This is a genomic window from Paraburkholderia sp. MM5384-R2 (genome assembly GCF_014201025.1).
GTDB classification, from domain to species: domain Bacteria; phylum Pseudomonadota; class Gammaproteobacteria; order Burkholderiales; family Burkholderiaceae; genus Paraburkholderia; species Paraburkholderia tuberum.
On the sequence record NZ_JACHDI010000007.1, the window covers coordinates 115,344 to 301,681 of the forward strand.

Annotated in this window: 160 protein-coding genes and 14 pseudogenes (1 of these 174 only partly in view); 123 read left to right on the forward strand and 51 right to left on the reverse strand. The window is 59.7% G+C overall.

Translation table 11 applies throughout. The features are described from left to right. From HDG37_RS14170 to HDG37_RS14185, 4 genes are all read right to left on the reverse strand, one after another. Positions 1-922, reverse strand: the 5' portion of a protein-coding gene (locus tag HDG37_RS14170) for a 3-carboxyethylcatechol 2,3-dioxygenase (protein ID WP_184048398.1). The gene continues 59 nt to the left of window position 1, outside the view; 922 of the gene's 981 nt are visible here — the first part of the coding sequence; the start codon lies at positions 920-922; the stop codon falls past the left edge of the window. 23 nt (positions 923-945) lie between these two features. Next, on the reverse strand, positions 946-1,392 hold the full coding sequence (locus tag HDG37_RS14175; protein WP_184048401.1) for a nuclear transport factor 2 family protein: 447 nt from the start codon (positions 1,390-1,392) through the stop codon (positions 946-948). An 81-nt stretch (positions 1,393-1,473) separates the two neighbouring features. Next, positions 1,474-2,412, reverse strand: coding sequence for an alpha/beta hydrolase (locus tag HDG37_RS14180; RefSeq protein ID WP_184048404.1), 939 nt, complete (start codon positions 2,410-2,412; stop codon positions 1,474-1,476). Between the two features lie 54 nt (positions 2,413-2,466). Next, the gene (locus HDG37_RS14185; protein ID WP_184048407.1) at positions 2,467-3,525 is read right to left on the reverse strand and encodes an aromatic ring-hydroxylating dioxygenase subunit alpha; all 1,059 of its coding nucleotides are present in this window, start codon (positions 3,523-3,525) and stop codon (positions 2,467-2,469) included. Between the two features lie 494 nt (positions 3,526-4,019). Here HDG37_RS14185 and HDG37_RS14190 point away from each other — a divergent pair, with 494 nt between their 5' ends. The 6 genes and pseudogenes from HDG37_RS14190 to HDG37_RS14215 form a co-directional block, all read left to right on the forward strand. Then, entirely contained in the window at positions 4,020-6,803 is a 2,784-nt protein-coding gene (locus HDG37_RS14190) for a LuxR C-terminal-related transcriptional regulator (RefSeq protein ID WP_184048409.1), read from the forward strand. Between the two features lie 440 nt (positions 6,804-7,243). Further along, positions 7,244-7,993 (forward strand): annotated as a pseudogene (locus HDG37_RS14195) (integrase); the annotation flags it as partial. An 808-nt stretch (positions 7,994-8,801) separates the two neighbouring features. Further along, positions 8,802-10,304 (forward strand): IS21 family transposase, encoded by a 1,503-nt coding sequence (gene istA / locus HDG37_RS14200; RefSeq protein WP_184048411.1) that lies wholly within the window; start codon positions 8,802-8,804, stop codon positions 10,302-10,304. Beyond that, positions 10,291-11,058, forward strand: coding sequence for an IS21-like element helper ATPase IstB (gene istB / locus HDG37_RS14205; RefSeq protein WP_184048413.1), 768 nt, complete (start codon positions 10,291-10,293; stop codon positions 11,056-11,058). Before istA ends, istB begins: the two co-directional genes overlap by 14 nt. Next, positions 11,055-11,273: a hypothetical protein gene (locus HDG37_RS14210; RefSeq protein ID WP_184048415.1), complete on the forward strand. Its 219-nt coding sequence runs from the start codon at positions 11,055-11,057 to the stop codon at positions 11,271-11,273. The genes istB and HDG37_RS14210 overlap by 4 nt, the downstream gene beginning before the upstream one ends. A gap of 103 nt (positions 11,274-11,376) precedes the next feature. Continuing rightward, positions 11,377-11,805: pseudogene (locus HDG37_RS14215) on the forward strand (tyrosine-type recombinase/integrase); the annotation flags it as partial. Between the two features lie 323 nt (positions 11,806-12,128). On the opposite strand, the gene HDG37_RS14220 reads toward HDG37_RS14215, so the two are convergent. Genes HDG37_RS14220 through HDG37_RS14235 form a run of 4 tightly spaced genes read right to left on the reverse strand, consistent with a single transcriptional unit; the run spans position 12,129 to position 17,356 of the window. Continuing rightward, positions 12,129-13,739 carry a hypothetical protein gene (locus tag HDG37_RS14220; RefSeq protein ID WP_184048417.1) on the reverse strand — a complete coding sequence of 537 codons (1,611 nt, stop codon included), beginning with the start codon at positions 13,737-13,739 and terminating at the stop codon, positions 12,129-12,131. After that, positions 13,736-14,728: an ATP-binding protein gene (locus tag HDG37_RS14225; protein WP_184048419.1), complete on the reverse strand. Its 993-nt coding sequence runs from the start codon at positions 14,726-14,728 to the stop codon at positions 13,736-13,738. Before HDG37_RS14225 ends, HDG37_RS14220 begins: the two co-directional genes overlap by 4 nt. Positions 14,729-14,732: 4 nt before the next feature. Further along, a complete protein-coding gene (locus HDG37_RS14230; RefSeq protein WP_184048422.1) occupies positions 14,733-16,718 on the reverse strand; it encodes a hypothetical protein in 1,986 nt (661 codons plus the stop codon). Next, the gene (locus HDG37_RS14235) at positions 16,715-17,356 is read right to left on the reverse strand and encodes a hypothetical protein (protein ID WP_184048425.1); all 642 of its coding nucleotides are present in this window, start codon (positions 17,354-17,356) and stop codon (positions 16,715-16,717) included. Before HDG37_RS14235 ends, HDG37_RS14230 begins: the two co-directional genes overlap by 4 nt. Positions 17,357-18,314: 958 nt before the next feature. Here HDG37_RS14235 and HDG37_RS14240 point away from each other — a divergent pair. Then, complete coding sequence (locus tag HDG37_RS14240; RefSeq protein ID WP_184048428.1) at positions 18,315-19,535, forward strand: tyrosine-type recombinase/integrase; 1,221 nt, start codon at positions 18,315-18,317, stop codon at positions 19,533-19,535. 153 nt (positions 19,536-19,688) lie between these two features. On the opposite strand, the gene HDG37_RS14245 is transcribed toward HDG37_RS14240, so the two are convergent. The 3 genes from HDG37_RS14245 to HDG37_RS14255 form a co-directional block, all read right to left on the reverse strand. Beyond that, positions 19,689-20,897: a hypothetical protein gene (locus tag HDG37_RS14245; RefSeq protein WP_184048431.1), complete on the reverse strand. Its 1,209-nt coding sequence runs from the start codon at positions 20,895-20,897 to the stop codon at positions 19,689-19,691. Positions 20,898-21,180: 283 nt separating this feature from the next. After that, a complete protein-coding gene (locus tag HDG37_RS14250) occupies positions 21,181-22,215 on the reverse strand; it encodes a ParB/RepB/Spo0J family partition protein (protein ID WP_184048433.1) in 1,035 nt (344 codons plus the stop codon). Continuing rightward, positions 22,212-23,489, reverse strand: a complete 1,278-nt coding sequence (locus tag HDG37_RS14255; RefSeq protein ID WP_184048438.1) for a ParA family protein — start codon at positions 23,487-23,489, stop codon at positions 22,212-22,214. The genes HDG37_RS14250 and HDG37_RS14255 overlap by 4 nt, the downstream gene beginning before the upstream one ends. Before the next feature lie 1,457 nt (positions 23,490-24,946). On the opposite strand from HDG37_RS14255, the gene HDG37_RS14260 reads away from it, so the two are divergent. The 4 genes from HDG37_RS14260 to HDG37_RS14275 all read left to right on the forward strand — a co-directional run bounded on the left by HDG37_RS14260 (position 24,947) and on the right by HDG37_RS14275 (position 28,116). Beyond that, positions 24,947-25,225 carry a type II toxin-antitoxin system ParD family antitoxin gene (locus tag HDG37_RS14260; RefSeq protein ID WP_132384320.1) on the forward strand — a complete coding sequence of 93 codons (279 nt, stop codon included), beginning with the start codon at positions 24,947-24,949 and terminating at the stop codon, positions 25,223-25,225. Next, positions 25,225-25,542: a type II toxin-antitoxin system RelE/ParE family toxin gene (locus tag HDG37_RS14265; RefSeq protein ID WP_184048441.1), complete on the forward strand. Its 318-nt coding sequence runs from the start codon at positions 25,225-25,227 to the stop codon at positions 25,540-25,542. The genes HDG37_RS14260 and HDG37_RS14265 overlap by 1 nt, the downstream gene beginning before the upstream one ends. Before the next feature lie 238 nt (positions 25,543-25,780). After that, a complete protein-coding gene (gene mnmH, locus HDG37_RS14270; RefSeq protein ID WP_184048445.1) occupies positions 25,781-26,809 on the forward strand; it encodes a tRNA 2-selenouridine(34) synthase MnmH in 1,029 nt (342 codons plus the stop codon). A 257-nt stretch (positions 26,810-27,066) separates the two neighbouring features. Further along, entirely contained in the window at positions 27,067-28,116 is a 1,050-nt protein-coding gene (locus tag HDG37_RS14275) for a hypothetical protein (protein ID WP_184048448.1), read from the forward strand. 59 nt (positions 28,117-28,175) lie between these two features. Here the strand turns inward: HDG37_RS14275 and HDG37_RS14280 are convergent, their stop codons facing one another. Further along, positions 28,176-28,445: a hypothetical protein gene (locus tag HDG37_RS14280; RefSeq protein WP_184048451.1), complete on the reverse strand. Its 270-nt coding sequence runs from the start codon at positions 28,443-28,445 to the stop codon at positions 28,176-28,178. Here HDG37_RS14280 and HDG37_RS14285 point away from each other — a divergent pair. Genes HDG37_RS14285 through HDG37_RS14295 form a run of 3 tightly spaced genes read left to right on the forward strand, consistent with a single transcriptional unit; the run spans position 28,444 to position 30,399 of the window. Beyond that, positions 28,444-28,707, forward strand: coding sequence for a hypothetical protein (locus HDG37_RS14285; protein ID WP_184048453.1), 264 nt, complete (start codon positions 28,444-28,446; stop codon positions 28,705-28,707). The genes HDG37_RS14280 and HDG37_RS14285 overlap by 2 nt on opposite strands. A 14-nt stretch (positions 28,708-28,721) precedes the next feature. Beyond that, positions 28,722-29,441, forward strand: coding sequence for an autoinducer binding domain-containing protein (locus tag HDG37_RS14290; RefSeq protein WP_184048455.1), 720 nt, complete (start codon positions 28,722-28,724; stop codon positions 29,439-29,441). Beyond that, on the forward strand, positions 29,419-30,399 hold the full coding sequence (locus HDG37_RS14295) for a fatty acid desaturase (RefSeq protein WP_184048458.1): 981 nt from the start codon (positions 29,419-29,421) through the stop codon (positions 30,397-30,399). The genes HDG37_RS14290 and HDG37_RS14295 overlap by 23 nt, the downstream gene beginning before the upstream one ends. Before the next feature lie 71 nt (positions 30,400-30,470). Here the strand turns inward: HDG37_RS14295 and HDG37_RS14300 are convergent, their stop codons facing one another. Then, complete coding sequence (locus HDG37_RS14300; RefSeq protein WP_132384326.1) at positions 30,471-30,758, reverse strand: Arc family DNA-binding protein; 288 nt, start codon at positions 30,756-30,758, stop codon at positions 30,471-30,473. A gap of 433 nt (positions 30,759-31,191) precedes the next feature. Here HDG37_RS14300 and HDG37_RS14305 point away from each other — a divergent pair, with 433 nt between their 5' ends. The 11 genes from HDG37_RS14305 to HDG37_RS14355 all read left to right on the forward strand — a co-directional run bounded on the left by HDG37_RS14305 (position 31,192) and on the right by HDG37_RS14355 (position 40,264). Further along, on the forward strand, positions 31,192-31,575 hold the full coding sequence (locus HDG37_RS14305) for a mating pair formation protein (RefSeq protein WP_184048461.1): 384 nt from the start codon (positions 31,192-31,194) through the stop codon (positions 31,573-31,575). Positions 31,576-31,584: 9 nt separating this feature from the next. Next, on the forward strand, positions 31,585-31,869 hold the full coding sequence (locus tag HDG37_RS14310; protein WP_091810183.1) for a VirB3 family type IV secretion system protein: 285 nt from the start codon (positions 31,585-31,587) through the stop codon (positions 31,867-31,869). After that, on the forward strand, positions 31,856-34,375 hold the full coding sequence (locus tag HDG37_RS14315) for an AAA family ATPase (protein WP_184048464.1): 2,520 nt from the start codon (positions 31,856-31,858) through the stop codon (positions 34,373-34,375). The genes HDG37_RS14310 and HDG37_RS14315 overlap by 14 nt, the downstream gene beginning before the upstream one ends. A 257-nt stretch (positions 34,376-34,632) precedes the next feature. Continuing rightward, entirely contained in the window at positions 34,633-34,869 is a 237-nt protein-coding gene (locus HDG37_RS14320) for a DUF3717 domain-containing protein (RefSeq protein ID WP_184048466.1), read from the forward strand. After that, entirely contained in the window at positions 34,866-35,516 is a 651-nt protein-coding gene (locus tag HDG37_RS14325; protein ID WP_184048469.1) for a type IV secretion system protein, read from the forward strand. The genes HDG37_RS14320 and HDG37_RS14325 overlap by 4 nt, the downstream gene beginning before the upstream one ends. A gap of 189 nt (positions 35,517-35,705) precedes the next feature. Beyond that, complete coding sequence (locus HDG37_RS14330; protein WP_184048472.1) at positions 35,706-36,014, forward strand: hypothetical protein; 309 nt, start codon at positions 35,706-35,708, stop codon at positions 36,012-36,014. A 1-nt stretch (position 36,015) separates the two neighbouring features. Further along, a complete protein-coding gene (locus HDG37_RS14335) occupies positions 36,016-37,107 on the forward strand; it encodes a type IV secretion system protein (protein WP_184048475.1) in 1,092 nt (363 codons plus the stop codon). Positions 37,108-37,112: 5 nt separating this feature from the next. Further along, positions 37,113-37,808, forward strand: coding sequence for a type IV secretion system protein (locus tag HDG37_RS14340; RefSeq protein WP_260334856.1), 696 nt, complete (start codon positions 37,113-37,115; stop codon positions 37,806-37,808). A 1-nt stretch (position 37,809) separates the two neighbouring features. Then, the gene (locus HDG37_RS14345; protein ID WP_184048480.1) at positions 37,810-38,220 is read left to right on the forward strand and encodes a TrbG/VirB9 family P-type conjugative transfer protein; all 411 of its coding nucleotides are present in this window, start codon (positions 37,810-37,812) and stop codon (positions 38,218-38,220) included. Between the two features lie 17 nt (positions 38,221-38,237). Next, positions 38,238-39,014, forward strand: coding sequence for a TrbG/VirB9 family P-type conjugative transfer protein (locus HDG37_RS14350; RefSeq protein ID WP_184048482.1), 777 nt, complete (start codon positions 38,238-38,240; stop codon positions 39,012-39,014). Beyond that, complete coding sequence (locus tag HDG37_RS14355; protein WP_184048485.1) at positions 39,011-40,264, forward strand: TrbI/VirB10 family protein; 1,254 nt, start codon at positions 39,011-39,013, stop codon at positions 40,262-40,264. Before HDG37_RS14350 ends, HDG37_RS14355 begins: the two co-directional genes overlap by 4 nt. On the opposite strand, the gene HDG37_RS14360 is transcribed toward HDG37_RS14355, so the two are convergent. Further along, complete coding sequence (locus tag HDG37_RS14360) at positions 40,234-40,605, reverse strand: hypothetical protein (protein WP_184048845.1); 372 nt, start codon at positions 40,603-40,605, stop codon at positions 40,234-40,236. The two genes, HDG37_RS14355 and HDG37_RS14360, sit on opposite strands and share 31 nt — an antisense overlap. Here HDG37_RS14360 and virB11 point away from each other — a divergent pair. The 21 genes and pseudogenes from virB11 (at position 40,520) to HDG37_RS14465 (ending at position 64,668) form a co-directional block, all read left to right on the forward strand. Next, the gene (gene virB11 / locus HDG37_RS14365; RefSeq protein ID WP_184048487.1) at positions 40,520-41,530 is read left to right on the forward strand and encodes a P-type DNA transfer ATPase VirB11; all 1,011 of its coding nucleotides are present in this window, start codon (positions 40,520-40,522) and stop codon (positions 41,528-41,530) included. The genes HDG37_RS14360 and virB11 overlap by 86 nt on opposite strands. Beyond that, positions 41,517-42,323 carry a lytic transglycosylase domain-containing protein gene (locus HDG37_RS14370; RefSeq protein WP_184048490.1) on the forward strand — a complete coding sequence of 269 codons (807 nt, stop codon included), beginning with the start codon at positions 41,517-41,519 and terminating at the stop codon, positions 42,321-42,323. The genes virB11 and HDG37_RS14370 overlap by 14 nt, the downstream gene beginning before the upstream one ends. Continuing rightward, complete coding sequence (locus HDG37_RS14375; RefSeq protein WP_184048493.1) at positions 42,313-42,636, forward strand: hypothetical protein; 324 nt, start codon at positions 42,313-42,315, stop codon at positions 42,634-42,636. The genes HDG37_RS14370 and HDG37_RS14375 overlap by 11 nt, the downstream gene beginning before the upstream one ends. A 14-nt stretch (positions 42,637-42,650) precedes the next feature. Further along, positions 42,651-43,313 (forward strand): hypothetical protein, encoded by a 663-nt coding sequence (locus HDG37_RS14380; protein WP_184048496.1) that lies wholly within the window; start codon positions 42,651-42,653, stop codon positions 43,311-43,313. Between the two features lie 222 nt (positions 43,314-43,535). Continuing rightward, positions 43,536-44,144, forward strand: coding sequence for a phospholipase D family protein (locus HDG37_RS14385; RefSeq protein ID WP_184048498.1), 609 nt, complete (start codon positions 43,536-43,538; stop codon positions 44,142-44,144). An 11-nt stretch (positions 44,145-44,155) separates the two neighbouring features. After that, positions 44,156-45,634 carry a hypothetical protein gene (locus tag HDG37_RS14390; protein ID WP_184048500.1) on the forward strand — a complete coding sequence of 493 codons (1,479 nt, stop codon included), beginning with the start codon at positions 44,156-44,158 and terminating at the stop codon, positions 45,632-45,634. A 3-nt stretch (positions 45,635-45,637) separates the two neighbouring features. Further along, positions 45,638-47,308, forward strand: a complete 1,671-nt coding sequence (locus HDG37_RS14395; RefSeq protein ID WP_184048502.1) for a type IV secretion system DNA-binding domain-containing protein — start codon at positions 45,638-45,640, stop codon at positions 47,306-47,308. Between the two features lie 22 nt (positions 47,309-47,330). Then, entirely contained in the window at positions 47,331-48,623 is a 1,293-nt protein-coding gene (locus tag HDG37_RS14400) for a DUF1173 domain-containing protein (protein ID WP_184048504.1), read from the forward strand. 482 nt (positions 48,624-49,105) lie between these two features. Then, the gene (locus HDG37_RS14405) at positions 49,106-49,819 is read left to right on the forward strand and encodes a hypothetical protein (protein WP_184048506.1); all 714 of its coding nucleotides are present in this window, start codon (positions 49,106-49,108) and stop codon (positions 49,817-49,819) included. 1,677 nt (positions 49,820-51,496) lie between these two features. Beyond that, entirely contained in the window at positions 51,497-51,775 is a 279-nt protein-coding gene (locus HDG37_RS14410) for an HU family DNA-binding protein (protein ID WP_184048507.1), read from the forward strand. Between the two features lie 50 nt (positions 51,776-51,825). Beyond that, positions 51,826-52,011, forward strand: coding sequence for an HU family DNA-binding protein (locus HDG37_RS14415; RefSeq protein ID WP_260334872.1), 186 nt, complete (start codon positions 51,826-51,828; stop codon positions 52,009-52,011). A 398-nt stretch (positions 52,012-52,409) separates the two neighbouring features. Beyond that, the gene (locus HDG37_RS14420) at positions 52,410-53,285 is read left to right on the forward strand and encodes a site-specific integrase (RefSeq protein WP_121311520.1); all 876 of its coding nucleotides are present in this window, start codon (positions 52,410-52,412) and stop codon (positions 53,283-53,285) included. Positions 53,286-53,306: 21 nt separating this feature from the next. Next, positions 53,307-54,476 (forward strand): IS91 family transposase, encoded by a 1,170-nt coding sequence (locus HDG37_RS14425; protein ID WP_184048511.1) that lies wholly within the window; start codon positions 53,307-53,309, stop codon positions 54,474-54,476. A gap of 490 nt (positions 54,477-54,966) precedes the next feature. Further along, positions 54,967-55,722: a hypothetical protein gene (locus HDG37_RS14430; RefSeq protein WP_184048514.1), complete on the forward strand. Its 756-nt coding sequence runs from the start codon at positions 54,967-54,969 to the stop codon at positions 55,720-55,722. 240 nt (positions 55,723-55,962) lie between these two features. Then, positions 55,963-57,168, forward strand: a complete 1,206-nt coding sequence (locus HDG37_RS14435; protein WP_184048517.1) for a hypothetical protein — start codon at positions 55,963-55,965, stop codon at positions 57,166-57,168. 1 nt (position 57,169) lies between these two features. After that, a complete protein-coding gene (locus HDG37_RS14440; protein WP_184048520.1) occupies positions 57,170-57,700 on the forward strand; it encodes a hypothetical protein in 531 nt (176 codons plus the stop codon). Next, a complete protein-coding gene (locus HDG37_RS14445; RefSeq protein WP_184048523.1) occupies positions 57,688-59,622 on the forward strand; it encodes an AAA family ATPase in 1,935 nt (644 codons plus the stop codon). Before HDG37_RS14440 ends, HDG37_RS14445 begins: the two co-directional genes overlap by 13 nt. A gap of 716 nt (positions 59,623-60,338) precedes the next feature. Next, positions 60,339-61,355 carry a restriction endonuclease gene (locus tag HDG37_RS14450; RefSeq protein ID WP_184048526.1) on the forward strand — a complete coding sequence of 339 codons (1,017 nt, stop codon included), beginning with the start codon at positions 60,339-60,341 and terminating at the stop codon, positions 61,353-61,355. A 546-nt stretch (positions 61,356-61,901) separates the two neighbouring features. Continuing rightward, on the forward strand, positions 61,902-63,287 hold the full coding sequence (locus HDG37_RS14455; protein WP_311541324.1) for a Mu transposase C-terminal domain-containing protein: 1,386 nt from the start codon (positions 61,902-61,904) through the stop codon (positions 63,285-63,287). Positions 63,288-63,295: 8 nt separating this feature from the next. After that, positions 63,296-64,035, forward strand: a pseudogene (locus HDG37_RS14460) (TniB family NTP-binding protein). Positions 64,036-64,140: 105 nt separating this feature from the next. Further along, positions 64,141-64,668: a TniQ family protein gene (locus HDG37_RS14465; RefSeq protein ID WP_184048803.1), complete on the forward strand. Its 528-nt coding sequence runs from the start codon at positions 64,141-64,143 to the stop codon at positions 64,666-64,668. Between the two features lie 119 nt (positions 64,669-64,787). Here HDG37_RS14465 and HDG37_RS14470 read toward each other — a convergent pair whose 3' ends face one another. Further along, positions 64,788-65,783 (reverse strand): LysR family transcriptional regulator, encoded by a 996-nt coding sequence (locus HDG37_RS14470; RefSeq protein ID WP_184048531.1) that lies wholly within the window; start codon positions 65,781-65,783, stop codon positions 64,788-64,790. A gap of 137 nt (positions 65,784-65,920) precedes the next feature. Here HDG37_RS14470 and HDG37_RS14475 point away from each other — a divergent pair, with 137 nt between their 5' ends. The 6 genes and pseudogenes from HDG37_RS14475 to HDG37_RS14495 all read left to right on the forward strand — a co-directional run. Next, a complete protein-coding gene (locus HDG37_RS14475; RefSeq protein WP_184048534.1) occupies positions 65,921-66,838 on the forward strand; it encodes an alpha/beta hydrolase in 918 nt (305 codons plus the stop codon). Between the two features lie 178 nt (positions 66,839-67,016). Next, on the forward strand, positions 67,017-67,844 hold the full coding sequence (locus HDG37_RS14480; protein ID WP_260334858.1) for an alpha/beta hydrolase: 828 nt from the start codon (positions 67,017-67,019) through the stop codon (positions 67,842-67,844). 65 nt (positions 67,845-67,909) lie between these two features. Beyond that, positions 67,910-68,569, forward strand: coding sequence for an SDR family oxidoreductase (locus tag HDG37_RS14485; RefSeq protein ID WP_260334859.1), 660 nt, complete (start codon positions 67,910-67,912; stop codon positions 68,567-68,569). Between the two features lie 207 nt (positions 68,570-68,776). Beyond that, positions 68,777-69,028 (forward strand): hypothetical protein, encoded by a 252-nt coding sequence (locus tag HDG37_RS39250; protein ID WP_260334860.1) that lies wholly within the window; start codon positions 68,777-68,779, stop codon positions 69,026-69,028. Between the two features lie 10 nt (positions 69,029-69,038). Then, entirely contained in the window at positions 69,039-69,377 is a 339-nt protein-coding gene (locus HDG37_RS39255) for a hypothetical protein (RefSeq protein ID WP_311541326.1), read from the forward strand. Further along, positions 69,367-69,748 (forward strand): annotated as a pseudogene (locus tag HDG37_RS14495) (transposase); the annotation flags it as partial. The gene HDG37_RS39255 and the pseudogene HDG37_RS14495, both read left to right, overlap by 11 nt. Positions 69,749-69,849: 101 nt before the next feature. On the opposite strand, the gene HDG37_RS14500 reads toward HDG37_RS14495, so the two are convergent. Then, positions 69,850-70,605 carry a TetR/AcrR family transcriptional regulator gene (locus HDG37_RS14500; protein WP_221312008.1) on the reverse strand — a complete coding sequence of 252 codons (756 nt, stop codon included), beginning with the start codon at positions 70,603-70,605 and terminating at the stop codon, positions 69,850-69,852. A 236-nt stretch (positions 70,606-70,841) separates the two neighbouring features. On the opposite strand from HDG37_RS14500, the gene HDG37_RS14505 reads away from it, so the two are divergent. The 8 genes from HDG37_RS14505 (at position 70,842) to HDG37_RS14540 (ending at position 78,927) form a co-directional block, all read left to right on the forward strand. Then, positions 70,842-71,816 (forward strand): enoyl-CoA hydratase/isomerase family protein, encoded by a 975-nt coding sequence (locus HDG37_RS14505; RefSeq protein ID WP_221312009.1) that lies wholly within the window; start codon positions 70,842-70,844, stop codon positions 71,814-71,816. Next, positions 71,813-72,739 carry an alpha/beta fold hydrolase gene (locus HDG37_RS14510; RefSeq protein WP_311541328.1) on the forward strand — a complete coding sequence of 309 codons (927 nt, stop codon included), beginning with the start codon at positions 71,813-71,815 and terminating at the stop codon, positions 72,737-72,739. Before HDG37_RS14505 ends, HDG37_RS14510 begins: the two co-directional genes overlap by 4 nt. Positions 72,740-72,781: 42 nt before the next feature. Then, entirely contained in the window at positions 72,782-74,242 is a 1,461-nt protein-coding gene (locus HDG37_RS14515; RefSeq protein ID WP_184048540.1) for a class I adenylate-forming enzyme family protein, read from the forward strand. A 216-nt stretch (positions 74,243-74,458) separates the two neighbouring features. Further along, the gene (locus HDG37_RS14520) at positions 74,459-75,307 is read left to right on the forward strand and encodes an SDR family oxidoreductase (protein ID WP_184048543.1); all 849 of its coding nucleotides are present in this window, start codon (positions 74,459-74,461) and stop codon (positions 75,305-75,307) included. 144 nt (positions 75,308-75,451) lie between these two features. Continuing rightward, complete coding sequence (locus HDG37_RS14525; protein WP_260334861.1) at positions 75,452-77,137, forward strand: GMC oxidoreductase; 1,686 nt, start codon at positions 75,452-75,454, stop codon at positions 77,135-77,137. After that, complete coding sequence (locus HDG37_RS14530) at positions 77,137-77,454, forward strand: hypothetical protein (RefSeq protein WP_184048546.1); 318 nt, start codon at positions 77,137-77,139, stop codon at positions 77,452-77,454. The genes HDG37_RS14525 and HDG37_RS14530 overlap by 1 nt, the downstream gene beginning before the upstream one ends. Beyond that, positions 77,412-78,140, forward strand: coding sequence for an OmpW family protein (locus HDG37_RS14535; protein ID WP_184048549.1), 729 nt, complete (start codon positions 77,412-77,414; stop codon positions 78,138-78,140). Before HDG37_RS14530 ends, HDG37_RS14535 begins: the two co-directional genes overlap by 43 nt. A 328-nt stretch (positions 78,141-78,468) precedes the next feature. Continuing rightward, positions 78,469-78,927: a DUF2147 domain-containing protein gene (locus HDG37_RS14540; RefSeq protein ID WP_184048818.1), complete on the forward strand. Its 459-nt coding sequence runs from the start codon at positions 78,469-78,471 to the stop codon at positions 78,925-78,927. A 717-nt stretch (positions 78,928-79,644) separates the two neighbouring features. Here the strand turns inward: HDG37_RS14540 and HDG37_RS14545 are convergent. The 9 genes from HDG37_RS14545 to HDG37_RS14585 form a co-directional block, all read right to left on the reverse strand. Then, positions 79,645-80,646 carry an NADP-dependent oxidoreductase gene (locus tag HDG37_RS14545; RefSeq protein WP_184048821.1) on the reverse strand — a complete coding sequence of 334 codons (1,002 nt, stop codon included), beginning with the start codon at positions 80,644-80,646 and terminating at the stop codon, positions 79,645-79,647. 252 nt (positions 80,647-80,898) lie between these two features. Further along, positions 80,899-81,762 carry an alpha/beta fold hydrolase gene (locus HDG37_RS14550; protein WP_184048823.1) on the reverse strand — a complete coding sequence of 288 codons (864 nt, stop codon included), beginning with the start codon at positions 81,760-81,762 and terminating at the stop codon, positions 80,899-80,901. A gap of 23 nt (positions 81,763-81,785) precedes the next feature. Continuing rightward, positions 81,786-82,772 (reverse strand): MDR family oxidoreductase, encoded by a 987-nt coding sequence (locus HDG37_RS14555; protein ID WP_184048553.1) that lies wholly within the window; start codon positions 82,770-82,772, stop codon positions 81,786-81,788. A 78-nt stretch (positions 82,773-82,850) separates the two neighbouring features. Beyond that, complete coding sequence (locus HDG37_RS14560; RefSeq protein ID WP_184048556.1) at positions 82,851-83,432, reverse strand: TetR/AcrR family transcriptional regulator; 582 nt, start codon at positions 83,430-83,432, stop codon at positions 82,851-82,853. Positions 83,433-83,477: 45 nt separating this feature from the next. Further along, complete coding sequence (locus HDG37_RS14565) at positions 83,478-84,728, reverse strand: NADH:flavin oxidoreductase/NADH oxidase family protein (protein WP_184048559.1); 1,251 nt, start codon at positions 84,726-84,728, stop codon at positions 83,478-83,480. 7 nt (positions 84,729-84,735) lie between these two features. Next, positions 84,736-85,134: a helicase gene (locus tag HDG37_RS14570; RefSeq protein WP_184048562.1), complete on the reverse strand. Its 399-nt coding sequence runs from the start codon at positions 85,132-85,134 to the stop codon at positions 84,736-84,738. 55 nt (positions 85,135-85,189) lie between these two features. Then, a complete protein-coding gene (locus tag HDG37_RS14575; RefSeq protein WP_184048564.1) occupies positions 85,190-86,035 on the reverse strand; it encodes an alpha/beta fold hydrolase in 846 nt (281 codons plus the stop codon). Positions 86,036-86,117: 82 nt separating this feature from the next. Next, positions 86,118-86,906, reverse strand: a complete 789-nt coding sequence (locus HDG37_RS14580) for an SDR family oxidoreductase (protein WP_184048567.1) — start codon at positions 86,904-86,906, stop codon at positions 86,118-86,120. 52 nt (positions 86,907-86,958) lie between these two features. Continuing rightward, the gene (locus HDG37_RS14585; protein WP_184048570.1) at positions 86,959-88,041 is read right to left on the reverse strand and encodes an alkene reductase; all 1,083 of its coding nucleotides are present in this window, start codon (positions 88,039-88,041) and stop codon (positions 86,959-86,961) included. A gap of 132 nt (positions 88,042-88,173) precedes the next feature. Here HDG37_RS14585 and HDG37_RS14590 point away from each other — a divergent pair, with 132 nt between their 5' ends. The 10 genes from HDG37_RS14590 to HDG37_RS14635 all read left to right on the forward strand — a co-directional run bounded on the left by HDG37_RS14590 (position 88,174) and on the right by HDG37_RS14635 (position 99,326). Continuing rightward, positions 88,174-88,785 (forward strand): TetR/AcrR family transcriptional regulator, encoded by a 612-nt coding sequence (locus HDG37_RS14590; protein ID WP_184048574.1) that lies wholly within the window; start codon positions 88,174-88,176, stop codon positions 88,783-88,785. 29 nt (positions 88,786-88,814) lie between these two features. Beyond that, positions 88,815-89,342, forward strand: a complete 528-nt coding sequence (locus tag HDG37_RS14595; protein ID WP_184048577.1) for a PaaI family thioesterase — start codon at positions 88,815-88,817, stop codon at positions 89,340-89,342. Positions 89,343-89,845: 503 nt separating this feature from the next. Then, positions 89,846-90,772 (forward strand): LysR family transcriptional regulator, encoded by a 927-nt coding sequence (locus HDG37_RS14600; RefSeq protein WP_184048580.1) that lies wholly within the window; start codon positions 89,846-89,848, stop codon positions 90,770-90,772. 325 nt (positions 90,773-91,097) lie between these two features. Further along, positions 91,098-92,357, forward strand: a complete 1,260-nt coding sequence (locus tag HDG37_RS14605; protein WP_184048583.1) for a thiolase family protein — start codon at positions 91,098-91,100, stop codon at positions 92,355-92,357. Positions 92,358-92,431: 74 nt separating this feature from the next. Beyond that, entirely contained in the window at positions 92,432-94,204 is a 1,773-nt protein-coding gene (locus HDG37_RS14610) for an NAD(P)/FAD-dependent oxidoreductase (RefSeq protein WP_184048586.1), read from the forward strand. A 41-nt stretch (positions 94,205-94,245) separates the two neighbouring features. Next, positions 94,246-95,061, forward strand: a complete 816-nt coding sequence (locus tag HDG37_RS14615) for an SDR family NAD(P)-dependent oxidoreductase (RefSeq protein ID WP_184048590.1) — start codon at positions 94,246-94,248, stop codon at positions 95,059-95,061. Positions 95,062-95,084: 23 nt separating this feature from the next. Further along, positions 95,085-95,669: a carboxymuconolactone decarboxylase family protein gene (locus HDG37_RS14620; protein WP_184048593.1), complete on the forward strand. Its 585-nt coding sequence runs from the start codon at positions 95,085-95,087 to the stop codon at positions 95,667-95,669. After that, complete coding sequence (locus HDG37_RS14625) at positions 95,666-96,730, forward strand: amidohydrolase (protein ID WP_184048597.1); 1,065 nt, start codon at positions 95,666-95,668, stop codon at positions 96,728-96,730. The genes HDG37_RS14620 and HDG37_RS14625 overlap by 4 nt, the downstream gene beginning before the upstream one ends. A gap of 81 nt (positions 96,731-96,811) precedes the next feature. Then, on the forward strand, positions 96,812-98,320 hold the full coding sequence (locus HDG37_RS14630; protein WP_184048599.1) for a class I adenylate-forming enzyme family protein: 1,509 nt from the start codon (positions 96,812-96,814) through the stop codon (positions 98,318-98,320). A gap of 25 nt (positions 98,321-98,345) precedes the next feature. Then, positions 98,346-99,326 (forward strand): Ldh family oxidoreductase, encoded by a 981-nt coding sequence (locus HDG37_RS14635; protein ID WP_184048603.1) that lies wholly within the window; start codon positions 98,346-98,348, stop codon positions 99,324-99,326. 865 nt (positions 99,327-100,191) lie between these two features. Here the strand turns inward: HDG37_RS14635 and HDG37_RS14640 are convergent. Beyond that, positions 100,192-101,341, reverse strand: a pseudogene (locus HDG37_RS14640) (IS110 family transposase). A gap of 996 nt (positions 101,342-102,337) precedes the next feature. Then, a complete protein-coding gene (locus tag HDG37_RS40320) occupies positions 102,338-102,559 on the reverse strand; it encodes a DDE-type integrase/transposase/recombinase (protein WP_221312010.1) in 222 nt (73 codons plus the stop codon). A 403-nt stretch (positions 102,560-102,962) separates the two neighbouring features. Between HDG37_RS40320 and HDG37_RS14645 the strand changes: the two genes are divergently transcribed. Further along, positions 102,963-103,982 carry an IS110 family transposase gene (locus HDG37_RS14645; RefSeq protein WP_184048606.1) on the forward strand — a complete coding sequence of 340 codons (1,020 nt, stop codon included), beginning with the start codon at positions 102,963-102,965 and terminating at the stop codon, positions 103,980-103,982. A gap of 222 nt (positions 103,983-104,204) precedes the next feature. Here the strand turns inward: HDG37_RS14645 and HDG37_RS14650 are convergent. Beyond that, positions 104,205-104,564, reverse strand: a pseudogene (locus HDG37_RS14650) (integrase core domain-containing protein); the annotation flags it as partial. Here HDG37_RS14650 and HDG37_RS40325 point away from each other — a divergent pair. The 5 genes from HDG37_RS40325 (at position 104,543) to HDG37_RS38785 (ending at position 107,873) form a co-directional block, all read left to right on the forward strand. After that, positions 104,543-104,908 carry a DUF5372 family protein gene (locus tag HDG37_RS40325; protein ID WP_409260119.1) on the forward strand — a complete coding sequence of 122 codons (366 nt, stop codon included), beginning with the start codon at positions 104,543-104,545 and terminating at the stop codon, positions 104,906-104,908. The pseudogene HDG37_RS14650 and the gene HDG37_RS40325 overlap by 22 nt on opposite strands. A gap of 216 nt (positions 104,909-105,124) precedes the next feature. Next, positions 105,125-105,547 (forward strand): helix-turn-helix domain-containing protein, encoded by a 423-nt coding sequence (locus tag HDG37_RS14660; protein WP_311541335.1) that lies wholly within the window; start codon positions 105,125-105,127, stop codon positions 105,545-105,547. A gap of 80 nt (positions 105,548-105,627) precedes the next feature. Then, positions 105,628-105,822, forward strand: a complete 195-nt coding sequence (locus HDG37_RS14665; RefSeq protein ID WP_221312011.1) for a hypothetical protein — start codon at positions 105,628-105,630, stop codon at positions 105,820-105,822. Continuing rightward, complete coding sequence (locus HDG37_RS38780; RefSeq protein ID WP_221312012.1) at positions 105,819-106,877, forward strand: recombinase family protein; 1,059 nt, start codon at positions 105,819-105,821, stop codon at positions 106,875-106,877. Before HDG37_RS14665 ends, HDG37_RS38780 begins: the two co-directional genes overlap by 4 nt. A gap of 12 nt (positions 106,878-106,889) precedes the next feature. After that, positions 106,890-107,873: a helix-turn-helix domain-containing protein gene (locus HDG37_RS38785; protein WP_221312013.1), complete on the forward strand. Its 984-nt coding sequence runs from the start codon at positions 106,890-106,892 to the stop codon at positions 107,871-107,873. A 41-nt stretch (positions 107,874-107,914) separates the two neighbouring features. Here the strand turns inward: HDG37_RS38785 and HDG37_RS14675 are convergent. Continuing rightward, positions 107,915-108,562: pseudogene (locus tag HDG37_RS14675) on the reverse strand (DDE-type integrase/transposase/recombinase); the annotation flags it as partial. 128 nt (positions 108,563-108,690) lie between these two features. Here HDG37_RS14675 and HDG37_RS39260 point away from each other — a divergent pair. Further along, positions 108,691-108,819 (forward strand): hypothetical protein, encoded by a 129-nt coding sequence (locus HDG37_RS39260; protein ID WP_260334875.1) that lies wholly within the window; start codon positions 108,691-108,693, stop codon positions 108,817-108,819. A gap of 21 nt (positions 108,820-108,840) precedes the next feature. Here the strand turns inward: HDG37_RS39260 and HDG37_RS40330 are convergent. The 4 genes and pseudogenes from HDG37_RS40330 to HDG37_RS14690 form a co-directional block, all read right to left on the reverse strand. Continuing rightward, a pseudogene (locus HDG37_RS40330) lies at positions 108,841-108,969 on the reverse strand (IS3 family transposase); the annotation flags it as partial. 164 nt (positions 108,970-109,133) lie between these two features. Then, entirely contained in the window at positions 109,134-110,060 is a 927-nt protein-coding gene (locus HDG37_RS14680) for a hydroxymethylglutaryl-CoA lyase (RefSeq protein ID WP_184048614.1), read from the reverse strand. Continuing rightward, the gene (locus tag HDG37_RS14685) at positions 110,060-110,860 is read right to left on the reverse strand and encodes an enoyl-CoA hydratase-related protein (protein ID WP_184048828.1); all 801 of its coding nucleotides are present in this window, start codon (positions 110,858-110,860) and stop codon (positions 110,060-110,062) included. Before HDG37_RS14685 ends, HDG37_RS14680 begins: the two co-directional genes overlap by 1 nt. A 16-nt stretch (positions 110,861-110,876) precedes the next feature. After that, a complete protein-coding gene (locus HDG37_RS14690; RefSeq protein ID WP_184048616.1) occupies positions 110,877-112,040 on the reverse strand; it encodes an acyl-CoA dehydrogenase family protein in 1,164 nt (387 codons plus the stop codon). 1,113 nt (positions 112,041-113,153) lie between these two features. Here HDG37_RS14690 and HDG37_RS14695 point away from each other — a divergent pair. After that, on the forward strand, positions 113,154-114,335 hold the full coding sequence (locus HDG37_RS14695) for a porin (protein ID WP_184048831.1): 1,182 nt from the start codon (positions 113,154-113,156) through the stop codon (positions 114,333-114,335). A 692-nt stretch (positions 114,336-115,027) separates the two neighbouring features. Here the strand turns inward: HDG37_RS14695 and HDG37_RS14700 are convergent. Together HDG37_RS14700 and HDG37_RS14705 are read right to left on the reverse strand one after the other, a co-directional pair. Further along, positions 115,028-115,348: pseudogene (locus HDG37_RS14700) on the reverse strand (transposase); the annotation flags it as partial. Positions 115,349-115,561: 213 nt separating this feature from the next. Continuing rightward, entirely contained in the window at positions 115,562-116,923 is a 1,362-nt protein-coding gene (locus HDG37_RS14705) for an MFS transporter (RefSeq protein WP_184048619.1), read from the reverse strand. 469 nt (positions 116,924-117,392) lie between these two features. On the opposite strand from HDG37_RS14705, the gene HDG37_RS14710 reads away from it, so the two are divergent. From HDG37_RS14710 to HDG37_RS14735, 6 genes and pseudogenes are all read left to right on the forward strand, one after another. Then, positions 117,393-118,130, forward strand: coding sequence for an SDR family NAD(P)-dependent oxidoreductase (locus tag HDG37_RS14710; protein WP_184048622.1), 738 nt, complete (start codon positions 117,393-117,395; stop codon positions 118,128-118,130). Between the two features lie 133 nt (positions 118,131-118,263). After that, positions 118,264-119,049, forward strand: a complete 786-nt coding sequence (locus tag HDG37_RS14715; protein WP_184048625.1) for a carboxymuconolactone decarboxylase family protein — start codon at positions 118,264-118,266, stop codon at positions 119,047-119,049. Between the two features lie 84 nt (positions 119,050-119,133). Next, complete coding sequence (locus tag HDG37_RS14720; RefSeq protein WP_184048628.1) at positions 119,134-120,543, forward strand: MmgE/PrpD family protein; 1,410 nt, start codon at positions 119,134-119,136, stop codon at positions 120,541-120,543. 25 nt (positions 120,544-120,568) lie between these two features. Then, positions 120,569-121,954: an MmgE/PrpD family protein gene (locus tag HDG37_RS14725; RefSeq protein WP_184048631.1), complete on the forward strand. Its 1,386-nt coding sequence runs from the start codon at positions 120,569-120,571 to the stop codon at positions 121,952-121,954. A 163-nt stretch (positions 121,955-122,117) separates the two neighbouring features. Beyond that, positions 122,118-123,065 (forward strand): zinc-binding dehydrogenase, encoded by a 948-nt coding sequence (locus HDG37_RS14730; protein WP_184048634.1) that lies wholly within the window; start codon positions 122,118-122,120, stop codon positions 123,063-123,065. A gap of 193 nt (positions 123,066-123,258) precedes the next feature. Further along, positions 123,259-123,605 (forward strand): annotated as a pseudogene (locus tag HDG37_RS14735) (transposase); the annotation flags it as partial. Between the two features lie 289 nt (positions 123,606-123,894). On the opposite strand, the pseudogene HDG37_RS14740 reads toward HDG37_RS14735, so the two are convergent. Further along, positions 123,895-124,863, reverse strand: a pseudogene (locus tag HDG37_RS14740) (IS5 family transposase). Between the two features lie 252 nt (positions 124,864-125,115). Here HDG37_RS14740 and HDG37_RS14745 point away from each other — a divergent pair. The 4 genes from HDG37_RS14745 (at position 125,116) to HDG37_RS14760 (ending at position 129,846) form a co-directional block, all read left to right on the forward strand. Next, positions 125,116-126,420, forward strand: coding sequence for an MFS transporter (locus HDG37_RS14745; RefSeq protein WP_184048637.1), 1,305 nt, complete (start codon positions 125,116-125,118; stop codon positions 126,418-126,420). 103 nt (positions 126,421-126,523) lie between these two features. Further along, complete coding sequence (locus tag HDG37_RS14750; RefSeq protein ID WP_184048640.1) at positions 126,524-127,300, forward strand: SDR family NAD(P)-dependent oxidoreductase; 777 nt, start codon at positions 126,524-126,526, stop codon at positions 127,298-127,300. A gap of 818 nt (positions 127,301-128,118) precedes the next feature. Further along, positions 128,119-128,868 carry an electron transfer flavoprotein subunit beta/FixA family protein gene (locus tag HDG37_RS14755; protein WP_184048643.1) on the forward strand — a complete coding sequence of 250 codons (750 nt, stop codon included), beginning with the start codon at positions 128,119-128,121 and terminating at the stop codon, positions 128,866-128,868. A 33-nt stretch (positions 128,869-128,901) separates the two neighbouring features. Continuing rightward, positions 128,902-129,846: an electron transfer flavoprotein subunit alpha/FixB family protein gene (locus HDG37_RS14760; protein WP_184048646.1), complete on the forward strand. Its 945-nt coding sequence runs from the start codon at positions 128,902-128,904 to the stop codon at positions 129,844-129,846. A gap of 2,658 nt (positions 129,847-132,504) precedes the next feature. On the opposite strand, the gene HDG37_RS14765 is transcribed toward HDG37_RS14760, so the two are convergent. Next, complete coding sequence (locus tag HDG37_RS14765) at positions 132,505-133,929, reverse strand: MmgE/PrpD family protein (protein ID WP_184048649.1); 1,425 nt, start codon at positions 133,927-133,929, stop codon at positions 132,505-132,507. Between the two features lie 633 nt (positions 133,930-134,562). Then, complete coding sequence (locus HDG37_RS14770; RefSeq protein WP_184048652.1) at positions 134,563-135,453, reverse strand: LysR family transcriptional regulator; 891 nt, start codon at positions 135,451-135,453, stop codon at positions 134,563-134,565. Positions 135,454-135,591: 138 nt separating this feature from the next. On the opposite strand from HDG37_RS14770, the gene HDG37_RS14775 reads away from it, so the two are divergent. The 3 genes from HDG37_RS14775 (at position 135,592) to HDG37_RS39275 (ending at position 136,831) form a co-directional block, all read left to right on the forward strand. Further along, complete coding sequence (locus HDG37_RS14775) at positions 135,592-136,020, forward strand: cupin domain-containing protein (protein ID WP_184048655.1); 429 nt, start codon at positions 135,592-135,594, stop codon at positions 136,018-136,020. Between the two features lie 186 nt (positions 136,021-136,206). Continuing rightward, a complete protein-coding gene (locus tag HDG37_RS39270; protein ID WP_409260121.1) occupies positions 136,207-136,539 on the forward strand; it encodes a carboxymuconolactone decarboxylase family protein in 333 nt (110 codons plus the stop codon). Beyond that, complete coding sequence (locus HDG37_RS39275; protein WP_260334864.1) at positions 136,424-136,831, forward strand: carboxymuconolactone decarboxylase family protein; 408 nt, start codon at positions 136,424-136,426, stop codon at positions 136,829-136,831. Before HDG37_RS39270 ends, HDG37_RS39275 begins: the two co-directional genes overlap by 116 nt. Before the next feature lie 525 nt (positions 136,832-137,356). Here HDG37_RS39275 and HDG37_RS14785 read toward each other — a convergent pair. The 3 genes and pseudogenes from HDG37_RS14785 to HDG37_RS14795 form a co-directional block, all read right to left on the reverse strand. Next, positions 137,357-137,632 (reverse strand): SDR family NAD(P)-dependent oxidoreductase, encoded by a 276-nt coding sequence (locus tag HDG37_RS14785; RefSeq protein WP_184048658.1) that lies wholly within the window; start codon positions 137,630-137,632, stop codon positions 137,357-137,359. A gap of 7 nt (positions 137,633-137,639) precedes the next feature. Continuing rightward, a pseudogene (locus tag HDG37_RS14790) lies at positions 137,640-138,034 on the reverse strand (aldo/keto reductase); the annotation flags it as partial. A 514-nt stretch (positions 138,035-138,548) separates the two neighbouring features. Then, complete coding sequence (locus tag HDG37_RS14795) at positions 138,549-139,931, reverse strand: MFS transporter (RefSeq protein ID WP_184048661.1); 1,383 nt, start codon at positions 139,929-139,931, stop codon at positions 138,549-138,551. 672 nt (positions 139,932-140,603) lie between these two features. Here HDG37_RS14795 and HDG37_RS14800 point away from each other — a divergent pair. Then, complete coding sequence (locus HDG37_RS14800; protein ID WP_184048664.1) at positions 140,604-141,020, forward strand: nuclear transport factor 2 family protein; 417 nt, start codon at positions 140,604-140,606, stop codon at positions 141,018-141,020. Between the two features lie 170 nt (positions 141,021-141,190). On the opposite strand, the gene HDG37_RS14805 is transcribed toward HDG37_RS14800, so the two are convergent. After that, positions 141,191-142,066 carry an alpha/beta fold hydrolase gene (locus tag HDG37_RS14805; RefSeq protein ID WP_184048667.1) on the reverse strand — a complete coding sequence of 292 codons (876 nt, stop codon included), beginning with the start codon at positions 142,064-142,066 and terminating at the stop codon, positions 141,191-141,193. Between the two features lie 243 nt (positions 142,067-142,309). On the opposite strand from HDG37_RS14805, the gene HDG37_RS14810 reads away from it, so the two are divergent. The 7 genes from HDG37_RS14810 to HDG37_RS14840 all read left to right on the forward strand — a co-directional run bounded on the left by HDG37_RS14810 (position 142,310) and on the right by HDG37_RS14840 (position 150,724). Next, positions 142,310-142,960 carry a TetR/AcrR family transcriptional regulator gene (locus tag HDG37_RS14810; protein WP_184048670.1) on the forward strand — a complete coding sequence of 217 codons (651 nt, stop codon included), beginning with the start codon at positions 142,310-142,312 and terminating at the stop codon, positions 142,958-142,960. 798 nt (positions 142,961-143,758) lie between these two features. After that, positions 143,759-144,646, forward strand: a complete 888-nt coding sequence (locus HDG37_RS14815) for a CoA ester lyase (protein WP_184048673.1) — start codon at positions 143,759-143,761, stop codon at positions 144,644-144,646. Between the two features lie 534 nt (positions 144,647-145,180). Continuing rightward, the gene (locus HDG37_RS14820; protein ID WP_184048676.1) at positions 145,181-145,642 is read left to right on the forward strand and encodes a MaoC family dehydratase; all 462 of its coding nucleotides are present in this window, start codon (positions 145,181-145,183) and stop codon (positions 145,640-145,642) included. A 28-nt stretch (positions 145,643-145,670) separates the two neighbouring features. Beyond that, entirely contained in the window at positions 145,671-146,837 is a 1,167-nt protein-coding gene (locus HDG37_RS14825; RefSeq protein ID WP_184048678.1) for an acyl-CoA dehydrogenase family protein, read from the forward strand. A 198-nt stretch (positions 146,838-147,035) separates the two neighbouring features. After that, on the forward strand, positions 147,036-148,274 hold the full coding sequence (locus tag HDG37_RS14830) for a CaiB/BaiF CoA-transferase family protein (RefSeq protein WP_184048681.1): 1,239 nt from the start codon (positions 147,036-147,038) through the stop codon (positions 148,272-148,274). Positions 148,275-148,276: 2 nt separating this feature from the next. After that, positions 148,277-149,443, forward strand: a complete 1,167-nt coding sequence (locus tag HDG37_RS14835; RefSeq protein WP_184048684.1) for a CaiB/BaiF CoA-transferase family protein — start codon at positions 148,277-148,279, stop codon at positions 149,441-149,443. Between the two features lie 507 nt (positions 149,444-149,950). Then, positions 149,951-150,724 (forward strand): enoyl-CoA hydratase/isomerase family protein, encoded by a 774-nt coding sequence (locus tag HDG37_RS14840; protein ID WP_184048687.1) that lies wholly within the window; start codon positions 149,951-149,953, stop codon positions 150,722-150,724. A 306-nt stretch (positions 150,725-151,030) separates the two neighbouring features. Here the strand turns inward: HDG37_RS14840 and HDG37_RS14845 are convergent, their stop codons facing one another. The 3 genes from HDG37_RS14845 to HDG37_RS14855 form a co-directional block, all read right to left on the reverse strand. Then, positions 151,031-151,828 (reverse strand): IclR family transcriptional regulator, encoded by a 798-nt coding sequence (locus tag HDG37_RS14845; protein ID WP_184048690.1) that lies wholly within the window; start codon positions 151,826-151,828, stop codon positions 151,031-151,033. Beyond that, a complete protein-coding gene (locus tag HDG37_RS14850; RefSeq protein ID WP_184048693.1) occupies positions 151,825-152,652 on the reverse strand; it encodes an IclR family transcriptional regulator in 828 nt (275 codons plus the stop codon). Before HDG37_RS14850 ends, HDG37_RS14845 begins: the two co-directional genes overlap by 4 nt. 693 nt (positions 152,653-153,345) lie before the next feature. Then, the gene (locus HDG37_RS14855; protein ID WP_184048696.1) at positions 153,346-154,497 is read right to left on the reverse strand and encodes an acyl-CoA dehydrogenase family protein; all 1,152 of its coding nucleotides are present in this window, start codon (positions 154,495-154,497) and stop codon (positions 153,346-153,348) included. Between the two features lie 241 nt (positions 154,498-154,738). On the opposite strand from HDG37_RS14855, the gene HDG37_RS14860 reads away from it, so the two are divergent. The 6 genes from HDG37_RS14860 to HDG37_RS14885 all read left to right on the forward strand — a co-directional run bounded on the left by HDG37_RS14860 (position 154,739) and on the right by HDG37_RS14885 (position 161,720). Next, positions 154,739-155,614: a MaoC/PaaZ C-terminal domain-containing protein gene (locus HDG37_RS14860; protein WP_184048834.1), complete on the forward strand. Its 876-nt coding sequence runs from the start codon at positions 154,739-154,741 to the stop codon at positions 155,612-155,614. Positions 155,615-155,639: 25 nt separating this feature from the next. After that, complete coding sequence (locus HDG37_RS14865; protein WP_184048699.1) at positions 155,640-156,389, forward strand: SDR family NAD(P)-dependent oxidoreductase; 750 nt, start codon at positions 155,640-155,642, stop codon at positions 156,387-156,389. A gap of 90 nt (positions 156,390-156,479) precedes the next feature. Further along, positions 156,480-157,685, forward strand: coding sequence for an acetyl-CoA C-acetyltransferase (locus tag HDG37_RS14870; protein WP_184048702.1), 1,206 nt, complete (start codon positions 156,480-156,482; stop codon positions 157,683-157,685). A 15-nt stretch (positions 157,686-157,700) separates the two neighbouring features. Next, a complete protein-coding gene (locus HDG37_RS14875; RefSeq protein ID WP_221312014.1) occupies positions 157,701-159,653 on the forward strand; it encodes an AMP-binding protein in 1,953 nt (650 codons plus the stop codon). Positions 159,654-159,664: 11 nt separating this feature from the next. Then, on the forward strand, positions 159,665-160,504 hold the full coding sequence (locus HDG37_RS14880; RefSeq protein WP_184048705.1) for an IclR family transcriptional regulator: 840 nt from the start codon (positions 159,665-159,667) through the stop codon (positions 160,502-160,504). Between the two features lie 34 nt (positions 160,505-160,538). After that, entirely contained in the window at positions 160,539-161,720 is a 1,182-nt protein-coding gene (locus HDG37_RS14885; RefSeq protein ID WP_184048708.1) for a CaiB/BaiF CoA-transferase family protein, read from the forward strand. Here the strand turns inward: HDG37_RS14885 and HDG37_RS14890 are convergent. Continuing rightward, positions 161,717-162,646, reverse strand: a complete 930-nt coding sequence (locus tag HDG37_RS14890; RefSeq protein ID WP_184048711.1) for a LysR substrate-binding domain-containing protein — start codon at positions 162,644-162,646, stop codon at positions 161,717-161,719. The two genes, HDG37_RS14885 and HDG37_RS14890, sit on opposite strands and share 4 nt — an antisense overlap. 109 nt (positions 162,647-162,755) lie before the next feature. Between HDG37_RS14890 and HDG37_RS14895 the strand changes: the two genes are divergently transcribed. The 7 genes from HDG37_RS14895 to HDG37_RS14925 all read left to right on the forward strand — a co-directional run bounded on the left by HDG37_RS14895 (position 162,756) and on the right by HDG37_RS14925 (position 170,408). Continuing rightward, the gene (locus HDG37_RS14895; RefSeq protein ID WP_184048715.1) at positions 162,756-163,928 is read left to right on the forward strand and encodes an acyl-CoA dehydrogenase family protein; all 1,173 of its coding nucleotides are present in this window, start codon (positions 162,756-162,758) and stop codon (positions 163,926-163,928) included. Between the two features lie 22 nt (positions 163,929-163,950). Beyond that, positions 163,951-164,700 carry an electron transfer flavoprotein subunit beta/FixA family protein gene (locus HDG37_RS14900; protein ID WP_184048718.1) on the forward strand — a complete coding sequence of 250 codons (750 nt, stop codon included), beginning with the start codon at positions 163,951-163,953 and terminating at the stop codon, positions 164,698-164,700. 13 nt (positions 164,701-164,713) lie between these two features. After that, complete coding sequence (locus HDG37_RS14905) at positions 164,714-165,646, forward strand: electron transfer flavoprotein subunit alpha/FixB family protein (RefSeq protein WP_184048721.1); 933 nt, start codon at positions 164,714-164,716, stop codon at positions 165,644-165,646. A gap of 91 nt (positions 165,647-165,737) precedes the next feature. Continuing rightward, positions 165,738-166,586 (forward strand): MaoC family dehydratase N-terminal domain-containing protein, encoded by an 849-nt coding sequence (locus HDG37_RS14910; protein WP_184048724.1) that lies wholly within the window; start codon positions 165,738-165,740, stop codon positions 166,584-166,586. Between the two features lie 18 nt (positions 166,587-166,604). Next, entirely contained in the window at positions 166,605-167,801 is a 1,197-nt protein-coding gene (locus HDG37_RS14915) for a CaiB/BaiF CoA-transferase family protein (protein ID WP_184048727.1), read from the forward strand. 3 nt (positions 167,802-167,804) lie between these two features. Then, positions 167,805-168,659: a CoA ester lyase gene (locus HDG37_RS14920; protein ID WP_184048730.1), complete on the forward strand. Its 855-nt coding sequence runs from the start codon at positions 167,805-167,807 to the stop codon at positions 168,657-168,659. A 54-nt stretch (positions 168,660-168,713) separates the two neighbouring features. Beyond that, entirely contained in the window at positions 168,714-170,408 is a 1,695-nt protein-coding gene (locus HDG37_RS14925; RefSeq protein ID WP_184048839.1) for an electron transfer flavoprotein-ubiquinone oxidoreductase, read from the forward strand. A gap of 90 nt (positions 170,409-170,498) precedes the next feature. On the opposite strand, the gene HDG37_RS14930 is transcribed toward HDG37_RS14925, so the two are convergent. From HDG37_RS14930 to HDG37_RS14945, 4 genes are all read right to left on the reverse strand, one after another. Continuing rightward, complete coding sequence (locus tag HDG37_RS14930; RefSeq protein WP_184048733.1) at positions 170,499-171,923, reverse strand: MmgE/PrpD family protein; 1,425 nt, start codon at positions 171,921-171,923, stop codon at positions 170,499-170,501. 144 nt (positions 171,924-172,067) lie between these two features. Beyond that, the gene (locus tag HDG37_RS14935) at positions 172,068-173,477 is read right to left on the reverse strand and encodes an MmgE/PrpD family protein (RefSeq protein ID WP_184048736.1); all 1,410 of its coding nucleotides are present in this window, start codon (positions 173,475-173,477) and stop codon (positions 172,068-172,070) included. A gap of 196 nt (positions 173,478-173,673) precedes the next feature. Then, positions 173,674-173,922: a hypothetical protein gene (locus HDG37_RS14940; protein ID WP_184048739.1), complete on the reverse strand. Its 249-nt coding sequence runs from the start codon at positions 173,920-173,922 to the stop codon at positions 173,674-173,676. Positions 173,923-174,076: 154 nt separating this feature from the next. Further along, complete coding sequence (locus HDG37_RS14945; RefSeq protein WP_184048742.1) at positions 174,077-174,886, reverse strand: enoyl-CoA hydratase/isomerase family protein; 810 nt, start codon at positions 174,884-174,886, stop codon at positions 174,077-174,079. Positions 174,887-175,509: 623 nt separating this feature from the next. Here HDG37_RS14945 and HDG37_RS14950 point away from each other — a divergent pair. After that, on the forward strand, positions 175,510-176,205 hold the full coding sequence (locus tag HDG37_RS14950) for a nitroreductase (protein WP_311541349.1): 696 nt from the start codon (positions 175,510-175,512) through the stop codon (positions 176,203-176,205). Positions 176,206-176,348: 143 nt separating this feature from the next. After that, entirely contained in the window at positions 176,349-176,582 is a 234-nt protein-coding gene (locus tag HDG37_RS14955) for a hypothetical protein (protein ID WP_184048748.1), read from the forward strand. A gap of 185 nt (positions 176,583-176,767) precedes the next feature. Here the strand turns inward: HDG37_RS14955 and HDG37_RS14960 are convergent. Then, positions 176,768-177,493: pseudogene (locus HDG37_RS14960) on the reverse strand (enoyl-CoA hydratase-related protein). Between the two features lie 327 nt (positions 177,494-177,820). Here HDG37_RS14960 and HDG37_RS14965 point away from each other — a divergent pair. The 9 genes and pseudogenes from HDG37_RS14965 to HDG37_RS15005 form a co-directional block, all read left to right on the forward strand. Then, positions 177,821-178,999 (forward strand): porin, encoded by a 1,179-nt coding sequence (locus HDG37_RS14965; RefSeq protein ID WP_184048751.1) that lies wholly within the window; start codon positions 177,821-177,823, stop codon positions 178,997-178,999. 145 nt (positions 179,000-179,144) lie between these two features. Continuing rightward, complete coding sequence (locus tag HDG37_RS14970) at positions 179,145-180,419, forward strand: MFS transporter (RefSeq protein ID WP_184048753.1); 1,275 nt, start codon at positions 179,145-179,147, stop codon at positions 180,417-180,419. 746 nt (positions 180,420-181,165) lie between these two features. After that, positions 181,166-181,417, forward strand: a complete 252-nt coding sequence (locus tag HDG37_RS39285) for an aldehyde dehydrogenase family protein (RefSeq protein WP_260334866.1) — start codon at positions 181,166-181,168, stop codon at positions 181,415-181,417. A 107-nt stretch (positions 181,418-181,524) separates the two neighbouring features. Continuing rightward, positions 181,525-181,647, forward strand: a complete 123-nt coding sequence (locus HDG37_RS39290) for an aldehyde dehydrogenase family protein (RefSeq protein WP_260334867.1) — start codon at positions 181,525-181,527, stop codon at positions 181,645-181,647. Between the two features lie 50 nt (positions 181,648-181,697). Beyond that, the gene (gene tnpA, locus HDG37_RS14980; protein WP_034476873.1) at positions 181,698-182,114 is read left to right on the forward strand and encodes an IS66-like element accessory protein TnpA; all 417 of its coding nucleotides are present in this window, start codon (positions 181,698-181,700) and stop codon (positions 182,112-182,114) included. Then, positions 182,111-182,455, forward strand: coding sequence for an IS66 family insertion sequence element accessory protein TnpB (gene tnpB, locus HDG37_RS14985; RefSeq protein ID WP_183708802.1), 345 nt, complete (start codon positions 182,111-182,113; stop codon positions 182,453-182,455). The genes tnpA and tnpB overlap by 4 nt, the downstream gene beginning before the upstream one ends. 78 nt (positions 182,456-182,533) lie before the next feature. Continuing rightward, a complete protein-coding gene (gene tnpC, locus HDG37_RS14990) occupies positions 182,534-184,078 on the forward strand; it encodes an IS66 family transposase (RefSeq protein ID WP_184048842.1) in 1,545 nt (514 codons plus the stop codon). Between the two features lie 49 nt (positions 184,079-184,127). Continuing rightward, positions 184,128-184,844: an aldehyde dehydrogenase family protein gene (locus HDG37_RS14995; protein ID WP_311541356.1), complete on the forward strand. Its 717-nt coding sequence runs from the start codon at positions 184,128-184,130 to the stop codon at positions 184,842-184,844. A gap of 356 nt (positions 184,845-185,200) precedes the next feature. Continuing rightward, positions 185,201-186,246, forward strand: a pseudogene (locus tag HDG37_RS15005) (IS3 family transposase); the annotation flags it as partial. Positions 186,247-186,338: the final 92 nt, after the last annotated feature.

The following is a 186,338-nucleotide window of genomic DNA, read 5'->3' on the forward strand; positions in this document are numbered from 1 at the left end:
CCACGGTCAACGTTGAGCGGTCGTCAAATTCCTGGGCGGCCGCGACAGCCGCGATCCATTGCCTGATTTCACTTCCGCCGTAGCCCGCCGCCTTGAGGACATCCGCGTCGGTCCAGGTGTCGAAGACTGTGAGGTCGCCGCCTGTCAATGCAGTGAGAAATTCCTTATCCCAGTCTTCGTTGATCCAGGACGCGTGGAAGCTCCCGTCGAGCAGTTGGCCACTGAGTTTATCCATCCCGGTGCCGATGTCGGCCATCCACTTCTCGCGCGACAGGGTCCCTCGCTTGCCGCCCGATACAATGTAGTCGCGGACGACGTCGGTCGGAGCCGTGTCGTATTGAGGGAAGATAAAGTCGGTCTGATGCGAGAGACCGCCTGAGCCGAGAAATGCGACCCGTTTATTCAGCGTTCGTGCAAACCGGCCGATTTCCGCGCCAATCTGGCGGCAACGCCGAAACGTCGGACGTGGGTCGGCAATGGTGTTGATGTGAACAGGCAACACAGGCTTCGCGTCCAGTTCGCCGAGAAAATGATGGAGCACATTGGAGAAACCGTGGTCGACTTCCATTGCATACGACGTGGCAACGTCAAAGTCCCGCTCTACCAGATGTGCTGCGGCGGCCGATGCCACGTCGCGCGGAATATCGAGCCGACCAGGGTAGCCGCCGCAATCGTTGAGCGCTGTGGCAATCTGTCCGACGACAAATTGCGGCATCAGGTTCAGATGGATGCCATCGTAATGGTCACCCCCGAAGACGATTACCAGCTCGGGATCGAACTCCTTGAATTCCCGGACCCGCTCGTCATAGACTTCCCAGAAGTCCCGATTGGCCTGGCGCCCTTGAACCGTAACCAACGGCACGTGCGGAACGCAGGCCAGATAGCCCTGTCCGTTTTGGCTGGTGTTTTCCTGATTGATCATCTCAGTCTCCGTTACTGTCATTTCTAACGAGCAAACTTCGCCGCTCCCGGCCCGACAAAGATCGGGTGGATACTGCGACGCTCAAACAACCATTCCCCTTCGGGACCCCTGATACACACGTCGCTGACGTCGGCAATCGTCGACGGGAGGTCCGAGGCGATCGGTAGCTCTCCATGCCCCGCAAACACGACCAGGACAGAGGTAAGGGTTGCGTGTTCGGCGTCATGAACGCTTACATCGAGTCCGCTTACGACATGTCGTGTCTGTCGCTTGGTTCGCACGTTGTCTTCGTTGCGCGCAGCGAAGAATTCCTGAATCGCCCGGCGTCCATTCAGTTCCATCGAGCCAAGCTGCAGTGTTCCGTTCTCGGTGAAAAGAGTGCCCGCGTCGGTGTCATTGCGACGATCGGCACATGCCCAGTAAGCAGCGTCCAGGCCGATAAGTTCGAAGGTGTCGCTCGGTGTTCCCATAACGTGCCTCGGATAAGAAAGTCTGTTCCCCGGGTGAATCAAGACCGCAGCCCGTTAGCCGACTGGTCGGAACTCCACGGGTTAATGTTGCCTAGCGTCGAGACGTTCTCGCGCATCATTGAGATGTCTGCGCAGGAAAGCGGACGCTCCGCGAATCGCTCGCCAGCCTTCCTCGAGAACGGGTGCGAACGAATGCCATACGTGCGGCATTTTTGGCCAGACCTCGAGACAAACCGCTACGCCTTGCGCTCCGGCCCGGGAAGCCAACCGAATGGAGTCATCAAGCAGGATCTCGGCGGATCCTGCCTGGATAAGGAGCGGTGGAAAGCCCCCAAAATCGGCGCCAAGTGGCGACGCAAGTGGATCTGAAACCGCTGCACCACCTAGGTAGGCTTGCACGCACCCCAGCAGCATCTGGGAATCGAGCATCAGATCCTCAGCCTGCTTGGACACCACCGTATTTCCCTGTAGCGAAAGGTCAATCCATGGCGAAAACAGGACGGCAGCGGCGGGCATCGGCAGATCCCTATTACGCGCCACTGAAAGCGCCGCCAGGACCAGGCACGCACCGGCAGAGTCGCCAGCCATCACAACAGCCGATGCAGGCGTGCCGTTACTCAACAACCATTCATAGGCGTCGGCTGCATCCTCGACCGCGGCAGGATATGGACTTTCTGGCGCCAACCGGTAATCGACAATGAGAACCCGCGCCTTGGCGCCCTCCGCGACTGCGCCGGCCAGACCCCTAAACCCTTCCGCATCGCCAAGTACAAACCCGCCACCGTGCAGATAGAGCATGACTTCGCGCTGGCCTCCGCTCGAGGGTGTGCCCTGAATCATCTGCAACGCGGGCTTGTCGATGCGTGCGACTTCTACCCGGTCGAACCGCATTGCCTCCGGCAAGGGAAATTGCCGGTTTCGCTCATCTACAGCGTGCCGAAGATCCTGCAGCGATCCGGTTGGACGACCGCGGAACTCTGTCAGAAGTGTCTGCACCATTTCCAGTTGGGAACGATTCATTGTCTCGCCGATATTCTGTTGTTCAACCGATTCGCCAAGGTGCTGCGCGAGCGGTCATGCCAGCTCTGTCGTTTCAAGTGATTCCGCCGCTTCTTTCTTCAGCAGGTTGTCAAGAACCCACAACATCTTGCCAGGGCCGGCGTCATGAACAATGCTGACCTCTCTGGCATCGCGCCGATCTTTCATGTTGCGATGCTGACCTTCCAGCATCTCCTTGTCTTCAACAAACGCGGCGTTGACCGCCTCGTACAGCATGTCGCTCATGCCCGGGCCATCCGTTGACACGTTTGAACCCCACGAGTAGTAGTAGTCCACCCAATCTTCGTCGCGAGGCGTAATCGCCTGGCAGGTGTAGCTGTCGAGTACCAGGTTGCCGTCCGAGGGTCCCTCGGTTGCCGAGCCCGCGGTCCATACCTGAAAATGCAGAATAAAATTGCACGGTACCGTCATCTGCACCTCGAAGTTCAGGTCGAAGAGCATGTCGGGCGGAAAGAGATGTTGAGCAAAGACCGGCGCGGGAACACTACGAACCCAGAATTTGGAGTCGACCCCGCGAGGCGTAATAGCGTGTTCGGGGCGTACTTTTGTGTACCCGTCGGTACCGCCGAAGGTATTGCGATGGACCCATGTGAGATGGCTCAGGTCCATCAGGTTTGCGATCTCGAGACGGTAGTTCGCGTTTACACTGACCTTGGACGTCTTGATGTTCCACTGCGGATCACTCGGGCCGACGGCAAAGCAGATCAGTTCCGGGTCCGCCTTCGCCGGATCGCCCATCCATACCCAGATCCAGTTGTGTTTCTCGACCACGGGAAACGTCCGTACGCACGCTTTTTCGGGGATTCGTTCCTGGCCGGGGATTTCGGTGCACACGCCGTCCGGACCGAACTTCATTCCGTGATACATGCATCGAATCGAATCACCCTCTTTCTGCCCAAGATGAAGCGGCGCCTGCCTGTGGCAGCAACGGTCCTCCATCGCCACCACCGCGCCGTCGGGCTTGCGATATAACACCAGGGGTTCACCGGCGATACGACGGCTCAGCAACGCACTCTTCCCCTGGCTCACTTCATAATCCCAGCCCGCGCAGTACCAGCTATTCCGAAGGAACATGTTTGTCTCCATTTAGATTTGGGCGGTGGTAACCGTCACCGGCCTTTCGTGCTTGCTTGATGGCAAGTCTATAAAAGCGAATCAGGTCCCGCTCCCTCCGTTGGGGAGGGTGCTCCCGATACGCAGACCAGGAAAAACCCGATGACGAGGAGCCCCGCTGTAAGAGGCTTGCATCGATGGCGACGCCTGTGAGATCGTTCGCGCCTGTTGACGAGTTCCGTCTCACACTTGGAAAGACGGTCGAACCGCGGCTTCGAAGCTGTCACCGGTGCGGTGATGGCAACTGCTGGTACTCCCGTCGGTCGTAACGCGGGCAGGCCGTCCAGGCCCGGCTTGTCGCTGTGTGGAAGCAGGTCCAGAATCAATTGCCGTCTTCAAGCCCGCCTGTGTCTGAGAGCCCGCAAGACACTAGCGCGAAATATTAAGGGGCAGATTGCACGGACGGCCGAAGGAAGTCATAGCCTTTGAAGCCGAACGTGCGACTGGAGACATGAATGCAGTTACCGGAGATCACCGGCCTATCGACGATCGACACCAAGCTCCTGCCCCCAACGCAGAAGCGTGAGTTACTGAAGCGCGAAAGGCTTATGCGCGAATTCAGCCAGCACCGGCTGTGTCGGCTTGTCCTGATTACAGCGCCGGCTGGCTATGGCAAGACCAGTCTGCTTGGCCAGGTCATCGAAAGCCTCGCGGTGCAACGCTACCCGGTCGCATGGATCAGCATTGACCAGGACGACAATGATCTGATGCGGTTCTTCGCGCATTTGTGGAAAGCGGTTAGCGCCGCCCTTGGTGAACGCAATACATTCCAGAGTCTTGTTGCTTTGCAAGGCGTGAGCGCAGGTTACCTTCCGCCTGCCGCTACCTTGAAGGCAGAGCTCCTGAACCTGTTAGCTTCCCTGAAGCAGGATCTATATTTATTCTTCGACGATTTTCATCTCATCGAGCACCCCGACGTTCTCGAGCTTACCAGTGCGATCCTGCTTGCTTCCCTCAACCGACTGCACGTTATTGTTGCCGCGCGTCACATTCCGAAGCTGCCCATCCCGCGTTTGCGCGCGTTAGGGGAATTGCATGAGATCACAACCGACGACCTGGCGTTTTCAAGCGAAGAAACAACTGCCTTGATTGACGCTGCTGGCGGGATTTGTGTATCGCCAGATCAAGTGAAGCGACTTCATGAAAAGACGGAAGGATGGGTCGTCAGCCTGCAACTCGCGGCGTTTGCGATACAGAGCACGGGCGACACCGAAGCCTTTATAAGGGAGTTCACCGGTGCGGGTCGCGACGTGGGTGATTTCCTCATGGAGGAAGTTGTCAAGTCACTGCCCGATGACATGCACGAGTTTCTGATCGCCACCTCCATACTTGACAGGTTCACCGCAGAACTGGCGGATGCCGTCCTGTTGCGGAAAGACAGTCGGTCGAGAATTGACCGGCTCGAGTCGCAGAACATGTTTCTATTTTCTCTCGACAGGGAGAGGATTTGGTATCGGTACCATCATCTGTTTTCTGAACTCTTGCGTAAACGTTTGCCGGATAGCTCCTGCGATGCAGTGATGCCTGAATATCACAGACGCGCGTGCACCTGGCTGGAGAGTCGCGGACACATCACGGACGCCATACGACACGCGTTTGCATGCGGCGACCTGGACCGTGCCGGCGACCTCCTGGACACTGCCAGCACAACTTTGTTTGCTGCAGGGCAGGCGTCGACCTTGCATTCTCTGGCTTCAAGGCTTCCTGCAGCTATCTTGAACAGACTGCCGCGTCTTCAGCTCGAACTGGCATGGACAAACGAAATTCAGTGGCGATTCGAGGAGGCACGCGAGGAAATCAGCAACGTCCGGTCGCAGTTGACGCGCGACCTTCAGCGTTCCGATGAAGCAGAGGTGCGCCCTGCTCCGCCTGAGGCCGCCGTAAATCTCCATGCAAAACTTGAGCATCGCAACATCATGCTCAAGGTCTTCACCGATGACCTTAACGACATCGAGACCGCCGGTACCGCCTGGAACACAACGTTCGGCCGCAGGGATCACTTCATGAGCGCATCAATCGCTACGGCCATGATGTTGGCTCGTCGCGAACACTACGTCTGCGATTTGACGCAGGCCGAGTCGGATGACATTCGTCGAGAACTTGCTGAGGGGCGGGCCGTCTATGGAAACGTCTTCCTGGATACTGTGGTAGGCGGGACCTACTTCATGCGCGGCGAACTAGGTCTAGCTGAAAAATCCTTGCGGCAAGCTCACGAGTTAGCCAGTCGACTTCACGGTGAGCACTCGCTGCTTTCGGCGATGCCCAGCACGCAACTCGCGCAGATACTCTACGAAAAAGGCGAGCTGGAGGAAGCGCGAACGTTGATAGATGAATGCGCTGATCTTTCGCCAGTATTCGGAATACCCGACTCGGTTATTGCCAGACAATTGACCACAGCGCGTCTCGCCATGTCCGACGGAAATGATCAAGCGGCGCACGCTGCTCTGGACGCGGCCACCCTCATTGCCGATCGATACAAGATGCCGCGACTCCATGCTCATGTTCTCGCTGAGCGAGTGCGCCTTCTTATCGCAGCCCGGCAGCTTCGCGAAGCTGAACTCTTTGCATCGAACCAGCGATATGCGAAAGGACTCCAGGACGTTTCGCCGTCGGGACACGTTGACACGACGAAGGAACAGTTCGCTATCGCCACGGCACGCATCGAGGGAGAGAAGGGAAACTTGCCGCAAGCCATCGCACTTGTCCGCCGATGGGTCAGTTGGACGCGAGACCGACGGTGTCTGCGCTCCGCGATACGGCTATCGATCCTCCTTGCAAAGCTGCAATACCGCTCTGGAGAGGTTTCCGCCGGGCGTCGCAGCATGCTCGATGCGCTGGAGTGGGGCTCCAGAAGCCCATTTGTTCAGAGCTTCCTGGACGAGGGCCCCATTGTCGCGAAGATTATCGAGGAGATTGCCGCGGCTGCGGCCCCCGTGGCCCCGGCAACTTTCGAGTACTTCCGCCGCTTACAACACGCGTTCGGCCGAGACAGTTCGCCGGATCAGATTGTTCTTGATGCGACTGCGCAAACTCTCGAACAGTCAGCTTTTCTATCTGACAGAGAGAGGCAAATACTTGACTTAACTTCCAAGAATTATGGAAACGATGAGATCGCGCTAGCTTTGGGTCTGGCCCAAAGTACGATCAAATGGTACTGGAGACGGATTTTCGAAAAACTCGGCGTGCATCGGAAAACCGCGGCGGTACGATTGGCCAAGCAGCAGGGAATCATTCCCTAAACGAGGCTTATTGTTGTTGCGGGTGCTCGTGCCGTAGCGCGAGGTCTCGTTGCTCTGGTGGTAGAGACCCCGGGTCCAAAAAATCCCGGGGGAAATACAGCAATGAAGATCGGACGGTGACCGCTCGCTCGCGGCCACTGTCCGTGGCAAGCGGATGGGCGGCCACTCGGCGGACTGAGTGGAGTCAGGCATGCTGCAGCCCATCGCTGGCCGCACGCATGAATTGCAGGAGTTGACTTAGCGGAAGACCAGCAGGCGCCGTGTGTGAATTCTGTTCAGCGGCGCATCACACTGATGTGGAACAAGTTGATATCTGCTCGTTCGCTGCACGGCATTACTTTTCATTGGTTTTTAGGCATCGTGACTGTAGTGTCAACGGCTCTTCCACGCGTGCGACAATCGCGGTGTGACATGTGTTCCCACCGATCCACGTTCAAACCATGACGACGACCCTGATCGCGCCCCGCCCGCTCGATGCGCTCGACCTGCCGCCCGACCTTGACGGTCGCCACGGCGTCAACCGGGCGAACGGTCGCAAGCAGATCATTGCGGCAGACGACCTGAACGCGATCCGCGCGTGGCTCGCACGTGTCGTCGACACGAAGACCACTTTCGAAAACTACCGCAAGGAAGCTGAACGGCTCCTGTTGTGGTCCATCGTGCAGCTGGGCAAGCCTTTGTCATCGCTCACGCACGAGGATCTGCTCGCCTACAGGCTATTCCTGGGGGATCCACAACCGCGTTCGCGCTGGGTGTCGGATGGCGGGCGCAAGTTCCCGCGTCCCGATCCACGCTGGCGCCCGTTCTACGGGCCTCTGGCAGTCTCAAGCCAGCGCCAGGCGATGGTGATCCTCAATGCGCTGTTTGCGTGGCTCGTCGAAGCTGGCTACCTGGCCGGCAATCCACTGTCGCTAACGCGCCAGCGGTCCCGCCGTCAGGCGCCTCGCATCACCCGATACCTCGAGCGCGACCTCTGGCAGGAGGTCAAGGTCTTTATCGACGGGCTGCCCCGTGACAGCGATCGGGAACAGGAGCGTTACTGGCGCGCCCGATGGCTTTTTACCCTGCTCTACCTGGGCGGCCTGCGCATTTCGGAGGTCGGCGGCAACACGATGGGCAAGTTTTTCTGCCGACGTGACAACGAGGGGCACGAACGGTGGTGGCTGGAGGTGCTTGGCAAAGGTGACAAGGTGTGAACGGCTGTGAGAAGCCGACACTAAACGGCGGCATCGATCAGAAATGCGGAATGGTCATGCTCTGCTGAGCGGTTTGGGAATGGTTTGCGCGAAGAGGGGGAGGCGCTACCGGGTGCGTCGGAAGGAGCCCGTAGGGCGAGTGCAGACGCACCCGACGCGGCTCGTTTCAGGAAGTGGTGACGCTGAAGTCGGGATGCGGTAGAAGAAGGCTTACCGCCGAAGAAACAGGCCCGACACCGGCTCAAACCGCCAAGTTCACTCCGATGTCGAGCCCCACACGCGCATGGGGCACGGGTGCCGGGCCAGTATGGCACGACCTACCAGTCCCGTCGATAGCGTTTCGGCATTGACGGGGATTGCCGATGCCGGCCACCGGCCGCCTGTTTGTGTGCGCCCGCTGCCGGGCGCAGGTCGTCGTTTGCCGCCGTTGCGACCGCGGCCAGATCTACTGCGACGGTGACTGTTCTGAGGTCGCACGCCAGGCCAGCATGCGCGTGGCCGGCCAGCGCTATCAGCGCAGTCGTCACGGCCGCTTCGCGCATGCCGAACGGATGCGCCGCTATCGCAGCCGCCAGAATAAAGTGACGCATCAGGGTTCCGCTGTACCTGCCGCCGATGCTCTACTGGCACCGACTTCGACGACGTCGGCGGCAACAGCGGCGGTGTCCGCCACCGCCCCAGCTATGCCTGAGCGTTGCCATTTCTGCCACTGCGTCTGTCCGGACTTCGTGCGCCTCGGGCCACTACGCCGTCGGGTCTTCCGTGATGTTCGCACTACTATCTACTGCACAGGAAGTGACCCATGACCATTGGAGTTGAACTCGAGGCGCAGATCCTGCGCTACTACCACGTCGAGAAGTGGCGCTGCGGCACCATCGCACGGCAGTTGCACGTGCACCGTGGCACGGTCCAGCGCGTGCTGGCGCAGGCCGGTCTACCCCGCGTCGGCGGGATGCTCAGACCTTCGCAGATCGATGCCTACCTGCCGTTTATCCATGACACGCTCAAGAGGTTTCCGTCGCTCACGGCCAGCCGGCTGTATGCGATGGTCACCGAGCGCGGCTACCGTGGCAACCCTCATCATTTCCGGCACCTGATCGCGGTACACCGTCCGCGTCCTACACCAGAGGCTTATCTGCGGCTGCGCACCTTGCCTGGAGAGCAGGGCCAGGTTGACTGGGCCCATTTCGATCACCTGCAGATCGGGCGCGCTCGCCGGCCGCTGATGGCCTTCGTCATGGTGCTGTCGTGGTCGCGGCAGATCTATCTGCGCTTCTTCCTCGATGCCCGCATGGACAGCTTCCTGGCAGGCCACGCCGGCGCGTTCGCGGCGTGGTCCGGATTGCCACGGATCCTCCTCTACGACAATCTCAGGAGCGCTGTGCTCGAGCGTCAGGGTGATGCGATCCGCTTCAACCCGACGCTTCTCGCGTTCGCCGCTCATCATCGCTTCGAGCCCCGTCCAGTGGCAGTGGCCAGAGGAAACGAGAAGGGACGCGTCGAAAGAGCTATCAGGTATGTACGTGAGAATTTCTTTGCCGCGCGCAAGTTCGCCGATCTCGACGATCTGAACATCCAGGCCGCGCAATGGTGCGCGGGCATGGCGGCGGATCGTCCCTGCCGGGAAGAGCCCACGATCACGGTGCGTGAAGCCTTCGCCCGCGAGCAGCCAAGCCTGCTTACCTTGCCGGAGAACCCGTATCCCTGCGAACTGCAACTGGCCGTGAAGGTCGGCAAGCAGCCGTATGTGCGCTTCGATCTGAACGACTACACGATCCCGTATACCCACGTGCGGCGCGTGCTCACGGTCCGGGCCGATCCCCGGCAGGTGCGCATTCTCGACGGCGCCGATCTGCTTGCAACCCATGTGCGCAGTTACGATCGCGGCGCGCAGATCGAGATTGCCGCGCACATCGACGCCCTCGTTGCACGCAAACGCGAAGCCCGTCACCATCGCGGCCTCGACCATCTCGCCCGCGCAGCGCCGGCCAGTCACACACTCATGCTGCGCGCGGCTGAACGCGGCGCCAATCTGGGCAATATCACCGCTCACCTGCTGCGGCTGCTCGACCGCTATGGTGCAGCGGAACTGCAGGCAGCGATCGAGGAAACGCTCGCCAGCGATGCCGCGCCTCACCAGAATCCGGTGCGTCTGGCGCTGGAGCGTCGGCGCGGGTCGCGCAAGGTACCGCCGCCAGTGACGGTGAACCTGCCCGAGCACGTGCGTAGCAAGGACACGCTGGTGACCCCTCACCGGCTCGACATCTACGACCAGATAACGGGAGGTACTGATGAGCTCGCCTGAGAACCTGCAGGAGCGCGCGAACGCCCTGCGCCTGTACGGGCTGCTGGCGCATTGGCCGGATCTCACTGACGCCGGCTGGGTTGCGCCGCTGCTGCAGTGGGAAGAGGACGAGCGTGCCCGCCGTTCGCTCGAGCGACGCATCCGGGACGCCCATCTGGGCAGCTTCAAACCGCTGTGCGACTTTGACTGGGCCTGGCCCACGCGCTGCGACCGGGCCGCCGTCGAAGAACTGATGTCGCTCGAGTTCGTCAGGGACACCGCCAACGTTGTACTGATCGGCCCGAACGGCGTGGGCAAGTCGACCCTGGCGCTGAACCTCGCCTACCAGGCGCTCGTCAACGGGCACACGGCGCTGTTCACAACTGCTGGCCAGATGCTCGGTGAGCTCGCCGCGCTTGACAGTGACTCAGCGTTACGCCGGCGGCTGCACCGGTACGCCACGCCTGACGTGCTCGTAATTGACGAGGTCGGATACCTGTCCTACTCGAATCGCCACGCCGACCTGCTGTTCGAGCTGATCAGCCGCCGGTATGGCGCAGCGAGCACCGTGGTCACCACAAACCGGCCGTTCGCAGAATGGTCGGAGGTGTTTCCGAACGCCGCCTGCGTCGTCTCGCTGGTTGACCGGCTGGTGCATCGCGCCGAAGTCGTCGCGATCGAAGGCGAGTCCTACCGGGTGAAGGAGGCACGTGAACGGGCCGAGCAGCGCGCAAAGAAACGCAGCGCGGCACGCCTGGAGAAGAAGAAATCATGAAGCGCCTTCACCTGCCTTCGGGCATCACTCACGGGCTGGACTTCCTGATCCCGGAGAACTGGTCCGCAGATCAGGCGCTCGCCGTCGTGGAACTCATCGACGATCTACGCGAGCGTATCGCCTCGCACTATCAGATTCCGCTAAACGACCTGCTGCACGAACAGCGCGCGCCTCCCGACAATCCTCACCCTCGCGACATCGACGATCCATTCTGATGTCCATCACCCAACAACAGCGGCCCATAACCGCCCCTGTTGTTGACGCTTCTACTCAACCTTGCGCCGCCATCTAATGGCGCTTCTACACCGCCGCTAACACAAGGAACGACTCGTTCCCGCCTCCGCTGAGATGATGGTCGAACTCGCGCGCTACCGGCGCGCGCGCGGGCTTGCGCCACTCCCGTCCTCGCGCGAGGACACGCCGCTGGTGTTGCCGCTCGGCAAATCCATGAAGCCTCTCACGCGGGCCGCGCTGCACTCGATCATCAAAGGCATCTTTGCTGGCGCAGCGGACAAATTAAGGCTTCGCGGTGAAGACTATGCCGCGCGTGCTACGCATCTCGAGCGCGCATCCGCACACTGGCTGAGGCACAGTGCCGGGTCCCACATGGCCGACGGCAACCTCGATCTGCGACTCGTGCGAGACAACCTTGGACATGCATCGATTTCGACGACGAGCATCTATCTTCATAGCGACGACGATACCCGTCACCGCGAGACAGAAGAGAAGCATCGCCTGAACTGGTGAAATGCGGATTTCGCAGCCGTACTGCAATTTCACGGGAAAGCGGGACGGCTCCAGCCGGACCTCTGCGCGTGCCGCTGCGGAAACGATAGGCTTGGAGGCCGACTATCCGTCCAAACACGAATGACCACGCACATCATTCGGCATCCTTAATAAAACCGCTATGCAATCCCGATACGGTCGGCGTCCAGATTGTTCAGTATGGGCGGTACCGCTCCTCTGAGCCGGCATTCGGTGTCGATCTCAGCGACCGATTGCTCCAGCGCTCATCGCTCCGCTCTGGAAGCAAAACAAGGCACGACGCCCAGGCAGCCTCCTCGCCTGCCCTATTCGGCATCTGATGCCAACAGGACTGCCACCACCATCGCAGTCACACTGATGTCGCCATTACGATGCACACGCAAGGGGTCGGTCACTGCAAGGTCGCTGTCGGAACTCACGTCGCGTCTGCGCCATGTGGGCATAATCAGCCGTTCTGATGGCGCCGTGTCTTCATTCAGCGCGAGCAGATGCCGCTGCCGGTGATGTTCGCCATTGACCTGTGGCTTTGCTTTTTCGGCGATGCGGTCAGTTCGACCACGGGCGACGATCAATCGTAAAGGCTCGGCCTTCCCTTCCGAATCCCGGTCCAGCACCACCCATTCCCGTTCCTGAAAGTCCACCACGGGAAACGGCATCCACACAGGCCCCGAACTGCCGGTCCCGTCGTCGGCTTCCCGCAGATAGCAATTAAAGCTGTCAAGACAGGCCTGTGCGAGCGCATGAAGAATTACCCAGCGGTCCGCTGCCGTGCTCCAGTGTGCGAGGCCAACCGGCGCAAGAAGCGAGAGCCAGACCAGAATGCCCAGCGGCCCGTGTTCACTCCGGGCTAACAGATGGGATGGAATGCGGACGCCTTCCCATTTTGTTCGCCATCTGAGTAGTGCGTGCGCAACCGGACAGAACGGCGTCGTCGTTCTGGCATCAAGGCACCACGTCAAATGGCGGGCTGCGCTGACAGAACATGAGCGATGCCCGCGTCCAACAGAGCGAAGGACGTACCGCTTTATCGCCTTGTAGCAGGCGAGCGCGTCGATCGTTATATCCTCGCCGGGATGTGAACGGGGCGCGCCGTTCCCGTACGCACAGTCACGGTCGTAATACAGCGCCAGTAGATGCCGGCTGGCGTCAGTCTCGCCCCGAACGACCCGCTGGCAGAAATCCTCGCCCGGGTCCAGGCCGCTCCCACAATGCGGCGCCGAAGCGAGCCATGAAAGCCGTTTTGCGGTTTGACTGGACAATCGCAACAGTCGCGCTACGTTTGGAGACCGGCGTCCAAACCAGCCCCGGCCAAGACCCTGTGCCGTGCTATGTCGATAGGCGGGAGACAATCGTAAAGCGCGGTCGTCAAGCCTACGAAGCGCCGGCGCCCAATCATGTCCGCACGACGGACAACTGAACGGCGCGCGAAAAAGGCTGGCCCGCAGGCGATACACGATCATCGCCTGCCCGCATTGCGCACAGCGGTCACGAAGGGCGCAACCATGAAGAGGACACGTATTGCAGCGGGTGAACTGGAACACGGTAAGGTGGACACCTTTCGACGCGCACTGCGTACACCAGCGTAGCGAAGGACCGCACGTCGCACCGGTCCGTTGGAAGCGTTGCGGAAAGGCAGCGGCGACATCCGGTAGGGACATGCGCATCAGGTTCGACATCTGAACGAGATCGAACTTCTCCGCATCGCGTAAATCAACATCCAGCTGAAGTCTCGATGTGCCACGGTTACGCAGGAACATCATCGCGACCGCTGTACATGACAGGCTGTTGAGCTGCTGGAATTTGGCGAGCAGCATAAAGGCGGACTGTCCGGATACATTCCAGTCGTCCCGCCAGCACCATTCCGACGACGAAGCTTCATGGGCGAGTGGTAGCAGGATGTCGAAGCGCCGTTTCATGGACCGGCCGGCATGTCAACAAACACGATGCGCAGATCCTCCAGCGCCGCGAAGTAATCTGACTCCTCCACGGCCAGCGCCCACAATGCCGGACTGAACGCGAATCCCGGCGCATCATGTTCCAGGTTATCGCCAAGCACGATTTCCACCGCACGGGCGACATATTCCATCGGCAGTTCCATCGTGAAATCGAAGCGCGCCTTCCTGTGCGCCTGGCCGAACGCTTCCCAAACCAGCTCGCTCTGATGTCCGAGCCGAAAGCCTGAGTCGTAGGCACGCTGCAGGAAAAACCTCGTGAACGTCCAGTCGCTTCCTTCCGGAAACACCGACTCATCGTACGCGCTGAGGGATACTTCGAGATCTGCGGGAGACTGGAAGCCCTGGAAGCGCATCTCCTCGATCATGAACCGCGACACGATCTGCGACGTATCGATGCTCTGTCTGAATGACGTCTTGCGATTCAGGATGCTCGGCTGACCCACCAGGAACGTGTACATCCGGATGCCCCGGCGTTCCATCTCGTCCTGCACGTCGCGCAGCCACTCGTAGTGTTCAAGTTCGAGACGTTGGGCCTCATCAACAAACACCACAAGCGATTTACCCGACGCACGCTCCACGATTTCGGTCAGCCTGTTGTAAAGACGGAAACGTCGCTGCAGGGCCGAGCCACTGTCGGGACGTTCATGCCGGGCGGCCGCCAGAAGCATTCCAAAAAACAGGCTTTCTGAACGGCTTGGGTTTTGCGGCATGCCCAGATGGAAGATCGCGACTCGGGGCAACTCGTCGCGCAGCAGGCGCTCGCAGTACCGGATCGCATACGTCTTCCCCCAACGGGTATGCCCGTAGATCATGGCGCCGGATATGCCACGCCGGATGCAACGGAGAATACACATGTACATCGCGCCGATCGATGGCGTCGGCACCATGTAGCCCCGGTTCAGCAGCGGATGGGCGTCGGGCGCAAGAGGACGCGTCGTCGAGCGAAGCATGCCGTCAGGAAAACGTGAAGATCTGCGTCAGTCGGAGCGCTGGCCGGGCGATACGTGATTGCCTTTCCCTCTGAGTCGCCGGAGGTTGCGGCAGAGTGTCCGGTGATGCCGGGGCGGAGGAAGCCGTTCCCGTCGTGTGTGACTTCGCCCGATCCGTAAGCATGCGGGCAAGATCGTTTGCACTGCGCTGGTGATGGGTCGCTTCGGACTTCTTGTAGGCGAACCACGCCTCGACCGGGTCTTCTCCGTCCCGGTACGCCATCTTGCGTTGATGGACGAGTCTGAAGATTTCCTGTCGCACACGCAACGAGTGCTGGGAAAAACACCACGGCCGTACTGCGGTCAGCATGCCCACTTCAGAACCATCCATGAAAAAGGCATGAATATGCCGGATGTCCTTCACATTGAAGTAGACACGCAACTGCTGACCGATCAACGATGCATTACTTGAGAGGACACTGTTGGAGTAGCGTACGTACTCGAAGTTGATGTGCGGACGTACGCCCCGCTTCGCACTGCCGCGTATCGTGATGACCCGAGCCTCCTGCAGCAGGCACAATGTGCTGCGGCGGGCAATGGGTAACGTCTGGATGAGACCGGAACCGCGTTCAAGAAGAAAACGCATCGCCTCGAGCGGTGTGCGACCGCCCAGGCCGGTATGCGGTTCGCCATTGTAATCGGCGAGCACCACGTCAATGACATCTTCGAGTTCATCAAGACTCATCAGCAGCGACAACTTCCCGCCCACGTCATTGAGCGCGCGTTCCACCGCCTGCGGCGCCCGTCCCGTTGTTCCGGGCAGCCGATGCGCAAAGTGAGACGCGATCTGGTCAAAGAACCGCTCGACGAACGCTCGCTCATTTTTTTCGCAAAGCGGCCCGTTATCGGTCCAGCAGCCGACCACGCCAGTCAGTCGATCAAGCGTCGCCTTCGCGAAATGCGCCTTCGCAGCGTCGAACCGCAAGGTATCCCAACACGCCCAGGCAGTCGTGGGGATAGCTTCTGAGGGAAACCCGCCACCTGCGCGCACGCGCAAGCCGGGAATGCGGTACGCCCGCGTTTCATGGGGCTTCAGGGTCGCCTGCAACGCTTCAGCGATATCGTCCTTGTTGTATTCCCTACCCAGCGCGAGGCTGTAGCCGATTACCGAACGCGTCGCGACATCAAGCAGTATCAGGATCCAGACCCGGTGAAGCGCGAGAAGGGTCTCGAAGCCGAGCGGGTCATCGATTCTTAGCGTGATGCGCAGGTCGATCTTGTGACCGTCGAATTCGACAACATCAAATGGCCGGGCAACGGGCTTGCGCACATGCTCGCCACTATCGTGCCAGGGATGGCCGATCTGTGCTGCGCCGGCTGCCTGCGCCGATCCATCAAAATGCCCGTCTGCGAGGCGTCGAATATAAGTCGCCAGAGAACGCTCGCCGAGTTGCTGCTGATTGAACGGATAGTCGTTTCCCCCAACACCTGCCCGCCGGCACTGGTCGAGAAAATCGCGATGCAGACGCCGCAGACTTCTCAGTACCTCGCGTCGTCCGCCATTCTTTCGGCCGCGCTCGTTGACTTTGCGTTCGATCCATTGCGAGATCGCCGGATATCGTTCCAACAGTTGTGCGAACGCCCCGGTCGCCCCGCCTCGGGCGCCGTCGCGGGAAAGAACGACAACGGCCGTGCGCTGGTACCCGCGAATATGGCTGTAGGGGATCAGTGCGCGCACACCGAAAATCCTCCCATCGTCATGAACCGCGCCGCACCGCTCAAAAAGCCTGTAGAGATCGTTGAACCTTATTCCGGTCAAGCGACCGATTTCACGCAACGATGTCTGTTGGTCGATAAAGAGCGTTATCGCCTGAATGCGCCTTCGCAGCAGATCACGATCGGCACTGGACAGGCCGCTGTCATCTGCGGATGGCCACTTCGCAATTTCACGCAATTCCTCTGGGATCGATTGCCGGTCGAAGCGAAGGTCGCCGAAGGCCATCGTCTTCATCCGCGCACCAGCAGGGTATGTCGACCGATTAGCTCGAGGGCAAGAGTTGGACAGCGCAGGCGACCGTCGAGGACCAGCATGAATGCGACAGTCCGTGCCAACACGGGGTCCTGGGGGAACAGTCTGCTTTCGAGCTCAAGCAGGCTCCCGCCTCTCTCGCTCGAGTCAAGCACGTGCTGCTTCATCCTTTCCGAGACGAAAGCGTGCCCTGCCGCAACGTGGTGAAGTATGGTGGCCTGATTGCGACGCAGTACTTCACCTGTCGCCGCTTCTTCCGGCTCGACAAGACAAACCTGCATTCGGGACTTCGCGGCCCACACTTCGAATGCCGCGAACCAGCGCGGGGGCATTGTGGTCCATTGCCGTTCCGAAGTCCGAAGCAGGATGAGAAGGCGCTCGGTGTCATTGGCTTTCGCCCAGAAATCTATCCGACGAGCTGGCAACGCACCCGGAGCACGCAGCGGGCGTTCGCAATAGCTGACGATACCGGGATCGAACTCAAGCTGCAGCCACGCGTTCAACGCTCGATGGCCGAACAATGTCAGGCGACGGTCGATCTTCAGGCCATAGACATCGTAGCGATGCACTCCGTAGGGACGCGCATCGTCGACTGGGCAGACGTACCGCGGGTTGGCCATTGCGGCCCCCAGTTTCCTGAGACGACTATGGAGTTGTAGTACAAAACCGGGGGAAAGCGAGAAGGAGTGAGTCGGCGCCCCGCACCGGCGATATCACGCACTCGCGCTGCCGACAGCTCACGGACCCTCTTATCTCCCGGAAGGCGCAAAAAGCGTCGGTGTACGGATACTACACTTTACGTAATGAACCATACGTTCGGCGTGTCGACTCCCGCCGCGTAGCTTGAGCTAAGCAGGAAAGACCGCAACGAAACGCGTCCAGGTGGCAGTATGCCGATTTTCCCGTGAAACATTTCATGCAGTCGCCCAGCAAAGCCTTGGTAGACGGCGGTCGGGCGGATACACCTTTTGTTCACGAACGTTTCACGGCTGCTGCGAGCCCTCTATGGCGATGCAGGCGGAGGCGCGAGTCAAGGCCATTGCATCAGGTAGCCATTTAATAGTCCTAAGTTTATAACATTTACTTCGACTTTTCGCGATTTCGAACTTTTGCTTCGTTTCGACCGCAAGCGAATCTGGAAGCAAGGCGCGGCCGAAGCCTTATAAATAGGACGGTCGCGCTTCCGACGGTGCTGTTTCTTTTACTTCAACGGACGGAAGACGGGAGCGGCCCGCACGAGCGCGGCCTCCTGCCCGGCGTCCTTCGGAGCGAGGGCGGACCGCTCTTCGCCTGTGTCGTCACGCCCGCGCCGACCGCTCGGCCGGATTTCCAGACGCCCGCTCATGACGCGCTATGCCAGGCCGCCTCGGCACGCGAGTCGGTTCGTCCCGGCAACTACGATCCCGGGCCGCTGACGTCAGAGCGCCAGACCGGACGCATGATGCTGCCGCGGACGCGGCCTTCGCCTGGCTGGCGTGTGCGGCAGGTGGCGGCCGGTGCGAACCCAGCGGGCTTGATCGTTAGTTGCGTTACAGGCGACTTCGACGGAACGACTGACCTGATGTTCGGAGCGATCCGATGAGCGGCCCCGACTTCGACGGCGCAATCACCGGCCGGCCCGCAGCCGTTACGAGCCGGCCCGCCGGCTCGCCCAACCGGCTCGACAGTCCGATCCTGCCGCCGGGCCTCACGGACGAGGACGTCGTCGGCCGCTGGCTCGCCGCGAAGGCGAGCGGCCGCGGCCGGCTTTCGCCGGCGACGCTTGCCCAGTACCGCACCGAAGCGGAGCGGCTGTTCTGGTATGCGGGGCGAACCGGCACACTCATCTCCGCCTGGACCCTCGACGACTTCACGGCCTTCATCGGCTTCCTGCACGCACCCGCGCCATGGGCGATCCGCAATCCGGGCGTGCGACGGGGCTCGCCCAACTGGCGGCCATTTCTCGGGCCGTTGTCGGACCGCTCGGCTGGCCAGACCCAGAAAATCGTCACATCGCTGTTCGACTGGCTGCGCGACGTCGGCTATCTGCAGCGCAACCCGGCCGCGGGTCTGCCGGCGGTTGGCCGGCGCCTCCCGGAAAAGCAGGCGCGCTTCCTGTCGCCGGACGACACCGCGCTGCTGCGCGAGGCGATCGCCGCCCGCCCCGAACCCTCACGCGAGGCATGCCTCGCGAAGGCGCGCGACATGTTTGCGGTCGACCTGTTCGAGCGGACCGGGCTGCGGACGACGGAAGCGGTCCGGTGCAGGATGGGCCACGTGAAAATCGAGCCCGTTCCGGCGGAATTGCGCCGGGAGTTTCCGGACGCCCCGCCCTTCCAGTGGCTGCTGCGCGTCGAACACGGCAAGGGCGGCAAGGCGCGCTGGGTACCGTGTGACGAGATCGCGCTGTCGCTGCAGGCGTACCGGATGGCATACGGACTGTCGCCGGTACCTGCCCCGGACGAGACACTGCCGCTGCTGCTGTCAGTCAGGCGCACCAGATTTGGAATATGGAAAGGGCTACGCAGTCGCACCAGCGTCTGGAACCTCATTACCGGTCTGTGCGACGAGGCCCTAGCCTACGCCCGTGCGCACCGGCGCCGCATCGACGCGGAACGGTTCGAGACCGCATCAACCCACTGGCTGCGCCATTCCTACGCAAAGGGACTGGCGGCAGCCGTCAGCAACGGGCTGGATGCGCGCGCCGCGCTCGAGAACATGGGTCATTCGGACCTGCGGACCTTCAACCAGTACGTCGACGACGAGCCACTGAAGCGCGCACTGGCGACAGCCCTGGCCCGAGCACGCGCGGCCCGGTAGCGGTCCACATCCTGTTTCTTTCGAACGGATCGCCATGGCCCCAAGGCAGCGTGCGGATGAACGGCTTCGTGGCACCTGCTCCGCCGCAAACGACCGCCTGCGAGTCACCTCGACAGCAGGGGTTGATCTGCTCATCTCGCGCCTGCGATCCGCTCAGACCACTCTCGTCCGAGCCGGGGCGAACCGGCTCAGAGCACCGCGCAAAAGCGCCAGGTGGTCGGTGACAGCCGCCGTTGCGACGCGGGGGACGTCGGCAGCCGTCCAGATGGGTGCGCTCATCTGACGACGCGTCTGGGCGAACGCTTCGAGGTCCGCCGCGGTGGCCACCCGGATCTGACCTGCACGCAAAGCCTTCGCAAAACGGGCTTGCCACGCCCCGGCCTCCCGGCGCGCCACGCCCTCCTCCACGCTGTAGACCGACAGCGACATTCCGTCAGCATCAATCACGAGCTTGCGCTCACCATTCGTATCCACGAACGACTGACCGGCGAACTGGGCCACCAGCGCCTCAGCTGTTTGCCGTTCCTCGGCCGCAGCGCGAATGGCGTTGCGTTCGGCATTGCGACTGCGGATCTGGAATTCAAAGTCAGCGGTGCTGCGAAGCAGGGCCTGCAGATAGCAGATCGGTCGGTCGGCTTTTTTGAGGTGCTCCCAGGTTGCCTCGACAACATCAGAGAGTCGCTTGCCCTGCTCCCGCGCTTCGCGCATCAGTTTGAAAATCAGAAATTTCTGAAAACCCAGGGGCCGCAGACGCTGAAGGTCCGCAGGCACGTGCCCCGGTTGTCTCTTTTGAAAAGCAGTTGGGGAAAGATCCTTATATATACCACCGTCTGCCAATGTGGCAGACCGATGGGGAAAAGTCCTAACCGGGTCGGCAGAGACCGAATCCTCTGGGGGTGCGTCGTTGGTTTCGGTGGGCGCAGCGGCGACGGCGACGAGGCCGAGGATGGTCGCTGCACGTTCAGTGAGATGCAGGTACGCGCGACCGAAAAGGCCGGCGTGGCCGTAACGACGTTGTTGCGCTCGCTCGACCAGTCCAGCGGCTTCCAGGTCTTGGAGGCTACGGTAGAAGGTCCGCTCAGATTGCATCGCGCGCTCGGTGAGAAGCTCACGGCGTGCGTAGATATGACCGTATGGGTTCGACGCATCGACGGTGCGGGCGAGGGCAGCGAGAACGGAGCGGGCACGGGCAGGGACGCCATCAAGGCGCGACGCGCGATGAACCGCTCGCAGAATGATCCACGGCAGATTGATCGAGTCAGAGCTAAGAGCAACGGCAGCAAGAGAGGGGGTTTCGGCGTTCTCAGGAGGCACGGGACGAAGTCCAACCTCGCAAGCAACGAGATGTTGCGCGATAGCCATAGCAAGTCACTTCCATTTTCGAAAATGGATTTGAAAAAACTTGACTGACTTGATCCATCCGCTACACTCAGAGCCGTACGTTCTGGTCCTCACCTTTTCGTACTTCTCGCCCGATTGGCGTCGGGAGAGTGCCACGGACCGACATGCAGTTAGTCAAGCCCGTAAATTCAAAAGCCTCCAGCTTCCAACTGGAGGCTTTTGTTTTTCTAGGTCAGCAGATCATCCTGATCTCCAAAGTTCCGACTTAAGATTTTTAAGTCTATGATTCTAAAGGGATTGTGGTTTATGAATCCCTCTGCGCCGCTGTGAACACTGCACTTTCGGCCTCTAGCACCTTCTGGAGTGCAGCCTGTACACGCCTTGCCTCATCGTCGGACTTGAATTGCAGGCGCACGACATTGCTGGCTCGGCGCATCACACAATAATCCGCCTTCCCCGCCTTGATCTTCACTGTCTCCGCTGACGTTGCTGCTTTAGCTGGTTTCGCGGAGGCAAGTTTGACGGCTTGAGACTGATCGATTTTCCCTTCGGCCAGCTGGGCCACTGCTGCGATCACTTCGGCAGTCCGCCCAGTTTTTGCCAAGCCCGCCAGTGTCTTTCCGGCCATCGACCCGATCAGCGCGGGCTGCTGTTCCAAGGTCGTAATGACCTCTGGCGGCAAATCATCGAACGCCAGAATGTACGAAATCATGGCTTCGGAGATCCCCGACTGCTCCGCCATCTTGGCTTGGGTGATCGAGGGAAAACGCTCCTGCATTTGTTTGAATCCACGATACTTCTCATAGTCGGTCAGGTCAGACTGCAGCAGGTTGGCGTAGAACGCACTGGCCGCTGCTTCATCATCGGTCGACTCTTCAAACACGGCCCGGATTTTGTCCCGCCCCAATTCCTTGTACTGGTCGACCCGGTTGTGACCCGAGACAATCTCGAGTCCGCCGTTTGCCATAAGACGCACGACAATCGGGTGAACGAGTTTGTTATGTCGAAGGTTTTCGCGTAACTCGAGCTTCTTCTCCGGAGACATATATCGGCGTCTACCGGGGACTTCAACCAACCTTGAAATCTCGACATCCGTTGCAGCCGATGCGAGCTGCTGTTCCAGTTCTTTCAGGCGCGCTTCCGTCGCCCCGTTGGCGCCGTCGCGTTTCGCAAGTTCGCCCTTCAGGTCCTCGATCTGCTTTCTGAGTGCGGTGATCTGCATCGTCTGGCCGGGACCGGTGGTCGGCATGCTCGGCTTCATGGACGCGGCTGCCGCCTCGTCCTCTTCCGTCAGCATGATCGCCAGCCCTTTGGCCATCCTGTCTTTCAGCGCGCTCATGCCAGACCTCCGATCACCCACGAAGCGCTCGCCTTCTCGTCGACAAAGTCCACGAACTGGTCAATCGGATTGCGGATCCGGCGAAGTGTTTCCAGCCCTCCCTCGTACTTGTCGATGTCGTAGATGGTCTGGAAATGGAGGTTGGTATTGCGCGCGAGATCGGTTTCCGGAATCTCGACTGGTATCACGCGCGAGCCGTAGAGGTTCGCGATCCACTGCTGCAGAACTCGCGTGGCTGCCTTATTAGGGGCCACTCGGGTAACCAGCACATCCACGAACTCAAATCGCTTTTTCTCGGTATCGCCAAACTCCTCCATCCCGGTGATCAGATCAGAGAAAAGATGCCAGAACTGGACCATCGACGCGAACGAGAGCATGTCCGGAACCACCGGCACGATCACGCCGTTGGCGGCGAATACCGCGTTGATCGTCAGGTAGCTGAGCGTCGGAGCAGTGTCGATGATGATGTAGTCGTATTCCTCGGTCAGGGATTCCAGTCCACGATGCAGCACCTGCTCGAACCGCAGATCGCCCTCCTTCGCCATGTTCGCGCGCGCCGGCAACATGAACTCGGCATTGAACAACTGTGGCGAGGCGGGGATAAGATCGAGGTTCGGCCAATAGGTTTTGACAGGCAAAGTGCGCATGTCAAACTCTGTCCCGTCCACATACGCTTGAATCAGCGGGATGACGGTGTCTTCTTCGTTGATTTCGGCGTGCGGGTTGTACCCGTACAGGGTCGTTGCGCTCCCCTGCGGATCGAGGTCGATGTGGCAGACCTTCCGGCCACGGCGCATCGACAGACCCTGCGAGAGCAACGTCGAAGTCGTGGTTTTGGTAACGCCGCCCTTGAAGTTGGCGACAGTGATAACCTTGCCCCGTCCGCGGCGCGGTGTCGGTTTCAGCTCGGCCTTAACCCACGCTATCGCTTCTTCAACGGAAAACGACCGGACACCCCCGGGACGGGTTTGGGATCCTTGCGGAAGCGAGGTCGTGTTCAACGCGTAGGCCATCCGCTTCCGGTCGATGCCGCACATTTCCTGGACGCGAGTCGACGATACGAGGGGGGGGACCTTGCGCGGCTCGGGCTTCAGAATCTCGTCGCGAATCTTCTTGAGCATCACCGTCGAACGGTTCGCGAGCAAAAGCAGATCTTCGGCTGTGGTATCGCCTGGCGCAGAGATCGAGAACGGGCCCGAGTCGGGTTGCGGATGCTTCGCGCCCGGCGGTTCGTCGACGACAGAACTGTCAGAAGCACGCGTGGTTGATGTCATCAGGATTCTCCGTGGTCTTTTGGACAGCCAGGTGGAAAAGTGCCTGTGGCTGTCGAATTCCGTGCAATGTAGACTGTGCGGCGGGTAAACGCAAGTAAACTTTGCGCACTCCGACCCCTCTGAAACCCGCGTTGAGTCTGGCACAGAGCCAAAAAGCTAGAATCAGGTTGAAAATCCCGCGGGCGTTCTTATGAATTAGGGTCGTAACAATGACCGTCTCTCCCCATGTTCTAGGTCTCAAAGAAAGGGCGGGCTAGTGCGTCAATCAATCAGCCGCCGTCGTCGTTTGCAGGTCGTTATGCCCGCGACGGCAGCTTAAGAATTTTAAGCCGATGATTTTTAGGGATGTTTTCCTATTCAATTCGACCCTCCTACTTTCTGAGGCCTTCTTTTCGTTGCGGCCGATCTTGCTTAACCGCATCCTTTACTTTTGCAGGGGTCGGCGAGCTTGCTGCAGACATCAAGGGCGTTGTCGTTTTCGAACACTCCGCGTAGGGTCACGACTGATTTGTGTCACGTCGAGTACTTAGGTTTAAACCTCCGGGAACCAAATAAATGAGGTGTTCTACGGGACGGTCCGGGGACGGACCTTGTCAGCTCGACGAATCAATTCGACACCGAAAGATTCCACCACAAGGCACGACAAGAGCATGTAGACGACGCGTGGAAAGCAAATAAAGTGCAGCGCCGTTTTGCGAAGTGGCGAGCCATGCCGAGATGCTGCGCGGCGTGGAATATTCGTGTGCGGAGTCCACAAGCGATCCAACCATACTGCTTTGAGGAAGAAAGTGAAAAACATGTCGGCCGGACGGAAGCACGGGAAAGGGATGTCGGCCTCGACCAACGCGATTCACTGAGCCATGGAAGTCCATACGCGCTGGGAGAGGGTCGCTAAACACACACTTAGTTCGTCAGCCCAGAGCCGGGGAATGGGGTGGCTACGCGATAGCTGGTCGTGATGGTCTATTGCGACCGACATCTGGAAAAGTACGGTGAGGATTTCCCTCGAACAGCGGTCCGTCTCTTCCATGGAGCAGAGCTGCAACGACGTCGCCATTGCGGTGCTTTCTGTCCCTGTTAGAGCGTGTGCGGCACGATTCCCATCGGTACTTGCATTCGGCAAGCCAATGCGACGCAGCCTCGCCAATACCGAATGTCCAGTGCGTGCAGTGATAGCTCGTTTCCGCGGAGTGGGCTTTCGAAGGCACGCGGCGGCAGGGCAGAGAGGACCGTCAGGCGGCACCGCTTCTTCAGCCCACTCACGCGATGCCCCGGATCCTCACCGAGGCAGCAGGCGAACGGCTTGCCGAGATGAAGAACTTGCTGCGTGACAGTTGCCGGCGTTGGTGCACACAGACGCGGTGAGCGTGTGCGGGTGCGCGTCGCCGTGCGGAAGCCTTGCAGGTGCCGAAGGCGGAGTGTAGGATTAAATCCTACACTCAGAAGGGGGATTTCCCGTGCGCTCAACCCAACAATTCAGTATCACGCTGCCCAACGAAATGGCCGAGGCAGTCAGATCCAAGGTGGCGGCTGGCGAATACGCGACGGAAAGCGAAGTGATCCGCGATGGACTCCGGGCGCTCCTCGCGCGTGACCGTGCAGTGGAAAGCTGGCTACGCGAGCAGGTCGCGCCCGCCTACGATGCGCTGAAGGCTGACCCGTCTCGCGCCGTCGGGGTCGACCAGCTACGCGCGTCGCTTGCCGCTGAACACCGCAAGGCCAACGAAAAAGCGTAATGTCCTATACCGTCGTTTTTACACCGGAAGCACAGGAACAGCTGCTTGAGCTTTATCGCTACATTGCGGCCGTCGCCTCGCCGGTGATCGCAGAACGCTATATCAGCTCGATCATTACGTACTGCGAAGGGTTGCGGACGTTTCCGCATCGAGGCAATCGCCGGGATGACATTCGTGAGGGCCTGCGCGTCACGAATTACCGCAAGAGGGTCGTGATAGCCTTCGACGTTGACGCGGAGCAGGTCTCTGTGATCGGCATTTTCTACGGCGGACAGGACTACGAGGCGGTCCTGCAGGATGACACCGACGACTCCTGACTCTGCCGGCGAGATTTCCCGCCAGGCTGCACAACAACTATATTGGCGGAGTCACTCTCGTTGTTGGTTTGAGCCGTCGGCGGGGTGACCCAAAGAATTCTTGAAACTATCCGATATGCGCGACGGGCCTTCAGTACACGCACATCATCGCCGACGCTCAATTGCTCGACGCGTTGAGTCTTACCCGGATGGCGTAGAGAACATTCGTTGTACGTCAAAAATTACAGGGTAGGTGGGCATGTACCGATTCGACGATTACGACCTTATCATCGACGCCCGCAGCGAACGCGAATACGCCGTGGATCACATCCCTGGGGCAATCAATCTACCCGTGGTCAGCAATGACGAATACGCCGAGGTCGGCACCCTGCATCGGACCGACAAAATGCGGGCATATCTGATAGGCGTGTCCTATTCGCTGAAAAACATTTCGCGTCACCTTGACACCGTAATTGCGGGCCGCCCGCGTCATGGCAGGGTGCTTGTATATTGCTTTCGCGGCGGAAAGCGCAGTCGACTTTGGTTTGATGCGCTCGATACAATCGGTTATAAGGTGGACCGTCTGCCTGAAGGCTGGAAGGGCTATCGACGGTGGGTCAACGAACAACTGGCAACGCGGCCGCGTGAGTTCTCGTATGTGGTCCTGTCAGGCTCGACTGGTTGTGGAAAGACTCGCTTGCTCGATCAACTCGAAGCCGCCGGCGCGCAGGTGTTGAATCTGGAGGCGCTCGCGTCTCACCGGGGCTCGGTCATCGGCGCGATACCTGGTACGCGGCAGCCGACACAGAAATACTTTGATAGCCTGCTGCAACAGAAGCTTTGTACCTTCGCACCCGGTCGCCCGGTGTGGGTCGAAGCAGAGAGCAAGAAGATTGGCAACGTACAGTTACCGCCGGCGCTGCTCGAAACGATGCATATGAAGGGCACGCTTGTCCGCGTGAATACGCCGATGGCCCAGCGTGTCATATTGTGGCGAGAGGACTATCACCATTTCGAGCAAGATCCGGACGCCTTCGTATCGAAGCTCGCCCCTCTACGGGACCTTGTCGGCGGCAAAGAGTTTGAGGCGTGGCAGGAAATGGCCAGATCACGGCGAGTACCCGAATTGTTCGAGCGGGTCATGGTCGCGCACTACGATCCTGCCTATGCGCGTTCGACAAGGCGCAGTTATCCCGCACTGGCAGACGCACCGGTCATTGACTTGCAGGAACTGTCGCCAGACAGTCTTCGCGCCGTCGCACATAGGCTCATTGAACGCTTCGGCTAAACGGCCCTTATCGCAAGTTTGCTAACGCCGCTCCATCGCCAATCGCCCGCGATACGGAGTGGAGTGCGGCATATTTTCCAGATCGTCGCTGGGAAGAAACTCCGGGATGCAGAAAGATTTCCTCCTTTAATGCTGGGCGCATTTCTCTGTGTTTCTGTTTGTAACTGAATTGGCGGAGGCGAGAGGAGGGCGGTATGTTCATATCTTATGAATTGATCTAATCGGGACAGATTTACTGATTGGGATTGCTTCAGAATATGACGACGACGATCGAAGACCGCATGATCTTGCTCCTGAATGAGCAGGCACGCCTCGCTCCAATTGAAGACGAAGGGACGAAGGGGGCACTTCGCAGGGCGTCCGGTTCTCTGCTCCCGCGGCCTGAGCCTGGCCGGGGCTACCTGGAGCGGCTGACGGAGTACACCCGTATTTCCGTTCAGCGCTGGCGCAAGGTTTTTCGTCGCCGACAACGGCCGACGCCCGACATGATCGAGGCGTTGGCGCGGCTTTTCCCACACTATGCTTTCTGGCTTGTCACGGGCATTACGGACGCGGCGAACGGCCATGTTGCGCCAGATAACGCGCAAACATTTCCGGAGCGCCTGTATGCGCAGTCAGATGGCGCATTCCAGTATTTCCGCAGGTCACTGGTGCTATTTCGCCGACTGTTCGAGGAGGCGGGCGTAAATCTGGAGGATGACCATCAGCGCATGTACGCAGCGGAGCGCACCAGGCCGCTCGCGCACTGGCACGACAGTCCGCTTGTCGATGCGGCTTACCGGGTCGCTCAATCGAGGGAGTACTGCGAGCTAGGAGAGATCTGGGCGTCCCGCGAGAAGTACCGGGCTGATGAGCTGAAGCGCATTTGGCCAACTTCCCCTGACGGTCGGCCGTGGGTTCGCCGTGCCAAGGATGCGAAGGAGCAGGGTCTCTCGTTTCCCATACTGGGCGTCGATCCCCGCACAGCGCACCAGGACCACTGGGATCTTTACTACGTCCCACGAGCGCCCTGCCCAACGCGCTTCGCGTTGAGCGTTCTGAACACATCGCCGGCGGAGTTGACCAGCGACGAGTTGGAGCGCGTGCGCACGTGGCTGGAGCAGTTGCAGGACGATGATCTGTCGGTCTTCTTTCAGTATCTCGAGCATCACGGCATCGACGTTGACTTAATTTTTCCGAGGGAGCCCGGAACCATACGATTCGCATGGCTCGGAATGGCCGAGTCTGAGATAGACCAGTTCGTCAATTACGTGCAAAGCCTGCGTTCGAGTCGAACGCGCGATACGTATCCAGCACGGACGGGCTGAAGACTGGGGTAGCACTCTGGTGCTTGAGGTGGCCCGGCGATTCGCCGGAGTGAAGATGATTAGTTGGATTGGAAACTATGAGCGAATGTATCAGCATTGTGTGCCCCTCTTGTGGGGTCGATCACGGTGATGATGGATGGGAAGTCTTGCAGGAAAACGAAGTCCATCGGATGAAGTGCGAAGCCTGTCATGCGGAATTTTTCGTGTCGATTTTCGAGTGCGAAAGCTGTGTGGCAGACAATGTGATTTCGTCTCGGTCTGAGCATGAAGTCAAGGATCGAACGTGTCGCGCGTGCGGATATCGCCCCGAGATCGAAGGCGAGGATCATGAAGAACCTGGTCTATGAGCGAGCCATTAGCGCCGATGTCGAGCAGGTGGGCATTCGCCTCTATCAGGTGCCAAGCGGCTTCATTGCGGAAAGGTATCTGATTCAGGGCGACGAACTTATGCTGGTTCAGATTTTGCCGGTTTCATCAAAAGACGAGTTTGAAAAGTTCGCGCTTTCGGACCCGCATCATTCGGCGATGCGGGTAATTTATATGGAAGTGCGAAACATTGTCTGGGAAGGTGGGGTTGGTAAAGTAATCTAGACGGATCGATCATAATGGAACTGAGCTTTGATGCCGTTATAAACGCAGCGGATGAATTGGAGTTGATACCGCTTGTTAGGGACGCGATTCGATCGAAGGGGGCCGAATGGTTCGTGTTCGTTTCGTTGCATCCTACCGATCATTCAGCTGGTCGTTCCACCCATCGATTCCTGATCGGTTGCCGCCCCGAATGGTGTCAACTGTACAACGCAAATAGATGGTATCTGACGGACCCCTGTCTCGATTACGCGCGATCGAACACGGCGCCAGTGCTAGGCTCGGAGTTGCCAGTGCGGACTGCTGGGCAAAAGCGGATGCTTGAAGTGGCCGCGGAACACGGGTTTCTCAGCGCATTCCTCATTCCTGCGCATGCCAGCGAGAAAGGGCGGATTGGAGCTCTCTACCTTGGCTCGAGCACGAGGCGCGACGAGGGTGAACCGAAGCTCAGGGAGGGAAGGGCATTTTTCCGGGCCCTGGTACTGGAGCTTCTTGATTGGTCGTCGCGAGCAGTGCGAGAAGATGCAATCAGAAAGTGCGGTCTTTCGCAACAGGACGTGCAGTTGATTGGCTTCGTGCGATCTGGCTTTAATGCAGGTGCAATCGCCGACGAACTGAAGGTGTCTTCGACGACTGTCTACAGGCAGTTCCAGCGCATCAACGAGAAGATTGGCGTATCGCACATTACGGCGGCGGTGCGGTTTGCGGAAGAAAATGACATCTTTGCGCAACCGTAAAGGTGGGTTCTGGCTGTCGACGCTATTACCGGCGGCCGCGGCGGCACTGTTCTTTTTCGGGTATCCCTGGCTGTTTTTGCTTCTCTTGGTTGCAGTGGTTCCGGCTGCTGACGCGCTTATTGGCCAGGATGTGGAAGTCACAAACCGGAGGGCGAGCCACGCGCCGGGCGGGCCCGCAATTCCGGTCACTTACATTTGCGTCTGGGGCATCGCGGTGCTTGTTGCCCTCGACAGAGTGGTGACCGCGAGACCGCTGGAGTTCGCCGGACTGGTAATTGCCTCCGGCGTGGTGAGTGCTTTCGCAATGGCGCACATTCATGAGGTAATGCACCGGGGTGGGCGCCGGTCGAGGTTGATCTCCGACGTAGCGCTAGCAGTCGCTGGATACCCTCACTACCGAGTCGTACATCAACTCCATCACGAGCATGTCGGCGATCCGCGATTTGGCTCAACGGCTCATGTTGGCCTGTCGGTCTGGTGTCATGTCGGCCGCTCCTTCTTCGCTGCGCTGAGATCCGCTATCGCTTACGAGCGTGGGCAGATCCGCCATTGGAGAGAAAACAGGCTGCTGCCAATCGTCCTGGTCAGCGTAGCAGTAGTGGCTCTTTTCGCGTGGTTTGGCGGTTGGCGCGGGGCCGTTTTCTACTTGGGGCAGGGCATACTCGCCGTTTTCATCGTAGAAACGGTCGGCTATCTGCAGCACTATGGTCTGTGTGGCAGTCCCGATGAATTGGGCAATCAGGTCGCATGGGATGTTAATTTCTGGCTGTCCAACCGGTTACTCGTAAATAACGGTCTTCACACTCGCCACCATCTAGAGCAGACGCATACCTATGATCGCCTGGTTCAGGCCGGCAGAGCGCTTCCTGGCGGCTATCTGCATATGTTCGGCCTGGCGTTAATTCCACCGCTCTGGTTCTCGGTCATGAACCATAGGCTGCCCAGGGCAAGCGACTAGCATAAACCGCTGGCGGCCGCAAGGCTAAGTGGACCTATTGAATTCGTCACCTCATCTGTCGGAAAGTGTCACTACGGTGTTGTCTTAGTAGTGCGTTTGCGCGCGGCAAGAGCGAGCATGCGTTCGGCGAACATCGTTATCTCGTCTGGGGTCATGAGCTCGGCGAGAGACATTGTAGTGACGGTTTCACGCAATTCGTCGACATCGGTATCGTCGCGGACGCTGAGCTGGGGATAGGTCGACGCCAAACGAGCGACCAGCTCAGCGTTGAGTGGGCGCTGATTCTTCGTGGCGGATTCCTTCAACTGGTGGTAGAGGGACCACGGTAGCCGGAATTGTGAGCGGTAGCTGTCTTTCATAGTGACATTTGACACTATGACGGTGCTGGAATATAGTGACAACATGTCACTATATAATAGTGACTGTAAAGCACTGGAGGAGAGGGAATGGGTGACATCGTTCGCTCGCAGTGTCGACTCCCCCGAGAGCTAAATGATTGGCTCATCGAGCGGGCGAAGCAGGAGACGCGGTCGAAAAATGCGCAGCTGGTTGTTGAGCTTCGCACTCGTCGGGCCGAACTGGAAGACGAGGCGGTCTGCAGGGGATGCGCATCGGATGCACCGGCGTCGCCAACGTCCCGACAGGAGGAGGTGTCAGAGCGGGATTAACTTGGCTCCCATCGCGATCCGACCAGGTTGTTGATGGCACCCGGAGCGCGATAAGAGCGGTTGATGTCGGTGCTACCAACACTGACACCAACCTGACCATTTCGCAACCCTGTGAGGACTAACCATGGCTGCCGCCATTATAGGCGCGCTCACGCTCGCCCCTGCAATTCAGCACTTCTTGCTTAGCAAGCCCCCCCTGCTAACGCGCTCTCAAACAAAGTCGGCGGCCACGCTGATCCTGTTGTTCGTTGCCGCGGTGTTCCCCGAATGCGCCAATGCGATGGACTACAGCACCGGCACTGGCCTGGTTCGCGATTTCGTTAGCTGGCTGTTCGTCGACGCGGGTCCCTATGTCTTCATGGCGATTCTCGGCATCTGCGTGCTCGGGGTGCCGAAGGGTTGGATTCCGATGAAGGGTGCCGTAATCGCAGTTATCTGCTCATTTGTATTCTTCGCGGTCCCTTCCATCGTCCGTTATGCGGCATCCGTCGCTTCCTCGCAGATCTGAGGTGAGGTCATGCGTGAAGTTCACGAAATCCCGAAAGGCATGGTGCAACCCTGGATGATATGGGGCTGCCTGGCTGAGCTGTTCCTCGGCTCGTTCGTATTGCCCGCGGTTGTCTTCATGTTCCTCAAATGGTGGCCGGTGATGCTCGCCGTGCCCTTCTTGGTCATCGGCGCCTATCTGATCACCGCGAAAGATATGTTCGCGTTCTCGGTCGCGTATCAGAGTTTTGGCGCGACGGCGAAGCCACGTAGCCTCAAATACTGGGGCGGAGCGAAGACCTATGCCCCTCGGTGACTTTCTTGATCGTCATTTCGGCGCGTCGCCATTCGTTCAGCGGAGCGAGGCAGACAAGGATGATGCGGCCGATCTGCACGCCTCGCGCGAACTTCCGTTCGGCCTGAACGCGTACTACAACGCCCATACGTTGCGCACGCTCGACAGCGGACTGGTGCAGATTGTGCGTCTGCAGGGACTCTACGCGGAAATGCTGGATGACATCGGCGTCGATGCGTATAAGCATCAGCGGAACACTGCGCTGGAGTCGATCGCTGACAGCAACGTGGGCATCTACGTGTACGAGATCCGGCGCAAGGCCAACCGGTGGCCCGCCGGCAAGTATTCGAACTGGTTTCCGGATTTCCTCAATGAAAAGCTGAAGGCGCGTTTCCAGACGCGGTCGTTGTATCAGCACGAAATCTATGTTGCCATCGTGCGCTACCGGCACTACAGCGGAGTGGTGGGGCAGCTCGATCGCGTATTCAATGCGTTCAAGCCCTCCGGCGCCAACGACAGGCTTGAAACGGAGTCGCGGCAGGCGCGTGACCTAGAAGAGAAGGTCAACTCGCTGATGAAATCGCTGGCGCACTACGCGCCTCGCCGGCTGGGCCGGGTCGAAACGGAAGTCGGACCCTGCTGTGAGATGGCGCGTTTCCTACGTTATCTGCTCACGCAGGAAGACGGTTTCGTGCTGGCTGATTCATATAACCTGGCCCAGGCGATTGCAAGTTCGTATCTGCACTTCGGCCGCAACCCGATCCTGGGGAAAGACGTCTTTGAGGTCAACGGGCTCAACCATCGCCGTATCGGACAGGTGCTCGCCATGTCGCGCTGGCCGGATGGCGCGGTGGCCGGCATGGCTGACCGGTTCCAGCGGCTGCCCGCCGAACTGATCGTCGCGCAGAAGTTTTTCCCGATCGACAAGCTTGACGCCAGCATGGCGACGTCGACCAGTGAGGCCCGGCTGTCGCACGACCGGACCACTGCCGGCATGTCGGCGGAAATCACTGCGCTGCGCATGCGGCAGGCGGCCAACAAGGCCGTGCTCGGCACGCATCACATGAGTGTCCTCGTTCACGTGCCGGTAGAAGGGCGCTCGCAGGCGGCCGCATTGAAGGCGCTCGAAGCGCTGGACGATGCCGTGGGAAAAGCCGGCGAGTGTTTCAAGAGCTGGGGAGTGAAACCGGTTGTCGAGACGACCGGCATGGAGCGCGCCGTATGGTCGCAGATACCGGGTGCCAGCAAGCGGCATAACGGGCGCGTCGGCAAGGTCGAGACGATCGAGTTCGCCTGCTTTGCATCGCTGCACAGCTTTCCGCAAGGGCGTTTCGACGGAAACCTCTGGGGCGAATGCCTCATGGTCCTGCCGACGGAAGGGCAGACCGGGTACTTCCTCAATCTGCATGAGGAGCGCCCAGGAATGGTGCCCGCGCACGGCAACTTCGGCGCGAAAACGGGGACCGGTAAAACGTTGCTTGTCGCGACAATCACCAGCCAGGCCGACAAGTTCGAGCCGCGGGTGCACTGGTTCGACCGGGAGAACGGGAGCACCGTGTTCATGCAGGCGATGGGCGGCGCCGACATCGTACTCAGCCTGTCACGATCCCTTGGCAATCCCTGCAAGATGCCCGACACCGAACAGAACCGCGCGATGCTGCGCGAGCTGCTGCAGATGATGGCGACGTGCTACGGCTATGTGCTTACCGTCGATGATATCGAACGCATTGCGACGGCGGTCAATGACAACTTCAACGACCAACTGACCAGGTTCGAAGACCGGCGCCTGCGCAATCTCGCCTGGCGGTTCGGCGCAAAGAATTCAGCCCTGTACCAGGCGATTGCGGTTTGGCACAGCGGTGGCGCGAATGCCGCAGTGTTCGATAACGAGCATGACACGCTCGACGTGACAACGCACCGTCACTACCGGTATGAGATGCGGGAACTGATGAAGGATAAGGAAGCGAAGCTGGAGCTTCCTGTCCTGCTCAACTATCTGACGCATCGTATCGAACAGTCGCTCGATGGATCACCCGCAATCATCGTGTGGGACGAAGCCCAGATGCTGATCCGCAACCCGTTCTGGCAACAGAAGATCGAAACATACCGGGAAACATTCCGCCGGCGCAACTGTGCGACGCTCTTCATTACGCCGGAGCCCAGCGCGCTCTATCGACCCGTGGCGGCTGTGAAGAACCAGGCGGTGACGAGTTTCTATCTGGCGAACGACAAGGCCGATCGACGGGACTACATCGATAACCTCGACTTTTCGCAGAGCGAGTTCGAGTTTATCGAGCGCGCCGTGCCGGAGGAGTTCAAGGTGCTTATCAAGAAGGGCAACGGAGTCAGTGTGCGCGCCTCGTTTGATATGTCGGACATGCCTGAGCTCGTTGCCGTGCTGTCGTCGAATGACAGGTCGGTTGAACTGATGAATCGTGTTCGCGCCGAGTTGGGCACAACGGACCCGAGCCGGTGGGTTCCGGTGTTCATGGCGCGGGCGCTCGCTGAACGGACGCACAACGTTTGACCTGAGACGTGGAGGTGACCCTGTGATCGGACAGATTGCAATCGGCGTACTTGGTGCCGCGAGCGTTTTCCTCTCGCAGGACCGGCGCGAACACTGGCGGAAGTGGGCCTGCATCTGTGGACTTGCAGGACAACCGTTCTGGTTCTGGATGGCGTGGGAATCGCAGCAGTACGGCGTACTCGCGCTTTGTTTTGTGTATGCGTGGTCGTGGGCGCGAGGCTTCAGGATGTACTGGACGGACAACCGGGAGCTCCGGCATGCAGTTCACGCTCGGTGAAATCGAAGGGGCGATCCACTGGTGGCGTGTGCGCGCGTCATCGGATGCTGGGTTTGCCGGCAGCGCCGTGGGATGTGCGCTGGCGCGACTTTACGGCGAGACGATCGCTGAACATCGCGTGGTGCCGGATAACGAACTCTACGACCTGCAGCGCGATGCTTTGCGCATTTTCGTCCGGGTGTCGACCGTGCTACAGGAAACGGAGGTGCAGAGATGAAAGGTGCATTTGTGGCGGCCACCGCGGCGATGGCCATATCGACGTCAGCATTCGCAACGGGCGTTCCCGTCGGTGACGCCGGGACGTGGACCGCGCTGGCCGCGCAGCTGGCCCAGCTCAAGCAGGAATACGACACGCTCAAGCAGCAATACCGCGCGGTGACCGGTTCATACGGGCGCGGCGGGCAGGGGTTGAGCGATGCAATTGACGCATCGTCAATCGTCCCTGGGAGTTGGCAGGACGTTGTATCGCAGCAGAAGAGCGGCATCTACGGCAGCCGGCAGGCGACGTATGAAAAGGTGATGAACACGATGTCACCCGATGACTTCGCGGACAAGAGCGAGGGCGCGAACTACAGGATGAGTACCGACTCGGTTCGCTCAGCACTGGCTGGCGGAGAGTCGCTGTACGACGAGGCGCAAACGCACCTGCGTAATTTCCAGAACCTGTCGCAGCAGGTCGACACGACGCAGAACGTCAAGGACGCTGCCGATCTGCAGAACCGCATGTCGGCGGAGCTGGGCATGGCGCAGTCCGCGCAGACGAAATTGCAGGCCATCAACGCGAATCTGACGGCGAACCAGCTCAACGAGAGTAACCAGGCCACCGCAGAGCGCGAGAAGTTTTTCAGCAACGTATCGAAGTGAGGCATGACATGCGACGCATCGTTTTTTACCTCCTGTTCGCCGGCGCTGCGTGTCTGGCTGGTTGTGCACATTCCGGCGCGATATCGAAGTCACCGTGCGCCTGCGATTTTCATCCGGTCGGACAGCAGACCTGACAGGTGCGCGGTGACGCCCGGGAGCGCACGGGTGACTGACATTGGAGATGGGCATATGACGTGGGCAGGCAAACTCAGCTGGTTTCTTCTCGCGGTCGCCGTCGTCGGATGCGGTGGCCTGATCGTGTACGTAGTGCATACCGGCAGCACGGGAAGGGGCGCGGTCGAACCCCCTGCGCAGACAGTGCCGGCGTTCGAGCCGAAGACGCAAGCGTACTATCTTGCGCATCGCGCCGAGATGAAAGCGCGCGAAGACGATTGCACAAACCACGGCATTAGCCCCTTTGCGGACACCCCGGAAGCGCGCGACTGCAACGCCGCCGCTGAGGCCTCCAAGCAGATATTTTTTGGCCCGGGGAAGTGACATGGCTGATCCGGTAGATCAATTCATCCAGACATTGTTCGACAGCATCCCGTCGCGGACGGAAGCGTTTCTGTCGACCAACTACCCGGTGCTGGGGCATGCGGTCACGCAACCTGCGCTGTATCTCGCGATGATCTGGGTGGCAGTGAAGGTAGTCCGGGTCCATTCCGGGCGCGATCCCGCGGACGTGTGGCCTCTCGTGAGAATGCTGCTGACGATCATGTTCGTGTTCGCGGCACTGAACTGGGGCGGGCTCGCCGGACAGATTTTTCATTCATTCCAGGAGCTGCGCGACGACACCGTAAGTTCGCTGATGGGCGGGCAGTCGATGACACAGTATCTGGAGAACGACTACAACAAGTTTTCAGATGCATCGGGCCAGATGATGAAGCAGTCGATGCTCAAGATTGGCATCGTTCTTCTCGGACTGGCCCTGCAGATGATCAATTCAGCGATGGTCCTGGTCGCTCTGGTCCTGAAGGTTGGATCCGACATGGGTTTCGCGGTCACGATGCTGCTCTTTCCGCTGTTTGTGCCAACGTTGATGTGGAGCAGCACGCGCGGATTCGGCATGAGCTGGTTCGCGGCGATGGCGAAGTTCGCATTGGTCGGCATCCTGCTGGGTGTCATCGTGAAATTCAGCTTTGATATCACCGACCAGTTTGTCTCGAAGATGGATCCCAATGCGATGACGGCCAACGATGCTTTCGCCGCCATCGTCATCGCCGGCGCAATAACACTTTTCATGGCCTTTACCATTCGCCCCCTCGCGTCCGCGCTGACATCGAGCGGCGCCGCCGGCAGTGGCATGGCGGACATGATCGGCGGTTTCATGATGTCCCAGATCATGTCGAAGTTTTCCGGTGGTGGGCGAGGCAGCGCCAGCGCGAATCCAGGCGCGGCGACTGCACTGACCAGTATCAGCATCACCCAGACTGCTCACGGCACCCAGCTTGCGCGAATCGAGCGGGCGTTGTCCTCGGGCGTCGCTACGAGCCCTTCAGGCATGTCGAGCCCATCGGGTGCCGGTCAACCGGGCGGCCCAGGCGGCACAGCGCCGTCGAGCGGCACATCTGAGGGAGGTCAATGGTGAGCGAGATGATCCAGAAATCATCCAGGGTACTCAAGGTGCCAGCGCCTGACGCACCGCCAGCCGAATCCTATGAGGCGATTCGCTTATCCCGGAATCGTGCCTATCTGCTTGCGTTGGTGGCGTGGCCGATCGCGGCCCTCGCACTGGCTTCGCTGGCCTACGACAAGGCCAATCAGGCGTATGTGCCGCCCGTGGTGCTCACCCTTGACGCGCACAACCACGTCGCAAAAAGCGAGATCGGCACACCTGCGGTGCTCAGTTCGAAAGATGCCGTGATCGAAAGCGAACTTGCCCGATACGTGACGGAACGCTACACGCTCGATCGCGCGTTTCGTCAGGACCATATTGATTACGTCAGGCTGCATTCGGCATCGAGCGTGGCGGATAGCTTCAATCACGAGATGGACGCGAAGAACAGGGACAACCCGTACTACAGCATCGCCGAAACGACGGTGCGCCGGGTCAAGGACGTTCGCGTGCGGATTCTCGACAGGGACGATCACAAGGCAGAAGCAACGTTCACGACCTACAACGACGGGAACGGCGACAACAGGATGGTGTACTGGCATGTGCTGTTCCGCTACGACTTCGTGAAGCAGGCACTGACGCCGCAGAACCGCTACATCAACGGGACGGGATTCATGGTGACCGGCTTCGAGCCGAACACAGAGCCGGGAGCGCCGGCCCCATCTGGAGGTTGAGATGCGAACAGTCAGGAGCGCCTTGACGGCAGTGGCGGTAGCGGCGGCGCTGTCGGCCGTAGCTCACGCAGTAACCGCTGCTGATCCTGTCCTGCGGGGTACGGAGGGCAACGTGCAGCGCCTGCCGTACATGCCGGACAAGATCTACGACCTGACGGTTGCTGACAGGACCTTGCTGGCGATTGACTTTCCGCGCGACGAACACATCAAGGCCATCGCGCAAAGCACGGCCCCGGTCTTTCATGTTCAACGGGCGGGCGACACGTTGCAGGTGACGGCAGACAGGCCGGGCGAAAAGATGGGACTGAACGTCACGACGACGCGCGGCACTTACCACCTGCAGATAGCGTCGATCGACGATGCGTTGCGCGCCGCGCATATCGTGCATTTCGTGACGCCCTCGGCGTACTAACCAGGAGAGGGAACGACATGAAAGCGATTCGCCACGGCGTGCTGGGATGGTCAATTGGGATTGCGTGCGCCTTTGTGGGTGTGAATGCACAGGCGGCGAAAAATCCACGCTGCGTGATCACGGACAACCGGGTATGCCAGCTTCAGTTCGATCCGAACCAGGTCTACGAAATCACCGGTGTCTATGGATACGCGACGACGATCGAATTCGCGCCTGGGGAGAAGATCCTTAACAAGGCGATCGGCGATTCAATTGGCTGGCAGGTCCTGAAGTTTCGCAATCATCTTGTGCTCAAACCGGTCGAGCCTGATGCAAGAACCAATCTGACGGTCACGACCAGCAATCACGTCTATTACTTCCGCCTGTCCAGTTCGAAGAATCCGGAGCGCGCGACCTATGCGGTCCGCTTCATCTATCCGGCTGACGGAAGCGATGTATGGAGCGACGATTCTGGCGGTGTTTCCGACACATCCTATTCGCAACCCCGCATGGTCAACAGGAATTATCAGGTGTCGGGTGACGAGAGTTCGTTCGGGCTGCAGCGCGTGTTTGACGACGGGCAGTTCACTTACTTTCTGACCACGATCGGCAAGCCCAAGCCGAGCATCTACGTAGTGGACCGGGACGGTACCGAGGCGCTTGCGCCCATGCGCAGGGAAGGGCCGTACCTGGTGGTCGAGCAGATGGCTGACAAATTCACGCTGCGCGATGGCGATCGCACATTGTGCGTGGCGCGCACGACGCAGGCTCAGGCGACGCAGGCGCAGCGTTCACCTTGGGGAGGCGGAAATTGAATACGCCTGACAACCCGAATGATCGTCCGCATGACAGCGGGCCGCCAGGAGGCGAGCCGGGCGGTGCAGGCGACAGCCTGAGCGAGCGCCGGCGCGCAGCTGATGCGCTGCGGCAGACGTCGCTCGCGGCCGATCCTGCGCTCGCCCGGCGCCAGACCTTCTTTACGGTCGCCGGCGTGATTCTGTTCCTGCTGTGTGCCGGTGGGTTCTACGCGATGAAGCATGACGCGCCGGCGCCGTCGGGCAGTTCCGACAAGCCGAAGATTGACGAAGACACGACGAAGGCCGCGCCGCTGGATGCTGGCCGGCAGAAACTTCCCGCGTCGATGGCGGCAGCTGCGTCGGCACCGGCGGCAAGCTCGGGCGTTGATCCGGACGAAGCGCGACGGGCTGCGGAGCGTCAACGTCAGGCGGCCGCAGCGGCTGAGCAGGCTCGCAGAAAAGCCGAGGCAATGCGCGAGGCGCGGATGAAGTCGGGTCTGTTTGGTTCAGACACGGGAGGCGATGGTTCGGACGATGCAGGTGCCGCTTCCGCTGATGCTCAGCAAGGTGAGGCTGGCCTCGGCCGTCGTTCTGGCGGCGACGGTCCGAACGATCCGAATTCGGCTTTCGCGCGCAGTGTTGCGAACGCCGACGATTCGACTGTGAAGGCGCAAAAGATCGAGAACCTGCAATGCAGGATGGAGCCGGGGGCCATCCTTGAAGGCCATCTGCTGCCCCGAATTATCTCCGACCTGCCAGGCTCAATCACGATCATGCTGGATCGGGACGCTTTTGGGGAGAAAGGCCGGATTCCACTGTTGCCGTGGGGCACGCGCATTACAGGCAAACCGAATTCGTCCGTGCGCAAGGGTCAGGAGCGAACCTTTATCGCGAGCGCCGTCGCCTTGCGTCCGGACGGCGTCAAGATCCGTGTGGACTCTCCGGTTGCCGATCAGCTCGGATCGGCTGGCATCGATGCCGACGTTGATAACCACGTTGGCCAGATTCTCGGCATGAGCGCGGCGCTGGCAATCCTTGGCGCCGGTGCATCGAATTACGGGGTGTCGTCCTCGGACCGCAATAACTCATCTTCGATGTACCGCGAGAACGTTCAGTCATCGATGGCCCAGTCGTCGCAGCAGTTACTGGGCGGTTACGTCAACATCCCGCCGACGCTCAAGAATGACCAGGGCACGCGCGTTCGCATTCAGGTGGAGCATGAGCTGGACTTCTCCGACTATTGCAAGCCGGGTTCCGAGGAGGATTGATGGCAACGGATCTCGTTCAATGTGAAGCCGCCGCTAGCGAATTGCGTCGGCAGCTGGACGACGCGGTTGCTGACGCGTTGCAGGCACAGATCTTCAGGGACTTCACCCGGGATGGTGGACAGTATCTGATGCTCGCACAGGCGAAGCTGAAGGCCGTTGCCCGCCAATGTTTCGATGCGCAGGTGTGTCTGGATCGTCCCGCCGTTCAGCAGGCCGGCGCGGTGGCTCGCGCCGAACGCATCCGGGGGCGCTGACATGTCGATCGTGCCGGCATTTTTTAATCGCACTGCGTCCATCCGGCCACTCTTCGATGACGCCGATGTCTCGGAGATCGTGGTCAATGGGCCCGGCGCCGTATGGGTGTCCAGGCGGGGCAAGCGTTTCATGGAACGCGTAGACACCCCCGTTCTGACTGAGAGCACGTTGCGGGACTTCGCCGAGCTGGTCGCGCATCACTCGGATCAGGAGACGGACGCGAGGCGCCCGCTGCTTGCGGCCTCGATTCCCTCGGAACTGACGGGAGAAGGCAATCGCGACTTCCGGATTCAGGTGGTTCAGCCGCCCGCTGTGCCGCCCGGCACGATCGCGATCGCGATTCGCAAACCGTCGACGCTCGATCTGACGATGCAGCACTACATCGACACGGGAGCCTTCGATCGGGTCAATGAACCATTGCCCGATTCTGAGGACACGGCGAGGAAGCTGTCAATGCTGTATCGCGACGGCGATTGGCCCGCCTTCCTGCGGCTCGCAGTCCAGACGAAAAAGAACATTGTGGTGAGCGCGCCGACTTTCGCCGGCAAAACCGAGTTCATCAACATGCTGCTCAAGGAGATCTCGCCGCACGAACGGATCGTCACCATTCAGGATGCACTCGAGCTGAGGCCGCCGCAACTGAACGTGGTGCACCTGGTGTATTCGCGTGGCAATCAGGGTACGGCACAGGTCACGCCAGTTGAATTGATGGAAGGGACATTGCGGCTGTCGCCTGATCGTGTGATCCCGGGCGAACTGCGCGGCGCTGAAGCATACGTCGCGCTCGAAATGCTCAATTCGGGGCACGGTGGCTGGATGACGACGCTGCATGCAACGAGCCCCGAGCACATGTTCGAACGGCTCGCGCAGATGGTCATGCGCTTCGGTTCGACCTTGCAGCGCGCCGAGATTATTGACTATGCCCGCAGTCTCATCGACGTCGTGGTGCAGATGCATCGTTATGACGATGGCGTGCGGGGAATCAGCAAGGTGCTCTATGTTCCACATTAAACCGGCTGTCGCGCCTCTGGCGGTATGCCTGATGCTGCTATCCACTCAGGCGTCACAAGCGGATACGCAGGCCGCGTCCTCATCGGTCCCGGCGTCCTTTGTCTCGCTGGCCCAGGAGTGCGCCCCAGACGTTCATCACGCGCTGCTGGGTCGTGTGGCGACAGTCGAGAGCAGCGGCAATCCATTCGCGATCGGCGTCGTCGGCGGTCATCTTGCGCGCCAGCCAAAGAACCTTCCGGAAGCCCTGGCCACCGTCAGGGCGCTTGACGCCGGCGGCTGGAATTACAGCATGGGACTGGTGCAGGTCAACGTACACAACCTGGCGCGTTACGGACAGACCGCAGAGAGCATTTTCGAGCCCTGCACGAACCTCAGGACCGGTGCCGCGATTCTAAAAGCGTGCTATGCCCGCGCGAAGCCGCAATTTGCGCAGGCTGATGACGCGGTACGTGCGGCGCTGTCCTGTTATTACAGCGGCGATCTGACGCGGGGCGCCGCCTATGCACAAAAGGTGGCGGCTGCCCTCCCGGCGTCCGGTGTGCAGGGGGCGCAGCCGATTGAGGTCGTTCCAGACGTTCGCCCTGCAGGTGGACCCGCACGACGCGCGGCGGCACGGCCAGGGCGCGCCGCAAAGTCCGCGGCCAAAGACGACTGGTTCACGACCTATGGGGACGACGATGAAGACGGTCAGCTCAATGGACAGCCCAATGGACCGATCAGCGGCCAGCTCACCGGCCAGGTGAGCGATACGCGCAAGGCAGTGCGTGCACCCGGAGTGGTCGATGATCAATAACCGGTACCGGCTACTCGCTGCGGCCCTGGTGCTGGACGGCTATGCCGTCACGGCGGCCGTGGCGGCGTCGCAATGGTGGCGTCACTTGCCTGGGGCCGGAGTGCAATTCGCGGCGCTCATGGTGCCGATGTCTTTTTATCTGATGGCGCGACTGATGCGGGAGAGCGGTGTCTGGATCCTGCTGCCGCCCGCGGTTGCCATGATGTGGCTGGCTGCGGTGGCCGCGTCGCCGTTCTGTTTGCTGGGTCTGGCCGTGCGTAACACGTGGGGTGCCTGGCGAACCATGAGGGTCGGGCGCAAGGCGCTTACCTGAGAAGGAGGTGGGATATGACGATTAAAAACGGAAGCAGGCTGATGCTGGTCATGTCGGTGCTCGCTGCTGGTGGTCACGCCGGCATGGCCCGTGCCGATGACGACTACGGATGCCGCATTGTGATCTGCCTGGGCAACCCCTCATCGAATGGCGGCCCGTGGGCGCCGTCTACCTGCGGGCCGGCGATGGATCATCTGATGGACGATCTCCGCCACGGCCGCGGCTGGCCGCAGTGTAAAGACTCGGACATGAGCGTCCGTCAGAACAACACGCCGTACGATCCATGCCCTGCTGGCACAACGGCCGCGGCGGCCGGTGCGTGGGTGGCCGAAGAGCAACGTAAGGCCGGGGCCCGTCCGTATAGCGGCATGAGCGGTTTCGCGCTGGTCGGAACGCCGAAGCCTTCCGTGGCGGATCTCAACAGCGGTTACGCGTATTACGGGCCGCAGGCCTGTGTGGGCAGCCAGGTCGGTGCATATCAGGTGTACGGCGATCCCTCGGGTGATGCATCCGCTGTGAGCAGGCGAGATGGGCGAAGCGCGCGTGACGGTGGCGGAGACGACGGCGATCCAGTCACCGTCACGGTGTATGACCACATCGTCTGGCAACAGCCGCAATCGCCGAACGCGGTCGACGTGTACGAGGCCGGCCAGTTCCAGACACGAATTCATTACTAACAGGGTGGCGGGGATGACTTACGCGGCGGCGCATGGTTGGACACGGGTGGGTCCCTATGAACCGGTTCATCCGACTGGATGGCGAATTGCCAGTTGCATTATTCAGGGTAAGCCTGGACACATTCTTTGGCACGGTGGCGAGACGCAAGGAAATTTTTCTAGTGTTGACGTCGCCGTCGCAAAGCACGTCGAGTTATTGGGTCAGGGCCGGTGAGGGCGAGGATGAGCAGACTCTACCGTTCTCTCAGATCTGCAGCCGTCACGGCGGCCCTGGCGGCCCTGGCGGTTCTTGCCTTTCCCCTTCTGACCTACTCGAGCAGTGCCCAAGCGGAATGTGTAGCCCCTGACGGTCCCGCAATCGACACGGGTTTTTCGCCTGAAGGTTCTGCCGAGCGACTGGTTCTCAAAGCCATCTGTACGGCCCGGCATTCAGTGCACCTGTCGGCGTACAGCTTTACGTCGCCGGCGATCGTGCAGGCGCTGATCGACGCGCATCGGCGCGGCGTTGTCGTGGCGGTGGTTGCCGATCGGAAGAGCAACCTGGTCGAGGATCGCAGCGGCAAAGGCCGCATCGCGCTCGATCTTCTGTCGGGTGCGGGCGTAGGTGTCCGGACGATCGACGTGTATCCGATCCATCACGACAAATTCATGGTGATCGACGGTGAATCGGTCGAGACGGGCAGCTTCAATTACACGACGTCGGCGGCCAGGTACAACAGCGAAAACGCTGTGGTGATGTGGCATGTGCCGGTGGTCGCACAGGCGTATCAGCGGCACTGGCAAAGCCGGTTTAACCAAGGGCGCCCATGGTCCGGGCAGACGTCGAACTGACGGAGGTTTCTATGTTTGAAGACACCGTATTGCGGTTTAGCGACAAGGAGCGTCAGCAACAGCTTGCGGAGCAGGAGCAGGCGCTTGCCCAGCGTCGTGCGAGCCTTGAGGCGCGCCAGAAAAATCTCGCATACCGGCAGGACTGGCTTAAAAGGGAGCCGCGCGCAGTCGCGCAGGCGGTCGAGCGCGAGGACCAGCAGCGCCGTGAAGACAGGCAGCTCGCGACCGATGCCAAAGCGCTCAAGACACGTTTTGGTCTGAGAGACGGTGAGCTGATCGACACCGCCGCGATGCGCGGCGCGCTTGAACAGGCGTTAGCCGAAAAAGAAGTCGAGCAGGCGCAGCGGGCCGAGCAGATTACCGATCGGGCGTCGCTTCTAGCGGGTCTGAACAAGCTGGCGTTGATCGATGCGAAGAAGACCGCCGAGATCCTTCATGCGAACAAGGATCTGAATGTGGTGCGCGAATGGAGCCGGCAGGAAGTTGCCGACATGTTCGCGAAAGCGCAGGCGCGCGTCGACGACAAGGGCGCCACTCACACCTACCCCAAGACGCTCCATGGCTGGGCGAAATCGTTGGAAGCCCGCAGTCGGGAACTGGATCTTGCGGAGATCAAGCTCGATGCACAGGAGCAGGCATTACGGGCGCAGGTGCGCCGTGCGATCGAGGGGCCGGAGAAGACCGGGGCGCGGCCCGTCGCGGAGCAGGCCGCGCAGAAGGCCGCAGACCGTACGGTAGAGGTGGCGGCGGGCGTGGGTGACGCATCGTCCGGGGCCGCGAAAGAGAGCATCAGTATTGATACGTCTCTGGAGACATTGAAAGATCCGGCCAAATTTGCAGCGACTGTCGATACGGTTGCGAAGACGACGGGGGTTAGTGCTGAACAGGCCAAAGCCACGCTCGAAATGCTGCGTGAAACGAAAGAGGCCCACGCCGGCAGGGAGCCAGAAGCGGCGACGTCTGACAAGGCCGCGATCGATGCCGCGCGCAATGCGTTCTTCGCGCGCGGCAGTGGGAAGAGTATGGCGCCCGTCGGGAAGGTAACAGAGAAGGCCGCGGAGAAACCGACGGCGGAAAAGTCGAACGTCATCGAAATGGGCGCTGGCAAGCGAACGCCGTCAGCTGCGCCAATGGAGAACAGTGGCCAGACACCGGAGGCAAGGAAGTCCGTCGACGGGGTTGCGGGTTTCAGGAAACCTGGCCGAAACAGAACGAAGGATGCCGCCGACCGGGGCGCTACAGCTGCCGGCAAGCCGGCCGACGCTGGCAAGACGCAGCAGGCGGAAGGGGCCAGCGTCGCGCGTGCCGACGCAGGACCACGGAAGAAATTTTCCGAGCTGAATGCGCATGAAAGGCTTGAGCGTCGCGCCGAGTTCTTCGGGAACCTGCGCGAGTCGGCCGGCTTTACGCGCGATGGCAAGCAGGCGGTCTCGGAACGGGCCAAGGAGGCCGTGAGGCCGGGAAAGCAACGTGAAGGGCACGGACTCTGACCCATGCAAAAGCACGAGGTCGTGATGATGCAGTGGACGGGCGCGGTGCTCGCGCTTGTTCTTGGCCTTTGCGTGTCCTTCACACTTGCAGGTTATCCGCCGCTGTCATTTCCTGCTGGGATCATTCACGGTTTCTTGGCGGCTGTGCGTGATCCCCTGCTTTTCTGGGGTGCTGTGCCGGGTGTGGCGCTTGCAGCGGGTGCCGCATGGGCGTGCCATGAATACCTGTTCAACGGCTTTGAAGGCTACCGGTACGCCAGATTCATCCGTGGCACGAAGATGGAAAACCGGCATCAGCTGAGCAACCGGATCACGCGACATAACAACCAGTACCGCAAACAGGCCGTGAAGCATGGCGATGCACCGCGCGCGCCAGTCGCGGTGTGCGGTGTCGAGATGCCCACGGATCTGGAAACGCAGAACCTGATCATCGTGGGTGCGCCCGGCACCGGGAAGAGTCAGGCAATCAATGGCCTGGTCGCGTCGGCACTGCGCCGTGATGACCGCATGGTGGTGGTCGATCCGAACGGTTCGCTCATGTCGCGTTTCTATCTGCCTGGCGATGTGGTGATCAACCCGTACGACGCTCGATGCGTCGGCTGGTCGCTGTTCAACGAGGTCGATCATGGCTTCGACTTCGAGCGCCTCGCGCATTCGGCGATTCCGCCGCAGAACGGGGACCAGGCCGAAGAGTGGGCAGGGTACGCGCGTGCGGTGCTCGCGGACACGATGAACAAGCTTGACCAGGACGACATGCGCGACATGGTGACGTTGACGGATCTGCTTGTGCGTGAGCAGCGCCCTGTGTTGCAGAAGTACCTCGAGGACACGGATTCGGTGGGCTTCTTCGCGAAGGATGCAGACCGGGCGACGGCCAGCATCATCTTTACGCTGAACAGGTACATCCGGCCACTGCGGCGCATTCCCGATGGCGATTTTTCAATCCGGCGCTGGATGAGCGATGAAAACGGCGGGAACATCTGGCTTACGTGGCGCGAGGACCAGCGCACGGCGCTGGGTCCGACGATCCCGGTTTGGCTCGATCTGATCTACGCGATGATCCTCAGCGAAGCGCCGACTTTTGACCGGCGACTGTGGGTATACAAGGACGAACTCGCCTCGCTCGGCCGTCTCTACAGTTTCGAGGCTGCGGTCTCGAAGGGGCGCAAACATGGCCTGTGTGTGGTTGGCGGTGTTCAGGATCTCGTCCAGATGGACATGCAGCTGGGCGAACTGCCCGCGAAGGCCGTGCTGTCGTGCTTCCGTAGCCTGCTTGCGATGGGCGGCGCCAATGCCCTGACGACCAAACGCATGTCCGAGATGATTGGTACGCACGAAGTGGAGCGCCATCCGATCGGCGTGCAGGGACAGTGGCGTATCAATACACGCGAGCGCCGCCGAGAGTCGGAGCATGTCGTCACGTCGTCGCAGATATCGAACCTGCCCGACCTGAACGGCTACCTGAAATACGGCAAGGATTGGCCGCTTGCAAAGATCCGGTTCGGCGTGCGCGATTATCCGGTGCGTGTGCCTGCTTACATCGAGGCACTCCGGCGTGACGTTCTTCCGTCAACCGCTGTTTCCGAAGCTGTTAATCCAGCGCTTGCTTCGCAGGGCGAACCCGGGACGAATGCAATCATCATCGGCGCGACCCTTCCTTCAACGCAGTCGTAGAGACATCGATAGAGGTAACGCTATGAGCGAGTTTCGATTCGATGACGTGATTGTTGCGGCTATTGCCGATGACCTGCAGACGTATCTTGCCGGTGCCCACAGCGAGAAGGTTCGGCCGCTGTGCATGTGTACGCCGGTCGGCGTCCCGATGTATGTCGCAAGAGTCGGCGAACATTATGTGATCAAGCGCATGCCTAATACGGGGGGGGCACATGCGCCGGACTGTGTGTCCTACGAGCCGCCGGCGGAACTCTCCGGACTGGGCGAGGTGAAAGGTGAGGCTATTCGGGAGAACATCGAGGACGGTTTTACCACGCTCAGGCTCGATTTCAGCCTGTCGAAGTCTGGTGGTAACGGGGCGCCGGCATCCTCGGGCGTGGCGGCCGACACGGTCCGCACAGACGGCGCAAAGCTGACGTTGCGCGGCACCTTGCACTACCTCTGGGAAGAAGCTGGGCTGAATCGCTGGTATCCGGCGATGGAGGGCAAGCGCAGATGGTACGTCGTGCGCAAATTCCTGCTGCAGGCTGCGGCCGGCAAGGTGTCCAGGGGGGAGCCGCTGGGGCGGTCACTGTATGTGCCAGAGTCGTTCTCGCTGGAGCATGCGGCTGGCATTACACAGCGCCGCATCGCTCACATGGCAGAGCTGGCCATCAACAGGAAAGGCCGCAAACTGATGATCGCGATTGGAGAAGTGAAGGAGATTGCGGAGTCGCGCTATGGCTTCAAGATCGTCGCGAAACACCTTCCCGACTTTCCGTTCATGCTGAGTGAGGATCTGCATCGGCGACTGCAGAAGCGTTTTGCCAATGAACTGGCACTGTGGGACAGCATTGAAGACGCGCACCTCGTGTTCATTGCAACGTTCGGGCTGAGCCCGACCGGGATCGCAACGATCGAGACGCTGGCCCTCATGGTCGTGTCGTCCAACTGGATTCCATTCGAGCACGCTTACGACAAGCTGATGCTCGATGCGCTCACGGCGCACAAGCGCCGCTTCGTAAAGGGCCTTCGTTACAACCTGGCGGAAAACAAGCCGCTCGCCTGCGCGGTGCTGGCTGATGTGTTACCGAAGCCCGTTGCGCTGTATGTGCAGCCGCCCGGCGTCGAACAGGAAGACGAGGATGCTTTGTCGAGCTTGATCGACGACAGCGATATGCCGTCATGGATCTGGCGTGCGGGCGAAGAGATGCCAGAGTTGCCGCCGCCATCGTTGGCTCGGGCTACGAAACCATGGATCCGTACGGCAGACGCGTTGAACGAGGTCTATGCGTCCGCGGCCGCATCGTCACCGAAACAGGCGACTGCACGGTGAGAAGCGGCTTACTGACTCCGCATCGACTGGAAATTATTTCTATGTTCAGCAGGAGTGCATAGCGCACGACAAAACGGAACTCACAAAAGAAAAACCCTCGCCTGGCAGCGAGGGTCGTTCTTGACGACAGCCAGCACCGGAAAAAGTGCTAGATGCATCAACTTCAGTGACTGAAGTCGATTCTAGCAACTACTCATTCGGTGTCAAGCGTCGTCGGTGAGCGTTTGATCGCAAAAGATGAGTGACCCCATGAATCGACGACTACCCAAAGGGGCCAGACGGTTCCTTTCCATTCCTGACGCAATGTCCACGACACTACGCTCGATGAGGCGACGCAGGCGAAGGGCGTTTCGCTGTCCGGTTTTCTGATCCTACGCTGCATCTGCCCCGGAATGTCCGGTCACCTGCATGCTCGTCGTGTCGCGGCACTCCCGCCCGGGCTACCCACCCCTCCGAGGACAGGGGCGGGCGGGATTCCACGTTTGCTGACCGAACTCATGCACCGCCTTGGACGCTATCTCGACGCGCCGGATGACTGGTTGCCGAGTCTGAACCGGGCAAACGGCTCGACACGCCAGCAACGTACTGAACGAAGCGTTGCCTGCGTGCAGCTGCTGCGCGCGAGTCTCAAATACCTCGATCTGGTGACCATGCGCGTAGGTGTCCCGTCAGTGGGACGCGGGATGCAGAACGTGACGCTGCGCTTTCTCGCCGGGCAAGCCGGGCTTGATATGCGTCGTGCGGAGCGCGCGACGCGTGACCTGCAGGCAGCGGGGTTGACCTCGGCGCGATCACGCTGCGAGCGCGGGAAGGACGGTAGCTTTAAAGGGCTTGCCGCAATCAGATATCTACCGGAAGCACTGTTTGGCGCATTCGGCCTCGCCAAGTGGTTGCGGCACGAGCGCAGCAAGGCTGCGCTGCGCCAGCAACTGCGTACAGCCGCTGACGCCAAACAGTGCCGTCGCAACACGCGCGAAAATGCGCGCGGCCAATTGTGGCTCGAAAGCCTGAAAAATCGCGTGTCAAAATGCCCCGACCCGGCGCGGTCGGCGCCGGATGACGGAGACGCCGGTCTTGCCGCCGAGTTCGAGCGCCAGGTTCAGATCCGGGCCGGCCAGATCAAGCAGAACGATCCTTCCCTCGACCGTGACGTTTGTTTCAGGCTTGCGCGCCAGCAGCTGGTGCCTCCCCGATAGTTCTACCTTCACATGCTTTCTCCGACGACCCGCTTGCCGCGAGGAACGGGCACGTCCGGATGCGCCGTGCAGCGGCCGAATGGCCCGGTGAGCGCGTATCCAGCGCATCCACACTCAGAAACCTGCGGCATTGCGTCGCTTGCATGCGTCGTCGTCTGACCTTGTCCACATCAAAACCATGCACAGTCGAATAAGTGTCGGGGCGATTGAGCATTAAGTGTCGGTTCTTAATCACCGTTTCTTTTCACTACTCTCCAACGGGCAATAGCGGTCAGTCGCGTAAAGACTTGCTTGGTGAGTGATGCGTGGCGGTTGCGGTAGTCCGTCACGCGATCGACGCTGACCTTGGGCGGCATTGGAGGTGCGTCGAGCAATTGCAGGAAAACGACGAATTGGGGCTGCTGCCTACCTGCACTCCGCAAATCGTGGTTCGGGATCCGCTGGAGGGCTCACGGTGGAACGCGGCTCAGAATGCGGCGGGTGATCTGTAATCGCCGCCTTTTTGATGACCCGCACACGATAAGCGGTGGCTGCGTACGAAAATGCCCAACGTGCGTCGCTGGTCAACGATGGACGCGACGCGTTGGCCCCTACATAGGCGCGCAAGGCTCATCTCGAATCCGTCTCCGATGCGCTACTGCTTGATGACGGCATGGATCTGCCGATGACGGATTCGATGCCGCGCAAGGGCTTGCCGCTTGCGAATGGAAAGCGCAATTCTTGAATTCCGCAGGTCGTCGGCCTAATAAACCATGCTGCCGATGTGGTGGATTCCCTGCCCGATCCGGGAAGATCTCGCCGTCGTCGATCGACAAAATGGCACCAGACGCAACTAACTGTCAGATTTCCCCGCCGACCTAGCCGAACATCAAAAGCAGTTCCGCAGCGGCGGGCGCGTGAGCCCATGAGAGAACGAAGCCTGATTTTCACTGTGTTTGCGACTTGCATCGGCCTTCCGAGCCGGTTCGAATACAACCGACTCCGTATTTTGACCTGGATGCGAGCTAAGCACGCGGCGGATGCGCGCAGGTGTAACCGGGCCCGAGCTACCTGACCTCGCCACTTCGACGGTTGCGGCGTAGAACCATAACGCTTGACCTGTCGCGAGGGAGTTCCGAGACTTGATGCATTAAATGCAGTTTTGGTAATAGCAGTTATCAAAACTGGGAGGGGCATCGAAAATCGCCCGTCACGCCGTTCTGCTTTTCGTCCCCGGGCGCCCGCGAGGAGCCGCCCGAAGTGAGTTCGCGAGGCATGGTGCGTAGCCGGGAGGCGTGGCGAGCGCGCGGCCGGCGACGGCCCGGAGCCGGGCGAGGACGCCGGCCGCTGACCGCGCCGTCAGCGGGAAGGGGAGGGCGTACAAGGAGATCCGTCGCTCCAAATGGCGATATTGCATCCCGGGCCAACGGTTTCCGGCGCGCAACGCGTGACGGCTGCATTGCGGGGGGCGGTTGGTGAGCGCGCGCCGTTCGTGATCGTTCGACGGGCGACGGCATCGCTGGCACCGCGGGATACTGGGCCGCCCCACAAAGGGTGACCTTTCACGGCCATGCCACCGCTGGGCACCGTTGGGTGCATGGAGGTCAGCGCCGTTGGCGCCTCTCTTGAGCCGGTTGCGCACCGGTGCGGGAATCGGGTAGGGTGCGGCATTCAACCCCCAACCTGAAGGACACCACCATGAACAAGCAGGACCTCGTCGACGCTGTCGCCGCAAAAACGGGCACCAGTAAAGCCTTGGCCGCCGAAACGCTCGACGCGCTGCTCGGCGCCATCACAGCGACCGTCACGAAAGGTGACACCGTGCAGCTAATCGGCTTCGGGGCGTTTTCCACAGGCGCGCGCGCCGCGCGTGTCGGCCGCAACCCGGCGACCGGCGCCGAAATCCAGATCCCGGCCGCGAAAACGGTCAAGTTCACCGCGGGTAAGGCATTCAAGGATGCGGTGAACGTCGCCTGAGGACGTCCAACCCGATCACCCTTCATTTCGGGGCAGCGGCCCATGATGGTCTGAAGGGGCGGATAGTTGTGGGCGACACCGTGCAGCTGATCAGGTTCAGTTCGTTTTCGGCGGGCGCACGGCCTCCCCAGGTCGCCCGGAATCCAGCGACCGGCGCGGACATCCAGATTCCTGCGGCGAAGACGGCCGAATTGACGGCGGCAAATGCATTTACGGCTGCAGTGAGAGGCACCTGAGCCGGAGGCGTTGAACGCCGGGTCTTTCCATCGCGGCAGTTGCAACGTCGTCCAGTCGCTCGCCCGTGCAAGCCGGCTCGCAAGGAAGGGCCGCCCGGGCCGCCAGCACATCGTTGTCAGCGGCGGCGATGAGCGCAAGGCGGCCTTTCTGAACTCCGCGACGCTATCGGCAGTTGATTTAGCCCGCCGGGTAACTATATGATTGAAGTACCGAAAAGGAGGTCCCATGAAAGTCGTTCGCAGCAAGCGTCTCGAAAACGTCCTGAAAGACCCGAAGGACTAAACCGCTCGCGCGGTAGGGGCTGCGGTCTGACGCTGGAGGTGAGGGAGAGGCCGGTCACGCGGCTTTATGTTGGCGAATGAGGCAATCCGCCTCGTTCTTCAGCAGGAGCCGAATCATGACCTCCTTACCAGCAAACGTCAGCCCATTGCGCCAGCGCATGATCGACGACATGCGCATGCGCCAGCTTGCCCCCAAGACGCAGGACATCTATCTGCACATCGTGCGTGAGTTCACCCGGTTTCTCGGGCGCTCACCTGACACGGCCACCGTCGAGGACCTGCGGCGCTACCAGCTCTATCTCGTCGACCATGGCACATCGGCCGTGTCGCTGAATCACGCGATCACCGGACTGAAGTTCTTCTTTACGGTGACGCTCGACCGGCCCGAGCTGATGGTCAGGATGCGACCCGTGCGCGTGCCCCGCGTATTGCCCGTCGTGCTCAGTCCCGACGAAGTGCGGCGGCTTATCGAGGCCGCCGGCAACCTGAAGCACCAGAGCGCGCTGTCGGTCGCGTACGGCGCGGGGCTACGCGCCAGCGAAGTGGTCGCGCTGAAGGTCGCCGACGTCGACAGCGAACGCATGACACTGCGTATCGAGCAGGGCAAGGGCCGTCGTGACCGCTATGCCATGCTCTCGCCGGTGCTGCTCGAGCGTCTGCGTGTGTGGTGGCGCGTGGCCCGTGCGCAGGGCAAGATGCCCGATGGTGGGTGGCTGTTTCCCGGGCTCGATCCGCTCGATCAGTTGAGCACGCGGCAACTGAACCGCGCCATTCATGCCGCCGCCGAGGCTGCGCACATCGACAAACGTGTATCCATGCACACGCTGAGGCACAGCTTCGCGACACACCTCCTTGAACAGAAGGTAGACATCCGCGTGATCCAGGTGCTGCTCGGCCATGCCAAGCTCGAGAACACCGCGCTCTACGTCCAGGTGGCCACCGACCTGCTGCGCGAGGTCACCAGTCCGCTGGACCGTCTGCCCTCCGAGTAGGCCCGCGCGCTGTAGCGCCTCATGCTGGAGGTTGCGGACATCTTCCGCAGCCACGGGCCAGTGTGGCGAGCCACCGCACACCTGAGCCTGGGGCAGCTGAAGGTCATGTCGGCCATCGAACGGTGCCGCACGGCGGCACTGGGCGGACATGTGCTGCGCTGTTCAGGCTGCGCAAGCTCAGAGGTGTCCTTCAACTCATGCAGGAACCGGCATTGCCCGAAGTGCCAGGCCAGCGCCGCACACCGCTGGCTGCAGGCACGCCAGGCCGATCTGCTACCCGTGGAATACTTCCACGTCGTCTTCACGCTGCCCGCGCCCATCAGTGCGATCGCCTGGTATAACAAACGAATCATCTACGGCCTGCTGCTCGACATCGCCGCCGAAACGCTGCGCACGATCGCCGCAGATTCCAGACACCTCGGCGCGCAGCTCGGAGCCACGCTCGTACTGCACACCTGGGGCTCGGCACTCACCCATCATCCACATGTGCACGGCATCGTACCCGGCGGCGGACTCTCGCCTGATGGCGAGCGCTGGATCGCGTGCCGGCCCGGCTTCTTCCTGCCGGTACGAGTGCTCTCACGCCTGTTCCGCCGGCGCTTCCTCGAAGCGCTCGAAGTGGCCCACCGGCACGACCAGTTGCACTTCTTCGGCGAGTACACCGGGCTCGCTGATCCCGCCACCTTCGCCCAGTGGCTTGCGCCGCTACGCACCTGCGAATGGGTGGTCTATGCCAAGCGCCCGTTCGCCGGACCGAAGGCGGTGCTCGAGTACCTCTCACGCTACACGCACCGCGTTGCCATCTCCAACCAGCGCCTCGTCGACTTCAATGAGCACGGTGTGACGTTCCGCTGGAAGGACTACCGCGCGAAGGGGCGCACCCGCTACAAGACCATGACCCTCGAAACCGGCGAGTTCATCCGCCGCTTCCTGCTCCATGTGTTGCCCGGTGGTTTCCATCGGATCCGTCACTACGGGCTGCTCGCCAACCCGATGCGCCGCGCCAGTCTCGCCAGGATTCGCGACCTGCTGCATGTCGCACCCCAGATCAGCCCGCCACCGCACGACGCCACCGCCGAAACCCGGCCCGTCTTCATCTGCCGGCACTGCGGGGCCCCGATGATCGTCGTCGACATCCTCGCGCGCAGCGCCCCGATCCGCGCACCGCCGGTGTGCCGGGGTCAGACATGAGCACAACGGTGCCCCGATATCTGAACCGACCGTCGGCTTTGCGGCAACGCGGCCCACGAGCGGACGTTTGCGCCTGGCGCTTCGCAAAGCGCCTTCCGCGTCTGCTTCACCATCGTGATTGCACGCCAACACCGCTTCGCTACGGCGTCAGCGCACCTCCACCATCCCGCCTGCCTGCGCAGCAGCCGACATCGCTGAGCATCCTCACCTATCAATCCCCATAGCGGCAAGTGCCGATCACGTCGGAGCACTCCGCGGTTTCCTCCATCGGGTTTATTCGACGCCTGCCGGCACGCGCGGAGGCATTCACATTCCTGCGGCCGATGGCAGGCATCGAATAAACCTTAACGAAGGCGGCCGAGCAACTGCGTACTTTTTTGGCGTCGGCCTCGCTCACCAACCCCAGCGACGTGGAAATCACTGTCCGGGATTCCAACGGTAACGCCGTGCGCTATCAGCCCAGACTCGTCCGCGTGGCCGGGTCAGGCGCATGAACGTAGCATTTCCGGCCCTATTTCTCTTTCTCGTCGTTCTTCCTGGTTTCCTCTTCCGCCAGTTCTTCCAGCGCAACGAAGTTCGCACTTTTGATCACGCCCCGTTCAGCGCAGTGGTTCTGAAGGCGCTGTTGTGTGCTGCGCTGTTCAATGGCGCTGCTGTCATTGCCGCCAGGATCGCGGGGTATGTGATAGAACTGGGCGATATTGTCCGCCTTCTAGTGGGCGGCGCATCTTCCCTCAAAGACCTGGACGGACGCCTAACTTGGCTCAATCTCCATCCCGTCACGGGCGTGGGCTATTTCGTGCTCACCACCGGCCTTGCGCTCGTCGCAGCTTTCATCTGGCGTGGCGCGGTACAGTACTGGGAACTAGACCGGATGGGACATCCACTGGCTGGCGTCGCGCGCGGCGATGCTCCTTGGTATTACTTGTTTTCCGGGCTCGACCACCCGAGGGAAGATGCGATCGACGGCGCGATGGTTGCTGCCGTGGTCGAATTCAAAGAAGGATCATTCCTATACACCGGCGTTCTCGGCGATTACGAAGTGAACGTCGACGGACAACTAGATAGACTATTGCTGGTTCAGGCGCAACGCCGCAAGCTTGAGACCGACCGGAAGTACGACGCGACGAACGACCAGTTCATTGAAGGCCCGACACGGTTTTACCCGATCGCGGGAGATGTGTTCGTGCTTCGGTATGAAGAGGTCAAGACTCTCAACGTCACTTATCTCACTCTTGACGGATGAATAACCGGTGGAGCCCGCACCCAAGATCAGCGCGGTGAACGGTTTCGGGCGTCAGCGTTCTTGGTTCGCCACAGCGGTGCGCATGTCGGGCACTACAATCAGCCTCCGGAAGCGACAATGGAGGACGCCAATTAAGGCCTTGGTAAATGCTGATATAGTCGCGCGCTCCTGATGCAATCCGCGCTAAGTGCGCAGCCTTGATGACAACGACCGGCAAGACTAAAGAATGTAAACGGGACCATGATCGATCGAGAGGCTGGAGACAAGAAGAAGGGCGACCGTTTTCAAAAGCTGCGGGCATGTATCCGCCTGCTTTCGGAGATCGGACTCGACCGGAATAATCGCATTTACTGTGCGATCGAGCTGCTTGAAGATTCCCTTCTAATTCGCGAGCAGGGCGACGATGCGCCGTGCGTCGAGGAGAACAAAAACTATGGCTCTTCGCTGACGTTCAATTCGTCGCCGGTCAGGAATACGGTCGTTGCCTTCATCGACCTGGATTCCCGGTTCCTTGGCAATTCGCCGATCCGGTTCAGCTTTTACGCTTCTGCCACGGTCGGCGAAGAGCGGTTTGACAAGTCGCTTTTCGAGCGGGCCGGTCTTGTCTCCCCGGGCAAGTCGTCGATCCTGAAAAAGTTGTGCGCGAAGGAGCCGCTATCAGGGGATGACGTTGCGCTGTGTAAGGCGTCAATTCTTGACGAGTACGCGAAGCAGTATGCCGACATCGCCGGCCACGGCCATCTGGCTGCAATCTCTGCGTGGACGCCGGAGCAGTTCGGACAGTTCCTGTCCAAGGTCGAGTGGATAGTGACGACGGACGGCAACGCTGAGCTAGAGGACGCGGCAGTCGATTGTGTGAGGAAGTGCCCGTTCTACAGCCATCGCCATGAAGGCATGGAGTCGGTAATCGTCGGCGCGATCTGCAGCGAGTTTGAGAGACGTTCCGAGCACGGAGTGCCGATGGCGCGGCTTCTAGGCACCCCTGATATCGAGAATATTTTCCTAAGAACCCTTGGCGTCCAGCCACAGGGAAAGCCGCTTGATCCTGCGCACGAGAGCTGGAACGAGATCGACGTAACCGACATGCGAAGTCTTCAAGAGAAGATCGAAGCCGTAACGGCTAGCTACCCGCCGAAAGGTCTGAGACGCTTGAAACGCCGGGTGGGTCTGGCAAAGGACGAGGCGCGCCTGTGGCAGCGGGAGTATGTGTCCTTGCGACGCAGGGTATATGACGTCTGCGAAGATGTTCTCGATGCGAACCGGCATGGGCGTACATCGCCGCTAACGCCGGCGGAAATCGACGCCATCCTCGCAGACATGGTCACCCGGTCGATGGAAGAGCTGACGCGTCTGAACAAGACGTACCACTACCGAATACAGGACGAAATCACGTTGCGCGGAGCGATCCTGTCGCTGTTCGATGAATGCTATCTGGCGTTTGACTGATATGGACAAGAGAGACAGCGTCAAGCGGCGGCTGAACTTCATCAGCGGCGAAGATTTCTATTTCCTGACCTATGAACTGCTGCTGCTTACCGATATTCTGACGGCTGCAAACGGGATGTTCCGGGATCACCGCAAACTTGCTTATTTGGTGCAGCTGGCGGGTGATGAGAATGTGGTCCGTATCCTTGAGCGCTATGAAGACAGGACCATCAGTAACCCGGAAGATCGGGAGCGGCTGTTTGTGACGTTTGCGAACGGGGAACTCAACAAGCGGGAGATTTTCAAACTGGTGTTTGCGCTTGAACGGCGCGGCTTGCTGCGCGTCGAACGGGCTGCGATACCGGAAGTCGTCGACGTGCAACTGAACAGGTCTGTGCTGCCGGCCGACTTTCTGAAGAACGAAGTCTTCGGGGCGGACCGGGCCCGGATCGGCAGGATCAAGAAGGTCGTTCCGAGATTGTCCACGCTTAACATGGATACGTTTCTGCAGAAGGTGTATGAAAGTCGCGGAGTTAATGTATGGGCACTCTGAAGATCGTTCAGGTTGGCTACCAGGGTGACAAGTACGAGTTCGAGTCGCCAGAGTTCGGGCAGCGGCTTGCCATTGTCGAAGGGCCAAACGGGAGCGGAAAATCCACGTTCTTCAACCTGATCTATTTCGGGCTGGGCGGAAAAGTGGATGAGTTTGAGCTGCGCAGTGACAATCGGCACGCGGAGATAACCGGCGATACCAACAACTTCGTATGGCTCAAGATACGGATCGATCTGAAGGAGTACTCATTAATACGAAAGTTCGGCGAGAATCTCATCACCGTCCGGCCCCTTGGCCCGATTGGGGGTGAAGTCGACCAGAGCGTGGATACCTTTCCCCTGTTCCGGCGGGACGCGGATACGCGGATCTTCTCTGACTGGATCCTGGAGAAACTTGGGATCGCGGTTGTTGAGATCTTTCAGGGCGGGCGGAATTTCAAGCTCAATATCTCGGATCTTATGCGCCTGATTTACCACAATCAGGCGCCTGATCCGCACGGTATTTACAAGCCAGCCGACAACAGCAATTTCCTCTCTGACTCGCTGGAAGTGCGGCGGGCGATATTTCAGGTGCTCGTTGGAAAGACCCTGCTCGCGCTGTACGAGGCGATGGGCGATCTGAAACGTTCGGAACGGGAACTGGACGCTGCTCGCGCGATCCTGTCAGAGTATCAGAAGATTGTGGCCGAAGTGCTCAAGGAGCGTGGCGGCGCAACGATTCAGAATTCGCATTTTCTCGGAAAGCGGATCGACGAGATCAATTCGCAGCTGGACAAACTTGTTCGCGCGAGGTCAGAGCGCCTATCCCATCCTGTGCCGAGTCAGCTCATGCAATCGATTGATGCCGACCGGCGCCGCCTTGGCGAGTTGGTGTCCTCGCTGCGTCAGACGCGGGAAGAGGTCGAGGTGCTCGTTCGAGACAAAGGCCGTCTCGGGAACGTGATCGGCTCCATTCGTGACGATATTGATCGCGTCAGTAAAGTCATTTTCACGCACGAACAGCTGAAGCTGTTTTCAAGCGACACATGTCCATATTGCCTGAATGCAGTGTCCCGGATGCAGGGCCATTGCGTGTGTGGCAATCCTGTCGACGAGAACGATTATCAACGGTTCTTCTACAGCCCCACGGAGTACGTGGACATCTATCGCGCCAAGAAAAAGTCTCTGCAGACGATGCTGTCCACGGTTGGCGATGTGAACGCGGATATCTCTGACGCGCTGACGGAGCAGGCGGTACTAGAGCAGCAGGTGCAGGAACTTACAGACAGCATCGAGAAATCGTATGCGCTGCCGCAGGCAGAAGCAGCCGATTGGCAGGTCGAGCAAATTGACGAAAAGATCTTTGATTTGAAGAACGAGCAGAACGAGCTTCTCCAAGCTTTGAAGATGGAAGAGAAGATCGAGGGGCTGCAGAAAACCTACAATTCCAAGCGGTCCATCTGGACTGCGGCTGACGGTCTTGCAAAACAGCTCGAGCTGGCATCAAAAACAGAGCTCACCGGTCGGATTGCCGGATTTAACGAAATCTACAACGACTTCATGACGAAGGTGCTGGCCGGATGTCGCGCCGCGCGTATCGACGAAGATACTTATATGCCGGTGATCAATAACGGCGAATACCGAGAAGCAAGTGCTGAGGTTTCGAAAAGATTTCTTTACTATTTAACCCTTCTGTTGATGTCGTTGAAGAGTGACATGCCGTTTCCGCAGATGCTTCTTATCGATACCCCGGAAACTGCGGGGATTGACCGGGACAACCTGGTTCTTATGCTGCGGCAGATGAAGGTGCTCGACGAGGAGAACCGGGACTATCAGATATTGCTTTCGACGGGCGTAGAGAAATTCCCCCCGGAGTATAAAGAGTATGTCGTGATACGTCTGAGAGAGGACGCGAAGCTGCTCCGGGAGCGGAGATCCCATTAAGCCAGCTCGGCCCCGGACAAATTCCACCTGTTAGAAGACGAATCGACGCTGCAGTAGCTCGAGTACACCAACGAGAGCATCCTGTCACCGCCATTGAATATGCGTTGTGTAGTTGCTAGGCACTTCGCAACCGCATAGTGCCTCAGCCAACACCCATGGCGGCGCGGAGGAATCGTTGCTGCGTTAGCTTCGCCACGCAGCTGCGAGCCAGAAGCCGTTCGGAGAAGTTGCGTGCGCTGGCGAACTCTCAGCTGGCCGCACGTTCGTGGCCTTGCAACGGAAATACATCGGGCAGCCGATTTCCTTTGATTTTAAATTGCATGGTCGGTCGCCGCCCGACTGAATGCCTGTTCATCCCTCGTCAGCAGGCGTTCGCCAATAGAGTGCGAGGGACGGTTGATGGCCGGGAACGGAAGATCGGGCAGCCGATAAGGCAGCGCACTGATAAACTCGGGCACCGGCTGTTACTGTCGTTGATTTTCAGTACAGAGACATTCCTTCGAACCTTCGCCCGCCACTGCGCGGGAGTATAGGTCGTTGAGATATCCAGCGCAGGCGTCACGCATGATTCGGCGAAGCATTAGCCCTATTGAGTTGACGATTGCGAGCGGGGCAATTCCTAATTCTTTGTATGAATCTAGCTGCTGCACCGCCAGCGCCGTTGATTTCAGTCGGTATATTTGCAATTCATTTTACAATATTGATGCGGAGGCATTATGGGCGGCATTGTGTTTGGACCGGGCACATTGGCGGATGGCCTTCACGAAACCATCGGCTACAAGTCAGGCTTGGCAGTCTCGATTCCCGAACTATGCGATTTGCTGACGGGAACTGAATACCCTGACGCCATTCTCAGGAATGAAGAAAACGCGGTTCGGCTGCGATCGGAAGACGTTCAAGACCTTTACTATCACGCGCTGCACAAAGTCGGCTACAGCCAGAAGCGTTTCAACGGCGACCATCTTGGGGCCTTCGTGTACAGGAAGTACGCGGAGCATCGCCGGCAACTAGAAGGCGTCACCCGGCTAATGAACGAATGGTGGCCAAAGATGATGGCATCCGCATTGGCCGCAGGAACGAAGAGCATGGACCCGCGCCCGTTCATACAGGCGGCGTTCGACAAATACGGCAAAATTGGGCTAGACATTGCGATGGATCGCATAGAAGCGATTTCGACAGCACAAGACCAAGACCCCTTTTCCAAGAGCCAACATCAATCCGTATGGCTTGATCGGCTCGACCTTGCCGAACTCAAGAAGCGAAGCGAAGCGACACCGACGCACGGCGCATACTTCGATCAAAGGTTCATCAACTTCCTAACGAACAACGGCGAGAAGCTTGGGGAAATGCATTGGCGGCGTTTCGAACAAATGTCCGCCGAACTCTTCCATCGGGCGGGTTATGCGGTCGATATTGGAACTGGCGGCAATGATGACGGTGTTGACATCCGTGCTGGGGCGAAAGGAGAAGATAGGACCGCCGCGCCCACGTTGATCGTTCAATGCAAACGGCAAAAGGACAAAATTGACAAAGTGACTGTCAAAGGTCTTGCCACTGACGTTGAATACAACGAAGCGAAGTATGGAGTCTTGATTACCTCGGCTGAATTCAGCATTGGCGCGCGTGAAGTCGTGAATGTGCGCGGATACCCGATCAAGGAAGTCAACGCGGAAAAAGTGGCTGAATGGCTCGGAGTACTGCGCGCTCCAGGCACCGGTATCGTCCGCGTCTGATCGTCAGCGCGCGGCCTTATGTATTTCCGCGCTCACAGTTTATTTACTGCGCTGTGCACCTGCTACGGCAAAACCGACAGCTGTTGATGTTCGTTAATTCTGCTAGCCACGTCCACACCTCGCGCTAGCGGAACAAAGGTCTACAAGCCATGGTCAGCAGCCCTAAGCGGCAAAATTCGTCCTTTTAAACGCGTTGCGTTTTGGCAACGGATGCACGTCCGTTTGTCCGTTAATTTTGCTAGCGGGTTCGACGTGTCCTTTAATTCCGCTAATGCGTTCAACGTAAGTCGATGAGGGCCTGCGATGACGGGTGCGAGCGTGACGAACGACCGTGCTGCGAAGGTCGCATCAGTGCTTCGGCCATTGGGGCGGGGACCGCTTTCACGAGAGCAGGCCGTTCTCGCCGGACGCCTGCTCGGCGTGCATTGGACAACGGTGTATCGTCTGCGCCGGAGATTTTTAGCCGATCCTGTAGCGAGTTCCGTCGTTCCACATCGCCGAGGTCCATCGATGGGCGGCGGTCGGTTGGGGGACGACGCCGATAAGGTGATCGACGAAGTAGTGCATGTCCGGCTCCCTAAGCAGCGACAGCAGGCCCATCCTGCAACGGATCTTGTGCTGGAGGTTCGACACAGATGTGCACTCGCGGGACTGCAACTGCCACGCCGAACGACCATCGGGCGGCGATGGGCGAGGCATCGCGAGCTGGACGCTTTGAAGCGCGCGGCGCTGCCTGACGCGCTCAAAGCGCCGGGGTCGCCTGTTGCCAGGTACCCCCTGGAGATCGTTCAGGTCGACCACACACAAGCGGATGTGCTGCTGGTGAGCGAGTACGACAGACGGGCGATCGGCCGTCCCTGGCTGACCATCGCGCTGGACGTGGCGACGACGTGCGTGTTGAGCTTCTACGTCAGCATGGATCGTCCGGGGGCGGCAACGGTGGGATTGCTCCTGACCAGAGCGGCACTATGCAAGGAGCCTTGGCTTGCGAAGATAGAGGCGGACGCGGATTGGCCGATGCGTGGAATTCCGGAAGTCCTGCATCTCGACAACGCTGCCGAGTTTAAAAGCAGGGCGCTTCGCAGCGGGTGCCGCGAATACGGCATCGACCTCATGTATCGACCTGTGGGACGTCCCCATTTCGGTGGCCATATAGAGCGCCTGAACCGGACTCTCATGGAGCGGGTGCGAGGCCTGCCGGGGGCGACCGGATCGTCCCCGAAAGGTCGCAAAGCGCGACAGTCCGAAAAGACGGCCGCACTAACACTGCGTGAGTTTGAGCAATGGCTCGCGATTGAAGTCGCCAGACGATACCACCATGCGGCACATCGGGGGCTGCTTGGCGCAACGCCAGCCGACATGTGGAGAATGCTCGGCCGGAGTTCTGACTCGCGGCAATTGTCGGGGGCCAGGGACGCTGAGTTGCAGTTCCTGATCCGTTTCTTGCCTGCGGCGTCGAGGACCATCCAGGCGTATGGACTGACGCTTTTCCATATTCGTTACTGGCATCCGATATTCGTTGCATGGCGCGAGTCCCGGCGCACGGTCACCATTCGATACCATCCGGAGGATCTCTCACGCGTGTTCGTGACCGCCGGTACCCGTGACTACCTCGAAGTCCGGTATGCGGATATGCGGCGGCCGGCGATTTCGCTTTTCGAACAGCGAACCGCGCTAAAGGCGATCCGGTCGGAAGGACAACGCACCATCTCTGAGGCGCTAATTTTCCGAACCGTAGAAGAGCAGCGGCGCGTGATTGCTAACGCCAGGCGGGCAACGGCTCGAGCACGTCGGCGATCGCGGAAAAAGTATGTCCCATTGGATGAGGTGCTCGAAAGAGTCGTGCAATTCAGGAGTGAGACGTCGGGGCACGACATCGAGACGGTCGATTACGATGCGCCCGTTCAGGCTTTTGATGTCGAGCAATGGTGAGGTAGAACATGAAAAATGTCACGCTCGGACATCTGTTGCCGACCGCCAGAAAGCAGGCCGAGTTGGGGGACGACGAACGCATTGTTGCGCTTCTCCGCGATCGATGGATTGACTACCCGCGCGCCACGCAAGCGTTGCAGCAACTTGAGCGTCTGTACGAAACGCCTCGTCGCGATCGGATACCATGCCTGCTCCTGCATGGCGACTCAAATATCGGCAAGACGAAAATCACCGCGAAATTCCGGCGCTCGCATCCCAACGAATTTGACGACAGGACTGGGGTAGAACGCTGTTCGGTCGTTTCCATGCAGATGCCGCCGACGCCAGACCAGCATCGTTTTTATCGGGCCTTCTTTTCGAGCTAGGCGCTCCGCACAACGCCGCGGCTGGTCTGGCGTCCCTGGAGCGGCTAGCTCGTGACATTCTCAGGCGGGTATCGCCACGCATGCTTGTTGTCGATGAGATCCACCATCTGCTGGCGGGCAGCTATCGGGAACAGCGTGCGTCCCTGAATCTTCTCAAGTTCCACGCCAATGACCTACAGATCAGCATGGTCTTGGTCGGAACACGCGACGCAGTATTGGCACTTCAGACCGATGCCCAGATGATCAGCCGTTATACCCCATTTAGATCCCCCGCTGGCGCGAAAGCGACGGTCTACGGCGGCTGCTCGCCGCATTTGAACGGGTGCTGCCGCTGCGCAAGCCGTCGGATCTCGCGCGACGCGAGATCGTTCAGTTTGTCTTGAGCGCGAGTGGGGGATTAACCGGCGAAACATCTGCGCCGCTGAATAACGCCGCGGAGCTAGCGATTCGCAACGGCGACGAATTGATCGATATGACACACCTTGAGCATGTCTGCCGGATCACGCAGTAGCTCGACGCGGTGGCCGGTCGCTCCAAGGCCATTTTATGAGGAGGCTTTCGGAAGCTGGCTAGGCAGGGTTGCGGCGCGCTATCAGCTCAGCGTCGGGACATTGTGGGAAATCAGCGTTTCGGAGGAGATGCCTGTACTGGGAACTGCGGGCTGGATACTTTTCCCGGCGATTTCGCAATCAGCGTTGGAAGCATTTGCAACGCTCGCGCGTCTTGATGACGACAGGTTGAGCCGCATACAGACGCCAGCGGGCTGGCTCACCGATCGCCGCTGCGTGCCGTACTGCTTCAGATGCTTTGTGCTCAATGACGCGGACGTGGCGGCGCCTCGCTGGAACCGTGAGTGGCTTGATCCGACAGCCGAATTTTGTAGCGTACACCACAGGCTTTTGGAAACGGTGCCAGCGTCCGTATTCCGGCTATCGAATCACCTCGATGCCGCGCATCGTGCGATCAGCCGTTACCGCAAAAAATGCCTGTCGCGGGGTGCCGGCCGCCTGCGCTAGCAAAATTAACGGACAACACTAGCGCCCTAATGGGCACCGCTAGCAGAATTAACGACCTTCAACAACAGACTCGGCTGTTGAAATATCCATCTGTGCGAGACCCGACCGATAGCGGGATTTCAAGTCAGATCCGAGCTCGAAGAGGCGCGAGAGCGGCGCCCCGACTTCCGCATCGCGTGATCTAAAGGCTCTTGTCTTTGTACGCTTAGGAGTTCACGCTTTTCAAGGAGAAAGTCCACGAGGACGCGGACTTTTGGAGGCATGCGCTCACGAGTCGGGACGTAAAGGTAGAAGCCCGCGAACGGCTTGCACCACTCGCGCAGCACACGAATGAGCGATCCGTCGGCCAACTCGCGGCGTACCGCAATATCGACATGCTGAACGAGGCCCGCACCCTGCAGCGCCGCGCGAATCATGCTGTCATCGTCGTTTGTGGTCAGCGTACCTTGAGGTTCGACAACGAAGTCATGACCCTTCGATCCGGGCGAGCTGAACTCCCATCGGAAAATGGCGCTACTGCTCGTATGTCGATACGCCACACAGTCATGTGTCGCGAGGTCCGCCGGTGTTGCGGGAACACCGTGGCGTTCTAAATATTGGGGCGAGGCTACCACCGCCATTTCAAGCAGTGGCGAGATCGGCACGGCGACCACGTGTGCTGCGAGACTCTCACCCATGCGAATACCGGCGTCGCATCCCTCTGCAATGATGTTTGATAAACCATCGTCCAACACGAGTTCGAGTTTCAACTGAGGATAGCGCGCGAAGAACTCGGCCAAATGGGGCTCTAGCAGATTCCGCGCCGCGATCCTCGACGTATTCACGCGCAGAAGGCCAGAAGGAGCCGCGTTCGTTTCGCCAACGCTGCGCACGGCCTGCTCGATCGCGCCAAGTGCTGGACGCAGTTGATCAAAAAGCCGCTGGCCCTCTTCCGTGAGCGACATCTCGCGCGTCGTGCGATAGATCAGCTTGACGTTCAACTGTTCTTCGAGCGCCTTCAGGCTTTGCGACAACGCCGCCCGCGAAACACCCATCTCGGCGGCCGCCTTGGTGAAGCTGCCGTGTTGGGCAATGTGGGCGAACGCAGCCAACGAGGGGAGACGCGAAAAGTCCATTGATTGTATTGGTAAGCCTGGCTTACAACTGTGATTGGATATTTGATCTTGTTGCGCAGCAATGCAGGTTCTAACATTCTCCCCATCGAGAAGGCAATGATTTTTCGGGCGCTTGCTCAACAATGGAGTTCAGGACCATGCAGAAAATCAAAATCACGAATCCGAGCGGACAGGACATCACACTTGCGGCGGTGATCAATTTCCCGCAAGGATTCGATGAAGGCAGGACGTATCCCGCCTTGGTCGTCGCTCATCCGGGCGGCGGCGTAAAGGAGCAGGCAGCCGGGCTTTATGCGCGCAAGTTGGCGGAGCATGGCTTCGTCACAGTCGCGTTCGATGCTTCCTATCAAGGCGAAAGCAGCGGCGCGCCGCGTCAGCTGGAGAATCCCTATGTCCGCACCGAGGATATCAGCGCAGTTGTCGACTATTTAACGACGTTGCCGTATATCGCCAAGGACAAGATCGGCGCGATGGGGATTTGCGCGGGGGGCGGCTACACGGCCAACGCCGCAATCAACGATCGCCGCATCAAGGCCGTAGGGACGGTGAGCGCGGTGAATATCGGCTCGATGTTCCGCAATGGCTGGGAAAACACAGTCAAGGATGCCGGCGCTATCCCGATGCTCGAACGTGGTGCCGATGCGCGCACCGCCGACGCCGGCAACGCAGAACACGCTGCGTTCCCGCTCGCGCCGATGCGCAAGGAGGATGCGCCGAACAAGGAACTTGAAGAGGCGTGGGAGTACTATCACACGCCTCGTTGCGAACACCCGAACGCGCCGGGCTTCATGACGGCGCGTAGCCTCACGCAGATCATCACGTACGACGCCTACAACAAGGCCGAAGCGTTCCTGACGCAGCCGCTGCAGATCGTGGCGGGCAGCGTGGCCGGAAGCAAATGGATGAGCGACGACCTTTTTGCGCGCGCGGCCAGCCAGGACAAGCATTTTCACGTGGTTGAGGGTGCCAATCACATGTCGCTGTATGACGGGGAAAAGTTTGTCGACGAGGCCGTTTCGGTGCTCGCGCCATTCTTCCAACGTACGTTGAAGTAAGCGGCGAAACAATTCGGGAAGGTCCGGTTCGCCCGAGCCTGCCTTCGAACCAGAAACTCATATCATGGCCCCAGGCAACATTCGAAGCGTCACTTATCGCAATCTGGGATGGGACTCTGCGGCGGACATCCACCACCTGCCGCCGAACTTCGACTAGACGAAGAAGTATCCCGCCATCGTGAGCACGCATCCTATCGGCAGTTGCAAGGAGCAGACCTCCGGCAAAGTGTACGGCGCGGCCCTCGCGAAGGAAGGTTTCGTCGTCATCGCCTTCGACGCGAGCTTTCAGGGCGCGAGTGGCGGCGAGCCGCGCTTCATCGAAGATCCATCGATTCGGGTCTCCGATATCCGCTTCCCCACCGACTATCTGGTCACGCTGCCTTATGTCGGCGCAGACCGGATCGGTGCGGTCGGCGTGTGCGGCGGCGGTGCTTACACGATACATGCGGTGATGACCGACCATCGGATCAAAGCTGTGACATCGATTACCGGAGTCAACTTCGGCAGACTGATTCGCGAAGGCTTCAGCAACTTTGAACCGTTCGCGGCGCTGGAAACCATGGGCAAACAGCGCACGGCGGAAGCACGAGGCGCACAGCGCAACGTGATCAATTACCTTCCCCCGTCGGTGGAGGAGGGTAGGAAAGCCGGGATGACGGATATCGACGTGCTGGAGGCCACCGACTACTACAAGACCGCACGCGGCCAGCAACCGCACCGCGTCCCGAGCGGACTGTTCTCGTTCAACAGCGCCGCGATGGGCTGGGATGCGTTTCTGCATACCGAAGTCCTTCTCACGCAGCCGCTGATGGTCGTCATCGGTGACAAGCCCGGTGGTTTCGGCGCATATTATCGTGACGGTTGGGAGATCTATGGCCGCGCGGCGTCGAAGGATAAGCAGATCGCGGTTGCTGAAGGCTGGTCGCACTACGATCTTTACGATCGCTCAGAACCAGTGGCACTGGCGCTCGCCAGCGTCGTTCCCTTCTTCAAGGAACGCCTGTAAGGGCAGTGGTACCTGCCGGTGTGTTGCCTACATCGGCGGGTCACTCATGGTTTTCCGAGTTTCCGATGACCGACTCCTGGATGACAATGAAGAACGTATTGATTCTCGGCGCGACCGGGCAAATCGCAAAGTGGGTGATCGATGCCTTGGCGGCGCGCAACGACACGAAATTAACGCTGCTTTTGCGCGATCCAAAAAGGATCTCTGGCGGGGAGCCGGCGAACGCGAAGCTTGCCATCGGTGACGTGCTAGACAAGGACTTTCTGAAGCACGTGATGCCGGGCCACGACATCGTCTATGCGAATCTCACAGGTGAGGATCTCGACGTGCAGGCGCGGACCGTCATCGCGATGATGCGAGCGAGCGGCGTCAAGCGGCTGGTATTCTTCCTTTCATTGGGCATCTACGACGAAGTGCCGGGCGAATTTGGCAAGTGGAACAACACGGCCATTGGCGAGGCGCTTGCGCCTTTCAGGCGCGCTGCGGATGCTATTGAGGCATCAGGGCTGGACTACACCATCCTGCGCCCGGCATGGCTGACCGACGAGGACGAAGTCGACTACGAGTTGACTGAACGCCATGAATCTTTCAAGGGCACGGTGGTGTCGCGCAAGAGCGTGGCTGATCTGATCGTGAAGATCATCGATTCGCCGACGTTTCACGTCGGCGCAAGCCTCGGCGTGAACAAGCCCGACACCGGTGGCGATAAGCCGTATTTCATGTAAGCGAGCAATTCTTTCGAATGATATCGACAACAGACTCGCCAGACATTCTCCTTCTCCAACGGCATCACGCTTCGTAACCGCGTCGCGATGGCTCCAATGACGACGTGGTCATCCAACGCCGATGGCACTGTCTCCGATTAGGATCTGACCTATTATCGTGCACGAGCCGGCAGTGTCGGCATGGTTTTGACCGGATGCACGCACGTGATGGAAAACGGCGTCGGCTTCACGCACGAGTTCGCCGCGCATCAAGATCGATTCATTCCCGGATTGCGGAAGCTGGCTCAAGCCGCCAAAAGCGGCGGCGCGCCTGCGGTGCTGCAAATCTTCCACGCGGGCAACAAGGCCGTACCGGGTTTGATTCCAGGTGGCGAACTCGTGAGCGCGAGCGCGACAAAGGCACCTCTGGGTCCTTTCCACGACGGCGTGACGGGCAGCCCCCGCCCTGACTCACGATGAGATTCTCGACGTGATCCGTGCGTTCGGACAGGCCACGCGGCGGGCGATCGAAGCGGGTTTCGATGGCATCGAACTGCATGACGCGCATGGTTTTCTGATTCAGAATTTTTTCTCGCCTCTCTTCAATCAGCGCACCGACCATTGGGGCGGCTCGCTCGAAAGCAGAATGCGTTTCCCGTTTGCCGTGGTTCAGGAGGTCAGGCGCGTGATTGCGGCTCATGCGAAGAGGCCGTTTCTCGTCGGTTACCGTATTTCTCCGGAAGAGGCCGGCGAAGGCGCATTGCGTATCGACGATACGTTCGTGCTCATCGATCGTCTGATTGCGTCCGGCGTCGATTACCCGCCCTGATGCAGACCTTGCGAACTCGATGCTCGACGCTGCCGTAGAGACGGTCGCGTCTGGAAATGACCGACCTGTCGTGCACTCTGATCGTGGAGCGCACTATCGCTGGCTGCTGGGTCTCCCGTATCGCCAACGCAAAGCTGGTTCGCTCGATGTCACGCAAGGGGTACTCTCCGGACAATTCGGCATGTAAGGGTTTCTTTGGGCGATTGAAGAACGAGCTGTTCTATCCGCGAAACTGGAAATCCACCACGATTGAGCAGTTCGTCAGCATACTGGACGCCCATATCAGGTGGTACAACGAAAAACGGATCAAAATCTCGCTAGGCGCACTCAGTCCAGTCGAGTACCGAAAAAGCCTGGGATTCGTCGCTTAATCAGTCCAGGATTTTATCCGCACCCCCCGACGCGATCTTCGCCGGCGCTACGCCCCTACGCCTGTACAGAGGCGAGCGGTCCGTTTATCCGCTGCCCTGCCTCATATCGAATGGCTCGCCGGATCTGATTTCGCTTTGCCTCTCTTCGTTTTCTGACTGCGAGGCTTGCCCGGCTGAACCTGTGGCGGGCTCGCCCACCTGTTAACCACGCCGGCCGTGGACGCTTCCACTCTTTCGCGTTTCGCACCAAGTCCGACAATCAGGTTGGTGCACATCGGCACAAGGACTTCTGAAAGGGGATCGGTCAGATCCGTGAAGTGATCGGCAAGTTCGAGCATGACGAATCCATGCACGGCACTCCACAATTGCATGGCGATGAGAGAGGCACTGATCTTCTGCACGCAGTTGGCGTCAACCAGTCGGGCGCATGCTTTGACCAGAAGCGAGTAGACGGCATTGAACGCAGGCGAGTGCTCGCTCGAGACCTGCGTCGCTGTGCCCCATGAGAGGCTGTATCTGCCGTGAATTGAGAGGCCGAACATCAGGTCGTACAGATGGGGATTGCGCCGTGCAACGTCCCGGTATGCCAGGGACATCGCGCATAAATCGGCCAACGGATCGTCGGTACTCTGGACCAGTCCGAAGGCTGCGGCCAGCCTTCCGAGCCCCTCGTCGGCAACTGCCTGAAGCAGTTCGGGCACACCGCCAAAGTGGCTGTAGACGCCCATGGTCGACAGCCCGGCCTCATTCGCCACCGAGCGGGCCTTCACTTCGGATGGTCCGTTCGTCGCAAGCAAACGGATTGCAGCCTCGATGAGGCGTGTGCGGACATCAGGGTTTGACCTAACAGTAGACATGTTGCGAAGCCTCCATAACATAGTTATTCTACTCAATAACGATGTTATTTGACGTCGCACCGATAAATCGTCGGCGACACAGTGCAGAACGCAACCGTGATGCGATCAATGGCGCTTCGGGGCACCACGCATTGACCGCGTGCATCGTGAGCAGCACCGGTCGATGGCAGCAGGAACCTGAAATCATTAAAGGAGAGCGTGCGCGCTCTCCACGCTTCATTCAGAGGATCCAAGAAATGAGGAAGACACGCGCGATGCCAGGGCGCCTTGATGTGGAGACCCGCGGTTCCGTACTGGTTGTGCGGCTGGAGGGTGGGCCCTACGGCCTGATGGGGCTGAATATGGCCGACGAGCTTTCAGCGCTGGTCGACAGGGTGGAATCGGACCCCGCAGTCACTGCGGTGATACTGACCGGAACGCACCCCGGTCGTTTCATCGGTCATGCAGACGTTCGCTGGTTGCAGGAAGGCGGAAAGAGTATCCCTTCTGTCGGGCCTCGCCTGGCGTCCGCGATCGCCCGCACGTCCGCGGCGGTCCGCAAGGTGCCTCCACTTGCGGCAGTCGCATCCATAACGCCCCTGGAGGGAGGGATGCAACTGGATCAACTGCACGACACGTTTTTGCGGATGAACCGCTGCGGCGTCATCTTCGTCGCCGCGCTGAACGGCTCTGCGCTGGGGCTGGGCAGCGAGCTCGCGCAAGCTTGCGATGTCCGCCTGATGGCCGATGGGGATTTCTTCATCGGGCAACCCGAAGTCCTCCTTGGTATCCATCCCGGTGGCGGTGGCACGCAGCGACTGACGCGACTGGTCGGCGCGCACCGTGCACTCATGATGATGCTCGAGGGCCGGCCGGTCTCTCCGGGAAAGGCCCTCGAAATCGGTCTCGTTGACGAGGTGGTTCCCCCCGACGAGCTCCTCGACCGGGCGATTGCGCTGGCCGAGTACATGAGTTCCCGTCCAAGCGATGCTATCGCAGCGATCAAGCGGGCGGTGTACCTCGGGGGATCGATGTCGCTCGATGAAGGGCTGCATCTCGAGCGCGCGGAATTCATCCAGATATCTCCGTCAAAGACTGCCCAGTCGCTGATGGTCGGATACCTCGAGCGCACCGCACGCGACGGAGACCTGCCTCTGTACGACCCCGCAATCTACAGCGAGGCCCTTGAGGGCGGTCGTTTTCCCTTGAACAGCAAGGCTTCAAGGAAGTGAGCAACATCGCTATGCTTCCGTCCACTTACCCATTCACCCGCCGGGACATCCGCTTCGTCTCGGGCGAAACCTACTGCTCCGCCTGGCTCTATATGCCGGTCGGAGTCACGCGGCCACCGGTGGTAGTTCTCGGACACGGGCTCGGCGCCGTTCGCGAGATGCGCCTCGATGCCTTTTCGGAACGGTTTGCGGCCGCGGGAATGGCGACCCTGGCCTTCACCTACCGTTATTTTGGCGACAGCGGTGGCAAGCCCAGGCAACTGATGTCCGTGAAGCGTCAGCTTGCAGACTGGGACGCTGCGCTGGACTTTGTCGGAGACTGCGGCGACGTCGATGGCAGCCGCGTCGCAGTCTGGGGTAGTTCGTTTGGCGGCGGCCATGCGATCCAGGTGGCCAGCCGACACCCCGAACTGCTGGCAGCCGTCAGCCAGTGTCCATTTACCGACGGGCTTGCCTCCGCAGCCGCGCTGGGTGTGAAGGCATCGATGAAGGTCACTCCGGCTGTCGTGCGTGACTTCGCGGCCAGACTGCTTGGGCGGCCGCCCGTGATGGTTCCGATCGCAGCAGCGCCGGGCAACCCGGCCTTGATGAATGCCCATGACGCATTGCCGGGCTATCTGGCGCTGGTGCCGAAGGGGACGGAGTTCGTCAATCACGTTGCGGCAAGGGTCATCCCGGAGATCGCCACCTACCGGCCCGGACGTTCGGCGCGCAAGGTGGCGATGCCCATCCTGTTTTGCGTCAGCACCACTGACACTGTCACGCCGCCGGATCAGACCATCGCGCTGGCCCGCCGTGCGCCGCACGGCGAGATCAAGCTGTATTCGGCCGGTCACTTCGATTTTTACCTCGGCGACGACTTCGAAAGGATCGTGTCGGACCAGACGCGATTTCTGGCCAGACACCTTAGGGTCGCAGGTTAATCCGAGCGGATTCCCACTGCCATTTTTGCGGAGAGAACAACGATGCGTTTTTCCAAACTTTCGGAACAGCGTGCGGCGTCGGCGCCCGGCGCGCCTTGCGTTCAGGATGCCACCACCACCCTGTCGAACGAGGAGTTCCATTCGAAGGTCCTCGCAGCAGCGGGCGTGTTCGCGGACCTGGGTGTCTGGGCGGGGGACGTCATAGCGATCATGCTGCCTAATCAGGTCGAGTTCGTGGTGGCGATGTTCGCCGCCTGGCGCCTGGGTGCGGCGGTCACTCCCGTCAAGCCCAGTCTCACCATCAAGGAAGCTACCCATCAGATTGTCGATTCGGGAGCGGTGCTGGTTGTGAATGGCACGGGCGAAGCCGTGGTCCCGGAAGTGCGATCGTTGCCGGTTGCCGCTCTGAGTGCGGGGAAGCGCTACGCAGGGGTGCCGTTCGAGGATCCGGCCGCACTGGCTCTGCTGATCTATACCAGCGGTACGACCGGCCTGCCCAAAGGCGTGATGCTCGATCATGCCAATGTCGAAGCCATGGTGGAAATGGGCCAGCATTCGCTCAAGGTTACGGCAGAGGATCATTGCCTCCTCGTGCTACCGCTCTTTCACGTCAACGCTATCCTGGTGAGCACCCTGACGCCGCTGTCAGCAGGCGGCCAGGTCACGATCCGCGAGCGCTTCGACATCGACACTTTTTTTGGCGACGTCGAGCGTCTGCGACCGACGTACTTCTCGGGCGTGCCGACGATCTATGCGCTGCTCAACGCGCTGCCAGGTCACGTCAAACCCGACACGTCCAGCCTGCGGTACGGCATCTGCGGCGCGGCGCCCGCGTCGGAAGAACTTCTGACAAGTTTCGAATCCCGCTACGGCTTTCCATTGATCGAGGGTTACGGACTGTCCGAAGGCACCTGTGGGTCGACCATCAATCCGTTTGACGGTGTGCGCAAGGGCGGCACCGTCGGTCTGCCATTCGCCGAGCAACGCATTGCGATCGCCGATCCGCGCGGCGTGCATCTGCCGCAGGGCGCTACCGGCGAGGTGCTGATCCAGGGCCCCAACGTCATGCGCGGTTACCTGGGCAAGCCTGAGGAAACGGCGAAGACCATCGTCGATGGCTGGCTGCACACCGGTGATATCGGGCGCCTCGATGAGGATGGTTACCTTTCCATCGTCGGGCGCCTGAAGGAGATGATCATTCGCGGTGGCGAGAACATCTATCCCAGGGAAATTGAAGACGTGCTGTCGGCGTTCCCCGGTGTGCTCGAAGCGGCGGTGGTCGGCGTTCCTCACGAGACACTGGGTGAAACCGTCATTGCCTATGTCGCGTATCGAGCCGGATTCACTGGCAGCACGGATGCGCTGCACGAGCACTGCGCCGGTCAGTTGACGCGTTACAAGAGACCCGTGACGATCAACGTCGTCGACAGCCTCCCAAAAAATGCGGTGGGCAAGATTGACAAATTAAAGCTGCGGGATCTATGGACGTCGCAGAACGCGTGATCCTGATAGGCATTCCATGTACGCGCTTTTGGGCCGCATGAGACCGGAAACCCAGGGATCGTCGGCGCGTATTTGTATCGGACTTCTCAGTCCATAGGGCAGTGCGATCGCAAGGTCGCCCAGGGAATAAGGCAGGCCGTGCGGCCGAGGGCCTGTTTGTCGGTCGCCGAACACGATCCAGATCTTGATTCTTGGCAGCGAAGGGAGACAGACGAAATGAAGACGGCCGTTACTGCTGCGCAGGATAGTCAGGCGATCCAACCGCCGCCTGAATCGCTTATTCCAGGAGGGCGGCCGACTATTTTCGTGACGGGTGCTGCTTCCGGGATTGGTCGCGCTTGCGCCGAACTGTTTGCGCGGCGCGGCTGGTTCGTCGGTCTCTATGACATTAACGCAGACGGTGTCGCAGCGCTCGCCTCTACACTGGGCGAGGGCAACGCCGTTTCCGGCCCGCTCGACGTCACTGATCCTGAAGAATGGCATCGTGCGCTCGCGGATTTCTGGAGACAGGGCGGCGGACGGCTCGATGTGTTGCTCAATAATGCGGGAATTCTTGCATCGGGTCGGTTTGAAGAAGTTCCTCTGGCTAAACATTTCGCCATGCTTCGCGTCAATGTTCAGGGAATGGTCACGGGTTGTCACTGCGCGTTCCGCTACCTTCAAAGGACGCCCGGCTCCCATGTGATCAATATCGCCTCGGCCACCGCCATCTACGGACAGCCAGAGCTGGTGACCTACTCGGGAACCAAGTTCGCTGTGCGCGGATTTACCGAGGGTCTCGATCTTGAATGGAACAAGTTTGGAATCCGCGTGAGCGATATCTGGCCGAGCTTCGTAAAGACGGCAATGGCGGATAACTTTGATCACATTCCCAGCGCAAAGTCGCTCGGCATCCGGCTAAGGCCGGTTGACGTCGCATCGACCGTATGGACATGCGCGACGGCGATTCAATTGATCCGCAAAATCCATTGGACTGTCGGTTTTCAAGCCTGGGTGTTGTCTCTTGCAACCCGTCTGGCACCGGCCGCGATTACCCGGTGGGTCGTTCAGCGTCTGGCGGTATGACAGCAATGTCCATGCTTCAGCTTCCGACTTCCCGCGGATAGTTGAGTGCGCCGTGCGCACGTCGTCCCCGTTTGCAGCTTCGTCGGCGTTTTCAGATTAATAGTCGCATGTTGCAGGACCGGTGTTCACTCCAGCAACACCCGATTGCCGGAATTGAATGAAGTGGAGCAAATTTTGATAAGTACTACTTTTGATTTTGACTGGATCATAATCGGTTCTGGCTTTGGTGGAAGCGTCTCCGCGTTGCGCCTCGCGGAAAAGGGCTATCGCGTCGGGGTGGTGGAGCGGGGCCGGCGTTACCAGGACAAGGAACTTCCCAAGTCGGCATGGCAGTTCAAAAGGTACTTCTGGGCACCGGCGTTGGGCTTGAAAGGCATCATGCGCATGTCGCTGTTTCGCCACGTCTTCTTTCCGAGCCAGATTGGCGTAGGCGGTGGCAGTACCGTTTACGGTGGCGTGCTATACCGCGCCAAGCCGGAGTTTTTTGAGAATGAACAATGGCGTGCGCTCGGCAGCTGGGATGCGTTGCTACAGCCTCATTACGATGCGGCGGAGCGCATGCTCGGGGTCAGGACAGTACCCTTCGATTCGCCCGCGCAAGAACTGGCGCGGAAGATGGCGCGACATTTCGCGGTCGAAGATACGGTTTCCCGTGCGCCGGTCGGGGTGTTCTTCGGGGAGTCAGGCAAGACAGTCAAGGACCCTTACTTCGGGGGTGAAGGCCCCAATCGAACCGGCTGCACGCGCTGCGGAGCCTGCCTGGTAGGCTGCCGCGTCGGCGCGATAAATTCGCTGGTGAAAAACTACCTGTGGTTTGCCGAGAAGCGCGGTGTGCGCATACTCGCGGAGCGCGAGGTTGTCGACGTGATTCCCGTTGGCGCCCAGGATGGCAGTGAAGGTTACCGTGTGACCACGCAACGCCCGGGTGCCTGGTTCGCCCGCGACAGACAGACCTACACGACGCGCGGCGTTGTATTCGCCGGTGGGGCACTCGGCACAAATGAACTGCTGGCCAACTGCAAGCACGGCGGCTCGCTGCCGCGGGTCAGCGATCGTCTCGGCGAATTGGTGCGCACCAACAGCGAATCGATTCTGACCGTACGCCTGCCCAGGGATTGCAACACCTGGAACGACGTAACAGCGAGCAGCAGCGTCCATGTCAGTCACGATACGCATATCGAGTTCCTCACCTACGGCCGCAATGCCGACTTCCTGAGTCTGCTTTACACGGTACTGGTTGGAAACGGTACCCGTTTGACGCGACCGCTAAGGTGGTTTGGCCGCATCGTGCTACACCCGGTGCAATGGCTTAAAACGCTATGGCCCGTGGGATGGAGCCGACGCACGGTGATGCTGCTGGTCATGCAGGCTCTGGACAATGCGATCGCACTGCGCGCCAGGAAGCGTTGGCTGGGTCGCGGCTACCGGCTCATCACCGAGCAGAATAGCTACAAGCCAAACCCCACGTACATCGAAGTCGGCAATCGGGCAGCCCAATGGCTCGCCCGACACACGGGCGGTATAGCCCAAAGCAACGTGCTCGAGGCACTGGCCAACATTCCGACCACCGCTCATGTACTGGGCGGCGCCGTCATCGGCGCCGACGCCGCGAGCGGCGTGATCGATCGGCATCTATGCGTTTTCGGTTACCGGAACCTGCTGGTATGTGACGGAGCAGCAATGCCGGCAAATCCCGGGGTCAATCCTGCATTGACGATCACTGCACTCGCTGAGTACGCGATGCAGCAGATTCCCGCGGCTGGTCCGACACGGCTCGCGTGGGCGACAGAAAGCCAGACTCCGTGTCGGGCTGCACACGGGAGGCATTGATGGTCAAGGAGGGACGCTCTATCGCGCAAGCGATCGCGGCAGGCAACTATCACCAGATCACGGTTTATCGCGCGACAGAATCCGGCCCCCGCCGCATCGTGCGCCACTATGATCCGCCCGAGTGCGAGTCGCTGGCCGAAGTTATTGAGCGCTACCGCGGACTGTTTGGCACCCTCAGCGAGGGATTCACCGCAGAAGGCAGCCGTATTGCCGGCGGCTCTAACCGGGGTCGTTTTATTGACGATGTTTGCGACGTTACGGAGCACCTCCGAAAATGCTGCACAAACAAGTATGTGCCGTTGCCACAGCACTGCTGATGAGCACTGCCGCCAAAGCGCAAAGCGCGGGCGATTTTGTCGCGAACGTCGGCTGGCTTCACTTCGCCCTGCAGGAGTCCAGCAAACCGCTGACGGTCAACGCACTCGGTACCAGCGTGACCGCGGCCGGCACCGGAGCATCGGTTGACAATGCCGATTCTCTGGGGCTCACCGCTACTTTTTTTATTACCGATCACATCGCCACGACCGCTGTGTTCGGCATACCGCCGAAGTTCAGACTCACCGGCACCGGATCTATCAGTGCACTCGGCCAGATCGGTTCTGCGTACGAGTGGAGTCCAGCGTTGCTCCTGAAATACTTTTTCAACGATGCGACTAGCAACATTCGTCCCTACCTTGGCGCAGGCGCGTCCTACGTCTGGTTTAGTGGAGCGAAACTGGAGCCGGCGAGCGCTAGCGGCGCGTTTCTATATACGCCGACGTTTGGGAGCACACTAACGGGGCCGACTAGCGCCAAGTTGAGCAGCTCGTTTGCCCCGGTAATCAATGCGGGGATCAGCTATAACATCACCAAACATTGGTCGGTTGATGCCTCCCTGGCATATATGTGGCTGTCAACCCGCGCGACCCTGACGACGCAGTCGAAGCTGGGCACGGTAACCAGCAGCACGAAGCTCAAGCTTGATCCGATCGTCTCGTTTGTGTCCGTCGCATACAAGTTCTGATGCCTTTCCGATCCCATGAAAACACGGTCGCTCCCGCGCCTCGTCCGTGCTTGTAGCACGGACGGGAGGAAAAGCGCTAAAAGCTGTCATAAAGCGTGGACGTGCCAGATACCTCGAAGTAGCGATCCGGTTGCGCCGGGATACGTTACGCAACGAATTGAACCCGCGTAACCGACCGGGAGGTTCGGAGGACGCGGCGCGTTGGAGCGCAATTCCGCCGCACGAAGAAGTAACAGGCGATCAGATCCAAGGAGAACGAGACATGCATTTTCAGAAGAACGCCGGGACGACAGCGCGCGGCCCAATCAGGCGCTTGTTGGCGAGCGCGATGATCGCGGGCGCACTGCTGGGTAGCGCAACTGCTGTCTTTTCAGATACTTCCGAGACGCCAGTTGGTGTATGGCAAACGATTGACGATCGCACTCACCAGCCCGCGGCGCTTGTGCAGATTACTCAGAACGGTGACGGCACGCTCAGCGGAAGAATCGTCAGGGGGCTTGGAGAGAACAATTCCCCCGATCGCCGTTGCACGGCATGTACGGACGAACGGAAGAATCAGAAGATCCAGGGCATGACAATTGTGAGGGAGATGAAACCGGACGGTGACGCATGGGACGCCGGAAAGATCCTCGATCCCACGGATGGTAAGGAATACCGCTGCAAAATGCATCTTGAGGCGGCCGGCAAGAAACTCGTTGTGCGCGGCTATATAGGTGTCTCGTTACTGGGCCGCTCGCAGACTTGGATGCGCCACAGCGATCTCACAGGAGCCTCGCCGCCAAACTGATATCTTCTACGCAATGGTCGCGGGACTATCGTACGCGATGACGGCGATTTTAGGGCGAGCCCGGGCGGCCTGAGTGCGCCGCGTGCCGCGAATCGCCGGCGGACCGTCGCGAATTCGCCGCCACTATCGGTATGTATCTCCTGACGTCGGCGGGCAGCAAACCGCCGGGACTCGTCCATGGCAACGTGAAATTCCGCTAGGGAAACGCTGATTGTACGGACCGTCACGTGCGATCACAGTCAAGCGTGGAACGGCCGCAGGCATGCGCAAATGCGCTGATCATGGTGCTCAAAATGGAGGTGGAGCGTGCAAAGCTCCTTAGGTTCAGCGTTCGATCTCGGCCCCTAAGCATTGCTTGAGGAGCCGGTGCCGGAACCACCTAACGGGCATCAAACGCAAACGCAAACGAAAGGTGGCAGCGCCAAGCCAATAACCGCACAAGCGGATATATGAATTGCTATTGCGTTTGCGTTCGAAGTTGTATCAACTTTGGAGAGCGTTTGACGATTCGTGCAGGGCGTGGGTGCTGGACTCGATAATCAGGGAATTTGAGCCGCCGACTTTGAGCAGGGACAACACCACGCGGAAAGTATGGCTGTGACGTCAGCGTTGTGTCCGTGCAGGAGCCCAGGGATTTCCGAACTGCTCGTCTGCGGCCGTGCGGACAGTCCTGCTTTGCTATGGCAAGCTCATCCGCAGTCGGCCCTGTCTGGCACGTCACTTGATCTTGACGACAACTTTGCCCCTCGCGCGTCCGAGGGCCAGGTATTCAAGCGCTTCCTTTGCCTGCTCGAACGAAAATACCTTGTCAATCACAGGACGGATGCGGGCTGACTTGAGCAGCTCGCCAATTTCGGACAGTTGCCTACCATCGGGGCGCACGAACAGGAATGAGTAGGTGACGTTCCGCTTTCTCGCGAGCCGTATGATCTTGCGGCTCATTAGCCCGAACACAAATCTCAGAATAAAGTTCAGCCGGCGAGCGCGGGCGAACGCTGCATCCAGCGGGCCGACGAGAGAGACAATCTTGCCTCCCGGCTTGAGGATGCCGATGGATTTTTCAATTGTGTCACCCCTGATGGTGCCGAGTACCACGTCGTAGCCGCGCAGCACTTCCTCGAATTCCTCCTTCTTGTAGTCGATCACCTCGTCTGCACCCAGGCTGCTCACGAGTTGAACATTTCCGGTGCTGGTATTCGTTCCTACTTCGGCGCCAAAGTGTTTTGCCAGCTGGATCGCGAATGTGCCAATACCACCCGACCCCGCAGGGATGAACACCTTCTGACCCGTCTGGAGATTGGCGCGCTCCTTCAGGGCTTGCCAAGAAGTGAGCCCGACCATTGGAATGGAGGCCGCCTGCATGAAGTCCACATTAAGCGGTTTCAGCGCTGCAGCGCTTTCTGGCACCACAGCAAATTCGGCGATCGATCCCGTGCCAAGATCGAACAGGCTGGCAAAGATGGCATCGCCTTTCTTGAAGCGTGTCACGCGGCTGCCAACCTCGGTCACAATGCCGGCAAGATCGCTACCGAGCGTGGCCGGTAGCTGGAACTTCAAGACGGGCTTGAATATTCCCGTCGGAATCATGTTGTCGATCGGGTTCAGTCCCGCAGCGTGGACCTCCACCAGCAGTTCGTCTGGTTTTAGCGTGGGGCGGGCGACCTCGGCGAACCCGATCTCGGGCGACTTGCCATAGCGTTTGAATGTAAGTGCTTTCATGTTGATGCGATTCCGGTTTGTCGTTGTATCGCGAGAGGGGCTGAGAACCTCATCGTCGGCGGGCGTTGGATCGGGCACCTCCTCATAAACCAGCATTTCGGGTCCGCCTGTCTTATGAAATGGTACTGCTTTCATCTGTTTCTCCAGATCTGGGTGATGGTTTCGGCAGGGCCTGTCTTCAACGCGACCTGTTAGAAAATCACGTTCTGCTCAGCTTCACGGGGACTTCACTTGTCGCTGACTGCGAAGGATTCATTGCGCCAGAAACTCCAGTGCTCTGGGCACGAAGTCGGTGTGATACTGGAAGATGCCTCCGTGCCCGGCGTCCGGATAAATGACGAGCTGCGCGTTGGGAATGCGGCGGGCCATGTCGTGGCTCAGGGCGGTGGGCACCATGATGTCGTTGTCTCCATTGGCGATCAGGACCGGCATGTGCAGGCGGGCGAGGTCCTGCGGCGCCTGCTGGCCCCAGGCCTTGATCGCCTTGAGCTGGCGAAGCAAGGCGCGGGGTGTGGGCCCCTTGTCGCGACCGGCCTTGCGTTCCTTCAGCCTTTTCAGGAATGCGCTTGCTGCCTGCCGGCCGTTGGCCGTGGAGGTGAAGAACAGATAGGTCTTGGGATCGCGCAGCGTCAGCAGGCCCTTGAGCATCAGTGGCCAGGACATGGCACCGACGCGATCGATGCCCTGACCGCCCGCGGGACCCGTGCCTGTGAGGATGAGCCTGCGCACCAGATCCGGCGCCCTTAGCGCCACGTCCTGCGCCACGAAGCCGCCGAGCGAAAAGCCGAGCAGATCGACCTGATCGAAACCCATCGCGCGGATCAGCGCGATGGTGTCGCGCGCCATCTGGTCCACGGTCACGGGCGCAATGCCGCCGGACGAACCGATTCCCCGGTAGTCGATCGCAATCACGCGATGCTTGCCGGCCAGGCCATCGACGATGCGCGGGTCGAAGTTGTCCAGCACGGCGCCCCAGTGGTTGAGCAGGATCAGCGGGATGCCGCCGTGCGGGCCCAGTTCGCGGTAAGCGAAGGTGGTTCCGCCCGCCCTGACCTGGCTGTTCTGTGCGTGGGCATAGAACGTTGCCGATGGGCTATCCGGGTTGAAACTGATCATCATCGATTCCTTGGGTTCGGCCTTCACGCGTTGACGTCCACGACGGTGCGGCCACGCACCTGACCCTGGAGTACCGCATCTGCAAGACCAGGCACTTCCGCCAGGCCGACCACCTGGGTAGCGCGTGCGAGCTTTCCGGGGTGCAGGTCGGTGGCCAGACGTGCCCATGCCTGTAGCCGCACGTCTTGCGGCGCGTTGACCGAGTCGATGCCGGCCAGGGTCACGTTGCGCAGGATGAAAGGCAAAACCGAGCCGGGCAGGTCCGCACCCTGGGCGAGCCCGAAGGCCGCCACCGCGCCGCGGTAGCAGGTCTGCGCCAGCACGTTGGCCAGTGTGTGGCTGCCAACCGAGTCGATCGCTGCGGCCCACCGTTCCTTGGCAACGGCTGCACCCGGCTCAGACAACGTGCGACGGTCGATAACCTCGGCCGCACCCAACTCGCGCAGGTAGTCCGTCTCCTCCAGCCGCCCGGTCGAGGCGACCACCCGATACCCCAGCGTCGATAGCAAGGCGATGGCAATGGACCCGGCGCCGCCGCCGGCCCCAGTCACAAGCACATCACCTTTGTCCGGCGTCACGCCCGCATGCTCCAGCGCGAGCACGGACAGCATCGCGGTGTACCCCGCCGTGCCGATGGCCATGGCATCGCGCGTCGAAAACACGTCAGGCAGCTTGACCAGCCAGTCACCCCTGACACGTGCCTTCTGCGCGAAACCGCCATGGTGGGTTTGACTCAGGCCCCAGCCGTTGGCGACAACGCGGTCGCCCACCACGAACCCTGCGTGCGACGTAGCCTCCACGATGCCCGAAAAGTCGATGCCCGGAATCAGCGGGAACTGGCGGATCACTGGCGCGCGGCCGCTGACCGCCATCGCGTCCTTGTAGTTCACCGTCGAATAGTCGATCGCGACGGTGACATCGCCCGGCATCAGATCGGCTTCGTCGAAATCGACCAGGGCGGTGGCAATCGCATCGCCGGTTCTGGTGGCCAGCAGCGCCTTGAATGTCATGATCACTTCTCCTTTGGGGGCACGGCTTTCATATGTCGAGCATCATGCTCAGGGATAAAAAAAAAGGCCGATGGAAACTCAATCCGCCGCTGGGGTGAGGTGCTCCAGCGCCGCCTCCAGCAACGATCTGGACAGCGGTTCTTCGTCGACCGCGCGCGCCAGCACGACCGCCCCAATCATCGTGGCGGCGGTCGCCAGGGCGCGCTCGTGCGCACCGGGCTGGCCCCAGTCGGCCGATTGGCGGGAGACCATGTCGATCATTTCCTTGATGCGGCGGGTAATTGCGCGTCGAACTGCCGGCGCCTGACGCGGCATTTCCGTTCCCAGGGCGGCGATCGGGCAACCGACCTCCGGGTTTTTCACATGCTCTCTGGACAGATAGGCGCGCAGCAGCGCCTGCAGGGATTGTTCGGCGGGCACGGCGCCCGTGAAGTGCAAAAAGGTGGCGATGGCCTCGGCTCCTGCGCGGTCTGCCAGCTCGGCCAGCATGGCTTCGCGCGAGGCGAAATGCGCGTAGAACCCGCCGTGGGTGAGGCCGGCCTCTTTCATGATGTGCGCAATGCCAATGCCGTCATAGCCACAGCGGCGGATCGCGCGTGCGCCAGCTTCGACGATGCGCTCGTGCGTGGCTTCCCTGGATCGCGTTGTGGATCGTTTCATAGGACGTTCACCAGTGTTGAGTCTCTGATCGCCAGCCCTCGGCACTTAATTCCGCGCCCGCAGGCGCCGCGTGCGAAAGGTGCCCCAGCCGCTGTTGAAAGCAGACTTCACGAACGCTGACAGTCCGCTCTCGCCGGGACGCGGCTCTCTACCCCTTGCAATGCGCTTGAGCTGGCGCGTGTACCACAGCACCTCCATGATTCCCATGCGATCGACAGCCTTGAGGCCGGTGTTGATCGGGCGCACCTGCCTCAGGCTATCGCGCCCGTGCAGCAAGGCGGCTGGTGCGTCGGGATCGATCGCCAGCAGCCGCGCCAGGCCCACCACATCCAGCGCGCCAGAGCGCAGCGCTGCGTTCATGCCGGCCGCCGTGCGGAACCCGCCGGTCACCATCAGCGGCACCTTTACGGCGGCCCGCACCTTCTCGGCAAATTCGAGAAAGTAGGCTTCGCGGGCCACGGTGGAAACCTTCTTCGACTCTCGCATTGCGCCGCTCATCGCGGGTGCCTCGTAGGTGCCGCCCGAGATCTCGATGAGGTCAATGCCCGCGTCGGTCAACGCGCGAATCGTTTCGATCGATTCTTCCTCGGTGAAGCCGCCTCGCTGGAAGTCGGCCGAGTTGAGCTTGATCCCCACCGGGAAATCCGGACCGACTTGCCGGCGGATCTCCAGATAGACGGCCAGTACAAAGTGGCGCCGCTTCTCGGGAGTTCCGCCCCATTCGTCTTCGCGACGGTTGTGATGCGGAGACAGGAACTGGCTGATCAGGTAGCCGTGCGCCCCGTGGATCTGCACACCACTGAACCCGGCCTCCCTGCAGATCGCCGCGCTGCGGCCGAAGCGCTCGACGATGTCGTGGATCTCGAACGTGGTGGCCTCGCGCGGGGTTTCGAAGAACGCCGCCATGTCCTCGCGGAAGGGAACGGCAGACGGCGCGAGGTTGAACGCGTTCAAACCCCTGGTCGACTGTTTTCCCGGATGGTTGAGCTGTGCCCAGATGGCCGCCCCTTGCCCAGTCACCGCTTGTGCCCACTGTCGGAGGGCAGGCAAGTCAGTTTCGTCCTCGATCACCACATTGCCAGGCTCGCCCAGGGCGCGACGGTCGATCATTACGTTGCCCGTCATGATCAGTCCCAGCCCCGAGGCGGCCCAGCGTCGGTACAACTGCACCAGGTCCGGAGTCGGACGATTGTCGTAGGTGCCCAGCGTCTCGCTCATGGCCGCCTTGGCGAGCCGATTGCGCAGCACACTGCCATTGGGCAGGCGCAACAGCTGGTTCAGCAGATCTGGTTTCATGGGCAGCTCAGAACGCAGTGCGGTTGTAAGGCGAAACGACTTTCGGGGGTTGCAGGAATGCCGTCAGGCCCTGAAACCACATCACTTCGCGAAAGTCGCCGCTAATGACCAGATCCTTGTTGCCCAGGCCTCTGAGGAAGGCCGCCTGGCTTTCCCTGGCCGACAGGATCGCGAAGCCTTTGACGGCATCTCTGAAAGTGAGCGTGAACTGGGGGGTCGCCGTCAGTCCCCCAATGGATCGGATGGCGCCATCCCGAATGACGTAGTAGCGACCGACGCCGGACACCGTGCGGATCTGAAACACCAGGGTCTTGCCCGCGACGTACTTCGCGCAGTCGGGGTTGTTCCTGATCTGTCGTTTCAGCAACTGGGTGAACATCCACAGCAGGAACTTGAACTTGAGCATGGCGAGGGCCTTTGGATACTGGATCGTGACTTCGGGGCGATGAGTGGCGTGGTCGTCACTCGCTCAGAAACCGCTCCACGTGATAAAGAAAACGCTGCGGGCACTGGAACTGCGCAGCGTGGCCCGAGTCCGCGTAGAGGAACAACTGGGCGTTCGGCAGGTTGCGGGCCATGTAGAACGAGTTGACCGTCGGAATCATCACGTCGTTGATGCCGTTGAGGATGAACGTGGGTTGCTGGATCCCACGCAGGTAGGCGAATGGATCGTCTTCCGAGAGCCTGGGCAGATACAGCATGTTGGCCTCGATCTGTGCTTTCGCGACCTCTGGGGAAGACGGGGGGTCCTGGTCGACGCGCTGATGACGCCGTTCCCAGAATTCCCTCGCGGCCTGCCCGGCATGCGCCGACCGGCCGAAGAACAGGTAGAGAAAGTCTTCGAAGACGGGGACGGGATTGACCGCTGTGTCCAGCACGCGCGGCTCCATGTCGGGGTCGCCACCACGTGGGCCGGTGCCCAGCAGCATGAGTTTGCGCACCAGCTCGGGATGACGCCAGGTCAGATCCAGCGCCTGAAAACCGCCCAGCGAGAAGCCCAGGACATCGATCTTCGGCAAGCCCAGCGTGCGAACGAAGGCGGCCGCGTCATCGGCCATGTCCTCAATGCGGGTGCGCGGCTGGCCGCCGGACGAAGCAATGCCGCGACCGTTGTAGAGAATGACTTCGCGGCCTTCGGCAAGGCCGTCCGTCATCAACGGGTCCCAATGGTCCATGCCGCCGCGAAAGTGCTGCAGAAGCAGTAAAGGCGGCTGCGAGGAATCGGTGTTACCCCAGCGGCGGTAGGCGAATAGCGTACCGCCGACATCCGCCAAGCGCGTGGGCGTGGTGATATGGGTGTCAGTCATCGGGTTATCTGTTGAGGGCTGAGCCGGAGTGTCGGTCGATAAGGCATGGCCTGGCTTTCGGGCAAGACAGGAGCCGCAGTGGTCAGGCTTCCGGCCGATAGCGATCGGCCACGTGCGCCTGTCGAATATCCGACAGGAGCCCTTGACGCGCGCCATCCAGCGCGTCCCAGCGCGCGGCCACGTGCAGCGGCGGGATGGTGACCAGCTCGCGGCGATCGAAGCCGACCAGTGCCGCATCAACCAGTTCGCCGACCTCCATCACCTCGGTAAGCGTATTGACGTCGACGCCGGCGCGCTCCCAGATCTCCGTGCGGGTCGCCGCCGGCAGCACCGCCTGCACGTAGACGCCGCTGGGCGACAACTCCAGGTTCAGGCCCTGCGACAGGAACAGCACGAAGGCCTTGGTAGCGCCGTAGATCGACATGCCGAACTCTGGCGCGAAACCCACCACCGAGCCGATGTTGACGATCGCGCCAGTCCCCGACTGCACGAAGCGCGGAGCGACCGCGGCAGCGAGCCGCGTCAGCGCCGTGGTGTTGAGCGTGATCAGGCGTTCGATGCCCTCAGCGGTCTGCTGGACGAAGCCGCCCGACTGGGCCACCCCGGCGTTGTTGATCAGGATGCCTATGCGAGCGTCGTCGCGCAGGCGAGCCTCGACCGTGGCCAGATCCCCAGGCTGGGTCAGGTCGGCCTGCAGCACGTCGACGGCCACACCGCGTTCTTCACGCAGGCGCGCGGCCAGCGTATCGAGGCGCGCCTTGTCGCGTGCAACCAGCACGAGGTCGTGGCCGCGGCCGGCGAAGCGCTCGGCGAGGGTGGCGCCGATGCCGGAGGAAGCGCCGGTGATGAGAACAGTCGGAAGCGTGGTCATGGGTTATTCCTTTGCAAGAGTGGTTCGGACGCGAACGCAAGCAGCGCGCGACTCAGGCGGCAAGGGTCGGGTAGTCGGTGTAGCCCGCAGCGCCACCACCATAGAGCGTGGCGAAGTCGGGCTGCGCCAGCGGTGCGCCGGTCTTCAGGCGTTCGACCAGATCGGGGTTGCTGATGAAGGCACGGCCGAAGGCGAACAGGTCTGCCTTACCCTCGTTGAGCCTGGCGGTAGCGAGGTTCAGGTCGTAGCCGTTGTTGGCCAGGTAGGTTTGCCTGAACCGGCGGCGCAACGCCTCGTAGTCGAACGGTGCGACATTGCGCGGGCCGCCGGTCGCACCCTCGACCACGTGCAGGTAGACGATGCCCAGCGCGCTGAGCTGCCCGGCGATGTAGTCGTACTGCGGCTGGGGATCGCTGCTCGAGATGCCGTTTGCCGGCGACACAGGCGAGATGCGTACACCGGTGCAATCGGCGCCGATTTCTTCCACCACTGCAGCGACGACGTCCAGCAACAGGCGCGCACGGTTCTCGATCGAGCCGCCATAGGCGTCAGTGCGCTGGTTGGCTCCGTCCTTGATGAACTGCTCCAGCAGATAGCCGTTGGCACCGTGGATCTCCACGCCGTCGAAGCCGGCGGCCATGGCATTGGCCGCGGCTCGACGAAAGTCGACAACGATGCCCGGCAATTCGTCGAGTTCGAGGGCGCGCGGTTGCGACACGTCGGCAAAGCCATCGTTGACGAAGATTTTCGTCGCCGCGCGGATGGCCGAAGGCGCGACCGGCGCAGCGCCGCCAGGCTGGACATCGACGTGCGAAACACGGCCGACGTGCCAGAGTTGCGCGAAGATACGTCCACCCCTGGCATGCACGGCCTCGGTGACGTTGCGCCAGCCGGCGGTTTGCTCGGGTGTGTACAGGCCCGGGGTGTCCTGATAGCCCTGGGCCTGGGCTGAAACCTGAGTGGCCTCCGTGATGATCAGGCCGGCCGAGGCGCGCTGGGCGTAGTAGGTCGCGGCCAGGTCGCTGGGCACCAGCCCCGCGCCTGCGCGGTTGCGGGTCAGCGGTGCCATGACAAAGCGATTGGCGAGTGTCAGGCGGCCAAGGGCGTAGGGCTCAAAAAGCGTCTTGTCGGTCATGTTGCTTCAGTTTCCGGAGTTGGGAATGAGATCAATGATGACGATCATAATCTAACATGTCAAGGTTTTGATGACGATCGACATCAATGTATAATGGAGCCTTCGCAGACATGAACCCACCGTGGTCAAGAAATGAAGATCACCAAGGCACAGGCACAGGCCAACCGGGAGCACGTGGTCGAGACGGCGTCCCAGCTGTTTCGGGAGCGTGGCTACGATGGAGTTGGCGTTGCCGATCTGATGGCCGCCGCCGGCTTCACCCATGGCGGCTTTTACAAACAGTTCCGCTCCAAGGCCGACCTGATGGCGGAATCGGCGGCCTGCGGCATCGCGCAGACCGTGGCGCTGAGCGCGGGTGTGGACGCGCCGGAGTTTGTGCGGTACTACCTTTCGCGCGAGCACCGCGACACCCGCGCGACCGGTTGCACGATGGCCGCACTGGGCGGGGATGCCGCGCGTCAGCCGGAAGCGGTTCGGGCCACGTTTGCGGCAGGCATCGAGAGCCTTCTGGCTGCGCTGAGCCCCGGGGGTACTGAGTTGGACGGCACCGAGCAGGCCCAGGCGCGAGCCAGGAACCTCGACATTCTGGCGCACGTGGTCGGTGCCATTGTCATGTCGCGCGCCTGTCCGGACGACTCGCCGCTGGCCGACGAGATCCTGGCCGCTTGCCGCGACCAGATTCTCGCGTCATTAAGCCCGTCAGCGACAGCGAGCGCGCCTGTGCCAGAGCACACTACTCGCTGACCTATGGCTTATACAGAAAGGAACTGTCGATGAATGTCGATCAGGTCATTGAGCGTTGGAAAGCGGACGAGGCCGCGGTGCGCGCCCGCTTGAGAAAAGCTGATGCAGCACCTCGGGAACAGCTCGCCGAACGATCGGGTATGGAAATCTTCCAGGCAATCTTCGCTGGCGAACTGCCACCGGCGCCGATAGGCGAGACGCTCGATTTCATACCGATCCACATGGCATCCGGCGAGGCAGTGTTCCAAGGGCGGCCGCAACGCCGGCACTACAACCCCTTGGGCACGGTGCACGGCGGTTGGTTCGCGACCCTGCTCGACTCGGCCGTCGGCTGCGCGATTCACGCCACCTTGCCTGCAGGTAAGGGCTTTACCACGCTGGAACTCAAGGTGAACATGGTGCGGCCTCTTAACGACGGCGTGCCACTGGTGCGTGCCGAGGGCAAGGTGATCCATGCGGGGCGCCAGGTAGCCACGGCCGAAGGCCGCATCGTCGGCCCCGACGGCAAGCTGTACGCCCATGCGACCACGACCTGCTTGATCTTCGATCATCCCTGATTCACTGTAAGCTGCAGTCATGGCAAGCCTGCCATCGTCTTATGTGCGCCGGTGCGCAAGGCGACGTGCAATGCGAAAAGCGTTGCCCATTCGAAACGCGCAGCGCCTGGTTTCAATCTTCGTTCTCGATCATGCCTTCGTAGGCTCGACCGAGCCGAATGGCCATGTTCCATCCGGGCTCTTTTCGATGACCGTCCCTTGGCGTTCGACTTCGGGCCCGAGGCCGACGCCAATCCGGCGTCTGCCTAAAGCCCGGCCACTGTTATAGCTCGAAGAATCTCAGTTGCGGTCGGCGCGCGAGACAACCATGTTACAGTTTCCAGATAAAATGACGATAGGCAATGCATTTGGTGGCTCTCTCGCATGTGTCCCGCGCGTGCAAGAGCGACCGGTCACAAAAACGAAGAGACCGTCTCGCGGCGCACGGACGATCGTCGGACGAAGGTGGTCGCGACTAATGCGCCGCCACTTGTGCTGAACGAAGCGGTGTCAGGTAATGTGAAATGGACGATTTCGCTTGGATCGAGACTTTCATCAAGGTCGTTGAGTCGGGAAGTTTTTCGGCAGCTGCGCGGGCGACGAATTCCTCCATCAGCTCTGTGGCGCGGCAGGTTCAAATGCTCGAAAAGCAACTGGGCATCAGGCTGTTGAATCGCACGACGCGCAGTCTTTCTTTGACCGAACCGGGACGGCGGTTTCATGAGCGGGTCAGTGAGGTCGCCAGAGAACTTTCCAACGCTAAGTCGGAGGCCAGTTCGTTCAGCGAGGAAGTCAAAGGGGAGCTCAGGGTGTCACTGCGCGTGTCGACGGGCCCGACATTCATCGTGCCGGCGCTTTCGCGTCTGCTCGCGCAATATCCCCATCTACGCCTCGATATTTCATTGACCGACGAGCGTGCCGATCTAGTTGCGAACAATATCGACGTCGCGGTCTGGATGGGAGTGATTCCGGACACCGATCTCGTCGCGCGGCGTTTGAGCCAGACGAATCGGATCATTTGCGGTTCGCCTGATTATTTCCAATCTCACGGGATGCCGTGCGTGCCTGCGGACTTGGCTCACCACAACTGCTTGCGTTACAAGGGACCCTCGTACGGCAACGTCTGGAAATTCGAAAAAGATGGCGAGCACCAGGAGGTAGCGGTCGACGGGAATCTGCGAACGGCAAACGGCGCTGTACTGCTCGGGTCGGCGCTCGCCGGGCTCGGTCTCGTGATGGTCCACGAATGGATGGCGCGCCTCGCGATCGAAAACGGGCAGCTCGTCCGAGCGCTGGCTGACTACCGCGTGAGCCCCGGCGCAGGAGACGTCGATGTCTACGTAGTCTATCCAAGCAGTCGCGGGATGTCTCGTAAGGTACGTATTTTTGTCGACTTCCTTGTCGATCTTTTTGACCAAGAGCCCGCTATCCTGTCAAGGCAACCGCGCTGATTAGAGCGGGGCCAAGCCCCGTTTTCGACTTTCGGACGCCTCTAACTCCGACCTTCGCCGATTTTTCGCAGGTGGCGGAACGGTTAATCTTCGCCGCGGACCCGCATCGTGGGTCGTCATCGTCTAACGATGACTGTCGTGTAATTCGGGTCTGCGCTACATCCACTGCACGTCGCAGATTCGCTTCACGCGCAAAGATCCTTCGCCTTCCGACTACTAGGTCGGTACCCGCCCCATCCCTAGAATGGATTCGTTCGACACCGATGCGTAAACGCATGTTTCTATGCGCGCGGTGTCCGTCACTCATTTAACGGCGAGTTCGAATATGAATAACGCATATGTAGCCGGCGTCGGCATGACCCGACTCGGAAAATTCGTTGATCGATCCGTCAAGGACCTGGTGCGCGAAGCGGTCAATGTTGCGCTCGACGATGCGCAACTGGATCTCGCCGCCATTGAGGGGGCATGGTTCGCGAACTCCCGGCAGGGCCAGATGGAGGGTCAGAACTCTATTCGAGGGCAGTGCGCGTTGCGCTCGATGGGTTTCCAAGGCATCTCGATCATCAATGTAGAGAACGCCTGCGCCGGGGGGAGCACCGCGTTCAATCAGGCGCTAGTCAGCGTGCTTGCGGGGCAATACGACGTTGTGATCGCTGTCGGCGCCGACAAGCTCGTCTATCCGGACAAGAAGGACGCAATGTTCAAGGCTTTCTCAGGTGGCATCGACGTGCACCTAGCCGAGCAGTTCTTTAATCAGCTGGCAGCGCTCGGGCAATCCATCGTGCCGGCAGGAATTGTTGGGGAGATGCGCTTCGACGCGCCTGGCCGCAGCTTCTTCATGGACATCTACGCGGGTTTGTCTCGCCAGCATATGGCGCGATTTGGTACGACGCGCGAGCAGATCGCGGCGATCGCCGCCAAGAATCACCGGCATTCGGTGCACAACTCGCATGCGCAGTATCGCAAGCCGATGAGCACCGAGGAGGTGCTCGCCGATGCGCCCGTAGTTTGGCCTTTCACACGCAGCATGTGTTCGCCGATGAGCGACGGCGCCGCGGCGGTGGTGCTCGTGAGTGACCGCGCGAGACGGCGTCTAGGGACGCGACGCGCAGTGCAGGTCGCGTCGTCTGTGATTGTAAGTGGACTGGATCGCGATCCGGGCGATTATGACCGTCATACAGGCCGGATGGCGGCGCTCCGTGCGTACGAGCAGGCGGGCGTTGGTCCGGAGGACATGGGGCTCGCGGAACTTCACGACGCGACTGCGTTCGCCGAAGTGTTGCAATCGGAGAATCTCGGGTTCTGTGCGCGTGGGGAGGGTGGGATTTTCGCCGAATCTGGCGCCACCACGCTTGGCGGTCGGATTCCCATTAACGTATCCGGCGGCCTGATCTCAAAAGGTCATCCAATCGGCGCCACGGGAATCGTCATGGTCCGGGATGTCGTCACGCAGCTGCGTGGCGAAGCCGGCGCGGCCCAGGTGAGCGAGGCGCGCTTCGGCGTCGTTGAAAACGGAGGGGGGTTTTGGGGCGTCGAGGAGGCCGCAACAGCGGTGCACGTGCTCGGTCCGTTGATCAAATCCTGACTCGGACGGAAAGTCCGAGATGTTCGAAACCGCGCAACGCGGAAATACAACGTTTGATGATCTGAGGACGATTCATGGAAGCAACCATCTCCACCCCAGCGGCAACCGACGCCGTGACCGACGATGAACTCGTGGGACAGTGGCTACAGCGTTTCGAGCGGGCGCTTCGCGCGAGAAGCCGCGCGGATCTGACTGCTCTGTTTATGCATGACTGCCACTGGCGCGATCTGCTAGCCTTTACATGGGACATTATTCCCCATCAGGGACAGACAGCGATTGTCGATCGACTGATCGAGACTCAGGCGGATGTTCACGCGGCTGCGTTCAGGATTGCAAAAGGACGGACGCCTCCGCGTCGGATTAATCGCGTTGGCATCCCGGTGATTGAGGCGATCTTTTCGTTTGAGACGAAGACGGGTCGCGGCGTCGGTCTGTTGCGTCTGCCGCAGTCGGATCCGTCGCGTGCATGGGTGATGATGACGTCGCTGCAGGAACTTAAGGGTTACGAGCCGGCTGTCGGCGACCGCCGTCCGGGCGGCTCTGCATACTCGCGGGAGTTCGGCGGGGCGAACTGGACGGACCGCAGAGCGAAGGAACAGGCATTCGACGATCGCGAGCCTGACGTGCTGATCGTCGGCGCAAGTCAGACTGGGCTCTCCGTAGCCGCTCGCTTACGTCTGCTGGGGGTCGACGCACTATGCGTCGACGCGCTGCCGCGCGTCGGCGACGCATGGCGACGCCGATATCACTCGCTTGCGTTGCACAATCAGGTTGCGTTGAATCACATGGCGTATATGCCATTTCCTGCTTCATGGCCGAAGTATCTGGCGAAGGACATGCTCGCGAACTGGATCGAGACCTATGCATGGGCGATGGAGTGCAATGTATGGACCAGCACGAGCTTCGTCGGCGCCGCGTATGACGACTCCGCCGGTCATTGGAACGCGACCGTGCGTCGCGCGGATGGAACGGAACGGGTTCTGAAGCCACGCCATGTCATATTCGCCAATGGAATCGTCGGGTCGCCGCGAATTCCGAAGCTTCCCGGCATCAATGCATTCAACGGCGTTGTTCAGCATACGCATTATTTCACTGACGGTGCCGCGTGGCGTGGCAAGCGCGCAATTGTGGTCGGAACGGGCACCAGTGGTCATGACATCGCGCAGGATCTGTTCAGACACGGCGCACAGGTGAAGATGGTTCAGCGGGGCTCAATCACGGTGGTGAGCGTCGAATCAGCATGCCTGGCCTATGGTCCCTATTATGAAGAAGGCATCCCGACCGAAGACAGCGATCTGATCTCTGTGTCCGCGTCGTACCCACTGGCTGTCCGTGGCGCACAACTCGTTACAAAGAAACAACGCGAAATGGACAAGCCGCTGCTCGACCGACTCGAGGCAAAAGGATTCAAGCTCGACTTTGGGGAAGATGAAACCGGCTATCTGATGAAGGTGCGTCGTACCCACAGCGGTTACTACCTGAATTGCGGCGCGTCGGAGCTAATCGCAGACGGCGATATCGGGCTCATTCAAAACGATGACATAGAGCGATTCGTTGAGGATGGCGTACTGATGACGGACGGAACCGTCGAGCGGGCTGATCTGATTGTGATGGCGACGGGGTACGAGAGTCAACAGGAAGTCGTCCGCGAGCTTCTCGGTCATGAAGTTGCGGACCGTGTCGGCCCAATCTGGGGGCTCGATGAGCAGGGGGAACTGTCGAACATGTACAAGCCGACTGCGCAGAAAGGATTGTGGTTTCTCGGCAGCGGGCTGTCGCAAGCGCGCGTCTTCTCTCACTACGTTGCGCTGCAGATTAAAGCCCGTGAGGTCGGAATCGTTTCATAACACCACGAAAATTGAATTGCGTACATTGGAGACAAACACATATGTTGGATCTGAAAGGAAAGGTTGCGTTCATCGCCGGCGCCGGCTCAGTCGCTGAAGGGTGGGGTAACGGCAAGGCGACTGCGGTGTTGATGGCACGTCAGGGCGCGAAGGTATTTGGTGTGGACATCAGTGCCGAAGCGCTGGCTGGAACCAGCGAAGAGATGGCTAGGGAAGGTCATATGGAATGGGCATCGCGGACATGCAACATGACGTCAAGCGATGAGGTCAAGGAGGCGGTGAAGGCTTGCCTCGAACGCTTCGGGCGCATTGACATCCTGGTAAACAACGTCGGTGGCAGCGTACCGGGCGACCCTGTATCGCTCAGCGTGGAAAATTGGGACGCTCAAATGGACCTGAATCTGAAAACCGCGTTTCTTGGATGCAAGCATGTCCTTCCGGTGATGGAGCGCCAATTTGAGACAGAAGGACACGGCGGCGCAATCGTCAACATCTCGAGCATAGCGCAGATGAGCCATCAGGTCGGCGGGCGAGTCAACGTCGCCTACGCGGCGGCGAAGGCCGGAGTCGTTGCATTTAGCCGCTCCACCGCGATTGCGTACGTTAAGAAGGGCGTGCGGGTGAACACCGTGACTGTGGGGATGATTGCGACGCCGCTGGTGCAGCATCGGCTCGCGAAACAGCTCGGGATGTCCGAACAGGAACTAGTCGCGCAGCGTAATAAGCTTGTGCCCATGGGACGCATGGGCGAGGCATGGGACGTCGCCCATGCGGTGCTGTATTTCGCGAGCGACGAGGCAGGTTACGTGACAGGGACGCAGCTCGTGGTCGACGGTGGCGTGACGGCGGCCCGCTGAATCTGACGAAGGAGACACCTATCATGACACGTTTGAAGACATTGACCGAGAAGGAGATGACGCCCGAACAGCAGACCGTCTGCGACGAGGTGTCAAGCGGCCCGCGCGGCAAGGTGCCGTTGCCTATGTTCGCGTGGTTGAGGAACCCGGAGCTTGCGCGTCGCGTGCAGGATCTAGGTGCGTTGTTGCGTTACGACATAACACTCGAGCCGCGTCTTGTGGAACTAGCAATTCTTGTGTGCGCGCGTTACTGGACCACACACGTCCAATGGAAGGCGCATAAAGTCTATGCCATTCGCGACGGTCTTGATCCACAGGTGGCCGCTGACATCGCGGCGCGCCGCACACCTCGGTTCGGCGACGACGAGGCCGGAAATCTGATCTACAACGTCAGTAACACTTTGCTAAATACCGGCCGGGTTCCGGTTGAACTTTACGGGCGCGCAACCGCGCACTTCGGTGAGCGTGGCATTGTTGAGCTATGCTCACTGCTCGGCTACTACTGCCTGGCCTCATTCACTCTCAATACCTTCGAGCTTGGGTTGCCCGAATCCGCTGTGCCGGAACTCGAGGATCCTGAGTATCCGTCAACGGTCGCAGTGCCATGAGTGGAACGTCTTTTCAGCACAATACCGTTCGAAACGAATGGCTCGCGACGCGTGTCGAGGAGGCGCTGGATCCGGCGCTGCCGGTTGTCGATGCACATCATCATTTATACGACCGGGCAGGACTTCGCTATCTGTTCGCGGACATGCTCACGGAACTGCAGTGTGGACATGACGTCCGCGCTACGGTGTTCGTTCAGGCACGCGCGATGTACCGTGCTGAAGGCCCAGAACTGCTACGCCCGCTCGGTGAAACAGAGTTTGCGAACGGCGCTGCAGCAATGAGCGCAAGCGGCGCATACGGAAAAGTCCGCATGTGCGCGGGCATCGTAGGCTACGTGGATCTTCGAAACGGCGACGCATTGCGACCACTTCTCGAGCGGCACATTGCGGCGGCTGGCGGACCGATTTCCGAAGGCGGCCGGTTTCGCGGCATTCGGCAGTCTGCGACGTGGGACTGTGACCCGTCACTGTTCAATCCGGTGTATTCCACATCGGAGGACATGCTTGATTCGCGAGAATTTCGCGCGGGATTCGCGCAACTCGGCGAACTGGGGCTGACTTTCGACGCGTGGCTGCTGTTCCACCAGATACCGCGGCTGACCGCCTTGGCGCGCGCGTTCCCGGACACGCCAATTGTGCTGAATCATTGCGGCGGGGTGCTTGGCACCGGCCGGTTCGCAGGCAAGCGCGAGAGCGAAGTATTCGGTGCATGGATGGCAGCCGTGCGCGAGCTCGCGACCTGCCCAAACGTCATGGTCAAGCTGAGTGGGTTGGGGATGGGCTTATCCGGATTTCATTTCGAGCAGGCTGATCGCCCGCCGTCGTCCGAGATGCTCGCGGATGCGTGGCGGCCATGGATGGAAACCTGCCTCGACGCGTTCGGTGCGCAACGCTGCATGTACGGCAGTAATTTTCCGGTTGACAAGGGCAGCTACGCGTACGGCGTCGGCCTGAATGCGTTGAAGCGCCTTATGTCGGGCGCGAGCTGCGACGAACGTTCTGAAGTGTTCTGGCGCAGCGCAGCCCGGTTCTATCGGTTGCCTGACGCATTGTTTGCGTAGATCGGCGGTTCGGCCGATACGTGTCATCCTTCCACTGTACGCAGGTCAGTGCGCGTTCATCTTACGATGACTGGAGTCCTAATGTTTCCGATCGAATTTTTGCGCCACTCGGCTTTGGCGCATCCGAATGCCCCAGCCGCGATCGACGGCGACAGGATTTGTACCTACCATGAGCTCGTTGCCCGTAGTGACGCACTCGCTGCCGGCCTGCAGGCGCTTGTCGGCAAGCCGCGCCCGGTCGTCGCGCTGCTCGGTCCGAATAGCGTTGAAATGCTGGTCGCACTGATGGCGGTACACGCCGGTGGTTCGATTCTCGTGCCACTCAATGGTCGCAACGCCAAGCCGGAACTCGACGCACAGATCCGTCGCGTGAACCCCGACGTTTTGATTGTGAACCGCCAGTATCTGGACAAGTTCACGCAGGATCACCGACCGATCCTTGTAACCGACGCCGACGAGGACGATCCTCGCTCCGTGTCGCTTGTGGAGCGGGCGCATGCTGGCGAGCGGGCCCAGTGGGATGCAACGCTCGGCGACATCAATGCGATCAAGTTCACCGGAGGGTCGTCCGGGATTCCGAAGGGTGTGCAACAGACGTTTCGCTGCATCAACACGCTAGTGAGCTGCGTGGTGATGTCGTTCGAACTGACTGCGACGGGCCGCTATCTCTGCGCCGCGCCGATGACACACGGGGCAGGCGCGTTCATCCTGCCGATCCTGTCGCGCGGTGGATGTGTCGTAATGACCGCGGATACGTCCGCCGCACATCTGCTCGACCTGATGGAACGCGAACGCATCACGGCGACCTGGGTGCCCCCGACGCTCCTGTACATGCTAATCGACGAACAATCGGTGCGACCGCGTGCGCTGCCGGAACTTGCGCATTTGATCTGGGGCGGTGCGGCGGCGTCGCTGACGCGCTTGAAAGAAGCGCGCCAGGTGTTCGGCGACGTAATCGAGACTGCCTACGGTCAGACTGAGGCGCCGCTGGTCCTGTCGGTCGCCCGGGCGGCCGACCTGATCAACGACACGCGTCTGACGTCGGTCGGCCGGGTCGGCCCGCTTGTTGAACTCGCAATCCTGAATGGGGACGGCAGGCGCGTCGCCAGCGGCGACACGGGTGAAATCTGCGTGCGAACCGATCTGATGATGAGCAGTTACTTTGAAATGCCGGAAGAGACAAGTGCGACGATCCGCAGCGGGTGGTTGCATACCGGTGATCTTGGGTGCCTAGACGCCGATGGCTTTCTGTACGTCAAGGGACGCAGCCGCGATGTCGTGATTAGCGGTGGCTTCAATGTTTATCCGTCAGACGTCGAAGCAGCGATTGCGCAGCATCCAGCAGTGTCCGAGGTGATCGTCTTCGGCGTACCGGATGATCACTGGGGCGAGCGCGTCGAGGCATCGCTGGAGCTGCGCGCAGGTCACACAGTGAGCGAATCGGACCTCATCGAATATTGCAAGACGCAGGTTGGCTCGGTGAAAACCCCCAAGCGGATCCACATCGTAACGTCCCTGCCGCGCAGTCCGGTCGGGAAGGTCCTTCGACGCGAAGCGCGCGACGACGCGCTTGCCAACACATCGCAGTGAATTGGCACCTTTCAGGACAATCATCATGCAAATCAGTCACGCCGACGCTCATGATCTTGCGGTTCGTTTCCTGGTCCGCCATGAGATGCCCGAGCCGCATGCACGAATGGTCGCAGACCATCTTGTCTATGCCGCAAAGGCGGGACACACGTTTGCCGGCTTGCCACGACTGCTGCCAATCGCCGAGCGGCTGCGAAAGAGCGGGACCGGCGGCGAGATTCGAACATTAAAGGAAACAGACAAGTCCGCGCTGATCGACGGCGCCAACGTCAACGGCTATGTCACTTCCGTGCTGGGGATGGACAAGGCGATTGAACTCGCCAGGCGAAGCGGCGTCGGGATCGTCGGCGTGAATAACAGCTGGTTTTCGGGTCTGCTACGTTTTTACGTGGAGCGGGCCGCGGACTCGGGCCTGATAGGTATTCACGCGGCCAATTCGACGGCGACCGTCGCGCCGCTGGGGGGGGCGGACAAGCTGATGGGGACGAATCCACTCGCGTTTGCCTTTCCTTCGGTCAACGCGCCCCTGGTGATCGACTTCGCAACCGCATCGGTGATGTGGGGCGACGTGATCTATCACGGACAACTCGGCAAGCCACTCGCCGACGGATGCGCACTTGACCATGGCGGCCGACCGACGACAGACCCCGCACAGGCCCTCGCCGGTGCCATTCTTGGCTGGGGTGGTGCGCGTGGCTTTAGCGTCGCGATGATCGTGCAGGCGCTCGGCATACTCGCTGGTAGCGATCCGGTGATTGGAGATGCGGGCAAGTGGGGCTATCTATTTATCGCGATCGACCCGGGACTGCTACTGTCGCTGGACACGTTTCGCGAGCGGATCGGTGAGCTTACTGCGGCAATTGAGCGCTCGCGCCCCGTACCAGGCGGCGAAACGGTGCGCGTGCCAGGCAGCGCGACGCAGCTACGCATCGACACGGCGAACGGACGTGGCTGGATTGAACTGGACGAAGCAATATATCGGTGCATTGACGATGCGAGTCGGTGACGAGGCGCTACTAGGCCTCACGAAGATATCGCACCCGCTTTAGACCTTTCATCGGGAACGGTAACCCCGCTCTCGTCTCGAAACGCGTCGACATCGCGAACCGAGCTGAGATGTAAAATACCACCGTAAAGCGTACTTTGAGGTTGACCCGGTTCGACGGACGGATTCGCAGCCAGCTATTGGATGTGGTCTAGCCTCCGTTGAGTGTTGAGTCGCGGGTTGTCCACCGGCGGGCGGCGGGCCGCTTCTCACGACCATGACGCTGCCCGCCGGTGGACAACCCGCAAGGCGGTACGGTTTACCTTGGAGCATTGATATTCTCGAATTCGAGCGGCGAACGGTAGCCGATGCTGCTGTGCAGGCGGAGTACGTCGTACCAGCCCGTGTGACACGTGTCGCCGTCCGCCGGACGTAAACCGGCAATGTAGTGGATGGCAAAGTCTGTTTCTGTCTTGTCACGCGCGGCTTGCCGTGCCGTGACCTGCCGTACGACCGGCAGTTGCCTTCTATGAGGAGAAAATAGTCAAGGCTTTTTTGTTCCGGGCTTCTCATCGAATCAGTACATTTTCTGCCATCTTGGGTCCTCCTCGTCATGCAGGCGCATTGGGGGGACGAAATTATCTTGCACGTGTCTGAAGCGCATTGCGCACGTGAGACATTCACGTCTCACCGCCTTCTATCCGCCGGCGGGTAGCCGGCCGCATCCTATGCGCGTTACGCTGGAAGGTTCACCAGGAGTATGCCCCATCTATATCGTTCGGTTGCTGTCGAGCAACCCGGCAACTGCTCGGGCATATTCCGTTCAGACCGGCAAGTAGCTGTTTCATTTGATCCGTTGCTGCGCTGCTTGAGTTGATAGGTATCCTTATCGCATTTTGAGTTCAGCGCCTTCGGGAATCACACCATCCTTGAGGTAGCGCCATAACGCGATGACCAGGCGGCGTGCCACCGCGACGATCGCAATACGTCGGGCGCGTCGGTTGGGGCCAGTGCCCTTCGTGCGCTCGTTGAACCAGCGGGTGAGCAGGCTGCTGGGCTGATACCGTATCCAGGTCCATGCCGTTTCAATCAGTAGCGCGCGCACGCGTCGGTTTCCTTGTTTGCTGATTCCCTGATCGATCTGGGTCTGGCCGCTGTCGTAGGGCTGCGGGACCAGACCGGTACACGCACCCACTTGGCGGCGGTTGGCGAAGTGCCTCCAGAAGAGTTCGAGTGCAAGTCCCGAGCCGCTAACCGGGCCGATGCCGCGCAGGTGTGTGAGGTGATCAATACGCTCGCGCGCACGTTCGGGAAGGTGGAGGTGGTAGGCCTTTTCGAGGGTAGCCGCCTGCTTCTCGACCAGCGCCAGCCGCTCGCACTCGCGCAGTAGGCGTTCATGGAGCTCTTCGGGTAGCGGGGTACCATCGTGACAGCACACTTCACGGCATGCGAGCCGGTTTGCGAATTTACGGCTGTTGACGTCCTCCCAACAGCCGACTGTCGCCAGCAGCTTGCGCATGCGATCACGATGTTGCAGCACCTCCTTCTGCAGTTGGCCGCGGTCACGCATCAGGTGGCGCGAGGCTTCATCCTGCGCAGAGGGTACGTGCACCGCATGCATGCGGTCGTTCGCCGCCCAGCCAGGCCCGCAGGTTGATGACCAGCTTCGTCACGTCGAGCCGGTCGGTCTTTGCGCGACGCTTTTGGCGTTGGACTGGAATGCTCGCGGGATCGACGACGTAACACTCGATGCCGCGAGCCTGCAGCGCCCGAAAAATCCAGAAAGCGTCCTGGCCGGCTTCGTAGCTCACGACGATGCGCGTGTTGTCGGGCAGTGCCCATGCCTGTTTTTGGGTGACGATCAGCGTAAGCACGGCCTGCAGGCGGGCGGCCGGGTCGGTTTGTGCCACCGTGTGAATCGACGGGCTTTCTCGATGCCCGTCATGCAGCGCGTCTTTCCACTTAGCCGCCGCCAGTTCAAGCGATACGGCCAGCACCACGTCCGTTACGTTGCCTTGCGTTTCCTGTGTACGCATGATGCCCTCCTGTGAGGAACTTCACGACATGCTGATTTTACGATATGGCCTGGTTGCGGCCGCTTACTCTACATAGGATCTACCTGGACGTGCGTGATTGGTAACGGTCGCGTGCAGCCTGTCCGTTTAGCGTCCGTCCTTTCCCCGGCAGCATTACGACGACGTACTCCTACAACTCAAAGGAGCATCCAACTGCATGCCTTTTTGGCTCGGGCCTGCGAGCCGCTTCGGCCCGTTGTTGTTCACGACGTTTATCAACGGTTCACATCTGTTACGCATGCGGAACTTGCCTGGCCTCCGCTGTGAGGTGAAGTTCAGCCCGCTTGCGGGTCGGCAGGAACGGGAACGTGGTAAGCCCGATTCTCCGCCATCGGTCTGAAGCCGGACCCGTGGCAGGTAAGCCGTGAGGCAAGCTGATGGGGGAGCGGGTATGAGTATGAGAACGCGGAAAAAGCGAATGCCGGGCTGTAACGGCCCGGACAGGGGTTCAAAATTTGCCCCGACCTGAAAGGGTGCTGACTTCCGTGTGGTGCAGCTGTCGCAGACGCGCACGTGAGGCCTCATGAAAGGCAGCTTGAGAGTGGCCAGCGCAAGCTGGTTCAGCGCCCTTCACCTGAGCGATCAGGCAGACCGACGACGCGAGGGTTTGCGAAGACCCTGTGCGGTTTCGGCAAGGCCGGCGTCGGTGCGACGCTCAACGCGGTGCTCGAGCCGTATGCGGGGAAACTCTGACGTGCGGTTCTTCGGGGGCTCCGTGGCCAGAAGGGCACGGGGCTACCCAATTCCAGGAACCAGAAGATGCGCCGTATAGCCTGTTCATGCGTCGCGAAGTGCTCACGCATGAGCAGTTGTGCTGCAAGCGTGCCGAAGAACGATTCGCACATCGCTTTATCGTAGGCATCGCCAGCCGTTCCCGTTGACGGCTGCACACCGGCCACGGCAGCGCCGCCCGAACGCAATGGACGTGTATTGGGTACCCCTGATCCAAATGTAGGATCACCCCCTCGTGGCGTCGCTGCAGCGCTGCAGCAACGCCATGTCCAGTGAACCCAACATGAGTTCGGTGTACCAATGGTTGGACATTGCCCAGCCCATGACGCGGCGACTGAACATGTCCAGAACCACAGCCATGTACAGAAACCCCTCGTCAGTCGGGATGTAGCTTGCGTCCGCTACCCACAGTACGTTCGCCGCCTCGGCAAAGAAGTGCCTGCGCACCGTATCCGGTGCACCTGTGCCTCCGCGCGTCGCCGCGTGGTGTGTGGCCAGCGCCGCCCGCTCGCATCATGCAGGCCGGCCAGACGTGCCACCCGCTTGCGTCCCGCGTGCACTCCTTCACGCGCGAGCTGCGCACCCCGGCGGTCGGTCAAACTCCTCCGGGTATGGTCACTTCAAATTCCCCCACCTGACGACCGTCGGCTGAGCCACTAAAGCTGCCGGGGAGAGGTGTTGCAGGACGTCTATCTTCGTCTCCTTCGAACAAGAAGGAGTTCAGGGAGTGAATTGAAATGAACGCGCCCCACCTGTAACCGCCAGCAAGGATCGTGGATCCCACAGACGAACGACATCGATGCACGAAGGTGCAAAATGCATGAATTCCCGATAACCGGAGGATCCAGAGATGAACTCTACGGCGGTGGGCGTTGATATTGCGAAGACGGTGTTTCAGGTGCACTACATCGACCAGGAAACTGGCGAGATCGTGAACAAACAGATCAAGCGGGCAAAGTTTCTCGAGTTCTTCGCGAACCGGGCTCCCTGTCTCGTCGGTATGGAAGCGTGTGGCGGGGCGCACCACTGGGCTCGGCAGCTCACGAAGATGGGCCATCAGGTGAAGCTGATGCCTGCCGAATTCGTCAAGGCCTTCAACATTCGCGACAAAAACGATGCGGCAGATGCGCAGGCGATCTGGCGGGCAGTGCAACAGCCCAGCAAACCGGTGGCGGTCAAAACAGAAATGCAGCAGGCTGTGCTGGCGCTGCACCGGATGCGCGAGCAGCTGGTGAAGTTTCGTACGATGCAGATCAACGCATTGCGCGGTCTGCTGACTGAATACGGCGAGGTGATGGGTAAAGGACGGACTGCGCTGGATAAGGCGATTCCTGAAGTGCTCGCCAGGGTGGCCGAACGGCTGCCGGCCGTGCTCATCGACACGATGCGCGAACAGTGGAACGGCCTGACGGCACTGGATGAGCAGATTGCCGGGATCGAACGGCGCATGCGCGAGTGGAAGAAGGATGATCCGGCTGTCAAGGCGATCAGCGAGATTCCCGGCGTTGGACTGCTGACGGCGACGGCGGCAGTCGCAATGATGGGTGATCCCAAGGCCTTCCGGTCAGGCCGAGAGTTTGCCGCATGGGCTGGACTCGTGCCGCGGCAGACGGGCTCGGGCGGCAAGGTAAACCTGCATGGCATCAGCAAGATGGGCGACACCTATCTGCGCAAGTTGCTGATTCACGGCGCCCGCAGCGTGCTCACTCATGCGAAGGAAACAGGGCCGTGGATCGACCAGATCAGCAAACGCCGACCGCCGAATGTGGTGACCGTTGCGCTAGCCAACAAGATGGCACGCACGATCTGGGCGTTACTGGCCCATAACAGGCCTTACCAGAAAGACCACTTGAGCGTGAAGCCGGCGTAAGCCACTGCTGTCATGCAGAAAATCAACGTTCAATGCAGTACGAGCTTCGAAGGTTGCGCAGGCAATCGTATGTGATGACACACAGGTAGGACCGTGACCCGCCAAGCCTGAAAGACGTGAAGAGCCTTGAGCTCGCGGAGTGAATGAGGCGCGGGTCAGCGGATTTCATAGTGGGCCGCAGCGTAGCAGCTGCAATAAGCTGTGCGATTCACAGACATCGTTTCACTTTCGGGGTGGCCGTTTTCTTACCGTGCTGGAACTCGCGGGTCCGGTAGGAGACGCGAGTTCCAGCACGCGCCGGTGATGCTCTGCAAGTGTCTTGTCCACACGCCATTCGCGATGCCGGATTCGTTCCTTCCGCTCGTCGTATGCGTTTTGCACCTGCTCCGAGAGAGGCGTGATTTCTCCGACTTCTGTGATGCGGTCAACCGGCGTCTTGCCGCCGAGGGAGCCGTGCGGACGGCGCCAGTTGTAGTCGAACTGCCACTCTTCAAGTCGCTGGTCAATCTCGTCCTCGGTCGGGGCATGGTGGAACCAGAACTCGTTCAGGTCAGTCAGCTGTGAACGCTCGACCTTGCCGTTCGCAAAAGCAGTCAACTGCACGCGATTTGACCGATGCGACGCAGTTCTTCCGGGTCACCCATCCCTTCCATCCGTTGTATGGGCGAGAGTTCACGCTTGTGGATCGGCGCAACACGTGGGGAGAAGATCGCGTCTACTTCCACGACGACGCGGGTGACCTGAAACGTATGCCGGCAGCCTGGACGAGCGCCGCGGCGCCCAATGCATTCGAGACAGTTTCGGCGGGACGATCACATTTCCGCATCGAAGATCTGTTGCAATTGACCATGCTAACTGCCCGGTACAGAGAAACGAACAGACATTCAAAAGGGCACACAGGCAAGCGCAGGATGTCAAGTAAATAATGCCATTGGTGTAAGGCTAATTATGACATTTGACGCGGCCGCAATGCTTCCGTCCGGATGAAGGCGAGAGTTCTAGCTGTGCTAACGCGAGCGCGTCGACTAATAGCCTTTAAAAAAGACCTTGACATCATCTATATATGGTCATAATTTACGTTACATATGGCCCGTACCAGAAAGCCCGACCCCAAACTCGTTGCTCTCGAAGAGAGTGGCACTGTGAATCCGCGCCCGCAGGACATCGACGATCCTGCCTTCATCGGCAGCGACTTCTTCGATCGCCGGGATCTGGTTCAGGTCCGCTACGAAATGCTGCGACGCGTTCGCGTGGAAGGGCAAACCATCGCGGATGCCGCCGCACACTTCGGAGTCAGTCGGCCGACCTTCTACAAGGCGCAGGCCGACTTCGAGCGCGACGGCCTGGCCGGGTTGCTGCCGGTCAAGCGCGGTCCGCACGGACCTCACAAGATCACCGATGAGGTGATGCGCTTCATCGAAGAAGCGCGCGCGACTCACGCTGGGCCGGAAGTGTATGAGTTGGTCGAACTGATTGCGGGGCAGTTTGGCCTGGCGGTGCATCGACGCACCGTGGAGCGCGCCCTGGCGCGTTTGAAAAAAAAACGACGGCAAATCCCCCCGTAACGGCGCGCGATGCCCAGTCCCTGAGCCGATGCTATGAGGTCTTGCGCCAAGAGGTTCTCGATATAGGCGGAGGTGGTCCCATGCTGATGCGAGGCCGCGCGCTGTTCATGTTCAAGGGCATGGCGGTTTGGATGAAGTCTGTGACCGAAGCGTTTCCGTTTAGTCCATTACCGGTTGCGCGCCCGAGCAGGCTGAATCTGCCTGTCGGTCTCGAGCAGAACGTGGTCGCCATTGTGGCGACGATGGCGATTGCGACAGCGGAGGTGATGGCATGACCGATCAGACGCACGCGAAAGTTCAGGCCCGGCATCTGAAAAGAAGCGCCTACCTGTATGTCAGGCAGTCCACGTTGCGACAGCTGTTTGAGAATACCGAGAGCACTGAGCGCCAGTACAACCTGCGACAGCGCGCGGTCGCTCTCGGATGGCGCATTGATCAGGTGGTCGTAATCGACTCGGACCTTGGCCTGTCCGGCGCGTCTGCGGTTGATCGCCTGGGGTTCCAGCGTCTTGTCGCCGAGGTGAGTCTAGGCCGCGCCGGGATTGTGATGGGTCTCGAGGTGTCGCGCCTGGCGCGCAATTCCATCGACTGGCATCGGCTACTGGAAATTTGCGCACTGGCCGACTGCCTGATCCTTGACGAGGATGGCGTCTATGATCCCGCGCACTTCAATGATCGATTGCTGCTCGGCCTGAAGGGCACGATGAGCGAGGCTGAGTTGCATGTCATGCGGGCACGGTTGCGCGGCGGCATCCTCAACAAGGCGCGTCGCGGGGAGCTGGAGATGCGGCTGCCCATCGGCTTTGTCTACGATACCGAAGCACGTGTGCGTCTGGATCCTGACGCACGTATCCAGGAAAGTATCCGGCAGCTCTTCCGCACGTTCCGGCGCGCCGGTTCGGCCACGGCAACCGTCAAGGCCTTTCGTGAGCAAGGTCTTCTGTTCCCGCATCGGGTCCACCATGGAGCACGGAAAGATGATGTGCTGTGGAGCGAGCTCGAGCACTCACGCGTACTGTGGGTCCTGCATCACCCGCGTTACGCAGGTGCGTACTGCTTCGGGCGCACGCGCTATCGAAAGCATCCCGATGGGCAGAAGGTCTCCGCCCGGCTGCCCTCTGCGGAATGGGTGTCGCTGATCCCTGACGCCCACGAGGCCTATGTGAGCTGGGAAGAGTTCGAACAGAATGTTCAGGTGTTGCGCGAGAATGCCCACGCACTGGGCATCGATCGGGAAAGGGGAGCGCCACGAGAGGGACCGGCGCTGTTGCAGGGCCTGGCGATATGCGCCAGATGCGGTGAGCGGATGACAGTGCGCTATCACGTCTAGGGCACACGCAGGGTGCCGGACTACATGTGCCAGCGTCACGGCATCGAACATGGGCGGCCGGTGTGCCAGCATGTTCACGGTGGTGAGCTTGACGAGGCCGTTGGCAGGTTGCTCGTGGAGACAGTCACGCCGGTCACGCTTGAGGTCGCGCTGGCCGTACAGGAAGAACTTGAGAGCCGCTCTGACGAGCGCGACCGACTGCATCGCCAGGAGTTTGAACGTGCACGCTACGAGGCCGATCTGGCGCGTCGCCGCTATATGCAGGTGGATCCAGCGAATCGATTGGTCGCGGACTCGCTTGAAGCGGAATGGAACCAGGCGCTACGCGCTCTCGCCGAAGCTCAGGATCACTACGAAAAGCAGCGCGAAGCTGATCACGCAGGACTTAACGATAAACAGCGCACGAGCATCATGACACTTGCCAGAGACTTCCCTCGTCTGTGGAACGATCCGCGCACACCTGATCGCGAGCGAAAGCGCATGGCGCGACTGCTCATCGCTGACGTGACTTTGCTCAAGGGCGCAGACGTCTGCGTTCAGATACGCTTTAATGGCGGCGCCACGCATACGCTACATGTGCCGCTGTCCAGGCCCGCGTGGATATTACGGCAGACCCCACGCGCAGTCGTTGCCGAAATGGACCGGCTTCTCAACGAGTACACCGAGAGTGAAACGGCGGAGCAGCTTAATCGTCAGGGGCTCATCTCCGGCTGGGGCAAGCGGTTTAATTCCAGAATGATCACGCGGATTCGACTGTCCCACAAGCTACCGGGTCATCATGACAGGCTGCGCGCACGCGGAATGCTCACCCTGGACGAGATCGCAGAGCGGTTGGATGTGACGCCGACGACCGTCAAGACCTGGCGTCGTGCGGGCCTGCTTGTAGCGCACCGCTACGACGACAAGGGCGGATATCTCTTCGAACCGCCCGGCGCCGACGCACCGGTGAAATTCCAGCACCAGGGAAAGACCCGTGGCCGGCGCTCGGCCGCATAAACACCAACTCAACCGACCTATGAGGTGCACTATGCAGCGCAGCCCTTGAGGTGTGGCGAGCGTGGCGGAATCGGTCGAAATTTGATGCACTCGCTCATCAGACGTCGCTGCACCGATTCGGCGAAGAACTCGCCGCCCCGATCAGTCTGGATACGCTGGATCGGGAACGGCATTTCCTCGATGACACGATCAAGAAAAAGCAGCGTATTCCGGGCGTTTCTGCGCGGGTAGACAGCCAGTACGCGAAAGCGCGAGCAGTCGTCGACGGCCGTGTATTGGTAGACGCCTCGCGCGATCTTCATCGTGTCCATCTGGACCCGATCCCCTGGAACCGGGCGACTATAGCGTTTGGGATGTGCCGGCCGCCTGGGACGCACTAACGGTTTCACGGACGCTTCGTTCAGAACCTTGTGAATGGTCGCGAGGGACAGTTCTCTTTGTTCATGGAGCCGCAACTCGTTCTGGATCCTCCGCGCGCCCTTGTGCTCGGCGCGCAGCAGGAGAATCGTCGCCCGATCAGCTTCAGTGACCTTGCGGTTTGGACTGTTGAGAGGGCGGCGCCTCTGAGATCGAAGCCCCTCTTCTCCAGCATTCCGGTAGCTGCCACAGCGCACACATACGAGACCGGCGTTGCCGGTCTCGTGATACATCATCACCCAACGTAATCGAGTCGCAATCTCGCGGTCCATCGCCTCATTTTAGTTGAAACGATGTCTGCGAATCACACAAATAAGCCCGGATATAGAGCTGCAACCGACCCTGTCATGTCAGAACACACGAGCGCTTGCCCAAACGGGGCGCGTTCATGTAGAACGTCTTGAAGCCGCACCTGCAAAGCACCGTATTCACATTACTCGAGCGCAACAAGAGCCAACGCCAGATCAAGCGGCTCACGGGCATCGACCCCAAGACGATCCACCGCTCGGCCGCGGTCAGCCCGTCATGACGCCCACCCGCAATCACGATGGGCCTGCGCGACCCAGGTGTTGATCGTCTGTTCGGTCGGTTCGAACTCCTCGGGCGTACGCCCGGCTTTCACCAGCTCGACCATGTGGGCCCGAAATTCCACGGGATACGGGGCACGATGCCTGCCCATTTCGACACCTTCTCATCAAAAAGGATAGGTGTCCGTTTTTGCGGGTCAATCATCACTGATGTTACCGAAACGAGCGACGCTGGACAGTGAATGGAATGGCCGAGTGACCGTATCACTTTGCGAGCATGTCCTGCCAATTCCCAGAAGCCTGCGCTATCGCTGGTTCAGTGTGGGGCAACCGGACAACGTTGCGTGTCTCGGAGCCGCTGCCGGGCTAGCTCCGATCGGACTGCCCGTCCCAGTACTGTCGAAATCCAGATCGAACAATCGAGGAGGATCTGCATGTCAACGCCAGTGGCAATCCCTCTCTCGTTGAACATGTGAACGACTTCTTCGGTTGCGATGTTTCCACTCGCGCCGGCGGCATACGGACATCCTCCCAGACCGCTCACCGATGCGTCAAACGTTCGCAGACCGAATTGATAAGAAGCGAGAATGTTCCCCAGTGCAAAGCCACCGCTATCATGATAGTGTCCTGCCAACGCAGGGACGGGTACCCGCTTCGCGACCGCCTCCAGCATACGTACGATCTCACCACGTGTGCCAGCGCCAATCGTATCGCCAAGTGAGATTTCGTAGCACCCCATGCGATAAAGCGCTTCGGCCACGCCCGCTACGTGCTCGGGTGGGACCTCGCCCTCATAAGGGCAGCCGACCACGCAGGACACATAGCCTCGGACTTTGACCTGCGCGGCAGCGGCAGCTTCCATGATGGGTTCGAACCGCGCCAGTGACTCAGTGACCGAACAGTTTATATTACGCTTTGAAAATGTCTCGGAGGCGGAAGCAAAGACTGAGACCTCTTTTGCTCCACACGCAACGGCCTCCAGGAAACCCTGAAGGTTCGGGGTGAGCACGGGGTATGAAACCTCGCCGCCTGCAGACAGGCTACGGAGAACTTCCGCATGGTCGGCCAGTTGCGGTACCCACTTTTGTGGCACGAACGATGTCGCCTCAATGTGGCGCAAGCCTGCCTCTGCCAGGCGTTGGATCAACTCGAGCTTTACGCCTGTCGAGACAATCTCTTTTTCATTTTGCAAGCCGTCTCTTGGGCCAACCTCGACGAGTCGAACGTCGGTGAGCATGGACATCAGCGTGCCCCCCCGGAGGCCAACCACATCGGCTTGCGCTTTGCAAGAAAGGCGGTGACGCCCTCCCTACCTTCACTTGATGCGCGCACATTGGCGATCCGCTCGGCTGTGTCTTGCATCACATCCTCGTGGGGCCCTCGTAGCCCCACATCCTCGATGAGCGACTTTGTTTTGGTCAAAGCCTGCGGGCCGGCGGCGATAAGAGCGTTAGCGACGCACGACACGGCTTCATCGATCGCACCGACGTTGCTCAACTGGTGTACGAAGCCGAGGCGAAATGCTTCTTGCGCCGAAAGCCGCTCCCCGGTGAGCATATAGCGTTGGGAAGCCCGTATGCCGAGAGCCCGGATTACATACGGAGAGATGGTCGCTGGAACGAGGCCGATACGCACCTCGGAGAGGCAAAACTCTGCCGCCTGGTCCGCAACAACGATATCGCCCGCGGCGGCAAGGCCCATCCCGCCGGCATAAGCCGGCCCGTGCACGCGTGCAATGACCGGTTTTGGCGACGTGTGAACCGTCTTCAGCATCTGCGCTAGCATACGTGCATCTCGTAGATTCTGCTCCGGACTAAAGTCCGCCATACGCCGCATCCAATCGATATCGCCCCCAGCACAAAAGCTTGTCCCACGGCCTGCCAGCACAAGCACGCGAATGCGTTCATTTTTGGCCAGTTCCGAGAAGACTTTGGAGATTTCAGCGATGAGATGCTCGTCGATCGCATTGCGCACTTCCGGCCGGTTGAGCCAGATGGTAGCAACAGCGCCATTCAACTCTGTCTCGAGATTTTTATAGGTCATGGAAATGAGCTTTTTATCAGTAGGATTTCGGAAGGCCAAGGACCTTCTCGGCAATAAAGCAAAGGATGAGTTGTGGGCTAACGGGCGCCAGGCGCGGAATCCAGGCTTCACGCAGATAACGCTCGACGTGGTATTCCTTGGCATAGCCCATGCCGCCGTGGGTGAAGATGGCGTTTTCGCACGCGCCGTAACAGGCTTCAGCAGCCAAAAATTTGGCGCTATTTGCCTCCGCTGCGCAAGGCAAATGTTGGTCGTAAAGCCAAGCCGCTTTTTGTACCATCAGGTGTGCAGATTCGAGTTCCATCCACGATTTCGCTAGCGGATGCTGGATGCCCTGGTTCTTCCCGATAAGACGCCCAAAAACCTCGCGCTCGTTCGCATAGTTGGCTGCGCGCCGTAGTGCCGCGCGCCCTAGGCCAACCGCCTCTGATGCGATCAGGATGCGCTCAGGATTGAGCCCGTGCAGAATATAACTGAATCCCTTTCCTTCTTCTCCAATCCGATCTTCGACGGGAATTCGCACGCCGTCGACGAACACCTGGTTGGAATCCACACATTTGCGTCCGAGCTTCTCGATCTCCCGCACCTCGATCTTTGAGCGGTCCATGTCGGTATAAAACAAGCTGAGTCCTTCGGTACCCTTGCACGCCTCCGCGGGTGTCGTTCGAGCCAACAAAAGCATCTTATTCGCAACTTGCGCAGTGCTGATCCATACCTTTTGACCATGGACAACGTAATCAGCACCTTCTCGAACGGCATAGGTCTTGAGCTTGAGCGTGTTCAAACCTGTATTCGGTTCTGTAACGGCAAAACATGCACGATCGCGACCCTGAATGAGCGGCGGAAGCCAGCGTCGCTTCTGTTCGTCCGTACCGAACGTCACCACAGGGTGCAAGCCGAAGATGTTCATATGAACGGCGGATGCTCCGGAAAGCCCGGCACCAGTGGCAGATATCGTGTGCATCATCAAAGCGGCTTCGCTAATTCCCAGCCCGGCGCCACCGTGTTCTTGGGGCATCGCAATGCCGAGCCAGCCAGAATCGGCAAGTGCCTTATGAAAGTCGAGGGGAAATTCGCCGCTTCGATCTCTCTGGAGCCAGTAGTCGGCGTCGAAAGGTTCACAGATTTTTTCGACTGCATCTCGAATCTGCTCTTGCTCAGATGTGAGGTTAAAATTCATTGGGTATCCTAGGTAGACATTGCGCATGATCGCCAGTGCGGTGAAACGGCCATAGCATCGTCTCTCGTATGCTCGCGCATGGGCGCGTCGGTAAAATTGAATCGCTTATGTTTCTCGAGCGTCTTGCTTTGACCGTGGTTGCCGTCGATCCTTTCAAGTCAGAATGATCGAACTGGTTGCCGGCCCGCACCGCGTTGGATGCCTCATTTATATCCTCGTAAGGGTATTTCCTTCAATGCTATCGAGTTGCCGCGGACGGTCAACCGCCCTTGCCGGGAAGCACCTTGCCGATAGATGCGACGATGCGTGCTCAGATTCGCGCCCGCTTTAGCTTTCGCTCAACTGGAAACGGATTGCGGGCACCACATTGTCCCGAGCTCCCTTGGAGAAGACACCCGCCGTTCGGCGTCGTGAGCGTGACGTGCGTTCTGCGGGCAAGACGAAGAGCACACGAAATGTCGCTCTCCGGTGTCAACGGTGCAGTCTTCGCTTGCTGCATCGCTACGCGTCGTAGTCGGTCTGTGACCTTTCGGGAGCATCCCTGCGTTTGACAATGATCTGACGTCAACACGATTTCATAGAAGGTCTTTGCCGCTCATCGCAAAGGTCGGCTCATCAATGATCGAGTAAGCTTGCGACACCTCAATGCCGTGGGGCCAGGCGAGGCGAGGTCGAGTGCTTCGAACACTTCGATCTAAAACGTCGCATGCCGATGATAACAATTCAATTTATTTTCCGAGGGTCGAGTTGGATAGTAAGGATAACTGATATAAAAATACGTTTTAGAGGAGGTCAATTTTTGATGATTATTGTGGATGGTGTCGGAAGCAGGGAAGCAGGGAAGCAGGGAAGCGGGTAGGAAGGGCGATTTCATTGCCCACGTTCGAACATGGTATGAGCCGCGATGAACTTAAAAGGAAAGTGACTATTCAGCCGTCTTTCCATCATGAGTGTGCTGCCGGTTCTGGCATGAATGCGGCGCGCGCGCCGACGGCGTCACCGAAGCGACTTCCTTTAGATGACTTAGATGGCTGCGTCCATGTGCATTTATTGAATCCCTGTTCCGCGTTAGACGGAGATTTGCACTACAACTATATTAATGGAGATCGAAAGATGAAAAAGTGTGCGTTTGCTGGGCTTTTGTTGAGCGTGACGAGTGGTATTGCATTTGCGCAAAGCAGTGTGACACTCTATGGCATCCTCGATGAGGGCTTTAACTTCAACAACAATTCGTCTGGTAAGCATCAATATTATCTTGCGGCTGGTGTTCTACAGGGATCCCGGTTCGGTCTACGTGGAACAGAAGATCTTGGTGGTGGTCTTTCGGCAATCTTTGTAGCCGAGAATGGCTTCGATCCTAACTCTGGAAAACTTGGGCAAGGCGGCCTCATGTTTGGTCGGCAAGCCTATGTTGGTCTGTCGAGTCGGTATGGAACAGTAACGGCCGGCCGCCAATATGATTCAGTCGTAGACTATGTTGGTCCGTTTGGTGCTGCTGAGCAGTGGGGCGGTTCGATTATCGCTCACCCGGGAGATACCGATAACTTCAATAATACCAATCGAACAAACAACGCGATCAAATACACCAGTGTCGATTTCGGAGGCTTAACATTCGGAGGTGTGTATGCGCTGGGCGGTATAGCTGGCAATCTCACGCGCAACCAGATCTGGTCGCTTGGGGCGCGTTACTCCAACGGACCGTTGCAACTCGGCGTTGGATATCTCAATGTGCGAAATCCAAATACGTCCTTCTATGGGGCTGGCGGTACAGTCGCTGCCACCGTAGGAGGCGTTCCGGGATCGAATTTCGGGGCATCACCTGTAAATTCGGCATATGCATCGGCGCATACGCAGCAAGTCATCGCCGCGGGCGCAGCATACAGCTTCGGCGCCGCAACGATCGGGGCCACGTACTCAAATGCCAAATACATGTCGCTCGGGGATAAAACATCTGGTCCAGTTCCCGCAAACAGTCTTGGTGGTACCGCGACATTTAACAATGCAGAACTCAACTTAAAATACCAGATTACGCCTGCGTTGCTTATTGCTGCGTCGTACGTTTATAGCAGAAATAGTGGGGCGGCTGGATTTGAGGAGGCGACCTATAACCAGGGGGCGATTGGGATCGACTATTTCCTTTCCAAGCGAACGGACCTGTACGCGGTCGGGGTATTTCAAAAAGCAGGCGGTACGGACTCCAGCGGAAGACCTGCGGTAGCCTCAATCAATTCCGTTACCCCGTCAGTCAGCGATCGTCAAGCGGTGATTCGAGTGGCGATTCGGCACAAGTTCTAAAAAACCCTCGAAAGAGCGGCGAGAGGTACCTGCCCATCAACGAGGCTAATGGGTGGCAGACTAGGGGGATCAGAGCAGTGTGCCGATCGCCAGTAGGTGATCGGCATAGCGTCGCAACGGCAACGTGCGGACTCGCCGTTGCGCCGCGAGTCAGTTATTCCCGGCGCCTGCACAGGTTAGCCAGATCGGAACGGTCTGCCCCTTTCCGGCATTACTCGGTTGACAAATGCCGAAGGCTGCCTGCAGCCTTCATGAGATCCGTCAATGCTTGTGGTCAGCCGATCCGGCAAAGCACGCCTGAACGCCTTCGCGTGCTGCGAGATGGCAGGGCCAGGTTCGCCGAGGAAGTCGCGCAACCCATCAGGTTAAACAGCCCGGTACGGTCGCGGAGCAGTAGGGCGCACTTGCTCGACAGCGTCATACAGAGCGTCCGGTTTAGCGACATTGAACTTGGCCGGCCGGACAAAACCATTGTCGCCCCCCCACACATATCGCCAGCAGGATGGTCTGCTACCCGAGGGATTGAGCCGGCCATGAAGCGCCTGATGAAGCCGCTTGAGCCAGCACACTGATTCAACCCGCGAGTCACGCGAGACTAGTAGCACATTATACCGCCCGCCGTCCACGATCGGTTCCTAGAAACGGGAAGAGGATCGCTCCTCCCGCGCGTTGTGCATTGCCCGCGCACCCGCCTGCCCTTGCGGGCACGTGTATTCTTCCTGATACCGGTCGTATTTATAATCCTTCTTATAGAAGAACCCCGGTTTGTGGTTTGGCGTGCGATAGCCCATCACGCCGTCTATGCCGAGACCTCCAGTCCTTGGCAGATCGCCGGCGCGAAGTACCCCGCGTCCAGCCCCACCGCTTGAACATCGAAGCCGAAGCGCTCGCGCTGCCGGTCCAGCCGCGCCAGACACTGCGGGCTGTCGTGCACCGGGGCCGGTGTCACGTGCGTGTCGGTGATGATCCGAATAGCGCGCGTCGACCGTGCGATGATTCAGGTAGAAGAAGCCCGTGACCATCTCGATTTTGTGCTGAATAAGTGTCGGTCTCCGATCATGACGTTCATAAAACGACAAAGCCGGGCGCATGGCCAGGCTTTGGAGGTTTTTCTCAGCAGTTTAAAGTCCGTCCTTATCGACGGACTATTCTCAGAGATCAAACGATAGTCGCTAGCGGGATTCTCAAAACACACGGCGAACTTGCCTGTAGCGACTGCTACGTCTTCAGTGATGCATTGCGGCGCCCCTCAATGACGCACTTGAGACGTCGGACCCACGTGCAATTAAGTAAATCGCGCCGGCTCCAGCGATGGCTGGCCCCGCAAGCAAAGCGAACACGCCGGTAACGTGCCACCCCATGCCTACCAGGGTCGCCCCTACGAATGCGCCGGACGCCGCACCAAGGCGTCCAAATGCCAACATCCAGGAGACGCCCGTCGCGCGACCTTCGGTTGGGTAAACAACTGCCGAAAACGTCGTCATCGACGTCGAGACGCACGTGATCATCAAACCGCAGAGGAAAATCAGTGTGCCCAGCAAGGTCGTTGCGAGACCAATGCATTGGCCAGCGGCGATTGCCAGTACGCCCGCAAGCAGGAATGAGAAGATGATGGTGCGATGTGCGCCAATGTAATCGATGAGGAACCCGCCCATGAGCGCACCAACAGCGCCACCAAGCGGAAAGAGCGCAGTCAGCAACGCGCCGAAGGCGACCCCGAATCCCGCTTCTTTGAAGAGTGTCGGCATCCAGCTGACGAGCAGGTAATACATCAGGCAGACCATGAAGTATCCTGCCCACAGCATCATCGTCCGCATCACATACTGCCGGGACAGAACCACCCGCACCGCAGAGTGCTTGCCGCCGTCGCTGTGTTCCGGTACGAAGGTGTAGCCGTCAAACGAGCGGTGCGGCGCGATTCGGGCAAGGATGTGTGTGATGCGGTTACGCCTGCCGGTTCGCGTGGCGAGGAATTGCGGGGACTCGGGCAGCAGAAGCAGCAACATCAGTGCGAGCACGATCGGCATCACACCGCCGGTAATCAGCACACTTGGCCAGCCCATATGCGGGATCAGCCACGACGACGCCACGCCGCCGAGAATCACGCCTGCGGAGAATCCACCGGAAACAATATTCAAAAGGATGCCACGCCGACGTGCGGGCACAAATTCCGATGCGAGCGTGATGCCGTTCGGCAGCGATGCGCCCAGCCCAAGTCCGGTTAGAAATCTGAAGAGCACCAGTTCATTGGTCGATTGTGAGAATGCTGAAACCAGGCTCCATCCTCCGATAAATGCGAGCGCCAGTATCATCACCGTTTTGCGTCCGAGGCGATCGGCCAACGGGCCTGCGCCGACGGCGCCAAAACCCAGACCAATAAGTGCAGCGCTCATTACCGGACCAAGCGTACTACGATCGATTTGCCATGCATGTGCCAGCGTGGGCGCGACAAAGCCCATAGCTGCCGTGTCATAACCGTCGACCGCGAGCACGAGGAAGCAAAGAAGGACGACGAGCCCCTGAAAGGGGGAGAAGCGTTCCGAATCGATGACCGATCGGATATCCAGCGCACGAACAGTAGTATCCACGATGCGTGTCTCCTTGATGTAGTCATATTTACCAGTACGCGGGCAGCGAGTATGCGATGCATACCGGTTGGGCCCGCGCGAGCGCGGCCAATCGAGGACGACTTCGACACTCCGCACAGATGCACGAGGGTATCTGCCATCACAGAACCCAGCTCTTCATTGGGAAGTGGGATAGCGCCACGCTGGCTATGGCCATTGCACACGGAAAGCCCCCGCGTCGCTACGCCTTCCATTGACAAGCACCTTTGCCGAATACGGGAAGAAGCGGTCGGAGAAAGGGTTTTATAATCGCTTCACCATCTGGTCGCTGTCAGTTCAGATCAACTTTATGACTGACGCGGGCCCGCGCCAGAGAGATCAGGCAATCGATCTGGACATTTAAATGAAAAGGTGTGCCGACGGCGCAGAAACGGACGATCGGCAGGTGAGACAGCATCGAAAATAAAGGACGTTAATGACGGAGGCGAACATGAACATTGCGGTCGTGACAGGCGGGGCGTCGGGCATCGGCGCGGCGACAGCTATCCGGCTTGCCCGGGACGGTTTCGCGGTCGCAGTTTGGGACCGGACGGTTGATGCGGCAGCGCGTGTGGCCGCAGACATTGAAACGTCCGGAGGTCGGGCGTACGCGGTCGGCGTCGACGTCGGCGATGTCGCATCGGTCGAGAGTGCGGCAGCAGCAACGCGAGAAGTGCTAGGTGTGGCGACCGCGCTAGTTAACTGCGCCGGCATTCGTGACCTTATTCCGTTCTTCGACCTGACTGCGGCCGATTGGCAAAAAGTCGTGAGCGTGTGCTTGTCGGGACCTTTTCACTGCACCCGCGCGCTAGCACCGGGAATGAAGGAACGAGGCAGCGGTACGGTCGTCAACATCGGGTCAATCGCATCGCTGGTCAGTCGGCCCGACCGCACGGCATACGTGTCGTCCAAGGCTGGCCTGCTCGGTCTCACCCGCTCGAACGCGGAGGATCTGGGCCGGTTCGGTATCCGCGTCAACTGCGTGGCGCCGGGGTTTATTGAGACACCGCTCGGAAGTCAGTCGCGCAGCGCGGCGGACACTCTGGCTCACGTTGAGCGAATCCCGCTGGGTCGCATCGGCTCGCCGGACGATGTCGCGGATGTCGTGTCGTTCTTTTGTAACGACGCGTCGCGCTACGTGACCGGCACGGTGCTCCCAGTCGACGGCGGCCGCATGGTCGTTTACTGATCGACCAGCTTTCTCTCACGGCTGCACGCTGCCGCGATCCATCGTCGCGCGTCTGTTGCGCAGTCGTCAGCATGAAATCGGCATCTGCCAAACCTGTTATCGGCGAAGCGCCGCGTGATCCGAGTCCAAACCCATGAACAAATCGACGAATCAATCACAACCGTCACTCGCCAGCGATCGGACGTCACTCGACAGCCTGTTTGAAGATCCAGCTATCGCGGGCCGACTGCACGAAACGGTCCCTAGCGCGTACGCGGCTGCGTCGCAATATTGGCGCACGACGCTCGCTAATGAGCATCTATCTCCGGTATTGAAGGAGTTGGTACTCGTCGCGCTGCACGGCACGATCTCGTCACTGAACTGCGACGCGGTGCGCCGCCACGTCGGCCGCGCGCTTGACGCGGGTGCGACGGACGCGCAGGTACTCGACGTACTGTTCTCGATAATCGGTGTGAGCAACCACGCACTCTACGCCGCGATTCCGACCTTGTTGGACGTTCTGAAGGAAACGGGGCATGCCGTGCCCGGTGCAGAAGAACTGCCGCCAGAGATTCAGGCGGTCAAGGACGACTTCATCAAGACGCGCGGATTCTGGCCCGCACAACGCGACGTGATCGCCCGCTGCATGCCGGAATATTTTCGCGCGCTGTCTCAGCTTTCCACCGAGCCGTGGCGTACAGGTGTACTCACCGCGCGTGAGCGCGAGCTGATCTACATTGCGGTCGATTGCACCGTCACGCATATGTATGCACCCGGCCTCGCGACGCATATCCGGCACGCGCTAAAAGTGGGAGCGACGCCTCAGGAGATCCTGCAGGTGTTCGCGCTGGCCGCGTCGATCGGTATTGAAGGCTACGTCCTCGGCGCGCAAGCGTTATTCGGTGAAACTGACATCCGTGAATCGCACATGCCCGAATGAGTGTCCATTGTGACGCGGAGTCAGCCAAATATCTGCGCGTCGGATGACACTAAAACGGGCAGGAGAACATCACAGGAGACAAGAATGACCACACTAGTCGAAAAGCTCGTCAATTTTGCCTCCGCTACTACGTTCGAATCGCTCCCACCCGATGCGATCGACGAGTCCAAACGCATCTTGCTCGACTGTGTCGGCTGTTCTCTCGCCGCGCTCAGTGTCGACAAGGGCAAGCGCGCAGTGAGTGCCGCAAGAGAGATGGGCGGCCCGCCTCAGGCGAAGGTTATCGGCTCCGGCGACACCCTGTCATTATCCGCTGCTGCGTTCGCGAATGGCGAGCTGATCAATGCGCTGGATTTCGACGTCACGACTATCCCACCAGGTCACGTGTCGCCGTATGTCGTGCCTGCGATTTTGGCCGTTGGCGAGCATGGCCAATCTTCCGGAAAGGATCTCATCAGCGCCTTGTCGGTCGCGCATGAAGTGTCCGCGCGCTTTGGTCCAGCGATGGCCTACTACCGTGATCTGAAGCCCGGTGAAAAGGTCGCATTCCCGCCGGTGATGGGCTATAGCAGCACGATTTTCGGTGGCACGCTCGGTGTTGGCATGTTGCGGCGGTTAAGCTCGGAGCGGCTTGCGCACGCGCTCGGACTCGCTGGGCATCTGGCGCCAGCTCAGGCGATGACTAAATGGGCAAGAACGCTACCGGCTACGGACGACAAATACTTGTTGTCCGGATGGATGGGGCAGGCGGAGTTGCTCGCGGTGACGCTTTCGGAACAGGGCTATCGCGGTGACATCGAGGTGCTTGAGGGCGAGTACGGTTTTTGGCGATTCATGGGCTCGACTAAATGGAATCCTGACGCGTTGACCGACGAGCTAGGCGATGCGTGGCGCTTCCCGAAGGCGACTATCTATAAGCCGTACCCCACTTGCCGGATCACGCACACGGCGCTTGACTGCCTGACGAATTTGATGGCGGTGAACGATCTGCGCACTGACGAGATCGAGCACGTCACCGCCTATTGCGATCCTCATGCGGCGGCGCTGCCGATGTGGAGCAATACCACGATAGTGTCGCCGGGCGATGCGCAAATGAACGTGGCATATGCAATTTCGATGGTCGTGCACGGCGTCAAGGCAGGGCCCGAATGGCATGACGATTCAACAATGCGTGACGAGCGCGTGCTTGCGTTCATGAAGCGCGTAACGCTGCAACCGCACCCCGAATTCGAGCGTTCACTCATGCAGGATCCGCAGAGTCGGATTGGCAGCGTAGTGGTGCAAGCTCGAGGGACAACTTATCACGAGGAGCGGCGATTCCGGAAGGGCTCACCCGCAACCGCTGAGACCCGTATGTCCGATGAAGAACTGGTCCGGAAGTTCATGCACAACGCTTCGCGCATTCTGACCTCTGACAAGGCCGGACGCATTGCCGACATCATCTTGCATCTGGACGGGATTAGCGACTTGTCAAAACTCACTCATCTCTGGTAATAAGCCCAACACGGAAGGCCCCGACATGGACGCATCCCTTCTCGTCGCCCGTCATCTGGCCACACTATCGTTCGCCGATCTGCCTCGCTCGGCGCTCGATGCCACCCGGAACAACATCCTCGACACCATCGGCGTCGCGATTGCCGGTGCATCGGCGCCCGGCTGCCGCGAAGTGGCGCGCGCCGTGCTTGATAACGCGCCCGGTTCGCAGGCTTGGGTGTGGGGGACGGGGCGGATGGCGGTGGCCGCCGACGCCGCACTGGCGAACGGCACGATGGCACACGCGCTCGACTTCGACGATACACACGACGCTGCGGTGTTGCATGCGGGCGTGTCGACGGTCCCTGCCGCGCTCGCGATCGCCGATCGGCTTGGCGGCGTCAACGGCGTCGAACTGCTCACTGCCGTCGCTGCCGGTCTGGATTTCGCATGCCGGCTTGGCGTCGCCACCCGGCTGCCACCTGTCGCGAGCGGATGGGCATACACCGCGCTGTTCGGGCTATTCGGGGCAACCGCCGCAGCGGGCAAGCTAATGAAGCTCGACGCCGAGCGTATGGGGCACGCGCTTGGCATCGCGTACGCACAGGCGGCCGGCAATTCTCAATGCATGCCAGACGCTGCCCTGACAAAGCGGATGCAGCCCGGCTTCGCAGCGCGTACCGGCGTGCTGTCTGCTACGCTCGCGGCAGCTGGCATCACTGGCACAACGAACACGTTCGAAGGACGTCACGGGCTCGCGCACGTCTACCTGCGCGGCGAATTCGATCGCGATCGGCTGCTGCGCGATCTCGGCTTGCGTTTCGAACACGAGGATCTCGGATACAAACCCTATCCTTCGTGCCGGCACACGCACAACGCTATCGATATCGCGCTTCGTCTCGCCCGGGATCACAACATCGATCCCGCGAATATCGAACGAATCGATGTCGCAGTGAACCGCGAGGCTTACGATAACGTATGTACTCCTGTTGAGACCAAGACGCGGCCTCGCAGTGTCGTCGACGCGCAGTTCAGTATTCCGTTTTGTATCGCAACGGCGCTGCTCAAGCGCGAGGTATTCATCGACGCATTCGCTGACGACGCACTGCGTAACGAGGCTGTGCTGCGGATCGCGTCGCTCGTTAGTGCGAGTGTCGACGACGACATGCAGGAACGATTCGGCCGTGCGGTGACGCCCGCCGCCGTCTTCATTGGGATGAAGGACGGAACTAGATACAACGGGCTCAGTGACGTTCCACGCGGCGGCATTGATAACCCGATGGATTTCGATGCGCTGGTGGAAAAGTTCCGGCGTTGTGTGCATTATGCGGGTGGCCCGTTCTTCCACGCGAAGTCCGCGCGGCTGGTCGACATGCTGGGCGATCTCGAATCGGTGCGCGACGTCCGGCAAATCACCGTTGACCTAGCGTAATCGACGCGTCGGCTGCCGCGCTCCGCACGTAGACGTCTGTGTCCCGGCTACCGGATCGGTGTTGCCTTCGCCAGCATCGTCCCGGCAACTTATCCGGTGGCTCTCGGGCTGACCCGCGTCTGGCACAGCAAGAGACGATAGAACAGCAACACAAAAGAGCCTTATGAAAGCGATATTTGCAACTGCGGCCGGTGCCAAGCTGTGCAACACAGAGATGCCAACTCCAGGCCCCGATGAAATCCTTGTGAAGGTGCGCGCCGCAGCCCTTAACCGGGCTGATCTGGCGAGTCTCGCAGCGAAGGATGGAAAGGTGCTCGGGATGGAATGGGCCGGCGAAATTGTTAACGTCGGGCATGCAGTGACCGAATGGAAACCGGGCGACCGCGTGATGTGTACCGGGAGCGCCGCCTACGCGGAATACGCCGTGACGGATCGGGGGCGCGCGATGCGCATTCCAGATGATATGCCATTGGAGGAAGCCGCGACCTTGATGCTCGCATGCCAGACGATGCACAACGCGATCGCCACGGCCAGTCGCATGCAGCGGGGAGAGACCCTCATGATCCACGGTGCCAGCTCCGGCGTCGGATTAATAGGGATGCAGATCGGAAAGCTCCTCGGTGCACGCGTCGTGATTGGCACCTCGACGAACAGCATGCGATGCGCTCGGCTCGGTGAGTTCGGCGCAGACTATGCAATCAACGCATCATCATCCGGTTGGGTCGAAAGCATCCTTCGTGCGACAGGTGGGAAAGGTGTAGATGTCATCGTTGACCAAGTCAGTGGCCGAGAGCTGAATAAGACAATGAAGGCGTGCGCCATGCTTGGTCGCATCGTTAATGTCGGTCGGCTCGGAGGCAATGAGGGCGTGGTTGATCTCAATTGGCACGCGCTTCGGCGTATTTCCTACCACGGGGTCACATTTCGCACGCGGTCGGTTCAAGAAATTCGCGATCTCACCGCCTTCCTGGTTCGTGACCTCGGGGGCGCCATCGCCAACCGCAAATTGCGGCTGCCGATCGAGCGGGTGTTTCCGCTGGAGCAGGCCGCCGCGGCTCTGGATCACATGAAATCCAATACCCATTTTGGCAAGATCGTCCTGTCGATTTGAAGAAGTATCGACGATCGGAAGCTCCTCACCGCTGATATATTTGGCTTGACTGCATGTGCCCGGCCGCATAGGACTGCATTTTCATCGATGAAATGAGACGCGAATAACGGTCTTAGGGCAATGCTGGTCAAGTCCACCGAGTTGGTACTTCACGCGTTATAAAGATCGTGTTTAAAAAGGCCGGCATAACAGGCTGAAACAGCAGACGCTGGCGATGGAAGCCGATCAAGGAGTGGGTTTCGCGACGCACCGCAAACGCACGTGGCGCGAGTTTCTCGACACGATGCATGCGATCATGCCATGGGCGCAGCTGTGTGCGCGGTGATCGAGCTGCAGTATCCGAAGCGCGGCAATAGCCGCCCGGCAATTGGTCGGGAGCGCATGCTGCGGATCCATTTCGTGCAGCACTGGTTCAATCTGGCCGACTTCGCTTGCGAAGAGCTGCTCTACGACCGCGCCAGCCTGCGTCGCTTTGTGGGCGTTGATCTGGGCTGCGAAGCTGTGCCGGACGCGACGACGCCGCTTGGATTCGGGCGCCTGCGTACGCCCATAGGGGGCGAAAGGCGGGCAAATTGCCCGCCCGACAAGCCCGCGAGGGCCGAAAAGCAACGGCTTAAGCCCGGTCTCATGACCTGGCGAAGTCAAATCGCTGACACGTCGCCGAAGTGGCTTGTTCAGCTTAGCCTTAGCGTTAAGGAAGGTCTGCAGAACCCGCTTTTGAAGCATTACCTTTCACATCAAGCGCAGCCTCGGACTTCAGATCTTTGTTGGTGAGTTGATTGCCATGGTTTTTCCGCGCGCTGGAACGCTCCAACCAGACATGAGATCTTCATCGGCCCAGTGTTTCAAGCTTTGCGCAAATCTCCACGCGCATCCATAAATTGCCCAAAGCAAACAGCGCGGTGATCTGGGCGGTGTTCTTCATCAAACCACGATAGCGGGTCTTCACGTAACCGAACTGTCGCTTGAGGATGCGAAACGGGTTTCGACCTTGGCACGAATACCCGCCTTCAGGCGTTCGATCTGATCGTATATCGCGTCCAGCGAATCGCTCAGATCCAGTTTCCTGCGCTTTGCCGGACGCATTGCAACATGCCACCGAACGGCGTCAGTCTCACAACGCTTTTCGATGCACTGGTATCCGGCGTCCGCGTACACATCCGTTTCTTCACCATGCAGCAGCGCCTCGGTTACGGAGATCTCATAAACATTGGTTGCCGTTCCAATGACCGTATGAACCAGGCCCGACTCGGCATCCGCGCCGACATGCATTTTCATCCCGAAGTACCAGTTGTCACCTTTCTGCGTGGATTGCATTTCCGGATCGCGCGTGCCGGAGCCATTCTTTGTCGAACGGGGCGCGGCGATCAGGGTGACGTCGACTGCCGACCCAGCCTTAAGCATCAGACCTTTCTCCCGTCAGGATTTCATTGACTAGCGCCAGAATTTGCGCCGCCAGCCCGTGCTTTTCCAGCAGATGGCGGAACCGGAGAATCGTGCTTTCATCTGGCAAGCGAACCATCCCGCCGTCGAGACCCGCGAACTCTCGATAAAGCGGCACGTCATAGAGTGCCTCTTCCATAGCAGGGTCTGATAGACCGAACCATTGTTGCATGAAATGAATCTGCAGCATCGTTGCAATCGGGAACGGCGGCCGACCGGTTTTACCCGTGGGATAGTGCGGCTCGATTAGCGCAATCAGCTTCAACCAGGGCACAACGCGTCGCATCTCATCGAGAAATTCCCGCTTGCGCGTGCGCTTCGTTGACAAATCCGGACCAAGACCACGCTGCGTCATCACGTTGCCCCTCACCTAATTCGCTCTGTTTCCAGGATAGCTCAGCAACAACGCAATGCCAGGACTTTTGCAGAACTTCCTTAACTTCGTTTTCTGGGCCGGCCAGGCGTACGAAGTTTCATCTCCTATCTTTGCTTGGAGCGACAATCACCTTAACACTCAAGACAGGAGGGAAGTGTGGACGGGGGCTCACCGCGAAGGTAGGCTTTAGTTATGCAGCAATCAGACTGCGTTAATGGAGACAAACGTAATATGGATACACTCGAAAGACGCACCATGGCAAAGGTCTTTAGACGCCTCATGCCGCTTCTGATCGTCTGTTACTGCGTTGCCTATCTGGATCGGGTGAATGTCGGGTTTTCTGCTCTTGAAATGAATAGTGACCTAGGACTGACAGCATCTGCCTTTGGTTTCGGAGCCGGCATCTTCTTCTTGACTTACTTTTTTTTCGAAGTACCTTCAAACCTCATGCTTACGAGGTTTGGTGCGAGGCGTTGGTTCGCGCGCATTCTGTTCTCATGGGGGTTAGTGTCCTGCGCCACTGCGCTCGTTACTGGGCCAACCAGCTTTTACGCCGTTCGTCTTTTGCTAGGTGCGGCGGAAGCAGGATTTTTTCCTGGGGTTGCGTTCTTCCTGTCGCAGTGGTTTCCTTCAGCGTACCGTGCTCGCGTCATGAGTTATTTCTTGTTCGCGGCCCCGCTTTCTTCGGTGATCGGTTCTCCGATCTCTGGTGCTCTGCTTGGAATGCACGGATTCATGGGGCTGCACGGCTGGCAGTGGTTGTTTATTCTGGAGGGGCTGCCTGCACTCGTGTTGGCAGCTATCGTACTTGCCATAGTCGCTGACCGACCTGCCGAAGCGAAGTGGCTTGGGTCGGACGAGCGGGCGTGGTTGGGGGAGCAAATCACGGGCGAACAGCAAAATCATGTCGTACAGCGTGAATATGGGTTCTGGGAGGTGCTAATCAATCCTCGCGTGCTGCTGCTTGCGCTCGTACATTTTGGACTCGTTTTGACGATTTACGGTGTTGGTTTCTTCCTGCCGCAAATCATAAAGGAATTCGGTGGCAGTAATCTGCAGACCAGCTTCATTGCAACGATTCCGTACTTTGTTGCCATGGTCGGCATTATCGTGTTGGGCAAGCGATCTGATTCCCGGATGGAGCGACGTTTTCATACCGTTGTGCCCGTCCTTGTGGCAGGGATCGCGCTCGCGGCGGCAGCATTAGTGCATAACCCGAGCGCGAAGGTGATTGCGTTCAGTATCGCTGCGTTTGGCAGCTATGGAGCGCTCCCGGCCTTCTGGGCAATTGCTACCAACCTGATGCCAGGAAAAACCGCCGCGGCCAGTATTGCAGTAATCGCGGCCCTCGGTAACCTGGGCGGATTTGTTGGGCCGTTTATCATGGGATTAGCCAAGGATCACACTGGTAACTTTACAAGCGGTCTGCTCATACTTGCAGCAGCTGGCGTCGTGGCAGGATTGATTGTTCTGGTGCTCGGTCGCGCGAGCTTACAAAATTCTACGCTTGTACGAGGCTCATTAAGCGCTAAGTGACGCGCTAACTCGGGGCGGCTTAGCGCTTTTTGAAGCGGGAGGCGCCCATGCCTTTCCAGAGATGCGCGAGCTGCCTGCCATTTGCACAATCTAAGAGGAAGTGATGGAAGAAAACACAAACTTGAGTGTCGTTGTTGGGGGCGGAAACGGTATCGGTGCTAGCTGCTGCCGCCTGATGATCGAACGGGGTTGGAGGGTAGTAGTCGCCGACATCAACAAGCATGCCGCGGATGGAGTGGCAAAGGCGATTGGGGGATTCTCTTACGCCTTAGACATTTGCGACCTCGCCGCTGTCGAAGAGATCGCAGCCGAGATCGAACACGCTCATGGGTCCGTCAGCGCAATGGTTGTCGCGGCAGCGGCGTTCCAGGAAATCAAGTATTCCCCGGATGCGTTTCCCATGGACCTGTGGCAAAAAATTATCAAGGTGAACCTCGAAGGAACGTTCAATGCTAACCGCGTTTTTGGCGCCCGAATGGCTCGTAAAGGGAAAGGTAGCATTGTCAATATCGCATCAATTCTCGGGCATGCTTCATCACCGCAACATGCATATGGACCGACAAAAGCCGCAGTGCTCAATTTGACCAGGAACATGGCGGCTCAATGGGGGAAGAGCGGTGTTCGTGTCAATTCTGTTTCTCCAGGGGCAACCCTCGTCCCACACGTCGTGGCCAGACCTACGGGCCGCTACGCGACAGATATTGATGCGCAAATGGCGTTGGGACGTCGAATCCAGCCCAATGAAATCGCTGAGGGAGTAGAGTTTCTTTGTTCCGATCGGGCGTCAGCGATCACTGGCACGGACCTGCTAATCGACGCCGGGTGGCTCGTAGCCAATAGCTGGGGGCTTTACGGTGGCATTCCCGGCCCTGTCGAATGAACACTTAGGTGCTCGCGTTGAACCGTTGAACCCGACGTGGCTGAGCGGGATGCATGCACCTCGCCTATTAGAGCGCCGTTCAACGGTTCGGTGCCCCGCTGTTCGTCGAATAGGCTAGACAGTACGCCTGCGGGAACAACAGTGCGAAGCGCTGAAAGTCGTGCTGCGGTACGCAGCGGCGCGCAAGTCGGAGACTTGCTCGGCTGATGAAGGCGTACCGGCGACTACACAGGTTGGGACTTGCGCCGTTCCATGTCCGGCGGACGGCGACACACGTCGCACTCGAACTGGCCTCTAAGCATATCCGTTTGCTTCGCTTGACCATCCCTATTGGAAAAAAATATCTCGCTGGCATCCGGAACGGGAGATCGTTGGTTCTCGCTAGGATGATCGGGTCGCGTCTCTCTTATAGAAATGGAATGTGATAAACCGTATTCGCTCTTTCATTCTCCGAAGGCCACAGTCAACTGGTGGCTGCTGCCTTCGGCGCTGACCATGGAGACGTGTCTGCCCGGGAGATTGGGGGAGACGAAGAGAACTCCGTTCACGGCGATGCTTCGGTCAAGTGGTCAAGTCGAGGGCCAAGGTGCTTCTCGCAATTTGCAAAGCCGACAGAGCTTCTGCTGCTCTAGGATTCTGTTTCCAACGAGGCGGTTTTCGACGTCGATGAACGACCGGCTATTGATTCCGGGGACGCGAAGGCCCGACTCCGAGCTCGGGTTCTGCGCTGTACCCGTCTGACTGGTTCATCATTATTCGGATCGCAAAATGTTCTTAGGCTTGAAGCGAGAATGGCTGACGGAAAACAGGAGCGGGAAATGAAAGTATTAGTTGCGATAAAGCGCGTAATTGACTTCAACGTAAAGGTCCGGGTTAGGTCGGACGGAACGGGCGTCGACGTAACGAACGTGAAGATGTCGATGAATCCGTTCGATGAAATCGCGGTTGAGGAAGCGGTGCGTCTGAGGGAAGCGGGCGTGGCGACGGAAGTGATCGCTGTGTCGGCAGGTGTGACGCAATCGCTGGAAACGCTGCGCACAGCGCTCGCTATCGGCGCGGATCGCGCGATCCTGATCGAGTCGGCGGAAGAATTGCAGCCGCTCGCTGTCGCGAAGCTGCTGAAGGCGCTGGTCGACAAGGAGCAGCCGCAACTGGTCATTCTCGGCAAGCAGGCCATCGACGACGATTCGAACCAGACCGGCCAGATGCTTGCCGCGCTGGCTGGCCTGCCGCAAGCGACGTTTGCGTCGAAGGTTGTCGTCGCAGACGGCAAGGCGACCGTGTCGCGCGAAGTGGATGGCGGTGCTGAAACGCTGTCGCTGAAACTGCCCGCGGTGGTGACGACCGATCTGCGCCTGAACGAACCGCGCTACGTCACGCTGCCGAACATCATGAAGGCGAAGAAGAAGCCGCTGGAAACGATCAGGCCCGAAGACCTCGGCGTGGATGTCACGCCGCGTCTGAAGACGCTCAAGGTCGTCGAGCCGCCCAAGCGCTCCGCCGGTGTCAAGGTGCCGGATGTGAAGACGCTGGTCGAGAAGCTGAAGACCGAAGCCAAGGTGCTTTGATCAAGCGAACACGGAATAGTGGAGACGAAACAAATGACGATTCTGGTAATTGCTGAACACGATAACGTGTCGCTGAAGGCGGCGACGCTCAATACGGTGGCGGCCGCAGCAGTTGTAGCCACGTTTACGGGTGGTGACATTCACGTATTGATTGTGGGTCACAGTATAGGTTTAGTAGCAGAGCAGGCGTCGACGATCGCAGGTGTATGCAAAGTTTTGCTCGCCGATGCGCCGCAGCTGGCCGACGGTCTCGCGGAAAACGTCGAAGCGACGGTGCTTAACATTGCGAAAGGCTACTCGCACATCCTCGCGGCGGCAACGGCTCACGGCAAGAACATCGCACCACGCATTGCGGCAAAGCTCGACGTCGCGCAGATCAGCGACATAACAGCCGTCGATTCCGACGACACGTTCGAACGCCCGATCTACGCGGGCAACGCGATCGCGATTGTGCAATCGCAAGACCCGATCAAGGTCATCACGGTGCGCGCTACGGGCTTTGATCCGGCGGCAGAGCAAGGGGGTAGCGCCTCGGTCGAGAAGATCGAGGCCGCAGCCGACGCAGGCACCTCACAATTCGTGAGTCGCGAAGTGACGAAGCTGGATCGTCCCGAACTGACCGGTGCGAATATCATCGTGTCGGGCGGCCGGGGTCTGGGCAGCGGCGAGAACTACATGCAGGTACTGGAGCCGCTGGCGGACAAACTGTGCGCGGCGATGGGTGCCTCGCGCGCAGCCGTCGATGCGGGCTATGTGTCGAATGACTATCAGGTAGGCCAGACGGGCAAAATCGTCGCGCCGCAACTGTACGTTGCGGTCGGCATCTCGGGTGCGATCCAGCATCTGGCGGGCATGAAGGATTCGAAGGTGATCGTTGCGATCAACAAGGATCCAGAAGCTCCAATCTTCAGCGTCGCGGACTACGGCCTCGTTGGAGATCTGTTCGCGGTCGTGCCCGATCTCGTCGAAAGCGTTTGAAACCTCCGGATCTGGCGGCCGCTTTCATTGATGGAGGAACTGTTGTTTCCGCAAGGCAGAGCCGGCAAAGCACTGCGAACGCGGCCAATGCCGACGATGCGGGTATCTGAAGATAGTTTGCTGGCCTGGTTGGGGAACGTTGCATTCGTTGGTGTTTTGCGGATGGTCGCTGGTTGGTAAGCGTCCATCACCGTCACGTTGCCACAGACGAAAACTTTGATCACGCGATCCGGACCGCCAGACGCAGCCGAAGAGGCGACGAAAGACGAACGACGGCGTTCTGAGATGATGTATCTCATAGGGCGGACTTTGAGTTGCCACACATTTGCGCGGGGTCCAAACGTTCTGGACGACCTCGCACGAGAGCGCGAGATTCTTTCCAGGTGTTTGGAGGGCTTTTTTGGGACCAGGTATTCCCACACGCACGCAAATGACGCATTGAGATGCACGATGAGTTTCCGTGAGGCTTCCTTGCGTTCGTTAGTGGAAAAATGGTTAGGCGCCGAGTTAGCTGCACGCGCACGGGTGACGCGCTTTAGCCACACCCGGCGCAAGCACTGGCGATACGTCTGCGTCCAGGCGAGAGGTTCGTCAAGCAACCTCGCATTTGTTTTCTTTAGACACGACGACGGGTCGTGGTGTGTATTTCCGCCCGATACCAGACGGCTGACAATGGACGTCTCGCAAATAAACGCTGGTCTAGCCTCAGCGAGCGGGGACCAAAAGATCGAAATAGCCCTCTGACAGGTTTGCCGATGGCGGATAGAACTAAGGGTCAACTGACAATCTTGGGTCGCAGAGTCAAGGTCAGCAGCAGACCAACGGCCATGGACAGACGCACGATGGAACAGCCAAAAATGAACTACGAAGCAAACGGAAGACAACCGCTACACCCCAGCCATGACGTGAACCGGCCGGTGGGCGATGGCTGCTCGAACAACGAGAGTCGCAGGATTGCGTCCAAGCCCGTCTCGAACTGGGCGTGGACGGCTGGGCAGGCTTATTACGATTGGATGGACTCGCATGCGCCGTTCGCCTGTTTTGACTAGAGCCTTCAAACAGGAAGTACGGCCATTGCTTGTGAAACGGTCTATGCCTTGGACCAACGCGTCGCATGACGGTGATGGATTTCGCCCACGCCAACAGTTCGCAAGTGGCTACGGCGCTACCAGGTGCTGGAGAAGACAGCCGTGACGGCCATGGCTGGAGCGGAACGGACGCGGCTACGGGTCTACGGAAAAGCGAGACGCGCGGAGATCGATCCATTCGTGTCAACCCGCGATGCCTTGCGACGTCGAACTTCAAACTTACACGCGGCATCGCCGACTATTCGACGTGGGGGCCAGCAGAGATTGACGCTCGTCAGGCAATGCTCGCTAATCTGGCGGTAAAGGCGTGGAGTTACGCCACATAGTTCGGCGTGTGTTCTTGCGCGTACGTTGTTCATCCCCGTGGTAGCAAATGCGTGCTGCCCCAAAATTGGCGACTGTGGAGATACTCGACCGGTTCCACGTCGCCATGCGGATACAGACTCCGAGTTGATGGTCAAAGGCCTATGGCTGCGCGACGGTAGGCCTTGCGCTGGCTGCTATCCACGTTACTAAGCAACGCTGCCGAACTGTCGATTCGCACCGGCGACGAATACATCGGCATCACGAATCTCGAGCATGTCGGTCGAATCGCAAAGAGTCAGCCTGCCACTGGCCAGTCGAAGCCGCCGTTTAGCAGCGTTGACCCTTATATCGACCAATTTGCAAGGATCGAGCGAACGTATGTGACGTACGGCTGCGAAAGCCGAACCCGGTGACGTCGACCTGTCTCTTGATATCAACAATCGATTGAAGCGAGCGTCAAATCGTCATGGTGTGGGCGGCGACAATGACTACGCCCGGTCGCGGTGATCGACGTTGCGAGGGCGAAGCGCAGTTGATTGCACACTGGAATCAGCGCCAGAGCATTCCGCCCATCTCCGCGGTAATGAACGACCAACGCGATGAAGCGGCTCACGCAGGTGTCGTCCGGCTACGGCAAGCTGAAGAACCTATCCGACGCCACGCCGCAGCGTTCGCACACTACTGACTGCCGGTGACCACGCAGGCACGGGGTTGATCGGCTGTGTCATTCTTTCCTCGTCTTCGGCTGTTCGGGCTGCGGGTAACGTCCGCGTTGCGTCGGTGCCCTCGTACACGCGTCCGGGGGCGTCACATAGGTCACGTCGTCGCAGCAGCACGCATAGACCGGAAACCCGTATGCATTCGTGCGGATGATGGTCGTTGGCCCGTGCAGCGGGCACATTGCGTTCATGTCGTCTCCTGAAACCCATGGTCAACCGGTTGTATCGTACACGGGACGCGTCAGTACGGCACCGACCGGATGATCGACCAGTCATGACAACGGAAACCTTGCCGCCTGCTGTTGACGGCGTGCTTTCCCGGGAGCAGGCGAAACGAACGGCGCAGTTGCTCAACGTTCACTGGGCGACTGTCTAGCTGGCAAGCGAAGATCGTGTAAAAGGTCTCTTCGTGATCGCTGGATCGATTATCCAGCGCGGCTGAAGCGTTACGGGTGCTTCAAAGGCTCTATGAGACACCCCCGCGCGACCGTGACGAAAGTGCCGTCACGAAGTCGGCGGTGGCCTTTTGCCTGGAGCGCGGTGCTTTACTGTCGGATAAGCAGGCGCATAATGGCCCCGAAGTCATCAACCTGCTCCATGTGCAACACGCTGTCCACCACTTGGTCGATAGTGGCCGCCGGAAGGATGCCATCGACGAAGGTACTGAACTTTCGCACCAGTTCCTCCGTGGTCATATAGGTGTCTGGGTCGGCCGACGGGGTTCCCTTAGGGAAGCGTTTCTCGGCGGCAAACGTCTGGTCGCGTGCCTTGATTTCGACGCGCGAGGGACGACTGGTGATGTCCGCGGAAATCGACTGGAAATAGCTGGGATGCGTGATCAGCTTGACCTTGCCCATCAAGGCAACGACCGAAGGATCGAAGACAACGGCGGGATCCTGCCATTGCCTGCCGGGCGTAATGCGGTGCGCGGCAATCGCGAGTCCATGCGCAAAACAGAATTGCGCGTCATGCCGAAGCTGAATATCGCGGTTCGCAAAGCAAGGCAGTTCGTAAGCCCACCCTTCGCCGAAAGCGGTGATGCTATCGATCTCACCCACCTGGATGTCGTGTCGCGTTATGAGGTCGATCAGCAGATCTAGCGGCGCGTGCATCACGCGGCAGTGCGGATAAGGCTTGAACATCTGGAAGGCGGGGAAGCGCCATTCCTCGCCGAGGTCGGTGGTGAGGATCTCCGGCGACCAGCGCGCGGTGCCGACAAAACGAGGATAGCCATACTCCTCATCGTCAAGCATCTGCAAGTCGCCGCGGTGCCCCAAATCGCCCATGTCCGCCGCCGACAGGGCCACATTGGTCAGCGCGCCGGCCATCTGGTACTTGATTGTCGCTGTTGGCGAATGCATGAACCAAGCGCGCTGCGAGTTGACCGGCGCGGTGGCGGCGGCGATCCCCAATGCGTTCGCCAACCGGTCCGCCACCATCCCTTTAAGCTTGCCGGCCGACGCCGTGGCACCGAACACAGTGCTGCTATAGCCGACCACCGACGCGCTGGCGGCCGCTCCGTCCTTGGTGTCGCGGTATCCGCTCATGGCAGCCCCCAGCCGATAGGAGATCTCGTGTGATACAGCGACGGCTGCGATCACATCCTTGCCCGGGCGCCGGTGCGTCTCGGCGGTTGCAAAGGCGCCGGGCAGCACGTAAGGGCTCACGTGGCCGGGCAGCAGCACGGAGTCGGCGTCAAGCGCGTTAATCAACTCGCCGTTGGCAAAGGCGGCGCCGTGAGGCGTCGATTTTTCTCCCGTGCCGATGATCGTTGCGCTGCCACCGGTGCCGCCTAGCCGGCGCCCGGCCTCGATGCCGATGCGGCCCTTCGGCTGGTCGATGCCCGCCAGCGCGCAGCCGATGGAGTCAAGCACGTCGCGCTTGCATTCCTCCACAACGTTCGCGGGCAGGATGGCTATCTCGGTATTCGCCGAGAACTGTGCCAGTCGTTCGATGATGGTCTTGCTCATTGTGGTTGCTGTAGAGGTCCGAACATACTTTCATGCTGCGTTGGAATGCTCCCGGCAGTCAATGCGACCGCATACAGCGTTCCGTACTTCGGCGAGATGGTTGTTTTGACAAGGCTTGTTGCGGTGTGCATAGCCGGAACTGGCCCTCGTCGGACCAGCGTCCCGCCTCCAATATGCTTTTGACGCAGTGCATCAATGCATCAGTGCATTGTCATCCAGCGTATGCACGTTTTGCCAGATCGCGCGCCGGTAGGCCACCCGTTCGGTCGCAACGAATTCTGGGCGCGGGTTGCACCTCGTCGGCGAACTGCTCGACCGGCTTGAACTGGCATTGGCGGACAACCCGCGCGCACGTCCGTCGGTCGGGCGCTGTCGGATCTGAACCGGCGGCTCTTTTCAGCTAGCGGGAAAACTGCTGCGCGGGCCGGTCGGTCTGCGTCTCCGCGGCGTCGACGCCAAAACGCGGTCGAAACTTTGCCGCTGTTTTGATAAATCCTGGACAGCCGTGGTCGGGATTAAACTTTCCTTCATAGAGGCAGGGCAGCCCCGGCGTTCTGCCGTAACTGACCGAATTCGGACGTAAACCGTACTTCGACGCTCAAGATTGTGTCGATCTGAAAGCGCTTTTCAGATCTAATTGCCGCGCAATGCTGAAACGACAAGGCGAACGGCAAGGGAAGATTGACGGCGCGTCGCATAGTACGCGTGATGGCCGGTAAGTGTGGGAAACCAGTCCTCAAGCACCCAACCAAGCTGTCCGGACCGGACGCTTTGTTCTGCGAGCGCTTTCGGCAGATAAGCCAGACCGAAACCCTTCAAGGCCGCGTCTAGCATCTGATAAGAATTGTTGAAAATTAGCTGACCGCTTACCTTTATCTCCATCCGACGCCTGCCTTTTCTCAGCTCCCACGTCATGAGCGTATCCTTGGTTGGTAACCTCAGATTGATGCAGTTGTGGGCGGTAAGCTCGCGCGGATCGGTTGGCGCTGGTCGTTCGCCTAGATATTCAGGCGCGGCGACGATTGCCATTGTTTCGTCTGGCGCGATCCGAACAGCAATCATGTCCTTCTCCACCTGGTCGCCCAAACGGACCCCGACGTCGAAACGCTCTGCGACGATATTGGACAAGCCGTAATCGTTGATCAGTTCAATACGCAACTCTTTGTATTGGCGCAGTAGGTCTTGAAGCTTTGGCCAAACGTACTGGTTCGCCGCGTAGTCGGTAGCAGAGATGCGGACCGTACCAACCGGCCTTTCTCGAAGCTCAGCGATGGCTTGAAGGTCCGCCTCGATTTCTTCCAGTTTAGGAGCAACGGAGTCGAGTAAGCGTTGTCCCGCCTCAGTTGTAGATACGCTCCGGGTCGTGCGGGCGAGCAGCAACATCCCAAGCTTCTTTTCGAGCGAAGTCACGGTTCGGCTTAGCGACGACTGGGATACCCCCAACTGCGCTGCAGCACGGGTAAAGCTCCGCTCGCGTGCGACTAGTAGAAGCGCGACAAGGTCGTTCAAATCTGGAGTGGCCATTTATGCACCTCTGCATGAGTGTATGCCTATTTTGCCATCTAGTCGGGAGCCGCCCCGAGAACTAAATTACCGGTCATGGCGATTCATTGGCCGGTTCATCGCGGCCACGCGTTACGACTAAACGAATGGAGCAAAACTATGACGAAAGAAGCCCAAACCATCATCCGCAACGGCATAAAACCGTCCATCAAAGGTCCAGCGGCCTGGTTCACAGGCAATGTGCGTATCGACAATCTGTTCCAGGCTGAAGCGCCGGGCCGAGCAGGTGGCGCAATCGTGACATTTGAACCCGGTGCACGTTCAAATTGGCATGCTCATCCGCTCGGTCAGGTTCTGGTCGTGCTCTCGGGAACGGGTTGGACCCAATGCGAAGGCGGCGCGCGAACCGAGATTCGCGCTGGCGACACCGTGTCGTGCTCGTGCGGCAAGCGCCACTGGCACGGTGCAGCGGCCACCACCGCGATGTCGCATTTCGCTGTCACCGAATTGCTTGATGGCAAAAACACCGACTGGATGGAGGCGGTGACCGATGAGCAATATAACGCTGGTCCGCTCGTCACCGACTAATTTGTCTGCCTCCCTTCCCGAGCATTGAAGAAGGATCGGGAGTCCCTCATTAGCTGTCTACCAACAGCAAAAAATATACTGGTAGCGCTCACATGGGCGTCACCAGATCATCTGAGATGAATAGACATAGATATAAAAGACGTTTCCGCCGGTTCGCCCGCGCTTGCTCGTTACGCAGAGGAAGCGTTGCTACAGGGAGCCTGCCAACGACCCGCGCTGTCTCAACGTGACCGAAGCATGATCACGCTCGCGGCTGTCATAACTCGTGGCCAGACCGATGCGCTGGCCATCCAGACTCGCTACGCGTTCGAACAGGGCGTGACGCCACGAGAAATCTCCGAAATAGTTACGCATCTCGCTTTCTACGTGGGCTGGTCCAACGGCACCGCCGCAGCTATCGCGATTGGCTCCGTTTTTTCCGAACGTGGTATCGGCACCGATCAACTGTGGTATCGGCACCGATCAACTTCCGCCCGGGTCGCCCAATCTTTTACCGCTCGATCCGGCAGCAGAAGATAATCGTGCGCGCACCGTCGAACAGATGGTCGGGCCCATTTCACCCGGTCTAGTCGAAGATACTGGCACAGTGTTGTTCCGCGATCTTTGGCTGCGTCAGGACCTTGCTCCGCGTGATCGCAGGATGGTGACTGTTGCAGCGCTGATCAAGGGCGGCCAGTTCGCCCAGTTAAGCTATCACCTCGGACGGGTGATGGACAACGGTTTGACCCGCTCCGAAGCGTCGGAGATGGTTTCGCCATCTGGCCTACTATGCCGGATGGCCGAACGCGTTCTCGGCGGTGCCGGTAGTTAAAGGCGTGTTCAAAAGTCGGGCGGACTAACTACCTGCCGACGCCCCACCCAGACGTATCATGAACGAACTGCCCACTCTGTTCGCATCGCCTGCGGACCGAAGAGGAATATCTAACTGCGGCAGCACGATCCGATAAGGTACGGGATCAACTGCAAAGTGAAGTCTTCGCCCTAGCGATGTCCAGGCTGATCGTATTGATCGAAGAGTTTGAAAGTTAAGGGGTATTTACAGTTCTCTCTTTCTGACGGGTCGCCGGACATCAGCAAAAGACAGAGCCACGACGGACGCGTCCAACCCCGCCCTGGCGCGCGTGCGGGCCAGGATCGGCCCGTCGGAGGAGTCCAGCGCGTTAGTGTATCGCCGATGTGGCGTTCGAAGACACGCTAGAACTCAAGAGGATCTCCAGCGGCGGGGCGGGCGACGGCTGTGTATCCGCGCCGACATGACGCGATCCGCTGCATTAATGCTGCGGTCTGCGATATGCGAACACGAGCGAATGCAGCATGCACACGGGTTCGCGTGTGCCTAGCATCCATGCTGCGCCGCCTGGTAGGTTCCACGCTGCGGTCCGCCGGCGAGGCTGCACAGCGACGAGCAGTTGACGATTGCGCCATTGCCCTGCTTTCGCATCTGCTGCAGTTCGAATTTCATGCAGCTCCAGACACCACCCAGATTGACCGACATCACCCGGTCGTAGTCGTCCCGGGAAGCGTCGGCGGTTTCAGCGAGGACATTCTGGACGTCAGCATTGTTGTAGGCGACGTCGAGCCTTCCAAAGGTCGACACGGTTTGCGCAACCATCGCCTCTACCTTCTTCCAAAGGCGCGTCGTTTAGCGAGCGATGGAAGTAGAGAACGTCGATGTAGTCAGTGGACAGGCGCTTCAGGCTGGCATCGACGGTCTGGCAAATCCATTTGCGCGACTGCCCCTGTTCGTTGGGGCGCGCAGTCGCCGAGGCGGGATAGCCGAACTTGGTCGCCACGACCCAGTCATCACGTCGTTGCGCGATCGCCCGGCCCACGATCTCTTCGGGCCGACCGGCGTGATAGACGTCGGCCGTGTCGAGGAAGTTCAAACCCGGATCGAAAGCCCTGTCGATAATACGGCGGGAGGTAGCCTCATCTGTTTCGCCGCCGAACATCATCGCACCAGACACAGGGGCGAAACCTTGAGGGCGCTGCGACCCAGATATCGATAGTCCATCATCATGTCCATGCAGGCTGCGCCTGCGGTTACGAAGCGGCTGCGTGCTGGACGCAGGACGCGCGACGGTGGGACTCCGCCATGGCACGGTTTTACGGTAAGCGCCCTTGAACCGCTCGCCCATGTCAATCCGACAGATTCGTTCGGAATGGATGAGCGAAGGCTTGCTCAATTGTAGGTGCCGGCCTATGTGATGGTCGGTGCCCGGGTCTACGCGTCTACAACCTCAAAAGTCGGGACCATCGGGACGCGAACGGATAGGTCCAGGCCGGTCGCGCGAAGTAGGTGGGCTGGGGCGGCGACCGTTGAAAGGGTCGAGCAAGTCCCCATCGCAAATGAACGATGACCATCGCGAGTACGCGCTAGACACTGCTGTGGATGAAATGCTTGGCACCGATTCCTTACCGAAGCAACAATAAGACACCGAGTCCCTTGTTCCCCCGGTTTGACGAGCGTTCGCTGGTCAAACCGGGCAATCACATTCAAGTCGTTGAGCCGATCCGTGTCGGCCTGACTATGTAGTACGTTCCTCAGCAAGCAGGCGACGATAGTGGGGAAGCGCAGTGAAGAGCAGGCACGCAGCGATAGCCGAGGCGATCGTGCACACGATCGCTATCGAACTGCCAACCATCTTTGGATTTGCAAATACGTGATCGGTGATGATCGCGATCATAGTCGGTCCGGCACCAAACCCAATTAATTGTGCAATGAACGAATAGAGCGCACCCACCATGCCGCGCGTGCGGCTTGGTGCGACAAGCTGAAGCGCCGCAGCCATACAACCTGTCGGCAAGGTAAAGAAAAACACGATGCCGGCAGCAGCAGCCAAAGCGCCGTTGGCGCCTGTGACGAATGGAATGCTGGCACAGCAGAGCAGCATCGGAATCATCGCTAGCGCGGCCGCTCGCATGGTTGCATCCTCATAGCCCCGTCGTTCGAGCCAACGGACTACCCAAGGGCCAGTTAGTGCGCCCGCTATCCCGAAGCACACAACTAACGTACCGAAACGATAACCGACCGACGCGGCGGGCATCCCGTGGCTCCGAATCAAGTATGTAGGATACCAAGCAGGCATCCCGAGTACGACAATCGCGAGCATCCCGACGCCAAGAAAGATTCTGACATAAAAGGGTCGACGCTCCCATAGATAAGCCACAGCCCCTTTCGTAGTGAATTGACGATCGTCTTCGCTCTCACTGATAACCTTGCTTCGCGCGGGTTCGCGCACCGTCAGCAGGACTAGGAGCGCGAAGATTATCCCAGGCAGGCCGATTAGCACGAACGCTAGCTGCCATGTCTGGAGGTGCGCGAGCGACGGAAACTGCTGTTGAACGTTACGAGCGAACGTGATTACGAATCCACCTGCGACGAGTGAGAGCCCGCCGCCGAGCATCGGCCCGAGGATGAAGATGCTCATCGCCCGTGCCATCCGCTTAGCCGAAAAGCAGTCTGCGATCATCGAGAGCGCGATTGGGAAGGCGCATGCCTCGCTCGCTCCGACGCCCATGCGTGCGAGGAAGAGTTCGTGAAACGTGTTTGCCATGCCGCACAGGGCCGTGAAGCCGCACCACAGACAGATGCCGAGCAGCAGGAGATTGCGCCGATTGGTAACGTCGACGAGCCGCCCGAGCAAAGGGCATGCGATCAAGTAGGCGGCAATGAATGCGAGACCCTGGATCAGGCTCAACTGCGTGTCGGAAATAGCGAGCGTATGTTTAATCGGGTCGACAAGAAGGTTTAGCAGTTGGCGATCGATGTAAGCGAGTGAATACGCAAGAGTCAGAACGGCCAGGATGTACCAGGACCGCGTGCCATCATGACCCGCTAGAGGCGGGGATTCATGCGGAAGGGCGTCGGTGCTGACGCCACCGGATGGCGTTTCATGTATCGCATTCATCAGTGTTTCTCCGATGCAAACTCTTTGAGTTGAGATCAAACCCACTTACATGCTGGGACGGTCGACGGCCTGAACGGTGAGCGCGTTTGCTCATCAGCTCGGTGTCAGACAAATGTTGCTGTCTTCAGAGCGGAAGCGAATCTCCGTTCATGCTGTCGAGGAAAGTAGCCAACTAACGTTTGGTAGTTTGATGCGCAAAAACTCGGCGTGCTATGCGTGTTATCCACTATCAACGCGCTTCGCTGCCTCTCAACCCGGTGGAACAACACCTTGAAATCAAGTGCAACGATGGTGTCATTAACTGCCGTCCAGACGCGTCACGCGTGGCCATTCATGCCGAACTGGCCGGACATCTCGCATCGTCCGTCAAACTGTCCCACTGTACGGAACACGAATGAAGCAGAATTGACGGTTCTAGGTGGCAGTAGGTAGTCTCCAAAAAGCTGCCAGCCGCCGGAGAAATCGTTGCCGTTTTGTAGCGCACCTTAGTTTCGGTCCGCACGCACGAAGCAAGTGCCAACAGGGTGAAACTCGTTAGAATTGCTGATTCTTTGAAACGTCGTCCGGAGCACGATCTGCGCTGGACTGACTGTTTCAATAGTTATATCGGACGTCGAAGGCCTGCGGAAGCGACCGTTGGATGCTTGTGTTAACTAGTGAGGAAGAGAACCGATGAACCGTGGAACCATTGCGGCTCATGCGGCGGCGCTTGCCATCGTCCAGGCTTCGTGGAATGCTGCTGCGCACCACTGGCATTCGGATAGGCTAACGGCCGTGTACGCAGACGACGCGCTATTCTTCGGCGGTAGGCCCGGACACTCGGTAGGCGCCAGTGCAATTCGTGATTATTTTGCTTCATACGAAGGCGTGATCAAGTCGGCCAGGATGGAGCTTGTGGAGCAGCACTTCATCTGCCTTGCTGAGGAATGCTTCCTCGCACAAGGGTTTGGCGAATTCTCGTTCGCGCTGACTGGCGACCGGCAGTCGCGCTCTCGACTACGCACGACGCTCGTCATCGCGCGGCAACGAGACCAATGGAAGATCCGTCAGCACCATTTTTCGGCCTCGCCGGAAGTGCCGCCCATCTGAGTGCGGGGACGGGGTCGTTTTACTTCTCCCGTCCCCGCAAGAGCTGCCGGGCATGCCTAGACGATGGCGATTGAGGAACACCACGGCGCGTTTTTCAAGTCATTTCGCAACCTGCCTTCGGCGAACATAGTGCTCGAGTCGGCTTAAAGAAGTAAAGGTCGAATGCAAGCTTAGGACGCGCGAACGTGACGCGTGAGGAACTGCACCGCGGCCGTGCCGAACATGTCGTTGCGGTCGCCGGCCACCATATGACCGGCCTGCGCAACATTCGCGTATTCGGCATGTGGACAGAGCTCGAGGAACTCACGCGCACCGGCCTCGCTGACAACGTCCGAACTGCCGCCGCGCACGAGCAGCGTTGGCTGTACGAGGCTGCGAGCACAGGCGCAAAGGCGCGCGTGGCGCCCCCGCAGATCAGGTGACGCCGCGATGAAAAGTGGATCCCAATGCCAGCGGTAGCGGCCGTCGTCGCCGAGCCGTACGTTCTTCGCAAGGCCGTCAAGACTGCGCGGTCGCGACTGCGAGGGGCGATAGCGGCCGATCGCATCGGCTACTTCGTCAAGCGATCCGAAGCCGTCGGGGTTCTGCCCCATGAATGCGCGAATGCGCTCGACGCCGGCCGGTTCCGTGTAAGGCACGATGTCGACGAGGATCAGAGCGCTCGCGTCCGTCTGTTGCTCGCCGATGGAAAGGAGACTCGTGGCGCCGCCCAACGACGCACCGATGAGCGCAGGCCGGCGGCCGCCGAATGCCGCGAGCACGCAGCGAAGATCAGTGGCCAGCGCGTCGAGGCTGTAGTCGCCGTCGTCGCTCCAGTCGGAGTCGCCATGCCCACGCGCATCGTAAGCCAACGCGAAATAGCCGGCGTCACCCAGCCGCTCGCCCGTCCCTCCCCATGCGTGACGCGTCTGGCCGCCGCCGTGCAGCATGACGACGAGCGGCCCCTCGGGGCTGCCCCAGGTGTCGCCGGCTAGCCGGACACCGCCCGAACCCTGCCACATGTGCATGGGTGTTGGGGTGTTAGGAAGGCGGTCAGCTGCTCTCATCGGGGGCCTCAGTTTTGTTGGGGGCGCGCACAAGGATCTTGGGGCGGCGCGTGAAACGTCAGCTTCGAAATTTCACCGATAGGCCGCACGGTGTCAATGCTCCCCGGCACAGGGTTCCGTACAGTGATCGGTTAGCTATGCCACGCGGGAAAAATACGGTACCCTTCCAAATAATAGTTAGGTTATTGATTGCACTGCCGTCGGCGTGCGAAAGACAGGACAGCGCAAAGCTGATAAACACAAATGCGGAAGCGAAATGTAAATCCCAGTGCGGATACCCGGGAAACCCTACTTAGGCTGGCGGCGCGATCGTTTGCAACGCAGGGGTATGTGGCGACCACCATGCGCTCTATCGCGGACCAGGCGGGCATCGAAGCCGCGAGCATCTACTACCACTTTACTTCGAAGGAGGATCTGGTTGCTGTCGTGATGGAGCACGGCGCGGAAAGTATCGTGCGGCACATCAGGGAGCATTTGGATGCGCTGCCGGCCAATTCAACTGCCAAAGACCGCTTCAGGGCAGCACTCGTTGGGCAAATGAGCGCGCTGATCAAGTATGGCGACTATGCCCTCGCGCACGGCCGGCTACTGACCCAGTTGCCGGACAAGGTGCGCGAGCTCCAGATCAAGCGGCGTGAGGGTCATCAGCGGATGTGGACGACTGTCTTCAAGGATCTGCGCGAGGAAGGTTATCTTCGGGAAGACATCGATATCGCGCTGTGCCGCGTCTTTGTACTCGGCTATATCAATTCGGTCCAGACTTGGTTCGATCCGAAGAAGGGATCGATCGAGAGGATCGTGGATCAGTTCATCACGATGTTCTTCGAGGGCGCGCAGCCAGCGGCCAAGCCGGGGCGCAGCAGCGGCAAGACGGTGCTGGCCGCTTCGTCTTGACCGGGGGTCGCCTCACCGGTATGCCAGCGTGCAACAAGCCTGTTCGCAAGCTCAACCGGCAGAGCCCGGTCCCGCCCCTCGCGGTAGTTTCCGTCCTGGTAGCAGGGCGCTCTCTACTTTAGCCCGACAGGATGCAGCGATCGCGCCGGATGGCAGATCCCGCCATACTGGTGGGTCGGGGCTGCAAAACTGGGGCCAGTAGCCGCATAAATCAATACAGAGGCTGCCAGGCGGCGTCTGTAGGGCGTCATGCCTCCCTAGGAACCCGAAAACCGAGATTCGGTTTGGCGCGTTGCGGTCTTGTGCACAATTTCACCGTAGCAGTCGCTCACCATGCCTGCGGCCTCGACGAGTGTCATTATATGTTAGTTATCCTATTTATCACGGGAGAGAAAAGACGGATAAAGGGGGGCGTCGCTAGATGCCGCGGTTCGTCCAGGTCGCGGGGCCGTAGCACGTACCTTTCGCAATATTGACCATCGCGCTTGTGAAGCCGTTGCGCATGTCTGGAGGTGAGGCCGTACAAACCGAGTGCCACCGGTGCGCTAAGCAAGGCATGGCCAGGCCACGTGACGGCGACGTATGCGATGGCCCCGCCAATCACTGGGCAGCATCGCTGCAGGCAGGATGCTACATCTGGCTTCTTAATTCGATAACTCCCTCACCTCAACGGCTTTCCCCTCGCAGTTGGTGTATACCCCCAATGACAGCGTCGCGGTCGATCGACTAATCTAACTACTAATCGTTAGGTGCGGAACTAACGGTTGAGAGATAACTCATCAAAAGGTTGAGATAGTCATGACGACGCAGATGAAGCCCATACGATCCTTCCTCTTTGTTCCGGGAAACAAGCCGACCTGGATCGAGAAGTCCACTAACTCAAAAGCCGATGCGCTGATCCTGGACTTGGAGGACAGCGTGCCAGCCGCCCAGAAAGTGGAAGCGCGTGAGATTGTTAGGTCGAAGTTGACATGGCTGGCGAAGCAAGATCAGCGTATTTGGGTACGCATTAACCGCAGCGCGCACTTATACGACTTCGAGGACATCTTGGCCATCGTAGGCCTTGCGGTCGAGGGCATCGTGATCTCCAAACCTTGCGGTCCCGAAGACATCCATACCGTCTCGTCGATGCTGGCCGAGGCCGAGTTTCGCGCAGGCGTCGAGGTCGGCCACACCAAGGTTATTCCGCTGCTGGAGACTGCTCGCTCGCTGCAGCTGGCATATGAAATCGCCCAGCACGAGCGCGTGCCAGCCATCGTAGGCGCCACGGCCAAGAACGCCGACGTGGCCCGTGCGCTCAAGACGGTCTGGTCGCTGGATGGTCGCGAAACCCAGTACCTCAAGTCGCGCATCGTCATGGCCGCGCGCGCCGCGGGCAAACTACCCATCGGTGGCGTCTGGCAGCAGGTGCATGACCTCGACGGGCTCAAAGTTTCGTCGGCGAACGATCGCCAGCTGGGCATGAGTGGAGAACTGGTGCTGCACCCTTCCAACGTCGACATCGTCAACCGGACCTATAGCCCCACTGAGGAAGAAGTCGCGTTCTACCAGGGAATGATTGACGCGTTGGACAAGGCCCAGGCCGAGGGCCGCGCTTCGTGCATCTACGATGGCGAGCACATCGACATTGCCCATGCCAAGACTGCGCGCGAAATCATTGAACTCGCGCAGTCGTTCAATAACTGATTGCGATCCAAGCCCAGTGTCCTGAGTTGGAAATTCGCATCCAGATTCGCATGATGTTAGGCGCGGTTGCGTCGTAGGGTTGCTTTCAGTTTTCGTCACGCAGAAAGGCGGACTCCTTGGGGCGAGGCAGCGCAAGGGACGAATAGAACAGAGCTGGCATCGATTCAAAGGGAATGGCATTGAAGGAGGTGAAGATGAATATCTCAGAAAGGTCATTGCGTTTGCAGGTCGAGAGATGGCTTGTGCCAGCTCCTTCGACACCGGTTCGCGTGACCCAATTCAGTCGCATGCGATCGAATCAGAGGCGCTTTGTACGTGTCGAGGTACTGCGTCCTGCCGGCTTGGCCGGAATGTTTTTTTTCCGGCACGACGACGGGACATGGTGCGTGTTCCCGCCTGCGACCGAACGCTTAGCGATGCGCGCTTACTAGAGTGCAGTGTAAATGGCTTCCCGGAGTAGCGGCGACTACCCGAAAGCTAAAAAGCTGGATGGATCAACGAATTTCGAACTCGCAACACTAGGAGACACACAAAGTGGCAGGCCTCTATTTCGAAGAATTCGAGCCCGGCATGGTGATCGAGCATCTCATCCGCCGCACCGTGACCGAGACCGACAATATCCTTTTCTCGGCTATGACCTACAACTGCGCACCGCTGCATATCGACGCGGAGTACAGCAAGAACACCATCTACGGCCAGCGTCTGGTCAACAGTATGTTCCTGCTTGCGCTGGTGGCTGGCATCACAGTGTACGAAACCACGCTGGGTACCACGCTGGGCAATCTGGGTTTTGGCGAAATCGCTTTCCCGAAGCCTACTTTCCACGGCGACACCATCCGTGTCGAGACCGAGATCGTCGAGACGCGGCTGTCCAAGAGCCGTAACGACTCGGGCATCGTTACTTTCAAGCACGTTGCCAGGAACCAGCGAGATGAGATCGTTTGCACTGCTGTGCGCACCGGGCTGATGCTGCTGCGTCCCGCCGACAAGTCCTGATTTTCCCACCTGCAGGAAGCCTTAAGCCATGGACTACCAACTCAGCTCCGATCATATTGCCATTGTCGATGCAGCGGAAAAAATCTGCGCGGACTTCCCGCTTGAATACTGGCGCAAGAAAGATAAGAATCACGAGTTTCCGCACGAGTTCTTCGAAGCTGTTGCGAGCGGCGGGTGGCTCGGCATTTGCAGCCCCGAAGATGTGGGGGGCGCAAATCTGGGTGTGACTGAGGCGGCGCTGTTCATGCGCACGGTGGCCGAGTGCGGCGGACAGGCTGCAGCCTCCACCATTCACATGAACATATTCGGGTTGCAGCCAGTTGTGCATTTCGGCACGGATGCGCAGAAGAAGGCTTGGCTGCCGGGCTTCGCACGCGGAGAGAATAAGGCCTGTTTCGCGGTCACCGAGCCGGACACCGGCCTGGACACCACCAAGCTCAAGGTCGTGGCAAAGAAGCAGCCGGATGGCAATTACCTGATCTCGGGCAAGAAAGTCTGGATATCCACCGCGCAGGTCGCCGACCATATGCTCATCCTCGCGCGCACCACGCCGATCGAGGAGGTCAAGAAGCACAGCGAAGGGCTTAGCCTCTTCTACACGAAGCTCGACCGCGACTACGTCGACATTCGGGAGATCGACAAGCTGGGCCGTGCTGCGGTCGACACCAACGAACTCTTCATTGACAACCTGCCGGTGTCGAAAGACTCGCTGATTGGAGAGGAGGGCAAGGGTCTGAGCTACATATTCCACGGCATGAACGCCGAGCGCGTTCTCGTCGCCGCCGAGCAGGTTGGCATGGGCCGCGCCGTGCTTAAGCTCGCAACACAATATGCCAAGGATCGGGTGGTGTTCGGCCGACAGATCGGCCAGAATCAGGGTGTCCAGCATCCGCTGGCCCGCAACTGGGCTGAGCTGGAAGCGGCAAACCACATGATCCTCGCGGCTGCGGATCTTTACGACAAGGGTCTTCCCTGCGGTCCGGAGGCGAATGCGGCGAAACTGCTGGCATCTGAGGCTTGCATGCAGGCGTGCCAAACAGCGATCCTCACGCATGGCGGATACGGCTTCGCCAAGGAATATCACGTGGAACGGTTCATGAGAGAAGCCTGGATCGGCTACATCGCACCCGTCACCCCGCAGCTTATCCTTTCGAACATCGCTGAGCGCAAGCTTGGATTGCCGAAGTCCTACTGAGCCCGGCATTTCGCCGTCATTCCCTGTTTGGGAAGTTCGGATATCGAATTAGGGCAGGAACGCCTGATAATGAAGTGCAGGCACATGTCAATGAAATAGTTGATACCTGTCCGGTTTTCCATGCGGAAACCTGTCTGCGAGCGCTGTTTGGCGCATCCAAATCAGGCGCTAGCCGTAAATAGGTTTCAGGAGACAAGCATGACAACTACAAAACCCTTGGAAGGTGTTCGCGTCCTCGATCTGACTGTGGCGTTGTCCGGCCCATACGGATCGCTATTGCTGGGCGGTCTAGGCGCCGACGTTATTCATGTCGAGGCGCCAGGCGGGGGCGATATCGCGCGCAACAACCCACCCTACGTGGGCAAGGAGGGCCTCCACTTCGGTAACAGGCGCGGGGACGAGGTGTCGTTGACTATCCTCAACCGTGCGCGCAACAAGAAAAGCATTACGCTCGATCTGAAGTCCGAGCAGGGCCGAGCGCTGTTTATGGACCTGGCCAAGGAATGCGACGTGGTCATCGAAAATGCGAGCGAGGGCGTCACGGCGCGCCTCGGCGTGGACTATGAGAGCGTGCGCAAGGCCAACCCGAAGATCATCTATGCGTCGATAAAGGCCTTTGGTGAGCCCAGCCCTTATCCCAATCTCAAGGGCATGGACATCATCGTGCAGGCGTTGTCGGGCATCATGGACGTGACCGGCTTTGCCGATGGTCCGCCCACTCGCTCGGGCCTGCCGATGGCTGACCTGATAGCACCGCTGTACGCCGTTAATGGCGTCCTCGCTGCGTTGATCCATTGCGGCAGAACGGGCGAGGGGCAATTGGTGCAGGTTTCCATGCTCGACTGTCTATCCTCGATGGTCGCCGAGGAACATTTCGACGTATTTATCAAGGAGGGATACCCCAAGCGCTCGGGAAACTTCCACGATCGCCTGGTTCCCTTCGGCGTATATCGCACGCGCGACGGCTTCGTGGCCATGGTGGCGTTCCAACCCGACTGGTTCCTGAGCCTCTTGGAAGCGGTGGGCAAGCCCGAAATGGCCAAGGATCCACGCTATGCCACGCGCGGTCCGCGAATGAAGCATGCGGCCACGTTGAACGCCCTGATTGAGGAGTGGACGAAGCAGCGCAGTACGGAAGAAGTCATCCATGAACTGCAGGTAAAGCGCGGCGTGCCCGCAGCTCCCGTGCGCTCGCCGCTCGAAGTGCTGAAGGATCCGGTGCTGCAGGAGCGGGGTGCTGTCGTGAGGCTAGAGCATCCTGGCCTGGCTGACGTCGATGCCATGGGCATGGGTCTGCCTATCAAGTTCTCGAAGACGCCGGTGCAGTTCGACCAGCCCGCACAGGAACTCGGAGCGTCCAACGACGAAATCTATCGTGGCCTGCTCAGGCTACCGGACGATCGCTTGCAGGAATTGCGCGACCAGGGAGTGATATAAGTATGTCTGTCGGTCCATCCCGCTGTGGTCCGCTCGCGGGCATCAAGGTGGTCGAGATCGCGGGCATCGGCCCCGGGCCGCTGGCCGCCATGTTCCTGGCGGACCTTGGCGCAACCGTCATCCGCGTGGACCGCAAGGAGCCGTCAGGCCTGGGCGCCCCGCGCCCCGCGCAGTTCGACCTGGGGCTGCGCAACCGCAAATCGTTCCGCGTGGATCTGAAAGACCCAAGCGCCGTCGACATGGTGATGGAGCTGATCGCCCAAGCCGACGCGCTGATTGAAGGCTTCCGCCCCGGCGTGATGGAGCGGCTGGGTCTTGGGCCCGATACGTGTCTCGGGCGCAATCCGCGCTTAGTCTATGGCCGCGTGACCGGGTGGGGTCAGGACGGCCCGCTTTCACAGGTAGCTGGGCACGATCTGAACTACATCTCCATTACCGGCGCCCTGCATGCCATGGGCCGCATGGGCCAGGCACCCACGCCACCGCTCAACGTGCTGGGCGACTATGCCGGCGGTTCGTTGTATCTCGCGTTTGGCCTACTAGCGGGCATTCTGGAAACACGCGGGTCCGGCAAGGGACAGGTGGTAGATGCCGCTATGGTGGACGGCGTGGCCTCCATCATGACGGTGACAATGGGTCTGCATGCGGCGGGCATGCTCAGCAAGGAACGCGGCACCAACCTTCTCGACACCGGGGCACATTTCTACGAGGTCTACGAGTGCGCTGACGGCAAGTACGTCAGCGTGGGTCCCATCGAGAGCAAATTCTACCAACTGTTGCTGGAAAAGCTCGAATTGAAGGATCACCCGCTGCTGCAAATACAGATGGATCGATCCCAGTGGCCCGAGGCCAAACAGGTGCTGGCTGCAAAATTCAAGGAACGCACGCGCGACGAGTGGGCGCGTCAGCTAGGTGAGCTGGACGTGTGCGTAGCGCCCGTGCTCGACTTTGACGAGGCGCCAACTCACCCGCACATCAAGGCACGGGGCACTTTCCTCGATCTGGACGGCGTGACCCACCCCGCGCCCGGCCCGCGCTTTTCACGCACGGCCGCCGCTCGGCCAGAGCCGCCCGCGGCACTTAGCACAGCCAATGCCATCGCCGCGTTACAGGAGTGGCTGCCCGACGAGCGTATTCAGGCTTGGCGCGCGCGTAACACCTTCATCTAAGGCGGCAGACATGAATGTGCGAGGCGCGCTTTCGCAAGCGCAGGCGCCATGGACACCAGAACAGGCGAGGAGTTGTCTGAAATGCATCCCAAGCTCTCGGTATCGCCCCGCTGGATCGCCCGACAGCGGGGCGCTGCGCCTTCCGCACCTACCGGAGCAGGCGCTGGATGCCAACGCGCTCCGCGGCAACGTGGGCATGGTGCGCCGGATGGCGTCGTGGTCCGTCGTCACGGTGCTGACGGCATTGGAACCATAAGCGCTTGTGGAGCGGGCGGCTTCATCTCATCCTTCCTGCTTGCTGCTTATGCCCATGGCGTGCCATCACGCGCTTGGGGGCACTGGCCGGGCGGTAAATCTCGACGCGCGATCGCCAATCGCGGAACGGACGAAGAATGAATCGACCCGTCACGAACACGGATTTTTGCGGCGGGTGACCCAAGATGCAGCCTCCTACGCCGCGTGGGCCAAGGGAGTGCTGCCACACACAGAAACGAGGAGGCGAGCATCATGACGTTGCTTATCGACCACCCTGCACCGCACGTGCGTCGCATTACGCTGAACCGCCCAGAACGCATGAATGCGCTAGACGGGCCGACCTTGCAAGCCCTCAACGATGCGGTGCGCGGCTGCGCAGCGACCGGAGACGAAGTCAAAGTGCTCGTGATCCGTGGCAACGGCCGCGCCTTCTGCGCGGGCAATGACCTCAAATGGCTCGCGAACGGTGTGTTGGCCGACCGTGCAGCCCATATGCACCATCAAGATCTGATGCAGGACACCTTTGACCTCCTGGAGTCCGCGCCGCAGATCGTGCTGGGCAGCGTCAACGGCTTCGCCTTGGCGGGTGGCTTCGAGCTAGCCTTGGCCTGCGATCTGATGATCGCCGATGACGCAGCGCAGCTTGGCGACGAGCACATCCGCCGTAATCTGCTGCCGAGCGGCGGCAGCTCCCAGCGTCTGCCGCGCAGGCTGGGCCTGCAGCGCGCCATGTATTACCTCGTCACGGGCAGGCGCATGACGGGCCGCGAGGCAGCAGAGATGGGCTTGGCTGTGCAGGCTGTTCCCTCCATCCAGTTGGAGTCTGCCACGCTGGAATTGGCGCAGGAAATCGCTCGTGCCGACGCGCTGGCCCTAGCTTCCATGAAGCAGATGGCGAGGCGCAGTATGGAGTTACCGCTGTCCGACGGACTGCGCTACGAGCGCTGGATGCAGCACCGCTACCGCACGCAGTCGCCATCGCTGGACGCGGGAGTGCATGGCTTTGCCGAGACTACCGGTAGCTGAGATTGAGCGGTTGCGCCCAGCGGTGTGTTCGCTGAGTGAAGTGGTTACGCTCAGGGCCTTCGGTCGAACGAAATTCCGACGAGTAAAAGGCGACCCACATTGGGGACAGCCACGACCAATACAGGCAACAGGCTCGTTGAGTACGTTATGTCATGGACGCTGGTGGCCCGCAAGACGAGGACCCGCTGGCGCATCCGGTAACCTCCGGTGACCCCGAAGATCGCGGGCGCTAACGTAAAGAAGGGCTTCTCTCAGGACTGGACGGCCGGTGAAAACAGGCCCGATTGGACCTTCGTTTTTCCTACGTCAGAGTGAACTCTCGAAATTCGCGAGTTGCACTTGCAGTAACGCTGCGGTTTCTTTGAGGGCGGGCGCAATACGCTCGCGCTCAGACTGGAGATTGAGGTCAACATCCGCTTTGCCACAACTCATTCCAATGAGAATGCCTTGACGGTTGATCCGTATCGGGAGCGCCACGCCGACAGTGTCGCGTTGGAATCCACCCAGCACTGCGCAGGTGCCTGTGAATTCCAGTTCCTTGAACGAGGCGCGTATAGAGTGCTCCAATTCGTCGCCTTGTGGACCGGCGCGGCGCTTGTGTTCTTCGATCAATATCTGCTGTTCATTTTGAGGCAGTCCCCAGAGGTATGCTCTGCCAATGGATGTTGTACTCATGGGTAGTACTGAACCGACACCAAGTCGCAGCGTGGCAACCCTTCGACTAACCCGGTAACCGACGTAAAGCATGTCGATGCCATCCTGGATCCCAAGCGCCACTGAAACATCGAGCCGGTCGGCTAGTTCTTGCAAAAGAGGCTGCGCTGCTTGTAGTAATTCGTTTGTAGCAAGGTACGCATGACCTATTCCCAGTGCGCCTATGGACAGCTCAAACGCTCGTCCACCCGGGACCATGCGCAAGAACCCAACGTGTAGCAATGTAGAGGTCAATCTTGAGACAGTGGCTTTCGAAAGTCCTGTGCGCCTGACGAGCTCCGCATTGGTCAGCGGTGTACGGTTCGACCGAAAAGCACGCAAGACTTCCAGTCCACGCTCCACGGTCATCAGCATCGACTTATCGGATTCATGGCCCTTGGACGAGTTCATGACGGTGTCCTCGAAAGCTGGATTTCTTGGGCCATGCGTACCAAGGCCGGGCCAAGTTCGCGCTCGGTCTTCGTGCGACCGATAAGCATTGAGGGCCACATACAGCTCACGGCCAACGGGGCTTCGCCGGGCAGTCGAATTGGGGCGGCCACCATTGTCATGGGTCGACCTGATTGTCCCAGCGCTACGCAAAACCCACCTTCTCGCACTTGCCCGATGGCCTCACTGTGGCGATGGACAAGGTGGCCCCATTTTTCACTCCAGTCACAAGAGGGCTGAAGTGATGCGATTTGCAGCAGATAATCCCGCTCGCTGTCGGGCAGGCTGGCCAGTAGCGCCCAGCCCGGCGCGGTTGAGGCGAGCCCCATTCTGGTTCCGATTGCGGGCTGCAGTGATGCGGGAATTGTGCTTGCACAGCAACTATCGATTATGACCAGATCCAATCGGTTGCGAGCACATAGATGAACGTGAACCTGGTGACGGTCGGCAAATAGACGCATGCGTTGGTGGGCCGCTTCGCGGATTTCGATATCGGCCGCCGCCCGGTAACCCAACGCCAGCGCCGAAGGGCCCAAGCGGAATCGGCGCTTGCCGACATCGCAGCACAAATAGCCTAACGCTACCAAGGTGCGAGTCAAGCGCGTTACGGTCGACGCTGGGATGTGCGCTCGTATGGAAAGGTCGCTGTTACAAAGCCAGTGATCTTCTGGAGTGAACGCGGCCAGGATCGCCAAAGCGCGCGCGAAGGGAGCAACGACCGGGCGGGATTCGGTAGCCCGCGGTGGGGGTGCTGCGCTTACGTCAGGAGAAAATGAACAATACATGCCGTTGCCTTCCCAAGAACGTCAGCCAAACTAACGGTAATTAGAATTAGAAGGCAGAAGCATTTCGAAGTCGATTGGGGTTTACTCCTTTCTGGCAGTCCTCAAACCCTTAAGGTGCAGAACCCGCGTCGCTTCACTGCTCGCTCCATGCTTCGTAAGACGGCGCCTGCGGAAACTGTTCGGGCGGGCGTTGTGGAGATGACGGACCAACTCCGCTTGTTGCGTTGCCGCACGGCGGTGGACAGACAGTGGCCACGTCGCGACATATGCAAATTGTCTCCTGCGACTGGCCTAAAGCGCAGGGCTTGCGATGCACGTGCCTATGCTAAGACAGGCTGTGCGGCCGTCAACTGTATGAGGTTGCGATGCCCGAAGACCGTGCATTGCAATAGCAGGTGAGGAAGGCCACGAGTTTGGTGGCGATTTCGCGAAAAAGGGGCAGTTGGCCAAGATGCCAACAACTCCACACCCCGCGCTAATGCTCCGCCGGGCGTACCGACCTGGTTGATCCGAGCTCGTGCGTGCTTCCCAGCGTTGTTCACATGTGCGAGCTACACGAAGGGGAGAGCTGCGGTCACATGCTCGCAGGGAGCGCGTCGATGCCTTCGGGCGAGAGCGATCGCGTTCAGGTGCGAGCAGACGTAGCTGCGAGCATTTTGGTGGGGAGCGCTCAAGCCGATTCAATGCGGTCAGCTATTGCACCTCGCGGATCATGTTGCGGGCAATGACCAACTGCTGGATCTGCGTCGTGCCCTCGTAAATGCGGAACAATCGAACGTCCCGGTAGAAGCGCTCGATGCCGTACTCCGCCATATAGCCAGCGCCGCCGAAGATCTGCACCGCGCGGTCGGCCACGCGGCCGCACATCTCGGAGGCAAACAGCTTGGCGCACGAAGCTTCAGTGCTCACAGGCAGTTTGGCGTCGCGTCTGCGCGCCGCATCCACTACCATGCTACGAGCCGCGTAGATCTCGGCCTTGCTGTCGGCCAACATCGCCTGTACGAGCTGAAACTCGGCAATGGGTTTGCCGAACTGCTTGCGTTCGACTGCATACGAAAGGGCCATGGATAGCATGCGCTCAGCTACGGCAACGCAGACGGCGGCGATGTGAATGCGGCCCTTGTCGAGCACCTTCATAGCGGTCTTGAAGCCTTTCCCTTCCTCGCCGCCAATGAGGTTGGCGACGGGAACGCGTACGTTCTCGAAGATTACGTCGCAGGTGTGGGCGCCCTTTTGTCCCATTTTCTTGTCGCGCTTACCGAAACTGATTCCAGGCGTTTTGGCGTCGACGATGAAGGCCGAGATGCCGCCCGCGCCCTTGTTTTCTGGATTGGTGCGCGCCATCAGCGTAAAAATACCTGCATGCGGCGCATTGGTAATGTAGCGCTTGGTGCCATTGACTACGTAGTCGTCGCCGTCCTTGACGGCTGTCGTGCGCAGCGAAGCCGCATCGGATCCGGCCTCGGGCTCGGTCAGCGCGAAAGACGCGATCAGTTCACCCGTCGCGAGGAGCGGAAGGTACTTTTCCTGTTGCAGGGGCGTGCCGTCGAACAAGATGCCTTGGGAGCCGATGCCCACAGTGGTGCCCAGGAGGGAGCGGAACACCGGGGAGGCCCTGCAAAGCTCGAAGACGACCAGCACTTCTTCTTCCATGGTCAGCTCCAGCCCCCCGAAGCGCTCGGGAATAGTGAGGCCGAACAAGCCCATGGCCTTCATGTCCGCCACGATGTCTTCAGGGATCTCGTCCATTTCGGCGACCAGTTCTTCATTGGGCACCAGGCGTTCGCGCACAAAGCGGGCGATGGAGTCGAGCAATCCGTTGAGCGTTTCTTGATCGCGAATCATATCGGCGTGTTAGTCAGATGATGAGGATGCCTGATGCTGAGCCAGACACAGGTCTAAAGCAACGGATTTGCTCAAACTGTTCCGAAAGATGGAATTCTCCGATCTGCGTGCGACGAGCGCTTTCAGATCAGAATGATGAAGCAGTGCTTACCAAGGTACGGAACGGGGCGCGTAAAGCCGTTGACCTGGAGGCGTACGGGTTTCATTGTGGCTACTGGTTATCAAAGTTGTCATGCCCTTCATGCCCATCAATCCTGTTCACTTGCTCGCACGTCCCTTTCGGGAGATTGAGCACGCTTATTCACAACGCGATAGCCAGCTTTACGCCCTCGGCGTGGGCCTTGGAGCCGATCCGCTTGATGCGGGGCAATTGAGCTATGTCTATGAGGGAAGGGACGGTCAATTGCTGCGCGCCATGCCGACCATGGCAAACGTGCTGGCCTACCCGGGTTTCTGGGCGCGAGAGCCAGATACGGGCATAACCTGGCAAAAGCTCCTGCATGCCGAACAGGAAGTCCATATCCATGCACCGCTCCCCACCAGCGGCCACGTCAAGGGCGCGACCCGCATCACCGGACTGTGGGACAAAGGAGAGGGCAAGGGTGCTTTGTTGCAGCAGACGCGCGAAATTACTGATGCTGAAACGGGTCAGTTGCTTGCGACGGTGGTGCAACTGAGCCTGTTGCGCGGCGACGGCGGCTTTGGCGAGGGTGGCAGCGTCGGCGCGCCCCCTGCACCTCATGTCATGCCCGAGGGCGAACCTGACTACGTGTGCGAGCTGACCACGCCCGCGCAACTGGCGTTGATCTACCGATTGAGCGGCGACCTGAATCCCTTGCATGCCGACCCGTCTGTGGCGGCTTCGGCAGGCTTCGCGCGTCCCATATTGCACGGCATGGCCCTGATGGGCGTGGCCGCGCACGCCGTGCTGCGCGCGGTTCTGGCTTACGACGCCACGCATTTCATGGGCATGCGCGTGCGTTTCACGGGACCGGCCTGGCCCGGCGACACACTGCGCACAGAAATGTGGGTGCGCGGTAGCACGGTGTCGTTGCGCGTCACAGCAGTGGAGCGCGGCGTGATGGTCTTAAACAACGCGTGGGTCGACCTGACCTGAACATCAAATTTTTTAGGAGAATCAAATGGATCTGGGTTTGACCGGCAAGGTTGCCATCGTCACCGGCTCGGCACGTGGTCTGGGCGCCGCCACGGCGCGTCGGCTCGCACAGGAGGGCGCCAGAGTCGTCATCACCGACATCAACGCGGAACTCGCGGAGGCTACCGCCAAGGCTCTGCAGGACGAGGGGCTGGGCGCGCACTGTGTTGTGGGCGACATCACGCAGGCCGCCGACGTGCAGCGCCTGGTCGACGAAACCGTTGCGCATTTCGGTGGCGTGCACATTCTGGTGAACAACGCTGGAGCGCCGCGCGACAAATATCTTGTGAAGATGAGCGAAGACGATTGGGATTTCGTCATCACCGTGATGCTCAAGGGGGCATTTTTGGCTGCGAAGGCCGTCATGCCGCACTTTATCGACCAGGGCTGGGGGCGCTTGATCAACATCAGCTCGCGCGCCCACTTTGGCAACCCCACGCAGGCCAATTACTCTGCCGCAAAGGCAGGCCTGATCGGTATGGCCAAAGCGCTGGCGATGGAAGAGGGCCGCTATGGCATCACCTCGAACTGCGTGGCGCCCGGCTTCATGGAAACGGAGATGGTGCAAGCCTTGGCGACCTACGAATCGATCAAGGAGCGCGCCGTGGCCGCCCAACCCATCAAGCGCGTGGGACGTCCCGAGGACATCGCCGATGCTGTCGCCTTCTTGGCCAGCGAGCGTGCGGGCTTCATCAGCGGCGAAGTTTTACACGTAACGGGCGGCCGCTACGGCTGACTTTACGTTGGCGTCGAAGGTAAGAGTGCCAGTGCGTGACAGGCAAGCAATGGCGGCGGATTTTCCAGGAAATTCTAGAGGTATCTAAAAATGAAACGAGCAGCCATCGTCTCCCCGCTGCGCACACCCGTGGGTGCATTCGGCGGGGCATTAAAAGGGGTCCCCGTCGAGGAGTTGGGCGCTATCGTGGCGCGCGCCGTCGTGCAGCGCACAGGGCTGGACGCTGGACGGATCGACGACGTGGTCTTCGCCCAGAGCTATCCGAGCGGAGAAACACCATGTACGGGCCGATGGGTGGCGCTGCAGGCAGGCTTTCCAATCGAGGTGGCCGGGATGCAGCTTGATCGGCGCTGCGGCGGCGGCGTGCAGGCTCTGGTCACGGCAGCAATGATGGTACAGACGGGCGCGGCCGATGTGGTGATGGCCGGCGGCGTTGAGAGCATGAGTAACGTCGAGTACTACACCACCGATATGCGCTGGGGCAAGCGCGCGGGCGCCGTGAACTTCCATGATCGTCTGGACCGCGGTCGTGAACGCTCGCAACCTGAAGCGCGCTTCGGCCGCATCAGCGGCATGATCGAAACCGCCGAAACGCTGGCGCGCGAATACAACGTATCGCGTGAGGAGTCCGATCGTTTTGCGGCGCGTAGTCACCGGCGTGCCGCCGCAGCGCAAGCAGCGGGCTGGCTGGACGCGGAAATCGTTCCCGTTTCCGTACCGCAGCGCAAGGGCGACCCGGTGCTTGTGAGCAAGGATGAAGGCGTGCGAGGCGAAACGACTGCCGAAAGCCTGGCCAAGCTCAAGCCCATCATGAAGGACGGCGTAGTCACGGCAGGCAACGCCTGCCAGCAAAACGATGCCGCCGCGGCCTGCCTGATAGTGGCGGAGGACAAGCTCGAAGAGTTGGGCCTCACACCCATGGGCTGGCTGGTCGGCTGGGCCGCTGCGGGATGCGATCCTGCGCGCATGGGCATCGGCCCCGTGCCAGCCGTGCAGAAGCTGCTGGCCCGCACGGGCCTGAAGTTCGATCAGATGGACCTGATCGAACTCAACGAGGCCTTCGCCTGCCAGGCGCTGGCCTGCGTCAAGGGCTGGGGCAATTCCATGGAGGCGCTGGAGGACAGGCTCAACGTCAACGGCTCGGGCATCTCGCTCGGCCACCCCGTGGGCGCAACGGGTGTTCGCATTATGAGCACGCTGCTGTACGAAATGCAGCGCCGGAAGGCCCGCTACGGCTTGGAGACGATGTGCATCGGCGGCGGCCAAGGCATCGCCATGATTTTGGAACGCGCATAAGGCAGGAGACAGATCATGAGCAACCCTGAACCCAGCAATGTTTGGCGACCTGGCCAGCGTGAGCTGCAAAACTCCGGCATCGTAAAGTTGATGAGCGCGCTTGACGTGCCCTCTTACGAAGAACTGATGCGCGTCTCGATTACCGAGCCCGAGCGCTACTGGAACACTGTGATGCGCGAATGCGCCATCGCTTGGGATGAACCGCCGACGGGCTATGCGGACCTATCGCGCGGCCCGCAGTTTCCGAGTTGGTTCCCCAATGGCAGACTCAACTGGGTCAACACCATCTATGCGTGGGCTCACAATCCCATCACCGCGCAGCAAAAGGCGGTGGTGGCTGAGCGAGAGGACGGCAGCGTCAACTCGCTGACCTATGAAGAGCTGGCGCAGCGCGTGAGGGACTTTGCGGCGGGCCTAATGCAGAACGGCCTCAAACAGGGAGACCGCATAGGCCTGTTGATGGAAAACGGCGTCGAGGCGACCATCTCGCTCCTGGCCATAGTGCATCTGGGCGCGCTGGTCGTACCATTGTTCAGCGGTTTTGGCGTCGACGCGATCGTGGCCCGCTTGGCGGCCGCCGAGGCGCGCATGGTCATCGCCTCCACAGGTTTTTCGCGCCGCACGAAGCGCGTCGACGTGCAGGGCGCCCTGCGCGACGCGTGGAGCCATTTGCCGCTGCTTGAGCATGTGATATGGAAGCGGGCCGATGGCGAAACCGCCCAGGATGCGCGTGATCTGGACTGGCACGATACCGCTGCCATGGCACGCGGGAATGGCGAGCCGCCGGTGTCCGTCACTCCCGACACGCCCTTCATGGTGATCTACACCTCTGGCACGACGGGCAAACCCAAAGGTGTGGTGCATACGCACGGCAGCTTTCCGATCAAGATCGCGCACGACTCACTCGTTCACTTCGATGTGCATCCTGGCGACGTGTACTGTTGGCCCGCCGACATGGGCTGGATCGCGGGCACCCTGGTGCTGGGCTGCGCGCTGCTACGCGGCGCCACGCTTGTATGCTACGACGGGGCGCCGGATTATCCCGACTGGTCGCGCATGTCCCAGGTGGTGGAGCGCCACAAGGTCACGCATTTCGGTTCTGCCCCCACGTTGATTCGGGGTATGGCCAGTCACGAGGAACTCGCGCTCAAGGGCCATCGCTCTACCGTGCGCGTGCTTATAACGGCAGGCGAAGGCATTGCCCCTGAGCATTTCAACTGGTTTCTGCAGCGCTTCGGCGACGGCACAGCGCCTGTCATCAATTACACGGGTGGCACCGAGGCCTCTGGCGCGCTGCTGGCCAGCGTGCCCATCCTCCCGATTCCACCCAGTGGCTTCAACACCATCTCGCCCGGCGTGGCTGCGGACGTGGTCGATCTGTCGGGCCGCAGCGTTACCGGCGATGTCGGCGAGCTGGCCATCCGGGCGCCCTTCGTGGGCATGACGCAATCGTTCTGGCGCGACGACGAGCGCTATCTCGAAACTTACTGGCAGACCATTCCAGGCATCTGGGTGCACGGCGACTTGGCGCTGCGTACGCCGGATGGCAGCTATTTCATGATGGGCCGCTCCGACGACACGCTCAAGGTCGCCGGCAAGCGCTTGGGTCCGGCCGAGGTTGAGGAAGTTGTAATGGAGCTCGCCGACGTGGCCGAGGCTGCCGCCATCGGTGTCGCCGATGCCGAGAAGGGCCAGAAGCTTGTGGTCTTCGTGGTACCCAAACCCCGCGCAAAGTTGTTGGGTGCCGATCTGGCGGCGAACGTTTCCAGCCATGTGGACAAGCGTCTGGGTCGACCCTTTAGGCCCGGTCGCGTGCATGTCGTCGCGCAGTTGCCCAAGACTCGCAGCTCGAAGATTATGCGTCGCCTGATCCGCAGCGTGTACTGTGGTTTGCCGCCGGGCGATCTTTCGTCGCTCGACAATCCCGCCGCGCTCGACGAAGTGCGCGCTGTTGCGCCCACTGCCTGACCCGCAAGGCCATGAGTGCCGTCCGTCCAAACACCCGGATGCAGCCCGCGCTGCTCAATATGCATGCTTCGCTGCGGGCCGAGCCTGGGTTGACGGTGGTCACGCCGTTTGTACGCGCGCTGCTGCTGTTGTCGACCTTCGCGCCAGAGGAGCGCTGGCTCGGTAACAGCCAGCTCGCGCAGCTCACCGGACTGCCTCCTTCCACGGTGTCTCGCATCGCTCATTCGCTCGTGCACCTGGGCTACTTGCTATACGACCGCGCGGAGCGTAAGTACCGGCTCTCGCCGGCCGTGCTGGGCTTGGGCTATGCGGCGGTTGTGCATTCGGCCATACAGGGCCTTGCGAGCGAGCGTATGGCGGCCTTCGCGCGGCTTCACAAAGTTCACGTGTGCCTGGCGGTGCGCGATCGCCTTGACCTCGTCGTCCTTGAATGTCAGCGCAGCCTCCAATCGTCCGTGACACAGCCGCTGTATGTTGGCATGCGGGTAGGGATCGCGCTTTCGCCCATGGGCTGGTCGTTGCTTGCGGCTTTGCCGGAGCTAGAGCGCGGTTACTTGCTCGAGAACGTGCAGCGGCGGATGTCAGGCGACTGGGCGACGCGGCGCCACCGTGCCCTGGTTGGGATGGCGCAGGTCCGCGAGAACGGGTATTGCGCCGCCATAGGCGAATGGGAGCCTGAGCTGGGAATCCTTGCCGCGCCTGCGCTGCTGGAAGGTAATGCACCTTTTGTGCTGGTTTGCATAGGCGCCAGCCATGCCATGACGCGTGTGCGCGTGGAGCGCGAACTGGGACCACACCTGCTGGCGATGGCGCATGTGCTGCAATCGGAATTCAACACGATCAGTCACTGACATTAAGTCTGGCCGATCTACATGCGAGAGATAAATGAAAGTGCTCGAAGGCATCAAGGTTCTTGATTTTGGCCGCTTCATTGCGGGGCCGTTCTGTTCGGCGCTACTGGCCGACTATGGCGCGGAGGTCACACGGATAGACCGCGTGGGTGGTGGTGAAGACCGCTTCATCGTGCCCGTCACAGAACATGGCGAGGGCGCGCTATTCCTGCAAGTTAACCGCAACAAGCGCTCCTTGACATTGGACCTGGACAGCATTGAAGGCCGCGAAATCGTGCGCAAGCTGGTCGCAGACGCCGACGTGGTGATCGCCAACATGCCGCCGAAAACGCTTAAGAACCTTGGCTTAGACTACGAAAGCCTCTGCAGCGTCAAGCCTGACATTATTCTTGTGGCTGCCAACGCTTTCGGCAACAGCGAGGCCGTGCGCGATCGAGTGGGCTTCGATGGTGTGGGTCAGGCTCTCAGTGGGGCAGTGCACATGGCGGGCACGCCCGAACGGCCGCAAAAGGCGATGGTGCCCGTGGTGGACTTCGCCACGGCTTTTTGCTGTGCCCTCGGCGCCATGCTCGCGCTCTACGAGCGCCAGCGCAGCGGCATGGGGCAAGAGGTCAGTGCATCGCTATTGTGCACGGGCCTGAACATGGCCAGCGGCGCACTGATCGAGGAAGCCCTTCTGGGGCTGGACCGCGAGGCCATGCTCAATCGAGCGTCAAGCTATGGACCATCCGATATCTTCAAGGCTAAAGACGGCTGGTTCATCACGCAAGTGATTGGCCGTCCTATGTTCAAGAGCTGGACACAGCTGGTGGGTCGGCCCGAACTGCTTGAGGATCCACGCTTTGCCAACGACAAGCTGCGCGGCGAGAGCGGCAAGTTTCTGAGCGACGTGATGTCGGAATGGTGCAAAGACCTTTCACTGGCAGAGGCCGTAGCCCAGCTCGAGAAGGCGCGCATTCCTGCTGGTCCTGTCAACTCCCCGCGCCAGGCGCTGCAGGACCAGACGATTAAGGATGCCAACGTGATTCACTGGGTGGACTACCCCGGTGCGCCGACGAAGGTACCGATCTTCGCCACGCCCGTTTCGCTTTCGCGCACGCCGCCTGAGATCCATACACGACCGCCGCTCATAGGCGAGCACACCGATGAAATCCTGTCCAGTATCGGCTTGGATGCGCAAGCCATCGCCGATTTTCGGCAGCGCAAAATTGTTTAATCGAGCCAACGCGCGTCGGGCCAGCGGCCTTGTTCGAACGTGATCTTGACGCAGTCCAGCAGCGCAGCGATAACGCAGCGCACGGGCGCCGTGGCCTGCCGACTGCTAGGTGCCGCCAGCACGACGGTGCGCTGTAGGCCCGGCGATGCCAGAGGCGCAGCACACAACAGGCCCTCTTCGACCTCCCTAGTGACGCCGACGGCCGGGAGGATTGTCCAACCGTGACCATGCACGACCAGCTCTTTCTGCACGCTCAGTGCGTTGGTTTCGGCAAAGACTCGCAACGTCACGCCGGCCTCGGTCGCAGCGTGTTCGATCATGGCGCGCAGCCCCTGCGGCGCGGCGGGCAGGACGAAAGGCTCACGCGCGACGCGCGAGAAGGCGAGCGGGCGCTTGCGCGACAGTCCGGCGGACGCATTGGCCACGACCCACAGGCTTTCCTCAAGGAGGGCCTTAACGTGCAGCGCGGGCGTTTCCTTTTGCCCGTAGAGGAGGGCGGCATCCAAGTCCCCGGCTTCGAGCCAGTCCTGCAGATGCCCCGCGTAGCCGATCGTCAGCCGCAGGCGGATGTGTGGATATCGTCGCGCCACCTCGCCAGCCAGCAGCGTGGCCAGCAAGTCCGACGTGCTGGCCAGCAGGCCGATGCTCACGATGCCAGAGACTGGCCCGTCGGTGGGCTGGATTTCCGCTTTGGCGCGCGCCACTTCGTTGAGTATGCGACGCGCGTATTCGAGCATCGTTTTGCCCGCTGGCGTGAGCAGCATGCCGTGACGGCTGCGGTCGAAGAGCTCAGTACCCATGTCCTCTTCGAGCAGGTGCAACTGACGCGATACCGCAGGCTGCACGAGATTTAGCAGGCTAGATGCACGGGTGACGTTGCCGGTTTCGGCCACGGTAACAAAGGCGCGCAGTTGCTTGAGATCCATCAGATACCTCGATATCGAAAACTGATGTGGCTATCAAATAATTCTATTATTCCTCGAAACCATCAAATATTACTATGGGTCAACCAGAGCAACTTAGGAGACTTAATTCATGAGCGCTTCCATTTTTTCCACCCCCGACCAGTATCAGGAGATCCGGGACGCGGTACGTAGTTTGTGCGATCAATTCCCGTCCGAATACCACCGGAAGATAGATGAGGAGCGCGGCTATCCCGAGGAATTCGTCAATGCTCTTACTAAGGCCGGCTGGCTGGCAGCGCTGATTCCGCAGGAATATGAGGGCCCGGGACTGTCAATGGCAGAGGCATCGGTCATCATGGAAGAGATCAATCGCTCGGGCGGCAATTCGGGCGCTTGCCACGGGCAGATGTATGTGATGAACACTATCGTCTTCAGTGGCACGGAGGAACAGAAGCAGCGCTATCTTCCCCGCATCGCTGCGGGCAATCTGCGCGTGCAATCCATGGGCGTGACTGAGCCAACCACTGGTAGCGACACCACCAAACTTAAGACTACGGCTATAAAAAAGGACGCCCGCTGGGTAATCAACGGGCAGAAGGTCTGGATCTCACGCGTGCAGCACAGCGACCTGCTGATCCTGCTCGCCCGCACGACGCCGCTCGACCAAGTGCAGAAGAAGAGCGACGGCCTTTCGTGCTTCATCGTCGAACTCGACAAGGCTATCGGCAACGGGCTCACGGTGCGTCCCATTCCTAACATGGTCAATCACGAGACCAACGAGTTGTTTTTCGACAACCTGGAGCTCCCTGAGGATGCGCTGCTTGGCACCGAGGGCAAGGGCCTCAAAGTGATCTTTGACGGACTGAACGCTGAGCGCACGCTGATCGCTGCGGAGTGCATTGGCGACGGCTACTGGTTCCTCGAAAAGGCGCGCGACTATGCGACCGAGCGCAAGGTTTTTGGCCGCCCCATCGGCCAGAACCAGGGCATTCAGTTCCCGCTCGCGGAGTGCTTCATTGAACTCGAGGCCGCTAACCTCATGCGTTGGCGCGCCTGTCAGAAGATCGATGCGCGCCAGAACGCAGGCGTCGAGGCCAACATGGCCAAGTATCTGGCCGCCAAGGCTAGTTGGGAAGCCGCTAACGCCTGCCTGCAAACGCATGGCGGCTTTGGCTTCGCTTGCGAATACGACGTGGAGCGCAAGTTCCGCGAAACTCGCCTGTACCAGGTGGCGCCCATTTCCACCAACATGATTCTGGGACATGTCGCTGAGCATGTGCTGCAACTTCCGCGATCCTACTGACTTTCAAAAGGACTCGTAAGTAATGAAGATTATCGTAGCCGTAAAACGTGTGGTGGACTACAACGTCAAGGTCCGCGTGAAGGGTGATGGCACAGGCGTGGACATTGCAAGCGTCAAGATGAGCATGAACCCTTTCGACGAAATCGCAGTCGAGGAAGCCGTGCGCCTCAAGGAAAAAGGCGTGGCCACTGAAGTCATCGCTGTTTCCGCCGGAGTTGCCCAGTGCCAGGAAACTCTTCGCACGGCTATGGCCATCGGCGCGGACCGTGGCATTCTGGTTGAAACCGCTGCCGAGCTGCAGCCGCTGGCCGTGGCCAAGCTTCTTAAGGCCCTGGTAGACAAAGAGCAGCCCGGCCTTATCATCCTTGGCAAGCAGGCTGTCGACGACGACGCCAACCAGACCGGCCAGATGCTTGCGGCCCTTGCCGACTTGCCTCAAGCCACCTTTGCTTCAAAGGTCGAAGTCTGCGGCGACAAGGTCAATGTGACCCGCGAGGTCGATGGCGGCCTTGAAACCTTATCCCTGTCGACGCCTGCCGTCATTACCACAGACCTGCGCCTAAACGAGCCGCGCTACGTGACGCTGCCCAACATCATGAAGGCCAAGAGAAAACCGCTGGTCATTGTCAAGCCCGAGGACCTTGGCGTAGATGCGACTCCACGGCTTAAGACCCTCAAGGTGTCCGAGCCCGCAGGGCGCAAGGCTGGGGTTAAGGTGCCCGACGTGGCAACCCTGGTAGACAAGCTTAGGAACGAAGCCAAAGTGATTTAAGGAGCTGATCGAAATGACCGCACTCGTTATTGCAGAACACAACAACTCCTCAATCAAAAGCGCCACCCTGAACACCGTAACCGCAGCCCGGGCGTGCGGCGGCGACGTGCATGTGCTCGTCGCTGGTGAAGGCGCAGAAGCCGCAGCCCAGGCCGCCGCACAGATTGCCGGCGTGGCGAAAATCATCCATGCCGACGGCGCCAGCCTTAGGGACGGCCTGGCGGAGAATCTCGCGGCCCAGGTGCTGGCCATCGCCGCTAACTACAGCCACATTCTATTTCCGGCCACAGCCAACGGGAAGAACGCCGCGCCACGAGTGGCGGCGAGGCTAGACGTGGCGCAGATCAGCGACATCACCAAGGTCGATAGTCCCGACACTTTCGAGCGCCCGATTTATGCCGGCAACGCGATTGCCACCGTGCAAAGCAGGGACAGCGTCGCCGTCATCACTGTGCGCATAACGGGCTTCGACGCCCCGGCCGCCACCGGCGGCAGCGCTCCAATCGAAACCGTGTCAGCCGTGGCCGACTCCGGCAAGAGCAGCTTCGTGAGCCGCGATGTGACGAAGAGCGACCGCCCTGAGCTGACGGCCGCCAAGATCATTGTTTCGGGCGGCCGAGCTCTCGGCGGCGCAGAGAAGTTTCAGGAAGTAATCACGCCTCTGGCCGACAAGCTGGGTGCTGCTATCGGCGCATCGCGCGCGGCAGTGGACGCGGGCTACGCCCCAAACGACTTGCAGGTGGGCCAGACTGGCAAGATCGTGGCGCCGCAGTTGTACATCGCCTGCGGTATCTCGGGTGCAATCCAGCATCTGGCAGGGATGAAGGATTCGAAGGTAATCGTAGCCATCAACAAGGACCCGGAGGCACCGATCTTCAGCGTGGCTGACTACGGACTGGAAGCCGATTTGTTCACGGCGGTGCCCGAACTTGTCAAGGCGCTGTAGCGCCTGAAGTAAACGAAAAGATAGCTTCCAGCGCTGGCTGCGTGAGTGCTGGAGGCGGTTGTCTTCCTTCCCCGGATGGAGCGCGATGCGTATGAGTCTCGAAAACCCCGAATCCTTCGACGCGTGGGTGGGCCGCAGTGATGAAAAAACGGACCTGATCACGCATGCACCTGTGCGGCTTATGCAAGCCACGCTGGACGCGGCCGATGCCGGCGCGCTGCCTTCGCAACTGCCGCCGCTGTGGCATTGGCTGTACTTTCTGCCGGGTGAGCGACAGTCCAACATCGGCCCGGACGGCCATCCCAGGCGCGGCGGGTTTCTGCCCCCCATTACGCTGCCGAGGCGAATGTGGGCTGGGGGGCGGCTGCAGTTTCTGCGTCCGCTGTTGTTGGGCGAACCGATACGGCGGGTTTCCACGATCAAGAGCATACAGAGCAAGTCCGGGCGAAGCGGCGAGCTGGCATTCGTGACTGTGCTGCACCAAGTGAGCGACGCCCAGGGCATCGCAATTCGCGAAGAGCAAAACATCGTCTACCGCGACGCACCGGGAGCTGGCGCGCCTTCGCCACAGCCAATTTCGGCGCCCACCGACGAGCAGTTCAGCCGCACTGTCAGGCCTGAGCCCGTGCTGCTGATGCGCTATTCGGCGCTGACCTTCAACAGCCACCGCATCCATTACGACCGCCCCTACGCTATGCAGGAAGAGGGCTACCCTGGCCTCGTGGTGCATGGGCCGCTGATTGCCACACTGCTTATGGAAGAACTGCGCCGCGCGCATCCGGAAAAAACCATCGGTAGCTTCGAATTCAAGGCCGTCAGCCCGTTGTTCGACACCGCGCCGTTCACGGTCAACGGCAAGCGCGAAGGCGGAGCGGCACACCTGTGGGCGCGCGGTCCCGAGGGCCAACTGGCTATGCAGGCCAGCGCAGAAATCGAATAACCCGGAGACTAGACAACCGTGTCAAAACCCAACCGCAACGGACCGCTCAGCGGCGTCACTGTCATCACGCTAGAACACGCGATAGCCGCGCCGTTCTGCACCCGCCAACTCGCCGACCTTGGAGCACGCGTCATCAAGGTGGAGCGTCCTGGCGTCGGCGATTTCGCGCGCGCCTACGACCATCGCACCCGTGGGCTGGCCTCGCATTTCGTCTGGACGAACCGTTCCAAGGAAAGCCTAACGCTAGACTTGAAGCAGCCAGCGGCCCAGGAAGTGCTGGGCGAATTAATTTCCAAGGCCGACGTGCTGGTGCAAAACCTTGCGCCCGGCGCGGCCGCACGAATGGGATTGGCGTTTGATGCGCTCCACGCGAAGCACAAGAAGCTCATCGTCTGCGACATCTCGGGTTATGGCGCCGACGGCCCCTATCGCGACAAAAAGGCCTACGACCTGCTAATCCAGAGCGAGGCAGCTTTTCTCTCGGTCACGGGCACACCCGAGGAGCCCAGCAAGGCAGGCAACTCGATCGCCGACATTGCGGCGGGCATGTATGCCTACACGGGCATTCTGAGTGCGCTGCTGCAGCGAAATATCAGCGGCGAAGGCTCGCATGTCGAGGTCTCCATGCTCGAAGCTCTTGGCGAATGGATGGGCTTTCCCATGTACTACGCTTATGACGGTCAGGAGCCGCCTGGACGCAACGGCGCGGCGCATGCCACCATCTATCCCTATGGTCCGTTCAAGGCGGGCGACGGCCGGGTGGTGATGTTAGGCCTGCAAAACGAACGCGAGTGGAAACTGTTCTGTGACATCGTGCTGTGCAGGCCCGAACTCGCGGTCGACTCGCGCTTCGACGCCAACGTTCGCCGCGTGGAAAACCGCGCAGCCTTAAAGGTAGTCATCGAGCAGACTTTTGCCAGCCTCACGGCGCAGGATGTGATCGCCCGTCTCGATAAAGCTCAGATCGCTAACGCCGCAGTCAACCAGGTCGGCGATTTGTGGACGCATCCGCAACTGCAAGCGCGGCAGCGTTTTACCACCATCGGTTCGCCCGCTGGTGAGCTCCAGGCGTTGGTGCCGCCCGCTAACGTCAACAGTTTCGATGTCCGCATGGATCCGGTGCCCGCGCTGGGCGGACACAGCGCGGCCATTCTGCGCGAACTGGGTCGCTCGGATGCGGACATCGAGAAGCTGCAAGCCGACGGAGTGATCTGAGCCATGTCCGCAACCGTTGATACATTCGAGCGCCATGCGCGCAGCCTGTTGTTTGTGCCGGCCACGAAGCCCGAACGCTTCGTCAAGGCGCTTGATTCGGGCGCAGATTGCATCATCATCGACCTCGAAGACGCCGTGGCCGAGAGCAGCAAGAACAGCGCGCGCGAGCAACTCGCGCAACATCTGCCGCGAATGACGCGCGCGCAACTGGCACGCACGGTGGTCCGCGTGAACACCGTCGGCACCCTTTGGCACGAGGCCGACATCGCGCTGCTGCGTGACTGGACTCCCCAAGGCGTGGCGGTGATGCTGCCCAAGGCCGAGGATGCCGGCGCACTGCGCGGCGTGGCGAAAACGCTCGGCGATGCGGCGCGCATCGTGGCTTTGATCGAGTCTCTAACGGGCCTTGACGCGGCTGATGCGCTGGCTCGCGAGCCCCAGGTCGTGCGTTTGGCCTTTGGCCACCTGGACTTCCAGCTCGACTTGGGCATGCGCGCAACAGCCGAGGAGCCCGAATTGGCATTTGCACGCAACGCGCTCGTGGCCGCTTCGCGTCGTGCCAGGCTGGCCGCGCCCATCGACGGCGTGACCATCGAAACAAGCAACGCCGAACGCCTGGCAGCCGATGCCCGACGCGCGCGCGCGTTCGGCTTCGGCGGCAAGCTGTGCATACACCCGGCCCAGGTTGCCAAAGTAAACTATGCCTTTGGCCATACCGAGGCCGAGCGGGCCTGGGCGCGCCGTGTGCTCGATGAAGCCGCCAGACGCGGCGGCGAAGCCTTCAGTCTGGACGGCCGCATGGTCGATCTGCCCGTGATCCGCGCGTCCGAGGCGATTGTCGCAAGCACACGAAAATAATCGCTGCCGGCGCCTAATGGGCGGTTAGGCGAATTTGACTACATAGAGAAAATGATGAACATCGACGACCTTCTTGCCCAATACGGCCCCCGTGAGTCCATGGAGTACGACGTGGCGGTTGTGGGCGGCGGTGCTGGGGGTTTAGCCACGGCCATACGTATCAAGCAACTAGCCGCAGAAAAGGGGCAGGATGTTTCGGTCGTGGTCCTCGAAAAAGGCTCCGAGCCCGGTGCGCACATTCTTTCCGGCGCCGTCATGGATCCTCGGGCGCTGACCGAGCTCTTTCCTGACTGGAAGGCGCGCGGTGCGCCGTTGAACCAGCCTGTCACCGAAGATGCCTATGTTTTCCTGGGCGAAAAATCGTCTTGGCGGGTGCCCAACTTGCTTCTGCCGCCGTTTGCGCACAACTACGGCAACTACGTCATTAGCCTGGGAGCCTTGACTAAATGGCTGGCCGAACAGGCCGAGACGCTCGGCGTGGAGATATTTCCAGGCTTCGCCGCGGCACAGGTGCTCTACAACGAAGACGGCTCGGTCAAGGGCGTGGCCACAGGCAATATGGGCGTCGACAAGGATGGCAAGCCCACTGATAACTTCCAGCTTGGAATGGAACTGCATGCCAGGTACACCATCTTTGCCGAGGGCGCGCGCGGCAACCTGGGCAAGGAAGTCATTGCGCGCTACCGGCTCGACGCCGGGCGCGATTCGCAAAGCTTCGGCATCGGCATCAAGGAGTTGTGGGAGATCGACCCTACGCGCCACAAGCCCGGCCTTGTCATGCACACGGCCGGTTGGCCCATGGACAACAAGACTTACGGCGGCGGGTTTCTCTATCACCTTGACGGCAACAGAATCTCCATTGGTTTCGTTACGGGCCTGGGCTACGCCAACCCATACCTGAGTCCGTTCGAGGAATTCCAACGCTGGAAGACCCACCCGAGCATCCGTCACTACTTTGAGAACGACAAGGGAGAAATTACGGCGAGGCGGGTATCCTACGGCGCGCGCGCGATTAACGCCAGCGGCATCAATGCCCTGCCTAAGTTCGTGTTCCCGGGCGGTGCGATGGTGGGCTGTGACGCGGGCTTTCTCAACGTGAGCCGCATCAAGGGTAGCCACGCGGCAATTAAAACCGGCATGCTTGCAGGCGAAGCCGCGTGGGCGGCGGTAGCGGCAAGCCGCCAGCACGACGAGCTCGTAGCCTACCCGGAAGCGTTTAGAAACAGTTGGCTACACACCGAGCTAAACAAGGATCGCAACTTCAAGAATTGGTTCAAGTACGGCCTCTCCGTGGGCACACTGATGAACGGCTTCGAGCAACTTGTGCTGCGCGGTAACGTGCCTTGGACGCTGCACCGAGACAAGCCCGACTACGCGTGTCTAAAGCCGGCTGTTGAGTGCCAGCCGATTGTCTACCCCAAACCCGACGGCAAGCTAACATTCGACCGTCTTTCCAGCGTATTCATCAGTAACACCAACCACGACGAAAACCAGCCTGCGCACCTGGCGCTGAAGGACGACAGCGTACCGGTGAACATCAACCTAGAAAAGTATGCGGGGCCCGAAGCACGCTACTGCCCGGCAGGCGTCTACGAGTTTCTGGACGACGAGTCACACGGTGGCAAGCGGCTGCAGATCAACGCGCAGAACTGCGTACATTGCAAGACCTGCGACATCAAGGACCCGACGCAAAATATCGTCTGGGTCACCCCCGAAGGAGGGGGCGGCCCCAATTACTCGGGCATGTAGGGGGGCCATGAAGAAACCGGCTTGCGGCGATCGAGATCCGAGCGCCGCAAGCCGTTTAAACGTTTAAACAGGGCCATCGGAAAAGCTTGGTTAATCCTGGCTTGTCCCCATACCCGTCAGCTCAGCAGCCTTCATGGCCGGATCCAGCACACGCAGCGTGGCCAGCAGCTTCTGAGCCCGCGCGGCACCTAGCGTGTCGCTGGTCAGTTCCATAAACTTGGCATCCTGCTCGTGCTCAGGCATGGGGTTTGTGTCGGTGCCAATCGGGTCCTCGACGAAGACGTGCACCGAGTTGCCGTCCTTGAAGGTGACGGTCACGTCGGCCACGAACTTCCCAGGGTACTGCTTTTCCAGCGCTGGCTCCTCGGTAATGCGGATACTGCGTGCCATGGTAATCACGGGTTCCATGTCAACCTTCCCGGCCAGGTAGTCGCGATGGATCGCGTAGCCATTGCCCTTGCCCAGCAGCGCGAATGCTGCCTGGATGGGCAGGCTAAACTGAACGTGCTCGATGTTGAGGGGCTCGTATGCATTCGCATTGGCCGTACCGACAACAACGTTGAAATGTGGCGTGATCTTTAGTTGTACGTCGGTGACCTCGGCTCGGCGTTCGGCAAACGGGCGCAGCGCGTCGATGTAGGCATGAGTGCAATAGCAGGCGCAGTAGGCCTTGAGCCAGACGGTACTTATCTCGAAAGGGCGGTCGAGCGCAAAGCGCTGCTCGGGTGTGTTGCCGGCCGGGCGCTGCAGTAACGTGCGGAAGAACCCCTTGTTGCCGCTTAGGAAGGCGCGCGGCCCGGTGATGCCAGCCTTGGCCATGTCGGCCGCCACCATACCATTGCGCGTACCAATGCCGGCGTGGATGCGCTTGATTGAGCCGCCAGTAGAGCTGTATTCGGTGGTGCCTGAGACATGGCTCAGCGCGATGGCCAACGCCTGAAGCGTGGTCTCGGCGTCGAAACCCCGCAGCTTGGCTGCCACGGCCGCTGCGCCAAAGTTGGACAGGGTGCCGTGCGGGTGGTAGCCGCGCTGCAGTAGGTCGGGGGCAGCCAGCAGGCCAAGGCGACTGTAGACCTCGTAACCGGCGACCATCGCTGTGATGACTTCCTCGAGTGACGAACCTAACTCCTCCCCGATCGCCAGCGCGGCCGGGATTACACAACTGCCCGGGTGGCTGTAGCTGGGGCCGTGGGCATCATCGTATTCGAAGCCATGGCCGTACGATGCATTGACGAATGCGGCGTCCGCCGCGCTCATGGTGAGGGCTGAGGCGCTCACCCTGCTCTTGCCCGGACGCTGCTGGCCGGTGGCGTACTCCAACAACTGCTCGGACCACGGCATCTTCGAGATTCCGATCTGCAGCGCAAGCTGATCGCGCATCAGACGGTTCACGCCTGCGTGCGCGGTCGCGTCAAGGTGTTCGTATTTGAGCTCCTGAATAAAGCGCACTACCGCGTGTTCTAAAGCGGGGCAGTTAGCCGGCGCGGCGGATTGGGCATCGTGGTTGGTAGTCATGGGAGTCTCCTTTAAAAGGCAGATCGTGGCAGGCCCCGGCACTTCTCGGCAGCATGTCGGTTTAATCCTGACCGAAGGTGGGACTTTGTTGGCCCACCGACAACTCAAGGCTGGGGGCGATACATAAAAATAAAACGAAAAGCGTCAGGCTTCGGATGGCATCAGCGGGTCCAGTAGCACGCTGACTACGTCTTCCACTTTTTCGAGATGCAAAATGTCGTGGATCATCTTGTCCGTCGTGAGCTGAGGCAGGGCGATGGCCGAGTAAGGAACACAGAGCTTGAACTTGGCGATGAAGTCTTCCTCGTTGAACGGTTTCTGAGGGTGGCCCTTCACATATACACACTCCTTGCTCAGCACGCGCCCGTCGCGTAGCGTGACAGTCAGATTCGCGCCCCAGTCGGGCACTTGAGAACTCTCTTCTGCCGTGATGCGCGTCATGAGCTCGCGTACCTCTGGACGCGCACGCGCCTCTTCGCTGTAGGACTCAAGGAAGACCTTGTTGTCGAAGGCGGCAATCGCTACGACGTACGGCAAGCTGAACTGGCACTCGGGCACCGTGACAGGGTTCCACTTCTTTTCCTGCGGTTCGCACACGGCACGCCAACTGGGCGTGGATGTCACGATGTGAATGCTGGCGATGTCGGTCGCACCGAACGCGTTTTCCTTCATTAGCTCGCGGATACCGTCGATGGACGAATGCGAGAAGTAGCAGGCGCTATAGCCCTTTGTGATGATGTTTTCCATCTCCCAATGCTCACCCAGTTTGTCTAGTATAAAGTCGGGTTCGGTTTCCCAACGCGCTGTGCTCAGATAGCCCTTTGGGCCAAGGAGCACTTCAGCGCGTGGGCCCGTGATGCCACGCTGGGCTAATTGGCAGCAGGTAATGGCCGCCTGGCTTACCAGCCCGTGATGCGTGCGCACCATCAGCGTGGCGGGTGAGTAGATGCCCATGGTGCCGGGCTGTGTCATGGTGCGTGCAATGCCTTGAGCATTTTCGAGCTGCTCTTGCGTCATGTTCAGCAGCTTGCCGACGGCTGCCACGGCGCCAAAGATGTAGTGGCCCCCGCATTCATGGTTTTTGACAGCGCGGCTGATGACCTTGTAGGCCGTGCCCAACCGCACCAGAATCTCTTGGCCTACCGCCATTGCGACCAGAAACTCCTTGCCCGTTACCTTGCCGCGCAGGCCGGTTGCTGCCAGCAGCGTAGGCACCACGTATTCAGTCACGTGGCCGGCCTCTTCATGTAGATCGCCGCAATCCATGGCGCGGGGCATGGGGCCCATAGCCAGCGCCGCCTCGTTAGCGGGCACGCGGCCACCGTAGAAAGGCAGTGGTGTTTGCGGGTTTCCTCCACGCTCTTTAACCAGTGCCACTATGGCGGGAATGCCTTCCATGGCCGAGCCGCCAATTGTTACGCCGATTGCGTCGAGCAGGCTGTGCCTCACGTGGCGCACCACGGCGGCCGGCAGGTCGGCGTACTCCGTTTGCAAAGCCATACGGCACAAAGTAGCCATTGGGTCTTCGTGACCCTGTTGGGTAAATTTCGCCATTCTTTAGTCTCCTATCATTTTGAAAACTGGCGGAGCGGCCCTTGAACCACTGAGAACGGGTTCTCCGTCGCACAAATCAAAACAGGAACACGCCCTTATCGCCTGGCCTGGCCGTCGAACATTCCGTAGGTTTCCTCGGCTTGTTCCAGCTTCCAGCGGTCGGTTAACAGCGTGTCCACCTCCGCGCCATGGTCAGCTACGAGGTAAAAGCAGTTCTTCGTGCTGACTCCCAAAAGGTGCAGGAGCCGATGATGATGCACTGCTTGCCGATCACGTCCTCGATGCCATCGACATTGAGAGTGTCGCCCACGGTTACCAGGGCGATGCGGCCCCAAGGGTGAGTGCAGCGCACGGCCTGTTGTTTGGGTGCGTCGCCGCCTGCGTAATCCACAGCGAACCGTCCCATTTGAAGGTGAAACCAAACACGTCCGTCCGCAATACCCATCGCCGCGTCCGCTCCCGAAACCCCCGTTGTGCACGCGCAAGCGTTTTGGATGTGTCGCATCAACGAGCAGTATGGGAAGGGCTCCACAATTAACTATAGTTAGTGGTTGGTTAAAAAAGCTTAGGAGAAGACCGCAACAAACCGCTTCGCCGAGCTACTGAGGCAGTCGGGCTGAAGGAAACTCCGGTTGACGCTTGCTACGCAGCGCTGCCACCCCTTCTTTTACGTCCGTACCCAAGAAGCACAGCATCTCTAGGGCGAGTGAATTGTCGAAAGCGGGGCCGGCTAACCGAATCCAATTGTTCAGTGACTTCTTCGTCGCGCGAATCGCAATCTGGCTTCCCCGCGCAAGCTTGGCTGCAATCGCCAAGGCCTTCGCCAGGACCTCTGTTCGCGGTGCGCAGAAGGTCACAAGGCCGATGCGCTCCGCCTCTCTGCCATCGACAAAATCAGCCGTCATCAGGTAGTACTTCGCCTTCGACATGCCGCACAGCAGCGGCCAGATGATGGCAGCGTGGTCACCTGCGGATACCCCCAAGCGCGCATGTCCATCGGTAAGACGGGCGTCTTCAGCCATTACGCTGACATCTGCAAGAAGTGCCACAGCTAGGCCTGCACCCACGGCTGTACCGTTGATAGCCGAGATGATGGGTTTGTCGCAGGAAAGAATGTTATAAACGATGTCAGACGCCTCCTTCATTACCCGTAGAGTTGCCTCTTGGCTGTTAGCCATTTCTTCTACGACGGACAGGTCTCCGCCCGCGGAGAAAGCGCGATCGCCCGCACCTGTGACTACCACCGCTTTGACCATGGGATCTTCGTTGACCACTCCCCAGACCTTCGTCAGTTCCCAGTGCATCCTATCGTTTGTGGCGTTCAAGACCTCGGGGCGGTTTAGGGTTATGAGAATTACGCCGTCAGGTTGGCGGTCGAACCGGATGAACTGAAAGTCTTCATATTGCATGCGTGCTCCCCAAGCTGAAATTAACGGTTTCACCATGCATTGAACCTTTGGACGCAGGCTCGCGCAATGTGTCCGATGCGGACGTTCCGTACTGTGGAATGGTTTGGCCGGCGCCTGCTTGATTCGAGCGTGGTGTGCAATGTCATCGATCCTGCGGATTGCGACTGGATGAGCCGGGCATACGGGGAACGGATACTCCGCCTACATTTCTGCGTCCCGATTCTCGTTGTGAGAAGGTCGCCAGGGGAAAGAGGAAGCCCAACTACCGGAATCGTGGGTACGGGGGCGGCCCACTAGACACAGGTCCAGGGATTGCGACACGGCGATCGCGTTCGAAGGATCGAATTAGCAGGCGCTCTAGACGGTGGTCGCCGCGTTGTCCGCGCAGCCGTTGACCAGAAGTAACGCGAGCTCGATCTGCTGGCCATGCTGCGCACAGTCAAATACGCTGACGGCCTGTCGCTGGCGCTTCGAAGAGGTGCTCGAGCGCGGATCATAGGCTCGAATGCATAGGGGCTATCCCTGATAGAAAATTCAGAGCCGACGCAATATTCTAACGTACGTTAGATAGATTAACTTGATGGTCTGCCTATTGTTCGGTTCTTGGAAAAGGAGACAGCTCTGTGCCACCCCAGACAACGAATACTGCTTCTGATGTCGACGTCCTCAGGCGACTCGCGTCCGGCCGGTTCACCTGCAGGGCGTATCGTTCGATGCCCGTCGCGACTGAAGTGATCGAAAACATTGTGGAAATCGCCCGTAAAAGCGCTTCCTGGTGCAACGTGCAGCCTTGGCATTTAGTAATCGCATCTGCGGAAACGACGGAAAGATTCCGTAACGCGCTAGTGGAGCACGCCTCACATGCGACTGAAGTGGAGTCCGACATACCGTTTCCTCCGGAGTACCGCGGGGCTTTCGCGGATCGGCGGCGCGATGCAGGTTACAGGTTATATGAGGCATTAGGAATTGAACGCGGCGACAAAGGGCGTCGAACTTCACAAAGCTTTGAGAACTTTCGGATGTTCGGTGCACCGCATGTCGCAATCGTTACGATTCCAGTCGAACTCGGAACTTACGCTGCAGTCGATTGCGGGTCATTTATAGGCTCGTTTCTTCTCGCCGCTCACGCCCATGGGGTATCCACCACCCCGCAGGCCGCACTCGCGCGCCATGCAAAGTACATTCGATCGTATTTCGGGATCGGCGACGATCGACAGATGGTTTGCGGCATCGCGTTTGGATACGCGGATGTCGAGCATCCTGTCAACCGCTTCAGAACATCCAGGGTCGCGTTGAACGAAGTCATGCAACTCGTCTAAAAGACGGCATTGAGTTTAAAGATGCAGTAGCTAGCATGAGACCCCCGGGTACCGATGGAGCGTTGGGCACGCACGCCCGCCGATTCACGCTGATGACCGACGGAGTTCATTCTTACGCTACGTCGTCCTAGAGGAAAACATGTATGACGTCCACTAAGCCCGTGCTCAAATCTTTCGGCAACCTTGATTCCCCGGAGTCAAAAACCACTGACTCTAATCAAAATGTTGCCGTCGGCGCACTTTCTGGAGGTGCTGCGCCTTACGGCGTTATAAACAGGAACGGTCAGAAGGTTATCGCTCGTCAGTGCTGGGCTTGGACGGATCGCAACGGATATGACTGGATGAACGAGCACTGGCCGTTTACCGACAAGGACTGATGCGCGGACGATTCTTTAGTGCACGCGTCGCGGCGCAGCCAACGACCAAGACGATCACCCCGTTAAGCCGGAACGTAGGTTCGCAAGGATGCGCCGCCGCTACGGACCTCGGCTTCGCTCACGGCCGAAGAATGCAGGCGTTGTAATGCCGCCAAGAGATACTCCGGGGGAGTGTGCAAAATCTATTATGGTCCACCCAATTTTTGCAACCCTGATCTTCGATGGCGAGTTGTCTTGCCTAAATCTATTCGGCGTCCAAAAAAGCATAGCATTTCCGTTGCAAGCGAGTGATCAAAGATGGGGCCCGCGATCCGCATCCAGCCATTGAGCGATTTCTTCGTCGCCCGAATCGCAGTCAGCCTGTCGCGGGCGCGATTCGCCGCGATCGCCAACGAATTGGCTAACACGTCAGCCGTCGGCGCGCAGAAGGTGACAAGGCCAATGCGCTCGGCTTCAGGGCCGTCAATAAAATCAGCCGTCATCAGGTAGTACTTGGCCTTCTCCACACCGCACAGCAGCATGACCATCGCTTAGCCTTGCGTCTTTTGTCATTACGCTGATGTCCGCAAGGAGCGCTACGACAAGACCTGCGCCTACTGCTGTGCCATTGACTGCGGAAATAATGGCCTTATCACACGCCAGCATGTTGTAGACAAGGTCCGGCGCCTCTTTCATCGCTCGCAGTCTGGCCTCATGGCTATTTGACCTCTCCTCGACCACGGAGAGGTCTCCCCCGGCAGAAAACGCACGGGCGCCTGCACCTGTCACGACGACCACTTTTACACCGGGATCGTCGGAAATTACTCCCCAAATCTTGGTCAGCTCCCAGTGCATTTTGTTGTTCGTGGCATTCATCACCTCGGGCGATTCAACGTGATCAGCAGGACACCGTCGGGTCGGCGCTCGAACAAAAGGAAAGCAAAGTCTTCGTATCACATAATGGCCAAGGGGTTTTCCGGATTCAATGGCACCCTTTTCAGCGCTCCATTTCCCGACAAACGCAATGACATCTTTGGCGACGTTCCGTACTTCGGTGGCTATCGTAAGTAGTCAGCGAATGTCCGTCATACGCGAGAAAGCAGATGGTCCGTCTCGCGTTACCAGCGAAAACGGGTTTGCACCAATAGCGGTCGACCGTCCAATACACCAATCTACCAATAGTTAGGTTAGAAGTCCAAAACCATAGTGAAAGTCTTTCTTCAGCAAAAATAATTAGCGCATAAAAGTCAGGAGAACGTATGAACCCGCCAAAGGCAATCTGCGCGATCATCGCAGGTGCGACTATCAGTACGTCGCCCGTCGCTAACGCACAATCCAAAGTTACGTTATACGGTATCCTCGATGAAGGACTGGTCTACCAGAGCAATGTAAATGGAGGAAAGAGATTCTCGCTTGACTCGTTGGCCGGAGAACAAGGTAGTCGATGGGGATTGACCGGAGCAGAGGACCTGGGCTCGGGCCTGCGAGCGATTTTCACGCTCGAGTCTGGCATTAACATCAATAACGGCATGTTTGGTCAAGGTGGGACCGCTTTCGGCCGTCAGGCGTTCGTAGGACTGGCTAACGACAAGTTCGGCAGCCTGACATTGGGCCGCCAGTACGACATGATTGCCTACTTCGTCACGCCTTATTCTGTGACAGGTATGTTTGGTACCGCGGGCTTTGGACGTCCCGGAGATCTCGATAATACTTTCAATTCTGTCAGAATGAACAATTCTGTTCGTTATATGAGTCCCAACTTTGGCGGATTTTCGTTCGGCGCGGAGTACGGCGTTGGAGGCGTCCCCGGGAATGTAACTGCCAACAGCGGATATTCGTTCGGAGCGTCCTACTTACGTGGACCGCTGACACTAGATGCGGCATATACGTATTTCAAAAATCCGACGTCTTCCACGGCAGGGTCAGGATTCTTCACAAATAATGCCAACGGCGCGTCTACGCTCGCATTCTCTTTGAATAAAGCATACGCGACAGCGAGTGCGTATCAAGTTGGTATTTTGGGGGCAGGCTACACGATTGGGCCGGTGCAACTTCGTACGGCGTTCTCGAACATTCAATACGCTAATTTGGGTGCCGGGTTCTCAAACGCAACAGCACGATTTAACAACGCAGAAGTTACGTTGCAGTTCACATACAGTCCGACACTTTTCCTATTAGCTTCCTATGACTACCTTGTTGGCAAAGGGGTCACCACTGCTGCTGGACATAGAGTCGGTGATCAACACTACAACCAAGTGGGCGTCTCTGCCGACTATTTTCTCTCTAAACGAACCGACGTTTATCTCGGTGCATCGTTTCAGAAGGCATCAGGGACATCGTCGACTGGTGCGCCTGCAGTCGCAAACTTCACTAACCAGGGCGAATCATCCAGTGACCGACAGGTCTATGTCCGTATTGGCATACGCCACAAGTTCTAAGCGGTGCTGACCGAGTGTCCCGCATCGGTGACGACAACTTCACCTGGATCGGCATTATTTGCATCGCCGGCGTTATACGTTTCTGGCTGTTGCTTCGAACTCCAATTGATAAGGTATTGCAATGGTTACCATAGAGCAACGGACGATGAAGAAGGTGTTCATGCGTCTATTACCCTTCCTCATCTTCTGCTACTTCATTTCGTTCCTCGATCGTGTCAACGTTGGTTTTGCTGCCTTGCAGATGAATAAAGACCTCGGTCTTACAGCGTCCGCCTTCGGTCTCGGCTCAGGTTTATTTTTTCTAACTTACTTTGCATGCGAGGTGCCCTCCAATCTGCTGCTTGTGCGCTTTGGAGCACGGCGATGGATCGCCCGCATCATGCTTACATGGGGTTTGGTGTCGGGTGCGACCGCATTCGTCACCGGGCCGACGAGCTTTTACGTCGTCCGACTTCTACTAGGGATTGCGGAAGCAGGCTGCTTCCCCGGAATTGCCTTCTTTCTGACGCTTTGGTTTCCGTCGTCATACCGCGCAAGAGTGATGGGGTACCTGCTTGTGGCTGCCCCTATGTCAACAGTGATTGGCGGACCGATTTCCGGTGCGCTGCTTGGCATGGACGGCCATCTCGGGATGCACGGCTGGCAATGGCTGTTCATCCTGGAAGCAATTCCTGCCGTGATACTTGCAATCGTCACTTTGAAGTATCTTGATGACAATCCCACCCACGCGAAGTGGCTGTCAGAAGACGAACGCAATTGGCTCATGCGTCGAATAACAACTGAACGGAGCGATTATCGGCACGATTTATCAGAAAACGTGTCAGGAGTATTCCGCAACCTACAGGTGTGGCTACTGGCGTTGGTTGCATTCTGTTTTTTCATAGCAATTTATGGAATCGGCTTTTTCCTGCCGCAGATCATTAAGGCATTCGGGCTAACCAACCTGGAGACAGGGCTTGTCACTGCGATTCCTTACATTGTCGGCTCGGCAAGTATGGTCCTTTGGGCTAGGCGGTCTGATGCGACGCGTGAACGCCGGTTTCATATTGTTATTCCGACATGTATTGCCGGATGTGCATTAATTGCAGCTGCCTTGACTCAAGACCCGCTGTTAAAAATGCTCGCGTTTTGCGTCGCTGCCTTCGGTATCTTCGGCGCGCTGCCAGCATTTTGGGCCATAAACACCAACCTGCTTTCCGGAAGAGCGGCCGCCGCCGGCATTGCCCTCATTGGCGCAGTGGGCAACCTTGGCGGGTTCGTCGGTCCCTTTGCCATTGGTTTATCGAAAGACATCACGGGTTCTTACGCTAGCGGTCTACTCTTGTTTGCAGTAGTCGCTTTCTTTGCTGCGGGCGTTTCATACTTAGCAGGTAAGCCAGCTGTGAGAGATACCGTCGTGGACCCGTCCACGCAACGGTAACGGGGTTCGTTGCTAGACGGGCTCGGATACGAGAAAACAAACAACGCTGAAGGTTGTTGTATGGATAGCAGCCTCGGTTCTGACTTGGTGAAAGTGGCTTTTATAGGAATCCCTCGTCGCTCGTAGCATTAAGGAGATATCAAACGCGCTTTTTCATCTTCTTCAGCCACCGAGTGTCGCCCAAAATTCGGGCCGTCTCGGTCACCAACGAAAACGCGGCGTGCCATAGTGCCGGGCGACGTCGAGGAGGCGAAGCAGATAAGGCGCGGCGTAGAACGGGTCCGGTCAAGTGCATGCCAGCGCGAGCGTGGCAATGCCGGAGGGTATCGAGGGAACCGCCGTCCTCGCCTGATCCGGCGGCCACGCGGGCGGTGCAGAAAGCCGAGTGATAGCGTGGTCCAATATGTCCGCCGGCGGGTTGTTTGTTCTGCGGGCAAGCTAGCACGGGCATCGTAGGATCCCCTCACGGGTCATGCAAAATTGCCTCGGACAATCGCCTCCGGAGATCGTGACGCTTTCGCGATGCGCCCACGACGGCAGGACCTTGAAATGACCTGAGAGAATGAACATGGACGCTGTATGCGGAGGGGTACCGATGAAGCTAAGGTGGGCAAGTCTCTTCGAACAATCGGCATATATCGGCGACGTCTGGGTTGATGATACGTCACTGCCTCGGGTGCCGGTCATTAATCCGTCGACCCGTGAGATCATTGGCTCGGTGCCACAGGTGACGACGCAGCAGGTTGATGACGCCGTCGCCTGCGGTCAAGGACTGGCGGGAGTGGAGTGGCCGGGAGCGCGGTTTGGTATTGCGGGAATGGGCGCACATGGTGGAAAGCCATCGTGAAGATCTCTCCGTAATACTGTGCAGCGAACAGGGAAAACCGCTGCACGAGGCCCGTTCCGAAATCACCCAGGCCGCGAATTATCTTGAGTGGTTTGCTGAGGAAGCGAGGAGGATTTACGGCGACAACCTCCCGGCGCCTCGCCGCAACTAGCGGATCCGCGTGCTGCGGCAACCGATCGGGGTGTATGCCGCGATGACGGCGTGGACCTTTCCCTCGTCCATGGTGGCAAGACGTATTGGTGCGGCTTTGGCGGCCGGTTGTACCGCGTCGTACATCATCCGGATCCGCAGACCCCTTTCTCGGCGTTGGCCCTCTGCGCGCTCGGCGAAAGCGCTGGATTACCCCGCGGCGTGCGGTCGGTTCTGACCGGAGAAGGGTAAGCGGCTCGCGATGGCCGTCGTAGACGGGCGCTAGAATCGGCATCAAAGTGATGTCCATCATTTTCGAAGTGGTGGACACCATTTTGTCAGAGCCAACTCAGAGGCCTGGCAGCCGTAAAGGCCGCCCGAACCATAGTCCCGAATTCCGCCGTCGCCTGGCGATGGCAGCTTGTGAATCAGGGGTGTCAGTCGCCAGGTTGGCCCGTGAGAACGGCTTGAACGCGAACCTCGTGTACACGTGGCGGCGCCGGTATCTGGCGGAACAGCAAGCCGAGGCGGTGCAACTCGTTCCAGTGGCGATCGTGAACGACGTGTCATCGGTCAATGAACCTCCTGCGCTGGCAGAGTCTGAGGTCGTGAGGCCGGCTGGTTCAATCGAGGTTCGGATTGGCCGGGCAGTAGTCAAGGTCGACGGCATTGTCGACGCTGAGATGCTTCGGACGGTGTTGGGGAGTTTGCGCTCGTGATTTCTCTGCCAACGGGTACGCGTATCTGGCTTGTTGCGGGCATTACGGACATGCGCTGCGGCTTCCAGGGACTTGCTGCCAAGGTACACACGGCGCTTGAGGAGAATCCGCTGGGCGGTAACGTCTTCATCTTCCGCGGGCGCCGCGGCGATCTCGTGAAGGTGCTTTGGGCTACTGAGGACGGGCTCTGGCTTCTCGCGAAACGGTTGGAGCGAGGGCGTTTCATCTGGCCACAGGCCGATGGCGGCAAGATCCATCTGACGAGCGCACAGTTGTCGATGTTGCTCGAGGGAATCGACTGGCGACAGCCACGACGCACCGCCGCACTCTCGATGTTGTAAACCGCGAGGAAGGCTCGTAAACTGCGACGCATGTCCGATCAGGCGCCGCTTCCCGATACTGTCGCCGAGCTCCGTGCCATGGTGCTCGCGCAACAGGCATCGCTGCTTGAGCACCAGGCATCGATTGCGAAGATGGTGGAGGAACTCGCCGCGCGAGATGACGAGATCGAGCGCCTGAAGGCGCAGATCGACAAGCTCAGGCGGATGCACTTCGGGCGCAAGTCCGAGCAACTCGCGAAGCAGATCGACAAGCTCGAGGCGCAGCTGGAGGACCTGACGGCCGGCCGGGGTGCTGCCGAGGCGCGTAACCAGCGCGACAGGACACCGAATGCGCCGGCCAGCAAATCGCCTTCGCGAGAGCCGCTCCCGCCGCACCTGCCGCGCGAGGAGATCGTACTCGAGCCTGATCCGCTCTGCCCCAGGTGCGCGACGACCATGCAGCCGCTGGGCGAGGACGTCTCCGAACAGCTCGCGCGCGTAGCCGCCGCATTCAAGGTGATCCGCACGATCCGGCGCAAATTGCTTTGCCCCGGCTGTAGGCATATCGAACAACTGCCGATGCCGGGCCTGCCGATCGAGCGCAGCATCGCACATCCAAGCCTGCTGGCCGATATCGCAGTATCGAAGTTCGCGGATCACCAACCCCTGTATCGCCAGTCGGAGATCGCGGCGCGCGACGGCGTGATGCTTGATCGCGCCAGCATGGGCCGCTGGGTCGGCCAGATCGTCGAACTCTGCATGGTGCTGGTCGAAGCAATCCAGCGCTACGTGCTGGCTGCCGGTAAGCTCCATGGCGACGACACGACGGTTCCCGTCCTCACACCGGGCAACCAGAAGACGACAACCGGCCGATTCTGGGTCTATGTGCGCGACGATCGACGCTCTGGCTCGACGGAGCCTGCGGCAGTCTGGTTCTCGTACTCGTCGGACCGCAAGGGTGTTCATCCGCAAACGCACCTCGCCAACTTCAAGGGAATCCTGCAGGCGGATGCCTACGCCGGCTTCGATCAGCTGTACGCAAGCGGCGACGTCTTCGAAGCGGCATGCTGGGATCACGCGAGGAGGTATATATACGACGTTCACGAGCGTACGCCGACTCCGGATACCCAGAACCTGCTCCAGATGATCGGCGAGCTCTACAGCATCGAAGCCGACATTCGCGGCAAACCTCCCGATGAGCGGTTGCGTGTGCGGCAGGAGAAGAGCAAGTTTCTGCTCAACACGTTCGAATCGACGATTAGGGCCAAGCTTGCGACGCTGTCGAAGAAGTCTACGCTTACGGGCGCGATCAACTACTCGCTGAACCACTGGGCGGCGCTCACGTTCTATTGCGAGGACGGACGCGCCGAGATCAGCAATGTACTCGCAGAAAATGCCCTGCGTTGTGTAGCGTTGGGCAGGAAAAACTATTTGTTCGTTGGCTCCGACAGCGGCGGTGAGCGCGCGGCGGCGATGTACAGTCTCATCGGTACGTGCAAACTCAACGAAGTCAACCCACGTGCCTACCTCGAATACGTGCTCACTCATATTGCGGACCACAAGGTCAACCGCATCGACGAACTGCTTCCCTGGAACGTGGCCGACAAACTGAAGCTGGCCGCTCCGCTCACGTCCACCGTTTGACCGGGTAGATCCAGATAGATCGTGGCCACGATCATGGAACGATCTTCACGTGGTCTACGCCGGACCTACCCACGCTCTCACATCATGCCCCACGCGCGCGCGAATCGGGGACCGGCCCTGCCGAGCCGCTTACGGAGAAGGCGAGACCCTCAGGAGTTCGATGGTTTCGAACGCGAGGATAAGAAAAGTGTCCTTTACAGGCTTGATTGACGAAGGCAAAAGGTTGATTGCGCTATGTTCAGCCACGGTTAAAAAGGTGTCACTCGAACTGGGCGCAAACTGCCCCTTCATTGTCTTCGACGCGGAGATCGACTTGGCAGTCAAAGGAGCCATTGACGCACGCTTCCGGCATTCCGGGCAAGCTGCCATGTGCGCGAACCGATTCCTGGTTCATACGGATGTTTACGAAGACTTCGTAACGCGACTCGTGGCGAAGGTATCGGCGCTTACGCTAGGCGATGGGATGGTCGAAGGGACGCAGATTGGCCCGCTCATTGGCGACGCGGTTGTCACGCGGATAGAAGGCCTCGTGGACGAGGCTGTGCAAGCAGGTGCGGCCGTTCCGACAGGCGGCTCGCGCCTCACTACGGGCTCTAACTTCTTTCGGCCGACGGTTCTGACGGGCACCCATCCCGGAATGGGCGTGTGCGACGATGAGATCCTTGGACCCGTCGCGACGCCTACGTGGCGCGTCGCACGTTCCACCACTCAGTTTCTTGACCGACCCGAGACGCGGTCATTCTTCAATGGACCGAGCACTTCGTAGTCTTAGGAGCGCGGCTAAAGAATCACGGAGTGGCCATCGTTGAGCAGCCAGAAATGGCTTGCTGACAATTCTTATCCGTCGTGACCGCATACGTGTGCGATGGCCTTGAACGCCAGACCATCGCTTCCATAGCTGTGTGGCACTCACAGAGGGCTTTCTTCGGTGCAGAAACACAACGTTGGCCGCTTCGAAAAGAATGACCCGGAAGAATACTTGTTGCCACTACGCTCGTTGCTAGCACCTTTCTTGTAGCCGTTGCTGAAGAGCTAAGAGATGGCCGCGCAAATTCGGACAGTCGGATAAGTGGAACGCTCGGGGCCTGAGCCGGCGATAATGCCGACAAAGGAACCAGGAAGATGACGAAGAGAACCCGACGGACGCACTCGGCCGCGTTCAAAGCGAAAGTGGCGATGGCGGCGGTCAAGGGTGAGCGGACGCTAGCCGAACTGGCGCAGCAGTTCGATGTGCACCCGAACCAGATCACCGAATGGAAGCGGCAGTTGCAGGAACGTGCCGCCGACGTGTTTGGCGCAGGCGGCACGCCGTCGAGCGAGCCGCAAGTCGATTTGAAGGAGCTACATGCGAAGATCGGCCAGCTCACGCTGGAGAACGATTTTTTAAGCGGCGCGCTCAACAAAGCGGGATTGCTGAGCGCAAAGCGATGATCGATCGTACGCACGCATTGCCGGTCTCGCAGCAGGCGCGACTCGTTGGTATCGCAAGATCGAGCGTGTATTACCGGGCGCAACCGGTGAGCGAGGCAGACCAGTTGCTGATGCGCCGGATCGATGAACTGCACATGGAGTTTCCGTTTGCCGGAGCGCGGATGCTGGCGCGACTGCTGCGTCGCGAGGCACACGAGATTGGCCGCAGGCGCGTGCGCACGCTGATGAAGCGCATGGGTATCGAGGCGCTGTACTGCAAGCCGAATACGAGCCGACGCAATGCTCAGCACAAGATCTGGCCGTATCTGCTGCGGGGCATGACGATCAATCGGGCAAACCAGGTCTGGGCACTGGATACGAGTTATATCCCGATGGCGCGCGGCTTCGTGTATCTGACCGCCGTGGTGGACTGGGCCAGCAGGAAGGTACTGGCCCACCGCGTAGCGATCACGATGGAGGCGATGCACGCTGTCGAGGCGTTGGAAGAAGCGTTCGCAAAGTACGGGCAACCTGAGATCGTCAATACCGACCAGGGCAGCCAGTTCACCGCGACAGTGTTCACCGAGGCCGTGCTCAGCCGGGGCATCCGCTTGTCCATGGACGGCAAAGGTGCCTGGCGAGACAACGTGTTCGTCGAGCGCGTGTGGCGAAGCGTGAAATATGAAGAGGTGTATCTGAAAGCCTATGAATCGGTCGGCCATGCCCGGCGCTCAATCGGCGATTACATCAATCTGTACAAGTATGTTTCATACTGCCCAACCTCGCTATGTGCTTGATAAATCTAGAGAGCCCTGTTGTGCCATTGGTTTTGTGGGGTATCCGCGCCGTG

Coding starts and splice junctions, on each gene's coding strand:
- HDG37_RS14500 (WP_221312008.1), bottom strand. CDS start 70,605: ATGTCTACTGTTAGGTCAAACCCTGATGTCCGCACACGCCTCATCGAG.
- HDG37_RS14315 (WP_184048464.1), top strand. CDS start 31,856: ATGCCCCTCGGTGACTTTCTTGATCGTCATTTCGGCGCGTCGCCATTC.
- HDG37_RS14920 (WP_184048730.1), top strand. CDS start 167,805: ATGTCCGCAACCGTTGATACATTCGAGCGCCATGCGCGCAGCCTGTTG.
- HDG37_RS14955 (WP_184048748.1), top strand. CDS start 176,349: ATGACGTCCACTAAGCCCGTGCTCAAATCTTTCGGCAACCTTGATTCC.
- HDG37_RS14545 (WP_184048821.1), bottom strand. CDS start 80,646: ATGAAAGCACTTACATTCAAACGCTATGGCAAGTCGCCCGAGATCGGG.
- HDG37_RS14370 (WP_184048490.1), top strand. CDS start 41,517: ATGTTCCACATTAAACCGGCTGTCGCGCCTCTGGCGGTATGCCTGATG.
- HDG37_RS14905 (WP_184048721.1), top strand. CDS start 164,714: ATGACCGCACTCGTTATTGCAGAACACAACAACTCCTCAATCAAAAGC.
- HDG37_RS14530 (WP_184048546.1), top strand. CDS start 77,137: ATGGTCAAGGAGGGACGCTCTATCGCGCAAGCGATCGCGGCAGGCAAC.
- HDG37_RS14575 (WP_184048564.1), bottom strand. CDS start 86,035: ATGACTGACACCCATATCACCACGCCCACGCGCTTGGCGGATGTCGGC.
- HDG37_RS14330 (WP_184048472.1), top strand. CDS start 35,706: ATGACGTGGGCAGGCAAACTCAGCTGGTTTCTTCTCGCGGTCGCCGTC.
- HDG37_RS14830 (WP_184048681.1), top strand. CDS start 147,036: ATGACAACTACAAAACCCTTGGAAGGTGTTCGCGTCCTCGATCTGACT.
- HDG37_RS14265 (WP_184048441.1), top strand. CDS start 25,225: ATGTCCTATACCGTCGTTTTTACACCGGAAGCACAGGAACAGCTGCTT.
- HDG37_RS14560 (WP_184048556.1), bottom strand. CDS start 83,432: ATGAAACGATCCACAACGCGATCCAGGGAAGCCACGCACGAGCGCATC.
- HDG37_RS14890 (WP_184048711.1), bottom strand. CDS start 162,646: ATGGATCTCAAGCAACTGCGCGCCTTTGTTACCGTGGCCGAAACCGGC.
- HDG37_RS14605 (WP_184048583.1), top strand. CDS start 91,098: ATGAATAACGCATATGTAGCCGGCGTCGGCATGACCCGACTCGGAAAA.
- HDG37_RS14520 (WP_184048543.1), top strand. CDS start 74,459: ATGAAGACGGCCGTTACTGCTGCGCAGGATAGTCAGGCGATCCAACCG.
- HDG37_RS14610 (WP_184048586.1), top strand. CDS start 92,432: ATGGAAGCAACCATCTCCACCCCAGCGGCAACCGACGCCGTGACCGAC.
- HDG37_RS14280 (WP_184048451.1), bottom strand. CDS start 28,445: ATGATCCTCGCCTTCGATCTCGGGGCGATATCCGCACGCGCGACACGT.
- HDG37_RS14320 (WP_184048466.1), top strand. CDS start 34,633: ATGCAGTTCACGCTCGGTGAAATCGAAGGGGCGATCCACTGGTGGCGT.
- HDG37_RS14940 (WP_184048739.1), bottom strand. CDS start 173,922: ATGGGTATTGCGGACGGACGTGTTTGGTTTCACCTTCAAATGGGACGG.
- HDG37_RS14185 (WP_184048407.1), bottom strand. CDS start 3,525: ATGTTCCTTCGGAATAGCTGGTACTGCGCGGGCTGGGATTATGAAGTG.
- HDG37_RS14475 (WP_184048534.1), top strand. CDS start 65,921: ATGCAGAAAATCAAAATCACGAATCCGAGCGGACAGGACATCACACTT.
- HDG37_RS14685 (WP_184048828.1), bottom strand. CDS start 110,860: ATGACCTATAAAAATCTCGAGACAGAGTTGAATGGCGCTGTTGCTACC.
- HDG37_RS14695 (WP_184048831.1), top strand. CDS start 113,154: ATGAAAAAGTGTGCGTTTGCTGGGCTTTTGTTGAGCGTGACGAGTGGT.
- HDG37_RS14410 (WP_184048507.1), top strand. CDS start 51,497: ATGAACAAGCAGGACCTCGTCGACGCTGTCGCCGCAAAAACGGGCACC.
- HDG37_RS14715 (WP_184048625.1), top strand. CDS start 118,264: ATGAACAAATCGACGAATCAATCACAACCGTCACTCGCCAGCGATCGG.
- HDG37_RS14900 (WP_184048718.1), top strand. CDS start 163,951: ATGAAGATTATCGTAGCCGTAAAACGTGTGGTGGACTACAACGTCAAG.
- HDG37_RS14910 (WP_184048724.1), top strand. CDS start 165,738: ATGAGTCTCGAAAACCCCGAATCCTTCGACGCGTGGGTGGGCCGCAGT.
- HDG37_RS14240 (WP_184048428.1), top strand. CDS start 18,315: ATGAGCGGCCCCGACTTCGACGGCGCAATCACCGGCCGGCCCGCAGCC.
- HDG37_RS14825 (WP_184048678.1), top strand. CDS start 145,671: ATGGACTACCAACTCAGCTCCGATCATATTGCCATTGTCGATGCAGCG.
- HDG37_RS14785 (WP_184048658.1), bottom strand. CDS start 137,632: ATGGTTGCGCAAACCGTGTCGACCTTTGGAAGGCTCGACGTCGCCTAC.
- HDG37_RS14755 (WP_184048643.1), top strand. CDS start 128,119: ATGAAAGTATTAGTTGCGATAAAGCGCGTAATTGACTTCAACGTAAAG.
- HDG37_RS14865 (WP_184048699.1), top strand. CDS start 155,640: ATGGATCTGGGTTTGACCGGCAAGGTTGCCATCGTCACCGGCTCGGCA.
- HDG37_RS38780 (WP_221312012.1), top strand. CDS start 105,819: ATGACCGATCAGACGCACGCGAAAGTTCAGGCCCGGCATCTGAAAAGA.
- HDG37_RS14570 (WP_184048562.1), bottom strand. CDS start 85,134: ATGCTCAAGTTCAAGTTCCTGCTGTGGATGTTCACCCAGTTGCTGAAA.
- virB11 (WP_184048487.1), top strand. CDS start 40,520: ATGTCGATCGTGCCGGCATTTTTTAATCGCACTGCGTCCATCCGGCCA.
- HDG37_RS14325 (WP_184048469.1), top strand. CDS start 34,866: ATGAAAGGTGCATTTGTGGCGGCCACCGCGGCGATGGCCATATCGACG.
- HDG37_RS14190 (WP_184048409.1), top strand. CDS start 4,020: ATGCAGTTACCGGAGATCACCGGCCTATCGACGATCGACACCAAGCTC.
- HDG37_RS14745 (WP_184048637.1), top strand. CDS start 125,116: ATGGATACACTCGAAAGACGCACCATGGCAAAGGTCTTTAGACGCCTC.
- HDG37_RS14850 (WP_184048693.1), bottom strand. CDS start 152,652: ATGTATTGTTCATTTTCTCCTGACGTAAGCGCAGCACCCCCACCGCGG.
- HDG37_RS14175 (WP_184048401.1), bottom strand. CDS start 1,392: ATGGGAACACCGAGCGACACCTTCGAACTTATCGGCCTGGACGCTGCT.
- HDG37_RS14425 (WP_184048511.1), top strand. CDS start 53,307: ATGCTGGAGGTTGCGGACATCTTCCGCAGCCACGGGCCAGTGTGGCGA.
- HDG37_RS14615 (WP_184048590.1), top strand. CDS start 94,246: ATGTTGGATCTGAAAGGAAAGGTTGCGTTCATCGCCGGCGCCGGCTCA.
- HDG37_RS14875 (WP_221312014.1), top strand. CDS start 157,701: ATGAGCAACCCTGAACCCAGCAATGTTTGGCGACCTGGCCAGCGTGAG.
- istB (WP_184048413.1), top strand. CDS start 10,291: ATGAGCTCGCCTGAGAACCTGCAGGAGCGCGCGAACGCCCTGCGCCTG.
- HDG37_RS14725 (WP_184048631.1), top strand. CDS start 120,569: ATGGACGCATCCCTTCTCGTCGCCCGTCATCTGGCCACACTATCGTTC.
- HDG37_RS14505 (WP_221312009.1), top strand. CDS start 70,842: ATGAGGAAGACACGCGCGATGCCAGGGCGCCTTGATGTGGAGACCCGC.
- HDG37_RS14750 (WP_184048640.1), top strand. CDS start 126,524: ATGGAAGAAAACACAAACTTGAGTGTCGTTGTTGGGGGCGGAAACGGT.
- HDG37_RS14225 (WP_184048419.1), bottom strand. CDS start 14,728: ATGCTTCGCTCGACGACGCGTCCTCTTGCGCCCGACGCCCATCCGCTG.
- tnpC (WP_184048842.1), top strand. CDS start 182,534: ATGGTGCTCGCGCAACAGGCATCGCTGCTTGAGCACCAGGCATCGATT.
- HDG37_RS14860 (WP_184048834.1), top strand. CDS start 154,739: ATGCCCATCAATCCTGTTCACTTGCTCGCACGTCCCTTTCGGGAGATT.
- HDG37_RS39285 (WP_260334866.1), top strand. CDS start 181,166: ATGACGCCGTCGCCTGCGGTCAAGGACTGGCGGGAGTGGAGTGGCCGG.
- HDG37_RS14485 (WP_260334859.1), top strand. CDS start 67,910: ATGACCGACTCCTGGATGACAATGAAGAACGTATTGATTCTCGGCGCG.
- HDG37_RS14870 (WP_184048702.1), top strand. CDS start 156,480: ATGAAACGAGCAGCCATCGTCTCCCCGCTGCGCACACCCGTGGGTGCA.
- HDG37_RS14925 (WP_184048839.1), top strand. CDS start 168,714: ATGAACATCGACGACCTTCTTGCCCAATACGGCCCCCGTGAGTCCATG.
- HDG37_RS14690 (WP_184048616.1), bottom strand. CDS start 112,040: ATGAATTTTAACCTCACATCTGAGCAAGAGCAGATTCGAGATGCAGTC.
- HDG37_RS14385 (WP_184048498.1), top strand. CDS start 43,536: ATGAGCAGACTCTACCGTTCTCTCAGATCTGCAGCCGTCACGGCGGCC.
- HDG37_RS14760 (WP_184048646.1), top strand. CDS start 128,902: ATGACGATTCTGGTAATTGCTGAACACGATAACGTGTCGCTGAAGGCG.
- HDG37_RS14250 (WP_184048433.1), bottom strand. CDS start 22,215: ATGAGCGCGCTGAAAGACAGGATGGCCAAAGGGCTGGCGATCATGCTG.
- HDG37_RS14795 (WP_184048661.1), bottom strand. CDS start 139,931: ATGAATGCGATACATGAAACGCCATCCGGTGGCGTCAGCACCGACGCC.
- HDG37_RS14380 (WP_184048496.1), top strand. CDS start 42,651: ATGACGATTAAAAACGGAAGCAGGCTGATGCTGGTCATGTCGGTGCTC.
- HDG37_RS14590 (WP_184048574.1), top strand. CDS start 88,174: ATGAAGATCACCAAGGCACAGGCACAGGCCAACCGGGAGCACGTGGTC.
- HDG37_RS14470 (WP_184048531.1), bottom strand. CDS start 65,783: ATGGACTTTTCGCGTCTCCCCTCGTTGGCTGCGTTCGCCCACATTGCC.
- HDG37_RS39250 (WP_260334860.1), top strand. CDS start 68,777: ATGGAAAACGGCGTCGGCTTCACGCACGAGTTCGCCGCGCATCAAGAT.
- HDG37_RS14730 (WP_184048634.1), top strand. CDS start 122,118: ATGAAAGCGATATTTGCAACTGCGGCCGGTGCCAAGCTGTGCAACACA.
- HDG37_RS14180 (WP_184048404.1), bottom strand. CDS start 2,412: ATGAATCGTTCCCAACTGGAAATGGTGCAGACACTTCTGACAGAGTTC.
- HDG37_RS14440 (WP_184048520.1), top strand. CDS start 57,170: ATGGACAAGAGAGACAGCGTCAAGCGGCGGCTGAACTTCATCAGCGGC.
- HDG37_RS14375 (WP_184048493.1), top strand. CDS start 42,313: ATGATCAATAACCGGTACCGGCTACTCGCTGCGGCCCTGGTGCTGGAC.
- HDG37_RS14805 (WP_184048667.1), bottom strand. CDS start 142,066: ATGAGAGCAGCTGACCGCCTTCCTAACACCCCAACACCCATGCACATG.
- HDG37_RS14810 (WP_184048670.1), top strand. CDS start 142,310: ATGCGGAAGCGAAATGTAAATCCCAGTGCGGATACCCGGGAAACCCTA.
- HDG37_RS14895 (WP_184048715.1), top strand. CDS start 162,756: ATGAGCGCTTCCATTTTTTCCACCCCCGACCAGTATCAGGAGATCCGG.
- HDG37_RS14665 (WP_221312011.1), top strand. CDS start 105,628: ATGCTGATGCGAGGCCGCGCGCTGTTCATGTTCAAGGGCATGGCGGTT.
- istA (WP_184048411.1), top strand. CDS start 8,802: ATGACCATTGGAGTTGAACTCGAGGCGCAGATCCTGCGCTACTACCAC.
- HDG37_RS14800 (WP_184048664.1), top strand. CDS start 140,604: ATGAACCGTGGAACCATTGCGGCTCATGCGGCGGCGCTTGCCATCGTC.
- HDG37_RS14855 (WP_184048696.1), bottom strand. CDS start 154,497: ATGATTCGCGATCAAGAAACGCTCAACGGATTGCTCGACTCCATCGCC.
- HDG37_RS14680 (WP_184048614.1), bottom strand. CDS start 110,060: ATGTCCATGCTCACCGACGTTCGACTCGTCGAGGTTGGCCCAAGAGAC.
- HDG37_RS14555 (WP_184048553.1), bottom strand. CDS start 82,772: ATGACATTCAAGGCGCTGCTGGCCACCAGAACCGGCGATGCGATTGCC.
- HDG37_RS14835 (WP_184048684.1), top strand. CDS start 148,277: ATGTCTGTCGGTCCATCCCGCTGTGGTCCGCTCGCGGGCATCAAGGTG.
- HDG37_RS14775 (WP_184048655.1), top strand. CDS start 135,592: ATGACGAAAGAAGCCCAAACCATCATCCGCAACGGCATAAAACCGTCC.
- HDG37_RS14345 (WP_184048480.1), top strand. CDS start 37,810: ATGCGAACAGTCAGGAGCGCCTTGACGGCAGTGGCGGTAGCGGCGGCG.
- HDG37_RS14210 (WP_184048415.1), top strand. CDS start 11,055: ATGAAGCGCCTTCACCTGCCTTCGGGCATCACTCACGGGCTGGACTTC.
- HDG37_RS14445 (WP_184048523.1), top strand. CDS start 57,688: ATGGGCACTCTGAAGATCGTTCAGGTTGGCTACCAGGGTGACAAGTAC.
- HDG37_RS14350 (WP_184048482.1), top strand. CDS start 38,238: ATGAAAGCGATTCGCCACGGCGTGCTGGGATGGTCAATTGGGATTGCG.
- HDG37_RS14285 (WP_184048453.1), top strand. CDS start 28,444: ATGAAGAACCTGGTCTATGAGCGAGCCATTAGCGCCGATGTCGAGCAG.
- HDG37_RS14430 (WP_184048514.1), top strand. CDS start 54,967: ATGAACGTAGCATTTCCGGCCCTATTTCTCTTTCTCGTCGTTCTTCCT.
- HDG37_RS14580 (WP_184048567.1), bottom strand. CDS start 86,906: ATGACCACGCTTCCGACTGTTCTCATCACCGGCGCTTCCTCCGGCATC.
- HDG37_RS14540 (WP_184048818.1), top strand. CDS start 78,469: ATGATCGCGGGCGCACTGCTGGGTAGCGCAACTGCTGTCTTTTCAGAT.
- HDG37_RS14395 (WP_184048502.1), top strand. CDS start 45,638: ATGCAAAAGCACGAGGTCGTGATGATGCAGTGGACGGGCGCGGTGCTC.
- HDG37_RS14295 (WP_184048458.1), top strand. CDS start 29,419: ATGACATCTTTGCGCAACCGTAAAGGTGGGTTCTGGCTGTCGACGCTA.
- tnpA (WP_034476873.1), top strand. CDS start 181,698: ATGTCCATCATTTTCGAAGTGGTGGACACCATTTTGTCAGAGCCAACT.
- HDG37_RS14880 (WP_184048705.1), top strand. CDS start 159,665: ATGAGTGCCGTCCGTCCAAACACCCGGATGCAGCCCGCGCTGCTCAAT.
- HDG37_RS14275 (WP_184048448.1), top strand. CDS start 27,067: ATGACGACGACGATCGAAGACCGCATGATCTTGCTCCTGAATGAGCAG.
- HDG37_RS14450 (WP_184048526.1), top strand. CDS start 60,339: ATGGGCGGCATTGTGTTTGGACCGGGCACATTGGCGGATGGCCTTCAC.
- HDG37_RS14885 (WP_184048708.1), top strand. CDS start 160,539: ATGAAAGTGCTCGAAGGCATCAAGGTTCTTGATTTTGGCCGCTTCATT.
- HDG37_RS14465 (WP_184048803.1), top strand. CDS start 64,141: ATGTCTGCCGGATCACGCAGTAGCTCGACGCGGTGGCCGGTCGCTCCA.
- HDG37_RS14635 (WP_184048603.1), top strand. CDS start 98,346: ATGCAAATCAGTCACGCCGACGCTCATGATCTTGCGGTTCGTTTCCTG.
- HDG37_RS14310 (WP_091810183.1), top strand. CDS start 31,585: ATGCGTGAAGTTCACGAAATCCCGAAAGGCATGGTGCAACCCTGGATG.
- HDG37_RS14765 (WP_184048649.1), bottom strand. CDS start 133,929: ATGAGCAAGACCATCATCGAACGACTGGCACAGTTCTCGGCGAATACC.
- HDG37_RS14815 (WP_184048673.1), top strand. CDS start 143,759: ATGACGACGCAGATGAAGCCCATACGATCCTTCCTCTTTGTTCCGGGA.
- HDG37_RS14630 (WP_184048599.1), top strand. CDS start 96,812: ATGTTTCCGATCGAATTTTTGCGCCACTCGGCTTTGGCGCATCCGAAT.
- HDG37_RS14970 (WP_184048753.1), top strand. CDS start 179,145: ATGAAGAAGGTGTTCATGCGTCTATTACCCTTCCTCATCTTCTGCTAC.
- HDG37_RS14565 (WP_184048559.1), bottom strand. CDS start 84,728: ATGAAACCAGATCTGCTGAACCAGCTGTTGCGCCTGCCCAATGGCAGT.
- HDG37_RS14625 (WP_184048597.1), top strand. CDS start 95,666: ATGAGTGGAACGTCTTTTCAGCACAATACCGTTCGAAACGAATGGCTC.
- HDG37_RS14645 (WP_184048606.1), top strand. CDS start 102,963: ATGAACTCTACGGCGGTGGGCGTTGATATTGCGAAGACGGTGTTTCAG.
- HDG37_RS14935 (WP_184048736.1), bottom strand. CDS start 173,477: ATGGCGAAATTTACCCAACAGGGTCACGAAGACCCAATGGCTACTTTG.
- HDG37_RS14620 (WP_184048593.1), top strand. CDS start 95,085: ATGACACGTTTGAAGACATTGACCGAGAAGGAGATGACGCCCGAACAG.
- HDG37_RS14550 (WP_184048823.1), bottom strand. CDS start 81,762: ATGATCAGTTTCAACCCGGATAGCCCATCGGCAACGTTCTATGCCCAC.
- HDG37_RS14600 (WP_184048580.1), top strand. CDS start 89,846: ATGGACGATTTCGCTTGGATCGAGACTTTCATCAAGGTCGTTGAGTCG.
- HDG37_RS14770 (WP_184048652.1), bottom strand. CDS start 135,453: ATGGCCACTCCAGATTTGAACGACCTTGTCGCGCTTCTACTAGTCGCA.
- HDG37_RS14845 (WP_184048690.1), bottom strand. CDS start 151,828: ATGAACTCGTCCAAGGGCCATGAATCCGATAAGTCGATGCTGATGACC.
- HDG37_RS14840 (WP_184048687.1), top strand. CDS start 149,951: ATGACGTTGCTTATCGACCACCCTGCACCGCACGTGCGTCGCATTACG.
- HDG37_RS14965 (WP_184048751.1), top strand. CDS start 177,821: ATGAACCCGCCAAAGGCAATCTGCGCGATCATCGCAGGTGCGACTATC.
- HDG37_RS14945 (WP_184048742.1), bottom strand. CDS start 174,886: ATGCAATATGAAGACTTTCAGTTCATCCGGTTCGACCGCCAACCTGAC.
- HDG37_RS14930 (WP_184048733.1), bottom strand. CDS start 171,923: ATGACTACCAACCACGATGCCCAATCCGCCGCGCCGGCTAACTGCCCC.
- HDG37_RS14340 (WP_260334856.1), top strand. CDS start 37,113: ATGATCCAGAAATCATCCAGGGTACTCAAGGTGCCAGCGCCTGACGCA.
- mnmH (WP_184048445.1), top strand. CDS start 25,781: ATGTACCGATTCGACGATTACGACCTTATCATCGACGCCCGCAGCGAA.
- HDG37_RS14720 (WP_184048628.1), top strand. CDS start 119,134: ATGACCACACTAGTCGAAAAGCTCGTCAATTTTGCCTCCGCTACTACG.
- HDG37_RS14585 (WP_184048570.1), bottom strand. CDS start 88,041: ATGACCGACAAGACGCTTTTTGAGCCCTACGCCCTTGGCCGCCTGACA.
- HDG37_RS14245 (WP_184048431.1), bottom strand. CDS start 20,897: ATGGCTATCGCGCAACATCTCGTTGCTTGCGAGGTTGGACTTCGTCCC.
- HDG37_RS14535 (WP_184048549.1), top strand. CDS start 77,412: ATGCTGCACAAACAAGTATGTGCCGTTGCCACAGCACTGCTGATGAGC.
- HDG37_RS14235 (WP_184048425.1), bottom strand. CDS start 17,356: ATGGCCAACCCGCGGTACGTCTGCCCAGTCGACGATGCGCGTCCCTAC.
- HDG37_RS14290 (WP_184048455.1), top strand. CDS start 28,722: ATGGAACTGAGCTTTGATGCCGTTATAAACGCAGCGGATGAATTGGAG.
- HDG37_RS14515 (WP_184048540.1), top strand. CDS start 72,782: ATGCGTTTTTCCAAACTTTCGGAACAGCGTGCGGCGTCGGCGCCCGGC.
- HDG37_RS14255 (WP_184048438.1), bottom strand. CDS start 23,489: ATGACATCAACCACGCGTGCTTCTGACAGTTCTGTCGTCGACGAACCG.
- HDG37_RS14305 (WP_184048461.1), top strand. CDS start 31,192: ATGGCTGCCGCCATTATAGGCGCGCTCACGCTCGCCCCTGCAATTCAG.
- HDG37_RS14335 (WP_184048475.1), top strand. CDS start 36,016: ATGGCTGATCCGGTAGATCAATTCATCCAGACATTGTTCGACAGCATC.
- HDG37_RS14420 (WP_121311520.1), top strand. CDS start 52,410: ATGACCTCCTTACCAGCAAACGTCAGCCCATTGCGCCAGCGCATGATC.
- HDG37_RS14230 (WP_184048422.1), bottom strand. CDS start 16,718: ATGAAGACGATGGCCTTCGGCGACCTTCGCTTCGACCGGCAATCGATC.
- HDG37_RS14400 (WP_184048504.1), top strand. CDS start 47,331: ATGAGCGAGTTTCGATTCGATGACGTGATTGTTGCGGCTATTGCCGAT.
- HDG37_RS14300 (WP_132384326.1), bottom strand. CDS start 30,758: ATGAAAGACAGCTACCGCTCACAATTCCGGCTACCGTGGTCCCTCTAC.
- HDG37_RS14390 (WP_184048500.1), top strand. CDS start 44,156: ATGTTTGAAGACACCGTATTGCGGTTTAGCGACAAGGAGCGTCAGCAA.
- HDG37_RS14710 (WP_184048622.1), top strand. CDS start 117,393: ATGAACATTGCGGTCGTGACAGGCGGGGCGTCGGGCATCGGCGCGGCG.
- HDG37_RS14435 (WP_184048517.1), top strand. CDS start 55,963: ATGATCGATCGAGAGGCTGGAGACAAGAAGAAGGGCGACCGTTTTCAA.
- HDG37_RS14595 (WP_184048577.1), top strand. CDS start 88,815: ATGAATGTCGATCAGGTCATTGAGCGTTGGAAAGCGGACGAGGCCGCG.
- HDG37_RS14220 (WP_184048417.1), bottom strand. CDS start 13,739: ATGAAACGGCGCTTCGACATCCTGCTACCACTCGCCCATGAAGCTTCG.